This is a genomic window from Aurantimonas manganoxydans SI85-9A1 (genome assembly GCF_000153465.1).
Classification (GTDB): domain Bacteria; phylum Pseudomonadota; class Alphaproteobacteria; order Rhizobiales; family Rhizobiaceae; genus Aurantimonas; species Aurantimonas manganoxydans.
The window spans coordinates 755,988-981,211 of record NZ_CH672387.1; the positions used below are offsets into that span (position 1 = coordinate 755,988).

General features: G+C 66.5%; 204 protein-coding genes, 3 tRNA genes and 3 pseudogenes (2 of these 210 cut by a window edge). 105 read left to right on the forward strand and 105 right to left on the reverse strand.

The features are described 5' to 3' along the window. Positions 1–901: the 3' portion of a sensor histidine kinase gene (locus tag SI859A1_RS20150; protein ID WP_081451322.1), read on the forward strand. Its footprint begins 1,085 nt before the window's first position; 901 of the gene's 1,986 nt are visible here — the last part of the coding sequence; its start codon lies off the left edge, out of view; its stop codon occupies positions 899–901. A 53-nt stretch (positions 902–954) separates the two neighbouring features. Here the strand turns inward: SI859A1_RS20150 and SI859A1_RS03645 are convergent, their stop codons facing one another. From SI859A1_RS03645 to tkt, 8 genes are all read right to left on the reverse strand, one after another. Continuing rightward, positions 955–1,728 carry an SGNH/GDSL hydrolase family protein gene (locus SI859A1_RS03645; protein ID WP_009208505.1) on the reverse strand — a complete coding sequence of 258 codons (774 nt, stop codon included), beginning with the start codon at positions 1,726–1,728 and terminating at the stop codon, positions 955–957. A 94-nt stretch (positions 1,729–1,822) separates the two neighbouring features. Then, positions 1,823–3,016, reverse strand: a complete 1,194-nt coding sequence (locus SI859A1_RS03650; RefSeq protein WP_040325174.1) for a phosphoglycerate kinase — start codon at positions 3,014–3,016, stop codon at positions 1,823–1,825. A 203-nt stretch (positions 3,017–3,219) separates the two neighbouring features. After that, positions 3,220–5,025, reverse strand: a complete 1,806-nt coding sequence (locus SI859A1_RS03655) for a potassium/proton antiporter (RefSeq protein ID WP_009208507.1) — start codon at positions 5,023–5,025, stop codon at positions 3,220–3,222. A gap of 272 nt (positions 5,026–5,297) precedes the next feature. Then, the gene (locus SI859A1_RS03660; RefSeq protein WP_009208509.1) at positions 5,298–6,626 is read right to left on the reverse strand and encodes a TRAP transporter large permease; all 1,329 of its coding nucleotides are present in this window, start codon (positions 6,624–6,626) and stop codon (positions 5,298–5,300) included. Then, positions 6,627–7,226, reverse strand: a complete 600-nt coding sequence (locus SI859A1_RS03665; RefSeq protein WP_009208510.1) for a TRAP transporter small permease subunit — start codon at positions 7,224–7,226, stop codon at positions 6,627–6,629. Positions 7,227–7,301: 75 nt separating this feature from the next. After that, complete coding sequence (locus SI859A1_RS03670) at positions 7,302–8,327, reverse strand: TRAP transporter substrate-binding protein (RefSeq protein ID WP_050767425.1); 1,026 nt, start codon at positions 8,325–8,327, stop codon at positions 7,302–7,304. A 397-nt stretch (positions 8,328–8,724) separates the two neighbouring features. Next, a complete protein-coding gene (gene gap / locus SI859A1_RS03675; RefSeq protein ID WP_009208512.1) occupies positions 8,725–9,741 on the reverse strand; it encodes a type I glyceraldehyde-3-phosphate dehydrogenase in 1,017 nt (338 codons plus the stop codon). 145 nt (positions 9,742–9,886) lie between these two features. Further along, complete coding sequence (gene tkt, locus SI859A1_RS03680) at positions 9,887–11,890, reverse strand: transketolase (protein WP_040326249.1); 2,004 nt, start codon at positions 11,888–11,890, stop codon at positions 9,887–9,889. A 317-nt stretch (positions 11,891–12,207) separates the two neighbouring features. Between tkt and SI859A1_RS03685 the strand changes: the two genes are divergently transcribed. The 4 genes from SI859A1_RS03685 to SI859A1_RS03700 all read left to right on the forward strand — a co-directional run bounded on the left by SI859A1_RS03685 (position 12,208) and on the right by SI859A1_RS03700 (position 14,539). Then, the gene (locus SI859A1_RS03685) at positions 12,208–12,492 is read left to right on the forward strand and encodes a DUF4164 domain-containing protein (protein ID WP_024349073.1); all 285 of its coding nucleotides are present in this window, start codon (positions 12,208–12,210) and stop codon (positions 12,490–12,492) included. A gap of 15 nt (positions 12,493–12,507) precedes the next feature. Then, entirely contained in the window at positions 12,508–12,867 is a 360-nt protein-coding gene (locus SI859A1_RS03690) for a cell division protein ZapA (protein ID WP_009208515.1), read from the forward strand. Between the two features lie 68 nt (positions 12,868–12,935). Continuing rightward, positions 12,936–13,853 (forward strand): alpha/beta hydrolase, encoded by a 918-nt coding sequence (locus tag SI859A1_RS03695; RefSeq protein ID WP_148233933.1) that lies wholly within the window; start codon positions 12,936–12,938, stop codon positions 13,851–13,853. Beyond that, entirely contained in the window at positions 13,850–14,539 is a 690-nt protein-coding gene (locus tag SI859A1_RS03700; protein ID WP_009208517.1) for a GNAT family N-acetyltransferase, read from the forward strand. Before SI859A1_RS03695 ends, SI859A1_RS03700 begins: the two co-directional genes overlap by 4 nt. Here SI859A1_RS03700 and SI859A1_RS03705 read toward each other — a convergent pair whose 3' ends face one another. From SI859A1_RS03705 to SI859A1_RS03725, 5 genes are all read right to left on the reverse strand, one after another. Continuing rightward, positions 14,540–15,664, reverse strand: coding sequence for an extracellular catalytic domain type 1 short-chain-length polyhydroxyalkanoate depolymerase (locus tag SI859A1_RS03705; RefSeq protein WP_009208518.1), 1,125 nt, complete (start codon positions 15,662–15,664; stop codon positions 14,540–14,542). A gap of 332 nt (positions 15,665–15,996) precedes the next feature. Continuing rightward, positions 15,997–16,458, reverse strand: a complete 462-nt coding sequence (locus SI859A1_RS03710) for a hypothetical protein (RefSeq protein ID WP_040325178.1) — start codon at positions 16,456–16,458, stop codon at positions 15,997–15,999. Between the two features lie 137 nt (positions 16,459–16,595). After that, positions 16,596–17,576 (reverse strand): 2-hydroxyacid dehydrogenase, encoded by a 981-nt coding sequence (locus SI859A1_RS03715; protein ID WP_009208520.1) that lies wholly within the window; start codon positions 17,574–17,576, stop codon positions 16,596–16,598. 52 nt (positions 17,577–17,628) lie between these two features. Beyond that, positions 17,629–18,648, reverse strand: coding sequence for a LacI family DNA-binding transcriptional regulator (locus SI859A1_RS03720; RefSeq protein WP_009208521.1), 1,020 nt, complete (start codon positions 18,646–18,648; stop codon positions 17,629–17,631). Positions 18,649–18,742: 94 nt separating this feature from the next. Further along, positions 18,743–19,225, reverse strand: coding sequence for a MarR family winged helix-turn-helix transcriptional regulator (locus tag SI859A1_RS03725; protein ID WP_024349065.1), 483 nt, complete (start codon positions 19,223–19,225; stop codon positions 18,743–18,745). Positions 19,226–19,329: 104 nt separating this feature from the next. Here SI859A1_RS03725 and SI859A1_RS03730 point away from each other — a divergent pair, with 104 nt between their 5' ends. From SI859A1_RS03730 to SI859A1_RS03740, 3 genes are all read left to right on the forward strand, one after another. Beyond that, positions 19,330–20,121 (forward strand): creatininase family protein, encoded by a 792-nt coding sequence (locus SI859A1_RS03730; protein WP_244400892.1) that lies wholly within the window; start codon positions 19,330–19,332, stop codon positions 20,119–20,121. A 101-nt stretch (positions 20,122–20,222) separates the two neighbouring features. Then, the gene (locus SI859A1_RS03735) at positions 20,223–21,359 is read left to right on the forward strand and encodes a CobW family GTP-binding protein (RefSeq protein ID WP_009208524.1); all 1,137 of its coding nucleotides are present in this window, start codon (positions 20,223–20,225) and stop codon (positions 21,357–21,359) included. Then, complete coding sequence (locus tag SI859A1_RS03740; RefSeq protein WP_009208525.1) at positions 21,359–22,336, forward strand: WD40 repeat domain-containing protein; 978 nt, start codon at positions 21,359–21,361, stop codon at positions 22,334–22,336. The genes SI859A1_RS03735 and SI859A1_RS03740 overlap by 1 nt, the downstream gene beginning before the upstream one ends. 26 nt (positions 22,337–22,362) lie before the next feature. On the opposite strand, the gene SI859A1_RS03745 is transcribed toward SI859A1_RS03740, so the two are convergent. The 3 genes from SI859A1_RS03745 to SI859A1_RS03755 all read right to left on the reverse strand — a co-directional run bounded on the left by SI859A1_RS03745 (position 22,363) and on the right by SI859A1_RS03755 (position 26,837). Continuing rightward, positions 22,363–24,780: a PAS domain-containing sensor histidine kinase gene (locus SI859A1_RS03745; protein ID WP_148233719.1), complete on the reverse strand. Its 2,418-nt coding sequence runs from the start codon at positions 24,778–24,780 to the stop codon at positions 22,363–22,365. A 175-nt stretch (positions 24,781–24,955) separates the two neighbouring features. Continuing rightward, positions 24,956–25,561: a GNAT family N-acetyltransferase gene (locus SI859A1_RS03750; protein WP_050767663.1), complete on the reverse strand. Its 606-nt coding sequence runs from the start codon at positions 25,559–25,561 to the stop codon at positions 24,956–24,958. A 142-nt stretch (positions 25,562–25,703) separates the two neighbouring features. Beyond that, complete coding sequence (locus SI859A1_RS03755; protein ID WP_009208528.1) at positions 25,704–26,837, reverse strand: type III PLP-dependent enzyme; 1,134 nt, start codon at positions 26,835–26,837, stop codon at positions 25,704–25,706. Between the two features lie 530 nt (positions 26,838–27,367). On the opposite strand from SI859A1_RS03755, the gene SI859A1_RS03760 reads away from it, so the two are divergent. The 4 genes from SI859A1_RS03760 to SI859A1_RS03775 all read left to right on the forward strand — a co-directional run bounded on the left by SI859A1_RS03760 (position 27,368) and on the right by SI859A1_RS03775 (position 30,744). Beyond that, positions 27,368–28,303 (forward strand): LysR family transcriptional regulator, encoded by a 936-nt coding sequence (locus SI859A1_RS03760; protein WP_009208530.1) that lies wholly within the window; start codon positions 27,368–27,370, stop codon positions 28,301–28,303. Positions 28,304–28,391: 88 nt separating this feature from the next. Continuing rightward, positions 28,392–28,910, forward strand: coding sequence for a L,D-transpeptidase (locus SI859A1_RS03765; protein WP_009208531.1), 519 nt, complete (start codon positions 28,392–28,394; stop codon positions 28,908–28,910). An 86-nt stretch (positions 28,911–28,996) separates the two neighbouring features. Next, the gene (locus SI859A1_RS03770; protein ID WP_244400894.1) at positions 28,997–29,668 is read left to right on the forward strand and encodes a DUF1007 family protein; all 672 of its coding nucleotides are present in this window, start codon (positions 28,997–28,999) and stop codon (positions 29,666–29,668) included. Between the two features lie 29 nt (positions 29,669–29,697). Beyond that, positions 29,698–30,744: a nickel/cobalt transporter gene (locus SI859A1_RS03775; RefSeq protein ID WP_050767665.1), complete on the forward strand. Its 1,047-nt coding sequence runs from the start codon at positions 29,698–29,700 to the stop codon at positions 30,742–30,744. 72 nt (positions 30,745–30,816) lie between these two features. On the opposite strand, the gene SI859A1_RS03780 is transcribed toward SI859A1_RS03775, so the two are convergent. Both SI859A1_RS03780 and SI859A1_RS03785 read right to left on the reverse strand, forming a co-directional pair. Continuing rightward, entirely contained in the window at positions 30,817–31,185 is a 369-nt protein-coding gene (locus SI859A1_RS03780; RefSeq protein WP_009208534.1) for a thiol-disulfide oxidoreductase DCC family protein, read from the reverse strand. Further along, positions 31,182–31,952 (reverse strand): gamma-glutamyl-gamma-aminobutyrate hydrolase family protein, encoded by a 771-nt coding sequence (locus SI859A1_RS03785; protein WP_009208535.1) that lies wholly within the window; start codon positions 31,950–31,952, stop codon positions 31,182–31,184. The genes SI859A1_RS03780 and SI859A1_RS03785 overlap by 4 nt, the downstream gene beginning before the upstream one ends. Before the next feature lie 246 nt (positions 31,953–32,198). Here SI859A1_RS03785 and SI859A1_RS03790 point away from each other — a divergent pair, with 246 nt between their 5' ends. From SI859A1_RS03790 to SI859A1_RS03820, 7 genes are all read left to right on the forward strand, one after another. Continuing rightward, on the forward strand, positions 32,199–33,305 hold the full coding sequence (locus tag SI859A1_RS03790; RefSeq protein WP_009208536.1) for a TRAP transporter substrate-binding protein: 1,107 nt from the start codon (positions 32,199–32,201) through the stop codon (positions 33,303–33,305). A gap of 252 nt (positions 33,306–33,557) precedes the next feature. Beyond that, positions 33,558–35,036, forward strand: a complete 1,479-nt coding sequence (locus tag SI859A1_RS03795; RefSeq protein WP_009208537.1) for a protein adenylyltransferase SelO — start codon at positions 33,558–33,560, stop codon at positions 35,034–35,036. 80 nt (positions 35,037–35,116) lie between these two features. After that, positions 35,117–35,788, forward strand: coding sequence for a spermidine synthase (locus SI859A1_RS03800; protein WP_009208538.1), 672 nt, complete (start codon positions 35,117–35,119; stop codon positions 35,786–35,788). Positions 35,789–35,897: 109 nt separating this feature from the next. Next, the gene (locus tag SI859A1_RS03805) at positions 35,898–37,055 is read left to right on the forward strand and encodes a winged helix-turn-helix domain-containing protein (protein ID WP_009208539.1); all 1,158 of its coding nucleotides are present in this window, start codon (positions 35,898–35,900) and stop codon (positions 37,053–37,055) included. A gap of 180 nt (positions 37,056–37,235) precedes the next feature. Then, positions 37,236–38,354, forward strand: a complete 1,119-nt coding sequence (locus tag SI859A1_RS03810; RefSeq protein WP_040325184.1) for a TRAP transporter substrate-binding protein — start codon at positions 37,236–37,238, stop codon at positions 38,352–38,354. A 227-nt stretch (positions 38,355–38,581) separates the two neighbouring features. Next, positions 38,582–39,703: a TRAP transporter substrate-binding protein gene (locus SI859A1_RS03815; protein WP_009208541.1), complete on the forward strand. Its 1,122-nt coding sequence runs from the start codon at positions 38,582–38,584 to the stop codon at positions 39,701–39,703. Positions 39,704–39,855: 152 nt separating this feature from the next. Further along, complete coding sequence (locus SI859A1_RS03820) at positions 39,856–40,569, forward strand: P-loop NTPase family protein (RefSeq protein ID WP_192847181.1); 714 nt, start codon at positions 39,856–39,858, stop codon at positions 40,567–40,569. Between the two features lie 82 nt (positions 40,570–40,651). Here the strand turns inward: SI859A1_RS03820 and SI859A1_RS03825 are convergent, their stop codons facing one another. The 3 genes from SI859A1_RS03825 to SI859A1_RS03835 all read right to left on the reverse strand — a co-directional run bounded on the left by SI859A1_RS03825 (position 40,652) and on the right by SI859A1_RS03835 (position 44,353). Further along, entirely contained in the window at positions 40,652–41,665 is a 1,014-nt protein-coding gene (locus SI859A1_RS03825; protein ID WP_009208543.1) for a DUF4424 domain-containing protein, read from the reverse strand. A gap of 94 nt (positions 41,666–41,759) precedes the next feature. Then, positions 41,760–43,712, reverse strand: coding sequence for a TRAP transporter large permease (locus tag SI859A1_RS03830; protein ID WP_009208544.1), 1,953 nt, complete (start codon positions 43,710–43,712; stop codon positions 41,760–41,762). Continuing rightward, positions 43,709–44,353, reverse strand: a complete 645-nt coding sequence (locus SI859A1_RS03835; RefSeq protein WP_009208545.1) for a TRAP transporter small permease subunit — start codon at positions 44,351–44,353, stop codon at positions 43,709–43,711. The genes SI859A1_RS03830 and SI859A1_RS03835 overlap by 4 nt, the downstream gene beginning before the upstream one ends. Before the next feature lie 376 nt (positions 44,354–44,729). Here SI859A1_RS03835 and SI859A1_RS03840 point away from each other — a divergent pair, with 376 nt between their 5' ends. Both SI859A1_RS03840 and SI859A1_RS03845 read left to right on the forward strand, forming a co-directional pair. After that, positions 44,730–48,188: an indolepyruvate ferredoxin oxidoreductase family protein gene (locus SI859A1_RS03840; protein WP_040325187.1), complete on the forward strand. Its 3,459-nt coding sequence runs from the start codon at positions 44,730–44,732 to the stop codon at positions 48,186–48,188. Positions 48,189–48,248: 60 nt separating this feature from the next. Then, positions 48,249–48,797, forward strand: a complete 549-nt coding sequence (locus tag SI859A1_RS03845; RefSeq protein ID WP_009208547.1) for a regulatory protein RecX — start codon at positions 48,249–48,251, stop codon at positions 48,795–48,797. Between the two features lie 24 nt (positions 48,798–48,821). Here the strand turns inward: SI859A1_RS03845 and SI859A1_RS03850 are convergent, their stop codons facing one another. After that, positions 48,822–49,190: a hypothetical protein gene (locus tag SI859A1_RS03850; RefSeq protein ID WP_040325188.1), complete on the reverse strand. Its 369-nt coding sequence runs from the start codon at positions 49,188–49,190 to the stop codon at positions 48,822–48,824. Positions 49,191–49,462: 272 nt separating this feature from the next. Here SI859A1_RS03850 and SI859A1_RS03855 point away from each other — a divergent pair, with 272 nt between their 5' ends. The 5 genes from SI859A1_RS03855 to SI859A1_RS03875 all read left to right on the forward strand — a co-directional run bounded on the left by SI859A1_RS03855 (position 49,463) and on the right by SI859A1_RS03875 (position 53,585). Next, entirely contained in the window at positions 49,463–50,026 is a 564-nt protein-coding gene (locus tag SI859A1_RS03855) for a type 1 glutamine amidotransferase domain-containing protein (RefSeq protein ID WP_009208548.1), read from the forward strand. Positions 50,027–50,239: 213 nt separating this feature from the next. Next, the gene (locus SI859A1_RS03860; RefSeq protein ID WP_040325190.1) at positions 50,240–50,461 is read left to right on the forward strand and encodes an aa3-type cytochrome c oxidase subunit IV; all 222 of its coding nucleotides are present in this window, start codon (positions 50,240–50,242) and stop codon (positions 50,459–50,461) included. A gap of 87 nt (positions 50,462–50,548) precedes the next feature. Beyond that, a complete protein-coding gene (locus SI859A1_RS03865; protein ID WP_009208549.1) occupies positions 50,549–51,742 on the forward strand; it encodes a Re/Si-specific NAD(P)(+) transhydrogenase subunit alpha in 1,194 nt (397 codons plus the stop codon). Then, positions 51,742–52,170, forward strand: a complete 429-nt coding sequence (locus SI859A1_RS03870; RefSeq protein WP_009208550.1) for a proton-translocating transhydrogenase family protein — start codon at positions 51,742–51,744, stop codon at positions 52,168–52,170. The genes SI859A1_RS03865 and SI859A1_RS03870 overlap by 1 nt, the downstream gene beginning before the upstream one ends. A gap of 14 nt (positions 52,171–52,184) precedes the next feature. Further along, positions 52,185–53,585, forward strand: a complete 1,401-nt coding sequence (locus tag SI859A1_RS03875; protein ID WP_009208551.1) for an NAD(P)(+) transhydrogenase (Re/Si-specific) subunit beta — start codon at positions 52,185–52,187, stop codon at positions 53,583–53,585. Between the two features lie 95 nt (positions 53,586–53,680). On the opposite strand, the gene SI859A1_RS03880 is transcribed toward SI859A1_RS03875, so the two are convergent. The 4 genes from SI859A1_RS03880 to SI859A1_RS03895 form a co-directional block, all read right to left on the reverse strand. After that, positions 53,681–54,238: a DUF992 domain-containing protein gene (locus SI859A1_RS03880; RefSeq protein ID WP_009208552.1), complete on the reverse strand. Its 558-nt coding sequence runs from the start codon at positions 54,236–54,238 to the stop codon at positions 53,681–53,683. A gap of 177 nt (positions 54,239–54,415) precedes the next feature. Next, positions 54,416–55,318: a tetratricopeptide repeat protein gene (locus tag SI859A1_RS03885; RefSeq protein WP_081451324.1), complete on the reverse strand. Its 903-nt coding sequence runs from the start codon at positions 55,316–55,318 to the stop codon at positions 54,416–54,418. A gap of 179 nt (positions 55,319–55,497) precedes the next feature. Continuing rightward, positions 55,498–55,722 (reverse strand): 30S ribosomal protein S21, encoded by a 225-nt coding sequence (gene rpsU, locus SI859A1_RS03890; protein ID WP_040325191.1) that lies wholly within the window; start codon positions 55,720–55,722, stop codon positions 55,498–55,500. Positions 55,723–55,872: 150 nt separating this feature from the next. After that, on the reverse strand, positions 55,873–56,421 hold the full coding sequence (locus SI859A1_RS03895) for a DUF2380 domain-containing protein (protein WP_040325193.1): 549 nt from the start codon (positions 56,419–56,421) through the stop codon (positions 55,873–55,875). A 232-nt stretch (positions 56,422–56,653) separates the two neighbouring features. On the opposite strand from SI859A1_RS03895, the gene SI859A1_RS03900 reads away from it, so the two are divergent. The 5 genes from SI859A1_RS03900 to SI859A1_RS03920 all read left to right on the forward strand — a co-directional run bounded on the left by SI859A1_RS03900 (position 56,654) and on the right by SI859A1_RS03920 (position 63,041). Further along, positions 56,654–57,580, forward strand: a complete 927-nt coding sequence (locus tag SI859A1_RS03900; RefSeq protein WP_148233720.1) for a hypothetical protein — start codon at positions 56,654–56,656, stop codon at positions 57,578–57,580. A 210-nt stretch (positions 57,581–57,790) separates the two neighbouring features. Continuing rightward, positions 57,791–59,044, forward strand: coding sequence for a sarcosine oxidase subunit beta family protein (locus tag SI859A1_RS03905; RefSeq protein ID WP_009208557.1), 1,254 nt, complete (start codon positions 57,791–57,793; stop codon positions 59,042–59,044). A 16-nt stretch (positions 59,045–59,060) separates the two neighbouring features. After that, the gene (locus SI859A1_RS03910; protein WP_081451325.1) at positions 59,061–59,438 is read left to right on the forward strand and encodes a sarcosine oxidase subunit delta; all 378 of its coding nucleotides are present in this window, start codon (positions 59,061–59,063) and stop codon (positions 59,436–59,438) included. Next, complete coding sequence (locus SI859A1_RS03915; RefSeq protein ID WP_009208558.1) at positions 59,435–62,416, forward strand: sarcosine oxidase subunit alpha family protein; 2,982 nt, start codon at positions 59,435–59,437, stop codon at positions 62,414–62,416. The genes SI859A1_RS03910 and SI859A1_RS03915 overlap by 4 nt, the downstream gene beginning before the upstream one ends. A gap of 61 nt (positions 62,417–62,477) precedes the next feature. Beyond that, positions 62,478–63,041, forward strand: a complete 564-nt coding sequence (locus SI859A1_RS03920) for a sarcosine oxidase subunit gamma (RefSeq protein ID WP_009208559.1) — start codon at positions 62,478–62,480, stop codon at positions 63,039–63,041. Positions 63,042–63,047: 6 nt separating this feature from the next. Here the strand turns inward: SI859A1_RS03920 and SI859A1_RS03925 are convergent, their stop codons facing one another. The 8 genes and pseudogenes from SI859A1_RS03925 to SI859A1_RS03960 form a co-directional block, all read right to left on the reverse strand. After that, positions 63,048–63,662 carry a glutathione S-transferase family protein gene (locus SI859A1_RS03925; RefSeq protein WP_040325197.1) on the reverse strand — a complete coding sequence of 205 codons (615 nt, stop codon included), beginning with the start codon at positions 63,660–63,662 and terminating at the stop codon, positions 63,048–63,050. Between the two features lie 82 nt (positions 63,663–63,744). Next, positions 63,745–64,326, reverse strand: a complete 582-nt coding sequence (locus tag SI859A1_RS03930; RefSeq protein ID WP_040325199.1) for an NADPH-dependent FMN reductase — start codon at positions 64,324–64,326, stop codon at positions 63,745–63,747. Positions 64,327–64,368: 42 nt separating this feature from the next. Continuing rightward, entirely contained in the window at positions 64,369–65,502 is a 1,134-nt protein-coding gene (locus SI859A1_RS03935) for a DUF1513 domain-containing protein (protein WP_050767426.1), read from the reverse strand. Between the two features lie 59 nt (positions 65,503–65,561). Then, positions 65,562–66,683, reverse strand: coding sequence for an imelysin family protein (locus SI859A1_RS03940; protein ID WP_009208562.1), 1,122 nt, complete (start codon positions 66,681–66,683; stop codon positions 65,562–65,564). Further along, positions 66,680–68,209, reverse strand: a complete 1,530-nt coding sequence (locus SI859A1_RS03945) for a di-heme oxidoreductase family protein (RefSeq protein ID WP_009208563.1) — start codon at positions 68,207–68,209, stop codon at positions 66,680–66,682. Before SI859A1_RS03945 ends, SI859A1_RS03940 begins: the two co-directional genes overlap by 4 nt. Before the next feature lie 147 nt (positions 68,210–68,356). Continuing rightward, positions 68,357–69,655, reverse strand: coding sequence for an imelysin family protein (locus tag SI859A1_RS03950; protein WP_420804746.1), 1,299 nt, complete (start codon positions 69,653–69,655; stop codon positions 68,357–68,359). Positions 69,656–69,914: 259 nt separating this feature from the next. Beyond that, positions 69,915–71,467, reverse strand: a pseudogene (locus SI859A1_RS03955) (ABC transporter substrate-binding protein). A gap of 153 nt (positions 71,468–71,620) precedes the next feature. Then, positions 71,621–72,037: a hypothetical protein gene (locus SI859A1_RS03960; protein ID WP_148233721.1), complete on the reverse strand. Its 417-nt coding sequence runs from the start codon at positions 72,035–72,037 to the stop codon at positions 71,621–71,623. A gap of 244 nt (positions 72,038–72,281) precedes the next feature. On the opposite strand from SI859A1_RS03960, the gene SI859A1_RS03965 reads away from it, so the two are divergent. Beyond that, complete coding sequence (locus SI859A1_RS03965) at positions 72,282–73,193, forward strand: class I fructose-bisphosphate aldolase (RefSeq protein ID WP_009208568.1); 912 nt, start codon at positions 72,282–72,284, stop codon at positions 73,191–73,193. 196 nt (positions 73,194–73,389) lie between these two features. Then, the gene (locus SI859A1_RS03970; protein ID WP_244400896.1) at positions 73,390–73,698 is read left to right on the forward strand and encodes a thioredoxin family protein; all 309 of its coding nucleotides are present in this window, start codon (positions 73,390–73,392) and stop codon (positions 73,696–73,698) included. 92 nt (positions 73,699–73,790) lie between these two features. On the opposite strand, the gene SI859A1_RS03975 is transcribed toward SI859A1_RS03970, so the two are convergent. Beyond that, positions 73,791–74,234, reverse strand: coding sequence for a c-type cytochrome (locus tag SI859A1_RS03975; protein ID WP_040325207.1), 444 nt, complete (start codon positions 74,232–74,234; stop codon positions 73,791–73,793). A gap of 782 nt (positions 74,235–75,016) precedes the next feature. On the opposite strand from SI859A1_RS03975, the gene SI859A1_RS03980 reads away from it, so the two are divergent. Further along, entirely contained in the window at positions 75,017–75,808 is a 792-nt protein-coding gene (locus SI859A1_RS03980) for an outer membrane protein (protein WP_009208571.1), read from the forward strand. A gap of 110 nt (positions 75,809–75,918) precedes the next feature. Here the strand turns inward: SI859A1_RS03980 and SI859A1_RS03985 are convergent, their stop codons facing one another. After that, entirely contained in the window at positions 75,919–76,869 is a 951-nt protein-coding gene (locus SI859A1_RS03985; protein ID WP_009208572.1) for a carbohydrate kinase family protein, read from the reverse strand. Positions 76,870–77,037: 168 nt separating this feature from the next. Between SI859A1_RS03985 and pcaD the strand changes: the two genes are divergently transcribed. Both pcaD and SI859A1_RS03995 read left to right on the forward strand, forming a co-directional pair. Beyond that, positions 77,038–77,844 carry a 3-oxoadipate enol-lactonase gene (gene pcaD / locus SI859A1_RS03990; RefSeq protein ID WP_009208573.1) on the forward strand — a complete coding sequence of 269 codons (807 nt, stop codon included), beginning with the start codon at positions 77,038–77,040 and terminating at the stop codon, positions 77,842–77,844. Beyond that, positions 77,841–78,911: a 3-carboxy-cis,cis-muconate cycloisomerase gene (locus tag SI859A1_RS03995; RefSeq protein WP_009208574.1), complete on the forward strand. Its 1,071-nt coding sequence runs from the start codon at positions 77,841–77,843 to the stop codon at positions 78,909–78,911. The genes pcaD and SI859A1_RS03995 overlap by 4 nt, the downstream gene beginning before the upstream one ends. A 110-nt stretch (positions 78,912–79,021) precedes the next feature. On the opposite strand, the gene SI859A1_RS20155 is transcribed toward SI859A1_RS03995, so the two are convergent. Then, positions 79,022–80,446: a methyl-accepting chemotaxis protein gene (locus tag SI859A1_RS20155; RefSeq protein ID WP_009208575.1), complete on the reverse strand. Its 1,425-nt coding sequence runs from the start codon at positions 80,444–80,446 to the stop codon at positions 79,022–79,024. A gap of 141 nt (positions 80,447–80,587) precedes the next feature. Then, on the reverse strand, positions 80,588–81,334 hold the full coding sequence (locus tag SI859A1_RS04005) for a DUF3750 domain-containing protein (RefSeq protein ID WP_009208576.1): 747 nt from the start codon (positions 81,332–81,334) through the stop codon (positions 80,588–80,590). Positions 81,335–81,418: 84 nt separating this feature from the next. Here SI859A1_RS04005 and SI859A1_RS04010 point away from each other — a divergent pair, with 84 nt between their 5' ends. Next, positions 81,419–82,420, forward strand: coding sequence for an asparaginase (locus SI859A1_RS04010; protein WP_009208577.1), 1,002 nt, complete (start codon positions 81,419–81,421; stop codon positions 82,418–82,420). A 15-nt stretch (positions 82,421–82,435) separates the two neighbouring features. On the opposite strand, the gene SI859A1_RS04015 is transcribed toward SI859A1_RS04010, so the two are convergent. Together SI859A1_RS04015 and meaB are read right to left on the reverse strand one after the other, a co-directional pair. Then, a complete protein-coding gene (locus SI859A1_RS04015; RefSeq protein ID WP_009208578.1) occupies positions 82,436–83,257 on the reverse strand; it encodes an NYN domain-containing protein in 822 nt (273 codons plus the stop codon). A 108-nt stretch (positions 83,258–83,365) separates the two neighbouring features. Continuing rightward, on the reverse strand, positions 83,366–84,370 hold the full coding sequence (gene meaB / locus SI859A1_RS04020) for a methylmalonyl Co-A mutase-associated GTPase MeaB (protein ID WP_050767427.1): 1,005 nt from the start codon (positions 84,368–84,370) through the stop codon (positions 83,366–83,368). 193 nt (positions 84,371–84,563) lie between these two features. Between meaB and pqqA the strand changes: the two genes are divergently transcribed. From pqqA to pqqE, 5 genes are read left to right on the forward strand one after another with little or no spacing between them, the layout of a single operon-like run. After that, positions 84,564–84,641, forward strand: coding sequence for a pyrroloquinoline quinone precursor peptide PqqA (pqqA, locus tag SI859A1_RS22430; protein WP_007067894.1), 78 nt, complete (start codon positions 84,564–84,566; stop codon positions 84,639–84,641). A gap of 42 nt (positions 84,642–84,683) precedes the next feature. Further along, positions 84,684–85,598 carry a pyrroloquinoline quinone biosynthesis protein PqqB gene (gene pqqB, locus SI859A1_RS04025; RefSeq protein WP_040326259.1) on the forward strand — a complete coding sequence of 305 codons (915 nt, stop codon included), beginning with the start codon at positions 84,684–84,686 and terminating at the stop codon, positions 85,596–85,598. Next, positions 85,595–86,368 carry a pyrroloquinoline-quinone synthase PqqC gene (gene pqqC / locus SI859A1_RS04030; protein ID WP_009208581.1) on the forward strand — a complete coding sequence of 258 codons (774 nt, stop codon included), beginning with the start codon at positions 85,595–85,597 and terminating at the stop codon, positions 86,366–86,368. The genes pqqB and pqqC overlap by 4 nt, the downstream gene beginning before the upstream one ends. Continuing rightward, entirely contained in the window at positions 86,365–86,643 is a 279-nt protein-coding gene (gene pqqD, locus SI859A1_RS04035; RefSeq protein WP_024349005.1) for a pyrroloquinoline quinone biosynthesis peptide chaperone PqqD, read from the forward strand. The genes pqqC and pqqD overlap by 4 nt, the downstream gene beginning before the upstream one ends. Further along, entirely contained in the window at positions 86,640–87,782 is a 1,143-nt protein-coding gene (gene pqqE / locus SI859A1_RS04040) for a pyrroloquinoline quinone biosynthesis protein PqqE (protein WP_009208582.1), read from the forward strand. The genes pqqD and pqqE overlap by 4 nt, the downstream gene beginning before the upstream one ends. Before the next feature lie 53 nt (positions 87,783–87,835). On the opposite strand, the gene SI859A1_RS04045 is transcribed toward pqqE, so the two are convergent. From SI859A1_RS04045 to SI859A1_RS04075, 7 genes are all read right to left on the reverse strand, one after another. Continuing rightward, positions 87,836–88,558: an N-acyl amino acid synthase FeeM domain-containing protein gene (locus SI859A1_RS04045; protein WP_050767428.1), complete on the reverse strand. Its 723-nt coding sequence runs from the start codon at positions 88,556–88,558 to the stop codon at positions 87,836–87,838. 251 nt (positions 88,559–88,809) lie between these two features. Beyond that, positions 88,810–90,747 carry a putative bifunctional diguanylate cyclase/phosphodiesterase gene (locus tag SI859A1_RS04050; RefSeq protein ID WP_009208584.1) on the reverse strand — a complete coding sequence of 646 codons (1,938 nt, stop codon included), beginning with the start codon at positions 90,745–90,747 and terminating at the stop codon, positions 88,810–88,812. 148 nt (positions 90,748–90,895) lie between these two features. Further along, positions 90,896–91,960 (reverse strand): magnesium transporter CorA family protein, encoded by a 1,065-nt coding sequence (locus SI859A1_RS04055; RefSeq protein ID WP_040325209.1) that lies wholly within the window; start codon positions 91,958–91,960, stop codon positions 90,896–90,898. A 94-nt stretch (positions 91,961–92,054) separates the two neighbouring features. Next, positions 92,055–94,217, reverse strand: coding sequence for a methylmalonyl-CoA mutase (scpA, locus tag SI859A1_RS04060; protein ID WP_009208586.1), 2,163 nt, complete (start codon positions 94,215–94,217; stop codon positions 92,055–92,057). Further along, positions 94,214–95,650: a methylmalonyl-CoA mutase subunit beta gene (locus tag SI859A1_RS04065; protein ID WP_009208587.1), complete on the reverse strand. Its 1,437-nt coding sequence runs from the start codon at positions 95,648–95,650 to the stop codon at positions 94,214–94,216. Before SI859A1_RS04065 ends, scpA begins: the two co-directional genes overlap by 4 nt. Before the next feature lie 177 nt (positions 95,651–95,827). Then, entirely contained in the window at positions 95,828–97,555 is a 1,728-nt protein-coding gene (locus SI859A1_RS04070; RefSeq protein ID WP_009208588.1) for an HWE histidine kinase domain-containing protein, read from the reverse strand. 179 nt (positions 97,556–97,734) lie between these two features. Further along, positions 97,735–98,109, reverse strand: coding sequence for a hypothetical protein (locus SI859A1_RS04075; RefSeq protein WP_040325213.1), 375 nt, complete (start codon positions 98,107–98,109; stop codon positions 97,735–97,737). 199 nt (positions 98,110–98,308) lie between these two features. Here SI859A1_RS04075 and SI859A1_RS04080 point away from each other — a divergent pair, with 199 nt between their 5' ends. Further along, on the forward strand, positions 98,309–99,979 hold the full coding sequence (locus SI859A1_RS04080; RefSeq protein WP_009208589.1) for a helicase HerA-like C-terminal domain-containing protein: 1,671 nt from the start codon (positions 98,309–98,311) through the stop codon (positions 99,977–99,979). A gap of 112 nt (positions 99,980–100,091) precedes the next feature. Then, positions 100,092–100,331, forward strand: coding sequence for an NINE protein (locus SI859A1_RS04085; protein ID WP_244400898.1), 240 nt, complete (start codon positions 100,092–100,094; stop codon positions 100,329–100,331). A 42-nt stretch (positions 100,332–100,373) separates the two neighbouring features. On the opposite strand, the gene SI859A1_RS04090 is transcribed toward SI859A1_RS04085, so the two are convergent. The 3 genes from SI859A1_RS04090 to SI859A1_RS04100 all read right to left on the reverse strand — a co-directional run bounded on the left by SI859A1_RS04090 (position 100,374) and on the right by SI859A1_RS04100 (position 103,609). Beyond that, entirely contained in the window at positions 100,374–101,945 is a 1,572-nt protein-coding gene (locus tag SI859A1_RS04090) for an FAD-dependent oxidoreductase (protein WP_148233722.1), read from the reverse strand. 162 nt (positions 101,946–102,107) lie between these two features. After that, positions 102,108–102,812 carry a L,D-transpeptidase gene (locus SI859A1_RS04095; protein ID WP_009208592.1) on the reverse strand — a complete coding sequence of 235 codons (705 nt, stop codon included), beginning with the start codon at positions 102,810–102,812 and terminating at the stop codon, positions 102,108–102,110. 134 nt (positions 102,813–102,946) lie between these two features. Then, positions 102,947–103,609: a haloacid dehalogenase type II gene (locus SI859A1_RS04100; RefSeq protein ID WP_009208593.1), complete on the reverse strand. Its 663-nt coding sequence runs from the start codon at positions 103,607–103,609 to the stop codon at positions 102,947–102,949. Positions 103,610–103,804: 195 nt separating this feature from the next. On the opposite strand from SI859A1_RS04100, the gene SI859A1_RS04105 reads away from it, so the two are divergent. From SI859A1_RS04105 to SI859A1_RS04120, 4 genes are all read left to right on the forward strand, one after another. Next, positions 103,805–104,668, forward strand: a complete 864-nt coding sequence (locus tag SI859A1_RS04105; RefSeq protein WP_040325217.1) for a branched-chain amino acid aminotransferase — start codon at positions 103,805–103,807, stop codon at positions 104,666–104,668. Positions 104,669–104,804: 136 nt separating this feature from the next. Further along, complete coding sequence (locus SI859A1_RS04110) at positions 104,805–105,407, forward strand: superoxide dismutase (RefSeq protein ID WP_024348991.1); 603 nt, start codon at positions 104,805–104,807, stop codon at positions 105,405–105,407. 197 nt (positions 105,408–105,604) lie between these two features. After that, complete coding sequence (locus SI859A1_RS04115; RefSeq protein WP_040325220.1) at positions 105,605–106,066, forward strand: c-type cytochrome; 462 nt, start codon at positions 105,605–105,607, stop codon at positions 106,064–106,066. Positions 106,067–106,152: 86 nt separating this feature from the next. Beyond that, positions 106,153–107,109, forward strand: coding sequence for a c-type cytochrome (locus SI859A1_RS04120; protein WP_009208597.1), 957 nt, complete (start codon positions 106,153–106,155; stop codon positions 107,107–107,109). 87 nt (positions 107,110–107,196) lie between these two features. Here the strand turns inward: SI859A1_RS04120 and SI859A1_RS04125 are convergent, their stop codons facing one another. Continuing rightward, complete coding sequence (locus SI859A1_RS04125; protein WP_009208598.1) at positions 107,197–109,320, reverse strand: S9 family peptidase; 2,124 nt, start codon at positions 109,318–109,320, stop codon at positions 107,197–107,199. A gap of 374 nt (positions 109,321–109,694) precedes the next feature. Between SI859A1_RS04125 and SI859A1_RS04130 the strand changes: the two genes are divergently transcribed. The 9 genes from SI859A1_RS04130 to SI859A1_RS04170 all read left to right on the forward strand — a co-directional run bounded on the left by SI859A1_RS04130 (position 109,695) and on the right by SI859A1_RS04170 (position 117,035). After that, on the forward strand, positions 109,695–112,052 hold the full coding sequence (locus tag SI859A1_RS04130) for a putative monovalent cation/H+ antiporter subunit A (RefSeq protein WP_009208599.1): 2,358 nt from the start codon (positions 109,695–109,697) through the stop codon (positions 112,050–112,052). Continuing rightward, the gene (locus SI859A1_RS04135; RefSeq protein ID WP_005363582.1) at positions 112,049–112,468 is read left to right on the forward strand and encodes a Na(+)/H(+) antiporter subunit B; all 420 of its coding nucleotides are present in this window, start codon (positions 112,049–112,051) and stop codon (positions 112,466–112,468) included. Before SI859A1_RS04130 ends, SI859A1_RS04135 begins: the two co-directional genes overlap by 4 nt. Beyond that, positions 112,468–112,845, forward strand: a complete 378-nt coding sequence (locus SI859A1_RS04140) for a Na+/H+ antiporter subunit C (protein WP_005363584.1) — start codon at positions 112,468–112,470, stop codon at positions 112,843–112,845. Before SI859A1_RS04135 ends, SI859A1_RS04140 begins: the two co-directional genes overlap by 1 nt. Before the next feature lies 1 nt (position 112,846). Continuing rightward, positions 112,847–114,547: a proton-conducting transporter transmembrane domain-containing protein gene (locus SI859A1_RS04145; protein WP_009208600.1), complete on the forward strand. Its 1,701-nt coding sequence runs from the start codon at positions 112,847–112,849 to the stop codon at positions 114,545–114,547. Next, a complete protein-coding gene (locus tag SI859A1_RS04150; protein WP_009208601.1) occupies positions 114,544–115,017 on the forward strand; it encodes a Na+/H+ antiporter subunit E in 474 nt (157 codons plus the stop codon). The genes SI859A1_RS04145 and SI859A1_RS04150 overlap by 4 nt, the downstream gene beginning before the upstream one ends. Further along, the gene (locus tag SI859A1_RS04155; RefSeq protein WP_009208602.1) at positions 115,014–115,388 is read left to right on the forward strand and encodes a cation:proton antiporter; all 375 of its coding nucleotides are present in this window, start codon (positions 115,014–115,016) and stop codon (positions 115,386–115,388) included. The genes SI859A1_RS04150 and SI859A1_RS04155 overlap by 4 nt, the downstream gene beginning before the upstream one ends. Further along, a complete protein-coding gene (mnhG, locus tag SI859A1_RS04160) occupies positions 115,385–115,786 on the forward strand; it encodes a monovalent cation/H(+) antiporter subunit G (protein ID WP_050767429.1) in 402 nt (133 codons plus the stop codon). The genes SI859A1_RS04155 and mnhG overlap by 4 nt, the downstream gene beginning before the upstream one ends. Positions 115,787–115,811: 25 nt before the next feature. Further along, positions 115,812–116,180, forward strand: a complete 369-nt coding sequence (locus tag SI859A1_RS04165; protein WP_040325225.1) for a DUF423 domain-containing protein — start codon at positions 115,812–115,814, stop codon at positions 116,178–116,180. A gap of 66 nt (positions 116,181–116,246) precedes the next feature. Further along, entirely contained in the window at positions 116,247–117,035 is a 789-nt protein-coding gene (locus tag SI859A1_RS04170) for an SDR family NAD(P)-dependent oxidoreductase (protein WP_009208604.1), read from the forward strand. 49 nt (positions 117,036–117,084) lie between these two features. On the opposite strand, the gene SI859A1_RS04175 is transcribed toward SI859A1_RS04170, so the two are convergent. Next, the gene (locus SI859A1_RS04175; RefSeq protein ID WP_244400900.1) at positions 117,085–118,701 is read right to left on the reverse strand and encodes a peptide chain release factor 3; all 1,617 of its coding nucleotides are present in this window, start codon (positions 118,699–118,701) and stop codon (positions 117,085–117,087) included. 598 nt (positions 118,702–119,299) lie between these two features. On the opposite strand from SI859A1_RS04175, the gene rsfS reads away from it, so the two are divergent. The 6 genes from rsfS (at position 119,300) to SI859A1_RS04210 (ending at position 125,553) form a co-directional block, all read left to right on the forward strand. After that, positions 119,300–119,725 (forward strand): ribosome silencing factor, encoded by a 426-nt coding sequence (gene rsfS, locus SI859A1_RS04180; protein ID WP_009208606.1) that lies wholly within the window; start codon positions 119,300–119,302, stop codon positions 119,723–119,725. 111 nt (positions 119,726–119,836) lie between these two features. Then, the gene (rlmH, locus tag SI859A1_RS04185) at positions 119,837–120,319 is read left to right on the forward strand and encodes a 23S rRNA (pseudouridine(1915)-N(3))-methyltransferase RlmH (protein WP_009208607.1); all 483 of its coding nucleotides are present in this window, start codon (positions 119,837–119,839) and stop codon (positions 120,317–120,319) included. A gap of 207 nt (positions 120,320–120,526) precedes the next feature. Beyond that, complete coding sequence (locus SI859A1_RS20160; RefSeq protein WP_161600106.1) at positions 120,527–122,287, forward strand: murein hydrolase activator EnvC family protein; 1,761 nt, start codon at positions 120,527–120,529, stop codon at positions 122,285–122,287. Beyond that, a complete protein-coding gene (locus SI859A1_RS04200; protein ID WP_009208609.1) occupies positions 122,277–123,617 on the forward strand; it encodes a S41 family peptidase in 1,341 nt (446 codons plus the stop codon). Before SI859A1_RS20160 ends, SI859A1_RS04200 begins: the two co-directional genes overlap by 11 nt. A gap of 147 nt (positions 123,618–123,764) precedes the next feature. Beyond that, positions 123,765–124,910, forward strand: coding sequence for a divergent polysaccharide deacetylase family protein (locus SI859A1_RS04205; RefSeq protein ID WP_148233725.1), 1,146 nt, complete (start codon positions 123,765–123,767; stop codon positions 124,908–124,910). A 130-nt stretch (positions 124,911–125,040) separates the two neighbouring features. After that, entirely contained in the window at positions 125,041–125,553 is a 513-nt protein-coding gene (locus SI859A1_RS04210; protein ID WP_009208611.1) for an RNA pyrophosphohydrolase, read from the forward strand. 99 nt (positions 125,554–125,652) lie between these two features. Here SI859A1_RS04210 and SI859A1_RS04215 read toward each other — a convergent pair whose 3' ends face one another. The 9 genes from SI859A1_RS04215 to SI859A1_RS04255 form a co-directional block, all read right to left on the reverse strand. Continuing rightward, the gene (locus SI859A1_RS04215) at positions 125,653–126,057 is read right to left on the reverse strand and encodes a F0F1 ATP synthase subunit epsilon (RefSeq protein WP_009208612.1); all 405 of its coding nucleotides are present in this window, start codon (positions 126,055–126,057) and stop codon (positions 125,653–125,655) included. Between the two features lie 104 nt (positions 126,058–126,161). Next, a complete protein-coding gene (gene atpD, locus SI859A1_RS04220) occupies positions 126,162–127,616 on the reverse strand; it encodes a F0F1 ATP synthase subunit beta (protein ID WP_009208613.1) in 1,455 nt (484 codons plus the stop codon). A gap of 21 nt (positions 127,617–127,637) precedes the next feature. Further along, positions 127,638–128,507: a F0F1 ATP synthase subunit gamma gene (locus SI859A1_RS04225; RefSeq protein WP_009208614.1), complete on the reverse strand. Its 870-nt coding sequence runs from the start codon at positions 128,505–128,507 to the stop codon at positions 127,638–127,640. Positions 128,508–128,574: 67 nt separating this feature from the next. After that, the gene (gene atpA, locus SI859A1_RS04230; RefSeq protein WP_009208615.1) at positions 128,575–130,104 is read right to left on the reverse strand and encodes a F0F1 ATP synthase subunit alpha; all 1,530 of its coding nucleotides are present in this window, start codon (positions 130,102–130,104) and stop codon (positions 128,575–128,577) included. Next, complete coding sequence (locus tag SI859A1_RS04235) at positions 130,104–130,664, reverse strand: F0F1 ATP synthase subunit delta (protein WP_009208616.1); 561 nt, start codon at positions 130,662–130,664, stop codon at positions 130,104–130,106. Before SI859A1_RS04235 ends, atpA begins: the two co-directional genes overlap by 1 nt. Positions 130,665–130,877: 213 nt before the next feature. Then, positions 130,878–131,273 (reverse strand): AGROH133_08824 family phage infection protein, encoded by a 396-nt coding sequence (locus tag SI859A1_RS04240; RefSeq protein ID WP_040325228.1) that lies wholly within the window; start codon positions 131,271–131,273, stop codon positions 130,878–130,880. Positions 131,274–131,387: 114 nt separating this feature from the next. After that, positions 131,388–132,368 (reverse strand): DUF808 domain-containing protein, encoded by a 981-nt coding sequence (locus tag SI859A1_RS04245; protein WP_009208618.1) that lies wholly within the window; start codon positions 132,366–132,368, stop codon positions 131,388–131,390. Positions 132,369–132,494: 126 nt separating this feature from the next. Continuing rightward, positions 132,495–133,079, reverse strand: a complete 585-nt coding sequence (locus SI859A1_RS04250; protein ID WP_040325230.1) for a hypothetical protein — start codon at positions 133,077–133,079, stop codon at positions 132,495–132,497. 38 nt (positions 133,080–133,117) lie between these two features. Then, positions 133,118–135,484, reverse strand: a complete 2,367-nt coding sequence (locus tag SI859A1_RS04255) for a primosomal protein N' (protein ID WP_009208619.1) — start codon at positions 135,482–135,484, stop codon at positions 133,118–133,120. Positions 135,485–135,600: 116 nt separating this feature from the next. Here SI859A1_RS04255 and fsa point away from each other — a divergent pair, with 116 nt between their 5' ends. Further along, a complete protein-coding gene (gene fsa / locus SI859A1_RS04260; protein WP_040326267.1) occupies positions 135,601–136,254 on the forward strand; it encodes a fructose-6-phosphate aldolase in 654 nt (217 codons plus the stop codon). A gap of 86 nt (positions 136,255–136,340) precedes the next feature. On the opposite strand, the gene dps is transcribed toward fsa, so the two are convergent. After that, positions 136,341–136,841: a DNA starvation/stationary phase protection protein Dps gene (gene dps, locus SI859A1_RS04265; RefSeq protein WP_009208621.1), complete on the reverse strand. Its 501-nt coding sequence runs from the start codon at positions 136,839–136,841 to the stop codon at positions 136,341–136,343. A gap of 248 nt (positions 136,842–137,089) precedes the next feature. Between dps and SI859A1_RS04270 the strand changes: the two genes are divergently transcribed. Beyond that, positions 137,090–137,764, forward strand: a complete 675-nt coding sequence (locus tag SI859A1_RS04270) for an SDR family oxidoreductase (RefSeq protein WP_040325231.1) — start codon at positions 137,090–137,092, stop codon at positions 137,762–137,764. Between the two features lie 22 nt (positions 137,765–137,786). On the opposite strand, the gene SI859A1_RS04275 is transcribed toward SI859A1_RS04270, so the two are convergent. The 5 genes from SI859A1_RS04275 to SI859A1_RS04295 form a co-directional block, all read right to left on the reverse strand. Continuing rightward, entirely contained in the window at positions 137,787–138,251 is a 465-nt protein-coding gene (locus SI859A1_RS04275) for a DUF302 domain-containing protein (RefSeq protein ID WP_148233727.1), read from the reverse strand. 47 nt (positions 138,252–138,298) lie between these two features. Next, positions 138,299–138,925 (reverse strand): peptide-methionine (S)-S-oxide reductase MsrA, encoded by a 627-nt coding sequence (gene msrA / locus SI859A1_RS04280; RefSeq protein ID WP_040325233.1) that lies wholly within the window; start codon positions 138,923–138,925, stop codon positions 138,299–138,301. A gap of 192 nt (positions 138,926–139,117) precedes the next feature. Then, the gene (locus tag SI859A1_RS04285; RefSeq protein WP_009208625.1) at positions 139,118–139,543 is read right to left on the reverse strand and encodes a GlcG/HbpS family heme-binding protein; all 426 of its coding nucleotides are present in this window, start codon (positions 139,541–139,543) and stop codon (positions 139,118–139,120) included. A 54-nt stretch (positions 139,544–139,597) separates the two neighbouring features. Further along, positions 139,598–139,930 (reverse strand): hypothetical protein, encoded by a 333-nt coding sequence (locus SI859A1_RS04290; protein ID WP_040325235.1) that lies wholly within the window; start codon positions 139,928–139,930, stop codon positions 139,598–139,600. A 136-nt stretch (positions 139,931–140,066) separates the two neighbouring features. Then, on the reverse strand, positions 140,067–141,353 hold the full coding sequence (locus SI859A1_RS04295; RefSeq protein ID WP_009208626.1) for an Hsp70 family protein: 1,287 nt from the start codon (positions 141,351–141,353) through the stop codon (positions 140,067–140,069). A gap of 870 nt (positions 141,354–142,223) precedes the next feature. Here SI859A1_RS04295 and SI859A1_RS21280 point away from each other — a divergent pair. Then, complete coding sequence (locus SI859A1_RS21280; RefSeq protein WP_148233728.1) at positions 142,224–142,415, forward strand: hypothetical protein; 192 nt, start codon at positions 142,224–142,226, stop codon at positions 142,413–142,415. 237 nt (positions 142,416–142,652) lie between these two features. On the opposite strand, the gene SI859A1_RS04300 is transcribed toward SI859A1_RS21280, so the two are convergent. The 4 genes from SI859A1_RS04300 to SI859A1_RS21815 form a co-directional block, all read right to left on the reverse strand. Beyond that, the gene (locus SI859A1_RS04300) at positions 142,653–142,892 is read right to left on the reverse strand and encodes a hypothetical protein (protein WP_420804747.1); all 240 of its coding nucleotides are present in this window, start codon (positions 142,890–142,892) and stop codon (positions 142,653–142,655) included. Positions 142,893–142,987: 95 nt separating this feature from the next. After that, the gene (locus SI859A1_RS04305; protein ID WP_040325237.1) at positions 142,988–143,317 is read right to left on the reverse strand and encodes a GIY-YIG nuclease family protein; all 330 of its coding nucleotides are present in this window, start codon (positions 143,315–143,317) and stop codon (positions 142,988–142,990) included. 602 nt (positions 143,318–143,919) lie between these two features. Further along, positions 143,920–145,731 carry a translation elongation factor 4 gene (lepA, locus tag SI859A1_RS04310; RefSeq protein WP_009208631.1) on the reverse strand — a complete coding sequence of 604 codons (1,812 nt, stop codon included), beginning with the start codon at positions 145,729–145,731 and terminating at the stop codon, positions 143,920–143,922. A 152-nt stretch (positions 145,732–145,883) separates the two neighbouring features. Then, entirely contained in the window at positions 145,884–146,291 is a 408-nt protein-coding gene (locus SI859A1_RS21815; RefSeq protein WP_192847182.1) for a twin-arginine translocation signal domain-containing protein, read from the reverse strand. Between the two features lie 282 nt (positions 146,292–146,573). On the opposite strand from SI859A1_RS21815, the gene SI859A1_RS04320 reads away from it, so the two are divergent. The 5 genes and pseudogenes from SI859A1_RS04320 to SI859A1_RS22435 all read left to right on the forward strand — a co-directional run bounded on the left by SI859A1_RS04320 (position 146,574) and on the right by SI859A1_RS22435 (position 150,258). Continuing rightward, positions 146,574–147,050 (forward strand): CYTH domain-containing protein, encoded by a 477-nt coding sequence (locus tag SI859A1_RS04320; protein WP_009208633.1) that lies wholly within the window; start codon positions 146,574–146,576, stop codon positions 147,048–147,050. 100 nt (positions 147,051–147,150) lie between these two features. After that, positions 147,151–148,122 carry a CHAD domain-containing protein gene (locus SI859A1_RS04325; protein ID WP_009208634.1) on the forward strand — a complete coding sequence of 324 codons (972 nt, stop codon included), beginning with the start codon at positions 147,151–147,153 and terminating at the stop codon, positions 148,120–148,122. A gap of 371 nt (positions 148,123–148,493) precedes the next feature. After that, complete coding sequence (locus SI859A1_RS04335; protein WP_009208635.1) at positions 148,494–148,853, forward strand: hypothetical protein; 360 nt, start codon at positions 148,494–148,496, stop codon at positions 148,851–148,853. A gap of 36 nt (positions 148,854–148,889) precedes the next feature. Next, positions 148,890–149,847, forward strand: a pseudogene (locus tag SI859A1_RS20715) (IS630 family transposase). A gap of 51 nt (positions 149,848–149,898) precedes the next feature. Then, complete coding sequence (locus tag SI859A1_RS22435) at positions 149,899–150,258, forward strand: HNH endonuclease (protein ID WP_420804761.1); 360 nt, start codon at positions 149,899–149,901, stop codon at positions 150,256–150,258. Positions 150,259–150,500: 242 nt separating this feature from the next. Here the strand turns inward: SI859A1_RS22435 and SI859A1_RS04350 are convergent, their stop codons facing one another. Then, positions 150,501–151,535, reverse strand: a complete 1,035-nt coding sequence (locus SI859A1_RS04350; protein ID WP_040325241.1) for a PRC-barrel domain-containing protein — start codon at positions 151,533–151,535, stop codon at positions 150,501–150,503. 356 nt (positions 151,536–151,891) lie between these two features. Here SI859A1_RS04350 and SI859A1_RS04355 point away from each other — a divergent pair, with 356 nt between their 5' ends. The 5 genes from SI859A1_RS04355 (at position 151,892) to SI859A1_RS04375 (ending at position 158,485) form a co-directional block, all read left to right on the forward strand. Further along, positions 151,892–152,971: an endonuclease/exonuclease/phosphatase family protein gene (locus SI859A1_RS04355; protein WP_040325243.1), complete on the forward strand. Its 1,080-nt coding sequence runs from the start codon at positions 151,892–151,894 to the stop codon at positions 152,969–152,971. A gap of 76 nt (positions 152,972–153,047) precedes the next feature. Beyond that, the gene (locus SI859A1_RS04360) at positions 153,048–154,079 is read left to right on the forward strand and encodes a sodium:calcium antiporter (RefSeq protein ID WP_009208640.1); all 1,032 of its coding nucleotides are present in this window, start codon (positions 153,048–153,050) and stop codon (positions 154,077–154,079) included. Between the two features lie 128 nt (positions 154,080–154,207). After that, entirely contained in the window at positions 154,208–155,416 is a 1,209-nt protein-coding gene (pcaF, locus tag SI859A1_RS04365) for a 3-oxoadipyl-CoA thiolase (RefSeq protein ID WP_009208641.1), read from the forward strand. A gap of 339 nt (positions 155,417–155,755) precedes the next feature. Continuing rightward, on the forward strand, positions 155,756–156,580 hold the full coding sequence (locus tag SI859A1_RS04370; RefSeq protein ID WP_050767431.1) for a PstS family phosphate ABC transporter substrate-binding protein: 825 nt from the start codon (positions 155,756–155,758) through the stop codon (positions 156,578–156,580). Between the two features lie 6 nt (positions 156,581–156,586). After that, on the forward strand, positions 156,587–158,485 hold the full coding sequence (locus tag SI859A1_RS04375; protein ID WP_009208643.1) for a putative bifunctional diguanylate cyclase/phosphodiesterase: 1,899 nt from the start codon (positions 156,587–156,589) through the stop codon (positions 158,483–158,485). A 116-nt stretch (positions 158,486–158,601) separates the two neighbouring features. Here SI859A1_RS04375 and SI859A1_RS04380 read toward each other — a convergent pair. Then, positions 158,602–158,677 (reverse strand) — tRNA-Phe (locus SI859A1_RS04380). A gap of 327 nt (positions 158,678–159,004) precedes the next feature. Between SI859A1_RS04380 and SI859A1_RS04385 the strand changes: the two genes are divergently transcribed. The 3 genes from SI859A1_RS04385 (at position 159,005) to SI859A1_RS04390 (ending at position 160,341) form a co-directional block, all read left to right on the forward strand. Continuing rightward, positions 159,005–159,079: transfer RNA gene (locus SI859A1_RS04385), tRNA-Thr, on the forward strand. 154 nt (positions 159,080–159,233) lie between these two features. After that, positions 159,234–159,752 carry a DUF488 domain-containing protein gene (locus tag SI859A1_RS20725; protein WP_148233729.1) on the forward strand — a complete coding sequence of 173 codons (519 nt, stop codon included), beginning with the start codon at positions 159,234–159,236 and terminating at the stop codon, positions 159,750–159,752. 85 nt (positions 159,753–159,837) lie between these two features. Continuing rightward, entirely contained in the window at positions 159,838–160,341 is a 504-nt protein-coding gene (locus SI859A1_RS04390; RefSeq protein ID WP_148233730.1) for a DUF8758 domain-containing protein, read from the forward strand. A 65-nt stretch (positions 160,342–160,406) separates the two neighbouring features. On the opposite strand, the gene SI859A1_RS04395 is transcribed toward SI859A1_RS04390, so the two are convergent. Together SI859A1_RS04395 and SI859A1_RS04400 are read right to left on the reverse strand one after the other, a co-directional pair. Then, positions 160,407–161,606 (reverse strand): IS256 family transposase, encoded by a 1,200-nt coding sequence (locus SI859A1_RS04395; protein WP_009207891.1) that lies wholly within the window; start codon positions 161,604–161,606, stop codon positions 160,407–160,409. A gap of 416 nt (positions 161,607–162,022) precedes the next feature. Then, positions 162,023–163,186 carry a glycosyltransferase family 4 protein gene (locus tag SI859A1_RS04400; protein WP_009208646.1) on the reverse strand — a complete coding sequence of 388 codons (1,164 nt, stop codon included), beginning with the start codon at positions 163,184–163,186 and terminating at the stop codon, positions 162,023–162,025. Positions 163,187–163,419: 233 nt separating this feature from the next. On the opposite strand from SI859A1_RS04400, the gene SI859A1_RS04405 reads away from it, so the two are divergent. Continuing rightward, positions 163,420–164,850: a phosphomannomutase gene (locus tag SI859A1_RS04405; RefSeq protein WP_040325245.1), complete on the forward strand. Its 1,431-nt coding sequence runs from the start codon at positions 163,420–163,422 to the stop codon at positions 164,848–164,850. Positions 164,851–164,995: 145 nt separating this feature from the next. Here the strand turns inward: SI859A1_RS04405 and SI859A1_RS04410 are convergent, their stop codons facing one another. Next, positions 164,996–166,417, reverse strand: a complete 1,422-nt coding sequence (locus tag SI859A1_RS04410) for a mannose-1-phosphate guanylyltransferase/mannose-6-phosphate isomerase (protein WP_040325247.1) — start codon at positions 166,415–166,417, stop codon at positions 164,996–164,998. 277 nt (positions 166,418–166,694) lie between these two features. Between SI859A1_RS04410 and SI859A1_RS04415 the strand changes: the two genes are divergently transcribed. The 3 genes from SI859A1_RS04415 (at position 166,695) to SI859A1_RS04425 (ending at position 170,059) form a co-directional block, all read left to right on the forward strand. Further along, positions 166,695–167,753: a sugar phosphate isomerase/epimerase family protein gene (locus tag SI859A1_RS04415; RefSeq protein WP_040325249.1), complete on the forward strand. Its 1,059-nt coding sequence runs from the start codon at positions 166,695–166,697 to the stop codon at positions 167,751–167,753. A 14-nt stretch (positions 167,754–167,767) separates the two neighbouring features. Further along, on the forward strand, positions 167,768–168,937 hold the full coding sequence (locus SI859A1_RS04420; RefSeq protein ID WP_009208650.1) for a Gfo/Idh/MocA family protein: 1,170 nt from the start codon (positions 167,768–167,770) through the stop codon (positions 168,935–168,937). Between the two features lie 93 nt (positions 168,938–169,030). Further along, positions 169,031–170,059, forward strand: coding sequence for a LacI family DNA-binding transcriptional regulator (locus tag SI859A1_RS04425; RefSeq protein ID WP_040325251.1), 1,029 nt, complete (start codon positions 169,031–169,033; stop codon positions 170,057–170,059). 327 nt (positions 170,060–170,386) lie between these two features. Here SI859A1_RS04425 and SI859A1_RS21580 read toward each other — a convergent pair whose 3' ends face one another. The 3 genes from SI859A1_RS21580 to cpdR all read right to left on the reverse strand — a co-directional run bounded on the left by SI859A1_RS21580 (position 170,387) and on the right by cpdR (position 171,547). Beyond that, positions 170,387–170,527, reverse strand: a complete 141-nt coding sequence (locus SI859A1_RS21580) for a hypothetical protein (RefSeq protein ID WP_154653357.1) — start codon at positions 170,525–170,527, stop codon at positions 170,387–170,389. 269 nt (positions 170,528–170,796) lie between these two features. Continuing rightward, positions 170,797–170,871, reverse strand: a tRNA-Val gene (locus SI859A1_RS04430). Positions 170,872–171,181: 310 nt separating this feature from the next. Then, entirely contained in the window at positions 171,182–171,547 is a 366-nt protein-coding gene (cpdR, locus tag SI859A1_RS04435; protein WP_009208652.1) for a cell cycle two-component system response regulator CpdR, read from the reverse strand. A gap of 171 nt (positions 171,548–171,718) precedes the next feature. On the opposite strand from cpdR, the gene SI859A1_RS04440 reads away from it, so the two are divergent. Continuing rightward, positions 171,719–172,603 (forward strand): N-formylglutamate amidohydrolase, encoded by an 885-nt coding sequence (locus tag SI859A1_RS04440; protein ID WP_040325253.1) that lies wholly within the window; start codon positions 171,719–171,721, stop codon positions 172,601–172,603. A 324-nt stretch (positions 172,604–172,927) separates the two neighbouring features. Then, positions 172,928–173,698 (forward strand): histidinol-phosphatase, encoded by a 771-nt coding sequence (gene hisN / locus SI859A1_RS04445; RefSeq protein WP_040326274.1) that lies wholly within the window; start codon positions 172,928–172,930, stop codon positions 173,696–173,698. A gap of 87 nt (positions 173,699–173,785) precedes the next feature. On the opposite strand, the gene SI859A1_RS04450 is transcribed toward hisN, so the two are convergent. Further along, a complete protein-coding gene (locus tag SI859A1_RS04450) occupies positions 173,786–174,760 on the reverse strand; it encodes an alpha/beta fold hydrolase (RefSeq protein ID WP_009208655.1) in 975 nt (324 codons plus the stop codon). 395 nt (positions 174,761–175,155) lie between these two features. Further along, a complete protein-coding gene (locus SI859A1_RS21295) occupies positions 175,156–175,389 on the reverse strand; it encodes a hypothetical protein (protein ID WP_148233731.1) in 234 nt (77 codons plus the stop codon). Here SI859A1_RS21295 and SI859A1_RS04455 point away from each other — a divergent pair. Both SI859A1_RS04455 and SI859A1_RS04460 read left to right on the forward strand, forming a co-directional pair. Continuing rightward, positions 175,388–175,855 carry an Hsp20 family protein gene (locus SI859A1_RS04455; protein WP_040326275.1) on the forward strand — a complete coding sequence of 156 codons (468 nt, stop codon included), beginning with the start codon at positions 175,388–175,390 and terminating at the stop codon, positions 175,853–175,855. The two genes, SI859A1_RS21295 and SI859A1_RS04455, sit on opposite strands and share 2 nt — an antisense overlap. A gap of 293 nt (positions 175,856–176,148) precedes the next feature. Continuing rightward, positions 176,149–177,930, forward strand: a complete 1,782-nt coding sequence (locus SI859A1_RS04460) for an SIR2 family protein (RefSeq protein ID WP_009208657.1) — start codon at positions 176,149–176,151, stop codon at positions 177,928–177,930. A 227-nt stretch (positions 177,931–178,157) separates the two neighbouring features. Here the strand turns inward: SI859A1_RS04460 and SI859A1_RS21820 are convergent, their stop codons facing one another. Both SI859A1_RS21820 and SI859A1_RS04470 read right to left on the reverse strand, forming a co-directional pair. Further along, positions 178,158–178,382, reverse strand: coding sequence for a ribosome modulation factor (locus tag SI859A1_RS21820; RefSeq protein WP_024348933.1), 225 nt, complete (start codon positions 178,380–178,382; stop codon positions 178,158–178,160). Between the two features lie 346 nt (positions 178,383–178,728). Further along, positions 178,729–179,778 (reverse strand): threonine aldolase family protein, encoded by a 1,050-nt coding sequence (locus SI859A1_RS04470; RefSeq protein WP_009208658.1) that lies wholly within the window; start codon positions 179,776–179,778, stop codon positions 178,729–178,731. Positions 179,779–180,388: 610 nt separating this feature from the next. On the opposite strand from SI859A1_RS04470, the pseudogene gltB reads away from it, so the two are divergent. Further along, positions 180,389–185,014: pseudogene (gene gltB / locus SI859A1_RS04475) on the forward strand (glutamate synthase large subunit); the annotation flags it as partial. Between the two features lie 116 nt (positions 185,015–185,130). Next, positions 185,131–186,585 carry a glutamate synthase subunit beta gene (locus SI859A1_RS04480; RefSeq protein WP_009208660.1) on the forward strand — a complete coding sequence of 485 codons (1,455 nt, stop codon included), beginning with the start codon at positions 185,131–185,133 and terminating at the stop codon, positions 186,583–186,585. A gap of 578 nt (positions 186,586–187,163) precedes the next feature. Here SI859A1_RS04480 and SI859A1_RS04485 read toward each other — a convergent pair. Both SI859A1_RS04485 and SI859A1_RS04490 read right to left on the reverse strand, forming a co-directional pair. Next, positions 187,164–188,564 carry an SGNH/GDSL hydrolase family protein gene (locus tag SI859A1_RS04485; protein WP_009208661.1) on the reverse strand — a complete coding sequence of 467 codons (1,401 nt, stop codon included), beginning with the start codon at positions 188,562–188,564 and terminating at the stop codon, positions 187,164–187,166. Positions 188,565–188,599: 35 nt separating this feature from the next. Further along, positions 188,600–189,829, reverse strand: coding sequence for a lytic murein transglycosylase (locus tag SI859A1_RS04490; RefSeq protein ID WP_040325256.1), 1,230 nt, complete (start codon positions 189,827–189,829; stop codon positions 188,600–188,602). 258 nt (positions 189,830–190,087) lie between these two features. Between SI859A1_RS04490 and galU the strand changes: the two genes are divergently transcribed. Both galU and SI859A1_RS21300 read left to right on the forward strand, forming a co-directional pair. Further along, entirely contained in the window at positions 190,088–190,993 is a 906-nt protein-coding gene (gene galU, locus SI859A1_RS04495; protein WP_009208663.1) for a UTP--glucose-1-phosphate uridylyltransferase GalU, read from the forward strand. Between the two features lie 304 nt (positions 190,994–191,297). Next, positions 191,298–192,008, forward strand: coding sequence for a hypothetical protein (locus SI859A1_RS21300; RefSeq protein WP_009208664.1), 711 nt, complete (start codon positions 191,298–191,300; stop codon positions 192,006–192,008). Between the two features lie 201 nt (positions 192,009–192,209). On the opposite strand, the gene SI859A1_RS04500 is transcribed toward SI859A1_RS21300, so the two are convergent. Next, a complete protein-coding gene (locus SI859A1_RS04500) occupies positions 192,210–193,997 on the reverse strand; it encodes an outer membrane beta-barrel protein (RefSeq protein ID WP_040325258.1) in 1,788 nt (595 codons plus the stop codon). Positions 193,998–194,241: 244 nt separating this feature from the next. Between SI859A1_RS04500 and SI859A1_RS04505 the strand changes: the two genes are divergently transcribed. Further along, complete coding sequence (locus SI859A1_RS04505; RefSeq protein WP_040326277.1) at positions 194,242–195,225, forward strand: KpsF/GutQ family sugar-phosphate isomerase; 984 nt, start codon at positions 194,242–194,244, stop codon at positions 195,223–195,225. Between the two features lie 15 nt (positions 195,226–195,240). Here the strand turns inward: SI859A1_RS04505 and SI859A1_RS04510 are convergent, their stop codons facing one another. Both SI859A1_RS04510 and SI859A1_RS04515 read right to left on the reverse strand, forming a co-directional pair. Next, positions 195,241–195,687, reverse strand: a complete 447-nt coding sequence (locus tag SI859A1_RS04510) for an NfeD family protein (RefSeq protein WP_009208667.1) — start codon at positions 195,685–195,687, stop codon at positions 195,241–195,243. Between the two features lie 5 nt (positions 195,688–195,692). Continuing rightward, positions 195,693–196,700 (reverse strand): SPFH domain-containing protein, encoded by a 1,008-nt coding sequence (locus SI859A1_RS04515; RefSeq protein WP_050767668.1) that lies wholly within the window; start codon positions 196,698–196,700, stop codon positions 195,693–195,695. A 326-nt stretch (positions 196,701–197,026) separates the two neighbouring features. Between SI859A1_RS04515 and SI859A1_RS04520 the strand changes: the two genes are divergently transcribed. Next, on the forward strand, positions 197,027–197,425 hold the full coding sequence (locus tag SI859A1_RS04520) for a response regulator (RefSeq protein ID WP_050767432.1): 399 nt from the start codon (positions 197,027–197,029) through the stop codon (positions 197,423–197,425). 110 nt (positions 197,426–197,535) lie between these two features. Here SI859A1_RS04520 and hemH read toward each other — a convergent pair whose 3' ends face one another. The 4 genes from hemH to SI859A1_RS04540 all read right to left on the reverse strand — a co-directional run bounded on the left by hemH (position 197,536) and on the right by SI859A1_RS04540 (position 201,645). After that, positions 197,536–198,597: a ferrochelatase gene (hemH, locus tag SI859A1_RS04525; RefSeq protein ID WP_009208669.1), complete on the reverse strand. Its 1,062-nt coding sequence runs from the start codon at positions 198,595–198,597 to the stop codon at positions 197,536–197,538. 157 nt (positions 198,598–198,754) lie between these two features. Then, complete coding sequence (locus SI859A1_RS04530; RefSeq protein WP_050767433.1) at positions 198,755–199,126, reverse strand: Omp10 family outer membrane lipoprotein; 372 nt, start codon at positions 199,124–199,126, stop codon at positions 198,755–198,757. Between the two features lie 165 nt (positions 199,127–199,291). After that, a complete protein-coding gene (locus SI859A1_RS04535; RefSeq protein ID WP_040325260.1) occupies positions 199,292–199,738 on the reverse strand; it encodes a nuclear transport factor 2 family protein in 447 nt (148 codons plus the stop codon). Between the two features lie 461 nt (positions 199,739–200,199). Then, positions 200,200–201,645: a homospermidine synthase gene (locus SI859A1_RS04540; protein WP_009208672.1), complete on the reverse strand. Its 1,446-nt coding sequence runs from the start codon at positions 201,643–201,645 to the stop codon at positions 200,200–200,202. 203 nt (positions 201,646–201,848) lie between these two features. Between SI859A1_RS04540 and SI859A1_RS04545 the strand changes: the two genes are divergently transcribed. Then, positions 201,849–202,844, forward strand: coding sequence for a small ribosomal subunit Rsm22 family protein (locus tag SI859A1_RS04545; RefSeq protein ID WP_009208673.1), 996 nt, complete (start codon positions 201,849–201,851; stop codon positions 202,842–202,844). Between the two features lie 129 nt (positions 202,845–202,973). Here SI859A1_RS04545 and SI859A1_RS04550 read toward each other — a convergent pair whose 3' ends face one another. Continuing rightward, the gene (locus tag SI859A1_RS04550) at positions 202,974–204,338 is read right to left on the reverse strand and encodes an SDR family oxidoreductase (protein ID WP_050767434.1); all 1,365 of its coding nucleotides are present in this window, start codon (positions 204,336–204,338) and stop codon (positions 202,974–202,976) included. Next, positions 204,308–204,805, reverse strand: coding sequence for a DUF2269 family protein (locus SI859A1_RS04555; RefSeq protein ID WP_009208675.1), 498 nt, complete (start codon positions 204,803–204,805; stop codon positions 204,308–204,310). The genes SI859A1_RS04550 and SI859A1_RS04555 overlap by 31 nt, the downstream gene beginning before the upstream one ends. 292 nt (positions 204,806–205,097) lie before the next feature. Here SI859A1_RS04555 and SI859A1_RS04560 point away from each other — a divergent pair, with 292 nt between their 5' ends. The 3 genes from SI859A1_RS04560 to SI859A1_RS04570 all read left to right on the forward strand — a co-directional run bounded on the left by SI859A1_RS04560 (position 205,098) and on the right by SI859A1_RS04570 (position 208,045). Further along, on the forward strand, positions 205,098–206,297 hold the full coding sequence (locus SI859A1_RS04560; protein ID WP_009207891.1) for an IS256 family transposase: 1,200 nt from the start codon (positions 205,098–205,100) through the stop codon (positions 206,295–206,297). 435 nt (positions 206,298–206,732) lie between these two features. Further along, positions 206,733–207,155, forward strand: a complete 423-nt coding sequence (locus tag SI859A1_RS04565; RefSeq protein WP_040325263.1) for a VOC family protein — start codon at positions 206,733–206,735, stop codon at positions 207,153–207,155. A gap of 194 nt (positions 207,156–207,349) precedes the next feature. Then, positions 207,350–208,045, forward strand: coding sequence for an aspartate/glutamate racemase family protein (locus SI859A1_RS04570; protein ID WP_009208677.1), 696 nt, complete (start codon positions 207,350–207,352; stop codon positions 208,043–208,045). A gap of 190 nt (positions 208,046–208,235) precedes the next feature. Here SI859A1_RS04570 and SI859A1_RS04575 read toward each other — a convergent pair whose 3' ends face one another. Continuing rightward, complete coding sequence (locus tag SI859A1_RS04575) at positions 208,236–210,062, reverse strand: M3 family oligoendopeptidase (protein WP_040325265.1); 1,827 nt, start codon at positions 210,060–210,062, stop codon at positions 208,236–208,238. 179 nt (positions 210,063–210,241) lie between these two features. On the opposite strand from SI859A1_RS04575, the gene SI859A1_RS04580 reads away from it, so the two are divergent. Next, on the forward strand, positions 210,242–211,717 hold the full coding sequence (locus SI859A1_RS04580) for a sigma-54-dependent transcriptional regulator (protein ID WP_009208679.1): 1,476 nt from the start codon (positions 210,242–210,244) through the stop codon (positions 211,715–211,717). 251 nt (positions 211,718–211,968) lie between these two features. Continuing rightward, positions 211,969–213,660 carry a peptidoglycan L,D-endopeptidase MepK gene (locus SI859A1_RS04585; protein WP_050767435.1) on the forward strand — a complete coding sequence of 564 codons (1,692 nt, stop codon included), beginning with the start codon at positions 211,969–211,971 and terminating at the stop codon, positions 213,658–213,660. A 417-nt stretch (positions 213,661–214,077) separates the two neighbouring features. Here the strand turns inward: SI859A1_RS04585 and SI859A1_RS21305 are convergent, their stop codons facing one another. Continuing rightward, positions 214,078–214,401, reverse strand: a complete 324-nt coding sequence (locus SI859A1_RS21305) for a hypothetical protein (RefSeq protein WP_148233733.1) — start codon at positions 214,399–214,401, stop codon at positions 214,078–214,080. 9 nt (positions 214,402–214,410) lie between these two features. Here SI859A1_RS21305 and SI859A1_RS04590 point away from each other — a divergent pair, with 9 nt between their 5' ends. Beyond that, on the forward strand, positions 214,411–214,839 hold the full coding sequence (locus tag SI859A1_RS04590) for a Ros/MucR family transcriptional regulator (protein ID WP_009208681.1): 429 nt from the start codon (positions 214,411–214,413) through the stop codon (positions 214,837–214,839). A 182-nt stretch (positions 214,840–215,021) separates the two neighbouring features. On the opposite strand, the gene SI859A1_RS04595 is transcribed toward SI859A1_RS04590, so the two are convergent. Beyond that, positions 215,022–215,285 (reverse strand): DUF2312 domain-containing protein, encoded by a 264-nt coding sequence (locus tag SI859A1_RS04595; protein WP_024348909.1) that lies wholly within the window; start codon positions 215,283–215,285, stop codon positions 215,022–215,024. A gap of 132 nt (positions 215,286–215,417) precedes the next feature. Then, positions 215,418–215,723, reverse strand: coding sequence for a DUF1244 domain-containing protein (locus SI859A1_RS04600; protein WP_009208683.1), 306 nt, complete (start codon positions 215,721–215,723; stop codon positions 215,418–215,420). Between the two features lie 296 nt (positions 215,724–216,019). On the opposite strand from SI859A1_RS04600, the gene SI859A1_RS04605 reads away from it, so the two are divergent. Continuing rightward, complete coding sequence (locus tag SI859A1_RS04605) at positions 216,020–216,439, forward strand: DUF1036 domain-containing protein (protein ID WP_029702587.1); 420 nt, start codon at positions 216,020–216,022, stop codon at positions 216,437–216,439. After that, entirely contained in the window at positions 216,436–217,872 is a 1,437-nt protein-coding gene (pyk, locus tag SI859A1_RS04610; RefSeq protein WP_009208685.1) for a pyruvate kinase, read from the forward strand. The genes SI859A1_RS04605 and pyk overlap by 4 nt, the downstream gene beginning before the upstream one ends. Before the next feature lie 41 nt (positions 217,873–217,913). Here the strand turns inward: pyk and SI859A1_RS04615 are convergent, their stop codons facing one another. The 5 genes from SI859A1_RS04615 to SI859A1_RS04635 form a co-directional block, all read right to left on the reverse strand. Further along, complete coding sequence (locus SI859A1_RS04615; RefSeq protein ID WP_009208686.1) at positions 217,914–218,675, reverse strand: tetratricopeptide repeat protein; 762 nt, start codon at positions 218,673–218,675, stop codon at positions 217,914–217,916. A gap of 89 nt (positions 218,676–218,764) precedes the next feature. Then, a complete protein-coding gene (ykgO, locus tag SI859A1_RS04620) occupies positions 218,765–218,890 on the reverse strand; it encodes a type B 50S ribosomal protein L36 (RefSeq protein ID WP_024348905.1) in 126 nt (41 codons plus the stop codon). Positions 218,891–219,064: 174 nt separating this feature from the next. Beyond that, entirely contained in the window at positions 219,065–220,120 is a 1,056-nt protein-coding gene (locus SI859A1_RS04625; RefSeq protein ID WP_040326284.1) for a 5-(carboxyamino)imidazole ribonucleotide synthase, read from the reverse strand. A 41-nt stretch (positions 220,121–220,161) separates the two neighbouring features. Further along, entirely contained in the window at positions 220,162–220,665 is a 504-nt protein-coding gene (gene purE, locus SI859A1_RS04630) for a 5-(carboxyamino)imidazole ribonucleotide mutase (protein ID WP_009208688.1), read from the reverse strand. Further along, positions 220,662–220,865, reverse strand: coding sequence for a YdcH family protein (locus SI859A1_RS04635; protein ID WP_024348902.1), 204 nt, complete (start codon positions 220,863–220,865; stop codon positions 220,662–220,664). The genes purE and SI859A1_RS04635 overlap by 4 nt, the downstream gene beginning before the upstream one ends. 208 nt (positions 220,866–221,073) lie before the next feature. Between SI859A1_RS04635 and SI859A1_RS20735 the strand changes: the two genes are divergently transcribed. Further along, positions 221,074–221,250 carry a YdcH family protein gene (locus SI859A1_RS20735; RefSeq protein ID WP_040325268.1) on the forward strand — a complete coding sequence of 59 codons (177 nt, stop codon included), beginning with the start codon at positions 221,074–221,076 and terminating at the stop codon, positions 221,248–221,250. An 87-nt stretch (positions 221,251–221,337) separates the two neighbouring features. Here SI859A1_RS20735 and SI859A1_RS04645 read toward each other — a convergent pair whose 3' ends face one another. Next, positions 221,338–222,969, reverse strand: coding sequence for an acyl-CoA synthetase (locus SI859A1_RS04645; RefSeq protein ID WP_009208689.1), 1,632 nt, complete (start codon positions 222,967–222,969; stop codon positions 221,338–221,340). 94 nt (positions 222,970–223,063) lie between these two features. Beyond that, on the reverse strand, positions 223,064–223,822 hold the full coding sequence (locus tag SI859A1_RS04650) for a sulfite exporter TauE/SafE family protein (protein ID WP_009208690.1): 759 nt from the start codon (positions 223,820–223,822) through the stop codon (positions 223,064–223,066). Positions 223,823–224,058: 236 nt separating this feature from the next. Between SI859A1_RS04650 and SI859A1_RS04655 the strand changes: the two genes are divergently transcribed. Together SI859A1_RS04655 and SI859A1_RS04660 are read left to right on the forward strand one after the other, a co-directional pair. Then, entirely contained in the window at positions 224,059–224,712 is a 654-nt protein-coding gene (locus tag SI859A1_RS04655) for a thiamine phosphate synthase (RefSeq protein ID WP_009208691.1), read from the forward strand. Continuing rightward, positions 224,709–225,224: the 5' end (the start) of a tetratricopeptide repeat protein gene (locus tag SI859A1_RS04660; RefSeq protein ID WP_009208692.1), read on the forward strand. It continues 531 nt past the right edge of the window; 516 of the gene's 1,047 nt are visible here — the first part of the coding sequence; the start codon lies at positions 224,709–224,711; its stop codon lies beyond the right edge, outside the window. The genes SI859A1_RS04655 and SI859A1_RS04660 overlap by 4 nt, the downstream gene beginning before the upstream one ends.

Sequence of the window (225,224 nt, forward strand, 5' to 3'; positions counted from 1 at the left end):
GGCCCTGACGCGGCCAATCGGCGCCCTGGCGTGCCAAGCGGAGCGCATCTCCGAGGGCGATTTCGGGGATATTCCGCTGCCGTCCATGTGGACCAAGGAACTGGCGGGGACCCGGCAGGCAATGCGCCGGGCGACGAGCTGGCTACGGGACTATCGGCGCGAAAACGAGACGCTGACCGAACAGCTGCGGGAGGCGGGCCGTGTGCTGGAGCGGCGGGTCGAGGAGCGCACCGAGGAACTGGAAGTGGCCAATCGCGGGCTCGAAAAGGCCCATGGCAATGCCGAGATGCTGACCCACGAGCTCGATCACCGGGTGAAGAACCTCTTCGCCATCACCGCCTCGCTGGTCACGCTGGCGGCCAAGCATGCCGCAACCCCCATGGAAGCCGCGGACGAGGCGCGCGGACGGATCAACGCGCTGGCCCGGGCGCATGCCGACACCCAGAGCGCCCGCGAAACGCAGCTCGCCGGGATCGTGACGAGCGTTCTGAAGCCCTATGCCGGGATCGACGAGGTGAAGCTGACCATCGAGGGCGACCCGGTGACGGTTTCCTCCTCCTCCGTCACACCGCTTGGCCTGATCCTTTACGAACTGGCGACCAATGCGGCCAAATACGGCGCGCTGCGCGGGAGCGGCGGCGTTCTGGAAGTTCGCTGGTCGGCGGCCGGCGATGGCTCGGTGCGGATGGTGTGGGCGGAAACGCCGACCGAGCCCCCGACGGGCGACGAGCTTCATCAGGCGCAGCATACGGGGTTCGGCTCGGTGATGCTCGACGCCATGGCCAGCCGCCTGAATGCAGGCATCCAGCGACAGATCAGTCCGGAAGGCCTGCGCGTGATCCTCACCATGGAGAAGCTGGAGGAGCATGCCGGGCCGCGCCCCACGAGCGTCGATGCCTGAGTACGGGACCGCCGCGCACGATGGCGCGCACTTCTGACGGTTGGATCTGCCGTTCAGTCCGGCGCCGTCTCCGGTGAACCGGCCGAGGTACCGGTACTCCACGCCGCCGCATCGCCGACGACATAGGTCACCAGATGGTTGGCCACATAGGCGTAGCCCTCGATCGAGGCATGGAAGCCGTCGCGGGAAAAGCCGGCGGGTTCGACGCGGGGCAGGGTGGTGGCCGAGATGGCGCCGCGCTCGGCACAGAGCCGCGCGCCCATGCGGCGCACGATGCGGGCGCGCAGTTCCAGCACCGTTGCAAGGCCGCGTGGCAGCGCCGGTACCCGCTTCAGATCGACCGGCGGCGACCAGACGATCCGGGCGTCGGGCCATTTGGCCTTGAGGGCGTAGAGCAGCGTGCCGAACGCCTTCTTGAAGCGCAGGGTGCCGTGGAAGTTCTTGGCATCGTTGGTGCCGATCATCAGGACGATATGGGTGAAGGGTTCATCCAGATGCGGCACCACGTGATCGCGGATGTCCGCCGAGACGGCGGAATTGGAGCCGGCGGCGCGCCAGAGGACATCCCGGCCGGACAAAGCGTAGAGCCGTTCGGCAAGTTTCGGCGCCAGGCTGTCCTCGATCACGTCCACGCCCACACCGGCGGCCGAGCTGTCGCCGATGACCAGCAGGCGGATCGGGGCGTCTGTCCCGGAGGACGTTCCGCAGAGACCGCTGTGGCGGCCGGCCGGCGGCACCATGCGCTCGACGCGCCGGCGCACGCCGAGACCCTGCCAGACATAGACGGGGAACAGGAGCCAGGAGAGGAAGGCGTCGCCAATGGCCATAGGGCGGCTCCGTCGCGTTGTAAGGTCGAAAATGGGTCGGGATCGGTCCGAGACGGACCCGCCGCAACGGCTGAACGTCGCGGCGCGGTCCGGATCAGGCCTTCAGCACCTCGACGCCGGGCAGGGGCTTGCCTTCCATCCATTCGAGGAAGGCGCCGCCGGCGGTCGAGACATAAGTGAAATCGTCGGCGACACCGGCCTGGTTGAGCGCCGCGACGGTATCGCCGCCGCCGGCGACCGAGACGAGGTCGCCGGCCTTCGTGCGACGGGCGGCATGGCGGGCGGCGGCCATGGTGGCGGCATCGAAGGGCTCGATCTCGAAGGCGCCGAGCGGGCCGTTCCAGACCAGCGTCTTCGCCTTGTCGAGCCAGCCGGAGACCAGGTCGACGGTCTTCGGCCCGGCATCGAGGATCATCGCATCGGCGGGAACGGCACCGACGGCGACGGTCTCGTTGGCAGCGCCGGCCTTGAACTCGCCGGCAACGACCGCATCCACCGGCAGGACGATCTCGCAGCCGGCCGTCTTCGCGGCGTCCAGAATCGCGCGGGCGGTATCGGCCAGATCATGCTCGCAGAGCGACTTGCCGACATCGATCCCCTGTGCGGCGAGGAAGGTGTTGGCCATGCCGCCGCCGATGACCAGCGCGTCGACGCGCGTCACGAGATTGCTCAGGAGGTCGATCTTGGTCGAGACCTTGGCGCCACCGACCACGGCCACAACCGGGCGTTCGGGATTGCCAAGGCCCTTTTCCAGCGCTTCCAGCTCGGCCTGCATGGTGCGGCCGGCATAGGACGGCAGATGGCGCGCCAGGCCCTCGGTGGAGGCATGGGCGCGATGGGCAGCGGAGAAGGCGTCGTTGACGAAGATGTCGCCGAGCGAGGCGAGCTGGCTGGCGAATTCCTCGTCGTTCTTCTCTTCGCCGGCATGAAAGCGGGTGTTCTCGAGGAGAACGACATTGCCGTCCTTCAGCGCCGCGACGATGCCGGCGGCGACGGGGCCGATGCAATCATCGGCAAATCCGACCGGCGTTCCGAGCATCTGCGACAGGACGGGTGCCAGCGGCTCCAGCGACATCTCCGGGTTCGGCTGTCCCTTGGGGCGACCGAAATGGGCGAGCAGGATGACGCGGCCACCCTTGTCGGCGATCTCGCGGATGGTCGGCAGGATCCGCTCGATGCGGGTGCGGTCGCCGACCTCGCCATCCTTGATCGGCACGTTCAGGTCGACCCGCAGCAATACGCGCTTGCCGGTGACGTCGGCATCGTCGAGCGTCTTGAACTGCGTCATGGTGGTTCTCCTCATGGAAACACGCCGAGGGGCGCCGGATCAGGCCAGAAGGACGCCGGCGAACCGTCCGCGCCCCGTCGATATGCGGGTGCCCCGTCGAAAGCGCCCGGGCCGTGCCGCGGGCGCCGAGGGCGATGTAGCGCGGGAGGCCGAGCGAGGGCAACGGCGTTGGCGCGCCGGCGGCCGGTTTTCGCTTTCCCGCCTCAGTCCGCCTTGCGTCGGCCCAGCACCTTGCGCGCCAGTGCCAGGAGATCGCGAAGATTGAGGAAGAGCGGGATCTGGCCGCCGCGCCCGCCTTCCGGCTCCAGAGACAGGCCGGCACTGGCGACGTTGCCGTCGACGCCGACCTCGCGGACAATCAGTTCCACCGGCCGCACCGTGACTCGGTCGCCATATTCGGCGCGGCCGCCGAGGCGCGCAATCATCATCTGCGAGATCGACAGATCCGCCTCGGCGTCCGACACGCGGGCACCATAGGCGACGGCAAGGCCGCTGGCGGGCGAGGCGGGATCGACGGTGAACTCGCCGAAGAACTCGGCATCGTCCGGGCTGACCCGCGCCGGGCTGGCGAAGAGCCGGTCGAGCAGCGGCGGATAGCGCTGGGAGATGAAGAGATAGACGTAGTCGCCCGCCCGCAGGCGTCCGGCATACTGATAGCGCATCGACTGGCCGTCGCGAATGACCAGCGAGGGGCGGGCCCAGCGCGGAATGCGCTCGCCGCGGGCCACCGGGCTGTCGGGAACCACGCGGTAGGACAGGAGCTCATGATTGGCGGTGCCCGGCAGTTCGAGTTCGACCTTCTCGATCGGCCCGATCCGCGGCGGCACGACAAGCCCGAGGCGGCGGGCGACGAGACCCAGCGTCCAGCCCTGCACGAGCAGCGAGGCGAGGACGATGATGAAGGCGGTGTTGAAGAACAGCCGCGCTTCGTCGAGGCCGCCGATCAGCGGCACGATGGCGAGCAGGATCGAGACCGCGCCGCGCAGGCCGACCCAGGAGATGAAGGCGCCTTCGCGGCGCTGGAAATCGAAGGGCAGAAGACACAGCCAGACCGCGAAGGGCCGCGCGACGAAGATCAGGAAGGCGGCCAGCGCGATGGCCGGCAGAAGGATGGCGCCGAACTCCGATGGCGTCGCCAGCAGGCCGAGAATCAGGAACATGACGATCTGCGCAAGCCAGGTCAGCCCGTCCTGGAAGCGCTTGAGGCTCGGTGCGCTGCGCAGGCCGCTATTGGCCGCATAGAGACCGGCGATATAGACGGCCAGGAAGCCCGAGCCGTCGACGGCGCCCGTTGCGGCGAAGACCAGCATGGCGAGAGCGAGGGTGAAGATCGGCAGGAGACCGCGATCGATCGCCAGCTTCGAGACCAGCGTGCGGATCAGCCACCCACCGGCAAAGCCGAAGGCCACGCCGAGACCCATCTGGCGCACGAAGCCGAGGAAGACGTCTGCGCCGAGTTCGTCCAGTCCCATGCCCGACGACAGCAACTCGACGAGCGCGATGGTCAGGAAGATCGCCATCGGATCGTTGGTCCCGGATTCGATCTCCAGCAGCGAGCGGACGCGCTCGCGGATGGTGATGCCGCCGACGCGCAGGAGAAAGAACACGGCCGCCGCGTCGGTCGAGCCGACGATGGCGCCGAGCAGCATGCCTTCGAGGATCGGGAGGCCCAAGAGCCATGATGCCGCGAAGCCGAACAGGACCGCGGTGATGAGGACACCGACCGTCGCCAGCATGACCGCCGGCACCGCGGCCTGGCGGAACGATTGCAGGGACGTGCCGAAACCGGAATCGAACAGGATGATCGCGAGCGCCAGCGTCCCGACGAAATAGGCAAGGTCGGCATTGTCGAAGTCGATGCCCAGCCCGTCGACGCCGGTCAGAAGGCCGATCGACAGGAACAGGAGCAGGAGGGGTGCGCCGAAGCGGAAGGCGAGGAGGCTGGAAAACGCGGCCAGCAGGATGAGGACGGTGCCGACGAGGATGACGAGGTAAAGCGATTCGAGCATCGGCGGGATCGGCAGTCCTTCTCACAAGGGCTGGGCCCGCGCGCCGCCTCCGGGGCTGAGCGCCGCGCCGCCGGCGGCCGCAGGGCCACGAAGGCCAGCATATAGCCGGCCTTCGTCAGGTATCCACTCGGACAGGTCCCCCGACGCTGAAAATTCGCGGTAGCGCGCCGGATAGGCTCCGGGTTCGGCCAACATGGTTGCCGTCGCATGAAAAAGGCCGGCCCGCCAAGATGGCGGACCGGCCTCGATGGCTTGCAGCCCTGTGCTGCTTATCAGCGCCCGGTGATGCCCGGGAACATGATCAGCACGGCAAGCGCCAGGATCTGCAGCGCGATGAACGGCAGCAGGGCCTTGAAGATGTCGCCGAGCGAGATCTCCGGGGGTGCGACGCTCTTCAGGTAGAACGCGGCCGGGCCGAAGGGCGGCGACAGGAACGACACCTGCATGTTCATGCAGAACAGGACGCCAAACCAGATCGGATCGTAGCCCAGTTCCACGATGATCGGCACGAAGATCGGCAGCGTCAGCAGCGCGATGCCGACCCAGTCGAGGAACATGCCGAGCACGAACAGGATCAGCATCATGAACAGCAGCACGTAGATCGGTTCGTCCGAGATGCCGATGATCAGCGACGACACGAAGTCGATGCCGCCCATCAGGTTGAACACGCCGACGATGGCGCTGGCACCGATGCCGATCCAGACGATCATGCCGACGGTGGCCAGCGTCTGCATGGCCGCGCCACGCAGCAGCTCAAAGGTGAACTCGCCGCGCACCACGGTGGCGAGGAGCACGCCGCCGACGCCGATCGCCGATGCTTCGGTGACCGAGGCGATGCCGCCATAGATCGAGCCGAGCACGAAGGTGACGACCAGAAGCGGCAGGATCAGGCCCTTGAGCAGCGCGATCTTCTGCGACAGCGGAATGATCTCCGGATCGGGATCCGGCGCGGCGCCCGTGGTGAAATACGCCCGGAAGAGGACGTAGAGCACGTAGAAGCTGGCCAGCATGACGCCCGGCAGGAAGGACGCGGTGAACAGCGCGCCGATCGAGACGTTGGCCGCCAGGCCGTAGACGATCAGGACGATCGACGGCGGGATCATCGTGCCCAGCGCGCCGCCGGCGCAGACGACACCGATCGACAGGCTGCGGTCGTAGCCCAGGCGCAGCATCTGCGGCAGCGCCAGAAGACCCAGCAGCACGATCTCGCCGCCGATGATGCCGCTCATCGCCGCCAGGATGACCGCCACGAAGATGGTCTGGATCGCCACGCCGCCGCGAATGCGGTTGGAGATCAGCTTCATGGCGTCGAACAGGTCGCGCGCGATGCCGGATCGATCGAGGATCGCCGCCATCAGCACGAACATCGGCACCGACACGAAGATGAAGGACGAGACGAAACTGAACACCCGGCTGGTGATCAGCGGCACCGCCATCGGACCGAACCAGCCGAGAGCGAAGATCAGCGCCACGAGAAGCGTGACGAAGGCGAGCGGCATGCCGGTCAGGAGCAACCCGAACAGCATGAGGAACATCACCAGGGTGCCGTAGCCGATGCCAAGCGCCTTGAGATTGATGCCGAGGTCGAGAATTTCGGCCATTTATGCGTCCTGCTTGGAACCGCGCCGCGCGCGACGAGCATGATTGACGGCCAGCACCACGAACTGGACGGCCAGAATGATCATGACGATGAACAGAAAGCCCTTCAGAAGGGCGGGGGTCGGCGGGTTCCAGGCGGACCCGGTGCCTTCCATGTGGAAATCGCCGCTCGGGGTCCAGAACGAACCCTTGACCATGAGCCAAGAGGCCCAGGCGAAGAAGGCCGCCGAGATCGCGCTGATGACGTAGATGACCACGTCGAAGACGGTCCGCAGGCGGGGGCCGAGCGCGTCATAGATCAGCACGACACGGATGTGGCTGTCGCGGGCGGCGCAGAACAGGCCGCCGTAGATGAAGGCGATCGCGCACAGGAAGATGCTCAGCTCGTGCACCCAGTTGGTAGGGCTGTCGAGCGCATAGCGCATGAAGATTTCGAACAGAAGAATGGCCGCCGCAAGGACGATGGCTGCGGCAAAGACAATGCCGACTCGCTCGACGCTGCGCCCGAGAAACCCCGCCTCGGGCGTGGTGTCTCCGGTGCCTTCGCTGGTGGCGCTGAGGTCCGGATCGCGTCCGTCCACGGCTATGGGGTCACGAGTCATGCTCGGATCGTCCTTGGTGAGGAAAAAAAGGCGGACGGGGCGCGCTGCCCCGTCCGCCGGTCATACTCGGTCTGCTTACTGTGCGGCGAGAAGGCCTTCCTTCTCGAGATACGTCGTCAGGGTGTCGTACACCTTCTGCGCGTTCTCGGACTGGCTGGCCTGCTTCTCCCACTCGCCGATGGCGATCTTGCGGAACTTGGCACGCTCCTCGTCGGACCAGTCGTGGATCGTGGCGCCCTGCGCCTTGGCTTCCTCGACAGCCTTGCTGTTCTTGTCGGCCAGCGCGGCGTTCTGGCGCTGTGCCAGCTCGACCACCGATTCCTCGAGGGTCTTCTGGACGTCCTCGGGCAGCGCATCCCACTTCTGCTTGTTCATCGAGAACTCGATGAGCGGCATGGAGTGGAAGCCCGGGAAGACCGGGTGCTTGGCGATCTCGTTGAGGCCCTGCGCCTGGTTGACGTGGAAGACGCTGTAGTCGGCCGCGTCGACGACGCCCTTGTCGAGGGCGGTGAAGACTTCCGAGGTCGGCAGGTTCACGGGCGAGGCGCCAGCGGCCGCGAAGATGTTCTGGACGAGACCGGCCGGGGCGCGCAGCTTCAGACCCTTCAGGTCATCGACGCCGTCGAGCGGAACCGACGAGACGAAGGCCTCGAGGCCCGGGGTGGTGCCGCCGAAGAAGTGCGTGCCGTAGGGCTCGACCAGCTCGTTCATCAGTTCCTTGCCGCCGCCCTCGTTGAGGAACTTCAGCATCTGCTGCGGGTCCGACCATGCGCCGACCGGGTTGGCGATCAGGCCGAAGGCCGCGTCCTTGCCGGCGAAATAGGAGGTGTCGGTGATGTGGCCGTCGAGGATGCCGGCGCCGACCGCGTCGAGGGTTTCCTGGAAGTCGACGACTGCGCCGACCGGCAGGAGCTCGATGGAGACCTTGCCACCCGTCTCCTCGCTGACGCCGTCAGCCCATTCCTTGTAGAGCTGGTAGTTCGCATCGCCGGCCGGATCGCTCGACTGGAACTTCAGCGCGACTTCCTGCGCCATGGCGCCCGTGGTCAGAACGGCAAATGCCGCCCCGGTCAGAAGGGCCTTAATAGTTGTATTGAGCAAGTTGCTTCTCCCTGAGCGTCTTGTGTCGTCTACGAAACCCGCTGCCGCGAGCAATGACATCCGGTGCGCAACCTCCGCGCCGATCCGGAATTCCGTAGCTGGCCGCGCACCATACGGCCGTCGGCTGTGGCGTCAACGGAAAACTTGGTTTCCCACATCCGTGGTTAAGTCGCCCGCCCCGAATAGTATAAACCCACGCCATTGCTGCCCAATTGCGCAGCTGCGCACAGAAACATGCAAGCAAGAGTAATATATCCGCCGCGAATCCGTCCCGTTGGCGCCGGTCCGGTCTGGTCCGGCTGCCTGTCAGTCACCGGACGGGCCGATCCGGGACGTGAAGCGGGGCCGCCCGCCAGGACAGCCCCGCACACTCATCGTCGGTCGCGACCCGCCCCGCTCAGCGCGCGTTGGCGAGCGCGATGGCGGTGTCGGACATGCGGTTGGAGAAGCCCCATTCGTTGTCGTACCAGGACAGGATGCGCACGAAGGTGCCGTCCATGACCTTGGTCTGGTCCATGTGGAAGACCGAGGAATGCGGGTCGTGGTTGAAGTCGCACGAGACGTTCGGGGCGTCGGTGTAGCCGAGAATGTTCTTCAGCGGGCCGTCGGCAGCGGTGCGGATGGCGCTCTGCACTTCCTCGACGGTGGTCTCGCGCTTGGCGATGAAGTTGAAGTCGACGACCGATACGTTGGGGGTCGGGACGCGGATGGCAACGCCGTCGAGGCGACCCTTGAGCTCGGGCATCACCAGCGCGACGGCCTTGGCGGCACCGGTGGACGTCGGGATCATCGACAGGGCAGCGGCGCGGCCGCGGTAGAGATCCTTGTGCATGGTGTCGAGCGTCGGCTGGTCGCCGGTATAGGAATGGATCGTCGTCATGAAGCCCTTGTCGATGCCGATGGCGTCGTTGAGGACCTTGGCGACCGGGGCCAGGCAGTTGGTCGTGCAGGAGGCGTTGGAGACGATCGTGTCGGCGGCGCTCAGCGTGTCGTGATTGACGCCGTAGACGATGGTCTTCTCGGCGCCGGCCGTACCGGAAAGGGGGCCAGAGATCAGCACCTTCTTCGCGCCGGCCTCCAGATGCGCCGAGGCCTTGGCCGGATCGGTGAAGATGCCGGTGCACTCGAGCGCGATGTCGACGCCGAGTTCCTTCCAGGGCAGGTTCTTCGGGTCGCGCTCGGCGGTCACGCGGATCGGGCCGCGGCCGACATCGATGGTGTTGCCGTCGACCGTGACGGTGCCCGGGAAGCGGCCATGGACGCTGTCGAAGCGGATCAGATGCGCATTGGTCTCGACCGGGCCCAGATCGTTGATGCCGACGACCTCGATGTCGGTGCGGCCGGATTCGATGATGGCACGCAGCACATTGCGGCCGATGCGGCCGAAGCCATTGATTGCAACGCGAACTGTCATGATCCGTCTCCTGTGGTGGCGCGCGGCCGTACCCGCCGGGCATCTCGTTCGCCATCGCCTCTACAGAAGCGGGCGGCCGGGATCAATATTGCCGGCGGTCAGCAATTCTTATGGCCCGGATGACTTTCCGTGATGACGGAAAGCGTCAGCTTTCCTCGGGCTCCGGGGCCAGACGCGCACGCACGGCCGCGACGACCGCTTCGGTGGTGATGCCGAAATGCTCGTAGAGCTCGGGCGCGGGGCCCGAGGCGCCGAAGCCGTCCATGCCGATGAAGATGCCGTTGCGGCCGACGAAATGATCCCAGCCCTGCCGCACACCGGCCTCGATGGCGACCTTGAGGCCGCCATTGTCGAGCATGGCGCTGCGGTATTCCGGGCTCTGCCGGTCGAACAGCTCGACGCAGGGCACGGAGACGACGCGGGTGGGGATCCCATCGGCTTCCAGGATGGTGCTGGCAGCCAGCGCGATCTGGACCTCGGAGCCGGTCGCATAGATCGTGACCTCGGCGTCGCCCGAGGTCGAGCTGATCTCATAGGCGCCGCGGGCGCTCTTGTTCTCGTCGTGCTGGTCGAGCCGGAGGGTCGGCAGGCTCTGGCGGCTGAGGGCGAGCACCGACGGCGCGTCACGCGATTCCAGCGCGAGCTGCCAGCATTCCAGCGTTTCCACCGCGTCGGCCGGGCGGAACACCTGCATGTTCGGCATGGCGCGCAGCGAGGCCAGGTGCTCGACCGGTTGGTGGGTCGGACCGTCCTCGCCGAGACCGATGGAATCATGGGTCAGCACATAGACGACCCGCAGCCCCATCAGGGCCGACAGGCGCATGGCGCCGCGGGCATAGTCGGAAAAAACGAGGAAGGTGCCACCATAGGGGATGATGCCGCCATGCAGGGCGAGGCCGTTCATCGCGGCGGCCATGCCATGTTCGCGGATGCCGTAATGGATGTAGCGGCCGGCATACTCGCCGGGCGCGATCGCGTCGGTCTGGCTGGTGCGGGTGTTGTTGGACCCGGTGAGGTCGGCCGAGCCGCCGATGGTCTCGACGACGACGGCGTTGAGAACCTCCAGCGCCAGCTCCGACGCCTTGCGGGTGGCGATCTCCGGCCGCTCCTCGTTGAAGCGCCGCTTGCAGCGCTGCAGCGCCTGGGTGAAGCCGCTGGGCAGGTCGCCGCGGACCCGGCGTTCGAACTCGCCGCGGGTCTCGGCGTCGATCTCGGCGAAGCGGCGCTCCCATTCCTTGCGGTGGGTCGAGGAGCGCAGGCCCGCCAGACGCCAGCGATCGAGGATCGCGGCGGGAATCTCGAACGGCTCGTGATCCCAGCCGAGCGCCTCGCGCATCTGGGCGATCTCGTCGGCGCCGAGCGGCGCGCCATGGGCCTTGGCGCTGCCGGCCTTGGTTGGGGCGCCGTGGCCGATGTTGGTCTTGCAGGCGATCAGGGTCGGGCGGTCGCTCCCTTGCGCGGCGGTAATGGCCTCGGCGATCGCCTCCTGGTCGTGGCCGTCGCAGCGCAGGGTGTTCCAGTTGCTGGCGGCAAAGCGCGCCATCTGGTCGGTGGAGTCCGACAGGGCGACGTCGCCATCGATGGTGATGCCGTTGTCGTCCCACAGCACGATCAGCTTCGACAGGCGCAGATGGCCGGCGAGTGCGATGGATTCCTGGCTGAGGCCCTCCATCAGGCAGCCGTCGCCGGCGAGCACATAGGTGCGGTGGTCGACGATCGCATCGCCGAAGCGGGCGTTCATGATCCGCTCGGCGAGCGCCATGCCGACGGCATTGCCCAGACCCTGGCCGAGCGGGCCGGTGGTCGTCTCGATGCCCTCGCAATGCTTGTATTCGGGATGGCCGGCGGTCTTCGAGCCGAGCTGGCGGAAGGCCTTGAGATCGTCGATGCCGACGCCGTCATAACCGAGCAGATAGAGCAGGCTGTAGAGCAGCATCGAGCCGTGGCCGGCCGAGAACACAAAGCGGTCGCGGTCGGCCCAGTGGGGGGCGCGCGGATCGAAGGTCAGGAATCGCGAGAACAGGACGGTGGCAATGTCGGCCGCACCCATGGGCAGGCCGGGATGACCGGAGTTTGCCGCTTCCACGGCGTCGGCCGACAGGAAGCGGATGGCATTCGCCATGTCGCGGTGCGTGTCGGGTGACGTCATGTTCTGCTCCGGTAGCGCTTGGAAGCGATGCGTTCCGGCGGTGCCGAGACCGGCGGCAAACATCATACGGGCATCGTGCTGTCAACAATGGCAAAGTCGCAGTTCGCGCCGCAGCCGCGCGGGCAGGGTGAGGCCATTCGCAAAGCGGGACGCTGCGAAAGCTCGGGACGAAGAGATTGCACCGCCCGAAAATCGCCTGCACTTTCGGCGGCAATGGTTTAGTGCTCCACATGGACATTCGCCGGCAAGAGACGGCGGCACATGATGGAAATGCGTTTGGGGACCGGTCCCGGCCGGTCGCGAGGGGAGATGGAGCCATGTCGGCCGAGGAGGGTTTCGAGGCGGCGCAACAGCGCCTTCGAACCGCGATCCAACGTCTCGACGATCTGGTCGAGCTGCGCCGTGAGCGGGAAGCCGCCGTGCGCGACGCCGAGGTCGAAATCCAGCGCATGACCGCCGATCGCGGTCGGCTGGCGAAGGAACTGGACACGGCGCTGGCGCGCGGCGAACGGCTGGACCGCGCCAATCGGGACGTCTCTCGGCGTCTGGTCGATGCGATGGAGCGCGTGCGCTCCGTCCTCGACCGGCACAAATCGGCTTAAGCGGGAGAGCGTCGCATGCCCCAAGTGGTCGTGACCATCGACGACAAGACCTATCGCATGGCCTGCGGTGATGGCGAGGAAGCCCACCTGACCAAGCTTGCGAAGGAAGTGGACCTGAAGATCGCCGGGCTGCGCGACAGTTTCGGGCAGATCGGCGATCTGCGGCTGACCGTCATGGCGGCGATCATGGCGACAGACGAGCTGGCGGAAGCAAGACGACGGATTGCCGACCTGGAATCGGGCATGGCCGCGAATGCGGCGCAGTCGGGTGAGAGCGAGGACAGCCTGAAGGCCGAACGGGCACGTTTCGTGGACACGCTGAACGAAGCCGCAGCGTCCTTGGAGCGGATCGGCAGCCATCTTGCCGAGAATTAAGGAAGTTCAATCAATTCAACCCGATGGCAGGATTGCTGCGGCACGGCGCGGCGCTACATCCCGGCGTCATGAGAGCTGACCTGTTCCTTCGCCTATTGCCGTCCCGCTGGCCGCGGCGCGCCGCAATCTTTCTGTCGCTCGTCGCGGGGCTGGCCCTGTCGGGGTGCGCGGCCGTTCTCAACGCGGCAACCAGCGGCGACGGCTATGGGGTGGTCAGCGACATCCCCTATGGCAGCGGCGAACGCGGCCGCTACGATCTCTACATTCCCGCGACCGTCACCGAGACGACGCCGCTGGTCGTCTTTATCTATGGCGGCAGCTGGGATTCGGGCGACAAGGAGACCTATCTCTTCGTCGGCCAGTCGCTGGCCAGCGCCGGCATCATCGTCGCGATTCCCGACTACCGGCTCTATCCCGAGGTTCGCTTTCCGGGCTTCGTCGAGGACGCTGCCGAGGCCACGGCGCGGGCGATCGCCGCGGTGCGCGGCGGGGCCTACGGCATGCCGGGCGGCGCGCACCCGGTCTTTCTGATGGGGCATTCGGCGGGTGCCGAGATCGCCGGCCTGCTGGCGACGAATGGCGAATGGCTGGCACGCGAAGGCGCGGCGATCGAGACGCTCGCCGGCTTCATCGGGCTCGCCGGACCCTACGACTTCCTGCCGCTGACCGAGGATCGCTACAAGCAGATCTTCACGGAAGAAACCCGCTCGGCCAGCCAGCCAGTGAACTTCGTCGACGGCGACGAACCGCCGATGCTGCTGATCGCCGGCGAGGACGACACCACCGTCGATCCGCAGAACACCCGCTCGCTGGCTGCCAAAATGCGCGCACAGGGCGGCGACGCGACGGACATCATCTATCCCGGCGTCGATCACATCGGAGCGATCACTTCTTTCGCCACGGCGCTACCAATGAACGACGAGACGATCCGCGACCGCACGCTGCTGTTCATCCGCGAGCGCAGCCATCAGGAGACTGCCCAGTGAGCGATCTTTCAGGCTACGGGAGCCGCGCGGCGCCCGGAACGACGCCGCTGGTCGGGCGATCGGTCACGGTCGAGCCGATCACCGACGATCGTCGGTTCGGTGAACTCTTCGCCGCCTACGGCCAGCCGGGCAACGAAACCCTCTTCGACTATCTGCCCTACGGGCCCTTCACGGACGCGGCGGCGTTCTTCGAATGGGCGAACCGCACCTACCTGTCCGGGGAGATGCTGTTCGATGCGCTGGTGCCGGCTAACAGCGGACGGGCCGAGGGGGTCGCCGCCCTGATGCGGATGGACCGGCCGAATGGCGTCATCGAAATCGGCCATATCTGCCTGGCGCCGTCGCTGAAGCGCACGGTCGCCGCGACAGAGGCGTTCTATCTGCTGATGGGGCGGGTTTTCGAAGACCTCGGCTACCGGCGCTTCGAGTGGAAATGCGACGATGGCAACGCGCCGTCCAAGCGCGCCGCGCTGCGGCTCGGCTTCACCCACGAGGGGCTCTTCCGCCAGCACATGATCGTTAAGGGACGCAACCGCGATACCGCCTGGTTCTCGATCCTCGACAGCGAGTGGCCGGCGTTGCGCGCTGGTTTCGAGGCGTGGCTGGCGCCGGAGAATTTCGACGACGCCGGAGGGCAACGGCGCAGTCTCGAAGACATGCGCCGTGCCGTCGTGGCGGATCGCTGATCAGGCCGTCCGGGCGAAGAAGAAACGCAGCATTTCGCGGCTGGCATCGGGGCCGTTCTGGTCGGTGTAGGTTCCGGCCGGACTGCCGCCGGACCATGCGTGGCCTGCGCCCCTGATCGTCCAGTTTTCCAGCACCGCGCGACCGTCGGGGTCGGTATGGATCGTGCGCTGCCAGGCGACATTGCCCGCGGCCCGGCCATTTTCGCTCGTAACGCTGAAGCGGTCGCCGGCGCTGGCCTGCGTGATGACGCTCTCGGCATTCGCTGGATGCACGGTCGTGTCGCCATCGCCATGGAAGACGATGGTCGGCACCACCTGCCGCGAGACCGGCACCGTGGCGACGTTCGCGCCCTGCATGGCGGCGAAGGCCGAGGCCATGTCGCGCGCCGCGCCACGCGCCAGCCCCGAATGGACGCCGACGGCTGCGTAGAGCTCGGGATAGACAGCGCCCATGATCGCCGCGGCAGCGCCGCCTGCGGAGAGGCCGGCGACATAGACCCGGCCCGGATCCACTGCATGCTCGGTCATGATCTCCCGGGTGATGCCGGCAATGAGCGACGGTTCGCCCTGTTCGCGCATCTGGTCGGCGGCTGAGAACCAGTTCCAGCATTTCTTGACGTTCGCCGCCTTGGACTGGGCCGGATAGGCGACGAGGAAGCCCTGTTCTTCGGCCAGTTCGTTCATGCGGGTCCCGGCGGCGAAATCGTCCGGCGACTGGGTGCAGCCATGCAGCATCACGACCAGCGGCACCGGGCCCGTGGGAAGGCTGGTCGGGACATAGAGCTTGTAGTCACGGCTGCCGGCGACGGCGCTGTAGCGGCGCGTCCGGAAGCGCGGATCGTCCTGGGCAGGCTTGGCCCTGGCCCTGCGGAAACGCGACTGTGCCGGTGCGGGTGTCTGCGACGCGGTGGCGTCGGCAGCGTTGCCGAACATCGCGCCCAGCATCGATCGGGCGACTTCGCCGGGATCGGGCATGGCGGTGTCGCCATTGGCAGTCTGTGGCGCCTTGGCGGCGTCGGACGCGCCGGTCTGGCCCCTGCGCAGCAGCGCCATCGCCTCGCGCAGGCGGCCGTTGCGGGTCAGGCGCGTGACTTCCGCCATGTCGGACTGAGAGGGGATATGCATGGGCTCGATCCTTTGCTGCCGCGCCGCGCCACCATCGAGACCTCAGGTCTCAGCAATGGTGTGTGGCTTCGGGGAGGGACGGGGCGGACAATCCTTCGATCGTCACACGCGCGTCGGTCTCCCGCGGCCAATGGATCGTGCTTCACATCACCATTCGCCAGAGCGGTAAATGGAAGGGTGGCCAGGCCGGTTCAATGGCCGGATGCTGCATTGCAGCAAAAACTCTCGCCGGGCATGCGCTGGCGAGCGTGCATCTGCGCGCGCCGGGCCGGTTGGGGCGACGCGTTGCCGTGAGGATATGGATGAGGGATGCGCGAAGGAGCGCGTTCCCATCAGCCGCGCGAACGGACGATCGTCACCATGGCTTCGGACGGATAGATGGATTCGTAGAGGACGCCGTCGCCAGGCATGAAGCGGAGGACCGTCTGGCCATCGCTGTCGGCCAGTTCCAGCGAGCCGTCGCTGCTGGAGCGCCAGAGGGCGACATTCTGCAGATCGGGCGAGCCGGCGCAGTCGGGGCCGATGGGTGCTGGGGCGAAATGCCGTGCCGCGCTCTCGGGCGTCGCCATCTTGCAGGTCACGCCGCTGCGCAGGTCGATCAGTCGGATCGCGGCCGGACGCGACGTGTCGCTGGCGGCGGGCGCGATGGAGGCCGTGGTCATGGGATCGAGCCGCGCATCGATGACCGTCGCGCCGGTGAAGGCATCGGACGCAGGCGTCAGGGCGCCCTGCATGTGCGCGATGACTAGTGCGGCGGCAATTCCGGCGCCAAGAGCGGTTGCGGCGAAGTTCATGGAGGGCCCTTTTCTTCGTCAGGACCCATTATGATGCGAACAACCTTAAGCGAAGGTTGATGACCAGCATCGAATTTAGGAATGTGTTCAGGTCTGGTTCGGCACCGCACCCTTCGACGAGTGCGGTGCCGCATGACTCAGCCCTTGCGGGCGATGCCGGCCTCGACCGATTCGGAGACCGGGGTCACCGGCGCGCGGCCGGAGAACCATTCGACCAGATTGCCGACGACCAGCTTGCCCATCTCGGCGCGGGTGTGACGCGAGGCCGAGCCGACATGCGGCAGGAGCACGGTGTTCGGCAGCGCCTTCAGCCGCTCGGGCACATGCGGCTCCTTTTCGAAGACGTCGAGCCCGGCGCCGCGGATCGTGCCGTTCTCCAGCGCCTCGATCAGCGCCGGCTCGTCCACAGTGGTGCCGCGGCCGATATTGACCAGGATACCGTCGGAGCCGAGCGCCTTCAGGACCTCGGCGTTGACCGCCTTTTCGGTCGACGCACCACCCGGGGCCGCCACGATCAGCGTGTCGACGGACTTCGCAAGGCTCAGAAGGTCGGCGTGATAGGGATAGGCCACGTCGTCGCGCTTCGACCGGTTGTGGTATTCGATCTTGACGTCGAAGCCTTCCAGGCGGCGGGCAATGGCAAGGCCGATGCGGCCGAGGCCCATGATGCCGGCCGTGCGCCCGCGCAGGGTCGTCTGGGTCAGCGGGTACGGGCCCTCGCTCTCCCACTTGCCCTCGCGCAGGTGACGCTCGGCGGCGCCGAGTTCGCGCGTCGTCATCAGGACGAGGGCGAGGGTGATGTCGGCCACCTCCTCGGTGAGGACCTCCGGCGTGTTGGTGACGACGACGCCCTTCTTGGTGGCATGGGCCGTGTCGACGCCGTCATAGCCGACGCCGAAATTGGCGATCAGCTCGAGATTCGGGAGCGCATCGATCATCGCGGCGGGCACCTGGCCCATCTGCGCGATGCCGCGGATCGCCTGGCGGCGCTCTTCCGACAGATCCTCCAGCTTGCGGCCGGCGAGATGCTCCACGTCGAACGTCGCCTTCAGGGTATCCAGCGTATCGGGGTTCATCTTGCCGGGGACCAGGATGGTAACGGCGGACAGGTCTGACATGTAAGCTTCCTCTTCTGCTTGTTGTCGTTGGAAAGGTGAAACCCGGACAGGCTCAGTCGGGCCAGTTGTAGTCGCTGGACTGGCGGACACGGAGCTCGGGGGTAATGAGGATGGTCTCGTCGGCGGCGGGCTGACCCGCCAGACGGGCCAGCAGCGCTTCGGCGGCGCGCCGGCCCACCTCGCTCTGGCCGTTCGACACGGTGCACAAAGGCGGGGTGGCGATCGCCGCCTCGTCGATGTCGTCATAGCCGGTCACCGCGATATCGACGCCGGGACGCAGCCCGGCCCGCGACAGGCCGTACATGAAGCCGAGGGCGACGAGGTCGGAGAAACAGGCCGCGGCCGTCGGGCGGTTGTCGATCTGAAGGAAGGTCGCGGCGGCGTCGAAGCCGGAATGCCGGTTGCGCGGCCCCTCGATCCGCCATTCGGGGCGGAATTCGATGCCGGCGCGCTCCAGCGCAGCCAGATATCCAGCCTCGCGATCGCGGCCGGTGGAGGTCAGCGCCGTGCCGCCGATCATGGCGATGCGCCGATGGCCGAGGGCCACCAGATGATCGACCGCCAACCCCATGCCGTAGGAATCGTCGCCGCGAAAGCCGAGGACGCCCGAGCCCTCGACCGTGCGGGCGATCAGCGTGACCGGCAGGTCGTTCTCCTCGGGAAGGCGGATGTCGCTGGCCGGTGTGCCGATCGCCGGCGACAGGATCAGCCCGTCGGCGCCCAGCTGCAGCAGCGTGTCGACGAAGGAGCGCTGCTTGGCGAGGTCGTCGTGGTGGTTGCACAGGATGAAGGTCTGGCGCTGCCGATCCAGCTCGTTCTCGACGGATTTCAGGATCTCGCCGAAGAACGGGTTCATGATGTCGTGGACGCAGACACCGACGATGCCCGAGCGCGAGGTGCGCAGCGAGGCAGCGCGGCGATTGTAGATGTAGCCGAGATCACGGGCCGCGCATTTGATCCGCTCGCGGGTGACCTCGGCCACCAGCGGACTGTCGCGCAGCGCCAGCGAGACTGTCGCCGTCGACAGGCCCAGCGAATCGGCAATCGTCGAAAGTTTGACCTTTTGCGCCACTTACGCGGGCTCCTCCCGACGCCCAGTCGATCTATGGCCCAGACTGGCCGCCACGCAAAGCCCGCAGATGTCGTTGCAGGAGGGAATGGTTGCGTCAGTCATCGTCCTCGGCGGTGGAACTGGAGCCGGCAGGCGCCGGGGCGGCATTGCCGAGATTGGCGGTGACGCGTTCGAGGAGCTTGCGCAGGGTCTTGCGCTCCTTGTTGGAAAATCCCTTCAGCGCATCGCGCTCGACCCGCTTGCGGGACTTGCCCACCGCGTCGACGAGCGCCGCGCCGCGTTCGGTCAGGTGGGCGTGATTCTGCCGGCCGTCGCTGTTGGAGAGGCGCTTTTCGACGAGGCCCTGCGCCGCCAGCCGGGTTACAGTCTTGGTGATGGTGGGCGGGCGTACGGACAGGCGTTCGGCCAGATCGCGCAGGGAAATCCCGTCTTCCTCGCCGATCGCCAGCAGGACAGCATCCTGGCCGGGATAGACGTCGAGCAGCGCCAGGCGCTGGGACAGGGCCGTGCGCGCCCCGCGCGCCGCCAGGCTCAACTGCGTCGTCACGGAGCGTTTGCCGGTTTTCTTGCTGGCCATGGAACCCCGATCCGGTTTCACGGGAGCAAAAATGACGAAGCCCCGCTATGTTGTCCACCTTGTTGGCCGCTGCGCAGTGGCTTGTCGACCCTTGCGGAGGAATGATGCGGCGTCGCTACGAGGAGATGACAACGACGGAGATGAGTGCCGAAGGCGCCAGTCTCGCCGATGCCGTCGCCGTGGTCCCGATCGCGGCCATCGAGCAGCACGGGCCGCATCTGCCGCTCGGAACCGACGCGATTCTGGCCGATGCGATGGTCGATGCGGTGATCGCGCGCCTGCCGGAAGACCGGCCGGTGACCTTCCTGCCGACATTGCGGATCGGCAAATCCTGCGAACATGCGGCCTTTCCCGGCACGCTCAGCCATGAGTGGCAGACCGCGACGTCGGCGCTGATCGAGGTCGGGGCGAGCCTGGCCGCTGCCGGGTTCCGGCGGCTGGTGATCGTCAACGCCCATGGCGGCAACACGCCGGTGATGGACACGGCGGCCCTTGAACTGCGCCGCCGCCACGGGCTTCTGGTCGCGACCTGCTCCTGGCTGCGCTTCGGCTACCCCGACGGCCTTCTGCCACCGGAAGAGATTGCCTCGGGCATTCATGGCGGTGCGGTCGAGACCGCGCTGATGCTGCATTTGCGCCCCGACATGGTCCGGCGGGAGGCGATCGCGGCCTTCGATTCGCTGCAGGACGAGCTCGGCGGTTCCGCGGCCCATCTGAGGGCCCATGGCCGGATCGGCTTCGGGTGGATGGCGCAGGATCTCAACCCGGCCGGCGTCGTCGGCGATGCCCGGCTGGCGACGGCCGAGATCGGCGCCGCCATCGCCGCGCATCAGGCCGACGCCTTCACCGCGTTTCTCGACGACGTCCTCGCCTTCGATCCGGCGCGGCTCGCCTGATTTTCGCCGCCGGTGGCGAGTTGCCTTCGGGCGCTGACCACCCCCGTGCATTCTCGCTGCTTGGCGCCTATATCGTGCCCGACCCAAGACGGAGAGCTTCCATGTCCGATACGCCCAGCGTGACGCCCGACCAGATTCCCGTGACCGTCCTCACCGGTTATCTCGGCTCCGGCAAGACGACGCTCCTCAACCGCATCCTCTCGGAAGACCACGGCAAGCGCTATGCCGTCATCGTCAACGAATTCGGCGAGATCGGCATCGACAACGATCTGATCGTGGAATCCGACGAGGAAATCTACGAGATGAACAATGGCTGCGTGTGCTGCACGGTGCGCGGCGATCTCGTGCGGGTGGTGGAAGGGCTGACCCGGCGCAAGGGCCGCTTCGATGCGATCATCGTCGAGACCACGGGGCTCGCCGATCCGGTGCCGGTGGCGCAGACCTTCTTCATGGACGAGGACGTGCGCTCCAAGACCCAGCTCGATGCGGTGATCGCGCTGGTCGATGCCAAGCACCTGCCGCTGCGGCTGAAGGATTCGCGCGAGGCCGAGGACCAGATCGCCTTCGCCGACGTGGTGCTGCTCAACAAGACCGATCTCGTGACCCCGGACGAACTGGCCGCCGTCGAGGCGACCGTGCGGGCGATCAACCCCTATGCCGTCATCCACCGCACCGAGCGCGCCGGCATCGACCTGAAGCGTGTCCTCGGGCAGGGGGCGTTCGATCTGAAGCGCGTGCTCGACGCCGATCCGGAGTTCCTGACGGAAGCGGAACAAGTCCACGACGAGACCTGCGGCCCGGATTGCGGCCATGACCACGATCACGGGCATCACCACCACGGCGATGGCCATGACCACTCCGGCCATGACCATGCGGGCCACGATCACGGCCATCATCACCATGGCAAGGTCGCCGAGTTGCACGACGTGACCGTGACCTCGGTGTCGCTGCGCGGCGCGGCGCTCGATCCGAAGAAGTTCTTCCCCTGGATCCAGGCGCTCACCCAGGAGCAGGGGCCGAACATCCTGCGGCTGAAGGGCATCATTGCCTTCGAGGACGACCCGGAGCGCTATGTCGTGCAGGGCGTCCACATGATCGTCGAGGGCGACCACCAGCGCCCCTGGCGCGACGACGAAAAGCGCGAGAGCCGGCTGGTGTTCATCGGTCGCAATCTCGACGCCGACGAATTGTCGGCGGAGTTCGAAGCCTGTTCCGCCCGCCAGCGGGCCGATGCCTGATGCCGTCCATTGCGTCCTATGATTTCGGCGACTTCGTCGAGACCGCGGTCTTTCTGAAGGACCAGGCGGTCTTCGCCGTCGCGGACGGTACGGTGCGGTTTCCGGCTGGCGGCGACCGGACGGTGGAAGCCCATGCCGGCGGCCTCTTGACCGCGCGGCTCGACCGCTATGCGCCGCGTCTTCTGACCGGCGGCGAGGACGGTCGGGTGCTCGCCATTTCTGCGGACGGCGCGGTCGAGGAACTCGCCTCCATCGGTCGCAAATGGATCGACGCGGTGGCCGGGGGGCCGAAGAACACGGTCGGCTTCGCGTCCGGCAAGACCGCCTATGTGCGGCTCGGCGCCGGGGAACTGAAGGAAATCCGCCACGAGCGCACCGTCGAGGACATTGCCTTCGCCCCCAAGGGCGTGCGCGCGGCGACCGCCCATTATGACGGCGCCTCGATGTTCTTTCCCGCCACCGGCGCAGCACCGACCGCGCTGGAATGGAAGGGCGCGCATCTGGGCGTCGACTTCTCCCCCGAGGGGCGCTTCCTGGTCACCACCATGCAGGAGAATGCCCTGCATGGCTGGCGGATCGAGGACGGCAAGCACATGCGGATGACCGGCTATCCTTCCAAGGTGAAGGACTGGTCCTGGTCGGCCAAGGGCAAGTTCCTGGCGACCTCCGGGGCACCGGCGGCGATCCTGTGGCCGTTCTCCGGCAAGGACGGGCCGATGGGCAAGGCGCCCCTGGAACTCGGCACCCGTGGCGACACGATGGTCACGGCCGTCGCCTGTCACCCGGCCGAGGACATGATGGCAATCGGCTATGGCGACGGCATGGTGCTGGCGGTGCGTTTCGCCGACGCAAAGGAAGCGCTGCTGCGCCGTGGCGGCGCCAGCCCGGTGCGGACCCTGGCATGGGACGCAAAGGGCGAGCGGCTGGCCTTCGGCAGCGAGGGCGGCGAAGCCGGGATCATCGACATCGCCGGCTGATCCCGGACGCAGTTCACATATCGCCGTCAGATGGCGTTGGGGCTGTCGGCCTCGGCCATGTCGCTGCTGATATCGGCGGAGATCGTGCAGACGAGACCGTCAGGCTTATAGTCGATGGTCACCTCTCCGCCGAACTCGGCGGCCATGGCCTGCTCGATCAGCCGCGAACCGAAGCCCCGGGTCGCCGGCGTTTCGACGACAGGACCGTCCATCTCGCGCCAGACGAAGCTGAGGTGCTTCTGTCCTGCCTGGTGCGCCAGCTCCCATTGGATCGCCACACGCCCGGTATCGTTGGACAGCGAGCCGTATTTGATCGCATTGGTCGCCAACTCGTGCAGACCCAGCGCTAGGGCGAGACTCTGGCGCGCCGTCAGCCGAAGATCGGGGCCGGACGCGACGATGCGGGTGTTGTCTTCGGCCGAATGGGTTTTGAGCGAATTGTCGACGATGGCCGCGATGGGGGCCGAGGTCCAGCTGGTTTGGGTCAGGATGTCGTGGGCGTGGCCGAGCGCGATCAGCCGCGCCGAGAAGGCGGCCAGCCCGTCCTGAACGTTCGCCGCGCGGCGCAGGGTCTGGTTGGCCAGCGCATTGACCATGGCAAGGGTGTTCTTGACCCGGTGTTGCAGTTCCCGGGTCAAAAGGAGCTGGCGTTCCTCGGCTTCCTTCTCGTCGGTCACGTCGCGCACGGCGCCGACGAAGCGCGTGGTGGCACCGCCCTCGACGATGGTCTGGCCGTTCGCCTTGACGTGCCGGACGACGCCGTCCTCGTGGCCGATCGTGCGATAGACGACGTCGAAGATGCCGTTCGAGCCAGGGTCGAGGACCCGTTCGACGGTCGCGGCGACGCGTTCGCGATCGTCGGGATGCAGCCCGTCCAGGAAGCTGGTCTCGTAGGTGACCGGCACGCCGGGCGACAGGCCGAAGATCGTCCGGCATCGATCGTCCCAGACCAGCGCGCCGGTGCGGGCGTCGTAATCGAAGGTGCCGATCTGGGCGGCTTCCTGCGCAAGCCGCAGCCGTGTCTCCGTCTCGATCAGGCTCTGCTCGGCGCGTCGGCGCTGACTGAAGGCCCAGGCCCGGTTGAGAACCTCCCGGATGAAGGCGATCTCTTCCTCGAGCCAGCGGCGCGGTGTGCCGGAGTGCAGATAGAGCAGAACCTTGACCGTCTGGTTCTCGATGACGGCGAGGTTGACCAGCGACCGCACCTGGATGGCGGCCCAGGCCGCCGCCTGTTCCGGGACCAGCGAGTAGTCGGCCGTATCTTCGATAACGACGATGCCGGAATGCAGTTCGTCGAGGAACTGCTGGCCGTAATGGGCCAGCGGATAGCGTCCGGACAGGGGCGGCGTGCGCCGGTCGTTCCACTCGCCGAGAATGCGGGCGGACATGTCCTGTGAATCCACAGTGGCATAGCCGACCCGGCACGCGCCGAGCGTCTCGCCTAGGATCTGCAAGGCCTTCAGCGTGGCGCTGCCGGCGCCTTCGCTGCGGGCGAGCTCGTCGCTCAGCCGCAGCAGCGCGGCCTGGCGGATTTCGCGCGTGCGCTCGACGGTGCGGTCGACGATCGCCCCAGGCAGGCGAACCGCGCGGCCCTGCGCGTCTGTGAAGCAGCGGCCCCTCGCAAAGATCCAGTGGCTGTCGCCGTTCAGGTCGACGGTTCGGTATTCCTGCGCAAAGCTGCCGCATTCCTCGACTGCGACGGTGATCGCCGCCGAGACGCGCTCGCGATCCTCGTGATGGATGCCAGCGATGAAGTCGCTAACCTGCAGCCCTCTTTCGCCCTGCTCGGGGTCGAGGCCGAACAGCCGCGTGAAGCGCGAATCGGCATAGACGACGTCGCCGACGATGTCCCAGTCCCAGGTGCCGACGAGGTCGGAGGCTTCGAGCGCCAGCCGCAACCGTTCGCGGCTGGCTTCCAGTTCCTCGCGTTCGGCGACTTCGCGGGTCTTGTCGCGCAGGATCTTGAGGAAGCCCGCCGGCGTGTCGTCATCCCCCAGCAGCGGCATCATCTCGCCGCTGGCGAAGAAGCGTGTTCCGTCCGAACGCAGATGCCAGCGATTGTCCTGGGCCTTTCCGCGGTCCAGCGACAGCCGCATCTCCTTGGCGGGAACGCCGGCCTCGACGTCTTCCGGGGTGAATATCCTGGCGATCGGCTGGCCGATCATGTCCGCCTCGGTCCAACCGAGGACCCGTTCTGCCGCGTCGTTCCAGGTCGAGATCAGGCCATCGAGGTCGGCGACGATCATGGCGTGATCGACGGCGCTCTCGACGATCAGGCGGTAGCGGGCTTCAGTGCCGTGCAGTGTGCGCTTGAGCGCGGCGATCTCGTCACGGGCGCTATCGAGCTCCGGCTGGACGCCGGACTCGCGCTCGTCGAGCCTGCGGCGCAGCTCTTCGTTCTCGGCCAGGAGGGCGGCCACCCGGTCTTCATCTGCGAACGCCATGCCGCCCAATCTGCGCACCGGAAACCGGCGCGAGGGAAGGTCCCCTCCGAAACGCCATCTGTTTCGCTTACGTTCTATCGTATCGCATTTCCGCAATAGTCGGACAAGCAACTAATGAAGGCAAGGGCCTCATTTCAAACGACAATTCGCTCAGGCGATGGCTGCCCGCGTAGCCTCAGGCAACGTCGGCAAGAAGCAGCTGGCTGCTCGCCTGCGCCGTCAGTGCCGGGGGACCGGCCGGGGCGATGATGCCGGACGCACCACGGAGATGGTCCGGCGCGAGTTCGAGCGCCAGAAGGCGCCGCGACTCGAAGGGGCCCGGCATGGCCAGCGCCGCGGTGGCGTCGGCGCAAAAGCCGAAACGCGCGTAATATTCCGGATCGCCGACCAGCACGATCGCGTCGTGGCCAAGCCTTGCGGCTTCGGCGATCGCGTGGCGCATCAGGGCCGCCCCGATGCCGGTTCCGGCAAGCTGCGGATCGACGGCCAGCGGCCCGAGCAACAGCGCCGGGACGGGGCTGCCATCGCGGGCACCGGCCTCGATGTTCCACAGGCGCACCGTGCCCATCAGCGAGCCGTCGCCGGCGGTCGCGCTGAAGGCGAGGCCTTCGGCCGGCAAGCGACCCTGACGGATCGCTTCCGACGATTTGCGCGTGCGACCCGGGCCCATCGCCCGGTCGAGAAGCGCCTCGCGCGCGTCGATCTGGTGGGGCTGTTCGGCGCCGATGGCGAACAGCCGGGCGGCATTCTCGAAGGCAGCGGCGTGCGGAAAAGCGGACATGAAAACCCCCACGACATGGAAGGAGGCGAACAGGAGCGGAGCCGGAGATCGGGCGACGCGCGTTGAAACCCCGGCGCCGCGGCGCCGGGTCAGCTTCGGAGTTCCAGGCTCCGCCGTCGGGTGGAGAGCATCATCGCGGCGCTCAGATCACGTAGGACCGCAACGGCTCGAAGCCGTTGAAGGCGACCGAGGCGTAGGTCGTCGTGTAGGCGCCGGTGCCCTCGATCAGCACCTCGTCGCCGACCGTCAGAGCGAGCGGCAGCGGGTAGGGGGTCTTTTCGTAGAGGACGTCGGCCGAATCGCAGGTCGGGCCGGCGATCACGCAGGGCTCCGTCGCGCCGCCATCATGCCGGGTGACGATCGGGTAGCGGATCGCCTCGTCCATGGTCTCGGCGAGACCGCCGAACTTGCCGATGTCGAGATAGACCCAGCGATTGGCGTCGGTGTCGGACTTCTTCGACACCAGCACGACCTCGGCCTTCACCACGCCGGCGTCGCCGACCATGCCGCGGCCCGGCTCGATGATCGTCTCGGGCAGGCGGTTGCCGAAATGCGTGCGCAGGCTGGCGAAGATCGCGCGGCCGTATTCGGCGGCTGCCGGCACGTCCTTGAGATAGCGGGTCGGGAAGCCGCCGCCCATGTTGACCAGGGTCAGGACGATGCCCTTCTCGGCCAGCGCCTCGAACACGAAGCGCGCATCGGCGATGGCCGCATCCCAAGCGCCGGTGTCGGTCTGCTGCGAGCCGACATGGAAGGACACGCCGGTGGCGACGAGGCCGAGGGCGTTGGCATGGACGAGCACGTCGATCGCCATGTCCGGGACGCAGCCGAACTTGCGCGACAGCGGCCATTCGGCGCCCTCGCCATCGGTCAGGACACGGCAGAAGACGCGGGCGCCGGGCGCCGCACGGGCGACCTTCTCGACTTCCTCGACGCAATCGACGGCGAAGAGCGCCACACCGAGCTGATGGGCGCGGGCGATGTCGCGCTCCTTCTTGATGGTGTTGCCGTAGGAGATGCGACGCGGCGTGGCGCCGGCGTTCAGTGCCATCTCGACTTCGGCAACCGAAGCGCAGTCGAAGTTCGAGCCGAGACCGGCGAGCAGCTTCAGCACTTCGGGGGCCGGGTTCGCCTTGACGGCGTAGAAGATCGCGGAGTCCGGCAGCGCCTTGCGGAAGGCGTTGAAATTGTCCTCGACGATGTCGAGGTCGACGATGAGGCAGGGGCCGTCGGGGCGTCGGGTGGCGAGGAAGTCGAGGATGCGCTGCGTGGCCATTGGGTCTCTCCCATGGTCCCGGCCGTCACGGACCGGGCAATCGATGGTGTGCGCACGCACAGGCCCGCGATGGCCGCCGAGAAGGCTGCCGCAGCGGTCCCTTGCGAGACGCGACGATGACCGGCTGCAAGCGCTACGCGCCGTTGCCGGGTAAAGTCTGCCATGGATTGGAGGGCTTGGACCCGCCGCACTTCAGGCAATGATGGTGTGCCTCTTCAGTTTTCCCGGCGGTGGAGACCAGGAGAGACCAGAAAGGCCCGGACCGTCGTTGCTTCAAGGCGTCCACGATTTCGCCAGCAGCGAAACCGACTGGATCGTCAGATCCAGGTACCGTCCCGGCAACCCTCGCATTCGAGGACCGGGGGACGCCCACAGGCACGTGCGACTTGGGGCAAGGCGAGACCTATGCCCGGGATTCGTCATATGCAAGTGGAAAAAGGTCCCGGAGTTGATTTTTGGTCCGGTCCGATCAAGGAAGGGGGCCGGCCGCCGATCGGCAGCAGCGACGCCAAGCCTTCAGAAGGTGCACCATGGATACTCTGACGCGGATGCGCGCCTTCATCTCGGTCGTGGAAAACGAGGGGTTCTCGGCGGCGGCCCGCAAGACCGGGCGATCCAAGGCCCTGCTGTCGAAATATGTCCGCGAGCTGGAAGACGAACTCGGGGCGCTGCTGATCAACCGCACGACGCGGCAGATCGCGCTGACCGCCGCCGGCGAAGTCTATCTGTCGCGCGCCTCGGCGATCCTGTCGGATCTGGAAAGCCTCAACGAGGAGGCCCGCGAGGCGACGGGCGAAGCCAAGGGGACGATCCGGGTCTCGGCGGCCCGTACCTTCGGCGACGCGGAACTCGGCCTCAGCCTCGTCGACTTCGCCAAGGAGCATCCCGATATCGGGCTCGACATCCATCTGGACGACAGCTTCGTCAATCTGGTGGAGGAGGGGTTCGACGTCGCGATCCGCATGACGCGCCTGGCCGATTCCGCAATGATCGCCCGCCGGCTGGCCTCGCTCGACTTCGCCATCGTGGCGAGCCCGGAATTGCTGCAGCGTCTCGGGCGGCCGAATCACCCCTCGCAGATTGCCGGCTATCCTGCCGTCATCGATTCCAATTCGCGGATGTTCTCCAACTGGGTCTTCCGCGATCCGCAGACCAAGGAAACCATCCCGGTGACGGTATCTGGCCAGTTCACCGCGAACAGCCCGGTGACCGTGCGGGCCGCGGCTATCGCCGGGCTCGGCCTGGCGCTCAGCCCGACCTTCGTCGTCCGGCGCGATCTGGAAAGCGGCCGGCTGGTGACGGTGCTCGACGATTACATGCCGAGCGAGGCCGGCATCTATGCCGTGTTCCCGCATCGCCGGCATCTGCCGGCCCGCGTGCGCCTGTTCGTCGACTACCTCGCCAACTGGTTCAAGAAATGCGATTCCCGGCGCCTGCAGGGCCTCAGCTGCGACGACCGGACCTGACGCCGGACCGTCGCAAGAGCATTTTTCAGCGGGCTTCGGCACCGCGGCCTTTACCGAAGATTCAGCGATCTCGGGCTAGTCTGGCGGCATGCAAAACCGCGCCCTTCTCGCGGCCTTCGCGGCCGTCGTCCTCACCACCCTGTCGTCGCCCGCCTACAGTCTTGCAGGCGGCGCGGCACGCGAGATCAGTTTCGCGGCCGAGCACGATTCGGGCACGATCATCGTCAAGACCGGGGAGCGCAAGCTCTACCTCGTGACCGGCGGCGGCCGGGCGCTGGTCTACGACATCGCCGTCGGCAAGCCGAGCGAGCAATGGTTCGGCAAGAGCTGGGTGTCGAAGAAGCGCGAGCACCCGACCTGGACCCCGACCCCCTCGATGCGCCAGCGCAACCCGCGGCTGCCGCAGTCGATCGGGCCGGGTCCGAAGAACCCGTTGGGCGAACGGGCGATCAATCTGGGCTGGGGCGCCTATCGCATCCACGGCACCAATTCGCCGAACTCGATCGGCAGCGCCGCGTCGGCGGGTTGCTTCAGGATGCGCAATGCCGACGTGAAGGACCTGTTCGAACGGGTCCATGTCGGCGCGCAGGTTCTCGTCCTGCGCTAGCGTCTTCGGCCTCGCGAAAGCCTCCCGGTTCAAATTTCGGCCATGCTTGTCCTGTTCTGGTTGACGGGACTTCACGAGGGATGGCGATGATCGACCGAGGTTTGGCTGCTGCGCTGGCAGTGATGACGGTGTCACTGGCGCCGACGATGGCCGCCGCCCATCCCCATGTCTTCGCCGAGGCCAATGTCGAGATCGTCGGCTCGCCCGACGGCCGTCTCGCGGCGATCCGCAACATCTGGCGCATGGACGAGCTGTTCTCCTCGTCGGTGCTGGTGGATTTCGACACCAACGCCAACGGCCAGCTCGAGGATGGCGAACTCGTCGCGGTCGGCGAGACCGTGAAGGAGTCCATCGCCGAGTGGGATTTCTACACCTTCGTCGAGGCCGACGGAAAGAAGGTGGCGATGTCGCCGCCGGACGAGATCCGCACCCTCTGGGAGAACGGCCAGCTGCTGATGTTCTTCGAGATGCCGGCAGGCGAGGCGATCGATCTCTCCAAGTCGAAGCTGACCGTGTCGAATTTCGACGAGACGTTCTTCGTCGCCTTCGATTTCACCAGCGCCGACGATTTCCTGATGATCGACATGCCGAAGAGCTGCGCCAAGCAGCTTGTCGTGCCGGACGAGGATGCCGCCGCCAAGGAATGGATGGAGTCGGTCGCGAGCCTCGGGCCCGACGAGAGCATTCCCGAGGACGGCATCAATTACTCGCAGGCGCTGGCGACGCGGGTGGAGGTGTCGTGCGCCGCCGCCAGCTGATCGCCCTCGGCGCCGTGCTCGTGGCCGTGATGGCAGTGGAGCCGGCGTTGGCCAAATCGTCGCTCGGCATCGGCAGCGCCGAAGTGACGGCGCAGCCGTCCGGTGGCTTCTTCGGCGCGATCTTCGCGGAGATCGCCGTCTATCAGCGCCAGTTCTTCACCTCGCTGCGGCATGCGCTGGTCGCGCTGAAGACCGACGGCGCGGCGCTGCCGTTCCTCGTCGGGCTGTCCTTCGTCTACGGCGTCTTCCATGCCGCGGGGCCGGGCCACGGCAAGGCGGTGATCTCGGCCTACATGCTTGCCAACGAGGTGCAACTGCGCCGCGGGATCGTCCTCTCCTTCGCGTCCTCGCTGGTGCAGGCGCTCTCGGCGATCGTCATCGTGGGCGCCGGCTGGTTCGTTCTGCGCGGCACTGCGGTGTCGATGACCGACGCGACCGATCTTCTGGAGATCGCCTCCTACGCACTGATCGCCGGTTTCGGCGCGTGGCTTCTGATCCGCAAGCTCATCGGGCTGGCGCGGCGGATGCGGCCGACGGGCGGCGCGCTTGCATTCGCATCGCCGGGAGGTTTCGCCACCTCGCGAAGCGGTGGAGCGGTCGGAGGGCTCGCCTTCGCGGCACCCGAGCGGACCCGATCGGCGCCGCTGATGCGGCCGGCCTCGTCGGGGTTTGCCGCGGAGATATGTTCCGACGATGCGGACCTCTGCGGATGCGGACGCTCCCACATGCCCGATCCCAAAGCGCTGAACGACCGGATGACGTTGGGCTCGGCGCTGTCCGCGGTGATCGCCGTGGGGCTGCGGCCCTGTTCGGGCGCCATCGTCGTTCTGACCTTCGGGCTGGTCAACGGCCTGTATCTCGGCGGCATTCTTTCGGTGCTCGCCATGGCCCTCGGTACCGCGATCACCGTCTCCGCGATCGCCTGCCTCGCGGTTTTCGCCAAGAGCACGGCGCTGCGCTTCGGCGGCGACGGCGCCCGCGGACGCTGGATCGGGGCCGGTCTGGAAATCGCCGGCGCGCTGTTCCTGATGCTGGTCGGCCTGCTCCTGCTCGGTGGCGCGCTGCAGACAGTGTGATCCCGCCGGCCTCTGTGAGAGAACAGCGGGCAGCCGATCTGACGGCGCGGCTTCTTTGATTTTTGCCTCGGGCTAAACGGGTGCCGAACTGTCCGCGCGGAGCGCCAGCGCCTGCAGGCGGGGCCTGATCCGCAGGAACTGCCGGTAGGCGCGTTCGAGCACCCAGAGGACGGCACCGTTGCGGGCGGCGAGGCCCAAAGGCCGCAGGCGCGGGATGGCCCGCCACATGGCCGCGAAGGCAGCGGCGCCCGACAGTAGCGTGCCGTCCTCGCGGGCATGGAAGCGGGCCAGCAGGTCGCCGCGGTCGATCGGACAATCGGCGCTCGCATCATCGACATCGATGAAGTGGATGGCCTGTGCGGTGTCGAGCCGCCGCATCATCGCGATCTCGCGGCGGCAGAGCGGACAACCGCCATCGTACCAGACGGTCAGCTCGCTCATCGGGGCGCGTCGGCGCGTCGTGCCGCATGGGCACGGCAGGCATCGCCGAAGGCCTTGAAGATCGTGGTGGAGGCGGCGTCGGTCTCTGCCCAGTATTCGGGGTGCCACTGAACGCCGAGGGCGAAGGCCTTGGCGCCCTCGACCGAGACCGCCTCGACGGTGCCATCCGGGGCGCTCGCCTCGACGGCCAGGCCGTCCGCCAGCCGGTCGATCGCCTGCCGGTGCAGCGAGTTTACGCGGATTTCGTCGCTGCCGACGATCCCGGCGAGCACGCCGCCCGGCGTTACCGCAACGGCGTGGCGGGTGGCATAGCGCTCGCGCTGGTCCTTGTTGGGCGTTGCCCGATGATCCATGCGGCCATCCAGCTCCTGGATCTCGGTCGCCAGCGTTCCGCCGAGGGCGACATTGAGTTCCTGGTGCCCGCGGCAGACGCACAGCATCGGCACGCCGGCCGCCAAGGCCCCCCGGATCATCGCCTCGGTCAGCCGGTCGCGGGCCGGGTCGAAGGGCTCGTGGGCGCGGCTCGGCGGGACGCCGTAGCGATCAGGGTGCACGTTGGAGGCCGAGCCGGTCATCAGCAGCCCGTCGACCCGCCCGAGAAGGGCGTTGACGTCGAATTCGCCGGACAGGGCCGGCACGATCACCGGAGTGGCGCCCGCGACCCGCGTCAGCGCCTTCAAATAGGTGTCGGGCGTGGCGTGCCAGTCGTAGTTCTCGAAGCTGCGAACGTCGGCGGGCACGGCGACGAGGATGGGGGAGGCGGTCATGAAGGGGCCTTCGGCGACGGGGTTTCCCGGCAGATAAGGTGACGGTCGCCGAATGTCGAATGCCGTGCTGCCGCAGGCGGTGACGCCACGAAGGCTGGGCCGGCATGAGCTCTTCCGCGCGGTGCTTTCGCTGGTCCTCACAGTAAGCTAATCAGTAAATGTCGGGTGCGATCGGGAGGAGTGATCGCCGTGACTTCCGGTCGGCAGAATTGTTCTGCAATGTGAACAATAAGTGGAGGGTATGATATGGATCGTCGTTCATTCATCAAGAAGGCGGGCGGTGCCGGCCTTGGCGCGGCCGCGGCCTCGACGCTCGCGGCGCCGGCCATTGCGCAGGAAAGCCCGCAGCTGACCTGGCGGTGCACCTCGTCCTTTCCCAAGTCGCTGGACACGATCTATGGCGCCGCCGAGACCATGGCCGCCTTCATCAAGGGCGCGTCGGACGGCAAGTTCGACGTGCAGGTCTTCGCCTCGGGCGAGATCGTGCCGGGGCTGCAGGCCGCCGATGCCGCCTCCTCCGGCACCACGGAAATGTGCCACACGGCGTCCTATTACTACTGGGGCAAGAACCCGGTCTATGCGCTGGCCACCGCGGTGCCCTTCGGCCTCAATGCGCGGCAGACCAACGCCTGGCTCTATTACGGCGACGGCACGCGGCTGATGAACGAGTTCTTCGAGACCGAAGGGCTCTATGGGCTGCCCTGCGGCAATACCGGCGTTCAGATGGGCGGCTGGTACCGCAAGGAGATCAACACGCTCGACGATCTCAAGGGCATGAAGATGCGGATCGGCGGGATGGGCGGCAAGATCATCGAGAAGCTCGGCGTGGTGCCGCAGCAGATCGCCGCCGGCGACATCTACCCGTCGCTGGAGAAGGGCGTCATCGACGCCGCCGAATGGATCGGACCCTATGACGACGAGAAGCTCGGCTTCGTGAAGGTTGCGCCGTTCTATTATTATCCCGGCTGGTGGGAAGGCGGCCCGGCGCTACACACCATGATCAATCTGGAGAAGTGGAACGGCCTGCCCAAGCACTATCAGGAGATCGTGCGCGCCGCCTGCCAGGCGGCCAATTGCGACATGATGGCGTCCTACGACCACAAGAATCCGGCGGCGATCAAAAGTCTGGTGCAGCAGGGCGCGCAGCTGCGGCCGTTCAGCCAGGAGATCCTGCAGGCGGCCTATAACGCGGCTAAGGAGACCTATGCTGAGATCTCCGCCGAGAATCCGAAGTTCAAGGAGATCTACGAGAACCAGCTGGCCTTCAAGAAGGACGCTTTCCTCTGGGCGCAGCTCAGCGAATACACCTTCGACACCTTCATGATGATCCAGCAGCGCAACGGCACGATGTAGCCCGATGCGGTGATGATGGCCGGGCCCGGCACGTGCCGGAGCCCGGCGATGCCATGTGGGGTAGCCGACATCGCCCGTGCAGGCCACGCGATGTCTGGAAATCAGGCCGGGCGGACGCCATGTGCGGGGCAGGGCGCGCATGATCCTGACGATATCGCGCCGCCATCTTGTGACTGGCGCAGGCGCCGCGTGCTGCAACGAGACCGTAGCCGCCGCCGGGCGCCGTGATCGCCCAGACCACGGAGCGGCCCCGTGAACGCCCAGATCCCCTTCGACAATAGTTACGCCCGTCTGCCGGCCGACTTCTACGCGCAGGTTGCGCCGGCCATCGTGGACGCGCCGCAGCTCATCAAGGTCAACCGCGCTCTGGCCGCCGAACTCGGCGTCGATGCCGACATGCTGGAAACGCCCGAGGGCGTCGACATGCTGGCCGGCAAGCGGCTGCCCGAGGGCGCCGAGCCGATCGCCATGGCTTATGCCGGACACCAGTTCGGGCATTTCGTGCCGCAACTCGGCGACGGCCGGGCGATCCTTCTGGGCGAGGTGGTCGACACTGCCGGGCGCCGGCGCGATCTGCAGCTGAAGGGCGCGGGGCGCACGCCGTTTTCGCGCGGCGGCGACGGGCGCGCGGCGCTCGGTCCGGTGATGCGGGAATATATCGTCAGCGAGGCGATGGCGGCGCTGGGCGTCCCCACGACGCGGGCGCTTGCCGCCGTGACCACGGGCGAGAGCGTGTTTCGCGAGACGCCGCTGCCGGGCGCGGTCCTGACACGGGTAGCGTCGAGCCACATAAGGGTCGGCACCTTCCAGTATTTCGCCGCCCGCGGCGACGAGGCGGCGCTGCGGGAATTGAGCGCCCATGCGATTGCCCGCCACTATCCGGAAGCGGCAGAGGCCGAGGATCCGTATCTGGCGCTGATCGCGGCCGTGGCCGGCCGGCAGGCAGAACTGGTGGCGCGCTGGCTGAATCTCGGCTTCATCCACGGCGTGATGAACACCGACAACATGGCGATTTCCGGCGAGACCATCGATTACGGTCCCTGCGCCTTCCTCGACGCCTATCATCCCGGCACGGTGTTCAGTGCCATCGACCGGCAGGGCCGCTACGCCTATGCCAACCAGCCGAGCATCGCGCTGTGGAACCTCACCCGGCTCGCCGAGACGCTGCTGCCGCTGATCGACACGGACGAGGAGGCGGCGATCGCCAAGGCGCGTGACGCGCTGTCCGGTTTCTCGGACCGCTTCAATGCTGCCTATGTCGGCGGGCTCCAGGCGAAGCTCGGTCTCGGCGAAGCGCGCGAGGGCGATCTGGAACTGGCGCAGGACCTCCTGGAGCGCATGGCCGCGAACACGGCCGATTACACGCTGACCTTCCGCCGCCTCTGCGACGCGGCCGAAAGCGGGGACACAGATGCCGGCGTTCGGGCGCTCTTCGACGATCCGGCCGTCTATGACGAGTGGGCGACGCGCTGGCGCGCGCGACTGTCCGAAGAGACCCGGCCGGCCGGTGAGCGGGCCGCTGCCATGCGGCGGGTCAATCCGGCCTTCATCCCGCGCAATCATCGCGTCGAGGCGGCGATCGTCGCGGCCGTGGAGCGTCAGGACTACGCGCCCTTCGAGGAATTGCTCGTGGTGCTGGCCAACCCCTATGACGACCAGCCCGAGCATGCCGGCTATGCCGAAGCGCCGCGGGCCGAGGAACGGGTCACGCAGACTTTCTGCGGTACCTGATCGGCCTTCGCCAAACCGGCTGGGCTGTGCTAGCGCGCTTGCACGAACAGCCCTTTGACCGCCTGAACGATGAGTGACGCATGATCCCCTGGGAACGTCTCGATACGGCCGAGGTGCCGGGTGGCGGCCAGCTGAAGCTGTCGCGCCGCGGCACCGAATATTCGATCATGGTCGGCACCATCGAATTGATGAACAGCCGGCTCAGCGGGTCGGAGGAGGCGCTGGCGACGCTGACGCAGGAGCGGATCGCCGACCGTGACGAGGCGCATGTGCTGATCGGCGGGCTCGGCATGGGGTTCACCCTGCGTGCCGCGCTCGCCGTCGCCGGGCCGAAGGTCCGCCTGACCGTCTCGGAACTCGTTCCAGCAATCGTGACCTGGGCGCGGGGACCGATGGCCGATCTGTTCGACGGCTGCCTCGACGATCCGCGCGTGTCGATCTCGCAGGGCGACATCGGCGAGCTGATTGCCGCGAAGAAGGAAGCCTTCGACGCCATTCTCCTGGATGTCGACAACGGCCCCGAAGGACTGACGCGCCGCGAGAACGACAGGCTCTATGACACCAAGGGTCTGGCGCGGACCTATGCGGCGCTGCGGCCGGGCGGCGTTCTTGCCGTCTGGTCGTCGGGACCCGACAGCAGTTTTACCACCCGGCTTCAGCGCACCGGCTTTGCGGTCGAGGAGGTCAAGGTGCGCGCCCGCCAGAAGAAGCGCGGCGCCCGCCACGTCATCTGGCTCGCCACGCGGCCGTGACGCCGCGTTTCCGGGTGGCCCGGCTGCGGCAAACGTGCTGGCAATGGGGCGTCGGCGAAGGCTAGACTTGCCTGCCCGACGCTTCGCCCGCCGAGAGACCGCCCGCCCCATGCCGCCTGCCTCCCGACCGCCCGTTCCCCTGAGCAAAGCCGAAGCCCGGCGGATCTGGCTGCGCGCCCAGCGGCTGGACGTGGCGGCCCCGTTCGGCGACGGGCCGGACGCAACCCGCGCCGCCGTCGAGCATCTCGGCTACGTCCAGATCGACACGATCAACGTCATCGAGCGCTGCCACCATCACATCCTGTGGAGCCGCATTCCCGGCTATCGCCGGGCGGATCTGCACCGGGCCCAGAGCGTCGACAAGAGCGTCTTCGAATACTGGACGCACGCCCTGTCCTATGTGCCTACGCGCGACATCCGCTTCTTCCTGCCGGAGATGAAGCGGCACCGGGAGGCACCGTCGCGCTGGTTCGAGCGCGTCAGCCCCGCCGACCTGAAGAAGGTGCTGACGCTCATCCGCAAGGAAGGGCCGTTGTCGATCCGCGATATCGAGGACGACGTGCTGGTCGAGAAGGATCATGCCTGGGCCAGCCGCAAGCCGTCGAAGCGGGCGTTGCAGATGGCGTTCTATACCGGCGCGTTGACGGTCAGCGAACGCACCGGCATGCTGAAGACCTACGAACTGACAGACCGGCATTTCGGCTGGGAGCGGCGGCCCCGCCCGGCGAGCGAGCGCCAGGTCGCCGCCTATATGCTGGACCGGGCGCTGCGGGCGCAGGGGCTCGTCAGCCTCGATTCGGTCTGCCATCTTTCCGCTGGCCGCAAGCCGGCGATCCGCGAGCTGATCGCGGCGCGGGTGCGCAGCCGGCGGCTGGTCCCGGTGGCGGTGGAGGACGCCGGCAAGGTCGGGCACTGGGCCGAGCCGGAGACGCTGGCGACGATCCCCGAGGCCACCGCGCCGGTGGTCCATGTCCTGTCGCCCTTCGACCCGCTGATCATCCAGCGCCGGCGACTGGCCCTGTTCTTCGACTACGAGCATCGCTTCGAGGCCTATGTCCCGAAGGAGAAGCGGGTCCTCGGCTATTTCGCCCTGCCGGTTCTCGTCGGCGACCGGATCGTTGCGGCCATCGACCTGAAGACCGACCGCGCCGAAGGCAGGCTGCTGACGCAGCAATGGAGCTGGGTGGGGGAAGGCGAGCCGTCTCGCCACACGCAGCCGATCGAGGACGCGCTGCACCGCTTCGAGGCGTTTCAGCTCCAGGGCTGAGGCGCGCGGCGGGGGCGCCTTGCAGGCGGCTTTCCCGGCCGGGCGTCCTGAGCATCGCGATGCGCGCTTGCCTTTTGATCCTCGATGCTTACGATCCCGCGCGACGGCTGGCGGGAGGACCCGGCCAGCATGGATTTAAGCCGCCGACGAGGCGGCGCCTTGCATTCGGGGAGGCATCTCATGGACAGACGCAAATTCATCGGCGGTGCGGCCAAGGGCGCGATCGGCGCCGGCGTGGCCGGCCTTGGCGCGTCGAGTCTCGCGGCTCCCGCCATCGCGCAGGAACGCCCGCAGATCCAGTGGCGCCTGACCTCGTCCTTCCCGAAGTCGCTCGACACGCTGTACGGGACGGCCGAAGCGCTCGCCGATCATGTGCGCGAGATCAGCGACGGCCAGTTCGACATCCAGCTCTTCGCCGCCGGCGAGATCGTGCCGGGCGGCCAGGTGCTCGACGCGGTGCAGGGCGGCACGGTCGAGCTCGGCCACACCGCGTCCTATTATTACGTCGGCAAGAACCCGGCCTTTGCCTTCGGCACGGCGGTGCCGTTCGGCCTGAATGCGCGCCAGCAGAACGCCTGGTTCTACGAGGGCGGCGGCAACGAACTGCTGAACGAATTCTACGCCAAGAGCGGCGTCCATGCGATGCCGGCCGGCAATACCGGCGCGCAGATGGGCGGCTGGTACCGCAAGGAAATCAACAGCGTCGAGGATCTGAAGGGTCTGAAGCTGCGGATCGCCGGTCTCGCCGGCCGCGTCGTGGAGAAGCTCGGCGTCGTGCCGCAGCAGATCGCGGCGGGCGACATCTATGCAGCCCTCGAGCGGGGCACGCTGGACGCCGTCGAGTTCGTCGGTCCGTATGACGACGAGAAGCTCGGCTTCTACCGGGTGGCGCCGTATTACTACTACCCGGCCTGGTGGGAAGGCGGCGCGGCGCTGCACCTGATGGTCAATGCCGACAAGTGGAATAGCCTGCCGGACAGCTACAAGGCGATGTTGAATGCGGCCAGCCGGGCGGTGAACTGCTCGATGATGGCCAGCTACGACTATCGCAATCCGCTGGCCCTGAAGCGGCTGGCCGAGGGCGGCGCGCAGCTGCGTCCGTTCAGCCAGGAGATCATGCAGGCGAGCTTCGCGGCCGCGCAGGAACTCCACGAGGAGATCGCCTCCGAGAACGAGGATTACCGCAAACTCATGGAGAGCCAGAACGCCTTCAAGCGGGACGCCTATCTGTGGAGCCAGATCTCCGAATACACTTTCGACACCTTCATGATGGTCAAGCAGCGCGAAGGCGCGCTCTGATCAAACGATCCGTGCCGCCCGAGGCGGCACGGATCGATGGTTCCGGACGACGGCCCTCCATGGCACCCGCCGTGGCGGGCCGTTGTCCGAAAGGAATGCCCGTCGGCGCCCGCCGGCGGGATTGTCGTGCTGGCATGGACGGCCGCTCGCACCGGCCCGAGGCCAGACGTTCGCTCCCCAGCGCCGGACCCCCGTGTCCCCTGGCGCAGTCTAAGGTCTTGTTCGATATGGATCGTCGTAAGTTCATCAGGAATTCCACCGTCGGTGCCCTGGGCGTTGCCGGCGCCGGTTCGCTCGCCGCCCCGGCCATTGCGCAGTCGACGCCGAAGGTGCAGTGGCGCTGCACCTCCTCCTTCCCGAAATCGCTCGACACCATCTATGGCGGCGCCGAGGACATGGCGAAGTTCGTGCGCGAGGCGACCGACGGCAATTTCGACATCCAGGTCTTCGCGGCCGGCGAGATCGTGCCGGGCCTGCAGGCCGCCGACGCGGTCAGCGACGGCACCGTCCAGATGTGCCACACCGCATCCTATTACTATGTCGGCAAGGACCCGACCTACGCGCTGGGCGCCACCGTGCCGTTCACGCTGAACGCCCGCGGCCTGCACGCCTGGCTCTATTACGGCGGCGGTCTCGGTCTCCTGAACGAGTTCTTCAACACCGAGGGCCTGCAGTATCTGCCGGGTGGCAACACCGGCACGCAGATGGGCGGCTGGTTCCGCAAGGAGATCAACACGGTCCAGGACCTCGACGGCCTGAAGATGCGCATTGCGGGGCTCGCCGGTCAGGCGCTGCAGAAGCTCGGCGTGGTGCCGCAGCAGATCGCCGGCGGCGACATCTACCCGTCGCTGGAGAAGGGCGTCATCGACGCCGCCGAATGGATCGGACCCTATGACGACGAGAAGCTCGGCTTCTACAAGGTCGCGCCATTCTACTATTATCCCGGCTGGTGGGAAGGCAGCCTTGCGCTGTGCTTCTTCACCAACAAGGTCGAGTACGACAAGCTTCCCGACGCCTACAAGAGCCTTTTGGCGACAGCGTCGCGTGCCGTCACGCTCGAGATGCTGTCGGAATACGACTACAAGAACCCGGCCGCGCTGAAGACGCTGGTCCAGAGCGGCGCGCAGCTGCGCCCGTTCAGCCAGGAGATCATGCAGGCGAGCTTCGACGCCACGCAGGAGGTCTATGCCGAGATCAACGGCAAGAACCCGGCCTTCAAGAAGATCTACGATTCGATGGTTGCGTATCGCAACGATACATATCTCTGGCAGCAGGTCGCCGAATACACTTTCGACACCTTCATGATGATCAAGCAGCGCGAAGGCGCGCTCGTGCCCCAGGGCAACTGATCGTTTAACGATCCGGTTCGAAACCACGGGCCCGGTGCGTCAGCGCGCCGGGCCTTTTCCTTGCCGAATGATTAAGCCGCGGCCGGCTCGTTAACCGGCTGTTAACCATGTCGGGACAATGATCGCTTCGCGTTCCGCTAGGAGGCTTTCCCATGATCCCTGTCATTTCCGTCGGCTCCCTGAAGACCTCCGGTACGTCCACCCTGGCCATGACGCTCGCGGGCGTCGCTGCGGCCGCGGAGATTCCGGTCATCGTCATCGACGCGGCGCGGGACGGCGATCTGGCCGCCTGGGCACAGGCCGGTCTGCCCGCCAAGGTGACGGTGGAGCGGACCAACGATCCGCTGGTCATCGAGCAGCTCGTTCGCGCGGCGCGCCGCCGCGGTGACGCGGCGATCATCGACGCCGGTGACGAGGGCGAGATGATCCGGCTTTGCGCGCGTCTGGCCGACCACGCGTTGATCCCGGTGCGGTTCTCGCCGCTGTCGGCCTATTCGGCGCTCCTGACCGACCAACTTCTGGCGGCCGACGCAGGCACCGGCCGCAAGGGCCGCGACCGCTGCTTCGTCGCCAGCGCCGTGACGGCGATCCCGAGCCGTGTGGCACGCAGCGTCGAGGCGATCATCGGCACCAGCGAGACCCGCCGCTTGCCGATCGGTCTGGTGCAGCGGGCCGCCTACGAGGCGCCGTTCCTGCATGGCGGCACGATCTTCACATTGCCCGACGAGGTGGCGCCGGGCCTCGACCGGGCCCGCGCGGAAGCGGCGTCGCTTGCCTACGAGATCGGCATTCTGGGCCGGGTCGTCGAGAGGCCGGTCGCACCCGTGGCACCAGCCGCCGAAGCCGATCTGCGCACCGCCGCCTGACCATCACCGGCAGATCACGATGCAAAAAGGCCCCGGCATCGGCGACGCGCGGGGCCTTTCTGCGTCGGGTGGTCAATGATGTTCAGCCGCCGGTAGGGATCAGGATCAGGACGTGCAGGTCTTCCGTCGGCGTGTAGTCGCGCTTGCGGACCTCGAAGCGGGTCGGCGCGATCCTGGTGACGCCGGTCGCGCAGAAGCTGACGAGGTTTTCCGGGGCGCCCTTGTCGATGACCATGCTGAAGTCGCCGATCGGCTCCGACCAATTGCCGCCGGTCACCAGAATGTAGTCGATCCAGCGCTCCTGGAAGGGCATGGCATCGGGGCCCGCCGCCCGCGTCCGCCGCTCGACGGTAGCCATGAAGTCGTCATCGATGCAGTAGCGCTTCCGCTGGGCGGCGACGTCGTCGGGTCCGGCCCAGGGCTGGCCCAGCATGGCGCCGACGCTGCCCCCGACCGAAGGGACATAGTCATGCTCGACGATCGTCCTGCCCGGCGCGAAGGTCTGCTCCCAGTAATAGGTGGCACGCAGGGTCCAGTCGGGCGCCAGATGCGTCTCCATCCCCTGGCCGATATCGTAGGTTTCCTCGATCGCGATGCCGAGATCGAGCACGGACGCGCGGTCGGAGGGCGGCAGCGCGTCAAGCGCGTCGCGCGCCGAACTCGCCTGCGGCGCAAGGGGCAGGCGCAGTTGCCGCATCGTAGCCGTCACGTCGCGATCGCCGACGAAGACATTCTGCTCGAGGCGCATGGCGACCGGCTCGCCGTCGACGCGGGTCGAGAAGGCCAGCGGGTTGTCCGGGTTGCCCGATGGTATGGAGACGTCGCCACCATAGGGATCGATGCGGATATCGGGCATCGGAAAGGCGACGGTCGTCTTCACCGGCTCGGCCCCGGCGTTCACGAATTCGTAGCGCACCGCAATGCGCTCTTCGGAGATGAACAGCTCCTCGCGCTGCATCGCGATGGCATCGGTTGTGGTGAAGACCAGCCCGCCGGCCGCCAGATTGGCCGTCGTGTCGTTGCCATGCGCGCTGCCGGTGATGGCGAGGATGGCGACGGCGGCAAGGGCCGTCGCCCGGTTTGGCGTGATCGTCATGCGCGTGTCTCCCGGCCGGTTCGGCCGAGACTAGCCTGCCGCGCGAGCGGCCGGAAGCGTCATTGCGCCAGTGCGCGGGACGTCGCGCCGGCGGCTACTGGATGACCGGCGGCTGCGACAGGTCGACCGGAGCGGGCTCGCCGCTCGGGGCAGTCGGTGCTTCGGGTTCGGCCGCAGGAGCCGCCGGTGCGGTGCCCGTCGCCGGAGCCTGGCTGCCGCCAAGTCCGGAATTGAAGTTCAGCGGCGGCAGGCCGAAAGCCGGCTGTGCGGGAGCGGTCGTGCCGGGCTGCGCCGGGGCCGACGGACCACCCGCCGGAGCGCCGGGTTCGCCGACCGGCGGCAGGCCCAGAGGCGGCAGGCCGAGCGGGTTGTTCTGCTGGTTTCCGCCGGTTCCCGATGCGCCACCCAGAGGCGGCAGGCCGAGGCCCCCGTCGAAGGACGGCATCTGCAGCCGGATCTCGGACGGGTCCATCTGCGGGACCTCGGTCTTGTAGCGCATGACCATCTGCGGGAACATGATCGTCAGGGCGACCATGATGATCTGGATGCAGACGAACGGCACCGCGCCCCAGTAGATCTGGCCCGTGGTGATCGGCTCCATGCGCTTGCCGGTGATGCGGTCGAGATACGGCACGCGGGCCGCGACTGAGCGCAGGTAGAACAGCGCGAAGCCGAAGGGCGGATGCATGAACGAGGTTTGCATGTTCAGGCCGAGGAGCACGCCGAACCAGATCAGGTCGATGCCCAGCTTGTCCGCCGCCGGAGCCAGCAGCGGCACGATGATGAAGGCGAGCTCGAAGAAGTCCAGGAAGAACGCCAGGAAGAAGACCAGGATGTTGACGACGATCAGGAAGCCGGTTTCGCCGCCGGGCACGGAGGTCAGCAGTTCCTCGACCCAGACATGGCCGTTGACGCCGTAGAAGGTCAGCGAGAAGACGCGCGCGCCGATCAGGATGAACAGGACGAAGGCCGACAGCTTGGTCGTCGATTCCATTGCCTGGGTCATCAGGGAAAGATTCAGCTTGCGCTTGCCGAAGGCGAGGATGAGCGCGCCGACCGCGCCCATGGCACCGCCTTCCGTCGGCGTGGCGACGCCGAGGAAGATCGTGCCCAGCACGAGGAAGATCAGGGCCAGCGGCGGGATCAGGACGATGATCACCTGCTGAGTGAGGTAGGACATCAGCGGCAGCTTGAGCGCCTTGTTGGCGACGGCCACGACGTAGACGGCCACGACGGCGACCGTCGCGCCCCAGATGCCGGCGCCCTGTGCGACCTTGCCGTCGAGATAGACCGTCATCGCATAGGCGATGACAACGGCCGCGGCCGCCGCGATGGCGAGGGAGGTAACGCCGCGGCCGAGCGTGCGGGCCTCGGGCGGAAGCGCCGGTGCCACATTGGGCCGCAGCATGGTCAGGATGAAGACGTAGCCGACATAGAGCGACGTCAGCACCAGCGCCGGCACCAGCGCGCCGGAATACATGTCACCGACCGAACGGCCGAGTTGGTCGGCGAGGACGATCAGGACCAGCGACGGCGGGATGATCTGCGCCAGCGTGCCGGAGGCAACGATGACGCCGCTGGCCAGCCGGCGGTCATAGCCGTAGCGCAGCATGATCGGCAGCGAGATCAGGCCCATGGCGATGACCGAGGCGGCGACGACACCGGTAGTGGCGGCCAGGAGCGCGCCGACGAAGATCACCGCATAGGCGAGGCCGCCCCGCAGCGGGCCGAAGAGCTGGCCGATCGTGTCGAGCAGATCCTCGGCCATGCCGGAGCGCTCGAGGATCAGCCCCATGAAGGTGAAGAAGGGGATCGCCAGCAGCGTCTCGTTGGCCATGACACCGCCGAAGAAGCGGTCGGGCAGGGCGCCGAGCAGCGGCCAGAACAGGTTGATGTCGGGCGACAGCGGCGCCAGCTCGACGCCGATGATGAAGAACAAGAGGCCGTTGGCGGCCAGCGAGAACGCCACCGGGTAGCCGAGCAGCAGGAAGATCACCAGCGAGCCGAACATGATCGGCGCCAGATTGTGGGCGACGAACTCGATCATCGGATGGCTCCCGAACCGCCGTTGCGGGCGTCGTCATCAAGGGGTGGGGGTTCGGTGCCGCCTTCCGGACGGTCGGGGGCGAGCGCCGCCAGCTCGACCGGCTCGGCATGGCTGGAGGCCATGGGGGTGGTGTCCTCCATCCCGCCGAAGAGGATCGCGCCGCGCTTGATCAGCTCGGACAGCCCTTGCAGGAACAGAAGAATGAAACCCGCCAGCAGCAGCGCCTTGGCCGGCCACAGGATCAGGCCGCCGGCATTCGGCGAATATTCGCCGCGATTGAACGACTGCAGGACGTAAGGGGTCAGCAGCCAGATCATCAGGCCGGTGAAGGGCAGCAATGCGAGGATGTGGCCGAGAAAGTCGATCCAGTCGCGGGTGCGCTTCGACAGGATGTTCGAGACGATGTCGACGCGGATGTGTTCGTTCTTCAGCAGCGTCCAGGCCGCGGCGAGCATGAAGATGGCGCCGAACAGGTACCATTGCAGCTCGAGCCAGGCATTGGACGAGACGTCGAAGAGCTTGCGGATGACCGCATTGCCGGCGCTGACCAGCACCACCAGCAGGACGAGCCAGGAGACGCCCCGACCGACGAAGGTGGTGACGCGATCGACGCCGCGCGAAAACGATAGAAGAGCTGACATCCGGCCGGATCTCCCCATGGTGCCCTGGCGCGCCGCGAAGTCAGCTTCGGCCCGGTTCGCCCCCTTTTTTCCCCGCGACGCGTTCGACGGGCGAAGCCGCTCGAAAGCGCTGCGTCGACAGTCTGCCCGAAGCCTGGGAATTCGCCCGTCGTTAAGGAAAATCCCGAAGCAGCGCAAGAGCCGCGCCCGGTGATACCATGTCGGACGAGCAGGCTTTTCGCCGGCTGGCGGGCAGCCCTGCCGGGTCCGTTCCGGGATGATCCCGAAAGGCTTTGACGGAGACGGCGCCGGACTGCAAAACAGTAAGCAAGGCAGAATGCTTGGAGCATGTCGGCGATCCTTCGCCGGCATGTCGGCCAGGGGAGGACATCGCGCCATGACCACACGCACCGTTTCGCTCGACGACAAGTACGATCTCGACGTCTGCGACGTCTTCCTGTCGGGGAGCCAGGCGATCGTCCGCCTGGCGCTGATGCAGGCGGCGCGGGACCGCCGGGCAGGGCTCGATACGGCCGGCTACGTCACCGGCTATCGCGGTTCGCCGCTGGGCGGGCTCGACCAGCAGTTCGCCCGGGCAAAGCCGGTACTGTCGAAGAGCGGCATCATCTTCGAGCCGGCGCTGAACGAGGACCTGGCGGCGACGGCCCTGTGGGGCGCGCAGCAGGCGGAAATCCGCGGCGAGGGCCGCCACGACGGCGTCTTCGGCATCTGGTACGGCAAGGGGCCTGGCGTCGACCGCTCCGGCGACGCCTTCCGCCACGCCAATCTGTCCGGCACCTCGCGCAATGGCGGCGTGCTGGCGCTGATGGGCGACGATCACACCTGCGAATCCTCGACGACGGCGCATCAGTCGGAATTCGCCTTCGTCGACGCGATGATCCCGATCTTCAATCCGGCCGGTGTGCAGGAGATCCTCGACTACGGCCTGGCGGGTTTCGCCCTGTCGCGCTTTTCCGGCCTGTGGACGGCGATGAAGTGCGTCAAGGACAACATCGAATCGACCGCCACGATCCATTGTGACCCGTCCGGCCTGCGGTTCGAATATCCCGAGATCGACATGCCGCCGGGCGGGCTCAACATCCGCCGCGCCGCCCATCCGCTGGAGCAGGAGGCGATGCTGCACGATTTCCGCCTGCCGGCGGCGCGGGCGTTCATCGCGGCGAACCGGCTCGACCGGATCGTGCATTCGGGCGGACGCGGGGCAAAGACCGGCATCCTGTCGCTCGGCAAGTCCTGGCTCGACGTCGAGCAGGCGCTGGCGAGCCTCGGCGTCGACGAAGTGGCAGCCGCCGATCTCGGAATCCGGCTCGGCAAGGTGGCGCTGCCCTGGCCGCTCGATCCGGATTTCGTGCGGCGCTTCGCCGACGGGCTCGACCGGATCATCGTGGTCGAGGAAAAGCGCGGGCTCGTCGAAGGGCAGGTCAAGGAGATCCTCTACCGCACGGCCAAGGCACCGCTGGTGATCGGCAAGACGGACGAGGCGGGTGGGACGCTGTTCACGCCGAAGGCCTCGCTCGACGCCAACGACATCGCCGTGGCGATCGGTCGGCGCCTCGTCGAGCGCAGCCCGAGCGAAGCGCTGGCGGGACATCTGGCGAGCCTCGAAGCCCTGTGCGGCCATACCGCGGCGACCGCCGAGATCGCGCTGCGCACGCCGTATTTCTGCGCCGGCTGCCCGCACAGCTCCTCGACGCATGTGCCGGAAGGGGCGCGTGCCTATGCCGGCATCGGCTGCCACTTCATGGCGCAGGCCATGGACCGGTCGACCGAGGGCTATACCCAGATGGGCGGCGAGGGCGCCAACTGGATCGGCGAGCATCATTTCTCGTCGCGTCGCCACGTCTTCCAGAATCTCGGCGACGGCACCTACAACCATTCCGGCGCGCTGGCGCTGCGGGCGGCGGCGGCGTCGGGCGCCAACGTCACCTACAAGATCCTCTACAACGACGCCGTCGCCATGACCGGCGGCCAGGCGCATGAGGGCGGGCTGACGGTGCCGGCGATCGCCGCGCAGGTGGCGGGCGAGGGGGCGAAGCGGATCGCCATCGTCTCCGACGAGCCGGAGAAGCATCGCGGCAATGCCGCTCTGCCGGCGGGGATCACCGTCCACCACCGCTCCGAGCTCGACGCCGTGCAGCGCGATCTGGCCGAAATCGACGGGCTGACGGTGCTGATCTACGACCAGACTTGCGCGGCCGAGAAACGGCGCCGGCGCAAGCGCGGCAGGTTTCCCGACCCGGACAAGCGCGTCGTCATCAACGAGCGGGTCTGCGAGGGGTGCGGCGATTGCGGGGTGCAGTCCAACTGCGTGGCCGTCACCGCCGTCGAGACCGAGTTCGGTCGCAAGCGCCAGATCGACCAGTCGGCCTGCAACAAGGATTTCTCCTGTCTTGAAGGCTTCTGCCCCTCCTTCGTCACCGTCCATGGCGGCGCGTTGAAGAAGGGCGCGCGCAAGAGCGCCGAGGCTCCTGAGGTGCCGGAGCCGGCGGCCCGCGACCTCGATCAGCCGGTGGGCATCGTCATTACCGGCGTCGGCGGCACCGGCGTCGTGACGATCGGCGCGATCATCGGCATGGCGGCGCATCTCGACGGACGCGGCGCCGGGATCATCGACATGGCCGGCCTTGCCCAGAAGGGCGGCGCGGTGATGAGCCATGTGCGGATCGCGCGCACGCCGGCGGAGCTGAAGTCGATCCGCATCGCGGCTGGCGACGCCGGGCTGCTGATCGGCTGCGACATGGTGACCGCCGCCTCGGCCAAGGTCCGCGCCACCATCGCGGCGGGCCGGACCGAGGTGGTCGTCAACAGCCACGAGACCCTGTCGGGCGAGTTCACCCGCAACGTCGATTTCTCCTTCCCGACGCGGCGGCTGATCTCGGCGCTGGGCGAGGCGGCCGGCGACGATCACCTGCATGTCGTCGACGCCGAGCAGCTTGCCGTGGCGCTGTTCGGCGATGCGATCTTCGCCAACATCCTGATGCTGGGGATGGCGTATCAGACCGGCGCGCTGCCGGTGTCACGCGCAGCAATCCGCAAGGCGCTGGAGATGAACGGGGTTGCGGTGGCGGCCAATCTCTCGGCCTTCGAATGGGGCCGGGCGATCGCCCATGATCCGGCCAACATGCCGGTCGCGCAGGACAGCGGCGATCAGCGGCTGGAACATCGCCGCGTCTCCGAGACCCTTGACGAGGCGATTGCACGGCGCGTGGCCGATCTGGCGGCCTATCAGGATGCGGCCTTCGCCGAGCGCTACCGCCGGCGCGTCGATGCGGTCCGGGCCGCCGAGCAGCGGATGGCGCCCGGCCGGAGCGACCTGACCGACGCTGTCGCCCGCCAGCTCTACCGGCTGATGGCGGTGAAGGACGAATACGAGGTCGCTCGGCTCTACACGGACGGCAGCTTTGCGGCGCAGATCTCCGACCGCTTCGACGGCTACGACCGGCTGGAATTCCATCTCGCGCCGCCGATCATGGGCGAGACCGGGCCGAAGGGGCGCGCGAAGAAACGCGCTTTCGGGCCGTGGATGATGACCGGCTTCAAGGTGCTGGCGGCCATGAAGGGCCTGCGCGGCACGTTCTTCGACCCCTTCGCGCGCACCGCCGAGCGGCGGGCGGAGCGCGAGGAACGGGCGCAATACGAGGCGACGCTCGATCGCATTCTGGCCGATCTCTCGCCGGGCAATCACGACGCCGCGGTGGCGCTGGCCCGCTGGCCCGAGACGCTGAAGGGCTTCGGTCCGGTGCGTCGGCGCTTCGCTGCGGAGGCCGCGACCAGGCGGGAGGCGGCGCTGTCGGCCTTCGACCATGCGGGACGGATGGCGGAAGCGGCCGAATAGAGCGAGGAGCAAGCAGGCGGCGGCGTTGCGGCTGCCGCTCGCGAGGGGCTAGAAGGCCCCATGACCTCGAAACGGGCCGACACTGCCGGCGATACGCCCAAGCCGCCCCGGCCGATCACGCGCGAATGGCTGTTCCGGGCCGCGGCGTATTATCTGGAACGTTATTCCTCCTCGACCGCCAATCTGCGCCGGGTGCTGGAACGCAAGGTGATGCGGCGGGCCCATGCGCGCGGCGAGGATGCGAGCGCGTTTACGGACGAGATCGACGAAACGGTCGCCAAGTTCGTCGAGCTGAAGCTCGTCGATGACCGCGCCTATGGCGAGGCGCGGGTGCTCAGCCTGCGGCGGCGCGGCACCTCGCAGCGCATGGTCGCGGCCAAGCTGTCGGAAAAGGGTGTCGAGCGGGACCTGGTGGAGGAACTCCTCGCCGCCGACGAGACCAGCGATCGGCAGGCGGCGTTTGCCTATGCACGGCGCCGGCGGCTGGGGCCGCACCGACTGCGCAACCGCGCCGAGCGCCGCGATCGCGACGTCGCCGCCATGGTCCGCGCGGGCTTCGGCTTTGCCGATGCGGTGGCGGCGATCGACGATCTGCCGGATCCGGAGTGAGCAGGCCGGCGGCGCTTCGGCTCCTCAGCCGAAATCGCCGCCGAAAAGCGCGGCGAGCAGCTTGCCGTTGAACCACAGGATATCGACGAACCAGTCCCAGCCATAGACGACGTTCACGCCGGGCGTCAGGGCGAGGACCAGTTCGCCGATGGCCGGAAGGCTGATGTCGTTGCGGATCGTGAACCATTTGGCCAGTGCGGCGATATAGCCCTGCGCGAACAGCCAGACCGGAGCCAGGGACAGGATCGTCCGCGCCGTCCGCGGCACGGCCGTCGGCCGGCGCCGGACTTCGAGAATATTGACGAAGCAGACGGCCACGAAGGCGAAGCTGACCCACAGCGACGCGAGGCCCGCGACGATCTGAAGAACCAGCGAGAGATCCGAGAAACGCAAAGGCCGGTCCCCTGGCATTGGCGTGATCGGGACGGCCGCCGAATCCGGCAGCGGCTGCCCCCTCCTTGTACAGCTTATCGCGGGAACATCGCCGCACGCCAAGACGTGTTCGCTGATCTTCAACGCACCGGACACGTTCAGGATCAACGAGTAGCGGAACTTGGCGCCCCAGGCCCCGTTTGGTGGGGGAACGTCACATCTCGCCGAGCCGGTCCGCAGCCTTTCCTCAAGGATGGCGTGTCGGCGCTCGGCCGAATGAAAGGGATACGACCATGCCAAGCATCAAGGAATCCAAGATCGCCATTCTGGCCACCGACGGCTTCGAGCAGGTGGAACTGACCGAACCGCTGGCCAAGCTGAAGGAAGCCGGCGCCGAGGTCCATGTGATCTCGCCGAAATCCGGCACCATCAAGGGCTGGGACCAGGATCACTGGGACAAGGAGATCACGGTCGACAAGACGCTCTCGGAAGTGCGCGTGACCGATTACGACGCGCTGGTCCTGCCGGGCGGCCAGATCAACCCGGACGTCCTGCGCGCCGACCCGAAGGTGGTCAGCTTCGTGCGCGAGTTCTTCAACTCCAAGAAGCCGCTTGCCGCGATCTGCCATGCACCGTGGCTGCTGATCGAGGCGGACGTCGTGCGCGGCCGCAACATCACCTCCTACAACTCGATCAAGACCGACGTGAAGAACGCCGGCGGCAACTGGCTCGACCAGGAGGTCGTCGTTCACGAGGCGCTGATCACCTCGCGGAACCCGGGCGACATCCCGGCCTTCGTCGCCAAGATCATCGAGGAAGTGGAAGAGGGACGTCACGAGGACCGCAAGGTCGCCTGATCTGTCTCAGTCGATTGCAACAGCGATCGCCATGGCCGGCGTCTTCAGGCGCCGGCCATTTTTGTATGCCAGTCGGCTTGGTTGCGGAGCCCGTCGCAGGTGGGAGGGGGCGCTTTCGCATAGGTGGATGATCATGCTGCATTGCGGTTGCCATTGCCACATTGTGGCGGGATCGTGTATGTGCCGGGCGACTGACGATCAGGAGAATTTCGAATGGCAGGCCTGCCGACCTACGACACCGATCATCCGGCCGAGATGGATTATCCCGAGCACGAGCGGACCTATGAGGGCTTCCTCGCCGCCACCAAATGGGGCTCGATCGCCGTCATCGCGATCGTTCTGGGGATGCTCGTCGGCCTGCTCGCCGGCGGTGGCTTCATCGGCGGTATCGGCACCTTCATCGCCCTCATGGTGATCGCCTACTTCGTCGCCTGACACGATCGTCGCGACTTCGGGCAGCCAGCGATGCGTTCGGCGGGCCGGCTGCCCCATGACTGAATACAATTCCGGGAGGCCTACGCGTTGAAACTGTTCGTGCCAAAGGAGCGCGAGGCGGGCGAGCCCCGTGTCGCTGCCTCGCCCGACACGGTGAAGAAACTCACCGGTCTGGGCGCCACGGTCGTCGTGGAAACCGGCGCGGGCGCCGATTCGCGTATCACCGACGCGGCCTTCGAGGCCGCCGGCGCCACCATCGGCTCGACTGCTGATGCCGGCGACGCCGATGTCGTGCTGAAGGTCCGCCGCCCGTCGGCGGACGAGCTGAAATCCTACAAGTCGGGCGCGCTGGTCATTGCCGCGATGGACCCCTATGGCCGCGACGACGAGGTCAAGGCCATGGCCGAGGCCGGCGTTCTCGCCTTCGCCATGGAGTTCATGCCGCGCATCACCCGCGCCCAGTCCATGGACATCCTGTCGTCGCAGGCCAATCTCGCCGGCTATCAGGCGGTGATCGATGCGGCGGCCGAGTTCGACCGGGCCTTCCCGATGATGATGACTGCGGCGGGCACGGTTCCGGCCGCGCGCGTCTTCGTCATGGGCGCCGGCGTTGCCGGCCTGCAAGCCATCGCAACCGCCAAGCGCCTCGGCGCCATCGTCACGGCCACCGACGTGCGGCCGGCGGCGAAGGAGCAGGTCGAGTCCCTAGGCGGCAAGTTCATCGCCGTCGAGGACGACGAGTTCAAGGCGGCCGAGACCGCCGGCGGCTACGCCAAGGAGATGTCGAAGGAGTATCAGGCCAAGCAGGCCGAGCTCGTTGCATCGCACATCTCCAAGCAGGACGTGGTCATCACCACGGCACTCATCCCGGGCCGTCCGGCACCGCGCCTCGTGACCCGGGCGATGGTGGAATCGATGAAGCCGGGATCGCTGCTCGTCGATCTGGCCGTCGAGCGCGGCGGCAATGTCGAGGGCGCCGAAGCGGGCACCGTCACGCAGGTCGGACCGGCCAAGATCATCGGCCATCTCAATGTTCCGGGCCGGATCGCGGCGAGCGCCTCGCTGCTCTACGCCAAGAACCTCGCCACCTTCCTCGAGACGATGATCGACAAGGAAACCAAGGCGCTGACGATCGATTTCGACGATCAGCTGGTGCAGGCGACGCTGCTGACCCGCGACGGCAAGGTGGTGCATCCGAACTTCGCCGCCGCCGAGGCGCCGGCTGCACCGGCCGCGCCGGCCGATGACGCAGCAGAGAAGACCGAAGGGGGAGAGGCGTAATGGCCGACGAAACCGCTCAGGCGACGCTGCAGCGTCTGAACGATGCCAGTGTTGCCATCCGCGACGCGCGCACCGGTGTCGAACGCATGCTCGGCGAAGGCTATGGCGAGGCGGCAGGCGCCGTCGGCCATGCCGTGTCCGGCATCGATCCCTTCGTCTTTCACCTGGCGATCTTCGTGCTGGCGATCTTCGTCGGCTACTACGTGGTCTGGTCGGTGACCCCGGCGCTGCACACGCCGCTGATGTCGGTCACCAACGCCATCTCCTCGGTGATCATCGTCGGCGCGATCCTCGCCGTCGGCATCTCCGCCTCGGGTATCGCGACGACCTTCGGCTTCATCGCGCTGATCCTGGCGTCGGTGAACATCTTCGGCGGCTTCCTCGTCACCCAGCGCATGCTGGCGATGTACAAGAAAAAAGAAAAGTGAGGCGGTAGCGACCGATGACAGAGAATTTCGCCGCCTTCCTGTACCTCGTCTCGGGGGTGCTCTTCATCCTCGCGCTGCGGGGCCTTTCCCACCCGACGACCAGTCGACAGGGCAACATGTTCGGCATGGTCGGCATGGCCATCGCCATCGTCACCACGCTGCTTCTGGCCGGTCCGTCCTTCGGTAGCCTGGTGCTGATCGTGCTGGGTATCGCCATCGGCGGTGCCGGCGGCGCGATCGTCGCCAAGCGCATTCCGATGACGGCGATGCCGCAGCTCGTCGCCGCCTTCCACTCGCTGGTCGGTCTGGCCGCCGTCATGGTCGCCGCTGCGGCGCTCTATGCACCGGAAGCCATCGGCATCGGCACGGTCGGCGCCATTCACGGTCAGGCGCTGGTCGAGATGTCGATCGGCGTGGCGATCGGTGCGATCACCTTTACGGGCTCGATCATCGCGTTCCTGAAGCTCGATGGACGAATGAGCGGCAAGCCGATCATGCTGCCGTCCCGCCACATCATCAACATCGCGCTCGGCGTGACCATGGTGGCGCTGGTCATCGGCTTTGCCGTGACCGAGAGCCATGTGATGTTCTGGCTGATCGTCCTGGTGGCGCTGGCCCTCGGCGTGCTGCTGATCGTGCCGATCGGCGGCGCCGACATGCCGGTGGTCGTCTCGATGCTCAATTCCTATTCGGGTTGGGCCGCCGCGGGCATCGGCTTCACGCTGCAGAACCTGGCGCTGATCATCACCGGTGCGCTGGTCGGCTCGTCCGGCGCCATCCTGTCCTACATCATGTGCAAGGGCATGAACCGGTCGTTCATCTCGGTCATTCTCGGCGGCTTCGGCGGCGAGAGCGGCCCGGCCGGGGCCGACGATCTCGGCGACCGCACGGTCAAGCAGGGCTCGGCCGAGGATGCTGCCTATCTGATGAAGAATGCCGGCCGGGTCATCATCGTCCCGGGCTACGGCATGGCGGTGGCACAGGCCCAGCACGCGCTGCGCGAAATGGCCGACAAGCTGAAGGAAGAGGGCGTCGAGGTGAAATACGCCATCCATCCGGTGGCGGGCCGCATGCCGGGGCACATGAACGTGCTCCTAGCAGAAGCCAACGTGCCGTATGACGACGTGTTCGAGCTGGAGGACATCAACTCCGAGTTCGCCCAGACCGACGTCGCCTTCGTCATCGGCGCCAACGACGTGACCAACCCGGCGGCGCGCGACGACAAGGCTTCGCCGATCTACGGCATGCCGATCCTGAACGTCGACCAGGCACAGACCTGCCTGTTCATCAAGCGCTCGCTCGGCTCCGGTTATGCCGGCATCGACAACACGCTGTTCTACAAGGACAACACGATGATGCTGTTCTCGGACGCCAAGAAGATGGTCGAGGACATCGTCAAGTCGCTGAACGACTAGGCTTTCGCGACCCGTCGCATTGCCCATGTGAAAAGGCCCTGCCGGCGATGCCGGCAGGGCCTTTTCCGTTTCAGAATAGTGGGTCGCCGGTTGGCTTACTTCGGGCGGACTTCGCCCGGGCCTGCCGGAACGGCCGGAACCGCGACGGTGGCTGGCTCGGTGACGACGGGCTCGGCCGGCGTCAGGGTGAACTTCGACACGCCGATGGCCGCGTTGATGCCTTCCTGCGCCTGGATGCTGACCGGCTGCAGCGAATAGCTGTCCTGCGCGCCGCCGACGAGCACGTTGGCACCGCCGCCCACGATCGCCGAGGCATCCGCCGTGGCGCCGACATAGGTGCCCTCGAGACCGTTCGGCTGGTAGGTGTAGCCATCGGCCGTGACGACGGCCCAGGTCATGACCGTGCGGCCGGTCACGCCGACATCGAGGCCGAAGGTGTCGAGGGTCGCCGCATAGAGCTCGACGGGGCCGTCACCGGCCGGCGTGAACTCGCAGACAAGATCCTCGGAGGATCCGACGATGAAGCCCGTCGCGCCGTCGCTGTGGCAGCCGAGCACGCCGGCCTTCACTTCTGCCGCCTGAGCGGAGGTTGCGGCGAACGGTGCCGCGGCGAGCGTGGCTGCGATGGCGAGGCTCGAAATTCTGGAAATCATAAGGGCATTCCTTGCATTGTTCTGTCCCGTTCGCCGGGGAGAACCACGCAGGAGCCTTCCTGTTCCGTGACGGATGATGTCATTTTGAAATGGCCGTGATCGCGAAGGTCACAGCCGCTCTCCCGGCCGCCGGGGGAGAGCGGGCCCGACCGCTTGCGCGGCCGGGCTTCGGGTCGATCAGGCGGCGTTGCCGCCGCGCGTGCGGGCCATGCCGTCCTTGGCCGGCACGTATTTCGGGTCGATCTGCGCGCCGCGCGCATAGGACTGGAAGGCGCGCTTGGTCTCGCCGCGACGCTCGTAGACCAGCGCCTGGTTGGTCCAGTACTCGGCTTTGGTGTCGTCGAGCTTCAGGGCGGTGTTGAAGTCTGTGAAGGCATTCTCCTCGTCGCCGAGGGCGAGATAGGAGACGCCGCGTCCCGAATAGGGCTCCGAGGCGTTGGCCTGCAGCGAGATCGCCGTCGAGAAGTCCTCGATCGCCTGCTTGTGCTGGCCGTCCTTCTGATAGAGCAGACCGCGATTGTGATAGGCACGCGGATCGGTGGTGTTCAGGTCGATGGCGCGCTGGAAGTCGGCCAGCGCTTCGCGGTTGCGACCGGCCACGCGATAGACGTTGCCGCGGCCGATATAAGCGGAATCATAGTTCGGGTTGATCCGCAGCGCCGCGTTGTAGTCCTCGACGGCCTTCAGCGGCTCGTTGGTCTGGCGGTAGACCAGCGCGCGGTTGGCATAGGCCTGATGGAAATTCGGGTCGAGCTGCAACGCCGTGGTGAAATCGGCGATCGCGGCCTTGTAGTTGCCGGCGCGGCCATAGGCGGTGCCGCGCACATTGTAGGCTTCCGGATCCCGCGGATTAGCGTCCACCGTCTGGCTGAGCGAAGCCAGGTTCTGCTCGAGACCCTGGTTCTGGTCGAGCGCGATCGCGGTCACGGCGGGGCCGTCGGCGGTCTGGCAGGCGGAGAGAATCGCGATCAGCCCGAGCGCCGCGGTTGTCCGCAGAAGCCCGGCCGCGCGACCGGCGGATTCATGCGGCGCGCAATGGTCGGCCGGGTGAAGGGCGATCGGGTGGGAAAGCTGCGGCATCGACGGACTGATCCTCAAGAGACGGTTCGGACATTCGGATCGCCAGGGACGCTCGCCCGCGCGGCGGCAAACCGAACTGACCTATGCCATGCATGCGGTTGCGCCGCAAACGACGAAAGGCGGCGGCCGGAGGCCGACCGCCGCACTTGAATCGCCAAAACGGTCGAAATTACGGCTGCTTAGTGGACGCGGCCGCCGGCGAGCAGGCCTTCGCGCTGGGCCTGCTTGCGGGCCAGCTTGCGACCGCGGCGAACCGCCTCGGCCTTCTCGCGAGCCCGCCTTTCGGAGGGCTTCTCGAATGCGCCGCGCATCTTCATTTCGCGGAAGATTCCTTCGCGCTGCATCTTCTTCTTGAGCGCGCGAAGCGCCTGGTCGACGTTGTTGTCGCGTACAACTACCTGCACAGGGGTGTTCCGTTTCTGAAGTGTGGACGGGCCGTATAGGGACGAGAAAAGCTGTGCCGCGGAGCCTGTTGCTTCGAAGCGCGCTGGCCGATAGCAGAAGATCGTCCTCTTGTCGAGGTCGTTAGGCCACACTGGCCGTGCCGAATGGCGTCAGCGGCTCACAACGCCGTCAGGGCCGGGCTCGGCGGCATCGAAGTCGGCCTGCGAGACATTCGTCACCACGAAGTCGGCAACCCTGACGAAGGCCTCGTCCGTGTCGCCGCGAAACGACAGGACGCGGCTGAAGACGTCCCTGCGATCCTCGATGTCGATGATGTCGACGCGGCCCATGCCAACAAGCGTCGAGACCTTCTGGACGGCCCCGAGCAGGAGATAGTCCACGTCGAGCGCCGCGGCGGCCTCGACCGCCTTTTCGACACTGAGGGTTCCGACGCTGCATTCGGGCTGGTCGCAGGTCAGCGCGACGACCTCGTACGCCGCGCGGTCGGCGAGGCCTTCGCCGAGTTTCGCTTCGAACAGGGCGATCCGTGCGGCATGTTCCGACGTCCTGTCGCCCGGCTCGCCCGACGTGTCGAGATAGTAGAAGTTGGCGAGCGCGATCCGGGGCGTATCGCTGTTTGCTGCGGCAGGTCCCGTGGCCGATGCGGCCAAGAGGCCGGCGACAAGGCCGATGGCGAGTTTGCGTGGAAATCCGGTCATTCCTGGTTCCTCCGTCCGTTCGCCCACCCGCCGGTGTCCCGGCCATGCAGTATCGGTCTCGCCATGTCTGGCACCCAGACCAAGGGCCGACAGGCAATCGCGATTTCACGATGGATATCGTATCCACCAAGAGTATATGCGCCCGCGCAGCCTTCGCTGCTTCAAGTGCAGTGCAAAATTGCCTAGGGTCGCGAAACTGACCCTAGGCCACCTGAGCGGGACACAACATAACATGAGTGACATTCGACGCGAGCGGACAATGGCTTCGGCCTCTGCACAGGCCTTGCCGCGCATCTCCTGGGGGGCGATCGTCGCGGGTTCGCTGCTGGCGATGGCGCTGCAATTCATGCTCGGCCTGCTGGGTCTGGGCATCGGCCTGTCCAGCATCGAGGCTGCCGCCGCCGGGGATGCGGGTGCGCTCCTGTCCGCCGGGGGGCTGTGGACCATCGCGGTGGTCCTGATCGGCCTGTTCGTCGGCGCCTATACTGCCGGCCGCCTGTCGGGCAGCGTTTCTCGAACCGACGCGGTTCTGCACGGCGTCATCACCTGGGCGACCTCCACCCTGGTGGTGGTGTTTCTCCTGACCAGCGGTGCCTCGGCAGTGGTGGGCGGCGCCTTCGGTGCGATCGGCAGTTCGATCCAGGGGCTGACCCAGGCGGCCACCACGGCGGCACCGCAATCGGATACGGGGCTTCCCGATCCGATCCGCCGCGAGGTCGCGCAGCTTCTCGATCGCGCGACGGCCGCCCCGGCCCCGCAGCCGGCCGACGCCGCAGGGCCTGATGGCGAGGACGCCGTTGCGGGCGACGGCGAGGCGAATGTCGCGGGTCAGACTGCCGAGGCCGGATCCGTCGATCTTGCCAGCGCAGTGTCGACGATCGCTGCCGGACTTGCCGAGGATGCAACGTCCGACGAGCGCTCCGCCGCCGTGCAGGCCATTGCCGACGGAGCGGGTATCCCGACCGCGCAGGCGCGCCAGCGGCTGCAGGCGTTCCAGCAGCGTTTCGACGAGGCACAGCGCGATGCCCGGCGTGCGGCGGCTGAGGCGGCGCAGGTGGTGTCCTCCGCGTCCTTCGGTGCCTTCGTTGCCTTGCTGCTGGGCCTGCTGGTCGGCGCGGCCGGTGGTTTCGTCGGCCGGTCCCGCCGGTCGGTGATGTAAACCCGCCAGGGACGGCGGCGATCGCGGACCCCGCGCCGTCGCCGCCGGCATTTCGTCGCTGCGTCACCGGCCGTCGCAATCGGAGCATGGTGCGGCGCGATCCCCGCTAGACATGGAGAGCGCGGCCATTGCTCCAGCGGGCAGGGCAGCGCTACACCTGACGGGCGGACGGTGTCCTCGATCGTGCGCCATTCGGATGCGGGGCGAATTATGCGACGATTTTCGGCCTTCGCGCTGGCACGCGAAGCAATGCGTGGCCATTCCGGCTGGACCGAGCAATGGGCCTCGCCCGAGCCGCGCAAGACCTACGACGTGGTCATCGTCGGCGCTGGCGGCCATGGGCTGGCCACGGCCTATTATCTCGCCAAGGAGCACGGCATCACCGACATCGCGGTGATCGAGAAGGGCTGGCTCGGCGGCGGCAACACCGGCCGCAACACCACGATCATCCGTTCCAATTATCTCTACGACGAATCGGCTGCGCTCTACGACCACGCGGTGACCCTGTGGGAGGGCCTGTCGCAGGACCTCAATTACAACGTCATGTTCTCGCCCCGCGGCGTCCTGATGCTGTCGCACAACGAGCACGACCGGCAGGGCGCCCAGCGCCACATTCACGCCAACCGGCTGAACGGCGTCGACAACGAATGGCTGACGCCGGACGAGTGCAAGGCCTATTGCCCGCCGCTGAACATCTCGGCGAACACGCGCTATCCGGTGATCGGCGGCGCGCTGCAACGGCGCGGCGGCACCGCGCGGCATGATGCCGTCGCCTGGGGTTATGCCCGTGCGGCCTCGGCAAGGGGCGTGCATGTCCTGCAGAACACCACCGTCACCGGCATCCGGCGCAGCGCCGACGGCCGTGTGGCGGGCGTCGAGACGACGCGCGGTTTCATCGGCGCCCGCAAGGTCGGCGTCGTGGCGGCGGGCAACACCTCCGTCGTGATGGACATGGCCGGCGTGCGCATGCCGATCGAGAGCTACCCGCTGCAGGCGGTGGTCTCCGAGCCGGTGAAGCCGTGCTTTCCCTGCGTGGTGATGTCCAACACCGTCCACGCCTATGTCTCCCAGTCGGACAAGGGCGAACTGGTGATCGGGGCCGGCACCGACCAGTATCCGTCCTATTCACAGACCGGCAGCCTCTCGATCTTCAACCACACGCTCGACGCGATCGCCGAGATGTTCCCGATCTTCCGGCGCATGCGGATGCTGCGGACCTGGGGCGGCATCGTCGACGTGACGCCGGACCGCTCGCCGATCCTGTCGAAGACGCCAGTGCCGGGGCTCTACGTCAATTGCGGCTGGGGCACCGGTGGCTTCAAGGCGACGCCGGGCTCGGGTCACGTCTTTGCGCATACGATCGCCCGCGACGAGCCGCATCCCATCAATGCCGCCTTCAGCCTCGACCGCTTCGAGACCGGGCGCTTCATCGACGAGGCGGCTGCGGCCGCCGTCGCCCACTAGCGCGGAAAGGCGGACGATGCTGCTGATCCATTGCCCCTATTGCGAGGACGACCGGCCGGAACCGGAGTTCCGCCATGCCGGCGAGGCTCACATTTCGCGGCCCTCGGCAGAGCTCGACGCCGGGCGGGCGGTCGCCGAATCCCTTTATCTGCGCACCAACACGCGCGGCGTGGTGTTCGAGCGCTGGCGGCATGTGCATGGCTGCGGCCGCTTCTTCAACGCCGCCCGGCATTCCGTGTCCGACCGGTTTCTTGCTCTCTACAAGGCCGGCGAGCCGAAACCGGACATTGCCGCCGACGATGGCCTTGCGCTCGACCCGCTTGGCACGGGCGCCACGCCGGCAACCATTGGCGCCGACGGTCTGAATGTCGGTGGCGGGGAGACGGGCCGATGACGGCGCGGCGACTTCCCGAGTCCGGCCGTCTCGGCAATGCCCGGCGCATTGCTTTCAGCTTCGACGGCCAGCGCTATGCGGGCCGCGAAGGCGACACGCTGGCTTCGGCGCTGCTGGCGAACGGCATTCATCTGACCGGCCGCTCGTTCAAGTATCACCGGCCGCGGGGCATCGTCGGCTCGGGGCCCGAGGAGCCCAATGCGCTGGTCGAGATCTGCCGCGACGCGGCGCGGCGCACGCCCAACATCCGCGCTACCATGCAGCCGCTCCATGACGGGCTGGAGGCCGTCAGCCAGAATCGCTGGCCGTCGCTCGATTTCGACGTCGGGGCCGTCAACGGGCTGTTCTCGCGCTTCCTGACGGCCGGCTTCTACTACAAGACTTTCATGTGGCCGAAGACCTTCTGGCACCGGGTCTACGAGCCTTATATCCGCGCCGCTGCGGGGCTTGGGCGGGCGCCGGATGCGCCCGATACCGATACTTACGCCAACCGCTTTGCGCATGTGGACGTGCTCGTCGCGGGCGGGGGCGCGGCGGGCCTCGCCGCGGCGCTCGAGGCTGGCGCGAGCGGGGCGAGCGTCCTGATCTGCGACGAGAATGCCGGTTTCGGCGGCTGGCTGCGGGCTGAAAGCGGCACGACGATCGACGGCGCGCCGGCGATGGACTGGGTCGGCGATGCCGTGGCCCGTCTCGCGGCGATGCCGAATGTGCGGGTGATGCCCCGCACCACCGCCTTCGGCTACTACAACCACAACATGCTCGCGCTCTGCGAACAGGTGACCGAGCATCTGGCGCAGCCGGACCCGGCCATGCCGCGCGAGCGGCTGTGGCAAGTGCGGGCGAAGCAAGTGGTGCTGGCGACCGGCTCGATCGAGCGGCCGCTGGTGTTTCCGGACAACGACCGGCCGGGGATCATGCTGGCGGGCGCGGCGCGGCTCTATCTCAACCATTACGGCGTCGCGGTGGGAGAGCGGGTCTGCGTCTTCACCGCCCATGACGCGGCCTATGCCACGGCGCTGGATCTCAAGCGCGCCGGTGTGGACGTGCCGGCCATCGTCGATCTGCGCGAGGAACCGGGGCCGGGTCTCGTGGGCGCGGCGGGGGCTGCGGGCATCGAGGTGCTCTGCGGCTATGGCGTGAAGAGCGTGCGGGGCCGGCGCCGGATCCGCGGGATCACCATCGAGGAGCTTCGCTCGGGGCACGACAACCGCAGCTTCGACTGCGATGCGCTGCTGATGTCGGGCGGCTTCACGCCGTCGGTGCATCTGTTCTCGCAATCGCGCGGCAAGCTCGCCTTCGACGCGGACCTGCAGGCCTATGTGGCGTCCGAGCCGGTGCAGGCCTGCGTCAGTGTGGGCGCGGCCGCCGGCCAGTTCGATCTCGCCGAGACAATTATAGACGCGCGCACCGCCGGTCGCGCGATCGCTGGCGGTGATGACGCTGCGGCGGAGCCGGTCATGGTCGAGGGCGCGGCCGGGTTCGGTGGCGGCATGGCCGGGGTGACGCCGGCGGCCGGTCCAGGCAAGGCCGTGAAGGCGTTCGTCGACTTCCAGAACGACGTGACGGCACGCGACATCCGTCTCGCTGTCGCCGAGGGTTTCCGGTCGGTCGAGCATATCAAGCGTTTCACTACCACCGGGATGGCGACCGACCAGGGCAAGACGTCGAACATTCACGTCCTGGGGGTTGCGGCCGAGGCACTCAGCCGGCCGATGCCCGAGGTGGGGCTCACCACCTTCCGCGCGCCCTTCACGCCGGTGTCCTTCGGCACCATTGCGGGCTTCGCGCGGGGCGCGCTGTTCGATCCGACCCGGCAGACGCCGATCCACGAGAGCGCGGCGGCAGACGGCGCGGTGTTCGAGGATGTCGGCATGTGGAAGCGTGCCTGGTATTTCCCGCGTGGCGCCGACAAGCACGCGGCGGTGGACCGTGAATGCCGCGCGGTGCGCGAGGCGGCGGGGCTGTTCGACGCCTCGACGCTCGGCAAGGTAGAGCTGGTAGGGCCTGATGCCGGGGCGTTTCTCGACCTGATGTATGCGACGCCGCTGTCGCGGCTCGCCGTGGGCAAGTGCCGCTATGCGCTGATGCTGAACGAGGCGGGCTTCATCATCGACGATGGCATCGTTGCGAGGATCGCCGAGAACCGTTTTCACGTGACCACTACGACGGGGGGTGCGCCGCGCGTGCTCAACCTCATGGAGGATTACCGCCAGACCGAATTTCCCGAGATGGCGGTCTGGACCAGCTCGATCAGCGAACAATGGGCGGTGATCGCCGTGCAGGGGCCGCGGGCAAGAGACCTGATCGCGCCGTTCGTCGAAGGGCTGGGCATCGGGCCGGACGCCTTCGCGCACATGTCCGTCGCCGAATGCCGCTTCATGGGACTGCCCTGCCGTCTGTTCCGCGTGTCCTTCACCGGCGAACTCGGCTTCGAGGTCAACGTGCCGTCGGATTACGGTCGCAGCGTCTGGGACACGCTGCGCGAGCGGGGACGCAGCCTGGGCGTCGAGCCCTATGGCACCGATGCCATGCATGTGCTGCGGGCCGAAAAGGGCTACATCATCGTCGGCCAGGAGACGGACGGGACGGTGACGCCGGCCGATGCCGGCATGGCCTGGGCGGTGTCGCGCAAGAAGGCTGATTTCGTCGGCAAGCGCGGGCTGGAGCGGCCGGATTTGTCGGCACCGGGCCGCAAGCAGCTCGTTGGGCTGAAGACCGCCAATCCGCTGACGGTTCTGGAAGAGGGGGCGCAGCTCGTTGCCGATCCGAACCAGCGCGTGCCGATGACCATGCTCGGCCATGTGACCTCTGCCTATCGCTCGCAGACGCTGGGGCGGTCCATCGCACTGGCGATGGTCAAGGACGGGCGCAAGCTGGTCGGCCAGACGCTCTACGTGCCCATGCCGACGGAGACGATCGCGGTGGAAGTGACGGAGCCGGTGTTTTTCGATCCGGACGGGGAGCGGCTGCATGGTTGATGCGCAGACGAACGGCCCGAAGGGGGCAAAGCCGGCGCATGGGGCTGGCGGAACCGGCGACATGCCGCGGCGGCTCTCGCCGCTCGATGGTCGCCAGGCCAGCGGGCCCGGCGTGACGCTGGTTCCGGCCGCGCCGCGCCGCCGTCTGATCCTGCGGGCAAGGGGCGATGCCATCGCCGCCGCCGGTACCGCGCTCGGTCTGGAATTGCTCATACGGCCGAAGACGAGCGCCCGGCAGGGCGGCGTGGCGGCGCTCTGGCTGGGACCGGACGAATGGCTGATCCTCGACGAGAGCGAGGCAGCGGAATCCCTCGCCGCGTCGGATGGGCCCCTGGCCGAGGCGCTCGCCGCCGTCTCCGGCATCGCCTTGGTCGATATTTCCCATCGCAATGTCGGGGTCGTGGTCGACGGGCCAGCCGCCGAAGCGGTCGTTGCCGCTGGCTGTCCGCAGGATATTCGGCCGGTCAGTTTTCCGGTCGGGGCCTGCAGCCGCACGATCCTGTCGAAGGCGGAGATCGTTCTGTGGCGGACCGGCGAACAGCGGTTCGAGATCGAGTGCTGGCGATCCTTTGCGGACTATACCTGGACGTTCCTCGCGGAGGCGAGCCGGGCGCCAGCGGTGTGAGAAGGGTCAGAGAGGCGCCATCGACCGCCGGAAGGCGTCGCGGTCGATGACGCGCTCGACATAGGCCTGGATGGGCGTGCTGTCGCCGATGCGGGGTGCGCCGATCATACCCGCCCAGTTCAGCTCAGCGCCGATATAGAGATCGGCGGCGGTGAAATTGTCACCCAGCAGGTAGGGGCCGCGCGACAATGCGGCTTCCAGGGTGTCGATCACGTCGTTGTAGCAGCCCCAGCCGACGGTGGATTTCGACAGCGGTACGGCGTCCTTGCGCATCATCGTCTCGGTCAGCGCCGGTTCGAAGCAGCTTCCGCCGAAGAACAGCCAGCGATAATAGCTGCCGCGTTCGGGGCGATCCTGGCGGGGCGCGAGACCGGCGGCGGGATAGGCATCGGCGAGCCATGCGATGATGGCGGGCGTTTCGGTGATCACCGTGCCGTCGTCCAGCACCAGCGCCGGGATCTTGCCCATGGGATTGATCGTCAGGAAGTCCGGGCGGCGATTGTCGCCCGCCTCGAAATCGATCGGCACGATGTCGTGCTCGGCGCCGACTTCCTCGAGCATCCAGCGCACCATCGCGGCCCGGCTGCGTGGATTGTGGTAGAATGTCAGCCGACCCGGCATCGTCCGTCTCCCGACCATGGCCTTGCATCCGGAGCGATCATGGCAGAGTGCGATGACGAGGGGAAGTTCGGCCGTTACCGGCTCAGGACGGGGTGCCGTCGGCCTCGCGCTTGGCCTTCAGCGCCGTGGCGTACCATTCGAATTCGTCGAGCCATTTTGCCGCCGAGCGGTCGATCCAGTCCTCCATGGCGGTGCCGTCCTCTCCCAGCGAATTGCCGATCGAGGGGATGGCGAGGATCGACGGCAGGCTGGGCATGCCCATTTCGGCGAGGATCGGGCGCAGCGCGATCGCGGCCCTGACACCGCCGAACCGGCCGGCGGAATAGGAGACGATCGTCGAGGGGCGCCAGAAATACTCCTCGAGAAAATAGTCGAGCGTGTTCTTCAGCGCGGGCGGGACCGACTGGTTGTATTCGGCGCTGACGATGATGAAGCCGTCGGCCCGCCGATAGAGGTCGGCCAGCCGTTCCAGCTTCTCCGGCGCCTCGCCGCGCGGATATTCCTTGTACATCCTGTCGAGGAGCGGCAGGTCGAGTTCCATCGGGTCGACCAGCACCGGTTCGTGCCCGCGTTCGCGCAGCTTCGCGATGACGAATTTCGCCGCCTTGATGCCTTGCCGTTCGGTGCGCACCGAGCCGAGAATGACGGGAACGAGCAGGGACATGGACGTGACCTCCTTGAGCGCGGAGAGTGATCGTCCGCCGGGTCAGCCCACCGCGTCAAGCGCCAGGATGTGGTTGTCCCATTCGAGGTCGGCCCGGGTCGGGCTGTCGTCGTCTTCCAGGCGGACGATGTCGCCGGCGCCGCTGGTCGCCATGAAGCCGGAACCATCGGGGGCGAGGCCGCAGCCGTCGCGCATGGCATGACGGGAGAGGATGTTGCCCGTGGCCGCCTCGAGGATCAGCATCGTGTTGCCGACCGGCGAGGAGACCGCGACGCGGGCACCGTCGCGGCTGGCGGCAACCGAGCCGATATAATTGCCGAGACCGGCAAGATCGGTCTCCGGCATGGCGGTGAGGGCCAGCGGCCGGCCGGCTTCGACAAAGCCCACCAGCGGCGGCGCGTCGCTGGACGCGCCCTGATACTGGCCGCCGAACCACACCCGGTTTCGCGCATCCACGGCGATGTGATGCAGCGACAGCTTGTGCAGATGCGATGGCAGCAACTGCCTGTCGAGAAGGTCGCCGCTGCGCCGATCGATGAAGGCGATGGACGGCTCCATGGTGGAAAGGTTCAGCTTCTGCCGGCCGTAATCGGGGTGGGTCTCGATGCCGCCATTGGCGACGACGATCATCTCGCCGTCGGGCATCAGCAGAGCCTCGTGGGTGTCCATGCCGTGGGAATCGAACTCGCCGATACGCCGGTAGCCGGCCGCGACGTCGTAGACGCCGATCACGCCGTGCGCCGCGTCATAGTCGTTCTCGGTGGCGTACATCAGCGACCCGTCGGGCGAAAAGAAGCCATGACCGAAGAAATGCCGGCCTTCGATCGAGGTCAGGGTCTGAAGCGTCTCGCCACTGACGGGATCGAAGACGATGGCGAAGGTGCGCGGCCGGCGGGCGAAGACAACCGCGCGGCGACGGACGGGATCATAGGCGACGTCGTGGCCGCGATCGGGCAGGGAGACCGTCGAGACGATCTCGCCGCGCTCGGAAAAGATCGCGCAGCCATAGCTGCCGTCGGGCCGCCGGCAGGCCGCGCCGAACAGGGCGTCGGTTCGCTCAAGTGCGGCGGCGGAACGGGCGGACAGGCCCCCGACGAAGGCGGCACCTGCACCTGCAAGAAAGCGCCGGCGGTCGAGAAGGATGCCGCGGCTGGCGGGATGAGGGCGGAAGGACATGAGACAATTCCCGGTGCGTGCCATGAGCAGCGCCTGTGTTGGTTCGGCGTGAGCGACCCTCAATCGCCGTCGAGGGCCGAGAAGCCGGCGGACAGGCCGAGAATGGGCGAGACCTGTTCGGCAAACTGGCTCTGCAGGCTGTCGGTGACAATCAGGAGATAGGTCAGCCCCTGGCGCTTGTCGGCTTCGCGCGCGACCTCTGTCAGCGGCGGCGCAAGTTCGGACAGGGTGCGGCCGGCATTGGCGAACTCGAACAGGATCGAATCCTTCAGATAGGCCTGGGGCGCGGGCAGGAGGGCAGCGAGCTTCGATGCGGCGAAGAGGTCTTTCATGCCGGCGAAATTGGCGCGCAGGGACGCCAGCGCGAGTTCGGAGCGGCGAAACAGGAAGAGATTGGGCTTCGCTGCCTCGGCGCTTTCGCCCATCGCCGGGCGCAGCCGCAGGTCACGTATCGCCTCGAAGCCATGGATGAAGATGCCGACGATCTCCTGCAGCGAATCCTCCGCGCTGCGCCAGGCCGGATCGGCGGCGTCCGGCGCGGTCAGGCGGGCGGCGATGCCGGCATCCTCCGACCAGGCGGCGTCGAGTTCGCCGGCAATGGATGCAAGGTTGCGGGCGATGGCGCGGCCGTAGATGCAGCGAAAGCCGCCGCGATCCGTGGCGAGCGTCTCGGCATCCGTCCCGTGCAGGACGAATTCCAGGGCGCCCAGTCCCTGGACGGCGACCGACTTGCCGGCGAGGCGCTCCTGCGTGGTCGCTGTCTCGTCCTCGCCGCCGAGAATACCCTGGATCTGGCGCAGGGCGATGCCGCGTCGGTCGGGGAAGAACAGGATCTTCTCCAGCCGGTTGTCGTCCATGACCGGGCCGAAGCGGACGAACTCGATGCGTGACCAGCTCGCCGCGAGACCGGCGAAGCGGTCGCGTGCGTCCTGCAGCGCGGCGTCGCCCGTTTCGCTGCAGAGGGCATCCATGGCGCTCGCGGCGGCTGCGGCGCGGTCGTGGAATTGCGCATAGCCCGGCCGGATAAAGCCGTCGATGGCGTTGGCGACGACCGCCAGCTTCTCGGCCTCAGTCGCATGGCTCGGCTCGGGCGGGCCGTCCTCCTGGCCATGCGAGGCCGTGGCGCCGGCAAGCAGAAGCGCAAGGCCGACAAGGGCTCGGCGGGAGAGAGAAGCGATCATAGGGACTCCAGGAAAACGTGCAGCGCGGCGCGGTCGGCCTTGTCCATCTCAGCATAGGCGTCGCGCGCGGGCTTGCCTTCGCCGCCATGCCACAGGATCGCTTCGGTCAGATTGCGGGCGCGGCCGTCGTGCAGGAAGAGGGTGTGGCCGTTGACGATCTCGGTCAGTCCAATGCCCCACAAGGGCGGGGTGCGCCATTCGTTGCCGTCGGCGTCGCCCACCGGGCGGCCGTCAGCGAGGCCGTCGCCCATGTCGTGCAGCAGGAAGTCGGAATAGGGCCAGATCAGCTGAAACCGGAGCGCCTTGTCCTTGGCATTGCGCGAGGTGACGAATTTCGGCGTGTGGCAGGTGGCGCAGCCGGCATCGTAGAAGAGCTGCTTGCCTTTCAGCACGTCCGGCGCATCGACGTCGCGCCGGGCCGGGACCGCGAGGTTCTGCGAATAGAAGGTGACGAGCCCGAGGATCGGATCGGGCGCCTCCACCTCGCCGAGGCGCGGCTGGACGCCGGACGGCGCGTCGCGGCAGATGGTCTGGGCGATCGAGCATTCGCCGAATGCATCGGTGACCAGTGGCGTCGAGATGCCGATGTCGCCGGAAAACGCCTCCGCCGTCTGGGTCTCGATGGTCGGGATGGTCGCCTTCCAGCCGAAGCGGGCGAGGACCGGCTCGCCGGACTTCGGATCGCGCGCCATGGACGGCTTGCCGGAGATGCCATCGCCATCGGCGTCGTTCGGGTCGGCGAGGGCGAGGATGTCGGCGGGTTCGATCTGCTCGACGAGGCCGAGGCCGATCATCGGCGGCGCGACCCGCGGCGACATCAGGACATTCTCTGCCATCGGCCCGTAGGCGAGGTCGGCGACGGAATAGGTCGGGTGGCGCAGCGAGGCGGTGGTGCCGTCGGCGAGGGCGACTTGGCGCTCGTCATAATCGATGACGACGCGGCCCTCCGGCTTCAGGCCCGGCGTGGCGAAGGTCTGGAACTGGCCGCCATAGGTCGGCTCGGGAATGCGGCTGAGTTCGTGCGTGGCGAGCTTGCGGCGCTCTTCTTCCGTCGAGGGCGGGACCGACAGGCGCAGGAACATGGAGACCGCGTCTTCGCCGGGCCGGGGCGGGCGGCCGCGGCCATCCTTGATGTGGCAGCTCTGGCAGGAGCGGGCATTGAACAGCGGTCCGAGACCGTCGGACGCCTCGGTCGAGGAGGGCGAGGAGACCCAGAGCTTGCGGAAAAGGGCGTTGCCCAGCTTGAAGCGGTCTTCGCCGGCGAAGGTCTGGTTGGCCGACACCTGGCTGAAGGAATCGCGATTGACGAGCTTGGTCGAGGTCGCGCCACCGCCGGGCATCGCCTCGAAATCTTCCGGTTTGGTGAAGTCGGTGGTCGGTGTCGTCACGGCCCGGACACGGGCCAGATCCTTCGGCGCCAGGTCATCGCGGACCGGCCGGTCCAGCCCGATGGCGGCGCCGATCGGAAGCGCCAGCGGCACGGTCAGCGCCGCCGCGAAGATTGCCATGCCTGCGGCGAAGCGCATCCGCCTCTCCCGATATCGACGCGGCGAACCCGCCGCGCCCCGGTATTGTCGATTATCGCGCCGGCCGCACTGCGGCGAAGGGTCTCGTCGGCGCGGTCAAAGCCACCTCCGAGGAACCCTGGGGGCCGCCGGAGGTGGCGCTGGAGCTTACTGGAAGACGGCGTTGACGTTGTCCAGACTGTCGGAGCCCTCGATGCTGACATTGCCCAGATCAAGTGCCGCGACTGCGCGCTCGATGGCGCGGGTCTGGTCGACGAGGCCGTCGATCGCGGCCTGGACGCGGGCGTTGCCCTCATCGTTGCCTTCGCCGATCTGCTGGTCGTAGGCCTCGCCGTCCTCGGCCGCCTTGGCCATCGTCTCCATCGCGGACACCGTCGCGTCGAGCTTGGCGCGCAGCTCCTGATCGATCTCCGGCGCACTGGCGGCAACGAGGTCGGAGACGGACGGGCCCTCGACAATCGTTCCGTCGGTGCGCTCGTAGCGGCCGGTATAGACGTTGCGAATGCCGATGGCGTCGTGGAGGTGCGAAATGTGGGTGTTGTCGGAGAAGCAGTCATGCTCCTCTTCCGGATCGTGCAGCAGCAGGCCGAGCTTCATGCGCTCGCCGGCCAGTTCGCCATAGGAGAGCGACCCCATGCCGGTGAGGATCGCGGAAATGCCGTTCTCGGGAGAATCGAGCAGAGCCTTGCGGGCGGCGCCGTCCTTTTCCCAATTGCCGACCATCTCTTCCAGATCGGTGACCAGCAGGTCGGTGGCCGCGTCGAGATACTGGCCGCGACGGTCGCAATTGCCGCCCGTGCAGTCGTCGCCGCCGGCAAAATCGGTGTGCGGGCGCTCGCCGGCCCCGGCATCCGTGCCGTTCAGGTCCTGGCCCCAGAGCAGGAACTCGACGGCATGGTAGCCGGTGGCGACATTCGCCTCGACGCCGCCGGCTTCCTGCAGCTTGTCCTGAAGGAGCTCGGGCGTGATCGTCGACGCGTCGATGGTCTCGCCGCCGATGGTGATCGACGGGTTGGCGATGACGTTGGCGGTGTAGAGATTGTTCGCGTCGGACTCGGTGCCGTAGGTGCCGGCGACGTAGTCGATCAGCCCCTCGTCCAGCGGCCAGGCGTTCACGCGGCCTTCCCAGTCGTCGACGATCGGATTGCCGAAGCGGAAGGCCTCGGTCTCCTGGTAGCTCGGCCGGGCAGCCCGCCATGCGTCACGGGCGGCCTTCAGGGTCGCCTCGCTGGGGCCGGCGATCAGGGCGTCGGTGGCCTCGTCGAGCGTCTTTGCCGCAGCGAGCGCGTCCTGATAGCCGGCAAGCGCGATGTCGGAATAGTTCGCGAGAACCGCAGCCTTGTCCGGCGCGCCGTCGGCGGCGAGGGCCGATGGGGCGGCTGCCAGCAGGAAGACGCCGGAAAGGGCGGCGAGGCCGGTTCGGGCCATCGGGCGAAGAGAGGTCATGGTCGTGCTCCAGTTCTGGCCGAACGCCTGTCCGGCTTCTGCCAAATTGCCAGGGGCGAGCCGTCAGCCCGTGACTGTCGTTTGGGCTAGAACTTGCGGCGGTGTAAAGTCAACTCTTAAAGTCCAGTTTAGAGTCATTCAAAGAATCCGATCTGCTTGGATTTGCTTGCGCCCCGGCAGATCATTTGCCGGCTGAGGGTGCATGAGGTCAGGCATCGGCGAGCGCGCGGCAGCCCGCCGACGCCGGTTGCCCGCGGGGCTACCCCTTGGAGACGTTGCGCAGGAGCATGAGGAAGCTCGGCTCCAGTTCGAAATTCTCGATCGCCGTCGTGGCGACGGCGTTCTGCTTCCAGTTGGCGATGAAGGCCCAGGGCGCATCTTCATGGATGATCGCCTGCACCTGGTTGTAGAGGGCGCCGCGAGCGGCGGGATCGGTCGTCCGGCGGGCTTCGGCGAGCAGCCGGTCGACTTCGGCGTTGGCGTAATAGCCCGCATTGAAGCCGCCGGTCTCCGGCATGGCATCGCTGCGCAGCGCCAGGAAGGGCAAGGTGTCGGGGTCGTTGGTCATCCACGCCATCTCGGCCATGTCGGCCTTGCCCGCGAGACCCGGATTGACGTTGGAAAGAAAGGTATTCCACTCATAGGTCTCGATCCGGGCATTGAGCCCGACCGCCTTCAGATCGGCCTGGATGGCTTCGGCCATCGCCACGGGATCAAGCATTCCGGACCCGCCCTCGGCGACGTAGAAGGTCAGGGAAGCGCCCTCGACGCCGGCCTGCCGGATCAACTCGCGCGCCTTCTCGGGATCGTGCGGGTAAGGCTGGACGGAACCGTCATTGGCCCAGTCGAAGGCGGGCGGAATGGGGCCGGCGGCGATGTCTGCGGTGCCCTGCAGACGTCCTCGATCAACCTCTCCTTGTCGATAGCGTAATTGACCGCCTGGCGAACGCGCTTGTCGGAGAAGGGGCCTTCCCTTGTGTTGAGGATCAGGAACCAGAGATGCGGACCGGTTTGCTGGTAGACGACGAAATTGGGGTTGTCGCGGAAGGCGGCGAGGCTCGCGGGCGGAACGTCGGCCATGATGTCGATGCCCCCCGACAGCATGTCGGAGGCACGGCCCGCGCCGTCCGGGATCGGTCGGAAGACGACCGTCTCCATCGATGGTGGGACGTCCCAGTAATCCGCATTGCGGGCCAGGGTAACAGCCTCGTCCGGTGTCCATTCGGCGAAGCGGAACGCACCGGTTCCGACAGGCGTGCGGCCAAAGCCCTGGCCGCTTTCTGCAACGGCCGACGGCGAGACGATCAGGCCGGTCGGGTAGGCCAGATTGGACAGGAATGGCGCGAACGGCTCCTTCAACTGAAACGTCACGGTCATCGGATCGGGGGTCTCGACCGCCTCGACCATGGAAAAGAAGAAGGCGAGGGGAAAGGGCCCCGTGTCATGCTGCGGATGGTCCGGGTCGAGCATCCGGTCGAAGGTGAACTTGACCGCCTCCGCATCGAACGGCGTGCCGTCGTGGAAGGTCACGTCTTCGCGCAGATTGAAGGTGTAGGTCAGCTGGTCGTCGGACACGGTCCAGTCGGTCGCCAGTGCCGGTTCGACCTCGAGCGTGCCGCGCTTGAAACGCACCAGCCCGTCGAAGACGTTCACCAGGATGCGGAAGTCGTTGGTCGCCGTCACGGTCTGCGGATCGAGCGATTTCGGCTCCGCGATCTGGCCGATGACGAGGGTCTCATCGGACGTCTGCGCGGCGGTCGGTCCGGCGAACACAGTCAACAGGACTGCGAGGACGGTGACGAACCATCTCATGAAACTGCTCCGGTCAATCGGCTGGAAGAGCGATGTTGCTGATTCAGTCTTGTGGATCAACTGGCGGGCCGAAATGAGACGCCGCGCGTGTCGTCAGCCGACGGGGGCGCCTTCGCCCTGTGAGCAGATGCCGCGAATGGCCGGACGGAGGAATCAGAGGAGAACGTCGAAGAAGTATCCGGCCATGGCGAGAAGGGTTCCTACCACCGCCGTCGGGATCATGACGCTCGTCATGCGGTTGTCGACGACGGCCGCGCCACTCGCCGGATCGTCGCGCTGCGATCGAGCCAGATAGAAGCCTCGCCGGCCCAGCCGGACCTGCTGCCGTGTCGGCTCGGCCTGCGCCCAGATTTGCGGTGTGTAATGTACTGGCTCGGCGCTATGGACAGGCTGGTGCATGGCATCTGCCTTGGCTGCGGTCGTGGTCGGCTCTGACGGTGCGAATGGCGCCGCTACTGTCGCGGGCACATCGGCGGAGACGGCGTCCGTCCGCGCCGCGCTGCCGCCGCAGGTGAACATCACGTATTCATCGCTACCAAATCCAGGCGGAAACGCAGAAACACCGAGCATCACAGACCTCCGAGCCGTTAACGCGCGAACGGCCGTTTCGTTGCGCGGACAAAACCCCGAAGTCACTGATCCGCTTTCTTTAGTTGGCTCAAAACAGGCTTGATCGGCGCCGCCGGCTATTCAACCGATTTTAATACCGGCGAGCGTGCGCCCGGTACTGGACGTCACGCGTCCGGGTCATCAATAGGGATGGCGAACCAACCGGTGGGCCAGGGTGGCCGCCGGTGCCACGAAGGGGAGAGACATGCTTAGAACGCAGACCGTCCGCGAGATCCTGTCCTGGTACGAGGGCGAGACGCCCGGCCTGAAAAGCAATCTCTCCCGCCTGCTGATGCACGGCAAGCTGGCCGGAACCGGCCGCGTCGTGATCCTGCCGGTCGATCAAGGCTTCGAGCATGGTCCGGCCCGCAGCTTTGCGCCGAACCCCGTCGGCTACGACCCGCACTATCTCTACCAGCTGGCCATCGACGCCGGTGTTTCTGGCTATGCTGCGCCGCTCGGCCTGCTCGAGCAGGGCGCCGACACCTTCGCGGGCGAGGTGCCGCTGATCCTGAAGCTGAACAGCGGCAATTCGCTGGTCGGCGGCGCCGACCAAGCGGTGACGGCGAAGGTCGAGGACGCCATGCGTCTCGGCTGCGTCGGCGTCGGCTTCACGATCTATCCGGGTGCCGACAATTCCTACGCCATGATCGAGGAACTGCGCGAGATCAGCTACGAGGCCAAGTCGCGTGGCCTGATGACGGTGGTGTGGTCGTATCCGCGCGGCGGCAAGGTGACGAAGGATGGCGAGACTGCGCTCGACATCATCGCCTATGCCGCACACATGGCGGCGCTGATGGGCGCGACGATCATCAAGGTGAAGCTGCCGACCGGCCATCTCGATCTCGACGCGGCCAAGACGGTCTACGACAAGTACGAAATCCCCGGCGACACGGCCGCGGCGCGGGTGCGCCACATCATGCAGGCGGCTTTTGCCGGCAAGCGCCTCGTGGTCTTCTCCGGCGGTGCCGCGAAGAACACCGACGAGCTTCTCGACGAGGTGCGGGCCATCCGCGAAGGTGGTGGCAACGGCTCGATCATCGGCCGCAACTCCTTCCAGCGCCCGAAGGAAGAGGCGCTGACGCTTCTCAACGAAGTCATGGACATCTACCGCTAGAGCGGTGTTCGGCGGCGCCCGACAGGCGCCGCCGGTATCGGACCTGTCGGGCCGTCGAGGACCTGTGCGTTCATGCTAGCGTGACGCCATGTCGGCCCTCTCCCCATCAAGCCGGATTTTCGATGCTCTTGTGACTGTCTGGCTGGCAGCGGCGCTGTTCGTTGTCGGGGGACAGTCGGATGCTGCCGAGCTCCTGATGTTCGAGCAGGCGGGCTGCCGTTTCTGCGCGGCCTTCGACGCCGAGATCGCACCGGGTTATCCCGGCAGCAACGCCGGGCGGTTGGCCCCGCTGCGCCGGGTCGATATCCATGACGACCGCCGCGGCGGCATCGATACGCTGATGCCAGCAGTGTTCACGCCCACCTTCGTGCTGGTGGACGACGAGGGTCGCGAAATCGGACGGCTCGAGGGCTATCCCGGCCGCAAATGGTTCTATCCCGAAATCGACGCGCTGATTGACCGACTGCCGGCCGGCAAGCCGGTGCCGGAAACGGCTCCCGATTGAGGTGTCCGTTCGAAGGCCGCTGACGCCCGGCGGCGCCGAAACGACAGCGGCCGCCCGAGGGCGGCCGCGATCTGCGTTTCCGGAAAATGGGCCTACTGGGCCGCAGCGTCAGCCAGTGCCTCGGCCGGGTCGCGCGTCGCGCCGGCTTCGTCGAAGGAGGCGAGATAGGCGATGATGTCGACCATTTCCTGTTCCTTCTTGATGCCCGGGAAGACCATCTTGGTCCCCTTCACCACATCGCGTGGGTTGGTCAGCCAGGCCGTCATCAGTTCCTCGTTCCAGGCTGCCTTGTCGGCCGCCCATTCCTGGAAGGCGGGCGAGAAGGAATAGCCCTCCACGGCGCCGGGCTTCTCCCCGACGATGCCGTTCAGTTCCGGCCCGATCTTGTTCTTGGCGCCTTCGCCGACGGCGTGGCAGGCCATGCATTTGCGGAAGACCTTCTTGCCGGCATCCGGATCTCCGGCGGTCTGGGCGAAGGCCCCGCTCGCCAGTGTCAGCGAGAGCAGGGCTCCCGCAGCGACGATCAACCTGTTCATATGTCCTCCAACCAATGACGGTGCCTTCGGAAGGATATGGAACGGTTCCAGAGAGGGCAATCAGCCGAACCGCGAATTCAGGTCGCAGGCGTGGGTGCGAGAATGGAATGCGCGGCGCGTGCGGCAGGCCGTCGCCGCCATGGCGCGCCTGCCCGGCCTCCTCGCTCCTGCTAAAATGAAGTGTATCCGGGCCCGAGTACTTGGCAACGCTTCAGTCACCCGCGGCGCTGAGACCGGTTGGACCGCCGGGATCTGGTGCGCGGCGAGCGGCAGATGTCCATGCGGTTGTGTCAGACAGGTGATCTGCTCTCTGATCTGGGCCGATGCTCCATCGGTAAAAATCGGTGATTGAGCATGGCGGGAATGGGGCGGCTTTCCGCTCGGTCGCCGCTCGATCCGCAATCCCCGCCGACCCCCTGCGATGCGGGGCACAGGCCGCCTCCGGCCCCGATCGGGACGTTGCTGCACTGCAGTCTAGGAATAACTTCCGACACAACTTCGCCGCATTGATTAAGGGCGTCCGTGAACGGGCGGTTGACGTAAACCATCGTTTTTAAGGGAGAATAAAGGGTCGGGCGTTACGAAGGATTCACGACGCCGGGTCCTGCAGGTCCTCGTTGCGGATCGGCAACACGGCGAAGGAGAACGTATTCCTGCCATTTTCTGAGCACGGATGCGAACCATAACCCTCCCGAACCCGACAAGACGGGTGCGGCATTCGGAGCCGACGGCAGCGTCGGTCCGGAGACAAGGTCGCGCAAGCGACATAATGGAGTACGACTATGAAACGCCTTGCACTGCTTCTCGCCACCACGGCTTTCGTGACCCCGGCCCTGGCCGCGGACGTCATCTATGAGGAGCCGCCGGCACCGGCGCCGATGGCTATCGAGCCGGTCGCCACGACCGCAACCTGGACCGGCCTCTACATTGGTGGCCAGGCTGGCGTCGCATTCGGCAACGAGTCCGATGGCGCGACGTTCAACCCGGGCGGCGGCGGCCCATTCGGCACCGGCACGTATTCCGAAGATGACGACAATGCCGGCTTCATCGGCGGTGGTCACATCGGTTACGACTACCAGATCAACGACTTCGTCGTGGGTGCGGTCGCCGACATCAACTACATCGACGCCGAGACCAACCGCTCCTACACGACCGGTGGTGGCTCGACCTTCTCGACGAGCAGCGACATCAACTACCTCGGCACGGTCCGGGCGCGCGTTGGTTACGCGATGGACAGCGTCCTGCTGTACGGTACGGGCGGTCTCGCCTATGCCGGCGTCGACAACAACGCGTCTGCTCCGGCCTCGTCGGGCACCTTCACGAACTACACGTTCGAGCAGGACGAGAACGACACCGACATCGGCTACGCCGTCGGTGGTGGCGTTGACGTGATGGCGACCAACAACATCTCGTTCGGCGTCGAGTACCTCTACACGAACCTCGGTTCGAACGATCAGACGATTACCGGCACTGATTCCACCAACGGTAACACCGTCAGCTTCACCAGCGAGTCGAACAACGACGACCTGGACTTCCACACGATCTGGGCCAAGGCCTCGTATCGCTTCAACTAAGAAATGTTCCGGACGCTTCGCGCGTCCGGGTTCGCTTCAGGGCCCGGCGGATCCTCGCGATCCGTCGGGCTTTTCTGTGTGCAGTGGTTCGAAGCGGCCGGCCGGACGGCTCAGTCCAGCGGCGGCAGCCCGAGATCGGCGCGGCGCGGCAGGTCGGCGCCCCGGCGGGAGCAGGTGACCGCCGCCGCCCCGACCGCGAAACGAAGCAGCGATTCCACGCTGGCCTGGTCGGCCTGCTTCAGGGCGGCGCGCGACAAGTGTCCGCGCTCCTGGAGTGCTGCCAGGAGTGCAGCCTGAAACGTGTCGCCGGCGCCGACCGTATCGGCGACGACGATCCGCTGCCCCGCGACCGTGGCGGCAACGCCGCCACCCGTCAGCGCCACAGCGCCGTTCTCGCCGCGTGTGACCACCGCCATCTCCGCTCCGGCGCCGACCCAGTCCGCCAGCACGGCTTCGACCGCGCGTCCCGGATAGAGCTGTTCGAGATCCTCCTCGCTCGCCTTCACCATCCCGGCGAAGGGGACAAGCTCGGCGACTTTCGCGCGCCAGATGTCAATGTCCGGTTCGATCGCGGTGCGGATGTTCGGATCGTAGGAGATGAAGCGTCGTCCGGATTCCTGGCGCACCAGCTTCATCAGTGAGGACGCGGTCGGTTCGGTAACGGTCGAGTAGGACGCGACATGGATCGCGGCGAGCGCCTCGGGTAATTCGGCCGGCACGTCCGACGGTTCGACCGAACGGTCGGCCGTGCCCTCGATGTAGAAGTCGTAGGCCGCCGAGCCATCGGCCGCGAGCGAGACCATGGCCAGCGTGGTGTTGCAATCCGTCGGGATCAGGAATTGCTGGTCGATCGCCTCGCGTTCCATGAAGCCGCGAATGCGGGTGCCGAAGATGTCGCGCGAGACCTTGGTGAAGAAGCCGGCGGGATGTCCGAGGCGCGCCAGACCGAGCGCGACGTTCAGCGGCGAGCCGCCGACACGGCCGGCGAGCGCGATCTGCGCCACGTCGTCGCCGGTTTCGACGAAAAGATCGAACAGCGCATCGCCGCAACTGAGGAACATGGCAGGCCTCCCGCACCCCGGATCCACTCTGGTGCCTTTAGCGGCTAGCAGGTCTCGGCGAAACGGGGAAGGCGAGGGGCGTTCGGCGCGGACGCCGCAACGGGCTTTCTTCCGCGGCCGCCACGCCTATGATCGCCGGACGGAGCAAGCAACAAGGATACCGCAGCAATGGCATTCGAACGGGTCAACGGCGTCGTTCTCCATCACAAGGTCGAGGGGAACGCGGCAGGGCCGACGCTGGTCTTCGCCAATTCGCTCGGGACCGATTTCCGCATCTGGGACGCGATGGTGGCCGATCTGGCGACCGACTACCGGATCGTTCGCTACGACAAGCGTGGTCATGGCCTGTCCGAGGCGACGCCGTCACCCTACGCGATGGAAGATCACGTCGCCGACCTGAAGGCGCTGATCGATCATCTGGGCCTCGTCGAACCGCTGGTCGTCGGGCTGTCGATCGGCGGCATGATCGCGCAGGGCCTCGCCTCGCAGCATCCGGGCGTCGCCAAGGGGCTGGTGCTGATGGATACGGCGCATCGCATCGGCTCGGACGAGCTGTGGAACCAGCGGATCACCGCGATCGAGGCGGACGGGATCGCGGCCATCTCCGACCAGATCCTGCAGCGCTGGTTCACGCCCGACTTCCGCGCACCCGGCAGGCCCGACTTCGTTGGCTATTCCAACATGCTGTTGCGCACGCCGCTGGCGGGCTATCTGGGCAGTTGCTGCGCCTTGCGCGATGCGGATTATACGGAGGCGACAAGAGCGCTGACGCTGCCGGTGCTGTGCATCGTCGGCGACCACGACGGCTCGACCCCGCCCGATCTCGTGCGCTCGACCGCCGATCTCATCGCCGGCGCGCGCTTCGATATCGTCGAGAATGCCGGGCATCTGCCGTGCATCGAGCAGCCGCAGGCGACGACGCGTCTGGTGGCGGACTTCGCGGCCGAGGTGTTCGGCGGCGCGGGCAACCAATGACGGCAGCCGTCTTCTCCAATCCGATCCTTGCCGGTTTGCTCGGTGACGAGGAGCTCTCCTCCTACTTCACAGCCGAATCGGACATCGAGGCCATGCTGGCCTTCGAGACGGCGCTGGCCGAGGCCGAGGCTGCGGAGGGATTGATCCCGGCAGAATCAGCTGCCGCGATCGCGGCGCGAGCGGCGGGTTTCGCCCCGGACATCGCGAGTCTGGCGGACGGCACGGCCCGCGACGGGGTGGTCGTTCCGGACCTGCTGCGTCAGCTCAGATCCGATCTCGCCGACGATCATGCGGCGGCGCTGCACAAGGGCGCGACCAGCCAGGACGTGATCGACGCGTCCATGGCGATGCGCATGCAGGGGGTGTCCCTCGTCCTCGATCGGCGGCTGGCTGCACTGGTCGACGGGCTGGCAGAGTGGAGCATCGCAGCGGCCGATGCCGAGGTGATGGCCCATACCCGCATGCAGGCGGCTCGTCCGACCCGGTTCCAGCGCAAGCTGTCGGCGTGGTCGGACCCGCTGGTGCGGTGCCGGCTGCGGCGCGAGGAAATCGCCCCGCGGGCCTTCGCGCTGCGGTTCGGTGGCGCCGTCGGGGACCGTGCCAGTCTCGACGGCAAGGGGGACGCGATTGCCGCGCGCGTCGCCGAGATACTGGGGCTCTGGTCGGCGCCGGGCTCGCTGCATACCGACCGCGACGGCATCGTCGAATTCGGCACCTGGCTGTCGCTGATCACCGGCGCACTCGGCAAGTTCGGGCAGGACGTCGTGCTGTCGTTGCAGAACGAGGTCGGCGAACTGGCGCTGCAGGGTGGTGGCGGATCCTCGGCGATGCCGCACAAGCAGAACCCCGTCGGGGCCGAGGTGCTTGTGACGCTGGCACGCTTCAACGCGACGCTGGTCTCGGGTCTGCACCAGTCGCTGGTCCATGAGAACGAGCGGTCCGGCGCGGCCTGGACGCTGGAATGGATGATCCTGCCGCAGATGGCGATGGCCGCCGGCGCGGCAACCCGCACGGCGCAGGATCTGCTGGGCCGGTTGTCACTGGCGGAAGCAACACGGACGGGCTGAAACGATCGGGAGCGGGACGGAAACGCCGCTCGCCGCTCCGGCCTTCCTTGAAGGGCTAGCGCGCCGCCCCGCTCGATGATCGCGGGAATGCGCCTTTGTCTGGCTGCAGTTCAGGCGGCGCGGTCGAGGCGCGAGCGCGAAGCGGGTTGCTGCGAGCCACTGCGCAGATGGACGGCATCGTCCTCCAGGCGGAAGCGTTCGACCACATCGCCGAGATTGCGGGCGTCGGCCGCCAGCGCCTGCACGGCCGCGGTGGTCTCCTCGACCAGGGTGGCGTTCTGCTGGGTCGCCCGATCCATCTCGGCGGCGGCGCCGGAGACCTCGCGCAGACTTGTCGCCTGTTCGGTCGCGGAGACCGCGATCCGGCCGATGACATCGGTCATTGCGGCAACTTCTTGGACGATCTCGTCGAGGCTACGACCTGACGCGGTGACGAGTTCGACGCCGTTCTTCACCTCCTCGCCGGAGGCCGAGATGAGCAGCTTGATCTCCTTCGCTGCATCGGCGGAGCGCTGGGCGAGGCCGCGCACTTCCTGCGCGACCACGGCGAAGCCCTTGCCCGCCTCGCCGGCACGGGCCGCCTCAACGCCGGCGTTCAGCGCCAGGAGATTGGTCTGGAAGGCGATTTCGTCGATCACCCCGATGATCTCGCCGATCTTGTGGGACGAGGTCTCGATGCGGCTCATCGCGGCGACGGCGCGCGAGACGACCTCGCCGCCCTTTTCCGCCTTGTCGCGGGCGGCGGTCGCCACGACCCGCGCCTGACTGGAACTTTCGGCGGTTCGATTGACTGCCGCCGTTACCTCGCCGAGGGCCGCGACCGTCTGCTCCAGGGATGCTGCCTGCTGCTCGGTGCGAGTGGCCAGATCGGCGGAGGATTGGGCGATGCCGCCCGTCGCCTGCTCGACGCTGCCGACGGTGGATGCCACCTCGGCGAGCGCATCGGCCAGCGCGCCGATGGCGCTGTCGAAATCGGTGCCGATCTTGCCGAAGGCGGCCGGCAACTTCGTCGCGAGGCGGGCGCGCAGGTCGCCGCCGGCAATCTGGTTCAGCGCCGTCGCCAGCGTCTCGATGGCGCGGGTCTGCTCTTCGGCGGCCCTGGCTTCGGCGGCTTGCGCCTTCGCACCCTCCTCACGCATCTCGACCATCACCGTGAGGTCGACGAGGAAGGTGACGTAGGCGGGCTTGCCGTTGATCTTCGTCGCCATGATGGTGACGAAGCCGGGAAAGGTCGTGCCGTCGAGGCGCTTGGTCGTCCATTCGAAGCGCGCCGCGCCGTTCTTCGTCGCCTCGGCGAGAATGTCGCAAAGCCGGGCGTCGCTGCGGCTGCCGTCGGGCTGGGTGTCCGGGGAAATCGCCTTCGGGGTGAGGCCGACAATGCCCTCGCGTTTGCCCCTCAGCATGGCCTCGGTCGCGGGATTGCAGTCGCGGATCACGCCGTCCTGAAGGACGTAGTAGCCATCGGGCGAGACTTCGATCACCGCGTCGGCGAACTGCTCGCGATAGCTTCTCTGTTTGCGCATCATCTGCAGCATGCCGGTGTCTCCCCCGCAACAATTCCGGGAAGCCTAGCAAGTCGTGGTGAACGAAAGGTTGCTGTTTCCGCGCGTCAAGCATCGGTGCCGGGCGGCATTGCATGTTGCGTTCGCGATCACGCCGGTCTTCTTGGCGTTCCGCTAGGTCCCGCGCAGGGCGTAGGTGCCGAAAGCCGGGACCTTGATCGCCAGACGGCGGGGGTCCAGCCCGGCGACGAGGCCGAGGAAATTGACCTCGAAGCCGGAGTCCCAGCCGACGACGAGGCCGGCATAGCCCCACAGCGACAGCCGGAACTCGGCCCGGTCGGGATCGAGCGCGACGAGGCGGCCCTCTGAAGGGTAGTCGCGACCGATCGCGGCGGCCGGCAGGGTGGCGTCGATGCCGGGCACGGCGCGCATGACGTGGGCGACGAAAGTGTTGGAGTTCGGCCCCGGGAAGATGTGGTAGCCGCCCGATGCTGCGAAAGGGTAGGAGGCGATGGCGTCGAGGACCTGCGGGATCAGGCGTTCGGCGCGCTCTCCCGTGACGGCGACGACGATCTCGGGAACATTGGAGTACCATAGGCCATCGGCCGGCCGATGGTTCTGCCGGATCGGCATGCCCCAGCCGACCTTGTCCCAGCGCTCGTAGGGGCTGGCGCCATCGCCCTTCAAGACGATCCAGGAATGCTGCGAGACGGCGCCCTTCATGCCGCCGGTGCGCGCGGCGAGGATGTAGAGGGCCGCCGGCGTGTCGTGGGCCGGCACCGGCAGGATCTTCGCCGAGCTCCAGTCCGCCTGGCGCCACGAGCCGGGATGTTCGCCGGTCCACCAGAGCAACGCGGAGAGGGCCGCCGGCAGCACATAGACCCCGGCAATGAGAAGCAGCAGCACTTTCAAGGGACGCATCGGCTCGCGGGCAGGTGGCGGGGGGCGTGTCGGACTGATATTGAGGCGACGTTTCGAAACAGCAGCTTAAGGTCGAGGTGCCCAATGGCAAACCCGGTTCTCGTGGAAGTGACCCGCGGCGGTATCGTGGAGAGTTTCCATCGCGGCGGTTTCGCGCTCGTCGATGGGGCGGGCGAGATGATCGACCATCGTGGCGATATCCTGCGGCCGGTCTTCCCGCGCTCGGCGATCAAGGTGTTTCAGGGCATTCCGCTGATCGAAACGGGCGCCGCCGATGCCTACGGTTTCGGCGACCGGGAACTGGCGCTGGCCTGCGCCTCCCATTCGGGCGAGGACGGCCATGCGCGTCTGGCGGCGGAGATGCTGGCGAAAGCCGGCCTCGACGGTACGGTCCTCGAATGCGGCTGCCACTGGCCGTTCGACGCGTCGGTGTCGCGTGAGCTTGCCCGGCGCGGCGAGAGGCCGACGGCGCTGCATAACAACTGTTCGGGCAAGCATGCCGGCTTCCTGTGCACGGCGGTGCACCAGGGCGAGGAGACCCGCGGCTATGTGGGGCTCGGTCATCCGGTGCAGCAGCGCGCCAAGGCGGTGATCGAGGATCTGACCGGCTTCGATCTGAATTCCGATGTCTGCGGCACCGACGGCTGCTCGATCCCGACCTTCGCCGCGCCGCTGAAGAGCTTTGCCCATGGCTTCGCCAAGCTGGTCAGCGGACATGGGATCGCGGCCGAGCGCGCAGCTGCCGGCCGGCGCCTCATCGACGCCTGCATGGCTCATCCCTGGGAGATGTCGGGCACCGGCCGGGCCTGCGAGGCGCTAATGCAGGCCGCCCCCGGCCAAGTCTTTGCCAAGACCGGTGCCGAGGGCGTGTTCTGCGGGGCGCTGCCGGAGCTCGGCCTCGGCTTCGCCCTGAAAATCGACGACGGCGCGACCCGGGCCAGCGAGGTGCTGGTGGCAGCGATCATCGCTGCGGCGCTGCGCAGCCACGATGCCGATCTGGCGACCCGATTCGACGCGCTGTCCAAGACGACCCTGCGCAACTGGGAGAAGACCGAGGTCGGCGCCGTCCGGGCGACGCTCGACTAGTCAGGCGACAGCCGATCAGCTCCAGTCGCTCTTCGGCGCCGACCGCGTCCGCTCGCCGCTCTTGGCGGGGCTGCGGGTGGAGCGCCGGCGCGGCGCCGGTTTGGTCGCCGGCTTCAGCCGGATGTCGACGCTGCCGCCCTCCGGATCGTCCACCTCGAACAGGTCGGTCGAGCGCACGAGGTCCGACAGCTTCTTGAAGCCATAGGTACGGGGATCGAAGTCCGACGACAGGTTGAGGAGCTGCTTTCCGAAGCTGCCGAGATTCACCCAGCCATCCTCGGTGTCCATCTGGTCGATGACCCGCTTGAGCAGTTCGGCGGCTTCCTGCGGCTTGGCGAGCGGCGCGCTGGTCGGCTTGCCGTCGTCCTTCTCCGGCGCGATGCGCTGGGGCAGCAGGTTCTCGGTGTAGATGAAGCGACGGCAGGCCTGGCGGAAGCTCTCGGGGGTCTTCTGCTCGCCGAAGCCGTAGACATCGACGCCCTGCTCGCGGATCCGCGCCGCGAGCCGCGTGAAATCACTGTCCGACGAGACCAGGCAGAAGCCGTCGAAGCGTCCGCTGTGGAGCAGGTCCATCGCGTCGATGACGAGGGTGATGTCGGAGGCGTTCTTGCCGGTCGTGTAGGCGAATTGCTGTTGCGGGATGATGGCGTGGCGCGACAGCACGTCGGCCCAGCCCTTCGAGCGCGATGAGGAGAAGTCGCCGTAAATGCGACGCACGCTGGCTTCGCCGATCTTGGCGATTTCCTCGAACAGGCCGTCGGCGATCCGCGATGAGGCGTTGTCGGCGTCGATCAGCACGGCAAGGCGGGCGGTGCGGTCGGGTCTTGTATTGGACATGCAGAAATCCTTGGCTCTCGTGAGAGGCGATCTAAGGCGCGCGGCGCCGGTGCACAGGCATCGGCTGCGACACGCGCGAAATGGATGATTGCAACGGTGGGGCGGCCGTCATCGGTTCCCGCCGGAACGGGGCAGGCCCAGATGGTCGAGTATATCTTCGGCAACGGCCGAGGGCGCCCGTTCCCCGGTGCGCACGGCGTTTTCACCGGCGGCGATCTCCGCCGGCCAGTTCGGCCCGGACAGGACCCGCCGGCGGATCGCGGCGTCGAGGCTGGACCACAGCCAGCGCACACGCTGGTCGGCCCGGCGCTCGTCCCAGGCGCCGTTGTCGCGATGTACCTGTCGGAAGCGTTCGATCTCACCCCAGAGCGCATTGAGCCCGGCGCCGGTCATGCCGGAGACCGCGGCGACGGGAACGCGCCATGCGGCCGAACGCGGCGCCAGTATGTTGAGCGCCGAACGGATCTCGGAGGCGGCGGTCTTCGCCGCGTCGACATTGCCGCCGTCGGCCTTGTTCACGGCGATGATGTCGGCGACCTCGAGGATGCCCTTCTTGATCCCCTGCAATTCGTCGCCCCCACCGGGGATCATCAGGAGAAGGACGAGATCGACCATCTCCGCCACGGCAACCTCGGCCTGGCCGACGCCCATCGTCTCGACGATCACCACGTCGAAGCCGGCAGCCTCGCAGAGAAGCATCGTCTCGCGGGTCTGGGCCGCGACGCCGCCGAGCGTGCCGGAGGACGGGGAGGGGCGGACATAGGCATTGCGATCGACGCTGAGACGCGCCATGCGGGTCTTGTCGCCGAGGATCGATCCGCCGCTGCGGACCGAGGACGGGTCCACCGCCAGCACCGCGACCCGGTGGCCCTTCGCCGTCAGCATGGAGCCGAAGGCGTCGAGCAGGGTCGACTTGCCGACGCCCGGAACGCCGCTGAGGCCGATGCGGATGGCGCCTCCGGTCTCCGGCGCGAGACGATCGAGCAGTGCTGCTGCCGTCGCGCGATGGTCGACCCGGGTCGATTCGACCAGGGTGATCGCCCGTGAGAGCGCGGCGCGCGATCCTTCGAGCAAGGATGCCGCCAATGTATCAGGATTGGTGAAATCGGCCATGGGAGCCTGCAATAGTGGGCCTCGGCGTGGCTGTCGACCGCCGCAGCGCCGTATGGGAAACATTCCCGATAACGGCTCCCACCGGTCTTTGTGACCCCGCGTGGCTTTCGATGATGAAACGCTTTTGCTAGCTTTCCGTTGGTGGGTACAGCGATCGACCTTCTGTCGGTCGCGGCACTTTGGGAGAATGACAATGGCCTGGAACAAGCCCGTTATCACGGAAGTTTGCGTCGCGATGGAAATCAACGGCTACATGCCGATCGAATTCTAATTGTCGACTGCACATGATAGCCGCGGGCGGGCACAGACCCGCCTGCGGCTTTCTGTATTGGGCTCCGCTGCCGGCGGCGGCTATCCCCAGTGGAACTGCCTCTGTGACGTATGCCGCCTCTACTGGACCGGCGACACCCGTGTCAGCGCGCGCTCGCAATCCTCGATCGCCGCGACGGCGGACGGTGAGAACTGGCTTCTTCTGAATGCCTCTCCCGACCTGCGCGAGCAGATCATGCGATCCCCGCCGATCTCGCCGATGGCCGGGGCTGCGGATACGGCGCGGCGTGCGTCGCCGATCGGCGCAGTGCTCGTCACCAATGGCGACGTCGATCATGTCGCGGGCCTCCTGACATTGCGCGAGAAGCAGAATTTTCCGCTCTACGGAACGGCAGGCGTTCTCGACGTCATCCAGCAAAACCCGATCTTTTCCGTCCTCGACCCCGCTTGTGTCGAGCGCCGGCCGGTGGCGGTCGGGCAGGCGTTCGAGCCGGTGCCCGGGCTGGAGGTCGAGATCTTCTCGGTTCCCGGCAAGGTCCCGCTCTATCTGGAAAAGGGCGAGGTCGACGTCGGCGAGGAAGGCGAGATGACCGTCGGCGTCCGGCTGACGGCGCATGGCCAGACCGCCTATTACATTCCCGGCTGCGCCGCGGTCACGGAACCGCTGCGCGAGCGCGTGCGCGGCGCCGACGCGCTGCTGTTCGACGGAACCGTATTCGAGGACGACGAGATGGCGCAGGCCGGCGTCGGTCCGAAGACCGGTCGGCGCATGGGCCACATTCCGATCTCGGGCGAGGGCGGCAGCCTGAACGCCTTCGACGATCTGGGGATCGGGCACCGGACCTATATCCACATCAACAACACCAATCCGATCCTGATCGAGGGATCCGACCAGCGCCAGGCTGTCGAGGCAGCCGGCTGGCAGGTCGCGAAGGATGGCATGGAGATCGCGCCATGACGGCTATGATGGATCGCGAGGCCTTCGAGGCGGCGCTGCGCCAGATCGGCGCCGAGCGCTACCATCACCTGCATCCGTTCCAGCAGATGCTACAGAATGGCCAGCTGAGCCGCGAGCAGGTGCAGGCCTGGGCGCTCAATCGCTACTATTACCAGTCGCAGATTCCGGTGAAGGATTCGCATATCCTGGCACGCCTGCAGACGACGGAGCTGCGGCGCGAATGGCGCCAGCGGATCATCGACCACGACGGACAGGAGGCGTCCGAGGGGCAGCCGGCGCAGCGCGGCGGCATCGAGAAATGGATCGCCCTGACCGATGGCGTCGGTCTCGATCGTGCCTATGTGGAGAGCGGCGCCGGTATCCTGCCCGGCACCCGTTTCGCGGTCGATGCCTATGTGCATTTTGTGCAGGAGAAGACGCTTCTGGAGGCCATCGCCTCGTCGCTGACCGAGCTGTTCTCGCCGAATGTCATCGGCACGCGCGTGCGCGGCATGCTCGAGCATTACGACTTCATCTCACGCGAGACGCTGGCCTATTTCGACAAGCGTCCCGTGCAGGCCAAGCGTGATTCCGATTTCGCGCTGGAGTATTGTCTGGAGAACGCCCGCCGGCCGGAAGAGCAGGAGGCGGTGCTGAACGCCCTGCGCTTCAAGTGCCACGTGTTGTGGGCGCAACTCGACGCCCTGTGTTTCGCCTATGTCGCGCCGGGTCTGACCCCGGCTGATGCCTGGCAGCCCGGCACGGCAGAGAAAGAGAATCCGAGATCATGACCGAGATTGCCGACACCACGATTCCGAAGCTGCCGCACGGCGTGAAGTTTCGCGAAGACAAGGTCCGCGGCAATTTCATCCTGGTCGGCCCGGAGCGGATCTTCAACGCCGACGGTGTTGCGACCGAGATCCTGAAGCGGGTCGACGGCAAGTCCGATTTCGGCACGATCGTCCGCTCGCTGGCCGAGGTCTTCGCCGCTGACGAAGCCACCATCCGCCCCGATGTCGCGAGCTTCCTTGTCGATCTCAGCGACAAGCAAATGGTGACGTTATGAACGAAGCCGTCTTTCCCCAGCCGGCCGGTGAGCCGGTTGCGCAGCCAACGCCGGCGCCGCCGCTGGGCCTTCTGGCCGAACTCACACATCGCTGCCCGCTGCGCTGCACCTATTGCTCGAACCCGCTGCAGCTCGACGGCCGGTCCAGCGAGCTCGACACCGAGACCTGGAAGCGTGTGTTCAGCGAGGCCGCCGAACTCGGGGTCATCCATATCCATCTGTCAGGCGGCGAGCCGACGGCGCGCAAGGACATCGTCGAACTGACCCGCCACGCCAGCGAGGTTGGCCTCTACACCAACCTCATCACCTCCGGCGTCGGCGTCAGCGACGACAAGCTGGATGCGCTGCTGGAGGCCGGCTGCGACCATATCCAGCTCTCGCTGCAGGGAGCTGATGCCCAGATCACCGAGCTTGTCGGCGGTTATCGCGGCGGGTTCGAGAAGAAAGAAGCCTTCGCCCGTTCTGTCGTCGAACGCGGCTTCCCGCTCACGCTGAACGCGGTCATCCACCGGATGAACATTCATCAGGTGCCGCAGATGATCCAGAAAGCGGTCGATTTCGGCGCCAAGCGCCTGGAGATCGCCCATACGCAATATTACGGCTGGGCCCTCAAGAACCGGGCACAGCTGATGCCCGCGCGCGAGGATGTCGACCGGACGATCACCGAGGTCGAGGAAGCCCGCGAGCGGCTGAAAGGCACGCTGGTCATCGACGCGGTGTTTCCGGACTATTACGCCAAATACCCCAAGCTGTGTAACGGCGGCTGGGGCGCGCGGACGCTGAGCGTGACGCCGGCCGGGCGGGCGCTGCCCTGCCATGCGGCCGAGACGATCAAGCATCTGGAATTCTGGTACGTGCAGGATCATTCGATCGCCGACATCTGGTCGTCGTCGCCGGCTTTCGAGGCCTATCGCGGCACGTCGTGGATGAAGGAGCCCTGCCGCTCCTGCGAGCGCCGGCATATCGATTTCGGCGGCTGTCGTTGCCAGGCGCTGGCGCTGACGGGCGATGCGGCCAATACGGATCCGGCCTGCATCAAGTCGGACATGCATCAGCGGCTCGGCGAGATCGCCACGACGGAATCCTCGGCGGTCGTCGATCCCGGCGCCGCCGTCTATCGCGGTTTCCGCGCCGGATAGCCGTCCGCGCCACCGGGCTCCGGGAGGGGCGCCGATTGCGCCCCTGAGTTTCCTCAGGCCGTCATGCCCGCCGTCTGGCCCGTCGCCTGCTTCCAGGAGAAGCGCCGCGCGGCATTGTCGTTGGCCGAGCCTGCCCAGCGCGCGCGGTCGACGAGGCTCGTCGACGGACCGTACAATTCCGCCCGTTCGCCGGCCGTCGACTGGAACACCGGAAACTTCGGATGGAGTTCGCGGCGCAGCGTCTGCATGTCGTTGTAGCAGAGCGCGATCGGCTTCTTCAGTCCGGGATAATGCCGGGCCGGGGTCCGCGGGTGCAGAAGGCAGATCCGGTCGTAGAAGGGCACGTGTTCGGGCCGCACCGTCGCCAGCATGTAGGTGGCGTCGAAATGGTCGGCGAGCATGGAGCCGAGCCTGAGGCCGGCGAAGGGGAGGAGGGTCGTCATCTTCCGGACGCTGTGGTCGACGACGAAACGGGTCGGGTCGACGAAGCTTTCGCCCTTGTCGAGCAACGGCGTCAATTCAGCGCCGAAGACATCCATGGCCGGGCCGACGCGACATTCCGGGGTGGTGATATGCAGGCGGATCGAGGCGACGAGCGCGTCGTCGATCTCGATGCCCAGTACGAATGCGTTGACATCTTTGTCATGACGATCAGAGAACATGCGGGACGGTGCTTCGCCGATCGCCCCTTCGGCCAGATACGCATCGTAGCGCAGGCGATAGATCTTTTCGCGATCCGTATCGCTGGTGGCCAGGAAATAACGGACGCTTTTCATGACGCTGGATATCTGAGAGCGACCGGAGAGTTTGCCAGACTTGCTCGTGCCTCGTTCCATGCTTCGTCAGTCCCCGCTGCGTTTGACGGTGATATCGTTCAAATTGTGCAGGCAGGATTACGTATTTTTAAATATATGCAAAGCTGATATTAGGAAATTAGTTAATTTCCGTTAGTGAATCGTCCGGTGTGTTGATTCTGTTCACGGAATCGCAGCGCAACTCGTGGGGTGCGCGGGAATTCGAGCGCCGCTTACTGTCCGGAAATGGCGATCCGCGGACGGCTCTCGGCCATCTCGCGGCCGGTCGAACTGCTGGCCCTGAGCAGCGTGCCGATGGCCGTCTCGGGCAAGGGGCGGCCGAAGACGAAGCCCTGGATCTGCGTGACCTGCGGGTCCGAAGAGACGAACTCCAGGAGCTCGATCGTTTCGACGCCTTCCACGACGATGCGAAGGTCCAGCGAGGCGACGAGGTGCACGAAGCCGCGCAGGAGCGACTGGCGTCGCTTGTCGGCGATGATGCCGGTGAGGAAGGACCGGTCGATCTTCACCTTTCCGATCGGCAGGCGGGCGATGTAGCTGAAGTTCGAGAAGCCGGTGCCGAAATCGTCGAGCGCGATGGAGATACCCATGTCGCGCAGCGCTTCCAGCTTGGCGAGGACGGGCTGGTGCTCGCCGAGAAGCAGGTTCTCGGTGATCTCGATCTCCAGCCGTCGCGGATCGAAATTGGTCTCGCGCAACGCGGTGGAGATGACCTCGACCATGTCGGCGCGCAGCAACTGGCTCGGTGACAGGTTCACCGCAACGGCGACGGAAGACGGCCAGTCGCTGGCGATCCGCATCGCCTCGTAGAGCGTCCAGTCCGTCAGCGTGCCCATCAGGCCGGTTTCTTCGGCCACCGGCAGGAACTCGCCCGGCGAGATCATGCGCCCGTCCGGCGCCATCCAGCGGATCAGCGCCTCGCAGGTGGAAATCCGCAGGGTGTTCGGCTCGACCAGCGGCTGGAAGAACAGGCGGAGCTGATTGTCCTCGAGCGCCAGGCGCAGGCCGGTCTCAATCCGCAGGCGATTGGTCTCGCGATCCAGCATGTCGGCGGCGAACATGCGCGCCGTACTGCGGCCGGCGCTCTTGGCCTGGTAAAGGGCGGTGTCGGCCTGGCGGGTGAGAAGCTCGGCGTCCTCGCCATGCAGCGGGAAGAGGGCGGTGCCGACGCTGCAGCCGGTCGTGGCCGGCGCACCGTGGATCATGAAGGGTTCGCGCATGGCCTCGACCAGCCGGTCGGCAAGGCCGGCGGCCGCTTCGGCATCGGCGCCATATTGCAGGATCAGGAACTCGTCGCCGGCAAAACGCGAGATGAAGCCGCTGGTCCCGACCACCTCGCGGAACCGCCGTGCCGTCTCGATCAGGACGGCGTCGCCGGCCTTGTGGCCGAGCGTGTCGTTGATCCGCTTGAACCGGTCGAGATCAACGAAATGAACCGCGAAGGGTTCGTAGGTGTCGCGGGTCAGCTCGTCGAGGCGGCGATTGGTGTAGGCCCGGTTGGGCAGATGCGTCAGCGTGTCGAAATGCGCCAGTTCCTCGTTCATGCGGGCCGCCCGCAGCGCGCCGAGGAAGGTTTCGCAGATCCGTCCGTTGGTCCTGAGAATGCCGGCGAAGAACACCAGCAGGATGAAGGCGTAGCCGACATACCAGGCTGTGCCCTGGATGAGCAGGCCGGTGACCATCGGCACGGCTGCCGCTGCGGTCTGGACGCGGGCGATCAGCGGGCTCGGGAAATTGCGCGCCTGGATGCCGATCAGATAGCCGATGGCCGTCGCGAAGGAGACGACCTGGGCGAAGGCGCCGCCGCCGACGAGGAAGACGATGGTGGTCCAGGCACCGACGCTGGCGACGTGGACAGTGCCGAGGACGAGATACAGCCGTTCCCAGAAAACGACGTCGAAGTCGGCATTGTGGGAGCGCTGCCGGACCATCAGCATGGTCACCAGCCGGATCGCGGCAATCAGGGAGGTGAAGGCGACGACGCTCCACAGGGCGTTCTGCCCGGTCTGGATCGCGGTCATGGAGGCGCCAACAGCGACGGCCACCGAGGCATAGGCGAAAGACAGCATATCGCCGTGCAGCGAGCGGACGATCTCGACGCGCTCGCTCGCTTCCCATCCGCCCAGCTGCAATTCTCGGGTCAGCAGCATACCGTCGGCCTCGCTTTCATCAGCGAAACTTGATCGAATTTCGTTAAGAGATCATTTAGCTACTTCTGCGCGATCATGGTCGGCCGATACACGCGGGGCAGAAGACGGTGATCCACGCAGCCGCAAAACGCTGCGTGCCTGCGTTCCGCTAGAGCCAGTTCTTGTAGCGGAAGAGGATCATCGGGACGACGGCGGAGACGACCATGGCCGCGAGCGCCAGAGGGTAGCCGAACGTCCAGCCGAGTTCGGGCATGTGCGTGAAGTTCATGCCGTAGATCGACGCGATGAGGGTCGGCGGCAGGAACGCCACCGCTGCTACCGAGAAGATCTTGATGATGGCGTTCTGCTCGATCGAGATCATGCCGACGGTCGTGTCGAGCAGGAAGGTCGTCTTGTTCGACAGGAACGAGACGAAGTCGTTGAGCGAGTGGACGTCGCGGGACATGGCCTTGACGCGCGGCCTGGTGTCCCGGCTCGACGGCTTGCGGCCGTCGAGGACGAGCTGCAGGAAGGGCAGCAGCCGGTCGAGGGTCGCGAGGCTCTCGCGGACCCGCGACGTGAGATCGCCGGCTGCACCGATCCGCCGTAGCAGCGACTTGAAGTCCGCAGTGCCCGTCGGCTTCTTTCTTGCCGACGAAGAGAAGATATCGTCGCCGATCCGGTCGAGATCGGCGGAGATGGATTCCAGGAGGTCCGCGACCCGGTCGACGACAGTCTCCAGGAGGCCGATCAGGATGCTGTCGGCCGTCGGCGTTCCGGGGTGACTTGCGGTCTTGGCGGTCTTGGCGGTCTTGGCGGTATGCGTCGGCTGCGCGTCTTCGGGCGACATATGAGCGGTGCTGGGTGTCTCGCGGCAGAGCTTGGCGGCATAGATCGCGAAGCTCTTCGGCTCGCTGTAGCGCAGGGTGATCAGCCGGTCGCCGGTCCGGATGAAGGTGACCGGCGCGAAGGACGGCTTGCCGCTGTCGAGGCCGAAGACCACCGAGGCGGTCATGAAGTCGGCGCCGTCTTCGGAATGGAGCCGGCTCGAGACCTCGATCTCGTCCATTTCCTCGCGGGTGGGCACGTCGATGCCGCACAGCCGTTCGACGGCCGAGACGTCGTCCGCCGTCGGGTTGAGGAGGTCGAGCCAAATGGCCTCGGTCGGGATCGCGTCGCCCTGCACCGAACGGGGGCGCATGAACCGGCCCGAGGGCGTGTAGGCCTCGATCATGGGCGCCATCCGTCGAAGGCGCGGGATCGGCGCTTCCCGCAGGGATCGCCGCTCGATGGCGCAAGCGCGCCGGTGCAGTGGGGCGTCACGGGACCTACTCTGCCGCCAGCTTGCCGTGTCCGAGATGGGCGGCGAGCGACTGCAGGAGATCGGCCGCCGCTTCCGCGACGACGGTGCCCGGCATGAAGATCGCGGCCGCGCCGGCTTCCTTCAGCGCCGGGACGTCCTGGGGCGGAATGACCCCGCCGACGACGATCATGATGTTCTCGCCACCTTCCCGGGCGAGGGCAGCCTTCAGCTCCGGCACCAGTGTCAGGTGACCGGCGGCCAGCGACGAGGCGCCGACGATATGGACGTCGTTCTCGACGGCCTGGCGAGCCGCTTCCTCCGGCGTCTGGAAGAGCGGGCCGATATCGACGTCGAAGCCGAGATCGGCAAAGGCCGAGGCGATGACCTTCTGGCCCCGGTCGTGACCATCCTGGCCCATCTTGGCAACGAGGATGCGGGGACGGCGTCCCTCGGCCTCGGCAAAGGCCGCGCTCATCTCCTGAACCTGCGCAACACGATCCGCCATGGGACCCGCCTCCCGCTTGTAGACACCTGCCACGACCTGCGCCTTGGCAACATGGCGGCCGAACACCGTCTCCAGCGCATCGGCCATCTCGCCGACGGTCGCCTTGGCCCGGGCTGCCGCGATGGACAGTTCGAGGAGGTTGCCGTTGCCCTCGGCTCCGGCTGTCAGCGCCGACAAGGCCGCCTTTGTTGCGGCATCGTCGCGTTCGGCCCGCAATTGCTGCAGCTTTTCGATCTGCTGGCGCCGCACATCGGCATTGTCCACCCGCAGGACATCCACGTCGTCATCGCTGGCGTTGCGGAAGCGGTTGATGCCGACGACGGTCTGGGTGCCCGAGTCGATCCGCGCCTGGGTCTTGGCCGCGGCTTCCTCGATCCGCAGCTTCGGCAGGCCCTTTTCGATGGCCTTTGCCATGCCGCCCATCGCCTCGACCTCGGCGATATGCGCGAGCGCCTTTTCCGCGAGAAGATGGGTCAGCCGCTCGACATGGGCCGATCCGCCCCAGGGATCGATCAGGCCCGTTGTGCCGGTTTCATGGGCAAGGACGAGCTGGGTGTTGCGGGCGATGCGGGCAGAGAAGTCGGTTGGCAGCGCCAGTGCCTCGTCGAAGGCATTGGTGTGCAGCGACTGGGTGTGGCCCTGCGTCGCTGCCATCGCCTCGACGCAGGTTCGCACGACGTTGTTCATCACGTCCTGCGCCGTCAGCGACCAGCCGGAGGTCTGGCAATGGGTGCGAAGCGAGAGCGAACGCGGATCCTGCGGCGCGAAGTTCTCCTTCATCAGCGCTGCCCAGATCAGCCGTGCGGCCCGCAGCTTGGCGATCTCCATGAAGGCGTTCATGCCGACCGCCCAGAAGAAGGACAGGCGCGGCGCGAAACGGTCGATGTCGAGCCCGGCGGCGACACCGGCCCGGGCATACTCAATGCCGTCGGCGATGGTGTAAGCCAGCTCCAGGTCGGCCGTCGCCCCGGCTTCCTGCATGTGGTAGCCGGAAATCGAGATCGAGTTGTATTTTGGCATGTTCTTCGAGGTGAATTCGAAGATGTCTGAGATGATCCGCATCGAGGGCGCCGGCGGATAGATGTAGGTGTTGCGGACCATGAACTCCTTCAGAATGTCGTTCTGAATGGTCCCGGACAGATCGGCCTGCGCGACACCCTGCTCCTCGGCTGCGGCCACATAGAGGGCGAGGACCGGCAGCACCGCGCCGTTCATGGTCATCGACACGCTCATCTCGCCCAGCGGGATGCCGTCGAAGAGCTGGCGCATGTCGATGATGGAATCGATGGCGACGCCCGCCATGCCGACGTCGCCCGCCACGCGCGGGTGATCGGAATCATAGCCGCGATGGGTGGCGAGATCGAAGGCGACCGAGAGGCCCTTCTGGCCCGCGGCGAGGTTGCGGCGGTAGAAGGCGTTCGACGCCGCCGCGGTGGAGAAGCCGGCATATTGCCGGATGGTCCAAGGCTTCTCGACATACATCGTCGGGTAGGGGCCGCGCAGATAAGGCGCGATGCCCGGCTGGGTATCGAGGAACGGGCAGCCTTCCAGCGTATTGGCGCCGTAGGCGCCGCCGATGGTGATGCCTTCGGGCGTTTCGAACCCGTCAGTCGCCGGCGCTTGCGGCGCGGCTGCGTTCGGGCGGCTCCAGCCGATCTGCCTGAAATCCGGGATCGCGCTCATCGGCTGGCCTCCGAAGTTTCGCTGAGACGGTGCGGACGCAGGGGCTCGCAGCGCATCTCGCCGTCGGATGCGGCGGGATCGCTTCGATCGGCGGCAAGGATCGTGTGATCGCGCTCGCTCTGGAGAGGATAGAGGCTGGCGCCGATGACGACGGTCTTGCCGTCCTCCAGCCGCCGCTGGCGTTCCAGGCGCGCGTCCATGATCCGGCTCTGCAGGGCGCCGGTCTTCAAGCTGGCAACGATGCCGCCCTCGGCCTCGATCTCGCGGAATTCGTCCCAGGCGGCCTCGGCGGTCAGGTCGGTCAGCGCCTCGATGCTGCCCGAGCCGGCGGCGGGATCTGCCACCAAGGCGAGGAAACTCTCTTCCTGCAGGATGATCTGCAGATTGCGGGCAAGGCGGCGCGCCGCCCGATCGGGCAGGCCGAGCGGCGCGGTGTAGGGCAGGACGGCCAAGCTGTCGGCCCCGCCGGTCCCCGCGGCGAACGCGGCAATGGTGGCGCGCAGGATGTTGGTATGCGGGTCCATGGCAGCCATCATCCGCCAGGACGTCTCGACATGGATACGGGTCGCAGATGGCGCCTCCTCGCCGCAGGATTCTAGCAGCTTCGCCCAGAGCAGGCGCAGGGCCCGCAGCTTGGCCGTCTGCTCGAACTGGCGCTGGTCGACGGAGAGGGTGAAGCCGATCGCGGCGGCGGCATCGGCGACGCTCAGGCCGGCGTCGGTCATCGCGCGCAGGTAATACAGCGCGGTCGCCAGAACGGCGCCCAGTTCCTGCGCGGCGGTGGCGCCGGCGTCGTGATAGAGGCGACCGTCGGCCTCGGCGACGCGGCCGGTGAAGCCACTGGCGCGCAGCCCCTTGGTGGCGCGGCCGGCATGGGCCCGGAAGGCGCTCTCGGCACCGGGAAAGCTGCCGCTGATGGCAAAGGGGCCGACTGCATCGAGGCAGAGATCGATCGCCAGCGTCTCGAATGCCTGGTTCCGCGTCTTCGCCAGCGAACGCAGGGCGTCCACGGCAATCCGGGCGTCCAAATGCGGTTCGATCCGCAGGGAGATCATGGAGAGATCGACGCCGTCGAGGGCGCGGGCGATCGCCTCCGTCTCCATCGGCAGGCCGAAACCATGGGACGAGGCCGAGCCTGCAAAGACCAGGGAAAGCGCGTTGGCGCCGCCTTCGAGATCGGCCAGCGCCTGCTGGTTGGCACGGGCCGGATCGGGGTCGTCGATCCGCTGGACGATCTGCCAGGGACCGGACGTCGCACGTGCGAGCGGCGCGTCGGTGCGGCGCCCGTAGAGGGGACCGTAGCCGAACCCGTCCTCGGCTGTCGTCACGAGGGATTCGAACGATCGCCCCTTCAGGCCCTTTTCGACGCGCGCTCGCCAACCGGCTTCGTCAACTTCCGGAAACTCGATGGCTTCGATCGTCAGCGCCGTCATGGGCCCTCCTCGTGCTGCCTGGTCGCGGCCATCCCCGAAAGGCGGTCGCGAAGGTTAGGCGGCTGGCTCCCCCACCTGTCCTTCTCATTCGTCCGGCTGCTTCCATAGGCTGTCCGGCCGGGAAACGAAACTGGCGTTGCCATGGCGTCTGGCCAGACCCGCGCTTGTCCGTGCGAGCTAGTGCGGGATTACGGCGTCGCAGGGCGCTCGCAATTGCCACACCACGCCCGAGACCGCGTAGTCCATCTCGACCGACCCGTTCAGGCCGCGCGATGTCATCTTCTGGGTGACCAGCGTGCCGAACCCCGAATGCTTGGGCTCGATCACCGGCGGTCCGCCGCTCTCGCTCCAGGTGATGATGAACTCGGCATCCATCGACCAGGAGATCACGACCTTGCCCTCCGACGTCGAGAGGGCGCCGTATTTGACGGCGTTCGTGGCCAGTTCGTGCAGGGCGAGGCCGAGGGTCTGGGCAGCCGTCGGGTTCAGCCGGACGGACGGACCGCGAACCTCGATCTGCTCGCCGCCGGCGCCGAAGGCATGGAGCTGGGCGTGCACGAGGTCCTTGACCATGGCGCTTTCCCAGGCGCGGCTCGACAGGAGATCGGCCGAGCGGGCCAGCGAACTCAGCGCCTCGGAGAGGGTCGCCAGGAACTGCGTGGTATCGGCGCTTTCCTTGGCCGCCCGGCGCGCGATGGCGGCGATGAGGGCGTACTGGTTCTTGGCGCGATGGGTCATCTCGCGCATCAGGAAGCGGTTCTGTTCCTCGGCGTCGCGGCGGGCGCGGGACGCCTGGGCCAGGACCTTCGAAACCTCGGCAACCTCGGCGATGTCGGTGCCGATCGTCGCCGCAGGCTCGCCGGCGCCGATGGCGGCAGCCTGCTTGGACAATTGCAGGATCGGCGCGGCGATGCGGCGGCCGAGCAGGATTCCCAGCACGATCGAGAACATCAGGAGCACAGTGCCGGCGCTGATCAGCAACAGCCAGGATCGCAGGACGGGCTGTACGATGACCGAGTTGGGCACGGCGAGCGTCGTCGTCCATCCGGTCAGGCTGGACACGGTGGAGGCTTCGATCAGGTCGCGGCTCATGCGGGCGCCGAGCGTCTCGATGATCGAGGGATTGTCGTAGGAAATGCCCTGCTGGGCCTCCATCCGGCCTTCGCTGGTGACCGCGGCGAAGACCCGCTTGCCGTTCGAATCCTTGATGATGGCGGACCATTCGCGTGGCAGGTTGCGATCCGCGATCACCGCGCTGAGCGTATCCGCGGCCTTGCTGATGATCAGGACGTAGGAGACGTCGTTGCCGCGGAACACCGGCACCGCGACATGGAACACGAAGCGTTCGGAGCGATCGCCGAAGAACACGCCGGACACCGTCGGCTGACGGGTCTGGCGCACCCGATCGACGGTTTCGGTGTAGCTCATGGCGCGGACCGGAGCCGGATAGGGATCCAGCGTTGAGGCGACGATCCGACCGTTCGGCTCCACCAGCGCGGCATCGGTGTTGGTGGTTTTCAGCGCCGCGACCGTGCGGGCGTGGAACCCGGCCAGTTCACCCTCGGCCAGAGACGGCGAGGAGGCGAGCACCCGGCCGGTGGTGATCATGCCGTAGATTTCACGATCGACCGCGTTGGAGATGATCTCGGCGGTGTCGTTGACCTGAGCGGCGGCGATCTCGCGCTGCTGGGCGGAGAATTGCAGGATCAGGAATGCGCTGAACAGCAGTGCCGGGATCAGTACGATGACCGCGAACAGCACCAGATGCGCGAGGAGTGGCGGTCGCCGGAACAGGCGGGAAAGGTTGAACGACCCGGCAGCCCACAAACGCGTCAGGGAAGAACGCAGCCGGGACACATGCTGAGGGGTGGCGCCCGGTTCGGCGCTGATCGGGTCAGATGTCATTCAAGGACCTCGCTCCCCCCGATGACGCTGTGTTCCTTCGACACGGCCACATTTCCGTTGTTCGCCAAGACCATAGGCGAAGGCAACGGCTTTATCCAGCGCGCGGCTGGCGGTCTGCGCGGAAAGGTGGCCGGCCCGTAACGAGGTCGGCCACATCATGGCGTCCGGGGAACTGCCGCTCAGATATACTGCGACAGGCCGGGCACGGAGGAGAGGGCCTTGTCGACGGTCTCCGGGTCGGTCTGGGTCTTGGCGAAAGCCACCAGCTCGCGCGCCACGGTCTGGATCTCGCCCATGCCGAGGCCGAGGCCCATGAGCTTGGAGCCGAGGCCCATGATGCCGCCACCGAGCATGCCGCCCATCAGCCCGCCGCTGCCGCCTTCGCCGGCGGTCGCCATCGCGTCTTCGGCGCCAGGCGTCTCGGCGATCATCTTGCCGACGGCCGGATCGTCCCCTTCGGCCTTCACGAAGGCGAGGATATGCCCGACGGCCTTCTGGGCGGCGGCTTCATCGATACCGGTTTCGGCGGCAATCTTGGCGAACAACTCGTGCATGGATGGTCCTCTTGGATCGGAGGCTCTGCCCCGGACATGCCGCTAAAGACCGGCCCTTGCGGGGTCGGCGCGAATCAGCGGGACTTTGGCAAAGCCGGCGGGGGCGCGCAATTGCAATCGGCGACGGCGCCCTGATGTGCGCTTGTGTCGCCAGAAGACCGGCATGTAAGCTCCGGCCTCCGCAAGAGGGGGACGCCGCATGCTCGAAGACGGTCGGATATATCTGGGATCCAGCCGCGACCCGAAGGACGCGATCAAGAAGGGCGAGTATCTCGACCTGACACGCGCCAATCGCCACGGCCTGGTGACGGGGGCAACCGGTACCGGCAAGACGGTGACCCTGCAGATATTGGCGGAAGGGTTTTCGGAGGCCGGCGTGCCGGTGTTCTGCTCCGACATCAAGGGCGATCTGTCCGGCGTGTCGCAGCGCGGCGAGGGGAAGGATTTCCTCGTCGCCCGGGCTGAGGCCATCGGTCTCGATCCCTATTACCACGACCTCTATCCCGTCGTGTTCTGGGATGTCTTCGGCAAGAAGGGTCACCCGATCCGCGCGACCATCTCCGAGATGGGGCCGCTCCTGCTGTCGCGGCTGATGAACCTGTCGGACGCGCAGGAAGGCGTTCTCAACATCGTCTTCAAGATCGCCGACGAGGAGGGGATGCTGCTCCTCGACCTCAAGGATCTGCAGGCGATGCTGGCCCATGTGGCCGAGAATGCCGACGATGTCTCGAAGCTCTACGGCAATGTCGCCAAGGCTTCGGTCGGCGCGATCCAGCGGTCGCTGCTGGTCCTGGAACAGCAGGGGGCGGAGAATTTCTTCGGCGAGCCGGCACTGGCGATCGCCGACCTGATGCGCACGGACCGGGACGGGCGCGGCATCGTCAACATGCTGGCCGCCGACCAGCTGATGATGAATCCACGGCTCTATGCGACCTTCCTGCTCTGGCTGCTATCGGAGCTGTTCGAGGAACTGCCGGAGGTCGGGGACCCGGACAAGCCGAAGCTCGTCTTCTTCTTCGACGAGGCGCATCTGCTGTTCGACGACGCGCCGAAGATCCTCGTCGACCGGGTCGAGCAGGTGGTGAAGCTGATCCGATCCAAGGGCGTCGGCGTGTATTTCGTGACGCAGAACCCGCTCGACATGCCCGAGGGCGTGCTGGCGCAGCTCGGCAACCGGGTTCAGCACGCGCTGCGGGCCTATACGCCGCGCGAGCAGAAGGCCGTGCGCACGGCGGCCGAGACCTTCCGCCCGAACCCGGAATTCGACTGTTTCGAGGCCATCACCAAGCTCGGCGTCGGCGAGGCCCTGGTCTCGACGCTCGACAAGAAGGGCGTGCCCTCCATGGTCGAGCGTACGCTCATCCGTCCGCCGGCCGGCCGGCTCGGTCCGGTGACTGAGGCGGAGCGGGCGCAAACGATGGCGAAGAGCCCGGTCGCGGGCCAGTACGACCACGCCGTCGATCGGGAATCGGCCTATGAGATGCTGATCGGCCGGGCCGAGGATCAGCTCGCGCAGGAAGAAGAGCAGCGCCGGCTGGAAGCCGAGCGGAAGGAAGAAGCGGCACGGCGCGCCGATGCCGCGCGCCGCCGTGAAGAGGAAGAGCGGGACGCGCCGCCGCCTCGCCGGACGCGGACCGGTTTCCAGCTTCCCGATTTCGGCCTTGGCGGCGACGGCCGCGACGACACCCAGGAGGTGGAGGAGGCAGAGCCCGCACCGCGCCGCCGCTCGGCGCCCCGTCGGCGTTCGTCGGGCTATCAGCGTCAGACCGTTACCGAGACCATCATGAAGCAGGTCGGCCGCACGGTTGCCTCGACGGTGACCCGGGCGATCCTGCGCGGCGTTCTCGGCAGCCTGAAACGCGGGAAGTGACGCGACAGAAGTGATGCGCCTTGTCCGCGGCGGCGTCGGGACCAGGGCGGCAACTTTCAAACCGGCGCGCCCGTCCCCATCTGTCAGGCGACGCGGAATGGAAGGAATGGGCATGAACCGGAAGTCGACACTCGCATCCTACATCCTCTGGCTTCTCTGTTTTGCCGGGATTTGCGGGCTGCACCGGTTCTATCTCGGCCGGCCCTGGACCGGATTGCTGTGGCTCCTGACCCTCGGTCTGCTCGGCATCGGGCAGATCGTCGACCTCTTCCTGATCCCGGGCATGGTCCGCGAGGAAAATCTCGAAAGCCGCATCGACATGATGGAGCGCGAGCGGGGCCGTCTGTCGTAAGACGTTCGGGGCGGCGCAGATGCGCCGCCGTTCCGTCAGGGGTCAGTTCAGCAGCCTTGCGGGTTGCCAGTCGACCGCTGCCAGATCCGCAACGGCCGGCGTGCGGTCGCTCAGCATGACCGCATGCAGGTCGGCCGTCGTATCGGCCTTGCCCCGACCCAGTGCCGCCACGACGCGGCCAGCGACGATGTAGAAGGCGGTGTAGTTGCCCGCTTCGAGATCGCCTTCGATGTGGATGTCGTCGTAGCTTCGGGCGTTTCCGACATAGTGGATCGGACCGTACTGGGCCGACCAGAAGAACGGCACACCGTCGAAGGTGCCGGCTTCGCCGAGCATCGCTGCGGCGGCGTGGCGACCATGCTGCTCGGCGACCCGCCAATGCTCAATGCGCGTGCTGTAGTTCCGCCCCGCCAGCGGAAAGTTTGCCACGTCGCCGCCGGCAAACAGGCTCGCATCTACCGACAGATCGGCGGCGACATCGAGCCCGCCTTCAATGTCGTCGCCAAAAATCTCCAGACGAGGACTGGCGCCAACGGCGATGAGCACGACGTCAGCCGGGATGCGGGTGCCGTCAGCCAAATGAACCGTCTCGACCTTGCCGTGCTTCTCTTCCAGTTCGGAGACGACCGAGTTGGTGCGCAGATCGACGCCTTTGGCGCGGTGCTGGGCTGCGATCTGGCCGGCTACCGCCTCCCCGAACTTCGAGGCGAAGGGCAGGGTCTCGCGGGAGATCAAGGTGACGGTCTTGCCGTTCTGGATGAGACCGGCCGCGACTTCCATGCCGATGAAGCCGGAGCCGATGATGACGATCCGGTTGGCGGCATCGACGGCGCCCTTGATCGCCTTGGCGTCATCGTGGCTGCGCAACGTGAAGACGTTTGGCAGGCCGGCATTGTCGAGCGGGAGCGTGCCCGCGCGGCTGCCCGGCGCGGCGAAGCACTTGTCGTAGACGAGACCGGCATTGACGCCGTCCTTGTCGCGAAACTGGATGGTCCGCGTGGCGCGGTCGATCCGCGCGACCGGCTCGGTCATCCGCTCCACCCCGATCGCGTCGAGCCCGCCATCGCCAAGAAGCGGCAGGTCGGCGTCGGATTTTTTGCCCTGCATGTAGGCCTTGGACAGATCGGTGCGGTCGTAGGGCGGTTCGCCTTCGTCGCCGAACAAGACGATACGGCCGTCGAAACCGCGGCGCACCAATTCCTGGGCGCATGCAACGCCGGCAGCCCCGGCACCCACGATGGCGAAGAGACGGTCACCGCCCGCCTTGCGCGCCGCGGGATCCACCTCGGGCCGATGGACGCTGGCGCCCTCGGGAATGTCGACATGGACCCGGCCTGCGGCGATCTCGGTGGAGAAATGGTTGAGGCAGCCCTGTCCCGGCGGCTCGATGTGGTCGCCACTGGTCAGGTCGAAGATGGCATGATGCCAAGGACAGATGACCCGGCTGCCAATGCGGGTCCCGTTCTTCAGCGGCGCGCCCTTGTGCGTGCAGATCGCGCCCGTGGCGTGAACCGTATCGCCGTCGCGGATGAGCAGCACCTTCAGGCCGTCAATCTCGACTTCGGTCATGCCGGTTTCAGGCAGGTCGGCGAGTGCACAGACGTCATGTTTCATGGAAATGCGGTCCCTTGGCCGGATCTGGAAGCCTTCCAGCCAACGGAGGGCAAATGCGGACGTTCCGTCCGCGACCTCGGGCCGCGGCAGTGAACCGAAAAGCAAAAGGGGCGAGCGGTTCGGCCGCTCGCCCCTTTTGTCAGAAGAGAATTCGTTCTGCGATCACGCCACGAGACCGCCCTGGCGAACCAGAACCGGCGAACCTGATGGAACGCGGTCATACAGGTCGATGATGTCCTGGTTCATGAAGCGGATGCAGCCCGAGGAGCCCGACGTGCCGATGGTCCAGTATTCCGGCGACCCGTGCAGGCGATACAGCGTGTCCTTGCCGTTCTGGAACAGATAGAGCGCGCGCGCTCCCAGCGGGTTACCGATGCCGGGCTCCATGCCGTCGGCATATTGTGCCAGCTCCGGCTTGCGGGCGATCATCTCCTTCGGCGGAGTCCAGGTCGGCCACTTCTTCTTCCACTGGATCTTGGCCCGGCCCGACCAACCGAAGCCTTCGCGACCGACGCCGACGCCGTAGCGCATGGCACGGCCGCCGGGCTGGACGACATAGGCAAACTTGTTGGCGGTATCGACAACGACCGTGCCGGGCTTCTCGCCGGTCGGATCGGCGACTTCCTGCCGGTAGTAGATCGGATCGACGCGGCTCAGATCGATGGCCGGAATCCGGTAGCCTTCATCCACCAGGGCGTCGTACATGGCGCGATACCGTGCCGGAGCGCCGCCCTGCGGCGCGGGGTAGGGGGGGACGGAGGCGATGCGCGCGCGCGAGCCGCTGGTGCAACCGGCGGCAAGTGCAGTCGCGCCGATGCCGAAGCCCAGAAGCAGCCTGCGCCGCGAGAAATGTGCGGAATTTTCCATTGTGGTCCAGCCTTCGATTTTTCTGGCGGGATCGATAGACGCGCCCCGCTTTTTGTCATTCGCAGGCTAAACTTGCGTACTTCGGAGAGGTTCCGAAGCCATCACAGCTGTTTGACCAGGAAGGAGAACGCCGCTCAAACGAGTTTCGGCAAATCCCGCAGATCGGGCAGGACCCCGCTCGGCTGCAGGTCCAGATATTCGTCCGGTTCGCCGCCGCGGTTGATCCAGACCGTATGGAAGCCGAAGGCGGTCGCGCCGGCGATGTCCCAGCGGTTGGAAGACTGAAACGAGACCGCATCCGGGTAAAGCCGGAAGTGCGTCGTCACCAGATCGTACATGGCGGGCGCCGCCTTGTAGGTCCCGCAATCCTCGGCGGAAAAGACGATGTCGAAGACGTCGTCGAGACCGGCGGAGCGAACGGCGCGCGTCAGCATGTCGCGGGAGCCGTTGGACAGGATCGCCAGACGGGCGCCGCGGTCGCGCAGGGCGCGCAGCGTCGAGGGCACTTCCTCGAAGGTGTCGAGGTCCCGGTATGCTTCCAAGAGACGACCGCGCAGGGTCGGATCGGCTGTGGGGACCTTCTGAAATGCGTAGTCGAGCGCGTCTTCCGTCAGATCCCAGAAATTGCGATGGGTGCCGCCCATCAGGCTGCGCACCCAGGAATATTCCAGCTGCTTGCGGCGCCAGATGTCCGCCAGCAGACGTCCGTCCTCGCCAATCTCACCTGCCAGGCGAGCGACGGCGGCGCCGGTGTCGAACAGCGTGCCATAGGCGTCGAACACATAGACTGAATGCAAGGACGTCTCCCTCGGGTTGCCGGGCCCCGTTCGGTCATATGGGCAGGGTCTCGCGATTGAAAGACCGAGAAAGCATCGCGACGACATTCGTGGCCATCATCGCCCAGCGCGTGACGAGACGTTGCTGCTGCGCTATGGACGGGCAGGGGCCGCGCCGTGCCCCACGCTTCATGCAGAGCCAATCCGGAGCCGGCCATGCCGCAGGAATTCTCCCGTACCCGCACCTTCGTCGATGGCCAGTGGCACGACGGCAATCCCGGCCTGATCGGTCCGCGCAGCCACGCCATGTGGCTTGGGAGCTCGGTGTTCGACGGGGCGCGCTGGTTCGAAGGCGTCGCGCCGGATCTCGATCTTCACTGCGAGCGCGTCAACCGGTCAGCCGAGGCGCTGGGCCTGAAAGCGACGATGGCGGCCGACGAGATCGTTCGTCTTACCCACGAGGGTCTGCAGGATTTCGACGGCAAGACGGCGGTCTATATCCGGCCGATGTACTGGGCCGAGGACGGCGGCTACATGGGCGTTCCGGCCGATGCCGAGACCACGCGCTTCTGCCTGTGCCTCTACGAATCGCCGATGATCGCATCCTCCGGCTTCACCCTCGGCGTGTCGCCGTTCCGCCGCCCGACACCGGAGACCATGCCGACGCTGGCTAAGGCCGGCTGCCTCTATCCGAACAACGGCCGGGCAATCATGGAGGCCAAGTCGCGCGGCTTCGACAATGCGCTGGTCCTCGACATGCTCGGGAATGTCGCCGAAACCGGCACGTCCAACCTCTTCATGGTCAAGGACGGCGTCGTTTTCACTCCGGTCCCGAATGGCTGCTTTCTCAATGGGATCACGCGTCAGCGCATCATTGCGCTGCTGCGCGAAGCCGGCCACGAGGTGGTGGAAACGACCCTGACGGTGGCCCAGTTTCGCGATGCGGACGAGATCTTCTCGACGGGCAATCATTCCAAGGTCGTGCCGGTCGTGGGCATCGAGGACCGGCAGATGCAGGCCGGCGCCGTCTATGCCGAGGCTCGCGAACTGTACTGGTCATTCGCCCGCGCGGCAGCGTAGGAAGAACTGGCCGAAAAACGGTGGCAAATGCGACCGTTGGCACTAGCTTCGTTCTCGCCGATTTTTGCGCGTAGCGGAAACACTCGCCGTGTTGAGCCGTTGCGCCGCTGACGACACCAACAAAAGGAGACGGACCATGGCTTTCACGCTTCCCGAGCTTCCCTACGCCTATGACGCGCTGGGACCCTACATGTCTGCCGAAACGCTCGAGTTTCATCATGACAAGCATCACCAGGCCTATGTGACCAAGGGCAATGAGCTGGCCGAGAAGGCCGGCATGGCCGATCTGTCGCTGGAGGAGGTCGTCAAGAAGTCCTACGGCACCGATCAGGCGCTCTTCAACAATGCCGGCCAGCACTACAACCACATCCATTTCTGGCAGTGGATGACGCCGAATGGCGGTGGCAAGAGCCTGCCGGGCAAGCTGCAAACGGCGTTCGACAGCGACCTCGGCGGCTACGACAAGTTCAAGGCCGATTTCGAGGCCGCCGGTGCCGGCCAGTTCGGTTCGGGCTGGGCCTGGGTTGCCGTCAAGAACGGCAAGCTCGAGATCATGAAGACGCCGAACGGCGAGAACCCGCTGGTCCACGGCGCCGTTCCGATCCTCGGCGTCGATGTCTGGGAGCATTCCTATTACATCGACTACCGCAACGCGCGTCCGAAGTACCTGTCGGCCTTCGTCGACAATCTGATCAACTGGGATCACGTGCTCGAATGCTACGAGAAGGCGACCGCCTGATCGCTGCCATCCTCACCGGTCGGTCCTGACCGGGTTGCCTATGAAGGCCCCGCGGCATCCGTCGCGGGGCCTTTTTCACGTTTGCACCCCACGTGATCGTGAGCGCGACGCCAGGTTTTCAAGATTGCGCGGTTGCCGGATCTGGTTTCAACTTTCACCGCACCGGCTGGTCTGGCCGGAATACCGGGAGAGTTTACATGCTGCAGAGCAAACTCATCGTCGTCACTGCGGGTGTCGTCCTGTCCGCCGCAACCATGGTCTCCGCCTTCGCGCAGAACGTTGAACCCATCAAGGCCCGTCAGGCGCTGATGGAAGACAATGGCGACTCGGCCAAGGCCGGCGGCGCAATGCTCAAGGGTGAGGCTCCCTTCGATGCCGCAAAGGTCGCGGCGATCTTCACCGAGATGCACGACGTGGCGATGAAGTTCGGCGACTACTTTCCCGAGGACAGCAAGACCGGCAACGACACCGAGGCGGCGCCGGCGATCTGGGAAAAGCCGGATGAGTTCGAGGCAGCACTCGTCAAGTTCCAGCAGGATACCCAGGCTGCCATCGATGCCGCGCCGCAGGACATGGAGTCCTTCAAGCAGGCATTCGGCATGGTCACCCAGAACTGCAAGGGCTGCCACGAGGATTTCCGCATCGACAAGGACAAATAGGCGGATCGCGGCATGACGCCGACGCGGTCGCGATCGAGAGAGGCTGGCCGTTTGTGCTGCCGGCGGGATGAGCCGGGATCGGTGCGATGCTCGACCGGATCCTGACGGGCCTCTTTCTTCTCGTGGTCCTGGGGGCGGGCGGTTTCTATCTCCTGACCATGCCGCAGCGCCTCAATGCGGCGACGCTGGCGGAGGTCCCGGCCGGCGACGCCACGAAGGGCGAACGGCTCTTCTGGGCGGGTGGCTGCGCGTCGTGCCATGCACCCGCCAAGGCCAAGGACGACGATCTCCTGAAGCTCGGCGGGGGGGCGCCGCTCGAGACTGATTTCGGCACGTTCCACGCGCCCAACATCTCTCCCCATCCGGTCGACGGAATCGGGGGCTGGAGCTTTGCGGATTTCGCCAATGCGATGCAGCGGGGCGTCGATCCCGCCGGCCGGCATCTCTATCCAGCCTTTCCCTATACGTCCTATGTCAACATGCAGTTGGCCGACGTGGCCGATCTCTGGGCTTTCCTGCAAGGTCTGCCGGAGGTCGAGGGCAAGGCGCCGTCGAACGCGCTGACCTTCCCCCTCAATCTGCGCCGCGGGGTCGGGCTGTGGAAACTCGCCTTCCTCGGCGATGGCGAACCCGCGGTAGACCTGCCGGCGGATGCTCCGGAGGCGGCGCATGACGGGCAGTATCTTGTGGAGGGGCCAGGCCATTGCGGCCAGTGCCATACGCCGCGCAGCTTTGGCGGAGCCGGCGGGCTCGAACTGACACAATGGCTGGCAGGCGCGCCCAACCCGGAAGGCGAGGGACGTGTGCCCAACATCACCCCGTCGCGGTCGGGGATCGGCGGCTGGTCGGCCAGCGACATCGCCTATTATCTGGAAAGCGGCTTCACGCCCGATTTCGATTCCGTCGGCGGCGCGATGGTCGACGTACAAGAGAACGTGGCCCGACTGCCGGCCGAAGACCGTGAGGCGATCGCGGCCTATCTGAAGGCGATCCCCGCCATCGACAGGGATGCAGGGGCCGCCGAGGCATCGCCATCGGATTAGGCCCAGTATTATGCCAGCCGGTACCGGCCGCATTCGCTGATGTTGGCATGGCGAAGGGCCCTCCCGCCCGCCATGCGCTTATTCGGATCAGCCGGTGGTCAGCGTATCCTTGCCCATCAGCCGCAGTGCGAAGGCATCGACGAAGGCGACTTCCTCCAGCTTGGAGAAGCGGCCGGAAGCGCCGCCATGGCCGGAATCCATGTTGGTCCGCAGGATGACCGGGTTGTCGTCGGTCTTCATGTCGCGCAGCCGCGCGACCCATTTCGCCGGCTCCCAGTAGGTCACGCGCGGGTCGGTGAGCCCGGCAAGGACCAGCATTGGCGGATAGGCCTGCTTCTTCACGTTGTCGTATGGACTGTAGGACGCGATCACCTCGTAGTCCTCGCCGGACAGGATGGGGTTGCCCCATTCGGGCCATTCCGGCGGGGTCAGGGGCAGGGTGTCGTCGAGCATGGTGTTGAGCACGTCGACGAAGGGCACGACGGCAATGACGCCGCCGAACTTTTCCGGCGCCATGTTGGCGACGGCACCCATCAGCATGCCGCCAGCCGAACCGCCATGGGCGACGATTCGCTCGTAGCGCGTGTAGTTCTGCGCGACGAGGTGGTCGGCACAGGCGATGAAGTCGGTGAAGGTGTTGGCCTTGTTGCGCCGGCGGCCGGCATCGTACCAGGCAAAGCCCTTGTCCTTGCCGCCGCGGATATGGGCGATGGCATAGACGAAACCGCGATCGACCAGCGACAGCGCGTTGGCGTTGAACGAGGCTGGGATTGCGATGCCGTAGGAGCCGTAGCCGTAGAGAAGGCACGGCGCCGAACCGTCGAGCGGCGTATCCTTGCGGTAGAGTAGCGAGATCGGCACCAGCTCGCCGTCCTTCGCCGGCGCCATGATGCGCCGGGTCACGTAGTCTGCCGGCTCGTGGCCGGAGGGGACTTCCTGCGTCTTCAGAAGCGTGCGTTCGCGTGTGGTCAGATCATAGTCGAAGGTCTGGCTCGGCGTTGTCGGCGAGGAATAGCTGAAGCGGATCGTGTCCGTGTCGAATTCGTAGGAGCCGGCGAGGCCCAGCGAATAAGCTTCCTCCTCGAAGGCGATGGCGTGCTCCTCGCCATCCGAGAGGCGCTTGACGACGATCCGCGGCAGACCGTCCCGGCGCTCCAGCCAGACGAGGTGGCGCTTCAGGATCATGTGGTTGAGAATCAGCCGGCCGCTCTCATGCGGGACATAGTCCGTCCAGTCGGAGCGTCTGGCTGCGTCGGTTGGGGCAGTGACGATCTTGAAGTCCGGCGCGCCGTCGGCATTGGTGCGGATGTAGAGGCAGCCGCCACCTTCGTCGACGTCGTATTCGACGCCGGTCTCGCGTTCGGCCACGAGCCGCGGCTCGGCGGCGGGATTGTTTGCCGGCAGCAGCCAGCATTCGGACGTCTCGTGGTCGTGAATGTCGATGAGCATGAAATCGCCGGACTGGGTCTTGTCGACATCCATGAAGAAGCCGGTGTCGGTCTCCTCGTAGATCAGGCGGTCATCGTGCGGATCGCTGCCTAGGCGGTGGTAGAAGACCCGGCTCGGGCGGTGATTGCTGTCGAGGCGCGTGTAAAAGAAGCCGTCGGAGCGCGCCGACCAGGCTGCACCGCCGCTGGTGTCCTCGATCGTGTAGTCGAGGTCCTTGCCGCTTTCGAGATCGCGGATCGAAAGGGTGTAGAACTCCGAGCCCTTGTCGTCATGCGTCCAGGCGAGGCAGCGATGGTCGGTGGAATGGGCAATGCCGCCGAGCGAGAAATAGGCGCGGTCGGCGGCCTCGACCTGTCCGTCCAGAAGCACGGTCTCCTCGTCGTCGTTGCCGTCCCGCGGCCGGCGAACGAAGCGGGGATATTCCGCACCGGTCACATAGGAGATGCCGTAGGCCCACGGTCCGTCAGGTGCCGGAACGGAGGAATCATCCTCTTTGATCCGGCCGCGCATTTCCTTGACCAGCGCCTCGCGCAGTTCCGTGGTGCCGGCCATGACGGCTTCCTGATAGGCGTTCTCCGCAACCAGATGATCGCGGATCTGCGGGTCGAGCACCGCCGTGTCCTTGAACACGTCCTGCCAGTTTGGCGCGCGCAGCCAGGCGTACTCGTCCGAACGTTCACGCCCGTGGCGGATGTCGGTCACCGGACGGCGTTCGGCCTGGGGCGGTGCGGGGATGTGCGGCAGTGTCTTGGTGTCGGTCATCGAGCCTGTCTTGCTGACGTCTCTGGGAAGGGCGGACAATATCGCGGATGCTGCACCGATGGGTGCGGAACGTCGTGGGGAGGACAATCGGGAAAGAGCCCCATTCACTGGCAGGTACACCTCGTCCTGCGCCGGGCTATCCCCAGCATTTCGTCCGCGTTCGCGGCGCCTTATGCCGATGGCCGCGGTTACGCATCCAACTATGCACCGGGGTAGGCTGCCGCAACCCGCCGCCGCAATCATCGACGGACGCCCATTTCATCAAAACTTGGTCAGACACGTTGCCTTGCCGCAGCGAACTTGGCTTCGTATGAGGGGGCAATGATGCGACGCGTGTGCTTCGCTATCGATGGAAACGGGGAGCGAAGCAGCGCATGACGGGGATCGAGGCCAACAGCGGATTTCTCGCGCTCGCCCTGCCATTTCTCGCTGCGGCCCTGGCGCCCGTCCTTACCCGCTTCCTGAAGCAGCATTCGTGCTGGGTGCTGGCATTGGCACCGGCCTTCGCGTTCCTGATCTTTCTCGGCGCGCTGCCGGAAGTGGCTGGCGGGAACGTGTTTCTCTTCGGCCTCGACTGGATCCCGTCCTTCGACGTCCGGTTCTCGTTCCGGCTGGATGGCTTGTCCTCGACCTTCGCTCTGCTGATCACCGGCATCGGTACGCTGATCATCCTGTATTCCGGCGGCTACCTTGCCGGGCATCGAGATCAGGGACGCTTCCTGTCCTTCATGCTCATGTTCATGGGCGCCATGCTCGGGCTCGTCATGTCCGACGACCTGATGACTCTGATCGTCTATTGGGAACTCACCTCGATCACCTCCTTCCTGCTCATCGGTTTCGATCATGAGCGGGGCGCGGCGCGGCGCGGCGCGATCCAGGCGCTGGTGATCACCGGCGGCGGTGGCCTGGCGCTGATGGCGGGTCTGATCGCGATCCGGGAGCTGACAGGGCTGACTTCGCTCAGCGAGGTTCTCGCGGCCGGCGACGCGTTGCGTGAAGGCAGCTTCTACGTTCCGATCCTGATTCTCGTTCTGGCGGGTGCCTTCACCAAATCGGCGCAGATGCCGTTCCATGTCTGGCTGCCGAACGCGATGGAAGCGCCGACTCCGGTCTCGGCCTATCTGCATTCGGCCACGATGGTGAAGGCCGGCGTCTACCTCCTGCTGCGCCTCCATCCGGCGCTCGGGGACACCGCGCTCTGGACGACGATCCTGCCGCTGTTCGGCGCGGTGACGCTGGTGGTGGGCGCGCTTCTGGCGGTCCGGGCGACGGACATCAAGATCACGCTGGCCTATACGACGGTCGCCTCCCTTGGCCTTCTGGTGATGCTGATCGGCGTGGGAACCGAGACGGCGATCATCGGCGCGGTGCTCTATCTGATCGCTCATTCGCTGTTCAAGGGCGGCCTGTTCATGGTCGCCGGATCGGTGGACCACGGCGCTCACACCCGCGAGATCGATCATCTGGGCGGCCTCGGCAGGGCGATGCCGATCACCTTCGCGGCCGCGCTGCTTTGCGCGCTATCCATGGGCGGGATCACGCCCTTCGTCGGCTTCCTCGCCAAGGAGGAAATCTATCATGCGCTGGAGTATGGCGATCCGTATCATGTCGCCCTGATCTGCGCGGCGATCGCCGGCAACGCGCTGATGTTCGCGGCGGCCTTCATCGTGGCTCTGAAGCCCTTCATTGGGCGCATGCCGGAAACCATCCACCATCCGCATGAGGGTGCGCCGACCATCTGGCTCGGGCCTCTCGTCCTCGGTGTGTGCGGTCTCGTCGGCGGGTTGTTCTACGGCGCCTATCACGCGCTGTTCTCGTCGCCGATGGCCTCGGCGGCCTTCGGCGAGCCGGTGGCCATCGAGATCGGCTGGATGCCGCATCTCAACCTCGCCTTTGTCCTGTCGCTGGCGACCATCGCGCTGGGCGTGGTGATCTATCTTCTGTCGGAGCGACTGCGCGCCGCGCTGACCGCGCTGCTCGCTGCGATCGGCTGGGGGCCGGATCACGGCTTCGACCAGGCAATGCGCGGGCTGATCCGCGGTGCCTTTGCGATCACGAACTTCCTGCAGTCCGGCCGGCTCGACTATTACATGACCGCGACCGTCGCGGTGATGACCGCGGCACTGTTCGGGGCGATGGCCTATACCGGCGGTTGGCCGGCGATGCCGGAATTCCCGCAGGTCACCTATTACGAGTGGATCGTTCTGGCGCTGCTCCTGTGCGGTCTCTTCGCCGTGGTCGTCGCCAAGAACCGGCTGACGGCGATCGTCTCGCTGGGTATCCAGGGCTTCGCCGTCGCCCTCATCTTCATGCTGATGGGCGCGCCGGATCTCTCCTTCACCCAGTTCATGGTCGAAACCTTGTCGGTGGTGATCCTCGCCCTCGCGATCACCCGGCTAAAGCTGTCGCCGACCGATCATCGTCCGACCCGGGAGAAGCTGCCGGATGCGGCGCTGGCGGCGGCGGCCGGCGCGGGCTTCGGCCTGTTCCTGCTGGCAGTCGTTCAACGGCCGTTCGATTCCGTCCTGTCGGACTTCTTCGAACGCTACAGCTACGCCATCGCCCATGGCCGCAACATCGTGAACGTCATCCTCGTCGACTTCCGCGGCATCGATACGATGGGCGAGATCGCCGTGGTCATGACCACCGGGCTGGGCGTCCTCGCGCTGATCCGCGTCCGGGTGAAGCGCCGTAATCCGCGACCCGCCGATCCGATGGAGGTGACGCCATGAGAACGGTCATCTTCCGTTTCACCGCGCCGTATCTGACCAGCCTGATGGTGCTGTTCTCGATCTTCGTCTTGCTGCGCGGCCATAACGAGCCCGGTGGTGGCTTCATCGGCGGCCTGATCGCCGCATCGGCCTTTGCAATCTACGGCATCGCCTGCGGCGTCGCGCCGGTGCGGCGGGCTCTCTATTTCCATCCCATGGCGATTGCCGGCAGTGGGCTGATGCTCGCCGTCCTGTCCGGCGTCGTGTCCATGGTCGTGAGCGTCGAGTTCCTGACCGGCGTCTGGAGCTTTCCGGCATTTCTCGGCGGTGACGTCGGAATCTCGACACCGCTGTTCTTCGACATCGGCGTCTATCTCGTCGTGGTCGGTGCGATCAGTACGATCGGGCTCGCCCTCGAGGAAAGGGAGACGGACTGATGGAGACTGCACTCACCGTCGTCGTCGGCTGTATCTTTGCCGTCGCCTTCTACCTGCTCCTGTCCAAGCACATCATCCGCATGCTGCTGGGCGTCGTGCTGCTCGGGAATGCGGTCAATCTTCTGATCTTCACCGTTGGCCGCCTCGGGCCGATCGCGCCGCCGATCATTCCCACCGAGCTGGCCATGCCGGACGGGCCGATCGCCAATCCGTTGCCGCAAGCCCTGATCCTGACCGCGATCGTGATCTCGTTCTCCTTCTTCGCCTTCCTGCTGGTGCTGACCTATCGCGCCTATCAGGACCTTGGCACCGACGACACCGACCAGATGCGCATCGCAGAACCCGAGGACCAGGGGCTTCCGCCCCTGGGATACTGACATGGCGACGACAGGCACCGCGGATACGGGCGGACACGGCGAACTGGCGGCACTGAAGGCAGAGGCGATGGTGACCGGCCCCGTTGCCGGGTCGGACTATCTCATCGTGCTGCCGGTGGTGATCTGCTTCATCTTCGGGGCAGCGCTCCTGATGATGCGCAAGCGCACAAACCGTCAGCCGTGGATCGCGATCCCTGGCCTTGTACTGCTCTTCGCCGTCGATCTGGCACTTCTCGCCAAGGTCGCGACCGAGGGAACGCAGACCATGATGATGGGTGGCTGGAAACCGCCCTTCGGCATTGCTTTCACCGTCGATCTGATGGGGGCTTTGTTTGTCACCGTAACCGGTTTCGTCGCGCTGGCCTGCGGGATCTATGCCGTCGCATCCATCTCCCCGACCGAGCGGCGCTACGGCTTTTACCCGTTTCTGTTCCTGATGATCGGCGGCGTCTCCGGCGCCTTCCTGACCGGCGACATCTTCAACCTCTATGTCTGGCTCGAGGTGCTGCTGATCGGATCCTTCGGGCTCCTGATCCTGGGCTCCGAACACGAACAGCTCGACGGCGCGACCAAGTACTGCTTCCTGAACCTCGTCGGCACGACGCTGTTTCTGATCACCACCGCCTATCTTTACGGCGTGTTCGGCACGCTCAACATGGCCGATATCGCGGCGAAGGCCGCAACGATGGAGGGTGACAGCGCCGTCACCATCATCGCCGTCATGTATCTCGTCGCCTTCGCGCTGAAGGCGGCTGCCTTCCCGCTGAACGCTTGGTTGCCGGCCTCCTATCACACGCCGCGCTTCGTCGTGTCTGCGCTGTTCGCGGGCTTGCTGACCAAGGTCGGCGTCTACGGCATCATGCGCGTCCTGATGATGCTGTTTCCGCCCGAACATCAGGTGCTGGTGCCGCTGATCGCGTGGATTGCCGGTCTGACGATGCTTTTGGGCGCACTCGGCGCTTTGGCGCAGACCGATCTCCGACGGCTCCTGAACTATATGGTGATTGCGGGCATCGGCACGATCCTTGCCGGTCTTGCCGTGCCGCAGGTCGCGTCCGTGATGGTGGCGCAGGCCGATGGCGAGGCTGCCATGCTTGCGACCGCCGCGGCAATTCCTGCGGCCCAGACGGGGCTGGCGGGAGCGATCTACTACGCGCTGCATTCCATCGTCGTGATGACGGCTCTGTTCCTGGCCGCCGGCGTTGCGGCACGCCTCAACGGTTCGTCCTCACTGGCTGAAATGGGTGGGCTCTGGCGCCGCTATCCGCTGCTGGCGGCTCTCATGCTGGTGTTCCTGTTCGGCGTGTCGGGCCTGCCGCCCTTCTCCGGTTTCTGGCCGAAGGTTGCGCTGGTTCGCGCGACGATTCTCGCCGATTTGCCGTGGCTTGCGGCGACCATTCTGGTGTCCGGCTTCCTCCTGACCATTGCCAGTGCCCGGGTCTTCGCTTTGGCTTTCTGGCGTCCGCTACCGGCGATGAGCGCAGCAGGCAGCGATGGCGAAGCCGGTCAGATCGAGAGGGAGCAATTCCAGGCGCCGGGACCCGACAAGCCATTGTCGCTCATTCCGCTACTGGCGCTGGCCGCGTTCGTGGTTGCCGCCGGCGTATGGCCCGAATGGCTGGCTCAGCTGACCAGCGCGGCGGCGGCAGGCGTTCTTGATCCGGCGGCCTATCTGCAATCGGTGTTCGGAGGCGCGTCGTGAGGCTCTCGCTCTTCAACCTTGTTCTGGCGCTGATCTGGGTCATCGTCTCCGGGTCGTTTACGCTCATCAACCTTCTGTTCGGCTTCGCGCTCGGTGCAGCCGCGCTCTACCTCATCCGCGAGCAGGTCGGCACGGTCGGCTATATCGGCCGTGCGAAACGGATATTCGCGCTGATCTTGCTGTTCCTGGTCGAACTCATCAAATCGGCCTGGCGTGTGGCGGTCCTGGTGCTGAAGCCGCGTATGGATCTGAAGCCCGGGATATTTGCCTATCCGCTGAAGGTGGAGAGCGATTTCGAGATTACGCTGCTGGCCAACCTCATCACCCTGACGCCGGGCACGCTGTCGGTCGATGTGTCCGAGGATCGCTCTACCCTTTATGTGCACGCCATCGACTGTTCTGACCCCGAAGCTGCCCGTGCGGATATCGCCACCGGGTTCGAGGCCAAGATCCTGGAAGCGTTCCGATGAGCCTTCATGATTTCGCAGTGGGCCTCTTTGCGATCTCCGTGGATGTCGCATTGGTGCTCTTGGGCCTCGCCTTTTTCTTCACCGTGATCCGCATCATGGTCGGACCGACGCTGCCGGACCGGGTACTCGGCCTCGACATGCTGACCAGCGTCGCCATCGGCTTCATTGCCGTCATCGGCATCGACACGGGCTTCACGCTCTATGTCGATATCGCGATCGCGCTCGGCCTCGTCGGCTTCCTGGCAACGGTGGCCTTTGCGCGATTCATCCAGGCGCGCGGCAAGACCGAGGAAGAACGCTTAGAGGCATTGCCGTTCCGCGATCCGCAATCGCGTCACGTCGAGCCGCTTGAGGAAGGGAAGACGAAATGATCGCCGACCTCGTCCTCATCGTCTCCGCACTCCTGATGCTGGCCGGTGCCGCCTTTGCTGCCATCGCGGCAATGGGCATCCTGCGGCTGCCGGACCTCTACACCCGGATGCATTCGGCCTCGAAGGCCGGATCGGTCGGATCGGGCATGCTGCTGATCGCACTGGCGCTGACGGCGGATTCTACTCCGGTGGCGCTTCGGGCGCTCGCTGCGGTCGCGTTCTTTCTGTTGACTGCGCCGCTGTCGGCGCACCTCCTCGCCAAGGCGTCCTATGCGGTTGGCTATCAGCTCTGGCCCCAGTCGGTGCTCGATGAAATGCCGCCGGTTCAACCGACGACGGAAGCGTCCCAGACGCCCCATCCGACCGTTCCTGCCGACCGGAACGGCGGGCAGGCCTGATAGGTCGGTTTACAAAGGCGTCCCCATGACCGCACTCCTTGTCTGCTTCGCCGGCCTCTTCGGAGCCGCAGGCGTCGTTGGGGCTGCCGTGGCAGCGCATGGCGGCGGCGACGCACAGTTGGCTGCGACCGCCGCGGCGATTGCTCTCGTCCACGCACCATCGCTGCTCGGCCTTGCCGCGTTCGTTTCCAGAATGCCGCGGCTCGCTCCGCTGTCCGGCCTCCTGACCATTGTTGGAACGCTTCTGTTTTCCGGTGATCTGGCGGCCCGAATTGCCTGGGGCGAGCGACTGTTCGCCAATGCCGCGCCCCTCGGCGGAACCCTGCTGATCGCAGGTTGGCTCATGGTCGGCGTCGCCGGAATCGGGCTCGCCATACGCCGCCCCACATCGTAGCCGACGAACCGGGCGCAGGTCGCAGCGCCGTTTCACCTGCCGCAGTCCATTTCATGGGAGAGGATCATGACAAACGGGTTCGACCAAGCGCTCTTCGCAGGCCAGACGGTCGTCGTCACCGGGGCCGGGCGCGGGATCGGCGCTGCGGTCGCGCGGACGTTCCTTGCGACGGGTGCGGCAGTTGTCGCCCATGTCGGCCGCACCGTGGAGCATGCGGAGAATGACCTTCTGGCAGGCCTACCCGATGCGCACCGCGCGCGGCTGACGGCGCTCGTGGGGGATTTGGCGCAGCCGGACGGTGGCGAAACGCTGGCACGCGCTATCCTCGCGGAGACCGGTGACCGCATCGACGTTCTCGTCAACAATGCAGGCACGATGGGCGGCCGGGTTGCTGCCGGCGAGGTAACGCAGGCCCAGTACGATCAGGTCGTCGATCTGAACGTTCGCTCGGTCGTCACGCTGACGACCGCGCTGCTGCCCGCGCTGAAGGCGACCGGAGGGGCGTCTATCGTCAACACCTCGTCGATCTCGGCGACGATCGGGGGCAGTGCCGGTTCGTCGCTCTATTCGGCGTCGAAGGCGTTCATCTCGACCTGGACGCGGGCGCTCGCCCGCGAACTCGCGCCCGACCATATTCGCGTCAACGCGGTGTCGCCGGGCACCATCATGACCGACTTCCACCGCCGTTACTCGACACAGGAAAAGCTCGACGCAACGGCGGCATCGATCCCGCTGAAGCGGCTCGGCACTGCCGAGGACTGCGCGCCGGCCTATCTGTTTCTCGCCAGTCCCATCCTGTCCGGATACGTGACCGGACAGGTGATCGAGGTGAATGGCGGCCAGTTCATGGGCTGAGGCCGGCAGAGGCAGGCACATCTCGCGACAATTGCGAGCCTGTGGCCAGCTACTGTCCGACGATCTCGCGGGTAGAATCGAAGACGATGTCCTTGTTGCGGTCCTGGATGTAACGCAGGTCCCATTCGTCCCGGCACAGATAGACCGGCCGCTCGTCGCGATCGCGCGCGACATGGGTGACGTTGTCCTTGACGAAGGCCTGCAGGGTCGACTCGTTTTCGCAGCGGATCCAGCGCGCCACGTTGAACGGCACCGGCTCGAAGCTGACATCGGCCTTGTATTCTCCGGCGATGCGGGAGGCGAGCACGTCCAGTTGCAGGGGGCCGACGACGCCGACGATCCAGTCGGAGCCGATCGACGAGCGGAAGACCTGCACCAGACCTTCCTCGGCCAGATCCTCAAGACCCCGGCGAAGCTGTTTCAGCTTCATCGAATCTTCGAGCCGGACACGGCGGAGCACTTCCGGCGCGAAGGCGGGAAGCCCCGTGAACCGGAAGCTTTCGCCTTCGGTCAGCGTGTCGCCGACGCGCAGTGTGCCGTGGTTTGGAATGCCGATGACGTCGCCGGCGAAAGCTTCTTCCGTCAGCGCGCGTTCCTGGGCGAAGAAGTAGATCGGATTCGACACGGCCAGTTGCTTGGCCGAGCGGACATGGTCGAGCTTCATGCCGCGCTTGAAATGGCCGGAGCAGAACCGCACGAAGGCGACACGGTCGCGGTGCTTGGGATCCATGTTCGCCTGCACCTTGAAGACGAAGCCGGACACTTTGTCGCCCTCCGGGGCGATGGGCCCCTTGTCGGAAGGTTGCGGCCGCGGTGCCGGGGCATGCGCGGCAATCAGGTCCATCAGGCGGTCGACGGCGAAGTTCTGCAATGCGCTGCCGAAGACCACCGGGGTCAGATGACCCTGGCGATAGGCGACGGGGTCGAAATCGGCATAGCCCTCGGCCGCGAGCTCCGCCGCATCGCGGAAGCCGGCATAGGTGTCGGGGTGCATCACCTTGGCGAGACCGGGATCGTCCAGGCCGCCCTCGAAATGCACCGTCTTGTCGCTGCCGGCGACGAGAAAGTCGTTGGCGGCAAGATCGTAGCAGCCTTTGAACAAGCCGCCCTGGCCGACCGGCCAGACCACCGGCGCGACGGTGAGGGCGAGCTGCTCCTCGATCTGATCGAGCAGTTCGAAGGGGTCGAGGCCTTCGCGGTCGATCTTGTTGATGAAGGTGACAATCGGGATGTCGCGCAGCCGGCAGATCTCGAACAGCTTGCGCGTCTGCGCCTCGATGCCCTTGGCTGCGTCGATCACCATGATCGCGCTGTCGACGGCGGTCAGCGTCCGATAGGTATCCTCGGAAAAGTCACTGTGGCCGGGGGTGTCGAGCAGGTTGAAGGTGATGCCGTGCTTCTCGAAGGTCATGACCGAGGAGGTGACCGAGATGCCGCGGTTCTTCTCGATGTCCATCCAGTCGGATTTGGCGCGCCGGCCATTGCCTTTGGAGCGGACGGCACCGGCCATCTCGATGGCGCCGCCGGCCAGAAGCAGCTTCTCGGTTAGCGTCGTCTTGCCGGCGTCGGGATGCGAGATGATGGCGAAGGTGCGCCGGGTCGTATGATCGGATCGCGTGGCCGAGGCATTGGCACGGGTCGGCAGGGTATCGGCGGTCGCGCTCACGAGAAACTTCTCCAGATCGAAATGGTGTTGCCGCACCATGCGGCGGCGGGGCCGAACGCCGGTTGGCGGTCAGTCGCGTCGGGACGCCGGATGGCCGTTCGGTTCTGCCCGCGGAACGTCGCCGGCGACGCGCTCCTGCAACTGCATGCCGCCAGATAGTCGCTTTCGGTGCAAATTGCACGCCCGCTGCATTGGCGTGCAGGTGTCTTTGGCGGAATCCCAATCGGCTACGTGCCGGATGCCATTGTCGCAGGGCAGGGCGGTCGTCCTGGAAGTTGCGAGGTCGGCGCCGGGCCACTGCCATCCGGGACGCAGGCGTATCCTAGCTCCAACTGTCACTCGTTCTAGGTGGTGCTGGCTATGGTGGCACAAGTGGTGCGTTAGGGTGCGCCCAGTCGCTCCGCCCAAACACGACGGAATGATCGCGCGTTGCTACCCGGGTTAGAGAACGACCTGACACCCGTGTCGCGTTGTGCTGTCGCCGCAACGGGAGTTCTGCTGATTGCGCCAGATGTCTTGAAACGGACACGGATGGCTGCCTACATGAGACCTGATCAGGGCCAATCGGGACTCTGGTCCGCGCCCGTGGAAAGGGAAATTGACACTGAGACCTGCGGCTGAAACGAAGGACGTCTTCGAGACCTCTCCTTCTGACGCGCCCGCCACCGATGCTACGGTTGGCCGGTCCGCAATCGAACTCGTCACCTCGAGTCTGGAAGATTCGAAGGGCGAAGACATCGTCTCCATTGACATGCAGGGCAAGTCCGCACTGGCCGATCACATGGTGATCGTTTCCGGTCGGTCGAACCGTCATGTCAGCGCCGTCGCCGGCAACCTCCTTCGGGATCTCAAGCAGCAAGGCTTCGGGTCTGAGATGAAGGTGGAAGGCCTGCAGAACGGCGACTGGGTACTGATCGATACGGGCGACATCATCGTCCATATCTTCCGTCCCGAAGTCCGCAGCTTCTACAACATCGAGAAGATGTGGACGGTCGGCGACGCCGGAGATTCGACGGTACACTAGAGCCCTGCGCGTCCCCGAAGGGGACGTCGCAGTTTCTGGACCGCGGCGGCGAGGCTGGCTGTGGCCAGAACATAACGATGAGCAGGCTTCGGCCGAGAAGGAGCTCGGGCGATGCGGCTGACCATTGTGGCCATCGGGCGGATGAAAGCCGGTCCCGAGCGTGAGCTTGCTGATCGCTATCTTGATCGCCTCAAGAAGACGGGCGGAGCGCTGGGGCTGGATTATGCCGGCCTTTCCGAATTCCCCGAATCGCGTCTGTCCACGACAGCCGAACGAAAACGCGACGAGGCGGCGCGGCTGATTGCGCCCTTGGCGGAGGCGAGTGTGCGGATCGTTCTCGACGAAAGGGGGCGAACGCTTTCGTCGGAAGAGTTCGCAGCAGCATTGGCAGATTTTCGCGATGCGGGACGGCGCGATGCTGCAGTCCTCATCGGCGGCCCCGACGGCCATGATGAGGCGCTCCGGTCTTCAGCCGATCTGGCGCTATCGCTCGGTCGCCTGACCTATCCCCATCAGATCGCGCGCATTCTCATCGCCGAGCAGCTCTACCGCGCGGCGACCATCCTGGCGGGCCATCCCTACCACCGGAGCTGATCTACAGGGCCGGACAGGCAACGAGAGATGCGGTCCGGGGGGCGGCAACGGGAACTGCCGGGATGTGCGGGCCAAGATTGTGGATATGCCCGCACGGTGGCGTTCGCAGCCTGCTCGTCAGGCGATGGTTGATTGCTTGTTAACGGCCTGATTCTATCCTCCAAATCAGCTATGACATCCCTGCGATTTGCACGGGGAAGGGCGGTCTTGATCAACTGGCGGACAGGCGGCGGCGGACGCAGACACCGGCGGTGGCGCATCACTGCTGCCCTGCTGTGCGCCATGACTGCGCTGCATCCGCTGCCATCCTTGGCTCTTTCGGCAGATGGCGCAGCCTCGCCGGATCGTTCGACCCTCGATCCGATGGCGGTCGGCTCGGTCGAACCGGCGAGTTCCGACGTTCTGGAACGCCAGCGACGCCAGACTGCCGCGGACCTCGTAGCCCTGTCGCAAAGCATCGAACTGTCGGAAGAAACCATCAGGTCGCTGGACGCGGAGATCGCCGCGTTGTCAGAGGATCAGGGGCGTGTTCGCGCCGCCATGATCTCGGCCGCCGAGGCCCAGAAGGGTATCAGCCGGGAGATTGCGGCGACGGAAGAGCGCGTCGACAGGCTGGCAACCGAAGAGGGGACGATCAAAGCGTCGCTGCGGGAGCGCCGCGGTCTTCTGGCACAGGTTCTGGCAGCGCTCGAGAGAATGGGACGCAAGCCGCCGCCCGCCCTGCTGGTGAAACCGAACGACGCACTCGGCTCTGTCCGCAGCGCCATTCTGCTGGGCGCCGTCGTTCCCGCCATCCACGAGCAGACCACCGCCCTGGTAGCGGATCTGGAGCGGCTGGCATCCGTGCGGGCAGAGATCTCCGCGGAGAAGCAGCGCTTTGCCGAACAGCTCACGCGGCATCGGAAGGAAGAGCAGCGGCTGGAACGGCTGATTGCCGAGAAGCAACGGCTGGAAGCGGCCAATCGCGATCGTCGCGCAGCCGAAGCAGCGCGCGCTGCCGATCTGGCGGCGAAGGCAACCGATCTCAAGGATCTCATCGCCTCGCTGCAGGCCGATGTCGAGCAGGCGAGGGCGACCGAAGCGGCGGCAGCGGAACGTCGCGCTGCGCAGGAGAAAGCGCGCGAACTGGCACGTGCCGCGGCCGAGGCCGAGGCCCGCAGCCAGGCAACCCGGCTGGAGGCCGAACGGTTGCAACGCGAGCAGGACGTCATCGAGACGCGGCGAACGGCGCGCATCGGAGCGGATGGCAATACCGAGGCATCGACCACCGCAGAGGCGGACGTGCCGCTTCCTGGCGACGCAGCGCTGCAGGACGGTCCTGCCCTCGCATCCGCCGAGAGGTCCTCCAATGCTGACACAAAAACAGCCGCCGAAGACGCGGCGAACCCGGATGCTGAAGAGGCGGTCGAGGTCGCCGCGCTCGATACGGCCGCGGATAAGGTCGCCCGGCCGTCGTCCGCGGGACGCTACGATATTGCGTCACTTCGTCGTCAGGCGCCGCGACTTGCGCCATCCGCCGCATTTTCGACAATGAAAAAACGATTGTCGAGGCCGGTAGCTGGCAAGCAGCTCATCGGATTCGGGGAGAAGGACGACATCGGCCGCGAAACCACCGGAGCATCATTCGCTGCCCGCGCGCAGGACGTCGTCACCGCCCCCGCAGACGCGAATGTGCTCTACGCCGGACCCTTCCGTTCCTACGGGCAACTATTGATCCTTGATGCGGGCGACGGCTATCATGTGGTCTTGGCCGGAATGGCCCGGATCGATGTGGAACCGGGCTCGTTCGTGTCGGCCGGGGAACCTGTCGCAACGATGGGGGCCAAGCGCCTGGCGAGTATTGCAGTTGCCGAATTCGGCGTCTCGGAGCCCGCGCTCTACGTCGAGTTCCGAAAGGACGGAAAGCCGGTGGATCCGTCACCTTGGTGGATCGACCAACCCTCTGGAAGGACGAGGAATGATTCGTAAGCTCTCGATACTCTTTGCCGGGGCGCTGATGGGGGCAACGGCAATGACCGTGGTCGGTCAGAACGCCGGTGCCGCGAATGCTGCAGGTTCCGACACCTATCGGCAGCTCGCGATCTTCGGCGACGTGTTCGAACGGGTTCGCGCACAGTATGTCGATGAACCGGACGACCAGAAGCTGGTCGAGACGGCGATCAATGGCATGCTGACGTCGCTCGATCCGCATTCGAGCTACATGAACGCCGAGCAGGCCGCCGACATGCGGACCGAGACCCGCGGCCAGTTCGGTGGCCTGGGGATCGAAGTCACCATGGAAGACGAACTGGTCAAGGTCGTTTCTCCCTTCGACGGTACGCCTGCCGACAAGGCCGGCATCCTGGCCGGCGACCTCATCGCCGAGATCGACGGCGAGCAGGTTCGCGGACTGACGCTCGGCGAAGCGGTCGACCGGATGAAGGGTGACATCGGCACCAGCGTCGATCTGGTCATCATCCGGGAAGGCGCCAACAAGCCGGTACGCCTGACCGTGACGCGCGACGAAATCAAGGTGCCGTCGGTGCGCCACTCGGTGAAGGGCGACATCGGCTACATCAAGCTGATGAAGTTTAACGAGCAGACGACGGTCGGCCTGGAAGAATCCATCGCCGACATCGAGGAGAAGATCGGCGCCGACAAGGTGAAAGGTTACATTCTCGACATGCGGCGCAATCCTGGGGGCCTTCTGGACGAAGCCGTCTCGGTGTCCGACGCGTTCCTCGGCAAGGGCGAGATCGTCTCGACCCGCGGTCGCAACGCCGACGAAACCCGGCGCTACAACGCGCGCTCGGGTGACGAGATCAACGGCAAGCCGCTCGTCGTCCTGGTCAATGGCGGTTCGGCGTCGGCCTCGGAGATTGTCGCAGGTGCCTTGCAGGACCAGCGCCGCGCAACGATCGTCGGCTCGCGTTCCTTCGGCAAGGGCTCGGTGCAGACCATCATCCCGCTTGGTGCCAACGGTGCGCTGCGGCTGACGACGGCGCTCTACTACACGCCGTCCGGCCGTTCGATCCAGGGTCGCGGCATCGATCCGGACATCACCGTCGAGCAGCCGCTGCCGCCGGAAATCCGCGAGCAGATGGGTCTCGATGCCGAGGACGACCTGACGCGTGGCGAATCCTCGCTGCGGGGCCACATCACCGGCAACGAGGAAACCGACGAGGGCTCCGGCTCACTCGACTACGTGCCGCCGGAGGAAGAGGATGATCTGCAGCTGCAGTACGCCCTCGATCTTCTGAACGGTGTGAAGTCGAACGCGATGTTCCCGCCCAAGCAGGAAGCCAACGCGGCCAACTGATCCGGTCGCTGCCACCAGCGACCCTGTGAAATGAAGGCCCGGTCGTCCCCTGGACGGCCGGGCCTTCTGCTATCTGTTGCCTGATGGTGTGCAGTCCCTGCTACGTCCCGCGAGCCCCGTTCCAGCTTGGCTCGCTAAATGAGATCAATGCGCGGTCCCCTCTATCAGCCTCTCGGTCTCGACCTCGACGACGGCGTGATCCGGCGGCGCCGGCTATCGGGCGCAAGCATCGGGTTCGCCTGCGCGGCAACTATGATCATTGCCGGCTCCACCGCCATCGCCCTGTTCGGCCAACCCCAGCCGCGGATGGTGGACCGGTTTGCCGTGGCGGCGTCCCCTGAACCTGCCCCGACCGTCGTTCCGGCGAGCCCGGCGCCTGTCGTGCGCGAACAGCTCCCTGTGGTGATTTCCGGCTCCGATACCGCTCCGCCACCGCGTGGCGGGGTCGGCTTTCGCGTCGAGGATCCGCAGTCGCTGCGTCAGAACCCCAGTACCGCCCACATGCCCGATGATGCGCTCATCGAAGACAGCGCCTACGGGCCGCTGCCGGCGCGCGCGCCGGACGGGCGGCGCCCCTACGATGTCTACGCCGGGGCCTGGAGCGGGAAGCCCGGCACGCGCATTGCCATCGTCGTGGGTGGGCTCGGCATCAGCCAGACGGGGACGTTGAACGCCATCGGGTCGCTGCCGCCCGGAGTGACATTCGGCTTTTCGCCATCCGGCAACAGTCTCGATCGGTGGATGCAGGAGGCGCGTCGCAGCGGCCATGAGCTGGTTTTGCAGGTGCCACTGGAGCCTGTCGGCTATCCGCAGGTCGATCCGGGCGAGGACACGCTCACCGTCGACGATGCCGCCGCCGGCGACCTGAGCGCGCTCCATGCCTCTCTCGCGACCATCACCAATTATGTTGGCATCATGAACTACATGGGTGGGCGCTTCGTCGCCGAGCCCGCCGCCATGGAGGCGTTGATCGCCGAACTCGGCCGTCGCGGCCTGATGTTTTTCGACGACGCGTCATCCCTGCGTTCGGTGGCCGCCGATACCGCGCAATTGCAGAGCGTGCCCGCCGCGGTGTCGGACCTGTCGATCGACAGATCGCAGGATCCGGCGGATATCCGCAGTCAGCTCGACACCCTGGAGCGGATCGCCCGCGCCGAAGGGACGGCGATCGGCTTCGCGTCGGCCTTCGATGTCAGTGTCGCCACCATCGCCAAGTGGATCGGCGAAGCGCGCGGACGCGGTATCGAGATCGTGCCCCTGTCGGCCCTTGCCAACGATCCCGAGCGTCGCTGACGCGCTGATCGACTGGCTAGGGAAACGGGCGGTCGCGCGGATCTTCGCCACTCCCCTTGTTCGCATGGCACCCTGCCCGATAATCACAGCAGAGCGGGCAATGGCTCCCGACAACGAACACTGGTGAACGATGAAGCCTATCGAATTCGAGAACCTGCCATACCGACCCTGCGTCGGGATCATGGTGCTGAACAAGGAAGGGCTCGTCTGGGTTGGCCGACGACTGATCGAGGACCAGGGCGAGATGTCCGGCGCGTCGCAACTATGGCAGATGCCCCAAGGGGGCATCGACACGGACGAGGAGCCCCTGTCTGCTGCGAAGCGCGAACTCTTCGAGGAAACCGGCATGCGATCGATTTCGCTGCTCCATGAGGCGCCGGACTGGATCGACTACGATCTGCCGCCCGAACTCGTGGGCGTCGCATTCAAGGGGCGCTATCGCGGCCAGACCCAGCGCTGGTTCGCATTCCGCTTCGAGGGCGACGAGAGCGAGATCGCCATCAATCCGCCGCCTGATGGGCATGCCGCCGAGTTCGACGATTGGGCCTGGAAGCAGGCGAGCGAGGTTCTCGACCTCATCGTTCCCTTCAAGCGCGAGGTCTACGGCCGGGTCCTGGAGGCGTTCAGCGACTTCACCGCCTGAATCTGCTCGTGTGACTGGCGCCGGTGGAAAGCGCGGGCCGACACGCCATAAAAAAGGCCGGCTGAGAGCCGGCCTTTGTCGATCTATCGGTCGTCGCTGTCAGACGCCGGCGGCGGTCCGGGCTTCGCGAAGCTGCGCGAGGGAATGCTGCGCCTTCGCTTTCGCCTCCGGGGTGGCGGCGTCGGTGACATCCTCTTCGGCGTCGCGGATCTGGCTGTCGAGCTCGGCACTGTCGAGCTGGTCGACCGGGGTCGCACGCTCGGCCAGCAGGGTGAAGCCATTCTCGTTGACGTCGGCGAAGCCGCCGAGAACGAAGATCCGCTGTTGCGCGCCGCCTTCGAGGGTCGCCACGACGACACCCGGCTTCAACGTCGTCATGACCGGCGCATGATGCGCCATGACCGTGAAATAGCCTTCGGCGCCGGGCACGTTGACCGCCGTCACTGCTTCCGACAGGAGCAGCTGCTCGGGTGAGACGAGTTCGAACTGGAAGCTGTCAGCCATCTGTCGCTTGCCTGTCTGGCTCCGCACCGACGATGGCGGCAGAGCACTTCATGGAATGGGGAAAGCGGACGCTGCCCGCTTTCCTTCAGGTCGGTCGTTCAGGCTTACGCGGCTTCCGCAGCCAGGCGCTGAGCCTTCTCGACGGCCATCTCGATGGAGCCGACCATGTAGAAGGCGGCTTCCGGCAGATGATCGTATTCGCCGGCCACGAGGCCCTTGAACGACTTGATTGTGTCTTCGAGCGGAACCAGCTGCCCCGGTGCGCCGGTGAAGACTTCTGCGACGAAGAAGGGCTGCGACAGGAAGCGCTCGATCTTGCGGGCGCGGGCCACCGTCAGCTTGTCCTCTTCGGACAGCTCGTCCATGCCAAGAATGGCGATGATGTCCTGCAGCGACTTGTACTTCTGCAGGATCTCCTGGACGCGGCGGGCCACGTCGTAATGCTCCTCACCGATGATCATCGGCGACAGCATGCGCGAGTTGGAGTCCAGCGGATCCACGGCCGGGTAGATGCCCTTTTCCGAGATGGCGCGGTTGAGAACCGTCGTCGCATCCAGATGGGCGAAGGACGTTGCCGGGGCCGGATCGGTTAGATCGTCGGCCGGCACGTAAATGGCCTGCACCGAGGTGATCGAACCCTTGTTGGTGGTCGTGATGCGTTCCTGCATCTGGCCCATGTCGGTCGCCAGCGTCGGCTGATAGCCCACGGCCGACGGAATACGACCGAGCAGCGCCGACACCTCGGAACCCGCCTGGGTGAAGCGGAAGATGTTGTCGACGAAGAACAGGACGTCCTGACCCTGGTCGCGGAAATGCTCGGCGATGGTCAGACCGGTCAGCGCGACGCGGGCGCGGGCACCGGGAGGCTCGTTCATCTGACCGTAGACCAGCGCAGCCTTCGAACCTTCGGCCGAACCGTTGTTCTCGTGCGGGTCCTTGTTCACGCCGGATTCGATCATCTCGTGGTAGAGATCGTTGCCCTCGCGGGTGCGCTCGCCGACGCCGGCGAAGACGGAATAGCCACCGTGCGCCTTGGCGACGTTGTTGATCAGTTCCTGGATCAGAACGGTCTTGCCGACGCCGGCGCCGCCGAACAGGCCGATCTTGCCGCCGCGGGCATAGGGAGCCAGGAGGTCGATGACCTTGATGCCGGTGACCAGGATCTGGCTCTCCGGCGACTGTTCGATATAGGCCGGGGCTTCCTGGTGGATGCCGCGCTTGGATTCGTACTTGATCGGGCCGACTTCGTCGATCGGCTCGCCGATGACGTTCATGATGCGGCCGAGCGTACCGTCACCGACCGGAACCTCGATCGGGCCGCCAGTGTCGGTGACCGGCTGACCACGAACCAGACCCTCGGTCAGATCCATGGCGATCGTGCGAACGGTGTTCTCGCCGAGATGCTGAGCAACCTCGAGCACCAGGCGATTGCCATGGTTGTCGCACTCAAGGGCGTTCAGAATCGCCGGCAGGCCTTCGTCGAACTCCACGTCGACCACGGCGCCGATGACCTGGGCGACGCGGCCCGTCGAGCCGGTTGTGTTTGCGTTGTCAGCCATCGGTGGCCTCCTCTCAGATACCTAGAGCGCCTCGGCGCCCGAAATGATTTCGACCAGTTCCGTCGTGATCTGCGCCTGACGCTGCCGGTTGTAGGAGACCGACAGACGGTCGATCATGTCCCCGGCGTTGCGCGTGGCGTTGTCCATCGCCGACATCCGCGCACCCTGTTCGGATGCAGCGTTCTCCAGCAATGCATGCAGGACCTGAATCTTGATGTTGCGCGGGATGAGGTCCTCGAGGATCTCGCCCGGCTCAGGCTCGTATTCGTAGATCGTAGAGGCGTTCTCTTCGACGCCGGTATCGACGGATGCGGGAATCAGACGCTGGCGCGTCGGGATTTGCGTCACGACGTTCTGGAACGCGGAGTAGAACACCGAGCAGACGTCGAACTCGCCCTTTTCGTAGAGGTCGATGATCGTCTGGCCGATGTCTTCGGCGTGCTCGAAGCCCACACGCTTGGCTTCGCGCAGGTCGGTGCGCTCGATGACCTTGGAGGCCAGATCGCGGCGCATCTGGTCCCAGCCCTTCTTCCCGACGACCATGAACTTCACGGTCTTTCCGGCCGCCTCCAGCTCGCGCTGATGCGAGCGGGCCAGCTTGACGATGGACGAGTTGAAACCGCCGCACAGGCCGCGATCGGCCGTGCAGACGACGAGTAGATGGACATCGTCCTTGCCGTTGCCGACCATCAAAGGAGGACCATCACCCTCCATGGCGCCGGAAATGTTGGCGAGGACCGCCGCCATGCGGTCGGCATAGGGCCGCGCGGCCTGCGCTGCCTCTTCCGCCCGGCGCAGCTTGGCCGCCGCGACCATCTGCATGGCCTTGGTGATCTTCTGCGTGGACTTCACCGACGCGATGCGGTTCCGCAGATCCTTCAGGGATGCCATGGCTTGGCGCTATCTCCCGCTGGCTTGGCTTCGCCCCAATGGGCGAAGCTCAGGCAGGTTTTCTGGCTCAGGCGAAGTTCTTGGCGAAGCTGTCGATCGCCGACTTCAGCTTGGCGCGGAGGTCGTCCGAGAGCGCCTTTTCGGTGGCGATCTGGTCGAGAACGGCCTTGTGTTCGCTGCGCAGCGAATTGAGCAGACCCTCTTCGAACTCGCCGACCTGGTCGACCCGGAGCTTGTCGAGATAGCCCTGGGTGCCGGCGAAGATCACCGCGACCTGCTCTTCGGTCTTCAGCGGCGAGAACTGCGGCTGCTTGAGCAGTTCCGTCAGGCGCGCACCACGGTTGAGAAGACGCTGGGTTGCGGCATCGAGATCGGAGCCGAACTGCGCAAAGGCCGCCATTTCGCGGTACTGCGCGAGCTCGCCCTTGATCGAACCGGCAACCTGCTTCATCGCCTTGATCTGCGCCGACGAACCAACGCGCGACACCGAAAGGCCGACGTTCACCGCCGGGCGGACGCCCTGGAAGAACAGCGTGGTCTCGAGGAAGATCTGGCCGTCCGTGATCGAGATCACGTTGGTCGGAATGTAGGCCGACACGTCGCCAGCCTGGGTCTCGATGACCGGCAGGGCGGTGAGGGAACCGGCGCCGAGCTCGTCATTGAGCTTGGCGGCACGCTCCAGAAGGCGAGAATGCAGGTAGAAGACGTCGCCCGGATAGGCTTCGCGGCCCGGCGGGCGGCGCAGCAGCAGCGACATCTGGCGATAGGAGACGGCCTGCTTGGACAGATCGTCATAGGCGATCACGGCGTGCATCGCGTTGTCGCGGAAGAACTCGCCGATGGCGCAGCCGGTGAACGGCGCGATGTACTGCATCGGTGCCGGATCGGATGCGGTGGCGGCGATGACCACCGAATACTCCATCGCACCGCGCTCTTCGAGCGTGCGGACGAACTGCGCGACGGTCGAGCGCTTCTGGCCGACGGCGACGTAGATGCAGTAGAGCTTGTCAGCTTCGCGGTCTTCGTCATGCGCCGGCTTCTGGTTCAGGAAGGTGTCCAGAATGATGGCGGTCTTGCCGGTCTGACGGTCACCGATGACGAGCTCACGCTGGCCGCGACCGATCGGGATCAGAGCGTCGATGGACTTCAGGCCCGTCGACATCGGCTCGTGCACCGATTTGCGCGGGATGATGCCCGGCGCCTTGACGTCGACGCGGCGGCGCTCGGTCGACCCGATCGGGCCCTTGCCGTCGATCGGGTTGCCGAGACCATCGACCACGCGGCCTAGAAGGCCCTTACCGACCGGCACTTCCACGATGTTGCCGGTGCGCTTGACGGTGTCGCCTTCCTTGATGGCCCGGTCCGAGCCGAAGATGACGACGCCGACATTGTCGGCTTCAAGGTTCAGGGCCATGCCCTGGATGCCACCCGGGAACTCGACCATCTCGCCAGCCTGGCAGTTGTCGAGCCCGTAGACGCGGGCGATACCATCACCGACCGAGAGAACCTGTCCGACTTCCGAGACTTCCGCCTCGGAACCGAAGTTCTTAATCTGGTCCTTGAGGATTGCGGAAATTTCCGCGGCGCGGATGTCCATCAGCCGACCTCTTTCAGTGCAAGCTTAAGCGAATTGAGTTTGGTGCGAAGCGAGGTGTCGACCTGGCGCGACCCGATCCGGACGATGAGTCCGCCGAGGATTGCCGGGTCGACGCTTTCGCGCATGGTCACGGTCTTGCCGGCGTAGGAGCCGACAGCCTCGGCGAGCTGACTGCGCTGCTCGTCGGTGAGGGGGTGGGCACTGGTCACCTCCGCGGCGATCTCGCCGCGGTGATCGGCCGCCATCTTGCGGAAGCCGCGGACCATCCCCGGAAAAGCGAACAGGCGACGGTTGGCCGCCACGACGCGCAGGAAATTGCCGGTGAGCTCGCTCGGCTGGACCGACGCCATAACGGCATCAATCGCCCTTAGCTGCTCGCCCGACGTGAAGGCCGGGCTCTCAACCAGCCGCCGGAAGTCGGCGCTTTCGTCGATCAGTCCCTGAAAAGCGACGAGCTCGGACTCGACGGTTTCGACCGCGCCGTTGTCACGTGCGAGTTCGAAGAGGGACTGGGCGTAGCGGTCTGCGACCCCCGAAACGGGAGAGGATGATTGTGCCACGGACGACCGTTTCTCTTTCGCGTTCCGTTCAAGTTGTTCGTTGCGCCCCGAAGCGAGTTCGCCCCAAATTCTTGAAACCGTTAATTGAATACCGGAAGGCGCGCGAGCAAGTCACATTGCCCTTCCGAAGACAGGGGACCGTCTAGCATAGGGTTTTCCCGGCGACAACTTGGCTTCGGTGCGGTTTGCGCCGCAAATTCGCGCATTCCGGCGTCAGTTGGGGATGAAGCCGAAAACCGGCGCCAGCGCTGCCCCGGCCAGTGCCAGTGCGACAAGCAGGAACACCCAGTTGAACAGCGTGGCGCCGCGGTCGGACAGGATTGATACTAAGCGGCCGAAGCCGGTGAACAGCCAGCCGGCGCCCAGCGCCATCTGGACGAAGGGCTGATTGTAGAAGGCCACGGTGACGATCCCGACGCCGAGCCAGAAGCCGGCAATCGTCGCGCGTGATTCTGCAAGCGCTTCCGGATGGGTCTGACGGATTTCCAGCCGCAGAAGTCGCAGCGTGATTCGTGGCGCAAAGAGTGCGACCAGGCCCATGAGGATGGTGACGCAGGCGGCACCGAAGGGCAGCATGTCGGCGTTGGTCTGCGGCAGTGCGAAGTCCATCGGGGCTCCATTGGTGGGATCGGCTGGCCCGCGCTTATAGAGACGCACCCGCCAAGGTTAAAGGGCAGCAAGGAGCCGGTGCTGAGGACCGCGGATGAGGCCGGTTGAGCGCTCTCAGGCGAACGGGCCGTTCAGCCGTTTCCACGTCGGTGCGACGACATAGCCGATCACCGGAATCAATGCCCCGCCGGTTACCAGGCCGACGATGCCGGCGCCGGTTGCCGAGACGATCCAGTGCACGGCACCGGTGAGGACCGGAATCGCGTGGGCGGCGACTTCCGCCAGATGTTCGATCGTGTGACCGATCCAGGGCGCGCCATAGCCTTCGAGCCCATGCACGATGATTCCGCCGCCGACCCAGATCATCGCCGCGGTCCCGACGACCGTCAGGATCTTGAGGAAGATCGGCATGCCGACCACAAGGCCGCGCCCGATGCCGCGCAGCAGGCTGCCGAAGATCGATTCCGACTCGTTTCCCGCCAGCGCGACGCCGACATCGTCGGCCTTCACGATGATCGCGACGCCACCATAGACGACGGCGGTGATTCCGATGCCGACGAGGGCGAGGACGGCAACCTGCGTCCAGAAGCCGCCTGCGTCGAGGCCGGAGAGCGTGATGGCCATGATTTCGGCGGACAGGATAAAGTCGGTCTTGATGGCGCTGGCGACCTTGCGATCCTCCAGCGTCTTCGCGTTCGCCGCCTTGCCGATCTCCTCCTCGTGCGCGTGGGCATTGTGCGGGAACAGGGCCTCATAGACCTTTTCCGCCCCCTCATAGGAGAGATAGAGGCCACCCAGCATGAGCAGTGGGGTGATCGCCCAGGGGGCGAAATAGCTGAGCACCAGAGCGATCGGCAGCAGGAAGATCAGCTTGTTCTTCAGCGACCCGACAGCGATCTTGCCGACGATGGGCAGTTCGCGCTCGGCGGCAAAACCGGTGACATAGCGCGGCGTGACTGCCGCGTCGTCGATGACGACGCCGGCGGCCTTGGTGCCGGCCTTGGCCGCCTGACCCGCCACGTCATCCAGCGAGGCCGCAGCCACCTTGGCGAGGCCCGCAAGGTCATCGAGCAGCGCGATCAGTCCAATACTCACGTTTTCCGCCTCATAGCCGAGCCAATCTCCACGCGCCTAAAGCCGATCGCCCGGGGCGCGAAGCCGCAAAGCTGGCGCGCTCGATGGAAAGTTCCAGTGGTGGCGTTCAGGTTGGCGCGGCGCCCGTCAGTTCCGGCATTCGCCGACGATCTCGACCTGTTCCTTCTTGTCACCCCAGTACACCGTCATGCTGCCCTCGAATTCAGGGGTCTCGTTGGCCCGGTCGCGGACGACGCTGATGACAAGGTTGACGTTGATCCGTGGTTCGCCGGCCGATCGCCAGACCGTGACCACAGCTCCATCCTTGGTTGCGGCGGTCCGGCCCTTCTCGAGCTCACGCACGAGACCGTTGGCCATGACGTAGCCACGTTCGAGGCCGGCCTGGCTGCCATCCACCATGGTGAGGAAGACGAAAGGTGCCGGCGCACCTTCGAGCGTATCTTCCCCATCACGGTTCGGATCGGTGAAGGTGCAGCGGCTGGTCAACGGAAACCAGTGCATCAGGCCGAGGGCCAGGACGCGTGGCGTCTCGGTGGCATTCAGCGACGGTGTCTGTCCGGGCTTCGGCGGAGCAAAGGGCGATGTCTCGAGGCGAACGGCGTTCTCGGAAGATGCGTCCTGCGCCAGTGCGGGCACGCAAGTCGACAGACCGATCGCGCATGCCATCGCTGCCGCCATGATCCTCTTCGTGCCACCATCCCGCATGCGCATCGCTCTCTCCCTCATGCCCGCTCGTGCCTTCACTTGTCCTATAGAAAGCTTTGCGGGTCCACGTCGACCTGCATCTGTACCGATCCCCGCGGCCGGGGAGCCGCAGCGATCAGGGCCCGCAGGAAACCCTGGATATGCGCCTTGCGCGGCGCGTGGACGAGGAGCCGGAACCGGTGACGGCCGCGCAGCAGGGCCAATGGCGCCTCCGCTGGTCCAAGAACCTCGATCGCGGCATCCTGGGGCGCGGCGCGGCGCAGTTCCCGGCCATATTCTTCCGCTTCCCTGCGGCTGTTTGCCGACACGATAATGCTGGCCAGCCGTCCGAAGGGGGGGAGGCTCGTGCGTTCACGCTCGTTCACCTCGCGCTCGTAGAACCGCTTCGCATCGCCCGAAGCGATCGCCTGCATCACCGGGTGCTCGGGCTGCCAGGTCTGGATCATGCCGCGGCTGGCGCGCCCGCCGCTTCGTCCGGCACGGCCCGTCACCTGATGGAGAAGCTGGAAGGTGCGCTCGGCGGCGCGCGGGTCGCCATTGGCGAGGCCCAGATCGGCGTCGATCGCCCCGACGAGCGTCATCATCGGGAAATGGTGACCCTTGGCGACGAGTTGGGTGCCAATGACGATGTCGGCCTCTCCATCAGCAATGGCGTCTAGTTCGCGGCGAAGGCGCCGGGCACCGCCGGGCAGGTCCGAGGATAGGAGGATCGTCCGGGCGTCCGGAAAATCGGTGAGCATTTCCTCCGCGATGCGCTCCACTCCCGGACCGCAGGCGACAAGATGATCCAGCGTACCGCATTCCGGACAGGCCTCGGGGCGGGGCACCGCGAAGCCGCAATGGTGGCATTGCAACTGACCGCGCAGCCGATGGTCGACGAGCCAGGTCGAACAGTCAAGACACTGGAACCGATGGCCGCAGACCCGGCACAGCGTCAGCGGCGCATAACCGCGTCGATTGAGGAACAGCAGCGCCTGCTCGCCCTTGGCGACTGTTTCCGCGATCGCGGTGGCGAGCACCGGCGACACGAAGCGGCCCCGGGCCGGCGGGGCGCTGCGCATGTCGATCAGTGACAGGTCCGGCATCGCGGCCTCGGCAAAGCGACCGGTGAGGCGAACATGACCGTAGCGGCCGGACGCCGCGTTGACGCGTGTCTCCACCGACGGTGTCGCGGAGGCGAGAATGATCGGAAATGCGCCGATCGAGGCGCGAACCACTGCCATGTCGCGGGCGTGATAGAAGGTCCGGTCTTCCTGCTTGTAGGCTGGATCATGCTCTTCATCGACGATGATGAGGCCGAGATCGTTGAACGGCAGGAACAGCGCCGAGCGTGCGCCGGCGACGATGCGGACCCGGCCCTCGGCGATCTGGCGCCAGACCTTCTCACGCTGGCGCGGCGGGACGTCGGAATGCCACTCCGCCGGCGGAGATCCGAAGCGGGCATGGAACCGGTCGATGAAGCTCTGGGTCAGGGCGATCTCGGGAAGCAGGATCAGCACCTGCCGGCCCTTTTCCAACGCCGCGGCGACAGCCTCGAAATAGACCTCGGTCTTGCCGGAGCCGGTGACGCCCTCCAGCAGCGTCGCGGTGAAGCCATCGACGGCGACCGTTGCCGCCAGCGCATTGGCGGCCGCTCTCTGATCCTCGTTCAGGTTGGCACGGCCATAGCTCGTGTCGGGTTCGGCGACGGCGGGGGGCGGCGGCAGGCGGACGCGCTCGAACACGCCCTGCTTGATCAGTCCGTCGACAACCGATGGGGTGACTCCCGCCGCATGAGCCAGCCCCAACCGTGCCCAGGTCGGGGCTTCGGCTGCCGTCGCCAGCACCCGCTCGCGCGCCTCGGTCAGGCGGCTCGGCGTTGTGTCCGTGAGAGCGATGCCGTCGATCCATGGCTCGGGATCGAACGCCGCAGGTGCGCGCAGGGCCATGCGGGCCACGAGGCCGGGCGGCGACAGCGTATAATCTGCGACCCAGTCGATGAACCGGCGCATCGTGTGGTCGAGGGGAGGGCAGTCGAATACCTTGGTGATCGACCGCAGCTTGCGCGGATCGACATCGTCGGTCACCCCATCCCAGACGACGCCAGCGACCTGCCTCGGCCCGAGAGGGACTTGGACGATCGACCCCGGCTGGACGGACATGCCGTCAGGAACCGCATAGGAGTAAGGTCGATTGCCGGGCAGCGGGACAAGAACCGGCACGGTGGTTGTCGCAAAGAGCTGGCCGGTCTGATTCAAATGACTGCGTCCGGTCGTAAGAACTTGGGTGGGGGGCGTGCGAGGTTTCGAATCGCTGCGGCCACGGGCCAGTCTATGCAGGTGGAAAGCCCCTCGAAAGGAAAGCTGCGCCCGCAGGGCGGCGCCACGTCTCAACTGGCGGCTGATACGGTGATCCGCAAGTCCGCCCGGCATGTTCTCGGCCGACCGCCGCCCCCTATATGAAGAGAAGAAGCCGGTCGCATGTAGCGCGAACCGGGGCCGGGCTGTTATGCATCCGGCGAATGATCACCGAGCCGAATGAGGGCGCCATGAAATTCTTTGTCGATACTGCCGATCTTTCCGAGATCAAGGACCTCTCCGAGACGGGTCTGATCGATGGAGTGACCACCAATCCGTCGCTGATCATGAAGGCCGACCGGCCGATGAAGGACATCATCGCCGAGATCTGCGAGATCGTCGACGGTCCGGTGTCCGCCGAGGTCACAGCGATCGAGACCGACGAGATGATCCGCGAGGGCAAGCTTCTTGCCGGCATCGCGGAGAATGTCTGCATCAAGCTGCCGCTGACGCTTGCCGGTCTCAAGGCGTGCAAGGAACTCACGGATGAGGGTTTCCAGACCAACGTCACGCTGTGCTTCTCGGCGGTGCAGGCGCTGCTCGCCGCCAAGGCCGGTGCCACCTACATCTCGCCGTTCATCGGCCGGCTCGACGACATCAACATTGACGGCATGGGGCTGATCGCCGACATCCGGCGAATCTACGACAATTACGGCTTCGAGACCGAGATTCTCGCAGCCTCGATCCGGACGTCGAACCATGTCCGTGAGGCCGCACTGCTCGGCGCCGACGTGGCGACCGTCCCGCCGGCGACCCTGAAGGGCCTCGTGAAGCATCCGCTGACCGACAAGGGTCTCGATGCCTTCCTGGCCGACTGGAAGAAGACCGGCCAGACGATCGGCTGAGCGGAGCGCACGAACGATCGAAACGGAAAAGGGGCGGTGTCGCAAGACACCGCCCTTTCTCATTCAACGTCCACTTCGAATGGCGCTTACGCCTGGAAGTGGCTCTCCATGAAGTAGATGCCCTTGTCGAGGCCACGGCCGACCGCGGTGAGCAGGTCCTCGGTCAGCGGATCGCCGGCTTCCGACGCTTCCTCAATTCCCTTCTCGATGGCTGCGCTCCACTTGGCGTAGCTCTCGGTCAGCCGCTTGAGGTGATCCTCGGATTTCACGAGATCGAGCGGGTAGGGGTCGAGAAGCGAGTTCTCGGAGGCAGCCTGCACCGTGCCATGGGCCTGGCCGCCGATCGCGGTCAGTCGCTCGGCGATGGTGTCGACATATTCCTCGGTTTCTTCGTGCAGATCGTCGAACAGCTCGTGCACGGCGATGAAGTTCATGCCCTTCACGTTCCAGTGGGCCTGCTTGGTCTGGTAGGTGATGTCGACGGCGGTCGCGAGGTGCGTCTGCAGGAGTTCGACCATCGATCCGCGGATGTTCTCCGAGATCGGGTTCATGGTCTTGTGCATCTTCGTCTTGGTGGTCTTGGCCATGGTGGCTCCTTGCGCTCGGGTCCCGCCGCCGCTCGCTGCGATGGGGGACGAAATGTGTTGTTCGCTTCGATAATCGCTCCTGCCGATAACGGTTCCATCTGCGACCAACCGACCGGGCGATTTCGTCCGTTCGAGATGCCGTTCGGCGGGGCCTCGCCCTTTCCAAAATCCATTCGATGCCCAACTGCCGCGACGATGCACTTCTTGCCCGACGGCAACGACCCGAACGGATTCAACGGAGTATCGAAATGAAGACCATGCTCATCACTGGCGCCTCGACGGGCATCGGTGCCGCGACGGCGCGGCGTGCTGTCGCGGCCGGATACCGGGTCGCCCTCGCGGCCCGCTCGAAGGACAAGCTCGACAGTCTCGTCACCGAACTCGGGCAAGACAGCGCGATGGCGGTCGCCTGCGATGTCAGCGATTACGCCGCGCAACAGGCGATGACTGCGGCCGTGCTCGAGCGCTTCGGCAGCATCGACGTGGTGTTCGCGAATGCCGGGGTCGGGTCGAATTCGTCCGGCACAGCCAAGGGCGATGTGGAGGACTGGCACCGGATGGTGACCACCAATGTGCTCGGCGTCATGTACACGGTGAAGGCGACCCATGATGCCGTCGTCGCGGCGAAGGGGCATTACGTCCTCACCGGGTCGATCGCCGGCCGCAAGGTACTCGCCGGGTCGATCTATGGCGCGACCAAATGGGCGATTACCGGCTACGGCCAGAACCTGCGCGAGGAACTGCGCGACGACGGGGTGAAGGTGACGCTGATCGAGCCCGGCATGGTCGACACGCCCTTCTTCGACCAGCGCAAACCCGACGCCATGCAGGCCGACGACGTTGCCGGTGCCGTCCTCTACGCGATCTCGCAGCCGGAAAACGTGCTGACGGGCGAGATCTGGATCGAGCCGATGAAACGCTGAGCCGTGCCGGCGCGGTGGACCGCTACTGGTCCGCCGATGCCGCGTCTGTCAGCTTGCCCAGCGCGCCCTGCATCGCTTTGATCGACGGATGGTCGGTGGCGAAGCCGTAGCGCTCGGCAAGCTCGGCCGGATCGACATAGCCGAGCATGGTGACGCCGTCCTCCTCCCAGACCAGTACCTTCTGGGGCAGGTCGATGGCGACGTGACGGTTCTCGGCGATCAGCGGCGTGCCGAGCTTCGGATTGCCGAAGATGACGAGGGTCGTTGCCGGAATCCCGGTGTCGATGGTCGCGGCGTTGGCCTGGTGATCGACGGTCGCCATGACCTTTGCTCCGGCCTTGTCCACCGCCGCGGTCAGGGCGGACACTGTGTCTGCCACCGATTTGGCACTCTGCTTCGTCACCCAGTCATCCGCCGCCCTGGCCGGCAGGCTCATGATGATCAGCGCGGCGGTGACGGTGGCGATTGCGCCAATGTGAGATCGCATGGGGCTTGTCCTTCCGATGGGGGACGGGGCTCGGCGCAGGTGGGCGATCAGCCCATGGCGTCCTTGATGCCCTGATAGGCCTTGTCGCCCCACACGTTCCGGACCCGGGCGTTACGACCGCAGCTGAAGCGATAGTACTTATATTTCAGCGCGTTCTTCTTGTAGTAATCCTGGTGGTAGCCCTCGGCGGGCCAGAAGGTCGGGGCCGAATTGATGGGGGTCACCACCTTCGGCAGATCCTTGGCGATGGCGGCCTTGGAGGCCTTGGCCTTCTGCACCTGGCTCTGATCGGTGGCGAAGATGGCCGTCGTATAGGCGTGGCCGCGGTCGCAGAACTGGCCGCCGGCGTCGGTCGGATCGACGGAATGCCAGAACACGTCGAGCAGCTGATCGTAGCTGACGCGCTTCGGATCATAGGTGATCTTCACCGCTTCCACGTGGCCGGGGTGGTTCTGGTAGGTGGGGTTCTGGTTCTGCCCGCCGATGTAGCCGGAGGTGGTGTCGAGGACACCGGCGAGATGGTCGAAGTCGCTCTCGACGCACCAGAAGCAGCCGCCGGCGAAGATCGCGGTCTCGGTGCTCTGGGCGGCGACGCCGCTCGGCATCAGGCTGGCGCCTGCCGCGAGGGCTGCGGCGGCGAGGCCCGCCAATGCGAATCCGGTTCGTCCTGCCATGGTCTCGTTCCCTTGCTGGTCTGGGGCCGCCGCCCGTGTCGGCACCATTGGTGCGCGATGGGAGGCTGCGGGCTCAACACAAGCTTCGGTGAGGCGGGGCGAATTGTTTCAGGCGGAACGATAAAAAGATCGGCGGGCGGTGTCGATGCGGCGGAGATCTCCCCGCCGCATCGGGGTCGCTGGACGGAAGCGTCAGCCGCCGTCGGCGGTGAAGCCGGCGGCCTCGATGCCGGCGGTGGCGGCGGCCTCGTCATTGTCGGAGGTGTCGCCGGTGATGCCGACGGCGCCGAGGATGACGTTGCCTTCGCCGCGGACCAGGACGCCGCCCGGCACCGGCACCAGCACGCCCTTGGCGAGTGCGTTCATCGACTGGATGAAATAGGGCTGCTGCTCGGCCCGCTGCCAGATCGCCCGCGAGCCCATGCCCATGGCGATGGCGCCATTGGCCTTGCCCATGGCGATGTCCGGGCGCATGCGCGACGAGCCGTCGGCGCGCTCCAGCGCGATCAGCGCGCCGCCGGCGTCGAGAACGGCGATGGTCAGCGGCTTGAAGCCCTTGGCGGCGCCCATCTTCATGGCCTCGGCGATGATGATGCGGGCCTTGTCGAGTGTCAGCATGGTGTTTCCCTCCGAATGGATTGCGCCCGGCAGATAGCACAGGCGGGGAGGGAGTCACCTATTGGCGGAGGACGCGTCGCACGGGGCGGGGTGGTTGGTGAAGCGCACGCCGGCCTCGCCGGGACGGCTCCAGATCAGCTCGACCTCCTGGGTGGTCCCCTCGGCGAGATCCTGCAGGAGGAAGATGCGCGGCAGATCGACATCGACGATGAACTGCAGCCGGGCGCCGGTCTCGGAGCGGTCGATCATGGCGCAATCGGCGATGACGGCGTTGCGCATGGAGAGGACGCGCTGGGGCCGCAGCCGCGTGCGCACCCGGCGGGCGCTGCGCTTGTCGCGACCCTGAAAGCCGGTCGCCTTGCCCCATCTGGCCAGCAAACTGCCCATTGCTTTCACCGCGTCTGTTCCTTGCAATCAGTATCGCCGAGATTCCTTAACCGGGCACAACCCGGCCGCTGGAATCCGGCGGAAAACCGCGTCCTGTGGTCGCAGCCGGCCGGCTGCTCGCCGGCCCCTCTCCGGTTCAGGCGAAGCGGCGGGCGGCGTCGATGGCGAGGCCCAGGCCGACCGAGCCGAAGGCGTCGGACTGGGCGATGCGGGCGGCGGGAAAGCGGGCGGTGGCGGCGGCGCGCACGGCCGGCACCTGGGCGCCGCCGCCGGTCAGGATCACCGTCTCGATCGCCTGCGGCCCGACACCGGCCGTCGTCAGCGCGTCGTCGATGGCGCCGCGTATGCGGCCGACCAGCTCCGCGGATGCGGCCTCGAACTCGGCGCGGGTGGCGGGCGCCTCCAGAAGCAGGCCGAGCTCCTGCAGCCGGATCGTGGTCGCGTCGGTCTCGCTGAGGGCGATCTTGGCGTTCTCGACGGCGCCGGCGAGGCGATGGCCCGAGCGGTGGACGAGCAGATGCTCGAAGCGGGCGAGCTTCTCCGGCTCGGCGGCCTCGCGGGCGAGACCGCGAATGTCGCGCAGGATCTTGGCCGTATAGAGCGTGTTGACCCGGTGCCAGGTGGCCATGTCGTTGAAGTACCAGACCGGCAGGCGGCGCTTGCCGTCGGCGGTGTGACTGCCCATGCCGAGGCTGGGCATGACCCGGGCGAGCGACAGCACCCGGTCGAAATCGGTGCCGCCGACATGAACGCCGGTCGAGGCGAGGATGTCGTCCAGCCGGTCGCCGGCGGCGGATCTGGCGCGCTCGGGCGACAGGCGCACCACCGAAAAGTCCGAGGTGCCGCCGCCGATGTCGACCACCAGGGCGAGCTGCTCGGCCGCGATCCGGCTCTCGTAGTAGAGCGCGGCGGCGACGGGCTCGAACTGGAATTCGATGTGGCGGAACCCCTCGGCGCGGGCGGCGGCGGCGAGCTGGTCCTCGGCGGTCTGGTCGGCGCCCGCATCGTCGTCGATGAAATGCACCGGCCGGCCGAGCACGACGCGGTCGGTGGCGACGGCGTCCGGCCCGCCCTCGCTGCGGGCGGCCTCGGCCTCCAGCTTTCCGCGCAGATGTTTCAGGAAGCGGCCGATCAGCGCCTCGAAGCTCATGCGCTGGCGCCCGATCGGGGTGGTCTCGGCCATCAGCGAGGTGCCGAGGATCGACTTCAGCGCCCGCATGAAGCGGCCCTCGGCGCCGTCGACATATTCGAAGATGGCGGCGCGGCCAAAGTAGGTGCCGCCATCCTCGAGGCTGAAGAACAGCGCCGAGGGGATGGTCGGGCTGTCCGCCTCGACCGGCACCAGCGCCGGCGCGCCGCCGGGCGCAGCCAGCGCCAGGGTGGAATTGGTGGTGCCGAAATCGAGGCCGGGAAAGCGGGGCATTCGTGAAACTCGCGGAAGGAATCGGCCGCGCGCCCGGAACGGGACGGGGCGCAGGCAAAACAGTCGGGCAGGGCGGGACGGCGAATCGGAAGCCGCGGTGTCTAGCCGATGCACGGCCCAAGATGAAGGCGCGCGGACGTATTTCCGCGCCCGATCCGGGCCGGAGCCTGACAGGCCCGTCTCCCGCGCCGGCGGCCGGGGGCCGTTTCGGCGGGATCGTCTGGCCGCCCGGGTCGCCGCCACGGGGCGGAACGGGCGACGGCGCGCCGGAGGCGAACCCTCCGATGGTTTGGTCTTACGGTCCGCCTCCGGCGTGCCGCGCGGTGGGTGCCGGAAACGCGGGCGGGGTCTCGTCACCCGTCCGCTGCCGAACCATTCCCCCGCCGCCGCCGGCTGATGCCAGGGCGAAGGGTTCCGGGAAGGTGCCGGCAGGAGCACGACCTCCCGCCCGGCAACGTGCCGCCTTCCCCGCAGAACGGAAGGCCGGCTCGGCCGTCACCGGCCCGGTTCCGCCGCTCCGGACGCGACATGAACCGGCACCGCCCGCCAGGATTGCTCCCTTGGCCCCCGAACGATCCCGGTGATCATTCGCGCCCGTTTCGCGGGCCGGCGGTGAAAGGATGATGCGGGAGGTGGGGGAGGGTGGGGAGAAGTTTTTGTTGGGGGTGGGGTGGGTTCCCCTCGTGGTTCGACAGGCTCACCATGAGGGGGCGGAGGAGGGCGTGCTCAGACTGAAAGTGTTGGGCGGGATGCAGAACGATGTTGACAGCTGCCGAGGGTTTTGCCATGTCATAAACATTGGTGCCGAACCGCGCCAAATTCCGCCCGGCTCTGCCGGGTTTTTTTATGATCGGATGAAACCCGGCCCTAATGTCCCCAGACTTCTGGGTTCTGGTCGGCCTCTCGATCAACGCGCTGACCCTGTCGGTCAACTTCCTCAGCTTCTGGTACTCTGCACGTCGTCCGGCCGCGCGAAAGCGCGCCCGTATTGTCGAGCGCGAGCTGCGTTTTGGAAATTGGATCGTCTGGAAAGCGCGTGATCGAGAGACTACCAGCTCCTAGCGCCCTCCTGCGCCCGCTTTCATTTTTAAATGACGGGAACGAATGATGACGCACGCCTATAGGTCTGGGTGAAACGAACCTGCCAACTCTGTTTCAGTGCTTAATGCGGCGTATGAGCAGCACACAATGAGCTTTGCTCTTTGCCCATCCGGTCCGTCCGCAAACCTCACAGCACGGTCCTTCTCCTTGCGCACCTGACCCGGTTCATCCGGTGGCTCTGGTACCGGGACCCGCGAACTACCCCCCAACGAAAACGATCACTACGACCAGTGCGGCGATCCAGACGAACAGGCCGAGCCAACCTGCCATGTTGGATTCGACCAGTATGCGGCCATCGGTCTCGTGTCGGAAACCGAACCAATTGAAGCCGCCCTCACTGCTGCGGAGCGTCTGAACCCTGAGCTTGCCGAAACTCAGGGCGGGCAGCAGGAGTCGGGCGGTGGTGTAGCCGACGACGTCGCCTATCATGTCGAACACGGTTGGGTATCCTCATCGCTGGCTGGCAGCTGGTGCGTTGTCGTCATGGTTCGACAGGCTCACCATGAGGGTGCAGGGACCGGGGGCTGGTTGCGTCAGTCAAGCGTGGCGGGTGGCTGGCGGCGGAGGTCCGGGCCGGTGCGGGTGGCGGCGAGGGCGGGGAGGCGGTGGTAGCGCCGGGCAATCAGCGCTTCCTTCTTGGCGCGGGTCCAGCCCTTGATCTGTCGCTCGCGGGCGATGGCGTCGAGCATGCGATTGTAGGTTTCGGTGAAGACCAGGACGACGGGGCGGCGTTTGCGCGTGTAGCCATCATAGAGGCCCTCATTGTGCTCCCACAGCCGGGCGTCGACCGGCTGCTTCGTGAGGCCGGTGTAGTAGGAACCGTCGGCGCAGCGCAGGATGTAGACCGTGGCTTCGAGCGGCATGGGCTGGTCCCGGTCTGGTGGCGGGGTGCGCTCGTGGGGAGCGCTTTGGTGGGAGCGCGCGTCGGCGGGCTGATCCTTCGGCAGGCTCATCCTTCGACAGGCTCACCCTTCGACAGGCTCAGGATGAGGGATCTGGCGGGGCGAGGCAATCGGGGTTGGACGTTGGTGCGTCACCCTCGTGGTTCGACAGGCTCACCATGAGGGTGAAGGGGATGGCGTGCCGGCTCTAGCGGCCTGCGCGGTTCGCGCCTGGACGATAGACGTGAGGGGCGGGGAAGGCCGAGGGCGCTGCCAGCGTGCCTGGGGCCTTGGGGGGCTGGGGCCCGGGAGCCCGGGAGCCGGACGTAACCGAACGCCGCCACTTCGTTGCAATGGGCGGCGTGAGCCTGCGGAGGTCTACTTGCGCTGCCAAGTGTGCTGCTGCGGACCGCACTGCGGCCGACCGCATTGCTAGAAGGTCGCCGGCGTCAACTTGCGTGCAATTGCGTTAAGCAGTTGCGGTCGTGGGATCGTTCCGGGTGCGGCAGCACTTGTCATCTAGACGCGGCGGTTCAGGAACCCCTCATGGTGAGCCTGTCGAACCACGAGGGGTGCCCGGCGCCTCAGCTGTCCATCTTCAAAGCAGCGATGAAGGCTTCCTGGGGGATGTCGACCTTGCCGAACTGGCGCATGCGCTTCTTGCCCTCTTTCTGCTTGTCGAGGAGCTTGCGCTTGCGGGAGGCGTCGCCGCCGTAGCATTTGGCGGTGACGTCCTTGCGCAGGGCCGAGATGGTCTCGCGGGCGATCACCTTGCCGCCGATCGCCGCCTGGATCGGGATCTTGAAGAGATGGTTGGGGATCAGCTCCTTCAGCTTCTCGCACATGCCCCGGCCGCGGCGCTCGGCCTGGTTGCGGTGGACCAGCATGGAGAGCGCGTCGACCGGCTCGCCATTGACCATGATCGACATCTTGACGAGGTCGCCCTCGCGGTAGTCGGCCATGTGGTAGTCGAAGGAGGCGTAGCCCTTGGAGATGGATTTCAGCCGGTCGTAGAAGTCGAAGACCACCTCGTTGAGCGGCAGCTCGTAGGAGACCATGGCGCGCTTACCGACATAGGAGAGGTCGGTCTGGTTGCCGCGCCGCTCCTGGCACAGCTGCAGGATGTTGCCGAGATAGTCGTCGGGGGTGAGGATCGTGGCTTTGATCCACGGCTCGTGGATCTCGGCGACCTTCATCACGTCCGGCATGTCGGCCGGATTGTGCAGCTGGATGGTCGAGCCGTCGGTGAGCTTGATGTCGTAGACGACCGAGGGCGCGGTGGCGATGAGATCGAGGTCGAACTCGCGGGACAGGCGCTCCTGGACGATCTCGAGGTGCAGAAGCCCGAGGAAGCCGCAGCGGAAGCCGAAGCCAAGGGCGGCCGAGGATTCCATCTCGTAGGAGAAGCTGGCGTCGTTGAGCCGCAGCTTGCCCATGGCGGCGCGCAGCTCGTCGAAATCGGAGGCGTCGACCGGGAACAGGCCGCAGAAGACGACGGGCTGGGCCGGCTTGAAGCCCGGCAGCATGGACGTCGTCTGGCGCTTGTCGTCGGTGATGGTGTCGCCGACGCGGGTGTCGGCGACTTCCTTGATCGAGGCGGTGATGAAGCCGAGCTCGCCGGGGCCGAGCGCCTCGACCTGGACCATGGCGGGGGTGAAGACGCCGACCCGGTCGACCGGGTAGCGGGCGTCGGTGCCCATCATGCGGATGGTCTGGCCCTTCTTCAGCTCGCCGTCGATGATGCGCACGAGGACGATGACGCCGAGATAGGCGTCGTACCAGCTGTCGACCAGCATCGCCTTGAGTGGCGCCTTGCGGTCGCCCTCGGTGGGGGCGGGCAGGCGGTGGACGATGGCCTCCAGCACGTCCTCGATGCCGAGGCCGGACTTGGCCGAGATCATCACCGCGTCGGAGGCGTCGAGGCCGATGACCTCCTCGATCTGCTCCTTGACCTTGTCGGGCTCGGCGGCCGGCAGGTCGATCTTGTTGAGGACCGGGACGATCTCGAGATTGGCGTCGAGGGCGAGATAGACATTGGCCAGCGTCTGCGCCTCGACGCCCTGGGCGGCGTCGACGACCAGCAGCGCGCCCTCGCAGGCGGCCAGCGAGCGCGACACCTCGTAGGCGAAGTCGACATGGCCGGGCGTGTCGATGAGGTTGAGGACGTAGGTCTCGCCGTTCTTCGCCGTGTAGTGCAGGCGGACGGTCTGGGCCTTGATGGTGATGCCGCGCTCGCGCTCGATATCCATCGAGTCGAGGACCTGGGCCTTCATGTCGCGCAGTTCCAGCCCGCCGGTGGACTGGATCAGCCGGTCGGCAAGGGTCGATTTCCCGTGGTCGATATGGGCGACAATCGAGAAATTGCGGATGTGGTCGAGGGGCGTATTCGCGGGCATGGTGCTCATGCCGCGCGATATAGAGATTTGTAACGGTTCTTGGAAGCGCCGTTTCGCATGGACGGCCAGCGCGCAGGGCAGATGTGGCCGCGAAGGCGCGGCGGCGGACACCGAAGTGCCGCCGCCGCCAAGCTCAGGATGGGGCGTTCAGCCTAGTCGCAGAGGGTGACCGGGCCGACATCCACGCAATCCCTGCGGCGATCCCGCCGCCGCCGACGCCGCCTGTGCCGCTCGCGCCGCCGCCGCCTGCGCAGGTCACGCCGCCGTTCGCGCCGATGCCGCCGCCGCCGCCGACGACGCCTGCGCCTGCGCCGCCGATCGTCGCGGTACTGGGCGACCTCGTAGCTGCCATCGTCCTCCCCGTCGGGCAGGGCCGGATCCGGATCGGGCTCCGCCGCATCGGCCGGGGCCGTCAGGATGACCGACGGGGCGACGAGCGCCAGACCGCCGGCCACGCCGAGACCGATCAGGAACCGGCGGCGCGACGGCTCGGCGGTGTCCTCATCGGGTGGCCCGGCATCACGCCGTCCGGCTCCGTATTTCCAAAACATCCATTGCATGCTGTCCTCCAAGTCGACGCCGCCTGGGCGCCGTGCTGCCAGCTTCGAGCATGACCGGTGCGGCAATCCGGTCGGCCAGGCAGCGCTGCCAGAAGGAAGACATAGATGTGTGAGAGAAATGGTCCAGTCAAAAGCGTCATATTTTGAAGGAGATGCTCGCGGCGTCGGCATATTGTTCCGCAGGGGAATGACGGTGATTGCTGCAATGTCATGTGGCGGGACGGCGATTCCGGGCTCTCGGGTCGGCAATGACGGCATTCTGCGCCGTGCAGGCGGCGCCTGATGGGGTTGGAGATCGAGCGCAAGTTCCTGGTGGCGCATGCCGGCTGGCGGGCGCAGGCCGTCGGCGCGGTGCGGCTGGAGCAATTCTACCTGTTCAGCCGGGAGGACGCGTCCGTGCGGGTGCGGATCCGCGATGGCCGGGCGGCGCGGCTGACGATCAAGACCGGCCGGGACGGACTGTCGCGCGGCGAGTTCGAATACGACATTCCGCTGCAGGACGCGGTGGAGCTGCGCGAGAGCCGGGTCGGCAAGCTGGTGGAGAAGACCCGCCATATCGTGCCGCTGGAGGGGGGCTGGCAGGCGGAGGTGGATGTCTTCACCGGGACGCTGGACGGGCTGGTGATGGCGGAGATCGAGCTGAAGACCATGGACGATGCGCCGCCGTTGCCGGATTTCCTCGGCCGCGAGGTGACGGGCGATCCGCGCTATTTCAACGCGCAGCTGGCGGTGGAGGGACGGCCGCCGGCCGAGGCATGAGACGGCGCCGGCTTGGCAGGCGGCGACCCGGCGCCATCTTCGCGAAGGCGCGGCCGGCGAGGTCGGCGCGCCGCAGATCCGATTCGAAGGTGCAGATGCCATGGCCTACAAGCTCGACCCCGCCGCGCCGCTCGATGCCGAGTTCCGGCGCATCGCCGGCGAGCAGCTGCGCCGGGCGGAGCGGGTGCTGGTGGCGGCGGATGGCGACCCGAATGCCGCCGTGCACGAGGCGCGCAAGCGGCTGAAGAAGCTGCGCGGCCTGACGCGGCTGGTCCGCGATGCACGGCCTGCCTTCCACGCAAAGGAGAATGCCCGCTACCGCGATCTGGCGCGAAGCCTGTCGGGGGCGCGCGACAGCGGCGCGCTGGTGGAGGCGCTCGACCGGCTTGCGGATCATTACGGGGCGGAGGTGGCGCCGACCGTCTTCGAGCATGTGCGCAGCGAGCTGACGGCGCGGCGCGAGGCGGCGACGTCACGCGATCTCGGCCCGGCGATCGAGGCGGCGGCGCGAAGCCTGGGAGCGGCCCGCCACAAGCTCGACGGCTTCGTCATCGCGCCCAAGGACAAGACGGGCGACGCGGCGGCGATCATCGCCGAGGGCTTTGCCCGCACCCATGATCGTGCGCGGTCGGCGCTGGCGACGGCGCGCAAGGAGGGCGACGACGAGGCCCTTCACGCGCTGCGCAAGCGGGTCAAATATCACTGGATGCATCTGCGGCTGATCGCACCGCTGTGGCCGGAGGCGATCGCGCCGCTGACCAAGGCCGCCAAGGCGATCGCCGACGGGCTGGGGCTCGACCATGATTATGCAGTGATGGGCCAGCACATCGCGGCAGAGCCCAACGCCTTCGGCTCGCCGCGCGAACTGGCAGTGCTGGCGGCGCTGATCGACCGCCGTCAGGCGGAGTTGCGCGCCGCTGCGCTCGATACGGCGCGGCGGCTCCTCGCCGACGATCCGGACGGCGTAAAGATGCGGGTGAAGCGGCTTTACCGGGCCGGGCCGGCGCGGACGGCGAGCGATCCCGACGCGCCGGTCGCCTCGCCGCTGGAGGTCCTGCGTCAGGCGGGTTGAATCGCCGCGCGGCGGCCAAAACTCTCAGCCCCGCTATCCGATTGCTTCGTCCATCGGCGCCAACGGCTTGCGCGGCGCTGCCGCGAACTTGCCGGTTGTGAGGCCGGGGAGGGGGCAGCTAATTGAAAGCAAGCTCGCACAATCGACTGGGTGGCGACTTGCAAGATATGTCTGCGATCGGCGGGTGCCGAAGGGGTGGGTCAGTAAACGCAAGGCTATTTCCGCTGCTCGCGATTATATTTGTATCGAAAGCAAACTAGTGGTTGCCTTTTCGCACTCCGCTTAATTCTATTAACTCGTGGCGCCACGATTGCGTGTGAAGCGCAATGAACACAGGCCGTCTCATGCTGGCTGAGCGAAAGGTGTAGCGAATGTCGAAGGTGCTGGACGAACTCGCCGCTAGCGCGGACGATCTGGAAAAAGATTTGGCGCGGGCGCTGAGGGCTTACCAGGACACAAAGGCCGAGAAGGGGGGCTCCCGTCGTATCGGCTATGAGCCGCGCGACATCCGAAAACTAGGCGCTGTGACCGTCATCGAAAGCCGAGTGCGGAAGCAGTCGAGCGGTTTCGATGGTGTACCCTCACACTTGAGCTACGAAGCTATCGTTCTTTCCTACCCAGACCGCTTCGCTGATGACGTTGTTGCCATCGCCGCCGAACGGATGGGCCAAGAAGCTCATCTGCTAGAGCGTCGGACTGAATCCCAGAATCCCCGGTTCGCTTCCCTTTAAGCCTTCACCGTGATTCCCTCGTGTTGGAGGTGGATCATGAGCAAAAGCTATTCGATTGATCTGCGTGAACGGGTCGCCGGCTTCATCGACAAGGGGCAGTCTCGTCGGGCGGCGGCTCGCCATTTTGGCGTTAGCGAGAGCTTTGCGATCAAGCTGGACCAGCGGCGAGTCCGGTCAGGATCGATCGCACCGCAGAAGCAAGGCCGCCCTCGCGGTAGCGGAAAGCTGGAGGTGTTTGAGGCCTTTCTGATCGGCGTCGTCGAAGCCAAGCCCGACATCACCATGCCGGAACTGGCCGCGCTGCTGACGGAGGCGCACAGCGTGACCGCCGCCCCGGCGGTGCTGTCGCGCTTTCTGTGCCGGCGCGGCTTCACATATAAAAAAATGCCTGATGGCGTCGGAATGCGCACGCGCCAACGTGCGTGAGGAGCGCCGGGTCTGGAAGACCAAGCGCCAGCCCCGGATGCGATTGGCGCCGCAGCGTCTGGTGTTCATCGACGAGACGTCGGTGACGACCAAGATGGCCCGGCTGCGCGGCCGTAGCCGGCGCGGCCGGAGACTGCGCGCCGACGCACCCTTCGGCCACTGGGGCACCCAGACCTTCATTGCCGGCCTGCGCTGCCACGAACTAACCGCACCCTGGGTCATCGACCGGCCGCTCAACCGATCCGCCTTCGACACCTACATCGAGACCCAGCTCGCGCCGACGCTGCGCAAAGGCGACATCGTCATTCTCGACAATCTTGCTGTCCACAAAAGTCAGCGGGCGGCCGAGTGCCTTCGACGAAGAGGCGCCTGGTTCCTATTCCTGCCACCCTATTCGCCGGATCTGAACCCGATCGAGATGGCGTTCTCAAAGCTGAAGGCACATCTGCGCAAGGCTGCCGCCAGGACATTCGACGATCTCTGGAAGGCCATCGGCGATATCTGCGGCCTCTTTGAACCAGAAGAGTGCTGGAACTACCTCAAGGCCGCGGGATATGCGTCTGATTAAGCGTCCGACGCTCTAGCACCCACAGCGGATCCTGTGGAACTCGAACGGCGGGTGAGCCGTCTGTCGGCGCGAGCAACAATAGCGTTTCCAAAGGGCATTGTTCAGCCTAAGCACACTACGAGGACTACCATTGTCTTCCTGCGCGACCCCGGCGTCAAAGCGTATGTTCTACGCCGCGCAGGTGGCATATGCGAAGCATGCGATTTCCCCGCGCCTTTCAAGACCGCGCTAGGGGGCGACTTTCTTGAAGTGCACCATTTGAAGCCCCTTGCGGAGGGAGGCAGTGACCGCGCCCAAAACGCAGTCGCACTTTGCCCGAACTGCCATCGCGCAATGCACCATGCGAGCGATGCGGGGCAGCGAACCGAGAGGCTCTATGCAAAGATCGGCAGTGTGCTGATCCCGGAGTAGCGAATAAGGTTATCGCTGTTCGATTTCTCTTATGCGGTCAACGGCCCGCAATCCGAACGGTCATGCAGGCGTACGGAAACGGGACCAGCGCCGATCTTATAAGAAATCTCGAAAGCACGGCGCTTGTCTGCCGGCGGCGTCCGGTTCTGCTGACGGGCGGCGCGGTTGGAAGCCCAAAGCCCAACGCAAGAAGGGCCGCCGGATGAACCGGCGGCCCTTCGTTCATGCGGGAGCGTCGAGGCTTACTGCTGGCCGACGGTGATCCGCGTCTCGTCTTCGAGCTCGGGATACTGATCGTCGTCGAACTCGCTCAGCGCGTCGATCTGGCTCTCGGTGACGTTCGGCGCGATCATGCCGCGGTCGGTCGCCATGAGCGAGGACAGCGGAATCGCCACTTCCTTCTCGCCGAGGCCGAGGAAGCCGCCGGAACCGATGACGGCGAAGAGACGGTTGTCGACCTTCACGATCTCCTGGATGTCGCCGAGGACTTCGCCATTGGCGCCGATGATGTCGTAATCGGTGACTTCCTCGACGGTCATCTCACGCTCGCTCGAAGAGCCCGGATTGATCGCCATGGTCTCGTTGTCGGTCGCCGAGCGGTCGGTTGCCGAAGGGTCGGCCGCTGCGTCCTCGGAGGTCACGCGCTCCTGACGGTCCTGGCTGGCGGCGTTGCCCTGCTGCTGACGATCCGCGGCGGTGTCTTCCGAGCCCTCCATCGGCGAACCATCGGCGTTCTGATAGATGATCTTCGGCTCGCCCTTCTCCTGGTTGACGGAGACCTTGGCGTCCTCGCTCTGATAGCGGATCTGCGGGCGCTGCTCGGACTGGCGGACCTGAACATTGGCGTTGGCCTGGTCGACCGTGACGTTGGCCTGCTCGTCGCCATCGTCGGACGTCTCGACCGCGGCATTGCCGGAATCATCGACGGAGACCCGCGGCTCGCCCTGGCTGACCGAGACTTCCGGCTGCGCCATCTCGACATCGACATTCGGGTCGGGCATGCGGACGGTGATGGTCGGCTGCGGAATGTCGACGCGGATCGTCGGCGCCGGCTGGTTCACCGTGATGGTCGGCTGCGGCTGCGAGACCGAGACGTTCGGATCGGCCTGGTTGACCCGGACGTCGGGCTCCGGAACGTCGACCTTCACCGCGGGAGCATCCGGCTGGACAACAACGTCAGCGGTGGAATTTGCATTCACGCTGTTGTTGTCCTGAGCGAAAGCGGTGCCGGTCAGTGCGGAGCCTGCAAGAAGAGTGACGACGAAAATATTACGCATGTAATATTACCTTTCTATTCGATTGGTAACATAACGAAACCTCCGGTTGAGATCTCGTCTGCTGGATGATGGCAAAACGGGGGCAGGCCCAGACTGTTCCGTTATTCGTCTTCGGTTTTTGTAGCCGCGACGTGAAAATGGCATGGCTGACCCGTGGCGATGTGTCGGAGGGGCGCGGCCGGAGCTGCCGTCCCGGCTTCGGGCGGCGCTGCGACCGACTGTCCGACCCGGGCGACGAACCACGCCGGGCAGGAGGCGGAGCCGGCCGGGCATGATTCTGAGGGGCGGGGTCGCCGATCCTCGACCGTGTCCTAGCTGGAATGGCCGCGAAACCGAGGCGAAGGGAAAGGCGCGCCATGAGACAGACCGGTCTGACCATTGCAGTCGTCCTGACGTTGGCGCTCGGCCTGATGACCCTGCTGCCGCTTCTGGAAACCAATGCGTGGTGGGTGCGCTACCTCGATTTCGTTCGCCTGTATGTCGGGGGTGCGCTGCTCGTGCTGATCGCCCTCCTCGGCGCCACCAGGGCCTGGCGGTGGCGAACGGGGGCGGCGATCATGGCCATCTGTGGGGTGCTGGCGGCGCTGCATCTCGCCAAGCTGCATGTCTATACGCCGGTCGTGGCCCCCATGGCCGCGGCAGCCGCCAGCTGCCCGGCGGGCTCGGGGCTTTCGGTGATGGTGGCGAACGTCAAGAAGGGCAATCGCGACTTCGCGGCCTTCCGCGCGGTGGTCACCAACGCCGACCCGGACATCCTGCTGGTCCTGGAAACGGACCAGTGGTGGGACACACAACTGGGCGCCCTGCAGGACCGCTACCGGGCCAGTATCGAGAGCCTGCCGCAGGCCGTCGAATATTACGGCCTGCATCTGTTTTCCAAATTTCCGCTGGCCGATCCGGCCGTGGATTTCTGGTTCGAGACCGGCACGCCGAGCGTGACCGCCGATGTCACGCTGCCGGCCGGCACGGTCCGCTTCATCGGCATTCATCCGCGGCCGCCGCAATCCTTCGAGCATTCCACCGCCCTGCGCGACGGCACGATGGGGCAGGCCGCCCTTGCGGCGGCCGATTCGACCATGCCGACGATCCTGGCCGGCGATTTCAACGCCGTGCCCTGGGAGCGCACCTTCCGCCGCATGCTGCGGGTGGGCAGGCTCCTCGATCCGCGGGTCGGCCGCGGCTATTTCGCCACCTACGACGCGGAAAGCCCGATCCTCGCCTGGCCGCTCGACCATATCCTGTTCCAGGACGCGATCGGCCTGCTCGGCTTTTCGTCGCTGCCCAATGTCGATTCCGACCATTACCCGGTGATGGCCGAATTGTGCCTGGCGCCGGACATGGCCGCCCGGCAGGGCGCTCCCGCCGAGGAGGACGGCGATCGGGAGGAGTTGCGCCGGGCGATCGAGGCCGCGCACGAGCGCGCGGCGCAGATGTAGGCCGCCAGGCGGACCGCATCGCGGAGGGAGCCGGCGCACGGGGCCCGCCCGGCGAGGCACGACGAAAGGAGGCCCCATGCTGGGCTTGCAGGATGCATCGATCTGGCTCGTGGGCGGCGCCTTTCTCGTGGCGGCCGTGGCGATCGGCTTTGCCGGGTTCCGGCTGTCCTATGTGGCCGATACGCTGGCCGACCGGACGGGGATGGGCGAGGTGGTGGCCGGCGCGCTGTTCGTCGGCGCGGCGACCTCCCTGCCGGGGGCGATCACCTCGATCTCCACCGCCATGCAGGACGCACCGGGCCTGGCCGTCGGCAACGCGCTGGGCGGGCTGACCGCCCAGACGGCCTTCATCGCCATCGCCGACCTGTTCTATCGCCGGGCCAATCTCGAACATGCCGCCGCCAGCGTGACCGGGCTGGCGCAGGGCGTGCTGCTGGTGGTGCTCCTGACCATTCCGCTGATCGCCTCGGCGGAACCGCCGGTGACGATCTGGGGCGTGCATCCCGCCTCCGTGGTCATCCTGATCAGCTATGCCTTCGGCCTGAAGCTGCTCTCCGACATCAAGGACGACCCGATGTGGAAGCCGGTCCAGACATCGGAAACGCGGGAATCGCTGTCGGACCCGGAGGAGGGCGATGATCGCGAATCCGGCCGCTCCCTGTGGGGCCGCTTCGCGCTCTATGCCGGAATCACCGCGGTGGCCGGCTACGTCATCGGCGAGGCGAGCCTGGCCCTCGTCGACCTCACCGGCCTGTCGCAATCGGCGGTCGGCACGATCTTCTCGGCCGTCGCCAATTCGCTGCCGGAACTGGTCACGGCGATCGCCGCGGTCCGGATCGGCGCAGTCAGCCTGGCGGTGGGCGACGTGATCGGCGGCAATGCCTTCGAGGTGATGTTCCTCAGCGCCGCCGACTTCTTCTATGACGGCTCGATCTATGCGGCGATGGAGCCGCAGGACCGGACCACGGCGATCATCGCCATGCTGATGACCGGCGTGCTGCTGCTCGGCATGCTGCGGCGCGAGCGCACCGGCCCGGCGGGGATCGGCTTCGAGAGCGTGCTGGTGCTGCTGCTCTATGCCGGCTCGGTGGTGCTGATCTTCCTGTGATCGCCGGCATGGGGCGTGCGCCCGGACCGACCGCCGGAGGGCGGCGTCCGGCGGGTTGCCGGCGGGGGCATTTCCTCGGCGGCGGTTAGCCGGCATAAAGCGGCCGAAAGACACTGGGAGCCCCTGACATGATCGACGCCTTCATCTGCGACTATATCCGTACCCCCTTCGGCCGCTTCGGCGGCGCCCTGTCGGGGGTTCGCGCCGACGATCTGGGGGCGGTGCCGATGGCGGCACTGATGGAGCGCAATGGCGGCGTCGACTGGGAGGCGGTGGACGACGTGTTCTATGGCTGCGCCAACCAGGCCGGCGAAGACAACCGCAACGTGGCACGCATGTCGCTGCTCTTGGCCGGGCTGCCGACCAGCCTGCCGGGCGTGACGCTGAACCGGCTGTGCGGCTCGGGCATGGACGCGGTGATCACCGCGGCGCGGGCGATCCGCTCCGGCGAGATGGAGATCGCCATCGCCGGCGGCGTCGAATCCATGTCGCGCGCGCCCTTCGTCATGCCCAAGGCGGAGACGGCCTTCTCGCGCAATGCGGCGATCTACGACACGACCATCGGCTGGCGCTTCGTCAATCCGCTGATGAAGGCGCAATACGGTGTCGATTCGATGCCGGAGACCGGCGAGAACGTCGCCGCGGATTACGGCGTCACCCGCGAAGCCCAGGACGCCTTCGCCGTGCGCTCGCAGCACAAGGCCGCGGCGGCGCAGGCCTCGGGGCGGCTGGCCCGGGAGATCACGCCGGTGACGATCCCGCAGCGCAAGGGCGATCCGGTGGTGGTCGACACCGACGAGCATCCGCGCGGCGACACCACGGTGGAGAAGCTGGCCAAGCTGCCGACGCCGTTCCGCAAGGAGGGCGGCACGGTGACGGCCGGCAACGCCTCGGGCGTCAATGACGGCGCCGCGGCGCTGATCATCGCCTCGGGCGCGGCGGCGCGCCGCCACGGGCTGACGCCGATCGCGCGCATTCTCGGCGGGGCGACGGCCGGCGTCTCGCCGCGGGTGATGGGCATGGGGCCGGCGCCGGCCTCGCAGAAGCTCTGCGCCCGGCTGGGGCTCAACCCGACCGATTTCGACGTGATCGAACTGAACGAGGCCTTCGCCAGCCAGGGCATCGCGGTGCTGCGCGAACTGGGTCTGTCGGAAGAGTCCGAGCATGTGAACCCGAATGGCGGTGCCATCGCCATCGGCCATCCGCTCGGCGCCTCGGGGGCGCGGATCACCGGCACGGCGGCGCTGGAGCTGTCGCTGACCGGCGCCCGCCGCGCTCTGGCGACCATGTGCATCGGTGTCGGCCAGGGCATCGCCATCGGCCTCGAGCGGGTCTGAGGGACCCGGACGCCGCGCCCGAAAGGCCGCCGTCGCACTGTGTTCGCGACGGCGATGCCAGTCCCGTCGGCCTGACAGCGCGCAACACCCGTCCGCCGGCGCTCGCCTGCTGCGACAACGGCGGTCTGCAGCGTCGGGGCTTCGTCGGATCGCCGGGGATTCGACCGGCGTGTGCGCTGATTTCTTAACGGGTTTCCGTGCAACTGGTCCCTGCGACGGTGTTCAGGACCCAATCATATCATAGTATTACTATGTCGTTGGTTGCAGATGCACGCAATCAGCGTGGTGGGGCTCCCGAATAACTCAGTCGTGCTTAGTATGACCGGTCGGGAACACCCCATGCAGTACATGACGAACGCCAAAATCCGCAGCCTGTCGATCGTGCTGGGCCTGCTCGCCCTCGGCACCACCGCCTCGGCGGAACCGCTGCGCATCGGCGGGACCGGCGTCGCGCTGGGCGGGATGCGCCTCCTGGCCGAGGCTTTCGTCGAGACACATCCCGATACCGAGATCGACGTCTTGCCCAGCCTGGGCAGCAGCGGCGGCGTCAAGGCGCTCCTGGCCGGTGCCGTCGATCTCGCCGTCAGTTCGCGGGCGCTCAAGGAGGCGGAGACGGAAAAGGGCGCCATCGGGCGGCTCTATGCGACGACACCGCTGGCGGTCGTCACCTCGATCGGAACCGACGCGGATGCGGTGACGACGCCGGAACTGGCGCAAATGTATGCCGGCACGCTGAGCGAATGGCCGTCGGGCGAGGCGATCCGGGTGGTGCTGCGGCCGGAATCGGAATCCGACACCCAGATCCTGCGAGCCCTGTCCGACGACATGGCTGCGGCCGTCGACGGTGCGCTGACGCGGCCGGGGCTCGTCAGTGCGACCAACGATCAGGAGAACGCCGAGACGCTGGAGCGCCTGCCCGGCTCGGTCGGCGTCGTCGCGATGGGCCAGATCAGGACGGAAGGCCGCAAGCTGAAGGTGCTGGAACTCGACGGGATCCGGCCGACGCCGGGCGCCACCGACGCGCGCAGCCAGCGCCTGGTCAAGAGCCTCTATATCGTCACCACCAGTGCGACGTCGCCGGCCGCCGGTGCGTTTGTCGACTTCGTGTTCTCGCCGGAGGGACAGGCCATCCTGGCGGCGAACGACCACACGCCCGCCGAGTAGCCGCCGATGACCTCGCAGCCCACCGAACGAGCCGTGATCGCGCCGTCGATGCTGCGCTTCACGACGATCCTCGCGCTGATCGTGTCGGTGCTCGTCGCATTCGTGCCACCGGCCCTGCATTTCTACTACGGCCTGCAATATGCCGAGGGGAGCCTGGCCGCCGAAGCGCGGCTGAATTCGCGGCTGGTGTCGCAGATCGTCGGGCGCAATCCGCAGATGTGGCAGTTCGAGACGCTGCGGATCGACGAGATCATCGCCTTTACCGACGCGACCGTGACCAAGACCCTCCTGAATGCCGAGGGCGGGGAGGTGTCCCGGATCGGCGCCGCGGCGCTGCCATGGCCGACGGTTTCGACCACCCATCCGGTCTATGATTCGGGGGCGGTGGCCGGGCGGATCGTGATCACCCAGAGCCTGTTCGCGCTGGCCAGGACTTCCGCCCTGCTGTTCCTGGTCTGCGCGGCCGGTGCGCTGGGAGTGTTCTTCGCGCTGCGCACGCTGCCGCTGCGGCTTCTCAGGCGGGCGGCGGACCGCGCCTCGTTCCTCGCCAGCCACGATCCGCTGACCCAGCTGCCGAACCGCTCGCTGTTCAACGAATGGCTGGTACGATCGGTGGCGGATGTCGACCGGCAGGACGGCAGCATGGCGGTGTTGTGCCTCGACCTCGACCATTTCAAGGAGGTCAACGACCTCCTCGGCCATGCGGCCGGCGACGAATTGCTGCGGCAGGTCACCGAACGGATGACGGCGACCCTGCGGCGCTACGACATCCTGGCGCGGCTGGGCGGCGACGAATTCGCCATCATCCAGAAGCATTTCGCGCAGCCGGCCGGCTCGGCGCGCCTCGCCGAACGCCTGATCGAGGAGCTGTCGAAGCCCTTCGACCTGAAGGGCAACGAGGTGCTGATCGGCGTCAGCATCGGCGTGGCGCTGCGCCGCGACCCCGAGGACCGCGACGGGCAGGACCTCTTGCGCCAGGCGGACATGGCGATGTACCGCGCCAAGGGCGAGGGGCGCGGCACGTTCCGCTATTTCGAAGATGCGATGAACGACCGGCTGGTGGCGCGCAAGAAGGTGGAACTGGCGCTGCGCCACGCGATCGCCCGCAACGAACTGCAGCTGCACTACCAGCCGCAGATCGACATGAAGACCAACAGCGTGAAGGGCGTCGAGGCGCTGATCCGCTGGTATCGGGGCGAAGACGGGATCGTCCAGCCGAACGACTTCATCCAGCTGGCCGAGGAGACCGGCCTGATCATCCCGATCGGCGAATGGGTCATCCGCGAAGCCTGCCGGCAGGCCGGCGACTGGCCGGAGCTGACCTTCGCGGTGAATGTCTCGCCGGTGCAGTTCCGGCATGGCAATCTGGTCGAGACCGTGCGCAGCGCGCTGGCGGAAGCGGGCGTCGAGCCGCACCGGCTGGAGATCGAGATTACCGAGAACGTGCTCCTGAGCCACACGGACGAGACCATCGAGACGCTGCGGGCGCTGCAGGCCATGGGCGTGCGGATCGCCATGGACGATTTCGGCACCGGCTATTCCAGCCTCAGCTATCTGCGCCGGTTTCCCTTCGACAAGATCAAGATCGACCGCTCGTTCACCTCCGACCTCGGCACCTGCTTCGATGCCGACAGCATCGTGGCGGCGGTGATCAATCTGGGCGCGGCGATGGGCATGGTCTCGAATGCGGAGGGCGTCGAAACCCTCGAACAGGCGGAATTGCTGCGCGCCCAGGGCTGCAACGAGGTGCAGGGCTTCCTCTACAGCCGCCCGGTGCCGTCGGCCTCGATCGCGCAATTGCTGGCGGACTGGAAAAGCAAGGCGGCCGAGATGCAGCCGGTCGCGCCGGAGACCGTGGTCCAGCCCTTCGCGCGGTTCGCGCCCGAGCTGACGCAGGCGAGCTGACGCCGACTCAAGCGGCGCTCCGGCCGGCTGTAGTCCGGGCGACGCGGGCGGCGCGCAACGCACGCGGACACGACAAGAACCGGCTGGCGGCGTTCAGATCATGGCGTTGGGAAAAGTGGTGCCCAGGGACGGAGTCGAACCGCCGACACTGCGATTTTCAGTCGCATGCTCTACCAACTGAGCTACCTGGGCGCCTGCCACCCGCGACGGCCTGGTGAGGCGTCCGGCGAAAGCTCGGGCCTTATAGAAAAGCTCCCGGCCCCTGTCCAGCGCTCTGTCATTGCAAATGCGAAAAAGTCTGGCGGGGCGTCGCGAACCGGCGTCCGGGCCTTGAGCGACAGGGCGCGGAGAGGGCGTTCGGCCCGAGGAGAACAGGGTTTCGTGACAGCGAGACGACGGTCGCGCCGGTTTTGGCGCGCGGTGTCGAAGGGAGCGGGAGACGCTGCAGTGCAAAATCCGTCGGGAACAGCCGAAATGACGGTTGACGCGCGCGGCGAAATCAAGGAAACAGCGCCCATCGCTGCCGTAGCTCAGGGGTAGAGCACTCCCTTGGTAAGGGAGAGGCCCGGGGTTCAAATCCCCGCGGCAGCACCATTCTCCAAACAATTGCCTGACTGGTTCCTTCACTGCTCGATCTGATTCGATCGAGCATGCGCGCTGCTTAGCGTTTAGTGCCCGATCATTTAGGCCTTCTATTCCGCTCGACGTAAGCTCGGCTCGCTATAGCGTGGCAAAAAGGGAGTCCTCGATGTATACGCTAAACACTATCGGCTACGAAGGCACCGACATCGACACATTCGTCGCGTCATTGAAATCAGCGGGTGTTTCCGCAATCGCTGACGTTCGGGCTGTGGCTATTTCTCGAAAGCCGGGTTTCTCCAAGACCCGCCTCCGCGATCGCTTGGAAAACGAAGGTATCAAATATCTTCATTTTATCGACTTGGGCGATCCGAAGCCCGGGCGGCAAGCGGCTCGCGAAGGCCGGTTCGCTGCGTTTCGAGCAATCTACAACGAACACCTCTCCACAGACGCCGCCACAAATGCCCTAGACGAGCTGCAGCAATTCGCCCACAACAATGACGTGTGCCTGCTTTGCTTTGAGCGCGATCCTGAAAATTGTCATCGCTCAATAGTAGCCGACGTCCTACAGGAGCGATTGGATATGCGGGTAGAACATCTGCTGAGCGGTGGAGGCGTAGCAGTTGACGTTGGCATCCGTGATGAGCGGTCGGGCAGTAATCCTTGTCAAAGCTCTCCCTCAGCCTAGTGCGAGGCATGGAGAGACGGTCTGCTGCGCAGGAGTGACACCCAGTCGAAACTGGAAACGGTTATTTCCCATACGGTTTCGTCATTTGAGTGGTGATGCTTCGTTCAACCGATGGGATTGGGTCAACTTCAATTATCGACTTCCTACCTCCGATAGGCGCAGCGAAAGTTGTCATGTATTTGAGGACAGCATCCGTATCGCAGGAAAACTGCGGGCGAACGAACGATCAACGCTGTTGTATCCGCTGATAACCGGATCAGCGAAGGACGCATCTGAGAAGGGGCTTTCCCTTACGCTTGTGCGACCGCGGAACCCACAGTTTATTTTCAGAGAAAAGTCCGTTGCAGATATCGAAAGGGGGCGGGAAGCCTTTCGTAAGGCGGCAAGGCAAGACAGCATCTTCGACGTGAAGCTCGCAGAGATCGAGCCGACTCCCTACGAGTTTATCTTCCGATTCGACGACGACTCTGGGCGGCACGAGTATCAGAACGGGGACTGGGAGACGCACGCGGCGTTCTTCCGCGAACGAAAGCGCACATCTGAGACTGAAGCGTTGCGTTGGCTCAGCTATATCTACAACGAGCGGTAGATAGTGTCCCACCATGTGGTGTAGCTGACGGCGATGGCCGTGCGGTTCCGGCCAAGCCGGATTGATCAGCGTGCCACGGCTGGCAGGCTAACGAACGGATCATCGCTCAGGGGAGCGACGGATTCCAGTGTCATGTACCTGGCCCGCTGAACCGCCCACTCATCATTTTGCTCGAGCAGCAGCGCGCCGACGAGGCGCTGGATGGCCTCATCGTTGGGAAAGATGCCGACGACGTCGGTGCGCCGCTTGATCTCGCCGTTCAGCCGCTCGATCGGATTCGTGCTGTGCAATTTGGCCCGATGCTCCCTAGGGAAGGTCATGTAGGCCAGCACGTCGGGCTCGGCCTCGTCGAGGATGGCAGCGAGCTTCGGCACCTTTGGCCGGATCTGGTCGGCGACGGAGCGCCATTGCTGGCTGGCGGCCTCTGGCGTCTCTTGGGCAAAGGCGGTGGCGATGAAGGCGGAGACGACACGACGGCCGCTCTTGCCAGCATGGGCCAGGACGTTGCGCATGAAGTGCACGCGGCAGCGCTGCCATGTCGCCGTTAGCACCTTGGTGACCGCGGCTTTGATGCCCTCGTGAGCGTCGGACACGACGAGCTTCACGCCGCGAAGGCCGCGTCGGGTCAGCTTTCTCAGGAACTCGGTCCAGATCGGCTCGGCTTCCGAGGTGCCGATCTCCATGCCGAGAACCTCACGCCGGCCATCGGCGTTGACGCCGACGGCGATGATCACGGCAACCGAGACGATGCGGCCGCCGCGGCGGACCTTGAGGTAGGTGGCGTCGATCCAGAGATAGGGCCAGTCGCCTTCGATCGGCCGCTCCAGAAAGGCTTTTACCTTGCCGTCGATCTCTTCACACAGCCTCGACACCTGGCTCTTGGAGATGCCGGTCATGCCCATCGCCTTGACCAGGTCGTCGACCGAGCGCGTCGAGATGCCCTGGACATAGGCCTCTTGAATGACGGCCGTCAGGGCCTTCTCGGCCATGCGCCGCGGCTCCAGAAAGCCGGGAAAGTAGCTGCCCCTGCGCAGCTTTGGGATGCGCAACTCGACTGTGCCGGCTCTCGTCTGCCAGTCCCTGTCGCGGTAGCCATTGCGCTGGGCGAGGCGCTCGGCACTCTTCTCGCCATAGCCGGCGCCAGTCGCGGCACCGACCTCCAGTTCCATCAGCCGCTCGGCGGCAAAGCCGATCATCTCGCGCAGCAGATCGGCATCAGGGGTCTTCTCCAGAAGGCTGCGCAGGCCCATCATGTCATTGGTCATCAGGGGATCTCCGGTTGCAGTTAGGTCTCGCAACCCAAGCCTAACCGGAAACCGCTGGTGACCACCGCGCCGCCAATCTCGTCCTACAGCGCGATGAAAGGCGCGGACGAGATTGGCGACGCTATCGCCGAGCTACACCACCTATGGGGACACGACCCGAGCGGTACCCCGCAAAGGGCATGGTTTTCGTTTTGGGGAACCAAGCCAAGCGGCCTCAAACTTGGCAGTTGCTTGGAGTGATAAGGCTCGATCCCCCGAAGATGGACCTGCAAGCAGACTTATTTGAGTAGCCGTACCGGTGCGTCGTACCCGCCCCGTTGCATGCAAGCGTATCGCGTCCAACTTCCCCCAATTGCCGCGTGCACTGAATGTTGTCGCCCTAGGTAGGCCCGCGGCAGCACCATTTCTTCACAAAATCACATCGTCTGGGCCAGGTCGCGGTAAAGCTTTGCCACGGCCTGTTCGACGTCGTTCGTCGTGTAGCCCCTGGCGACGCGGGCGCGGGCGGAGGCGCCCATGCGGGCGGCGAGCTCCGGCTCGCTTGCGAAGCGGGCGAGCGCGGCGGCAAAGCCCTGCGAATCGCCGGCCGGCAGGACGATGCCGTCCTGGCCGTCGCGCACGAAGTCGCCGCAGCCGGGCACATTCGTGGTCAGGAGCGGGCGGCCGCAGGCTGCTGCTTCCAGAAGCGTGCGCGGCAGGCCCTCGCCGCCGCGCGACGGCAGGCAGGCGAGGTGATGGGCGGCCCAGACCGCGGCGACATCCTCGGTGCGGCCATGCCAGTCGATGAAGGGCTCGGCCGACCATTCGGCGAGGGTCTCGGCGGAAAAGGCGCGCGGATTGGACGGGTCGGGCGTGCCGTAGAGCGACAGGGTGACATCGACGCCGCGGCGTCTAGCAAGGCGCACCGCCTCGACGATGGTGTCGATGCCCTTGGACCACAGCATGCGCGCGACGACGGCGACCTTCAGGGGCGGGGCCGGCGGCAGCGGTGCCTGCGGATAGGCGGCGGGGTCGATGCCGGCGCCGCCGACGACGAGGATGCGCAGCGAATCGGCGGGCAGGCGGAGGAAGCCGGCATCGCCGGTGTTCTCCAGCAGGAACCGCGTGCGCTTTCCGGTCAAGCCGATGCGGATGGTGGCGGCGATGGCGGCGCGGATGGCGCGGCCGGTCGTGTCGCTGCGCGCGCCGAGATAGCCGAGGCCGGTGACAGCGTAGATCCGGCGGGAGATGCCGGCGAGGCGAGCCGCGGCGCCGCCGACGAGAATCGAGCGCAGGGCGATGCAATGGACGATCGCCGGCTTCTCGCGCTTCAGGATCGCCGTCATGCGCCACAGTGCCGAGGCGACGGCCTTGATGCCGACCTCGCGGCGTTCGGCCTCGAGCGGCACGATGCGGGCGCCGACCGCTTCGATGGGGCCGGCATGGTCGCGGACCCTGGTGACGACCACGGTCTCGAAGCCGGCATCGCGGGCGGCCCGCGCCATGGGCAGGAAATGCGAGACGAAGAACCAGTCCTCGGTGATGATGAACACCAGCTTGGGACGGGCCGGGGACTTTGTGGCGTCGGCGGGTCTTTCCACGAAACGGCCTTCTCGTGCTATCGCCGCTGGGCGGCAGGATGTGCGGGCCGGGGCCGCGGGTCTCGCCCTTAGATCAGAGCGGCGGTCCGGGCAAACGCCGGCCGCAGGGGCGCGGGCTGCGGGCGCGATCGAAGGCGGCGAGGCTTCCGCCACGACAGGCCGGTGTGCAATGGCGGCGGTCAGCCGGGCTGGTACGGCTGGCGGCGCAGGGACGGACAAGCGGGAGACGACGGATGGATTCGCTGAAATTCGGAACGAGCGGGCTGCGCGGGCTGGTGAGCGACCTCGTCGGCTGGCCGAGCTTCGGCTACACGCTGGCCTTCCTGCGCCATGTGCGGGCGGGCGATCCGGCAGGCGCCGAGCAGATGGTGTTTTTCGGCCGCGATTTGCGGGCAAGCAGTCCGGAAATCCTCGAGGCCTGCATCGCGGCGGCCCATGCCGCCGGCTTCCGGGCGGTGGATTGCGGCGCGGTGCCGACGCCGGCGCTGGCGCTGGCGGCAATGCACCAGGGCTGTCCGGCGGTGATGATCACCGGCAGCCATATTCCCGACGACCGCAACGGGCTGAAATTCTACGGCCGGGGCGGCGAGATCACCAAGGCCGACGAGACCGGCATCGCGGCCGAGTTCGCCGCCATCGCCGGGGCCGATCCGCGGCCCGGGCCGGAGGCCGGCGGACAGGCGGCGGGCCGCGACGCGCTGGCGGTGTTCGCCCGGCGCTATACCGACTTCTTCGCGCCCGATGCGCTGGCGGGGCTGACCATCGGCGTGTTCCAGCACAGTTCGGTAGCGCGCGACCTGCTGGTCGATCTGGTCACCTCGCTGGGCGGTACCGCTGTGGCGCTGGCGCGCTCCGACGCCTTCGTGCCGGTGGATACGGAAGCGCACCGGCCGCAGGACGTGAAGCAGATCCGCGACTGGGCGGCGGAGCGCCGCTTCGACGCGATCGTCTCCACCGACGGCGATGGCGACCGGCCGCTGGTGGCCGACGCCAAGGGCACGATCCTGCGCGGCGACGTGCTGGGGCTTTTGACCAGCCGGGCGCTGGGGCTGACGACGATCGTCACGCCGGTGACGTCGAGCTCGGCGGTGGAGACGTCCGGCATTGCCGGCAAGGTGGTGCGCACCAAGGTCGGCTCGCCCTTCGTCATCGCCGGCATGGCCGAGGCGGCGCAGGCGGGCGCCGAGGGCATCGTCGGCTTCGAGGCGAATGGCGGCCTGCTGCTGGGCTCGGCGGTGACCCGCGAGGGGCGCAGCCTGCCGGCGCTGCCGACCCGCGACAGCGTGCTGCCGATCCTCGCCACGCTGGCGATGGCCAGGCGTCGCGGCATGGATCTGGCGGCGCTGGTGGGGGAACTCGATGCCAGCCATGCGGCGGCGCACCGGCTGCAGGATGTGCCGCAGCCGGCGAGCGGCGCGTTCCTGACGCGGCTTGCCGAGGATGAGGATTTCCGCGCCGGCTTCTTCGCACCGGCGGGCACGGTTGCGTCGGTCGATGCGCTGGACGGCGTGCGGGTGATCCTCCACGCCGGGCCGGTGGTGCATTTTCGCGCCTCGGGCAACGCGCCGGAGCTGCGCTGCTACGTGGAGGCGGGGTCGGAGGCGAAGGCGGCGGAGCTGCTGGCCTGGGGGCTGGCGGCGGCCGAGGCCGAGATCCGGGGCTGACGCCGCCGGGCGCAGGCGAAGCGGCGCGACGGCCCGGGCCATCGGGACGTCGCTGAACAGGTGTATTTGGCGTCCCACCGGAGGGGGCCGGAGCTGCCGGTGACCCGTTCAGGTACGGATGGGGGCAAGGAGGTGCGCCCATCGCTCAGTCCCGGGCGTAGATGTCCTCGATGCGCACGATGTCGTCCTCGCCGGTATAGCTGCCGACCTGCACCTCGATGAGCTTCAGGTCGATCTTGCCGGGATTGTGCAGGCGGTGGACGCAGCCGATCGGCAGATAGGCGGCCTCGTTCTCGTGATAGAGGCGGATCTCGTCGTCGATGGTCACCTCGGCGGTGCCGTGGACGACGACCCAGTGCTCGGCGCGGTGGTGATGGCGCTGCAGGCTGAGGTGGCCGCCCGGCTTGACGCAGATGTGCTTCACCTGGAAGCGGGCGCCGATGTCGATGCGCTGGTACCAGCCCCAGGGGCGATGGATGCGCAGATGCTCGCTGGCCTCGCTGCGGCCGGCCTTGCGCAGCTTGGCGACCATGCGCTTGACGTCGGGCGCGGCATCCTTGGCGGCGACCAGCACGGCGTCGTCGGTGGTGACGACGACGACATTGTCGAGGCCGAGGACGGTGGTCAGCACGTCGTCGCTGCGCACGAAGCTGTTGGTCGTGTCGATCGCCGCGACATTGCCCTCGAAGACGTTGCCGTCGGCATCCTTGTCCTTGATCGCATGGAGCGAATCCCACGAGCCGATGTCGGACCAGCCGAAATCGGCCGCCAGCACGCCGCCGAGGCGGGTGGTTTCCATGACGGCGTAGTCGATGGAGACGGACGGCGAGCGTTTGAACGCGTCGGCGTCGAGACGGATGAAGTCGAGATCGGTGACCGCGGAGTCAAGGGCGCCTTCGGCCGCGACCAGGACGTCGGGCGCATGGGCGCGCAGCTCGTCGAGCATGACGTTGGAGCGGAAGGCGAAATTTCCGCTGTTCCAGACGAAGCCGTCGGCGAGATAGGTCTCGGCCGTGGCGCGGTCGGGCTTTTCGACGAATGTGTCGAGGACATGGGCGCCGTGGCCCAGGGTCTCGGTGCCCGGACGGATGTAGCCATAGGCGGTGGAGGGATGGTCCGGGGTGATGCCCAGGGTCATGATGCGGCCGCCGGCGGCGAGCTGCGCGGCGGTGGCGACGGCAGCGAGGAAGCCGGGCTCGTCGCGGATGACATGGTCGGAGGCGAGCACCAGGCAGGTGGTGCCGGGCCCGCGGCGCTCGGCCATCAACGCGCCGATCGCCACGGCCGGGGCGCTGTCGCGGCGCTCGGGCTCCAGCACGATGTCGGCGGCGACACCGACGGCGGCGAGCTGTTCGGCGCAGATGAAGCGGAAATCATTGTTGGTGACGACGATCGGCCGGGTAAAGCCGTTGCCCGCGACCCGGCGGACCGTCGCCTGGAAAGGCGAGACGCCATCCTCGAGGAGCGCGATGAACTGCTTGGGCATGGTGTCGCGGGAGATCGGCCAGAGCCGGGTTCCGGCGCCGCCGGCCATGATGATCGGCAAGACCTGATCGCGCTGTTCCATGGCTTTCCTCGTCGTATTTGAACGTCCGGCATCGCACGGATGCATGACGGCTGCATGTGCCGGTGATCTGCCGGAACACTGCCCTTAGCTACCATGGCAGAGCAAGCGAGGGGGCGAAAGCCGCGCGGGATGGTTGATGGCGTGCTTCGATGCGCGGCGGAGAGCGCAGGCGGCGCGGCGTTTTGACAGGCGTACCTCAAGCGGCTTCTATGCGCCCCTGACGGGCTCCAGGCGGGGCCGGCGGCGCGGGGAGGCGCCGGAAACGGGGAGGCTTTCGATGAAGACGATGCAGGGACCGGGAATTTTCCTGGCGCAGTTTCTCGGCGATTCGGCGCCGTTCGACGATCTGAAGTCCATCGCCGGCTGGGCGGCGGGGCACGGCTACAGGGGCGTGCAGCTGCCGACCTGGGACAAAAGGTTGATCGATCTGGAGAAGGCGGCCGGCTCGAAGGACTATTGCGACGAGATCGCCGGCATCTGCCGCGAGGCCGGCGTCGAGATCACCGACCTGTCGACGCATCTGCAGGGCCAGCTCGTCGCCGTGCACCCGGCCTTCGACGAGGCCTTCGACGGCTTCGCCGTGCCGCAGGTTCGGGGCAATCCGAAGGCGCGCCAGGCCTGGGCGGTGGAGCAGATGAAGCTGGCGGCGAAGGCCTCGGCGCATTTCGGCTTCAAGAGCCATGTGACGTTTCCCGGCGCGCTGGCCTGGCCGTTCCTCTATCCCTGGCCGCAGCGGCCGGCGGGGTTGGTCGACACGGCCTTCGAGGAACTGGCCAAACGCTGGGTGCCGATCCTCGACGCCTTCGACGCGGCGGGCTGCAATGTCGGCTACGAGATCCATCCGGGCGAGGACGTCTTCGACGGTGCGACCTTCGAGATGTTCCTTGCGGCCTGCGGCGATCATCCGCGCTGCCAGATCAATTACGACCCGTCGCACTTCCTGCTGCAGCAGCTCGATTACCTGGAGTTCATCGACATCTATCACGAGCGGATCTGCGCCTTCCATGTGAAGGACGCCGAGTTCAATCCGACCGGCCGGCAGGGCGTCTATTCGGGCTACCAGCCCTGGACCAAGCGGGCCGGACGGTTCCGCTCGCTGGGCGACGGGCAGGTGGATTTCGCCGGGATCTTCTCCAAGCTCGCCGAATATGACTATGATTCCTGGGCGGTGCTGGAATGGGAGTGCTGCCTGAAGAGCCCCGAGCAGGGGGCGGCCGAGGGGGCGCCGTTCATCGCCAGCCACATCATCGAGGTGACCGACAAGGCCTTCGACGATTTCGCGTCGGGCGGGACGGACGCGGCGGCGAACCGGCGCATGCTGGGCATCGAGGGCTGAGGGGAGGACGCATCATGACGAGCGAGGAACAGGACACGGCGCGGCCACGGCGCATACGGCTGGGTATGGTCGGCGGCGGACAGGGCGCCTTCATCGGCGGCGTCCACCGGATCGCGGCGCGCATCGACGACCGGTTCGAGCTGGTCGCCGGGGCGCTGTCCTCGACGCCGGAGAAGGCGCTGGCGTCGGCGGCCGAGATCGGCCTCGATCCCGAACGCAGCTACGGCTCCTATGTGGAGATGGCGGCGACCGAAGCCGAACGCGAGGACGGCATCGAGGCGGTGGCGATCGTCACGCCGAACCACATGCATTTCCCGGTCGCCAAGACGTTTCTGGAGGTCGGCATCCACGTCATCTGCGACAAGCCGATGACGACGACGCTGGCCGAGGCGCAGGAGCTGGCGGAGATCGCCGCGGCCTCGGGCAAGATCTTCGTCCTGACCCACAATTACACCGGCTATCCGATGATCCGGCAGGCGCGGGCGATGGTGGCGGCCGGGGATCTGGGCACGATCCGGATGGTCCATGCCGAATATATCCAGGACTGGCTGGCCGACCGGGCCGAGGATACGGGCTCCAAGCAGGCGGGCTGGCGCGTCGATCCGGCCAAGGCCGGCGCCGGCGGCTCGATCGGCGATATCGGCACGCATGCCCACAACCTTGCCTGCTTCGTCACCGGGCTGAAGGTGGAGCGGCTGTCGGCCGACCTATCGTCCTTCGTGGAAGGGCGCGAGCTCGACGACAATGCGAACATGCTCTTGCGCTTTGCCGGCGGGGCGAAGGGCATGTTGTGGGCGAGCCAGGTGGCGGTCGGCAACGAGAACGGGCTGTCGCTGCGGGTCTATGGCGACAAGGGCGGGCTGGAATGGCGTCAGGAGGAGCCGAACCGGCTGTGGTTCACGCCGCTGGGCGAGCCGAAGCGGCTCCTGACTCGCGGCGGCGCCGGGGCGAACGCGGCGGCCGCGGCCGTCTCGCGCATCCCGGCCGGCCATCCGGAAGGCTATCTGGAAGGGTTTGCGACGATCTATGCCGAGGCGGCGGAGCTGATCCACGCATCGGACGCAGGCGAGGCGCCGCCGGACGGGTTGGCGCTGCCGGCCCTGGCGGACGGGATCGACGGGCTGGCCTTCATCGAGGCCTGCGTGGCGTCGTCGCAGAATGACGGGGCGTGGACGGCGCTCTGACGCGCGGCCCGCCCTGCGGCTGCCGGTACGGTCCTGGCCGGGGCAACCGGATGGCGGGACCCGATGGGAACTGACGGGAATGGACAAGGCGTGATGTCGCGACCGACGATCCGGGATGTCGCCCGTGCGGCGGGGGTGAGTCTGGCCACGGTGGACCGGGTTCTGAACCGGCGGGCCGGCGTGCGGGCCAAGACCGTCGCCAAGGTCGAGGAGGCGATGCAGCGCCTCGACTTCACCCGCGACATCACCGCGGCGAATCTGTCGAAGAAGCGCCGCTACCGGCTGAGCTTCCTTTTGCCGGACGGCGACAACAGCTTCATGCGCGGGCTGGCGGCGGCGGTGCAGGCGACGTCGAAACATTCGTCGCTGGAGCGCGCCGAGGTGACCGTCACCATGGTGCCGGCCTTCGACGGGCCGGCGCTGGCGCACGCGCTCGATGCCATCGACCGCTCGGCGACGGACGGCGTGGCGGTGGTCGCCACCGATGCGGCGGAGGTGCGCGACGCGATCGGCCGTCTTATCGTGGATGGCGTGCGGGTGGTAACGCTGGTCAGCGACCTGCCCGGTTCCAGCCGCGACCGCTTCGTGGGGATCGACAATGTCGTGGCGGGCCGCACGGCCGCCGGGCTGCTCGGCCGCTTCTGCGGCAGTGCGCCGGGACGGATCGCCGTCGTCGCGGGGTCGATGTTGCTGCGCGACCATGTCGAGCGGCGGCAGGGTTTCGAGACGGTGATGCGGGAACATTATCCGCATCTGACCGTGCTGCCGTCGCTGGAAGGGCTGGACGATGCCGAGCGGGTGGCGTCGCTTCTGGGCGAGCTGCTCGCGCAGGACGGCGAGATCGCCGGGCTCTACAGCCTCGGCGCGGGCAATCGCGGGGTGGTGACGGCGCTGGAACGGGCCGGGCTCGCCGGCCGGGTGCGCGTGGTGGCGCACGAGGTCAGCCCGCATGCGCGCGCGGCGCTGCATGACGGCATCTTCGATGCGGTGATCAACCAGGATGCCGGGCACGAGGCGCGCAGCGCGGTACGCATCCTGAAGGCGCTGATCGACGACCGGCCGGTGCTGGAAGCACAGGAGCAGATCCGCATCGACATCTTCATGCGGGACAATCTGCCGTAACGCGGCGAGCCGGCGCAGCCCCGCCTGGTGGAGCGAGGGCAATCGGGTCGCGACGACGCGTTCTGCACAGTTCGCAGGCAGCGACGGATTGACGTGCGGTAAGCTTAGGATAGCGTGTGTCGTCTTCCCCGGGGGTGGGCAATCTCGGAAGGGAAGATACGAGGCGGCTCGGTGCGCTCCCAACGTGCCGGGCCGCCGCTGCCGGTCAGGGACCGGTTCGGCGGTCGGACACATGGCGCGCCGGCCGGATGGCGGGCCGGGGCCGACGCGCGGTCGGCAACCGGCCTGATCGTCTCACAAGGGACAGGCTGCCCCTCGGATGCCTGTTCAGCCTTCGAGCTTCGAACGGGCGCTGTCTTCCAGGTGATAGATGCGGACGCGGGCGATCTCGCGCTCGACGGAGCGGAAGCGGGCGTCGACGAAGGCGTTGTACATGCGGCGCATGGTGCTCGGGCGGGTGGTGGCCATGATCTCTCTCCAATGTTGTCCGGTTCGGCGCCAACGTCTCCGGCGCGTCGTTCCGATGAGCGAGATATAGGCGGTCTTGCTGCGCTGCGGTATCGGGATGCTTGCAGGTGAGCCATGCGATGAGTGCATGGGTGAGCGGGGCGGCGTTAAGCGCCCGTCAAGGAAGATCGGCACGCACTCCCGGTGCGGTCCGCGCTCTACGGCGCAGGCAGAGGCATCGCCACGATCGGGCGAAGCTGGCAGCATCTGAATGTAAGGGAAAGTTCGGATGGTGGGCGTGACAGGGATTGAACCTGTGACCCCTTCGATGTCAACGAAGTGCTCTCCCGCTGAGCTACACGCCCATCCGACGAGGCGGCTTTGACCACAGACCAAAGCGGTCGTCAATAGGGTCTTGCGGCCATTTTGGCGAAGAATTCGATGGCCGGTCCGACGGTCGCCGGAGCCGGTGCGCCGGCGTCGGATCGGCGCCGGGAATGCCGCGATCCGGCGGGAGGCTTGCGCCAGGCGCGCGCGCCGCCCGGATGGAGAAGCCGCGGCGGGCGGCGATCCCGCGGGGCAGGCGGGGCGCCGGCGCCCCGCCTGCATCTGCAGGACCGGGATCGTCGAAAGATGCGATTCCGCGCCCCTCAGGCGCCGTGGGGGGGCAGCCGGTCAGGCGGCGTCCTCGAGCATGCGGGCGACCTCGTCGACCAGCTCGCGCAGATGGAAGGGCTTGGACAGGATCTTGGCGTCCTTGGGAGCCTTGGAATCGGGATTGAGCGCGACGGCGGCAAAGCCGGTGATGAACATCACCTTGAGGTCGGGATCGAGCTCGGTGGCGCGGCGCGCCAGCTCGATGCCGTCCATCTCCGGCATGACGATGTCGGTCAGGAGCAGCGAGAAGGGCTCCTCGCGCAGGCGCTCATAGGCGCTGCCGCCGTTGTCGTAGCTGACCACTTCGTAGCCGGCCCGCTCCAGCGCCTTGGCGAGGAAACGGCGCATATCGTTGTCGTCTTCGGCGAGTAGAATCTTTGACATTCACGTTATCCGGATACGCCGGGCGCAACGATGCCGGCGGCTGTTCATTGAGGTCGCAATTCCATAGCAGAATGCCGGAACTTTTTCTAAAAGGAATCAGGATCCGGCGGTGGACGGCGGATTTTTCGGTGCGCCATCCAACCGGAAGGGGACAGTTTGGCGAACATACCCATGATCACGACGGCCAGCGGGGCGGTTCCCGCCTTCGAAGTCGTCGAACCGGCCGAGCCGACCATCCCCTTCGTCTTCTGCTCTCCCCACAGCGGTCGCGACTATCCCGCCGATTTCCTGGCGGCGACGCGGCTGCCGGGCGATTCGATCCGACGATCCGAGGATCTGTTCGTCGACCAGCTGTTCGAATGCGTGCCCAAGCTTGGCGCGCCGCTGATCCGGGCGCGGTTCCCGCGGGCGTTTCTCGACGTCAATCGCGAGCCCTACGAGCTCGACCCGCAGATGTTTTCCGAGCCGCTGCCCGACTACGTCAATGTCGGCTCGGTGCGGGTGACGGGCGGGCTCGGCACGATCCCGCGGATCGTGGCGGAAAACGAGGAGATCTACCGCCAGCGGCTGCCGCTGGCCGAGGCGATCGATCGGATCGAGACGATCTACAAGCCGTTCCACGCGGCTGTCGAGGAGCGGCTGCGGCGCACGAAGGAACGATTCGGCATGGCGATCCTGGTGGATTGCCATTCGATGCCGTCGAGCGTGCGAGCGCTGCCGGGCGGCCGGCGGCCGGACATGGTGCTCGGCGACCGCTACGGCACCAGCGCGGGCGCCCGGCTCATGGCCATCGCCACCGGCCGGCTGACGCGGCTCGGCTATGACGTGGCGCGCAACAAGCCCTATGCCGGCGGCTACATCACCGAGCGCTACGGCCGGCCGGCGGTCGGCCAGCACGCGATCCAGATCGAGATCAATCGCGGGCTCTATGCCGACGAGCGCATATACCGCCCGCATGCCGGCTTCGAGGCGCTGGCGGAGCGGCTGGCGGCCTTCGTCGTGGGCTTCGCGCAGGATGTGGACGCCGATTACGGGCTGCCGGCGGCCGCCGAATAGTCCGGCCCGGACGTCGGCGGCGCGAAAAAAAACCGCACTGCGGGAGGGCAGCGCGGTCTGAGTCTAGGGAGGAAACGCCCGTAAGGGCAGCGGCACATCAGCACCGCAAAACAAAGATATGCTGCACTGCGACAGGATGCAAGCGGAATCTGCATCGAAATCGTGCAGAAAAGTTTGCCGCCACATATTAAGGCATCTGTCGCGTCCGCCGATGGCCGGAGGGCGTGGGGGAAACGCTGCGCGGCGCGCATTCACAGGTCGCCCGGTTCGCAGCGATCCGCTAGGATCTGGGTTCTTTGGAGCCATGGATTCTTCGCGCGCATGATTCTTCCCGACGTCTCCTTCCTGTTCGAACTCGCCGATGCGGCGGATGCCGAGACGCTGCCGCGGTTTCGCGCCGGCACGGCCGTGGACAACAAGCGCGCCGCGGATTTCGACCCCGTGACGGAAGCCGACCGGGCGGCCGAACGGGCGATCCTTTCGGCGATCGCGGCGCGCTATCCGGACCATGCGGTGCTCGGCGAGGAATTCGGCGCAAGCGGCACCAGCGACCGGCTGTGGGTGATCGATCCGATCGACGGCACCCGCGCCTTCATCTCCGGCGTGCCGGTGTGGGGAACGCTGATCGGCTATTGCGAATCGGGCCGGGCGCGGGTCGGCATCATGTCGCAGCCCTTCACCGGCGAGCGTTTCGTCGCCGACGGCGAGGCGGCGTGGGGCCTGCATCGCGGAACGCGCACGCGGCTCGCCGTGCGGGACGTGCGCCGGCTGGACGAGGCTACGCTGTTCACCACCTCGCCGCGGCTGTTCGAGCCGAAGGGGACGCCGCCCTTCGAGGCGCTGGAGGCCAAGGCGCGGCTGACGCGCTTCGGCACCGATTGCTACGCCTTCTGCATGCTGGCGGCGGGGCAGGTGGATCTGGTGGTGGAGACCGGGCTGAAGCCCTACGACATCGTCGCGCTGGTGCCGATCATCGAGCAGGCCGGCGGCATCATCACCCGGCTCGATGGCGGGCGGCCGGAATCGGGCGGCGACATCGTCGCGGCGGGAACGCCGGAGCTGCACGCGGCGGCGCTGGCGATGCTGAACCGCTGACGGTCGCTGGCCCCGGCGCGGGCTGGGCGTCATGCCGCGGTGACATCGTCGGTGTTCGCGCGGGCCGGGCCCCAAGGCGTGTCCGGGTCAGTCGAGAGGCAGGGCGCCGGCGGTGAAGGATTCGAACGCCTCCATGAAGGGAGCGCGGAAGCGGTCGGCCTCCTGCAGCAATTCGTGCCGGGCGAAGGGGATGGTCAGGCTGGAGCCCGAGCGCATGCGCCAGGCCAGCCGCTCGGCGGCGCGGCTGTCAACGACCGCGTCATGGCCGGCGGTGACGATGAGGGTAGGCACGCCCAGCCGGGCGATGTTGTCGGAATCCTCCAGCCGCCGCATGGCGCCGGTGACTGCCGCCAGCCACGCCACGGTCGGCTTGCCGAGAAACAGCCAAGGCGCCGCCTCGGCGAGGGCGGCGTTGCGGGCCAGGCGCTTGGGATCGCTGCTAAGGGCGGGGCTGGCGGCGCGGACGCGCCGGCCGGGCAGCAGCGACGGGGCGACCGGCAGGCGGCCGAGGCCGAGCCAGCGGCCGAGCCGGGCGAGACGATGCAGGCCTCTTGTGCCGATGGCGCGGTTCGCCGGGAAGGCGACGAGCGGCGCGCTGAGCACCATGCGCTCGATGCTGTTGACCAGGCGCGGCGCCGCGGTCAGCGCGACGAGGCCGCCCATGGAATGGGCGAGGATGACGAAGGGGCCGCGGCAGTCGGGCAGGGCGACGTCCTGGATGAAGGCTTCCAGATCGTTCACATAGGCGCCGAAGCGGCGGACATAGCCGCGGCGGCGATCGCGCAGCATGCGCTCGGAGCCGCCCTGGCCGCGCCAGTCGAAGGTGGCGACCATGTAGCCGCGGCGATTGAGCTCGCCGATGGTCTCGAAATATTTCTCGATGTTCTCGTTGCGGCCCTGCAGCAGGATGACGGTGCCGCGGGTGCGCTCCAGCGCCGAGGGCGAGACCGCATATCGCAGGCGCTTGCCGTCGGGGGCGCGGAAAGTCGAGGCGGTGATGCCGGCGGGCGCCGGATTGGCCTCGGTGACGACGAGTTCGTCCGGATTGAAGGCTTCGTTCATGTCGTTTCCGCTTCGCCCGGGACCGGCCGTTCTGCTGGCAATCCGGCGGCCATGGCCGTTGCGCGCTTTTAGTGGCCGGGGCCGGGCGGGTCAAAGCCTTCCGCGTTGGCGGCCGGCCGGGGCGGCGGCTGTGCGGGGGCGGAAACGCGGAGGCGCGAGGCTGGGGCGTGTCGGCGGGACAGAGGTGGAAAGGGGATCGACCGGAAGCCCTTTGACGGGCTTCCGGCCGGAGCGGCCACAGCGGAAGGGACGGGACGCTGCGACCGTTTGGCGGGCCGCCCGATGTCTCGTGGGCGGCTGAAATCTGACGCCACATTGCACCAGGGCAGATGAACGGCCCCGGAAGGCGGCATTCATCTGCGGTTCAGGCGGACCCGCCGGAAAACCATGCACGATCAGAGCGTTGGGCAGCCCGTTGGGGCGGCACGCCTGCGACGCGCGCGCGGGAGGGCGGACCTGAGAAAAATCTGCACGGCCGGCTTGCGGGCGCTCTTGAACGGCAAAAATCGCGCCATTATTTTTGTCACGCGGTCGCCGAGACGGGGCCGCACGCCGGGCTGCATCGCCAATTCGGGATGCGTGCCGGGCGCCTTACGCAAACCTCGTTGCTTCTGAATGGAGAACATCATGCGTCATGTCGACTTTGCCCCCCTCTATCGTTCCACCGTCGGTTTCGACCGTCTGTTCTCGCTGCTCGACAGCCAGACGCTCGCCGACAACGGCCAGACCTATCCGCCCTACAACATCGAGCGCACCGGCGAGAACGCCTATCGCGTGACGCTCGCCGTCGCCGGCTTCGGTGACGAGGAACTGTCGATCGAGGCGCGCGAGAACGTGCTGACGGTCAAGGGCGAGAAGGCCGAGAGCCAGGAGAGCGAGACGTTCGAGACGCTCTATCGCGGCATTGCCGGCCGCGCCTTCGAGCGCCGCTTCCAGCTGGCCGAATATGTCGAGGTGAAGGGCGCCGCCCTGAAGAACGGCCTCCTGCATATCGACCTCGTGCGGGTGATCCCTGAGGCGATGAAGCCGCGCCGGATCGCCATCACCACGGCCGACAATGTCAACGAGAAGCAGATCGAGGCGAACGCCGCCTGATCGGCAGACCCGGAACGGGAAGAGAGCGGCGCCGGAAACGGCGCCGTTTTTGTTTGGGGGGAGCGTTGAGTCGGCGACGTGCTTTGGCGGCTGGTATGGGTGGCAAGCGGATGGTTAGCTTTCGGACGGTGAGGGACGAAAGCCGTCATTCGGTCGATGGATGCATTGCTGCAAAGCAACCGCTTCTTTGCTTAAGAACCCTAGTTTGCCGTCCGAGATGAGAGCATATCAATTGGAATCGGAGCGGTGCGTCAGTTGGCAGTGTTCAACCCGGAAACCAGGAGGGATTCAGATTGCCTCTTCTCACACACGACCCTTTAACTCAGCTCGCATTCTCCATCTACGAGAATAAGGGCGTCTTCGCTGTTCTACTCGGCTCCGGTCTCTCGCGCGCAGCGGAGATCCCGACCGGTTGGGAGATCACCCTTGATCTTATCCGTCGCGTGGCGCTCGCGCAGGGAGTCGAAGATCAGCCCGATTGGGCCGCATGGTATCGCGATAGGACGGGCGAGGAGCCGAAGTACTCGACCCTCCTTGAGGAGTTGGCCTCCTCGCAGGAAGAACGCCGCTCGATCCTACACGGCTACATCGAACCGACTGAAGAAGACCGCGAAGAGGGGCGGAAAGTCCCCACTGCCGCCCATAACGCGATCGCGGATCTTGTGCGCGGCGGGTACATCCGCGTGATTGTCACCACCAACTTCGACCGGCTCATGGAAAACGCGCTACGCGAGCGCGGCATCGAGCCGACGGTCGTGGCTTCCGTAGATGCGCTCGCCGGGGCGGAACCGATTACACATAGCGCCTGCTACCTCCTGAAGCTGCATGGCGACTATAAAGACGTGCGCATTCTCAACACCGAGGAGGAGCTGAGTGGCTACCCAGCGCCGTATGACGGGCTGCTTGACCGCATTCTGGATGAGCACGGGCTGATAGTATGCGGCTGGTCGGGTGACTGGGACCATGCGCTGCGAGCGGCATTCTTTCGCGCGCCGAACCGCCGTTATTCCTTGTTCTGGGCCGCGCGTGGCAATCTCGGTGGTGGTGCGCAGGAGCTAGTCGATCATCGTCGGGCCCGCGTTATCCCCATCGCCGATGCAGACGGCTTCTTTTCCTCGCTGCGCCAGCGCGTCGAGACGCTTGAGCAGAGCCAGCGGCAGAACCCGCTCAGCATTGAATTGCTGGTGAACAGCGCAAAGCGCTTTCTCGCAAAGCCGGAGTACCGCATTCAGCTCGACGAACTGTTCACCGCAGAGACCAACCGGCTCATCGCGCAGCTCGACACGGCGGAGTTCGCGCCACCCGGCCAGTGGGATCAGTCCCTCTTCCGAGCGCGCGTCTCCAAGTATGAAGCCGCCAGCGAGGGACTTGCGACCATGGCGGGCGTGCTCGGTAGATGGGGCGACGACACCGAATTGCCGCTCGTACTTGACGTCGTACGCAGCCTCTATACCCACGCAGAGAAGGTCGGCGACGGTCTCACGTTTTTCCTGAACCTCCGGTCCTATCCAGCAGTTCTCGTCTTCACCGCTTACGGGCTCGGCTTGACGCGCGCCGGACGATGGAGCGCGCTGCATCACCTCTTCGATTCCGTCATTCATCGCGAGCACAGAGAGCCGGTTAGGACTATCGAAACGCTTTTCCTCGGGGCCTGGAAAGGCACCGAGAATGACGCGTGGAAGCAGATCGAGGGACTTGACCGACACAAAACACCGCTCAGCGATCACCTGCTCACGATCTTCTCCGAGTGGGGCAAGAGCTTCATCGGGCTGGCACCCGATTTCGAGCTTATTCTCGAGCGGTTCGAGCTGCTTGGCTCTCTGGCGCACCTTGAGCAATATGATAAGGCGGTCGTTCAGCAGGAACTTGCGGGCGAGCCCCGCAATGGCTGGGCATGGATGCCGGTCGGGCGCGCTGGGTGGCACGAGGCGAACGCCGACCGTCTCGTCTCGGAGATCCAGACGGGGCTGACTAGGAACCTGCTAGTACAGGCGGGATTCGCCAAAGGTGATCCAGAGTTTATGGATCTCTTTATTCAGAACTTCCGGCGCGTGGCCAGGCGGATGCGATGGTGACAATGGTCGCCCTGAAGCATTCGGACACGTTGCGGTACCTCAGCGAGTTGCAGCTCAGAAGAGGTATCTTCTGGCGCAGCTGATCGTATGGCAGGTTTCGGCGCGCGACGAAGGCGCTCCGGATGGCCAACTGGGGTCGAAAGCCGCCGTCCATTTGCTTTCCGTCCCCGCACAAAAAACGCGACGGCCGGGGCCGTCGCGCCTCGTTCGTGCCCAGCCCGGCCGCGTCAGGATTCGTGGGGGGCGTCGTGGCGGCCGAGATTGGTGGCGGTGCGGGCGTCCTTCATCATGCCGGCATGCTGGCCGGTGCCCGTCGGCGCCGCGTTGCGGGCCGTGGTCCAGCCCTCCATCCACGCGGCGCGCAGGGAAGAGCCGGCCGGATATTCGCAGGACGACATCGGGAAATTGTTGCGGAAAGCGAGTTCGCCCTGATGAAACGCGTCTGTGGACATGACGTTCTCCTCTGGCTGTGAACCTACGCTACGGAAATCCCGTGCGCGGTCAACCGTTCCGAAGAAATCCGTCCATCGGCCCGATCGGCCCGGGGCGCGCGTGCCCCGGTCGAGACCCGTGGTCGTCCGCGGGTCACGCTCGACGCGCGATCCGGCCCGTGGGGCTTTCTCGCCAGAGGGACGTCAGAGGCCGGCCAAGGCCCAGTCAGGGACCTGTCGAAGGCCGGTCAGGGGCCTCTCATAGGCCGCCTGGGGCCTGTCGAGGGCCGATTTGCGGCCGACGGGGGTCGCTCGGGACTTGATCAGAGGCCGATCGGCCGTCGCTCGGGCGACCGATCGGGCTGGATCAGGCCAGGAGTTCGCAGAAGCGGTCGACCTCGTCGGGGGTCGTCGACCAGCTCGTGACGAGGCGCACCAGATGCTCGTCGTCGCCGACGATGTCGTGGAAGCCGTGCGGCGGGTTCCAATCGTAGAAGACCGCGCCGCGGGCTCTCAGCGCCTCGGCCCGGTCGGCCTTGAGAATGGCGAAGCTCTCATTGGTGTGGGTCGGCCACGCCTGGCGGGCCTGGTTGCTGGCGTCGAGGCCGGCGCGCAGGCGGTCGGCCATGCGGTTGGCATGGCTGCCGAGCTCGAGCCAGAGATCGTTCTCCAGATAGGCCATGAACTGGGCCGCCACGAAGCGGGTCTTGGAAAAGAGCTGGGCACCGCGCTTGCGAATATAAGGAAACTGGCTGGCCTTGGCGGGGTCGAAGAAGACCACGGCCTCGGCGCACCAGCAGCCGTTCTTGGTGGCGCCGAAGGACAGGATGTCGACGCCGCGCTTCCAGGTCATCTCGGCCGGCGTCATGCCGGTGGCGGCGAGGCCATTGGCAAAGCGCGCGCCGTCCATGTGGAGCGCGAGATTGCGGTCGTGTGCGATCTTCGCGATCGTCTCGATCTCGTCGCCGCTGTAGAGCGTGCCGGCCTCGCCGGGCTGGCTGATGGTCACGGCCATGGGCTGGCCGGCATGGACGAAGTCCGGCTTGAAGCGGGAAATCTCGCGCTTCAGATTGTCCGGGTCGATCTTGCCGTCGGGGCCGTCGATCGGCGCCATGCGGGCGCCATGGGTGAAGAATTCCGGCGCGCCGCACTCGTCCTCGATGACGTGGGCCTCGCGGTGGCACAGGACGACGCCGCCCGGCCGGTTGACCGCGGCGAAGGCGAGGGAGTTGGCGGCGGTGCCGGTGCCCACGAAGAACACCGCGACCTCGCGCTCGAACAATTCGTCGAAGCGGCGCTCGACGCGCCTGTCGAGATCGCTCGCGCCATAGGCGGCGGCCATGCCGGCGCCGTGGGCGGTGAGGGCTGCGTTGATCGCCGGATGGGCGCCAGACCAGTTATCGGAAGCAAAGATCATGGCGGGCAGTTATAATGCGCCGCGGACAAGGGCAAGCGGGGCGCGGCGCGGATCTCGTATGCACTGCGGGCATGCGGCGGCGGTTGCCGGGTGCGATCCCCGCGGGCGAGGCGGGTCGCCGGAAGACCAGCGCGCGGCCCGGCGGTTGGCGAATCCGCGTGGGCCGGAGAGGCGGCGCTGCCGGGGGTGGCCTTGTGGCGTGGCACCGCTTCTGTCATATTACGGTCGATAGGACAGTGATGCTGCCATAAATCGGCTGGTGAAAAAGCGCGATCTGGCACGATGGCGCGCGGAAAAGACGCGCCCGGGTTCTATCCTGACGCCAGCGGCCATGCGAAAAGCCGGCGGAAACGAGACATTGTCGCTCGGGTTCGGCCCGGACGCCTGAGGGAGCTTCTCCCGCAACAGGCGGACGGCGCGGGACCGGAGCCAAGGTTGCGCCTGAAACGGCGCGACAAGATGCGCGGCCGGCAACGGCGGCGCGACGACGGGAGACGACGCGATGACGAAGCTGACGCCATCCAACGCCGGGACCTTCGGGACCACGATCTCGAACGACACCGCCGCCGCGACCATCGGTGCCGCGATCAAGCCGCGCACCATGCCGGAGAAGATCGGCCTCTACGATCCGCGCAACGAGCACGATGCCTGCGGCGTCGGCTTCATCGCGCATATGAAGAACCAGAAGTCCCACTCGATCGTCGAGAAGGGCCTGCAGATTCTGGAGAACCTGACCCATCGCGGCGCCGTGGGCGCCGATCCGCTGATGGGCGACGGCGCCGGCATGCTGGTGCAGATCCCGGACCGGCTCTACCGCGAGGAGATGGCCGGCCAGGGCATCGAACTGCCGGCCGCCGGCCAGTACGGCGTCGGTCACGTCTTCATGCCGCAGGACGCCGAGAAGCGCCGCCACATCGAGGCGGTGTTCGAGGAGGTCGTGCGCGAGGAGGGCCAGACGGTTCTGGGCTGGCGCGACGTGCCGGTGGACAACGGGCAGCTGTCCAAGGCGCCGGAGATCGTGGCGACCGAGCCGGTGCACCGGCAGGTCTTCATCGGCCGGGCGCCGACGCTGACCAGCGACGACGAGTTCGAGCGCCGGCTGTTCATCCTGCGCAAGGTCGTGTCGAACCGCGTCCATGTGGAGACGGAAGGCCGCGACATCGGCTTCTATGTCGTGTCGCTGTCGGCCCGCACCATCGTCTACAAGGGCATGTTCCTGGCCTACCAGCTCGGCGCCTATTACGCCGACCTCACCGATCCGCGCTTCGAAAGCGCGCTGGCACTGGTGCATCAGCGCTTCTCGACCAACACCTTCCCGTCGTGGAAGCTCGCCCATCCCTACCGGATGGTCGCCCATAACGGCGAGATCAACACGCTGCGCGGCAACGTCAACTGGATGGCGGCGCGCCAGGCCTCGGTCGATTCGGAGCTGTTCGGCAACGACATCTCCAAGCTGTGGCCGATCTCCTACGAGGGCCAGTCCGACACCGCCTGCTTCGACAACGCGCTCGAATTCCTGACCGAGGGCGGCTATCCGCTGTCCCACGCCATGATGATGCTGATCCCGGAAGCCTGGGCCGGCAACAAGCAGATGCCGAAGGACACCCAGGCGTTCTACGAGTATCACGCCGCGCTGATGGAGCCGTGGGACGGCCCCGCCGCCGTCGCCTTCACCGACGGCCGCCAGATCGGCGCGACGCTGGACCGCAACGGCCTGCGCCCGGCCCGCTACATCGTCACCGACGACGATCTGGTGATCCTGGCGTCGGAAGCCGGCACGCTGCCGGTGGACGAGGCGCGCATCGTCAAGAAGTGGCGGCTCCAGCCGGGCCGCATGCTGCTGATCGACCTGGAGAAGGGCGGCATCGTCTCGGACGAGGACATCAAGCGCGAGACGGCGTCGGCCAACCCCTATGGCGAGTGGCTGAAGAACACCCAGATCATCCTGGAGAACCTGAAGCCGGTGGCGCCGCGCGCCTCGCGCTCGGACGTCTCGCTGCTCGATCGCGAGCAGGCCTTCGGCTACACGCTGGAGGACACCCGCACGCTGATGGCGCCGATGGCCACCACCGGCCAGGAAGCGATCGGCTCGATGGGCACCGACACGCCGATCTCGGCGATGTCGTCGTCGTCGAAGCTGCTCTACACCTATTTCAAGCAGAACTTCGCCCAGGTCACCAACCCGCCGATCGACCCGATCCGCGAGGAGCTGGTGATGAGCCTCGTCTCCTTCATCGGGCCGCGGCCGAACATCTTCGACCTGGAGGGTTCCTCGCGCCGCAAGCGGCTTGAGGTGCGCCAGCCGATCCTGACCAATGGCGACCTGGAGAAGATCCGCAACATCGGCCACACCGAGGACCGGTTCGACACCAAGACCATCGACATGACCTATGCGGCGGAAGCCGGCGCAGCGGGCATGGCGGGTGCGGTGGAGCGCCTGTGCGAGCGCGCCGAGGCGGCGGTCGCGGGCGGCTACAACATTATCATCCTGTCGGACCGGCAGGTCGGCCCGGACCGCATCCCGATCCCGGCGCTGCTGGCCTGCGCGGCCGTGCATCATCACCTGATCCGCAAGGGCCTGCGCACCGCCGCCGGCCTGGTGGTGGAATCGGGCGAGCCGCGCGAGGTGCATCACTTTGCGTGCCTGGCGGGTTATGGCGCCGAAGCGATCAACCCGTATCTGGCTTTCGACACGCTGCTCGACATGCACCGGCGCAAGGAATTCCCGCCGGAGGTCGACGCCAACGAGGTGGTGACCCGCTACATCAAGTCGGTGGGCAAGGGCCTTCTGAAGGTCATGTCCAAGATGGGCATCTCGACCTACCAGTCCTATTGCGGCGCGCAGATCTTCGACGCGGTCGGCCTGCAGTCGGAATTCGTCGAGCGCTACTTCACCGGCACGGCGACGACCATCGAGGGCGTCGGCCTGGAGGAGGTCGCCCGCGAGACGGCCGAGCGCCATGCCCGCGCCTTCTCCGACGATCCGGTCCTGCAGCGCTCGCTGGATATCGGCGGCGAATATGTCTACCGCATGCGCGGCGAGACCCACATGTGGTCGCCCGACGCGGTGGCGACGCTGCAGCACGCCGTGCGCACCGATTCCTGGGAGAAGTACCAGGACTACGCGAAGATGGTGAACGAGGCGGCGGTCGAGAGCTCGACCATTCGCGGCCTGTTCCACATCAAGATGGCCGAGGAAGCCGGCCGCACGCCGGTGCCGCTGGACGAGGTCGAGTCGGCCAAGGACATCGTCAAGCGCTTCTGCACCGGCGCCATGTCGTTCGGCTCGATCTCGCGCGAGGCGCATACGACGCTGGCACGGGCGATGAACCAGATCGGCGGCAAGTCGAACACCGGCGAGGGCGGCGAGGAATCGGACCGCTTCCTGCCGCTGAGCGACGGCACGGCCAACCCCGAGCGTTCGGCGATCAAGCAGATCGCGTCGGGCCGTTTCGGCGTGACGACGGAATATCTCGTCAATGCCGACATGCTGCAGATCAAGGTGGCGCAGGGCGCCAAGCCCGGCGAGGGCGGCCAGCTGCCCGGCCACAAGGTCGACGCGACCATCGCCAAGACCCGGCATTCGACGCCGGGCGTCGGCCTGATCTCGCCGCCGCCGCACCACGACATCTATTCGATCGAGGATCTGGCGCAGCTGATCTACGACCTGAAGAACGTCAATCCGGCGGCCGACATCTCGGTCAAGCTGGTGTCGGAAGTCGGCGTCGGCACGGTCGCGGCGGGTGTCGCCAAGGCGCGCGCCGACCACATCATCGTGTCGGGCTATGACGGCGGCACCGGCGCTTCGCCCATGACCTCGATCAAGCATGCCGGCAGCCCGTGGGAGATGGGCCTCGCCGAGACCCAGCAGACGCTGGTGATGAACGGCCTGCGCGACCGCGTCTGCCTGCAGGTCGACGGCGGCCTGCGGACCGGCCGCGACGTCATCGTCGGGGCGCTTCTGGGCGCCGACGAGTTCGGCTTCTCGACGGCGCCGCTGATCGCCGCCGGCTGCATCATGATGCGCAAGTGCCACCTGAACACCTGCCCGGTCGGCGTCGCCACCCAGGACCCGGTGCTGCGCAAGCGCTTCAAGGGCGCACCGGAGCACGTGATCAACTACTTCTTCTATGTCGCGGAAGAGGTGCGGATGATCATGGCGGAGATGGGCGTGCGGACCATGGCCGAGCTCGTCGGCCAGTCGCAGCTGCTCGAGAAGAAGCCGATGATCGAGCACTGGAAGGCGCGCGGTCTCGACTTCTCCAAGGTGTTCTACAAGCCCGATGCGGCGGCCGACGCGGTGCGCTGGACGAAGCTGCAGGAGCACCCGATCGACGACATCCTCGACCGCAGGCTGATCGCCGAGGCCGAGCGGGCCCTGTCGGCGCGCGAGCCGGTGACCATCGAGACGCCGATCTCCAACGTCGACCGCTCGACCGGCGCGATGCTGTCGGGCGAGGTGGCCAAGCGCTATGGGCTGAAGGGCCTGCGCGACGACACCATCACCGTGAAGCTGACCGGCACCGCCGGCCAGAGCTTCGGCGCGTTCCTTGCCCGCGGCATCACCTTCGAGCTGACCGGCGACGGCAACGACTATGTCGGCAAGGGCCTGTCGGGCGGCCGCATCGTGGTGCGTCCGCGCGAGGACACCCGCATCGTGCCGGAGGAGTCGATCATCATCGGCAACACGGTGCTCTACGGGGCGATCTCGGGCGAGTGCTATTTCCGCGGCGTCGCCGGCGAGCGCTTCGCGGTGCGCAATTCGGGCGCCGTGGCGGTGGTCGAGGGCGTCGGCGACCATGGCTGCGAGTACATGACCGGCGGTGTCGTCGTCATTCTCGGCGAGACCGGCCGCAACTTCGCCGCCGGCATGTCGGGCGGCGTCGCCTATGTTTATGACGCGGTGGGCGACTTCGCCGAGCGCTGCAACATGGCCATGGTCGATCTGGAGCCGGTTCCGGAAGAGGACGACATCATGGAGAAGCTGCATCACCATGGCGGCGACCTCCAGTACAAAGGCCGGGTCGACCTGTCCTCGGACATGACCGGCCACGACGGCGAGCGGCTGTTCCAGCTGATCTCCAACCATCACCACTATACCGGCTCGCGCCGGGCGGCGGAGATGCTGGAGAACTGGGAGGAGCACCGGCCGAAATTCGTCAAGGTCATGCCGGTCGAATACCGCCGCGCGCTGCAGGAGATGGAGCGCATGCGGCTCGGCGTCGCCGCCGAGTGATCCACCGCGATGCGCCGCGTGGCTGATCTGCCGCGCGGCGCCGGTGGGCCCTTTGGGCTGGACGTCGAGCATTGGGTGCGGCACTGAAGCCCGCACAAGAGACTGTTGGAGTGGGTATGGGTAAGGTCACCGGATTTCTCGAGATCGATCGGCAGACGCAGAAGTATCAGCCGGCGTCCGATCGAATCCGCCATTTTCGCGAGTTCACCCTGCCGATGTCCGACGCGGAAGTCGGCAAGCAGGCGGCGCGCTGCATGGATTGCGGCATCCCCTATTGCCACGGGCCGACGGGCTGCCCGGTGCACAACCAGATCCCGGACTGGAACGATCTGGTCTATTCCGGCGACTGGGAGACGGCCGCCCGCAACCTGCATTCGACCAACAACTTCCCGGAGTTCACCGGCCGCATCTGCCCGGCGCCCTGCGAGGAAGCCTGCACGCTGAACCTGGAAGACGCGCCGGTCGCCATCAAGACCGTCGAGCAGGCGATTGCCGACAAGGCCTACGCGCTGGGCCTGATCCGGTCGCAGCCGGCCAAGCAGCAGACCGGCAAGACGGTGGCGGTGATCGGCTCGGGCCCGGCGGGCCTCGCCGCGGCCCAGCAGCTCGGCCGCGCCGGCCATGCGGTGCATGTCTATGAGCGCGAGTCCCGCCCCGGCGGCCTGCTGCGCTACGGCATTCCCGACTTCAAGATGGAAAAGCACTGGATCGACCGCCGCGTCGAGCAGATGGAAGGCGAGGGCGTCACCTTCTTCTGCGGCGTCAATGTCGGCGTCGACAAGACCGTCGAGGAGCTGCGCGCCAGCTACGACGCGGTGCTGTTCTGCGGCGGCTCCGAGCGGCCGCGCGACAGCGGCATTCCGCATAACGGCCTGTCCGGCGTCTACGACGCGATGCCCTATCTGGTGCAGCAGAACCGCCGGGTCGGCAGCGAGCCGGTCGAGAGCGTCGGCTGGCCGTGCGAGGAGATCTGGGCCGGCGGCAAGCATGTCGTCGTCGTCGGCGGCGGCGACACCGCCTCGGACTGCGTCGGCACGGCCTTCCGCCAGGGCGCCGTCAAGGTGACCCAGCTCGACATCCGGCCGCAGCCGCCCAAGACCGAGAACAAGCTGGAAGTCTGGCCCTACTGGGCGACCAAGATGCGCACCTCGTCGAGCCAGGCCGAGGGCGCGATCCGCGAGTTCCAGATCGCGACGCTCGAATTCGTCGGCGAGGACGGCGTCCTGACCGGCGTGAAATGCGCCCAGGTGGACGAGGCCCGCAAGCCGATCGCCGGCACGGAATTCGTCATCAAGGCCGATCTCGCCTTCATCGCCATCGGCTTTGCCGGGCCGTCCGAGACCGGCTTCATGAGCGATGTCGGCGAGGCGCTGCGCACCAACACCGACCGCCGCGGCAATGTCTCCATCGCCGCCGACGATCTCGGCTACCTGACCTCTGTCGACAAGCTCTACGTCGCCGGCGACAGCCGCCGCGGCCAGTCGCTGGTCGTCTGGGCGATCCGCGAAGGCCGCCAGGCGGCCCGCGCCATCGATCTCGACCTGATGGGCGCCACGACGCTGCCGCGGTAGGGCGGCGATGCGTCGTCGCCCGGCGGCTTGGCCCTCGAGGGAGCGGACGGCGCCGAGGGCGAGGCATGGGTCCTCGGGTCGGAGCCCGAGGATGACGACCTTGTTTGAGGGGCAGCGCTCTATCGCCGGGGGCGTGGCTCTATCGGCTGCTGCGTCGCGGAGCTTCGGTTGGCCGACGGTAGTGTTTGCCGCGACCGCTTACCCCTGCGGGATGGTGCCGCTGGCTTCGCTGCAGGAGGTGTCACTCCCTCTCCGCGCGTCTACGCCACGCCGCATCCTTCGCAGTGCGACGCTGCAAGTTGGGGCGTTGCCCCCTCCGCGCGTCATCCTCGGGCTTGACCCGAGGACCCATGCCAAATCGTTAAGTTGATCTGTGCGGTGGCGGTTGGCTGCTGCAGGGCGTTGGTTGGTTTGCCGTTGGCGAAGTAGGAGGCATCGGCAGCGAGGCATGGGTCCTCGGGTCGGAGCCCGAGGATGACGACCTTGTTTGAAGGGGACGGCTTGTCGCCGGGGGCGTGGCTCTGCCCAGGGGCCGCGACGTAGCGCTTCGGCTGGCCGTCGGTGACGCGTGTCGCCGCTTACCCCTGCGGCGCCGATCCGCTGGCTTCGTCGTTGGAGCGGGACCAGTCCTCGATGATGGCGTCGAGGATGGAGGGCATTTCCTCCGGCGGCTCGATGCCGTCGCTTTCGCGCAGCTTGTTGAGGTCGAGGGAGCCGCGATAGGCGATGGGCGGGCCGCCCGGCGACACGGCGGCGCGTTTCTCGTTCCAGGCGAAGTCGTCGGCGCGGCCGGCGATGTTGCCGGTGCTGTTGCCGTTGAGGACAAGTCGGTCGCGCGGCGAGGGCTCCAGCGAGAAGCCCTGGACCGTGCCGGCACCCAGCAGCCGGTCGGCGCCGTCGAGGGAGGGATCGTCGAGGGCGACCGGCGCCGCGGTGACGGCGTTGGCGGCGTTGCTGATCGGCGGCAGCTGCATGTTGGGCAGCTGTTCCTCGCTGAGCGAGAAGGCGGTTCCGGGGGCCGCCGGGTTGCGTAGGCGCTTGGTGATGGCGCGCTCGGCGAAGAAGGCCAGCTTGTCGGCGCCGTCGCCGGTCATGGTGATGCCGTCGGAGCCGCGCAGCTGCACCTTCTGGCCGCTGACGCCGGGGCCGGAATAGACGAAGCCGCCATTGGCGTCGACGAAGCCGTCCCAGACATCGACGAACTCGCCGGAGACGCTGGCCACGCCCTTGCTGTAGAGATCGTTGAGGAAGATCATGTCCTCGCTCATGCGATCGAACTTGAAGGACGGCACGCCCACCCAGACGAGGGGGACGTTCTTCTCCTTCGCGGTGCCGGCGATGGCGGCGATGCGCTTCTGGTACTCTGCGACCCAGGCATCGGAGCGCAGCGACGCGCTGCCGCTGCCGGTGTCGATCTGCTGGCGGTCGTTGGAGCCGATCATCATCACCACGACGGCCGGCTTCTCTTCCTCCATGATCGGACCGAGACTGGTCCGCCAGTTGTAGTAATCCTCGCGCACCAGGCCGGAGGAGCCGTTGGCGCGGGCCTTGACCACGACGTCGGCATTGTCGGCATAGACGTCGGACAGGCCCTTGGCGAGGCTGTCGGCCATGAAGTCGCCGACGACGAGGACGATCTGGGCGGTGTCGTTCTTGTCCGGCGCGGCGGCGGCTGCGGGGGCGGCCGGCGTGCGGGACGGGCTGCTGCGCCGGGAGGAGGAGGAAGAGGAGGAGCGCGAGCGGCGGGTGCGCTGCTTGCGCGGGGCGGCGCGCTTGCGGATGACGCGGCGGGGCGGCGCAGCCTCGCGGGTCTGGTTGCCGAACAGCATTTCCAGGACGGTGCGCGGGCGCTGCTGGGCGTAGGCCGCCGATTGCGGCACCACCGCCGTGACGAAAACGGCAATGGCCGCCAGCGCGGCGACCATCATCCTGGCGAGCCAGCCCCTTGCGGGACTGCTGCCGTGTCGAGCTCCCGCCATCGGGGTCTCCGTTCTCTCGTTTGCGCCGCGGCCCGTCAGTTGCGTCGCAGGAAGTCGAGCAGCGCCTTGGAGGCGTTGCCATCCTGGGCAAGACCGGCCCGACCCTGCAACGCCATGATCGCCGATTTCGATCCGTCGCCGATCTTACCATCGATCTTGCCGTCATACAGCCCGCGCGAGGCGAGGTGCTTCTGCAGTTCGTAGCGCTCGTTGGTGGAGAGCGGCGTGTAGCCGCGCGGCCAGTCGCGATAGAGGCCGTGATAGCCGGCGATCTGGTCGGCCAGGAGGCCGACGGCGAGGGCGTATTTGTCGGAGTTGTTGTAGTTCTTGAGGACGAAGAAGTTCTTCGACATCAGGAAGGCCGGGCCGCTGTCGCCGGCGAGCCGGACGAGGTTGGCGCGGTCGGACGGATAGGCGAAGCCGCTGCCGTTGGGACGCGAGAAACCGAGGCCCTGCCACTGGGATAGGCTGCGATTGTCGCGCTCCAGCTTGCCGCGATACTGGCTCGGCACCTCGACCTCGTAGCCCCAGGTCTTGCCGGTCTGCCAGCCGTTCTTGCGCAGGAGGTTGGCGGCGGTGGCCAGCGCGTCGGGGATCGAGCCCCAGATGTTGGGATGGCCGTCGCCGTCGATGTCCGCCGCATAGGCGAGGTAGCTGGTCGGGATGAACTGCGTGTGGCCCATGGCGCCGGCCCATGAGCTGGTGAGGTCGCCCGGGGCGACGTGGCCGGCCTGGACGATCTTCAGCGCCGCGATGAGCTGCTGGCGGGCGAACTTGGCCCGGCGCTTGTCGAGATAGGCAAGGGTGGCCAGCGAGCGCGGCAGGTTCTTCATGACGTCGTCGCGGGCGAGGATGGCGCCGTAATTGGTTTCCATCGACCAGATCGCCAGAAGAATGTTGCGATCGACGCCGAAGCGCTTCTCGATCCGGTCGAGCCAGTCTTTGTATTTGGCCGCCATCTGGCGCCCCTTGGCGACCTGCTCGTCATTGACGCGGTTGTCGAGATAGTCCCAGACGGTGGAGCGGAATTCGGGCTGGTAGCGGGCTTTCTCGACGACGTCGGGATCGGGAGAGGTGACGCCCTTGAAGGCAGCCCGGTAGACGTCGCGGCTGATGCCGTTGGAGGCGGCGACGGATTCGAAATCGGCGATCCAGCGCTGGAAACCGGCATCGGCCGAGGCCGGAGCTGCCGCGGCAAACGCCAGCACAAGCGCCAGAAGGATCGAGCCCAGCCATGTCTGCCGGATTGCGGAGGCTCGTTGCATATGTCTTCTCCTCGGATGGGGTCGCTGCGCGAAGCGCAAGGCTAGACGCATCTCGTTAAGCGATCGTTCACCACGCCGGCGCTCGGGCCGCCATTGCCGACGAGCCGGCGATCGTGGTCTGGCAGGACCGGAATAAACCGCTATTTCACGGCAAAATGGCGGCGGGCACTGCGTCACGGCAGCGTGCCGGGCGGCCCGCGGTCGTCACTTTGGCATCAACGAACACTGTTATCAGCGAACGATGGGGACGGTTGGAGAATGAAGAAAGTCAGAAAAGCGGTGTTTCCGGTGGCCGGCCTCGGCACGCGGTTCCTGCCGGCGACCAAGTCGATCCCCAAGGAGATGCTGACGGTCGTCGACCGGCCGGTGATCCAGTATGTGGTCGACGAGGCGCGCGAGGCGGGGATCGAGCACCTGATCTTCGTCACGGGACGCAACAAGGGCGTCATCGAGGATTATTTCGACATCCAGGTGGAGCTGTCGAACACCCTGGCGGAGCGCGGCAAGACGGCCGAGCTCGACCTTCTGGACCGGCTGCAGCCGAAGCCCGGCACGGCCAGCTTCACCCGCCAGCAGGCGCCGCTCGGCCTCGGCCATGCGGTGTGGTGCGCGCGCGACCTCGTCGGCGACGAGCCCTTCGCGCTGCTCCTGCCGGACATGATCATGCAGGCCGAGAAGGGCTGCCTTGCCGAGATGGTGCGGCTCTACGAGGAGACCGGCGGCAACGTCATCTCGGTGGAGCAGTGCGACCCGCAGGAGACCGACAAATACGGCATCGTCGGGCGCGGCGAGGAGGTGGGCTCGGGCTTCCGCCTCGACGGCATGGTCGAGAAGCCGAAGCCGGCCGAGGCGCCGTCGAACTACTACATCTCCGGCCGCTACATCCTGCAGCCGCAGATCTTCGACATCCTGGAGACCCAGGAGAAGGGTGCCGGCAACGAGATCCAGCTGACCGACGGCATGCTGAAGCTGGCCGACCAGCAGGATTTCTACGCCTATCCGTTCCACGGCCGCACCTTCGACTGCGGCTCGAAGGAAGGCTTCATCGAGGCGAATGTCGCCTTCGCCCTGTGGCGCCCGGACATCCGCGACAAGGTCATCGGCAACATGGAGCGGCTGATGGACACGGTGAAGCCGAAGGACGCGGCGAAGGCCGCCGAATAGCGGCACTGTAGAGACGGTAGAACGCGCCGGCGGTGTGGCCCTGAGGGGCGGCCGCCGGCGTTTTTGTGTCGGGCGGTTGGGGCGCGGTGGCGGCAACCGTATGACCGGCTTGGATGGGAAGAGGAATGGCAGGTGTCAGCCGAGCCGAGACGTAGACGGACATTGATGATCAGGGAAAGCTCGAGCCGGAATTGGCAATCCTGTTTCAGGAATACTTGATTGCGACTGATTCAACCGCAGCGTAATGTGAGATAGCTGCCGCGCAAGGGGGAATTCTCGCGGCGCGCGCAAACAGGGGAGAATCATGTCGAAGACAGCTTATATTTATTCAATCGCGCTGGCGCTTTACGCTACCCCCGCTTTTTCTCAAGATCCGCAGGAAATTTACGAAATAGGACTTGCCGCGCAACTTGCAAAGCAGTGCGATACATTGAAGTTGTCGGATAAATCGAAGTATGACGCAGAGATACATTCTAAATCACCATATTTCGCCAAGGGAGTTAGCAAGGTAGCAATTTTGTTCGCTCAAAGTACGCAGGAATATGATCAAGCAATAATATGCAGTCAGTTTAGCGGTAAACTCGGAGATCGATTAGTCGACGTAATTGCGCCAGTGCCGTCCAAACCCGATAATCCAGGAAAGCCGTTCGCTTACATCTGCGCCGTAGACGAGCTTGAGTTAAAAATAGGCGACGAGATTTCCAAAAAAGATATGAGCAATATAGGGGTTAGCTCCCTTATAACAGAAGTAGAAATAATACATTGTGCGCAAGAGTGCATTACGGCTAATTTTTCCCATCAAGACGATAATCTTAGACGCATCTACATTGCAGAAGATGGACAAAAATTTATCACAAGTATAATTGCGATTGCTATAGCGGGGCTCTATCAGCGCGAACGGCAAATGGATGATTATCTGGCTGAGTATGACTATACCGCTACGTGTATTGACGCTGAAGACAGTTCAACGGCCCAGGAGCTCGCTGAATCAATACGAAAAAGAGCTGCGAAATAGCATTATCAATCGGTTTCGTCGTTGGCGCGGCGCAGAGCCTCCGAAACAGAAGACGGCTACGAGCCGAGAACTCTCGATGCGCTGAATCAGGGTTTTATTATTCTGTTTCGCAGAACGAGGGTGCGCTCTCAAGGTAAGGCTGAAGGCCCGTGAAGGGCTTGGATCGACACCGTCCCCCACGCCACCCCGCGCCATGCGCCCCTACCGTTGCAGTTTCAGGCCGATGCGGAGGGTGTCGGAGCCGTAATCGCCGGTGCCGTCGTCGGTGTAGAGTTGGCGATGGGTGTAGAGGCCGGTAACGGCGAAGCCGCGGTGCAGCCAGTAGGTGAAGCCGGCCTCGCCGGTCAGGAGCGTCTCGTCGTCGCCGGGGATGGTGGAATTGCTGAATTCCGCCAGCGCCGTCGCGGTCAGCTCGGTGCGCGTGTCGAGAGCATGGCGCAGGCCCAGCGAGCCCTCGTAGGCGACGGTGGTGGCGCGGCCGGAGCTCTCGGGCTCGAAGCGGGTCCGCAGGGCGGTGGTGACCTCGGTGCCGCGCTGCGGCGACCAGACGAGGCTGGCGTCCAGCGTCGGCGCGCTCGTCACCTCGCCGCGATCGTCGTCGGGGCGGTTCCAGGCATAGCCGAGGGCGATTTCGCCGCGCAGCTTCTCGGTGAAATCGAGGGCGACGCCGCCGCGCAGCGCCGGCAGCAGGGCATCGCGGTCGAAGGCGCCGTCGGCTTCCTCACCGGGCACATCGAAGAGCCGCCGGCCGAGGCTCGCCTCGACGAAGGGCATGATGGCGGGCGAGATCTCGTAGCCGGTCCGCAGCGTCGCGGTGAGGGTGGTGTAGTCCTGGTCGATGGCGCCGGCCGGCAGGTCGGCATAGGCGGTGCGCGCGAGGGTGCCGGTGCCGCTGACGACGAGGCGGCCGAAGCGGCGTTCGAGCTGACCGGAGAGCGAACCCTGCAGGCGGTCGGCCTGGTCGGTGCCGACGAAGCTGTCGGAGATGTCGACGGTGTCCTCGCGGGCATAGTCGATGGCGCCGCGCAGGGTGGCGGTGGTCAAGCGGTCGAGATCGAGGCGCAGGCGACCGTCGAGGGCGGCGCGGGGATCCTCGGGCGTGTCGCCGGCGAAGTTGCGGCGATAGGTGAGGCTGCCGTTGAGCTCGGCTTCGTGGCGGGACCAGTCGGACAGGAGCCGGGCCGAGATCGTGGTTTCCGAGAAGATGCCGCTTTCGCCGTCGACCGCGTCGTCGATATTGGTCGAGGCGCCGAGGGTCTGGATCAGCTCGGGATAGAGCATGAAGCGGCCGGCGCGCACGCCCAGCGGGGCGAAGGGATCGGTGTCGCTCGCGGTGACCGGTGCGCGCTCGGGGGTGATGACGGTCCGGCTGGTGCGCAGCGGGCTGTCGACGGCGGGCGCCTCGTCGGCGATGCCGGCGGCCAGAGGCGGATTACGGGGCGCAACGGCGCGGACCGCACCCGCCGGTCCGCCGGCGCGGGGCCGGGCCGAGAAGGCCGGTGCGTCGCGCGGGTCTTCGGCGAGGGCCTCGTCCGCGACATCGGCCGCCTCGGGCTCGGGATCGAAGCTCCGGACGGGCGCTGCCGGGCGGCTGGTGGCGGCGCGGCCTTGCGGCGCGGCGGCGGGGCCGCTGAAGAGATCGAACTCCTGCGACGACGCGTCGTCGGTGTCCGTGGCGTCGCGCGGATCGGGCGGCAGGAGGCCGGCGTCTGTGCCGGCGGGATCGCGGCGATCGTCGCCCGGCGTGTCGCCGGATTGCTCCAGCCGGTCGATGAGCGACGGGTCGATGCGGGTGCCGCGCGTCAGCGGTGCGGCCCTGAGATCATAGGGGTCGAAGGCTTGCGGGGTGGCCGCGCGGGTGCCGTCGGTGCGCAGTTCCGGAAACAGCGGTTGCTGGGATGACTGGGCGAAAGCGGGACGAGTGTTGGGCAGACCCGGCAGCCCGACGCCGATACCGGCCGCGCCCAGAAGGGCGGTGGCGGCGATCATGCGTGCGGATCGACGGGGGATGGACGGCATCTCGGTTTGCCTGCGCTCTCATTGCCCGCGCCTTGTCCGCGCCGGTTGCGAAAGCGTAAATTTTCATGGTTAAGGATTCGTTGATATTTTCCGCGGGGCCCCGCAACACCGGGGTTTGCGCGTCACATGCCTTGTTTTGGCCGGACCGAACTGGTCATTGGTCGCCACATCTTGCAACAAAACAGTGATTCCCCGCGTCGTGATCGCCCAATCCATGCCCCAGTCCACCGCCCCGAAACCCGGTTCGCAGTCGGCGGTTCGCACCGTCACCACCGAGGCGGACGGCCTGCGCGCGCTGGCGGCGCTGCTCGAGGCCGAGATGGCCGAGCCGTTCGAGCGGGTGCTCGACCTGATCGCGGAGATCACCGGCCGGCTGATCATCACCGGCGTGGGCAAGAGCGGCCATATCGGCGCGAAGATCGCGGCGACCTTCGCCTCGACCGGCACGCCGGCCTTCTTCGTGCATCCGTCCGAAGCCAATCACGGCGATCTCGGCATGATCGGCCGCGACGACGCGGTGCTGGCCATGTCGTGGTCCGGCGAGACGACGGAGCTGAAGGGCATCGTCGCCTATACGCGGCGCTTCAAGCTGCCGCTGATCGCCATGACCTCGCGGCCGAGCTCGACGCTGGCGCGCGAGGCGGATGTGGCGCTGCTGTTGCCGCGGGTGGCCGAGGCCTGCCCGCACGGCCTGGCGCCGACCTCCTCGACGACGCTGCAGGCGGCGCTCGGCGACGCGCTGGCGGTGGCGCTGCTGGAGCGCCGGGGCTTCACGCCGGGCGACTTCCACGTCTTCCATCCCGGCGGGCAGCTGGGCGCCAGCCTCGTCCATGTCGGCGACCTGATGCATGTCGGCGAGGCGCTGCCGCTGGTGGCCTCCGGCACGACCATGGCCGAGGCGATCATCGTGATGTCGCGCAAGAGCTTCGGCTGTGCGGCGGTGGTCGACGCGGGCGGCTGCCTGATCGGCATCGTCACCGACGGCGATCTGCGCCGCCATCTCGGCCCGGACCTCCTGGCCCAGACGGTGGACACGGTGATGACCGCCAACCCCAAGACGATCACGCCGGAGACCCTGGCCGCCAAGGCGCTGGAGATGGTCAATTCGTCCAACATCACCGCGCTGATGGTGGTGCGCGACCGGCGTCCGGTCGGCATCGTCCACATGCACGACCTGTTGCGGATCGGCGTCGCCTGACGATCCCGCCCGTCCTCAGGGCGCGGGTTCGACCACCAGCACCGAGCCGTCCGCACCGGTGATCCGGACATGGGCGCCGGCCGGCATGTCCTGTCCGGTGACGCTCCACCAGCTGTCCTCGATCGCGATCCGGCCACGGCCGTCGACGATCGCCTCGGTCAGGACGGCCTGACGGCCGACCAGCCGGGCCGTGCGCCTGTTCAGCCGTTCGCCATCGCCGGCGACGCTCTTGTTGCCGTACCAGCGGCGTCCGAGCAGCGCCGCGGCGACGGACAGGACGATGAAGGCGATGATCTGCTGCTGCCAGCCGAACCAGCCGGTGCCGAGGACGAAGACGTTCATCCCGACGATCAGCGCGGCGATGCCGAAGAACAGCAGGTAGACGCCGGGCGCGGCGACCTCAAGGGCGAGCAGCACGAGGCCGAGAATCCACCAGCCGTAATCGATCAGCACCTCAGGCATGTCGTTCAGCCCTCACTGCCGCCATAGGGCGCGGTGGGAACCCGCGTGCGCGACTTGCCCGCAGTCGGGCCGGCCTGGGGCCGCGCCCCGGCGGCGGCATCGTCGCCGAAGGTCGCCCGGGCGAGTTCGCCGATGCCGGCGATGGAGCCGATCAGCGACGAGGCCTCCAGCGGCATCAGGACGACACGCTGGTTGGGCGCGGAGGCCAGCTTGCCCAGCGCCTCGGTGTATTTCTGGGCGACGAAGTAGTTGATCGCCTGGACGTCGCCGGCGGCGATGGCGTCGGAGACCAGCCGGGTGGCAGTGGCCTCGGCCTCGGCCAGGCGCTCGCGGCCCTCGGCCTCGCGATAGGCGGCGTCGCGGCGGCCCTCGGCCTGCAGGATCTGCGACTGCTTCTCGCCCTCCGCGCGCAGGATCGCGGCGTTGCGCGAGCCTTCGGCCTCGAGGATCTCGGCCCGCTTCTCGCGCTCGGCCATCATCTGCCGGGCCATGGAATCGACGAGGTTCTTGGGCGGGTTGATGTCCTTGATCTCGATGCGGGTGATCTTGATGCCCCAGCTGTTGGCGGCCTGATCGACGACGCGCAGGATCTTCTCGGAGATCGCGTCGCGGTTGGACAGGAGATCGTCGAGATCCATCGAGCCCATGACCGAGCGCAGATTGGTCATCACCAGGTTGAGGATGGCGTTCTCCAGCCCGGACACCTCGTAGGCGGCCGCGGCGGCGTCCAGCACCTGGTAGAAGGCGACGCCGTCGGCGGCGACCGACGCGTTGTCGCGGGTGATGACCTCCTGGGTCGGCACGTCCAGCACCTGCTCCATCATGTTGAGCTTGCGGCCGACGCGCTCGATGAAGGGCACGATGATGTTGAGGCCGGGGGTGAGGGTGCGGGTGTAGCGGCCGAAATTCTCGACCGTGTAATTGTAGCCCTGCGGGACGATCTTGATCGTCGACAGGAGGACGAGCACCGCGACGAACAGCACGACGAGGACAAGGATGCCCGTTCCCGACAGGAAATCGCCTGCGAACATGAAAAACCTCCGCTGCCGTGACCGTCCCGCATCCTGCTGGGTCGCATCCGGCCATGGCCGCATATCAGGGGAGACGGAAGCGGAACGCAAGGCGGATCCGGGATATCAGTGTTACTTAGTATAAACGAGAGAGTGGCCGACGCGTCATACGTGTCACCTGATGGTCTTCGCGTGGCGGTTTTGCCGAAATCTGTGCAAAGCCTGCCGACGTTCGCCAACTGTTCCATAAAAATACACATATTGCCGGAACGGGAGGGAACCGATCCGGATATCTGCGCTTCCTTTCCCGGTTGACGAAAGGGAATGGCATGGCGCGACTGGCACGACCCCGGGTTCTCATCGTCGAAGACGAGCTTCTGATCGCCATCGATCTGAGGGTCATGCTCGAGGACAATGGCTATGAGGTCGTCGGCATTGCCAAGGACTTCTTCCAGGTCATGGACGAGATCGCGGCCGGCGCGGTGGATGTCGCCGTGGTGGATGTCCGCCTGCGGCGCGGACCGAACGGCGTGGCGGTGGCGAAATGGCTGCGCGAGGAGCATGACATCCCCTCGCTGTTCGTCAGCGCCGGCATCGGCGAGGCGATGGTGACCGAGGCGCTGGCGGCAAGGCCGATCGGCTTCGTCGACAAGCCCTATTCCGAGACCTGGCTGATCGGGCCGCTGAACGCGGCAACCCAGATGCAGAGCGAAGGCCTCAACATCTAGCCCGGCCGCGGCACCACGAAGGGCCGCATTCCTCTTCGAACATCGCTGGAGACCGCGCCGGATGCGCGACCCCGCTCGCTTGCCGAACGGGGCCATTCTTGCGTGGGTAGCTAGTCGATCCAGCCGCGCAGTTCGCGCCGGACCATCGCCTCGATGACGTCCATGCCCGGCTCGCTGTCGTTGAGGCAGGGGATATGGGCGAAGTTCCGGCCGCCGGCCTCGTGGAAGATCTCGCCCGCCTCGCCGGCGATCTCCTCCAGCGTCTCCAGGCAATCGGACACGAAGCCGGGATTGAGGACGGCGATGTCCTTGATGCCTTCCTGCGCCAGCTTCTCGACGGTCTTGTCGGTATAGGGCTGCAGCCATTCTTCCGGGCCGAAGCGCGACTGGAAGGTGGTCATCAGCCGGCCCTTGGGCCAGCCAAGCCGCTCTTCCAGGAGCCGCGAGGTCTTCTGGCAATGGCAGTGATAGGGATCGCCCTTGCGGAAATAGCTCTGCGGAATGCCGTGATAGGAGCAGATCACCCGCTCCGGCTCGAAGTCGAGCGTCGCCAGATGCGTCTCGATCGAGCGGGCGAGGGCGTCGATATAGACCGGCTCGTCGTGATAGGCGGGCACGGTGCGCACGGCCGGCATCCAGCGCTTGCCCATCATGTGCTCGAAGAACTTGTCGTTGACCGTGGCGGTCGTCGAGGCGGCGTATTGGGGATAGAGCGGGTAGACGAGGATGCGCTCGCAGCCCTGTTCCATCAGCGCGTCGGTGCGCTCGGCGATGGAAGGCTTGCCGTAGCGCATGGCCCAGTCGACGACGACGCCGGCGTCGCCCGCCATGCGGACGGCGAGCTTTTCGCCCTGGGCGCGGGTGAAGGTGCGCAAGGGCGATTCATCGCGCTCGGTGTTCCAGATCTCGGCATAGGCCGCGCCGGACTTCTTGGGGCGGGTGTTGAGGACGATGCCGTAGAGGATCGGGTACCAGGCGGCGCGTGGCCATTCGATGACGCGCTTGTCGGAGAGGAACTCCTTCAGATAGCGGCGCATCGGCTTGAAGTCGGTGCCGTCGGGCGTGCCGAGATTGACCAGGAGAACGCCGACCTTGGGCTGCTTCACCGGCGGATGACCCTCGGGGAGGGGGCCGATCGAGCGTTCGGCGATGGTCTTGGTCAGGGCATTCATCGGCAGGTCCTTGCATCGTGTGGCGGGCGGTCGCTCGTGTCCACGGCAGAACACGCCGGGCAGCGCTGGGCGCCCGGACCGACCTCGTGCAAGGCCATATAGGGAGGATTGCCGGCGGCTGGAACCGCCGGCGATACGATCAGGGTGCGACCGATTTTCAGGCGCGGGCGAGACGGAAGGTCGAGCCGTCCGAGGAGGTGCAGACCATCGTGCCGCCGCCATGGTTGCAGTTGGCCGCGATCTGGACGCCGCGGGCGACCGAGGTGAAGTTGAGCTGGATGCGCGAGGCGCCGCTCGAGGTGTAGTTGCCCTCGGCCAGGAGGCCGTTGGTATCGCGCTCGGCCGAGGTGAAGCGGCCGTTCTGGAACACCGCGGTGTAGGCGATCGGGCCACCGGTGGAGGCCCAGCGGCCCTCGACGCCCTGATAGGCGTTAGCCTGCGGCAGCGGCCGCGACATCTGGGCCCGCTCGCTCTGGCAGGCGCCCAGAGCAAACGCGGCGAGGCTGAGGGTGACGGCGATACGGCGCATGATACGACCTCGATACTGATGCGGCACTCCGGCGACTGCCGATCCGCTAAGGCAACAATGTTCGCGTGGGGACGGCACCGCGCCGCCGCAACGCTTTGAGACGCGTGCCACGCTATCCCAATTTGAAACGGCTGTCATGACGGCAACCACGGGCACAAGGACGGTTCAGTCGACCTTCTCGGCCTTGCGCAGGGGAATGACCGAATGGATCGAGCCGATGGTCTCGATGGAGCGGATCCGCGCGTCGGAGGTGAAGGCGAACCAGTACATGGTGGTGCCGGTGATCAGCGTGCCGGTCTTCTCGTCGCGGCGCGTCCAGTCGCAGCGGCTGGCGGCGTTGTCGTCCTCGCAGACGATGCCGCGCAGATCATAGGAGATGTAGGTGGTGCGCTTCAGCATCTCGTCGAAGAAGGCGCGCGCCTCCTCTTCTCCCTGCAGCCGGAACTCGCCCTCCATGCGGCCGAACCACGGCGCGTCCGACATGGCGGCATTGCTGCGCTGGGACACCATGGCGCCAGGCACGAAGTGACGGGCGATGGAGCCCGCCGCTCCCGCCATCACCGCTTCCATCACTTCCTCGACGATCCTACGCGTGACTGCCGTGTCGACCATGAACTGCTCCGAGCGGAGAACGGCCCGGGCCGCTCTGCCGATTTTCGTCGGGTGACGCAACAAACTCCCACCCGGACGGTCAAACCTTGGATATTCAAGCGGAAAAGCAAGTACCGGGCGTCTCGTTCTGCGGCATCCGCGTGGTGAAGATTGCTCAAGCGACACGATCGCAACGCCGATTTTGCGGCAGGGCTGCGAAAAAGCGGTGGAAATCGCCGGTTTCTCGACATTTCGACCGGAGCATATGGCGCATTTCCGTATGGGAAAATAACGGGGGATAAGGCAGCCGGAAGAACGACTTGCGGGTGGATGACGCGTTGTTTCGGTCGATCATGGCTTGAAACGCGCCGCCGGGGCGGGCGATTCGCCTGTCACCCCGTGCTCCGACATACGGCGCGCAAAGAAAAACCGCCGGCAGATGACTGCCGGCGGCTGGAAATGGTCAGGCGGGGTGGCGGAGATCAGCGCACCAGGATGTTGCGGAACTGCCAGGGGTCCTTCTCGTCGAGGTCCTCGGGGAAGAGGCCCGGACGATCGGTCAGCGGGGTCCAGTCGGTGTAGTAGCCCTTGACCGGGCCGAGATAGGGCGACTGCACTTCCAGGCAGCGCTTGTAGTCCATCTCGTCGGACTCCACGATGCCGGCTTCCGGGTTCTCCAGCGCCCAGACCATGCCGGCCATGACCGCCGAGGTCACCTGCAGGCCGGTGGCGTTCTGATAGGGAGCCAGCTTGCGGGTCTCTTCCAGCGAGAGCTGCGAGCCGTACCAGTAGGCATTGGCGTCGTGGCCGTAGAGCAGCACGCCGAGCTCGTCGACGCCGTCGACCAGCTCGTTCTCGTCGAGGACGTGGTGGACCGGCTGGAACTTGCCGGCGGCGCCGAACACCTCGTGCAGCGACAGGACCGCGTCGTTGCAGGGATGGTAGGCGTAGTGGCAGGTCGGCCGGTAGGTGACCTCGTCATCCTTGTTGCGGTGGGTGAAGAAGTCGGCGATCGAGATCGACTCGTTGTGGGTGACGAGGAAGCCGTACTGGGCCCCCGGCGTCGGGCACCAGGTGCGCACCCGGGTGTTGCCGCCCGGCTGCTCGAGATAGATCGCCGCCTGGTTGCCCTTCTTGTGGGTGCGGGCGTTCTTCGGCATCCACTTCTCGTGGGTGCCCCAGCCGAGCTCCGACGGCTGCACGCCTTCCGACAGGAAGCCTTCCACCGACCAGGTGTTCCAGAAGACGTTCATCGGCTTCGGGTTCTTGGTGCGCTGGGTATCGCGCTCGGCGATATGGATGCCCTTGACGCCGGCCTTCTTCATCAGCCTGGCCCAGCCCTCGCGGTCGTCGAAGGTGGGTTCGGTGAATTCCAGGCCGACCTTGGTGGCCACGTCGACGAGGGCCTGCTTGACGAACCAGGAGACCATGCCCGGATTGGCGCCGCAGCAGGAGACGGCGGTGGTGCCGCCTGGGTTCTTGCGCTTCTCCTTGCGGACGGTCTCGCGCAGCGCATAATTGGTGCGGTCGGCGTTCGACAGGCTCTCGTCGAAATAGAAGCCGAGCCACGGCTCGACGACGGTGTCGATGTAGAGGACGCCGAGCTTGCGGCATAGCTTGATGAGATCCAGCGAACCGGTGTCGACCGACAGGTTGACGCAGAAGCCCTGGCCTTCACCCTCGGTGAGCAGCGGCGTCAGCAGTTCCTCGTAGTTCTTGCGGGTCACCGCCTCGTTGACGAAGCGGATGCCGCGCTCGTCGAGCATCTGCTTGTCGGCATCGTTGGGGTCGATGACCGTGAAGCGGCTCTTGTCGTAGTCGAAATGGCGTTCGATCAGCGGCAGGGTGCCCTTGCCGATCGAGCCGAAACCGATCATCACCACCGGACCGGTGATCTTGGCGTGGATCGGATGGTTCTCTTGGGCCATTTGCGAAATTCCTTCGGTTCAACTCGGAGCCGGTCATCGTCACGGAGTGCTCGGGCAAGCCGCTAGAACGTTTCCGTGACAATTGAAAGTGTGCAGCGCGCCGCGGAAGCGGGCGCCGGCGGACAAGCCGGACCTATCGGGGAAGGGCTTGTCGGTTTCATGACGCAGCCGATACGACATTCTTGCGGAGGCAGGACAGCCCCATGCAGCTTCCCCCGACCCTGCGCGCGGCGCTGGCGGACCGCCTGGACGCGGAATCCTTCGACGATCTGCGCCTCGCCGGTTCGCGGCTGAGCCAGCGCTACCGGGCCGAAACCCGCGACGGGCGCCAGCATCTGGACGGCGAGGCGGCGGTGCTGGCCTATCTGGCGGCGCGCATGCCGGCGACCTTCGCGGCGATCCGGGCGAGCCTCGACGCGGTGGCCGGACGGCGGCCGGATTTCGTGCCGGTGTCGCTGCTCGACGTGGGAGCCGGGCCCGGCACGGCGCTGTTTGCCGCCCGCGACGCCTATCCCGGCCTGACCCGGGCCACGCTGGTGGAGGCGAGCGCGCCGGCCATGGCGGTCGGCGAGGCGCTGACGCGGGACGGTTTTGCCGACACGGCGGACGTGGACGCGGGCGAGGCCCTGCATGTCGACTGGGTGCGCGGCGACCTCGCCACGGCGCTGGCGGCGCGCGCGCCGGCCGATCTGGTGACGCTCGGCTATGTGCTGGACGAACTGGCGCCGGCGCAGCTGGCGCCGCTGATGGCCGCGCTCTGGCGGCTGACGGCGGGGGTGCTGCTCATCGTCGAACCGGGCACGCCGGCGGGCTGGCAGCGCATCCTCTTGGCACGCGATGCGCTTCTGGAGGCGGGGGCGGAGATCGTCGCGCCGTGCCCGCATGCCAGGGCCTGTCCGGTGACGGCGCCGGACTGGTGCCATTTCGCCGAGCGGGTGGAGCGCACGCGCACCCACCGGCTGGCCAAGAGCGCCACGGTGCCCTTCGAGGACGAGAAATACGCCTATCTGGCGGTGGCCCGCACGCCGGCCGCACCGCCCGCGGCCCGGGTGCTGGCGCCGGCCCGCAAGGGCAGCGGCAAGGTGACCCTCAAGCTCTGCAACGACGACGGATCGCTGAACGACCGGCTGGTCACCAAGCGCGAGGGCGAGCTCTTCCGCACCGCCCGCCGCCTCGACTGGGGCGACGCGCTGGAGTAAGGGGGAAGGCGGCAAGGGCCATCTACCGCGCCAAACCCGGGGCCTGGTTCAGAACGGGAAGCGAAAAGGCGGTTTTGGGTGGAAAAGAGACGGTCGGCTCTTGCGCCTTTCGATGAAAGAAGCTGCCGCTCAACGGTCCTCAATCACCGCCAGCCCCACCATCATCAAAACGATCGCCGGCCCCGTCTTCACGAGCGCGCCCAGGGGTTCGATCCACATGTCCGGTGTCAGGACGGCCGCACCGATCATGTAGAATAGGGACAGGCCTATCCCTCCCAGCAAGCCAATGCGGCAGGTCCGCCTGTTACCGATCAGGATGCCGATCGAGATATCCATCAGGCTCGTCGCCACCGTGACGACGGTCGCAGGTAAAGAACCGAAGCCATGATCGGTCAGGATCTTCACCGCCGGATCGAAGGCGACGGAGATTGCGATGCCGCCGGACGCGATCCAGAACAAAGCGAGGATGCCGACGATAAGGGCTTTCAGCAAGTAGAGGCGTGCGTACCAGCGTTCCTGTACCGTCGCCGAAATCGCGCCAAGAGTGGTCGGACCAGACAAGGGAGCAAGACCGGTCGCCTCGCGCCAGCTCGTCGCGTCGCCTGTCACGCCGCGGCACAACTCGGCGAGAGCGGTGGAGCGAACCGGAGGGCGCCAGCCCCATAGCGAAACGACGTCGCCGGCGCGCGCCGCCGTCGTCAGCAGCCAACTCGGAACCCTGACCCGGCGCCGCGGCCCGGCAAAACGCGCCGCGAGCCCAGCCAGTACATCGCCCACGGTCGTCAGCTCGTCGTCCATCACGTCCCAGCGCGCCTGCCAACTCCAGCGTCCCGCGTGCCATTGGTCCAGAAGGAAGTCGACGGTGCGTCCGATGTCGCCGACAGCGGTCACCGCGAAGGGACGTTCGGCTAGATGCTCTGGCAGATCGAAGGGAAGAACGGCGAGGGATCGCATGAGGGCACTGCCCCCATAAGCCGCATCGGCGACGACGAAGCCCGGACGCAGGATCACATGGGAAAGGCCGGAACTGCCGATCGTCGCCTCAGCCGCCCGCTTGCCCAAGCTGAACTCCGTCCGATCATCCTCCGGCGAGCCGGGGATCGAGACGTGGACGAGAAGCGGCGAACGCCCGTCCTGCGTGTGAAGAGCTTCGACGAGGCGTGCCACGAAATCGAGATTGGCGGTCGCGGCGGGCGAACCCGGCGCGTCTTGAAGGACCCCGACGCAGTTCACGAAGACGTCCGCCCCCGTCGCGGCGAGATAGGCGCGGAGGCCTGCTGTATCCGCGTCGACCAGCGAGAAGCGCATCAATCGTCCGCCCCACGCGGCTACTTGAACGGGCGTGAAGCGTCGCGCCACCGGGATGACCTCGTGGTCCTGCGACATCAGAAACGTGCAGAGCGCTTCGCCGATGAGACCCGAAGCGCCGAGTACGGCCACGATGGGTCTGCGCGCCTCGAGGGTCACAGCGCCGGCCTCGCGATCATCAGCCACAGGATCGTCAGGACAGAGCCGAAGCCCGGAATGCCTAGGACGAACCAGATACGGTAGAGGCGGTGATAGGCCGGCGGAAGCTCCCGTCCGGCGCGTGCCGCATCCCGTGCGAGATCTCGCATCCGCGCCTGTATCCAGACCACCGGCAGCCAGAAGACACCGGCCACGCCGTAGAGAATGAGTGCCAGCCCCAGCCAGCCCTCCCAGAGGGGAACCCCCGTCATCTCAGCGAGACCGTATCCGGTGACCGGTTGGGCAATCACCGCGGTGGCGGTAAACACCATGTCGGCTGTGACGACGACACCCGCCGTGCGCGCAACGAAGGCCGCGTCCTTCGAGCGGTGCGCCATCAGCATGAAGAAGGCGATCCCTGTTCCGGTCCCGAGAAGGACGATCGCGCCGATCACATGCAGATATTTGAGCAGAAGATAGTCCAAACGAACTCCGCTGACTGGTCTGTGGACCATGTCTCCGGACGAGACGATGCCGATGCACGACTCAACAAGTCGTAAAGGAGGTGCGTAAGGCCAGGAAGTACCGATCGCGACTGTCCCGACGGGACTAACGAAGTGCAGGGACGTCAGCTTTCAGGAATGCGTTGGGGTCGTGTCCCCATAGGTGGTGTAGCTCGGCGATAGCGTCGCCAATCTCGTCCGCGCCTTTCATCGCGCTGTAGGACGAGATTGGCGGCGCGGTGGTCACCAGCGGTTTCCGGTTAGGCTTGGGTTGCGAGACCTAACTGCAACCGGAGATCCCCTGATGACCAATGACATGATGGGCCTGCGCAGCCTTCTGGAGAAGACCCCTGATGCCGATCTGCTGCGCGAGATGATCGGCTTTGCCGCCGAGCGGCTGATGGAACTGGAGGTCGGTGCCGCGACTGGCGCCGGCTATGGCGAGAAGAGTGCCGAGCGCCTCGCCCAGCGCAATGGCTACCGCGACAGGGACTGGCAGACGAGAGCCGGCACAGTCGAGTTGCGCATCCCAAAGCTGCGCAGGGGCAGCTACTTTCCCGGCTTTCTGGAGCCGCGGCGCATGGCCGAGAAGGCCCTGACGGCCGTCATTCAAGAGGCCTATGTCCAGGGCATCTCGACGCGCTCGGTCGACGACCTGGTCAAGGCGATGGGCATGACCGGCATCTCCAAGAGCCAGGTGTCGAGGCTGTGTGAAGAGATCGACGGCAAGGTAAAAGCCTTTCTGGAGCGGCCGATCGAAGGCGACTGGCCCTATCTCTGGATCGACGCCACCTACCTCAAGGTCCGCCGCGGCGGCCGCATCGTCTCGGTTGCCGTGATCATCGCCGTCGGCGTCAACGCCGATGGCCGGCGTGAGGTTCTCGGCATGGAGATCGGCACCTCGGAAGCCGAGCCGATCTGGACCGAGTTCCTGAGAAAGCTGACCCGACGCGGCCTTCGCGGCGTGAAGCTCGTCGTGTCCGACGCTCACGAGGGCATCAAAGCCGCGGTCACCAAGGTGCTAACGGCGACATGGCAGCGCTGCCGCGTGCACTTCATGCGCAACGTCCTGGCCCATGCTGGCAAGAGCGGCCGTCGTGTCGTCTCCGCCTTCATCGCCACCGCCTTTGCCCAAGAGACGCCAGAGGCCGCCAGCCAGCAATGGCGCTCCGTCGCCGACCAGATCCGGCCAAAGGTGCCGAAGCTCGCTGCCATCCTCGACGAGGCCGAGCCCGACGTGCTGGCCTACATGACCTTCCCTAGGGAGCATCGGGCCAAATTGCACAGCACGAATCCGATCGAGCGGCTGAACGGCGAGATCAAGCGGCGCACCGACGTCGTCGGCATCTTTCCCAACGATGAGGCCATCCAGCGCCTCGTCGGCGCGCTGCTGCTCGAGCAAAATGATGAGTGGGCGGTTCAGCGGGCCAGGTACATGACACTGGAATCCGTCGCTCCCCTGAGCGATGATCCGTTCGTTAGCCTGCCAGCCGTGGCACGCTGATCAATCCGGCTTGGCCGGAACCGCACGGCCATCGCCGTCAGCTACACCACATGGTGGGACACTATCTGCGTTGGGCTGGGCCAGCCGTCCGCAATGGGCCGTGAGCGGTACTACCTATCGGCCATATCGCCCAGAACGCTGCCGGTCCGCTCCCTTAATCAACGAGTTGCCGATATGGATTCTGAAAGACCGCTGCCTTTGGCGGCTTCAGGCGTAGAACTGCGGTCAGATCTCGACCGGTGGCGCCGAAGAAGGTGCCGTTCGGGCCCTTGAATCTAGATACGGAATCCTTCAGCGTCCTGTCGTCTAAAACAGGTTAGGCCGGTGCGGTTGGCTCGGCCCCCGCGGAAGCGGGTCCTTCTGTCACTTTGGTGACGGCCCAAGACCTTGAACGTCCGTTGCAATGGAGCACGGACGAACAAAGGGGTTTGGAACATGCAGCAACAGATTTCAGTCATCACACTCGGCATCGCGTCGATCATCCGATCCCGTCGCTTCTACGTCGGCGGCTTCGGTTGGACCCCGGTCTTCGAGAACGAGGAAATCCTCTTCTACCAGATGAACGGCCTCATGCTCGGAACATGGGTCAACCCGGGTCTCGACGGCGACATGAATCGTCCGAGCGGACCCGCTCCATCACCTTATGCGCTCGGCCACAACGTCACCGCCCGGGCTGACGTCGAGACGGTCGTCCAGGGCTTGGTAGCAGCGGGAGGGACGCTCCTTCGGGAGGCGGACGAACCGCCTCAGGGTGGTTTCCGCGGCTATGTCGCTGACCCTGACGGGCATGCTTGGGAGATCGCTTGGAACCCTGCATGGCCGATCGATGAACGTGGCCTTGTGACCTTCGGCATGTAGGCGGGGGGCGTGCTCGCGTTGCATGCCGACACATCAAATTGGCGGCTTCGGAAGAACCAGGCCGCAGCTGCCATCAACTTGAACGGGTCGAATGCAGACGGGCCACTTTCGGGAGCAACGATCTCCGTCGACTGAAATCGGAATGGGGTAGGAAAGCGGGATTTGCTATTGGGACAGCACCTACAGGGGGACGCATGCGAACGATCGGCTTGATTGGCGGGATGAGCTGGGAGAGTTCGGTCGAGTACTATCGCATCCTCAACGAGGGCGTCCGAGACCGGCTGGGGCCTACGGCCTCCGCCCGCTGCCTTCTGTGGTCCTTCGACTTCTCCGAGATCGAGGCTCTCCAGCATCGAGGAGATTGGGATGAACTGACGGCCCGCTTGGTAGAAGCGGCGCGCAAGCTCGAGACGGCCGGAGCCGACATCCTCTTAATATGCACCAACACTATGCATCGCATGGCACCGGCAATCGAGGCCGCAGTGCAGGTGCCGCTTCTTCACATCGCTGATCCGACGGCCGAGCGCATCAAAGCGGCGGGCTTGCAGAAGGTTGGTCTCCTCGGCACCGCGTTCACGATGGAGCAGGACTTCTATAAGGGACGTCTTGCTGAGCGGCATGGGCTGAACGTGCTCGTGCCGAACGCGGAGGACCGCGCCACGATCCACCGTGTGATCTACGAGGAGCTTGTTGCAGGGCAGATCGTCGATACCTCGCGCGACGCTTACCGGGCTGTCATCGCGCGTCTGGTCGATGCGGGCGCGCAGTCGGTAATTCTCGGCTGCACCGAGATCATGCTGTTGGTTCGACCCGAAGACAGCACGGTGCCCCTGATCGATACGACAACTCTTCATGCGCACGCGGCGATCGAAATGGCGCTGGCGGACTGAACGGCAGCTTCCAGCTCTGACGTTTGCGAATGTGATCGGCCGCAATGGGTCAAAGCTGTCGGGCGTAAGTGGGCTCTGCTACCCGACGTGATCCACGACGATCCCGAAGGCATGCGGCGGCGCCCTAAACGCGACAGCGCCGCCTGAGCTTAGGCCCGGCGACGCTGGTTTTCAGGCGTTGTCAGACAGCTCAGTCCATGGCTTCCAGTTCGTCGATGAAGCCGGAGATCATGGCGAGGCCGCGGGACCAGAAGGCCGGGTCGGAGGCGTCGAGGCCGAAGGGCTGCAGGAGCTCCGAATGGTGCTTGGTGCCGCCGGCCTTGAGCATCTCGAAATACTTCTCCTGGAAGCCCGCCTCGGAGTTCTCGTAGACCGCATAGAGCGAGTTCACCAGGCAGTCGCCGAAGGCATAGGCGTAGACGTAGAACGGCGAGTGGATGAAGTGCGGCACGTATGTCCAGTAGGTCTCGTAGCCGTCGCCGAGGCGCAGAGCGGGTCCGAGACTGCGCTTCTGGATGTCCATCCAGATCTCGCCGATCCGCTCGGTGGTCAGCTCGCCGCCGCGGCGCTCCTCGTGGAGAGCGCGCTCGAACTGGTAGAAGGCGATCTGCCGGACCACCGTGTTGATCATGTCCTCGACCTTGGAGGCGAGCAGCGTCTTGCGCTCCGCCTTCGTCGTTGCCTGGTCGAGCAGCGAGCGGAAGGTCAGCATCTCCCCGAAGACCGAGGCGGTCTCGGCGAGCGTCAGCGGGGTCGCCGCCATCAGCGCGCCCTGGCGGCCGGCCAGCACCTGGTGGACGCCGTGGCCGAGCTCGTGGGCGAGGGTCATGACGTCGCGCGGCTTGCCCATGTAGTTGAGCAGTACATAGGGGTGGACGCTCGGCACGGTGGGATGGGCGAAGGCGCCCGGCGACTTGCCCGGCCGGATCGCCGCGTCGATCCAGTCATTGGTGAAGAAGCGCTCGGCGATCGAGGCCATTTCCGGCGCAAAGCCCGAATAGGCCGACAGCACCGTGTGGCGGGCCTCGTCCCAGGAGATGTCGCGGCGGGTGGAGTCGGGCAGCGGCGCGTTGCGGTCCCAGTAGTCGAGCACGTCCTGGCCGAGCCATTTGGCCTTCATGGCGTAATAGCGGTGGGAGATCGACGGATAGGCGTCGGTGACGGCCTGCGACAGGGCGTCGACGACGTCGCGCTCGACCCGGTTGGCCAGATGACGGGAATCGGCGACGTCCTCGAAGCCGCGCCAGCGGTCGGAGATCTCCTTGTCCTTGGCCAGGGTGTTGGTGATCAGCGTGAAGGTGCGCAGGTTCTCGCTGAACACGTTGGTCAGCGCGCTCGCCGCCTTGCGGCGCTTTTCGCGGTCCGGGTCCTGCAGGATGTTGAGGGTCGCCTCCAGCGCCAGATCGTCGCCGTCGACGGTGAAGCGCAGCGAGGTCAGCGTCTCGTCGAACAGCCGGTTGAAGGCACCGCGGCCGGTGATCGCCTTCTCGTGGAACAGCTCCTCGACGCGGTCTTCCAGCTGGTAGGGCTTGTCGAGGCGCAGATCGACGAGCCACGGCCGGTAATGGGCGAGCGCCGGATCGCGGTCCATCGCGGCGTCCATGTCGGCATCGGCGATGCGGTTCAGCTCCAGCGGGAAGAACAGGAGCCGCGACGAGATGTCGGTGACCACCGACTGGATGTCGCCATAGAACTTGGCCCGCGCCGGGTCGGAGGTATCGCCCGAATAGACCAGCCCGGCATAGGAGATGATCCGGCCGAGAAGCTCCTCCAGCGCCTCGAAGCTGGCGACGGCGGCGGCAAGGTCGCCGTCCTCGGCTTTTGCGGCTTCCTCGAGCCGGCCGCGCCAGCGCTCCTGGAACGCCTCGGCATCGGCGCGGGCGCGCTCGACGTCGCGTGTCAGTTCGGGACTGTCCATGGCCGGGTAGAGATCCGACAGATTCCATTCCGGCAGGGCGCCGGTCTCATCGACCGCCGTCTCGGCGGCGGAAAAGGTCGGTCGGACAGAATGCGTCATCGGGACAATCTCATGGCTTGGCGGAAATGCCGGCCGGCGCGGGTCGCCGGACGGCCGTCGGAAAGGATCAAATTCGACTGAAATTGCTGGGACTTTTTTGCCCATTCTCGTTCAGTCGCTTTTTAGCGGTGCGTGTCAATTTGGGTCGTTCTCGCGTCAAGACGAGACTGGAGGCTGACATGAACCGCGTAGTACTTATCGTTGACGACGACCCCATTCAACGGCGTCTGGTGGAAGCCCAGATCGACCGGATGGGCCTGCGTCCGCTGACCTGCGACGGCGGCCTCGCAGCGCTGCGGGCGCTCGACGCGCACCAGCCGGGCGAAATCTCCGCCATCGTCCTCGACCTGATGATGCCCGACAAGGGCGGCAGCGAGGTGATGGCCGAGATGCGGCGCCGGCATCTCGACATTCCGGTGATCGTGCAGACCGGCAAGGGCTCGATCGACACGGTGGTCGAGGCGATGCGGGCCGGCGCCTTCGATTTCATCGTCAAGCCGGTGTCGCCGGACAAGCTCAAATCGGTGATCGACAGCGCGCTGAAGATGCGCGGCGCGGCGACGCGGCGCACCACGTCGAAGGCGCGCGCCGTGCGGCTCGACCAGGGCGACGCCTCGCCGGCGCTGCGGCCGGTGCTGGCGGCGGCGGCCAAGGCGGCGCGCTCGGGCATTCCGGTGCTGATCTCGGGCGAGACCGGGGTCGGCAAGGAATGGCTGGCCAGCGCCATCCAGGCCGGCGGCGACCGCGCCAAGGCGCCCTTCGTCAAGGTCAATTGCGGGGCGCTTCCCGGCGATCTGGTTGAGAGCATCCTGTTCGGCCATGCCAAGGGCGCCTTCACCGATGCCGGCCAGCCGCATGAGGGCAAGTTCGCGGAGGCCAATGGCGGCACGCTGCTGCTCGACGAGGTCGGCGAATTGTCGGCCTCGGCGCAGGTGAAGCTGCTGCGGGTCCTGCAGGACGGCGTCATCGACCCGGTCGGCGGACGCCAGGCGGTGAAGACCGACGTGCGGATCATCTCGGCGACCAACCGGGATCTGGCGGCCGGGGTGACGGCCGGCCGGTTCCGCGAGGACCTCTATTACCGGCTGAACGCCTTCGAGCTGACCGTGCCGCCGCTGCGCGAACGGCGCAGCGAGATCGCCAAGTTGGCCCGCCGCTTCGTCGACCGCTACGTGGCGATGGAGCCGCAATCGCCGGTCCGGCACCTGGCGGCCGACGCGATCGCGCTCCTGCAGCGCTATGACTGGCCGGGCAACATCCGGCAGCTGGAGAACGCCATTCACCGGGCGGTGGTGCTGGGCGAGAGCGAAAGCCTGACGGCGGCCGACTTCCCGCAGATCGCGGCGCTGATCGCGGCCGGGCCTGCCGAGGCAGAGGTAGCGGACGCCCATGCGGCGTCCCATGCCGGCCACGGCACCCGAGCGCCGGGCGACACGGCTCCGGCTGCCAATGGCCACGGCCGCGGCGAGCCCGCCGATTTCGCGGTGCGCGACCAGAATGGCGAAGTGCGGCGGGTCGAGGAGGTGGAGGCCGACCTGATCCGGCTGGCCCATGCCCAGTATCATGGCCGCATGAGCGAAATCGCCCGGCGGCTGGGAATCGGGCGGTCGACGCTGTACCGCAAGATGCGGGAATACAAGATCGACGCCGATTGATCAGCTTGCGCCGGTCAAGATCTTCCCATCCGGCAAGGCGTTGATTTCACGCCGAAACACCACTATCCCGGCGAGTAAGCTTAATCGGGCCTTAACGCTTTTCTTGCAGAATCGGGAGAAAGTTCGCTGACTGTCATCTTCATGCCGCAGTTTCGTAAAAATTGGACAGGCGACGAGAACGGTCACCGGGGTTGCCCAGACCGGCGGATGCGTCCGACGGGCAGGCAAGTGTTTTGAGGGGAAGAGACCGCATGTTCGGACATACCGCTCGCGCCGGCCGCTCGGCCTGGCGCCTCGCGACGTTCGCTGCTCTGGCGCTGCTGGTCGGCGGCACGGTCACCGCGGCGAAGGCCGAGACCCGCGTCCTGAAGTTCTACAATCTGCACACCCACGAGAAGGCCAGCTTCTCCTACAAGAGCAATGGCCGCTACAACGGTTCGGAGCTGAAGAAGCTCAACTGGTTCATGCGCGACTGGCGCAAGTCCAAGCAGGTCGAGATGGACCCGCGGCTGCTCGACCTGATCTGGGAAGCCTACCGCCAGAGCGGCTCCAGCGCCTATATCAACGTCATCTGCGGTTATCGCTCGCCGGCCACCAACTCGATGCTGCGCTCGCGCAGCTCGGGTGTCGCCAAGCAGAGCCAGCACACGCTCGGCAAGGCGCTCGACTTCTACATTCCGGACGTGCCCCTGGCGAAGCTGCGCGAGATCGGCCTGAAGATGCAGGTCGGTGGCGTCGGCTATTATCCCAAGTCCGGCTCACCCTTCGTGCATTTCGACGTCGGCAATGCGCGCCACTGGCCGCGGATGAACCGCAAGCAGCTGCTGGCGGTCTTCCCGAACGGGAACACCGTGCATGTGCCGTCGGACGGCAAGCCGCTGCCCGGGTACCAGCAGGCACTGGCCTCCTACAAGCAGCGTCGCGGCGGCTCGTCGATCCAGGTCGCCAATGCGGGCTCAAGCTCCTCGGGCGGTGGCAAGACGCTGCTGGCCATGCTGTTCGGCGATGGCGACGAGGGCGAGGACGAGGTCCAGAGCGCACCGACGCCGCGGGCTCCGGTGAAGGCCGTGGCCGCGCCGAAGGTCGAGGTCGCATCGGTCGTGCCGCAGTCGCGGCCCACCCAGTCCCTGCCGGGCGGTGTCGCCGTTCCGGTCGGCGACCGCTTCGATACGGGTGCGCCGGCCTCCGCTGCCGCTCCCGCCGAGACCGAGGTCGCGGCCCTGATCAATGCACAGATCCCGGTGCCGACCTGGGCGCCGAGCCGCGCCGTGCCGGCCGACGCCTCCGACGCCCCGGCGGCTCGCGAGGATGCGGTGTCGACCCTCGTCGCCGCGCTCGAGGAGCAGGCAAGCGAGACCGTGGCGAGCGGCCAGATGGCCTATGCGGTTCCGACCCCGGGCAACCGCCCGCAATTCGAGACCGTGCTCAAGGACAAGCCGGCGACCGCCGAGACGGCGATCGCCAAGGTGGCGCCCGCGACAGAGACGATGAAGGCCGTGGAGATGGCCGCCAGGGCGCCGAGCCCGCGTCCGCAGATCGACCCGCAGGCCACCAAGCCGGTGCCGGCGCTGATGACCGCAGCGGCATCCAGCGCGCCGAAATCCCGGCCGCAGCCGGCCGATGCGGCGGTTGCCGCCGCGGCGACCTCCGGCAAGGGCGGCCGCGTCCTCAACGCCGTGGTGCAGGAGACGCCGAAGCCGAAGGTGCTCGATCCGCAGGAGGCGATCGCCTCGCGCTTCAAGATCGCCGCGCTCGTCTCCGACACCGACAGCCGGGCGGCGCGCCTGGCAACGGCCAAGCCGGATGCCGAGCGGCTGGTCGGCAACCTGCCGAGCACGCTGTTCGCCTCGGGCTTCGCCCCGGCGGCGGCCAATGCCGGCAAGAGCGACCGCTTCTCGGGCTCGGCCGTCAACTTCCTGCCGATGGTGAAGGTCGGCCAGTAAGGCCGCCGCTCAACCATCCACGCACGATCAAGAACGTCGACGGCCGTCCGGTGTTGCCACCGGGCGGCCGTTTTCGTTCGGGCGTGGAGTGCGAAGTGCGGAGTGAGGACCGGCAGCGCGCCGCAGCGGCCTGGACGGCCGAGCGGCGGGGTGTGGCGTAGAAGACAGGGGCGCGGCGCCAGTTGACCGATACGTAAAAGTCCGTCGAAGCCTTGTATGGGAACGACGACTGCCCGTCGTGCGAGTGACGACAACTTCGCTGCAGTGCCGAAGCAGTGCGATAACCTCGTATCTTCGCAACGGCTTGGGTGGATTTTTTCACCGCGGCCGGTGGTACCACTTCAGCGATATATCGTTCGCTGGTCTTACAACCGAAGCAGCCCCGACGAGACACCAAGCGTTTCTGCTTTTAACGGCTCATTGAACATCGCCCGACAGTTTCGCCGCATGGTTGTGCCGGTTGTGGCCTGCTGATGTACGCGCATCATTTCTGGCTGTTCTTTGATAAGGCAGGCATTCGATGTTTTTTGGCGGCTTATTCGTGCCGGGAAGTGTGGACAAAATTGTCAAATCTTCGGGGTTGCAAATAATCCACTTGACATTAAGTAACGCTACATAAATACCAAACACGGATGGTGGATTGCCCAGAGGCGAGGCCACCGTTTCGCAATAAACAAACTGCACGAGGCGCGCACAGGCGCCTGATTCAACAGGCGCAATCGCCATATCTTCGCGCAGCACGGGGTAAAAATGGACCAGATCGAAAACGTCGAAAACAACGAAATGCTGATGGAGCTGACCGCGGAAGTGGTGGCGGCTTATGTCAGCAACAACTCGCTGCCGGTTTCCGAGCTGCCTGCACTCATCTCGGACATCTACGGCGCACTCGGTCGCACTAACAGTGCGCCGCAGGCGGTGCAGGCCGAGAAGCCGAAGCCGGCGGTGCCGGTGAAGAAGTCGGTGACCGACGACTACATCATCTGTCTCGAGGACGGAAAGAAGTTCAAGTCGCTGAAGCGCCACCTGATGACCCACTACAATCTCTCGCCGGAAGAGTACCGCGAGAAGTGGGACCTGGCGCCCGACTATCCGATGGTCGCGCCGAACTACGCCGCGGCGCGTTCGCGCCTCGCCAAGCAGATGGGCCTCGGCCACAAGCGTCGCCGCGCGGCACGCTAAGCCGGCCGCCGCATCACTGCGGCAGCAACAAGCAAAAGCCCGCCGGAGCGATCCGGCGGGCTTTTTCGTGTTCGGGTGAGAGCGTCAGGTGAGGAGGGCGCCGGCGTGGATGCAGCTGGGCCGGACCTATGGATCGGCAACCGGCGAAGCGTGGTCGCCGGGGCGGTGCTGCCGACGCCTATCTATTCGCGCGGCAGGTCCGGAGCCATGCCGAGGGCCTGGAGGTAGAGATCGAGGATCGCTTCCTGCTCCTGGCGCTCGTTCTGGTCCTGCTTGCGCAGCGAGATCACGCGGCGCAGCACCTTGGTGTCGAAACCGTTGCCCTTGGCCTCGGCATAGACGTCCTTGATGTCGTCGCTGATCGTCTTCTTCTCTTCCTCGAGCCGTTCGATCCGCTCGACAAAGGATCGCAGCTGATCCTGGGCGACATCGTTCACGTCGGACATGGTGGGTCTCCGTCTGGCACTTTCGCGCAATGAATTGGCCGGGAACTACCAGACCGGGGTGATTCGGGGAAAGCCCGTTGTGCCGCTATGGCACGTGGCGACTGCGCGATGCGGTGACCGCGCGCGAAAGCGTTACTCGCTCGGGCGGGTCTGCTCGAAGCGCTGCGCGGTCTCGGGGCTCGCCTCGCGCTGGTAGCGGTCGCGCCATTCGCCATAGGGCATGCCGTAGACGATCTCGCGGGATTCGTCCTTGGTCATGGCGATGCCGTCAGCCTCGGCCGCGTCGCGATACCAGTTGGACAGGCAGTTGCGGCAGAACCCGGCGAGGTTCATCAGGTCGATGTTCTGCACGTCGGTGCGTTCGCGCAGATGATCGCGCAGACGCCGGAACGCCGCCGCTTCGAGCTCGATGCGCTTCTGGTCGTCGATCGTGTCCATGTCGCTCTCCTGTGTCCGTCCGCGTCGCGGCGCCTTGCCCCGATATCGAGCCGAAGCGTCCCGGCATCAAGGGTGCGACGCGCGAGGAGGCGGGCAAGGGGGGGCGGCGGGCCGGTTCGGGCTCGCAACCGGCCGGCGGATGATCTAGGACGGCGGCAGCGCAGCGTGGTCATGTCGTTGACAGTTTCGACCGCTATGCGAAAGCTGCCTCTCGTGCGGACACTCTCTCTTTCGGGGAAAGCGTGATGATACCCAACCCGTTTCGCCGGCTGCGCCACGGATTTGCTCTCGGGCTGATGGCCGCCGGACTGTTCCTCGTCTCGGCGCCGCTGACGGCGGACGCCGCCCGCGCCGATTTCCGCGTGTGCAACGGCACCCAGTCGCTGGTGGGCGTGGCCATCGGCTACCGGGCCGAAGCCGGATGGACCACCGAAGGCTGGTGGCGGATCCCGGCGACGACCTGCAAGGCGATCATCGAGGGTCCCCTGTCGTCGCGGTATTATTACGTGTATGCCGAGGACTCCGATGGCCAGGGCCGCTGGGCCGGGCCGGTGAACCTCTGCATCGCCGAGAACGAGTTCAAGATCGCCGGGGTCAAGGACTGTTTCAAACGGGGCTACCAGAAGATGGGGTTCCGCGAATACGACACAGGCGAGCAGGCCAGCTGGATGGTCCAGCTGACCGAAGCGCCCCGCGAAACAACGGATAGCCAATGAGACGCCATCGCAAGGTCAAGATCCTTGCCACCCTCGGGCCGGCATCGTCCTCCGAGGAGATGATCCGCAAGCTGCATGAAGCCGGCGCGGATGTCTTTCGCATCAATATGAGCCATTCCGACCACGATCTGATGCGCGAGCTCGTCGCCCGCATCCGCCGGGTCGAGTCCGTCGTGGGCCGGCCGATCGGCATTCTGGCCGATCTGCAGGGGCCGAAGCTGCGGGTGGCGAAATTCGCCGAGGGCAGCGTCCAGCTGACGGTCGGCGATGATTTCACCCTCGACGACAATCCCGAGCCGGGCGACACGACCCGCGTCTATCTCCCGCATCCGGAAATCCTGGAAGCGGTGGAGGTCGGGCACCGGCTGCTGATCGACGACGGCCGGCTGCAGCTGGTCTGCACGGAGACCGACAAGCACTCGATCAAGTGCCGCGTCGTCGCCGGCAACAAGATTTCCGACCGCAAGGGCGTCAGCCTGCCGGACACGACGCTGACCACCGGGGCGCTGACCGACAAGGACCGGCGCGATCTCGACGCGGTGCTGGCCGAGAATGTCGACTGGGTGGCGCTGTCCTTCATCCAGCGTCCGGAAGACCTCGCCGAAGCGCGCAAGGTGTCGCGCGGCCGCGCCTTCCTGTTGTCGAAGATCGAGAAGCCGCAGGCGGTGGAACGGCTCGACGAGATCATCGAACTGTCCGACGCGATCATGGTCGCGCGCGGCGACCTGGGCGTCGAGATGCCGCTGGAAGCGGTGCCGGGCATCCAGAAGCGGATCACCCGTGCCGCCCGCAAGGCCGGCAAGCCGGTGGTCGTCGCCACGCAGATGCTGGAATCGATGATCTCCGCCCCGGTGCCGACCCGCGCCGAGGTCTCGGACGTGTCGATCGCCGTCTACGAGGGCGCCGACGCGGTGATGCTGTCGGCGGAATCGGCGGCCGGCGAGTATCCGGTCGAGGCGGTCTCGACGATGGACCGAATCTGCCAGCGCGTCGAACTCGACCCGCTCTATCCGGGCATCATCTCGGGCCAGCGCACGCCGCCCGAGGCGACCGGCGCCGACGCCGTGTCGCTGGCGGCCCGGCAGATTTCCGAGACGCTCGGCGTGTCGGTGATCGTCACCTATACGGCGACGGGCACCACCGGCCTGCGCGCCGCCCGCGAGCGGCCGCAGACGCCGATCCTGGCGCTGTCGCCTGTGCTGGCCACCGCACGGCGGCTGTCGCTGGTCTGGGGCCTGCACTGCGTGGTGACGGAGGACGCCCAGGATCTCGACGACATGGTCGACCGGGCCTGCCGCATCGCGGTGGAGCAGGGCTATGCCAAGTCGGGCGAGCGGATGATCGTGACGGCGGGCGTGCCGCTGCGCACGCCGGGCGCCACCAACATGCTGCGTATCGCCTATATCGGCTCGGACGGCCTCAGCGCGGTCTGACGCGGCCGTTCCATCGACGTGCAACGGCTCGGCGGCCTGTCTCAGATCGCCGGGCCGAGCAGTTCCTCGGACAGGCGTCCGGCGGCGTCCTGCGCCGAATCCAGCGCCGGATAGACGGCAAGCACCCGCAGATAGGTCTCCAGCGCCTTTTCCTTGCGGCCGGTCTGTTCGAGGATCATCGCAAGGCCCATCAGGGCGCCCCAGTGCCGCGGTTCGCGCAGCAGGGTCTGCTCGATGTCGACCAGCGACTTGCCCAGCCTGTTCATCGAGAAATTCAGCGTCGCCCGGCGGTTCCACGCCTCCGGATAATGCGGCGCGATGACCAGCGCCTGGTCGAGCAGGTCGAGCGCGGCGGCGTTGTCCTCGCGCGTCATGGCGAGGGCGGCGCGCTGCATCAGGAGGTCGATGGTGGCGCTGCCGCTGCGGCGCCAATGGCGCTCGATCCGGCCGGCGATACGGCGGGCGGCACGTTCGTCGGCCTGTTTGTGCAGCTCGGCGAAGAGGCGGTCGAGTTCCTGTTCCGGCGTTTCGTCGGCGACCTGCGGCTCGGGCTCGCCGGCGGCCTCGTCCTCGGCCATGGGCGCGCTGCCGAAGGCGTCGGGACTGTCGGTCAGGCCTTCATCGGGCGGCGGAATCACCATGGGCGGCGATGGCGAATCGTCCGGGCCGGGGAGCGGCGCGGCCTGGGGCGGACGATCGGGCTCGATCAGCGACGGCGGCGCGCCGTCCTGTGCCAGCGCCGGAACGAGGCCCGGGGCGAGAAAACAGACACCAAGGGTGAGACAATGAAAAACGCCGCGCATGCGGAGAGGTTAATTCTCCGCAGCGCAGCGTCAATCAGAAACTTCGTGATCGAAGGGGCGGGGACGGGCGAGGCCGGTCCCCAGGGGCATCAGCCCTGGCGCGCCTTGAAGCGCGGTGCCACCTTGTTGATGATGTAGACGCGGCCCTTGCGGCGCACCATGCGGTTGGCGCGGTGACGGGTCGCGAGGGACTTGAGCGAGTTCTTGATCTTCATGACAACACCGGAATGTTAGACGCGAGGATCGGGGCTGGCCGTTCCGCCGCAAAATGATGGGCGCGCCGCAGCGGCACGCCCGGAAAGATTGGTGCCGAGATAGCTTTGCCGGCAGCTTTTGTCAACGCTCCCGGCGCCATTGCGACCGCCCTGTGACACCCGATTTGCGCTGATTCAGTCCGTCAGGCGGGTCAGATGGCCCATCTTGCGGCCGGGCCTTGCTTCCGGCTTGCCGTAGAGATGGAGGAGGGTGGCGGGTTCGGCCAGAATCGCAGCGACGCGCTTCACGTCGTCGCCGATGAGATTCTCCATGACGCAGTCCGAGTGCCGCGCGGCGGCGCCGAGTGGGAGGCCGGCGATGGCCCGCACATGCTGCTCGAACTGCGAGACGACGCAGGCCGCCTCGGTCCAGTGGCCGGAATTGTGCACCCGCGGGGCGATCTCGTTGACGAGGATCGTGTCGTCGCCCTGCACGAAGAACTCGACGCCGATGACGCCGACATAGCCGAGCTTGGCGAGGATGCTGGCGGCGATGGCCCTGGCCGCCTCGCCGACCTGCGGCGAGACGCGGCCGGGGACGGTGGAGGTATGCAGGATTCCGAGCCGGTGGACGTTCTCGGCCGGATCGTAGGCGACGACGCTGCCGTCGATGCCGCGCGCCGCGATGATCGAGCATTCGTAGGCGAAGGGCACCTTCTTCTCGAGAATCGCCGGCACGCCGCCGAGGCTCTCGAAGACGTCGGCATGGGGGCCGCCCTTGCGGATCGAGGCCTGGCCCTTGCCGTCATAGCCGAAGCGGCGGGTCTTCAGGATGCAGTCGCCGTCGAGCTCGACGAGGGCATGGCCAAGTTCGGCGACGCTGTCGATGGCACGCCATTCGGCGGTGGCGACGCCGATGCCGTTGAGAAACGCCTTCTCGACGACGCGGTCCTGGGTCACTTCCAGCGCCTCGGCCGGCGGATAGAGCGGCACGGCGGTGACGGCGGCGCGGATCTGCGCGACCGGCACGTTCTCGAATTCATAGGTGACGACGCTGGTGCGGGCAGCGAGGTCGCGCAGGGCGGCGACGTCGTCATAGGCGGCGACGATCTGCGCGTTGGCGACCTGCGCGGCGGGGCAGCCGGCGTCGGGATCGAGCACGATCACCCGGTAGCCGAGACGGGCCGCGGCCATGGCCAGCATGCGGCCGAGCTGGCCGCCGCCGACGATGCCGATGGCGGTGTCCGGCATGGCGAAGCGCGCTGCGGCGCCGGGGGCGGGCGGCGTGGTGCTCACGGGGTATCCACGGGCGCGGCGGCGACCGCGTCGGTCTGGGCCTTGCGCCAGGCATCGAGGCGGCCGGCGAGGGCCTCGTCGGACAGGGCGAGCACGCTGGCGGCGAGCAGCGCGGCGTTGACCGCGCCGGCGCGGCCGATGGCAAGGGTTCCGACGGGCACGCCGGCGGGCATCTGGACGATGGAGAGGAGGCTGTCCTGGCCGGACAGGGCGCGGCTTTCGACCGGGACGCCAAAGACCGGCAGCGGCGTCATCGCCGCGGTCATGCCGGGCAGATGGGCGGCGCCCCCGGCGCCGGCGATGACGACCTTGAAGCCGGCGGCCTTGGCGCCGCGGGCGAAATCGTAGAGGCGCTCGGGCGTGCGGTGGGCCGAGACGATCTGCGCGTCATAGGCGATGGCCAGCGCGTCGAGCGTGTCGGCGGCGTTCTTCATCACCGACCAGTCGGACTGGCTGCCCATGATGATGGCGACGGGCGGGGAGGGGGCGGCGTCGCTCATGCGCTGATGTCCGGAATGATCTGATCCTCCAGATCCTGCAGGCGGTCCCGGATCGTCAGCTTCTTCTTCTTCATGCGCTGGACCTGCAGCCGGTCGCAGCCGGTTGCGACCATCGCGTTCACGGCCGCGTCGAAATCGGCATGTTCCTGCCGCAGACGCGCCACCTGCAGCCTCAAGGCCGCCTGTTCCTGATCCGCCATTCTGTTCCTTTCAGGCACCGCCGCGTGCAACCGAACCGGTGTCTCGACAATTGTCCAGACAGTCGCGACGGACGATTAGCAAAACCGCCCATCGGACGATAGCGACCGCCGGACCAATCGACAGTGCGACACTCTTGTGACACCGTCGACTGGTTGCTGGCTCCGGTTCGCATTGCGGACCGCGACCTAACTCACGAAGGGAGAAGCCATGTCCTTGGATACCCATCTCGCTACGCTGGAACAACGCCACTCGGCGCTCGACCATGAGATTTCAGCTGCGCTGGTCTCGAAACCGGCGATGAGGGATTCGGAACTCCGGGAGATGAAGCGAAAGAAGCTCCAACTGAAGGACGAGATCGAGCGGCTACGGCAGCCCGACCGCTGATCTCAAACCTCCCCAGCCCCTTCGCCCCGGCGCCGGCAACGGTGTCGGGGCGTTTTTCGTCCGGGCCCGGGTGCCGCGCCGCCATTGTCAGCCGATCGCCTTGCGCAGCACGTATTTCTGGATCTTGCCGGTGGAGGTCTTCGGGACCTCCTGGAAGCGGATTTCCTTGGGGCATTTGAAGCGCGCCAGCCGCTCGCGGCAATGGGCGATGAGATCGGCCTCGGTGACGCTGCGGCCGGGCTTCAGCTCGACGAAGGCCAGCGGCGTCTCGCCCCATTTCTCGTCCGGCTTGGCGACCACCGCGGCGGTCGCGACATCGGGGTGCTGGTAGAGCGCGTCCTCGACCTCGATGGAGGAGATGTTCTCGCCGCCAGAGATGATGATGTCCTTGGCGCGGTCCTTCAGCTCGATATAGCCGTCCTCGTGCAGGACGCCGAGATCGCCGGAATGGAACCAGCCGCCGCGGAACGCCTCGGCCGAGGCCTCGGGGTTCTTCAGATAGCCGCGCATGACGATGTTGCCGCGGAACATGACCTCGCCGATGGTCTCGCCGTCGGCCGGGGTCTTCTCCATCGTCTCCGAATGCATCACCGCCAGATCCTCGAGCGCCGGATAGCGCACGCCCTGGCGCGCCGTCTGGGCGGCGCGGGCCGGGCCGTCGAGGGCGTTCCACTCGTCCTTCCACTCGTTGACCACGGCCGGGCCGTAGGTCTCGGTCAGGCCGTAGAGATGGGTGACCTCGAAGCCGGCGTCGCGCATGCCCGACAGCACCGATTGCGGCGGCGGGGCCGCGGCGGTGTTGAAGGTGACGGTCTGGTCGAAGTCGCGCTTGTCGCCGGCATCGGCGTTGATCAGCGTCGCCATGACCACCGGCGCGCCGCACAGATGGGTGACGCCGTGATCGGCGAGGGCGTCGAACATCGCCCTGGCCCGGACCCAGCGCAGGCAGACATGGGTGCCGGCCTGGACGGCGAGGGTCCAGGGGAAGCACCAGCCGTTGCAGTGGAACATCGGCAGCGTCCACAGATAGACCGGATAGCGGCCCATGCCGGAGGCGATGACGTTGGCGTAGCCCATCAGCGCGGCGCCGCGATGGTGGTAGACGACGCCCTTGGGATTGCCGGTGGTGCCGGAGGTGTAGTTGAGCGAGATCGCATCCCACTCGTCGTTGGGCATGTGCCAGGCATAGTCCGGGTCGCCCTCGGCGACGAGCGCCTCGTAGTCCAGGCTGCCGATGGCCGGCCCCTTGGCGACCGGGGCGTCGGCCGGGAAATCCGGATCGTCGTAATCGACGACGAGGGGCGTAACCTTCGCCTTCTTCAGCGCCTTGGCCATGACGCCCGAGAATTCGCGATCGACGAGCACGACCCTGGCTTCGGAATGGTCGAGCTGGAAGGCGATGATGTCGGCGTCGAGGCGGGTGTTGATGGACAGGAGCACGGCCCCGGTCATGGGCACGCCGTGATGGGCCTCGAGCATGGCCGGCGTGTTGGACAGCATCACCGCGACGGTATCGCCGCGCCGGACGCCGCGCTTTTCCAGCGCCGAGCCGAGGCGACGCGAGCGCGCGTAGAACTCGGCATAGGTCCGGCGCAGGGCGCCGTGGATGATGGCGACCCGCTCCGGATGCACCAGCGCCGCGCGGGCCAGATGGCTCAGCGGCGTCAGCGGCTGGTAATTGGCCGCGTTGCGATCGAGATGCTCGTCGTAGATGCCCATGTGTTCCGTCCCGAACTCCCCCGTGTCCGGCTGGTCTATAGAAGATCGGGGAGCCCGCGTCACGGCGCATCGCACGCGGCGGCGGCAGCGGATGCTAGAAGAACAGCGCCCGGGCGCCATCGACGATGAGCTTCATGCCGACCGGCACCAGCACCATGTAGGCGATCCAGTAGAAGGCCTTGGGATCGACACGGCGCACCAGCCAGACGCCGGCGAGGGTGGCGAAGGGCGCCAGCGGCATGAGCACCGCCGAGGTCGCCAGATTGTCGGCCGAGAACTGGCCGAGCAGGAAATACGGGATCAGCTTGACGGCATTGGTGGAGGCGAAGAACAGCACCGAGGTGCCGGCATAGACCGGCGGCGGCAGGCGCAGCGGCATGACCGCGACCTGGAAGGGCGGGCCGCCGGCATGGCTGACGAAGCTGGAGAAGCCGGCGATGGCGCCCCAGCTCAGGCTCTTGGCGGTGTTGCGCGGCCGTGGCTCGAGCTGATGGCGCGAGCGCCAGAACCATTCGGCCGCGAACCAGAGCGCCAAGAGGCCGATGACGAGGCGGATGCCGTCGGCCGAGACCATGGTGGCGGTGAGATAGCCGAGAAGGACGCCGCCGAAGGAGGCCGGCAGCATGATCGCGATGACGCGGCGGTCGAAGGTGCCGCGCCAGGCGACGAGGCCGACCATGTCCATGGCCACCAGCACCGGCAGCATGATCGCCGCAGCGGCGACCGGCGAGATGACGACGGCCATCAGCGGGACGCCGACCAGCGTCAGCGCGCCGCCGAAGCCACCCTTGGCAAGGCCGACGAGAAGCACCGCGGGGATCGCGACGAGATAGAACAGCGGGTCGGTGATCACGCGGCGGGCGGCTTCCGGTCGGAGTCAGCAAACGAAGGTGCCGCAGGAGTAGAACCGTCACACCGTCATGGCAACTGCGGGCCATGGCGGCATCCGGCGGGACGCGCCGGGGTGTCGGGCATTGGGCGCGGCCGCGGCGCGGCGGATGTTTCCCACCCGGCGAGTGATTTGCTAAAGCCTTTCGCGAAACGGCCGACACGACGATCGGCGCCCGACATGCAAGGTCAACATTTTCGATGGACACCGAATACATCCGTCCCCGGCTCGTACTCCTGACCACGCCGCTCGGCGACGCGGACGCCGTGACGGCCATGCAGGCCGCGCTTGCCGGCGGCGACGTAGCCTCGGTCATTCTCGACCCGGCCGGCCGCGACGCCGTCTCCTTCCAGAACCTTGCCGAGAAACTGGTGCCGATCATCCAGGCCGCCGGCGCCGCGGCGATCGTCGCCGACGACACCCAGTGCGCCGGCCGCGTCCAGGCCGACGGCATTCACCTGACGTCGGGCGATCCGGGGGAGCTCGGCGAGGCCATGGAGCGCTTTGCGCCGAAGCTGATCGTCGGCGCCTCGGGCTTCGAGACCCGCCACGACGCGCTGGAAGCCGGCGAGTTGCGGCCCGACTACCTGCTGTTCGGCCGGTTCGGCGGCGACGTCGACCCGAACCCGCATCCCAAGAGCATCGCCATGGGCGAATGGTGGGCGGAGATCGTCGAACTGCCCTGCATCGTCCTGGCCGGTTCGGACATCGAGAGCGTGGTGGAGGCGGCGGCGACGCGGGCCGAGTTCATCGCCCTGTCGGCTGCCGTCTTCGCGCAGCCGGACGCGGCGGGCGAGATGGTGGCGCGCGCCAATGCCCTGATCGACGCCTGGTTCGAAAGCGCGGCCGCATGAGAGCGCCCGAACGAGCGGCCGGCGGGCGGCTTGTCCTTTTAGCGGGGCTTGCGGCGCTGATCATCGGCGCCGGGCCGGCCTGGGCCCAGAGCGCCGCTGCGCCCGATCCGGCGATTCTGGACCAGGGCACGCTGACCGAGGGCGCGCAGGGCGAGGCGCTGCCGGTGCCCGCAGAGGTGGCGCCCAAGGCGCCGCCGGCCGAAGGCCAGCAGCCGTCCCCCAGCGATCTGGCCTACGGCGCCTATCAGCGCGGCTTCTACCTGACGGCGCTGAAGCTGGCCGAGCCGATCGCCAATCTCGGCGATCCGGCGGCGCAGACGCTGCTCGGCGAGATCTATTCGCGGGCGCTCGGCGTGCCGCAGGATATGGAGAAGGCGGCGCACTGGTACGAGGCGGCGGCCAAGGCCGGCAGCGCCGAGGGACAGTTCCGCTTCGCGCTGATGCTGCTCGACGGGACGGTGGTCGCCTCGGACATCGCCAAGGCGCGCGACCTGATGGCGGCGGCCGCCGAG

What these genes read in the sequence shown, in the direction of transcription:
- SI859A1_RS04420 (WP_009208650.1), top strand. Translation starts at nt 167,768, where the DNA reads ATGACGAGCGAGGAACAGGACACGGCGCGGCCACGGCGCATACGGCTG.
- SI859A1_RS03740 (WP_009208525.1), top strand. Translation starts at nt 21,359, where the DNA reads ATGCCGTCCATTGCGTCCTATGATTTCGGCGACTTCGTCGAGACCGCG.
- SI859A1_RS04320 (WP_009208633.1), top strand. Translation starts at nt 146,574, where the DNA reads ATGGGGTTGGAGATCGAGCGCAAGTTCCTGGTGGCGCATGCCGGCTGG.
- SI859A1_RS04270 (WP_040325231.1), top strand. Translation starts at nt 137,090, where the DNA reads ATGAAGACCATGCTCATCACTGGCGCCTCGACGGGCATCGGTGCCGCG.
- SI859A1_RS04575 (WP_040325265.1), bottom strand. Translation starts at nt 210,062, where the DNA reads ATGACGCATTCTGTCCGACCGACCTTTTCCGCCGCCGAGACGGCGGTC.
- SI859A1_RS04540 (WP_009208672.1), bottom strand. Translation starts at nt 201,645, where the DNA reads ATGGCCCAAGAGAACCATCCGATCCACGCCAAGATCACCGGTCCGGTG.
- SI859A1_RS03860 (WP_040325190.1), top strand. Translation starts at nt 50,240, where the DNA reads ATGGCAGGCCTGCCGACCTACGACACCGATCATCCGGCCGAGATGGAT.
- SI859A1_RS04450 (WP_009208655.1), bottom strand. Translation starts at nt 174,760, where the DNA reads ATGAACGAAGCCTTCAATCCGGACGAACTCGTCGTCACCGAGGCCAAT.
- SI859A1_RS04010 (WP_009208577.1), top strand. Translation starts at nt 81,419, where the DNA reads ATGGCAAACCCGGTTCTCGTGGAAGTGACCCGCGGCGGTATCGTGGAG.
- SI859A1_RS03960 (WP_148233721.1), bottom strand. Translation starts at nt 72,037, where the DNA reads ATGCTCGGTGTTTCTGCGTTTCCGCCTGGATTTGGTAGCGATGAATAC.
- SI859A1_RS03980 (WP_009208571.1), top strand. Translation starts at nt 75,017, where the DNA reads ATGAAACGCCTTGCACTGCTTCTCGCCACCACGGCTTTCGTGACCCCG.
- SI859A1_RS04505 (WP_040326277.1), top strand. Translation starts at nt 194,242, where the DNA reads ATGCCCCAGTCCACCGCCCCGAAACCCGGTTCGCAGTCGGCGGTTCGC.
- SI859A1_RS04590 (WP_009208681.1), top strand. Translation starts at nt 214,411, where the DNA reads ATGGACCAGATCGAAAACGTCGAAAACAACGAAATGCTGATGGAGCTG.
- SI859A1_RS04215 (WP_009208612.1), bottom strand. Translation starts at nt 126,057, where the DNA reads ATGGCTGACAGCTTCCAGTTCGAACTCGTCTCACCCGAGCAGCTGCTC.
- SI859A1_RS04105 (WP_040325217.1), top strand. Translation starts at nt 103,805, where the DNA reads ATGCCGCAGGAATTCTCCCGTACCCGCACCTTCGTCGATGGCCAGTGG.
- SI859A1_RS04090 (WP_148233722.1), bottom strand. Translation starts at nt 101,945, where the DNA reads ATGAAACATGACGTCTGTGCACTCGCCGACCTGCCTGAAACCGGCATG.
- SI859A1_RS04545 (WP_009208673.1), top strand. Translation starts at nt 201,849, where the DNA reads ATGCAGCTTCCCCCGACCCTGCGCGCGGCGCTGGCGGACCGCCTGGAC.
- SI859A1_RS03665 (WP_009208510.1), bottom strand. Translation starts at nt 7,226, where the DNA reads ATGACTCGTGACCCCATAGCCGTGGACGGACGCGATCCGGACCTCAGC.
- SI859A1_RS03790 (WP_009208536.1), top strand. Translation starts at nt 32,199, where the DNA reads ATGGATCGTCGTTCATTCATCAAGAAGGCGGGCGGTGCCGGCCTTGGC.
- SI859A1_RS03770 (WP_244400894.1), top strand. Translation starts at nt 28,997, where the DNA reads ATGATCGACCGAGGTTTGGCTGCTGCGCTGGCAGTGATGACGGTGTCA.
- SI859A1_RS04470 (WP_009208658.1), bottom strand. Translation starts at nt 179,778, where the DNA reads ATGATCTTTGCTTCCGATAACTGGTCTGGCGCCCATCCGGCGATCAAC.
- SI859A1_RS04065 (WP_009208587.1), bottom strand. Translation starts at nt 95,650, where the DNA reads ATGACGGCGCTGACGATCGAAGCCATCGAGTTTCCGGAAGTTGACGAA.
- SI859A1_RS04205 (WP_148233725.1), top strand. Translation starts at nt 123,765, where the DNA reads ATGCGCGGTCCCCTCTATCAGCCTCTCGGTCTCGACCTCGACGACGGC.
- SI859A1_RS03915 (WP_009208558.1), top strand. Translation starts at nt 59,435, where the DNA reads ATGACGGCGCGGCGACTTCCCGAGTCCGGCCGTCTCGGCAATGCCCGG.
- SI859A1_RS03710 (WP_040325178.1), bottom strand. Translation starts at nt 16,458, where the DNA reads ATGAACTTCGCCGCAACCGCTCTTGGCGCCGGAATTGCCGCCGCACTA.
- SI859A1_RS04120 (WP_009208597.1), top strand. Translation starts at nt 106,153, where the DNA reads ATGCTCGACCGGATCCTGACGGGCCTCTTTCTTCTCGTGGTCCTGGGG.
- SI859A1_RS03725 (WP_024349065.1), bottom strand. Translation starts at nt 19,225, where the DNA reads ATGGCCAGCAAGAAAACCGGCAAACGCTCCGTGACGACGCAGTTGAGC.
- SI859A1_RS04295 (WP_009208626.1), bottom strand. Translation starts at nt 141,353, where the DNA reads ATGCCCCGCTTTCCCGGCCTCGATTTCGGCACCACCAATTCCACCCTG.
- SI859A1_RS21300 (WP_009208664.1), top strand. Translation starts at nt 191,298, where the DNA reads ATGTCGAAGACAGCTTATATTTATTCAATCGCGCTGGCGCTTTACGCT.
- lepA (WP_009208631.1), bottom strand. Translation starts at nt 145,731, where the DNA reads ATGCCCGCGAATACGCCCCTCGACCACATCCGCAATTTCTCGATTGTC.
- SI859A1_RS03920 (WP_009208559.1), top strand. Translation starts at nt 62,478, where the DNA reads ATGCCGCGGCGGCTCTCGCCGCTCGATGGTCGCCAGGCCAGCGGGCCC.
- SI859A1_RS04360 (WP_009208640.1), top strand. Translation starts at nt 153,048, where the DNA reads ATGCTGGGCTTGCAGGATGCATCGATCTGGCTCGTGGGCGGCGCCTTT.
- galU (WP_009208663.1), top strand. Translation starts at nt 190,088, where the DNA reads ATGAAGAAAGTCAGAAAAGCGGTGTTTCCGGTGGCCGGCCTCGGCACG.
- SI859A1_RS03910 (WP_081451325.1), top strand. Translation starts at nt 59,061, where the DNA reads ATGCTGCTGATCCATTGCCCCTATTGCGAGGACGACCGGCCGGAACCG.
- SI859A1_RS03705 (WP_009208518.1), bottom strand. Translation starts at nt 15,664, where the DNA reads ATGCATATCCCCTCTCAGTCCGACATGGCGGAAGTCACGCGCCTGACC.
- SI859A1_RS04005 (WP_009208576.1), bottom strand. Translation starts at nt 81,334, where the DNA reads ATGCGTCCCTTGAAAGTGCTGCTGCTTCTCATTGCCGGGGTCTATGTG.
- SI859A1_RS03730 (WP_244400892.1), top strand. Translation starts at nt 19,330, where the DNA reads ATGCGGCGTCGCTACGAGGAGATGACAACGACGGAGATGAGTGCCGAA.
- SI859A1_RS03650 (WP_040325174.1), bottom strand. Translation starts at nt 3,016, where the DNA reads ATGACGCAGTTCAAGACGCTCGACGATGCCGACGTCACCGGCAAGCGC.
- SI859A1_RS03685 (WP_024349073.1), top strand. Translation starts at nt 12,208, where the DNA reads ATGTCGGCCGAGGAGGGTTTCGAGGCGGCGCAACAGCGCCTTCGAACC.
- atpA (WP_009208615.1), bottom strand. Translation starts at nt 130,104, where the DNA reads ATGGACATCCGCGCCGCGGAAATTTCCGCAATCCTCAAGGACCAGATT.
- SI859A1_RS04605 (WP_029702587.1), top strand. Translation starts at nt 216,020, where the DNA reads ATGGCCGCCGGACTGTTCCTCGTCTCGGCGCCGCTGACGGCGGACGCC.
- cpdR (WP_009208652.1), bottom strand. Translation starts at nt 171,547, where the DNA reads ATGTCAAAGATTCTACTCGCCGAAGACGACAACGATATGCGCCGTTTC.
- SI859A1_RS04075 (WP_040325213.1), bottom strand. Translation starts at nt 98,109, where the DNA reads ATGCACGAGTTGTTCGCCAAGATTGCCGCCGAAACCGGTATCGATGAA.
- SI859A1_RS04050 (WP_009208584.1), bottom strand. Translation starts at nt 90,747, where the DNA reads ATGCTGCTGACCCGAGAATTGCAGCTGGGCGGATGGGAAGCGAGCGAG.
- SI859A1_RS04560 (WP_009207891.1), top strand. Translation starts at nt 205,098, where the DNA reads ATGACCAATGACATGATGGGCCTGCGCAGCCTTCTGGAGAAGACCCCT.
- purE (WP_009208688.1), bottom strand. Translation starts at nt 220,665, where the DNA reads ATGAGCGACGCCGCCCCCTCCCCGCCCGTCGCCATCATCATGGGCAGC.
- SI859A1_RS03970 (WP_244400896.1), top strand. Translation starts at nt 73,390, where the DNA reads ATGTTCGAGCAGGCGGGCTGCCGTTTCTGCGCGGCCTTCGACGCCGAG.
- SI859A1_RS20725 (WP_148233729.1), top strand. Translation starts at nt 159,234, where the DNA reads ATGTATACGCTAAACACTATCGGCTACGAAGGCACCGACATCGACACA.
- SI859A1_RS03820 (WP_192847181.1), top strand. Translation starts at nt 39,856, where the DNA reads ATGATCCCTGTCATTTCCGTCGGCTCCCTGAAGACCTCCGGTACGTCC.
- SI859A1_RS04530 (WP_050767433.1), bottom strand. Translation starts at nt 199,126, where the DNA reads ATGCGCCGTATCGCCGTCACCCTCAGCCTCGCCGCGTTTGCTCTGGGC.
- SI859A1_RS04045 (WP_050767428.1), bottom strand. Translation starts at nt 88,558, where the DNA reads ATGAAAAGCGTCCGTTATTTCCTGGCCACCAGCGATACGGATCGCGAA.
- SI859A1_RS03855 (WP_009208548.1), top strand. Translation starts at nt 49,463, where the DNA reads ATGCCAAGCATCAAGGAATCCAAGATCGCCATTCTGGCCACCGACGGC.
- SI859A1_RS21295 (WP_148233731.1), bottom strand. Translation starts at nt 175,389, where the DNA reads ATGATGTTCTCCATTCAGAAGCAACGAGGTTTGCGTAAGGCGCCCGGC.
- SI859A1_RS03715 (WP_009208520.1), bottom strand. Translation starts at nt 17,576, where the DNA reads ATGTCAGACCTGTCCGCCGTTACCATCCTGGTCCCCGGCAAGATGAAC.
- SI859A1_RS04095 (WP_009208592.1), bottom strand. Translation starts at nt 102,812, where the DNA reads ATGGAAAATTCCGCACATTTCTCGCGGCGCAGGCTGCTTCTGGGCTTC.
- SI859A1_RS03755 (WP_009208528.1), bottom strand. Translation starts at nt 26,837, where the DNA reads ATGGCCACGCAGCGCATCCTCGACTTCCTCGCCACCCGACGCCCCGAC.
- SI859A1_RS03805 (WP_009208539.1), top strand. Translation starts at nt 35,898, where the DNA reads ATGCCGCCTGCCTCCCGACCGCCCGTTCCCCTGAGCAAAGCCGAAGCC.
- SI859A1_RS03895 (WP_040325193.1), bottom strand. Translation starts at nt 56,421, where the DNA reads ATGACCGGATTTCCACGCAAACTCGCCATCGGCCTTGTCGCCGGCCTC.
- SI859A1_RS03965 (WP_009208568.1), top strand. Translation starts at nt 72,282, where the DNA reads ATGCTTAGAACGCAGACCGTCCGCGAGATCCTGTCCTGGTACGAGGGC.
- SI859A1_RS04500 (WP_040325258.1), bottom strand. Translation starts at nt 193,997, where the DNA reads ATGATCGCCGCCACCGCCCTTCTGGGCGCGGCCGGTATCGGCGTCGGG.
- SI859A1_RS03940 (WP_009208562.1), bottom strand. Translation starts at nt 66,683, where the DNA reads ATGATCGCTTCTCTCTCCCGCCGAGCCCTTGTCGGCCTTGCGCTTCTG.
- SI859A1_RS04570 (WP_009208677.1), top strand. Translation starts at nt 207,350, where the DNA reads ATGCGAACGATCGGCTTGATTGGCGGGATGAGCTGGGAGAGTTCGGTC.
- SI859A1_RS03775 (WP_050767665.1), top strand. Translation starts at nt 29,698, where the DNA reads ATGGCAGTGGAGCCGGCGTTGGCCAAATCGTCGCTCGGCATCGGCAGC.
- SI859A1_RS04275 (WP_148233727.1), bottom strand. Translation starts at nt 138,251, where the DNA reads ATGCGATCTCACATTGGCGCAATCGCCACCGTCACCGCCGCGCTGATC.
- SI859A1_RS20155 (WP_009208575.1), bottom strand. Translation starts at nt 80,446, where the DNA reads ATGCTGCAGATGATGCGCAAACAGAGAAGCTATCGCGAGCAGTTCGCC.
- SI859A1_RS03645 (WP_009208505.1), bottom strand. Translation starts at nt 1,728, where the DNA reads ATGGCCATTGGCGACGCCTTCCTCTCCTGGCTCCTGTTCCCCGTCTAT.
- SI859A1_RS04135 (WP_005363582.1), top strand. Translation starts at nt 112,049, where the DNA reads ATGAGAACGGTCATCTTCCGTTTCACCGCGCCGTATCTGACCAGCCTG.
- SI859A1_RS04070 (WP_009208588.1), bottom strand. Translation starts at nt 97,555, where the DNA reads ATGACATCTGACCCGATCAGCGCCGAACCGGGCGCCACCCCTCAGCAT.
- SI859A1_RS04485 (WP_009208661.1), bottom strand. Translation starts at nt 188,564, where the DNA reads ATGGCGGGAGCTCGACACGGCAGCAGTCCCGCAAGGGGCTGGCTCGCC.
- SI859A1_RS03750 (WP_050767663.1), bottom strand. Translation starts at nt 25,561, where the DNA reads ATGTCCGCTTTTCCGCACGCCGCTGCCTTCGAGAATGCCGCCCGGCTG.
- SI859A1_RS04580 (WP_009208679.1), top strand. Translation starts at nt 210,242, where the DNA reads ATGAACCGCGTAGTACTTATCGTTGACGACGACCCCATTCAACGGCGT.
- SI859A1_RS03840 (WP_040325187.1), top strand. Translation starts at nt 44,730, where the DNA reads ATGACCACACGCACCGTTTCGCTCGACGACAAGTACGATCTCGACGTC.
- SI859A1_RS04405 (WP_040325245.1), top strand. Translation starts at nt 163,420, where the DNA reads ATGGATTCGCTGAAATTCGGAACGAGCGGGCTGCGCGGGCTGGTGAGC.
- atpD (WP_009208613.1), bottom strand. Translation starts at nt 127,616, where the DNA reads ATGGCTGACAACGCAAACACAACCGGCTCGACGGGCCGCGTCGCCCAG.
- pcaF (WP_009208641.1), top strand. Translation starts at nt 154,208, where the DNA reads ATGATCGACGCCTTCATCTGCGACTATATCCGTACCCCCTTCGGCCGC.
- SI859A1_RS04510 (WP_009208667.1), bottom strand. Translation starts at nt 195,687, where the DNA reads ATGCCTGAGGTGCTGATCGATTACGGCTGGTGGATTCTCGGCCTCGTG.
- SI859A1_RS04080 (WP_009208589.1), top strand. Translation starts at nt 98,309, where the DNA reads ATGCTCGAAGACGGTCGGATATATCTGGGATCCAGCCGCGACCCGAAG.
- SI859A1_RS03690 (WP_009208515.1), top strand. Translation starts at nt 12,508, where the DNA reads ATGCCCCAAGTGGTCGTGACCATCGACGACAAGACCTATCGCATGGCC.
- SI859A1_RS03900 (WP_148233720.1), top strand. Translation starts at nt 56,654, where the DNA reads ATGAGTGACATTCGACGCGAGCGGACAATGGCTTCGGCCTCTGCACAG.
- SI859A1_RS03995 (WP_009208574.1), top strand. Translation starts at nt 77,841, where the DNA reads ATGACGGCAGCCGTCTTCTCCAATCCGATCCTTGCCGGTTTGCTCGGT.
- SI859A1_RS04055 (WP_040325209.1), bottom strand. Translation starts at nt 91,960, where the DNA reads ATGATCGAGGCCTACACGCCCTCGGGCCGGTTCATGCGCCCCCGTTCG.
- hemH (WP_009208669.1), bottom strand. Translation starts at nt 198,597, where the DNA reads ATGAATGCCCTGACCAAGACCATCGCCGAACGCTCGATCGGCCCCCTC.
- SI859A1_RS04625 (WP_040326284.1), bottom strand. Translation starts at nt 220,120, where the DNA reads ATGCCGGACACCGCCATCGGCATCGTCGGCGGCGGCCAGCTCGGCCGC.
- SI859A1_RS04290 (WP_040325235.1), bottom strand. Translation starts at nt 139,930, where the DNA reads ATGGGCAGTTTGCTGGCCAGATGGGGCAAGGCGACCGGCTTTCAGGGT.
- pqqD (WP_024349005.1), top strand. Translation starts at nt 86,365, where the DNA reads ATGACCGAGATTGCCGACACCACGATTCCGAAGCTGCCGCACGGCGTG.
- SI859A1_RS04305 (WP_040325237.1), bottom strand. Translation starts at nt 143,317, where the DNA reads ATGCCGCTCGAAGCCACGGTCTACATCCTGCGCTGCGCCGACGGTTCC.
- SI859A1_RS03695 (WP_148233933.1), top strand. Translation starts at nt 12,936, where the DNA reads ATGAGAGCTGACCTGTTCCTTCGCCTATTGCCGTCCCGCTGGCCGCGG.
- SI859A1_RS03870 (WP_009208550.1), top strand. Translation starts at nt 51,742, where the DNA reads ATGGCCGACGAAACCGCTCAGGCGACGCTGCAGCGTCTGAACGATGCC.
- SI859A1_RS04130 (WP_009208599.1), top strand. Translation starts at nt 109,695, where the DNA reads ATGACGGGGATCGAGGCCAACAGCGGATTTCTCGCGCTCGCCCTGCCA.
- SI859A1_RS04410 (WP_040325247.1), bottom strand. Translation starts at nt 166,417, where the DNA reads ATGGAACAGCGCGATCAGGTCTTGCCGATCATCATGGCCGGCGGCGCC.
- SI859A1_RS04225 (WP_009208614.1), bottom strand. Translation starts at nt 128,507, where the DNA reads ATGGCATCCCTGAAGGATCTGCGGAACCGCATCGCGTCGGTGAAGTCC.
- dps (WP_009208621.1), bottom strand. Translation starts at nt 136,841, where the DNA reads ATGGCCAAGACCACCAAGACGAAGATGCACAAGACCATGAACCCGATC.
- SI859A1_RS03885 (WP_081451324.1), bottom strand. Translation starts at nt 55,318, where the DNA reads ATGCCGCAGCTTTCCCACCCGATCGCCCTTCACCCGGCCGACCATTGC.
- rlmH (WP_009208607.1), top strand. Translation starts at nt 119,837, where the DNA reads ATGCGGCTGACCATTGTGGCCATCGGGCGGATGAAAGCCGGTCCCGAG.
- SI859A1_RS03905 (WP_009208557.1), top strand. Translation starts at nt 57,791, where the DNA reads ATGCGACGATTTTCGGCCTTCGCGCTGGCACGCGAAGCAATGCGTGGC.
- SI859A1_RS04595 (WP_024348909.1), bottom strand. Translation starts at nt 215,285, where the DNA reads ATGTCCGACGTGAACGATGTCGCCCAGGATCAGCTGCGATCCTTTGTC.
- SI859A1_RS03835 (WP_009208545.1), bottom strand. Translation starts at nt 44,353, where the DNA reads ATGTCAGCTCTTCTATCGTTTTCGCGCGGCGTCGATCGCGTCACCACC.
- SI859A1_RS04125 (WP_009208598.1), bottom strand. Translation starts at nt 109,320, where the DNA reads ATGACCGACACCAAGACACTGCCGCACATCCCCGCACCGCCCCAGGCC.
- SI859A1_RS04255 (WP_009208619.1), bottom strand. Translation starts at nt 135,484, where the DNA reads ATGCCGGGCGGACTTGCGGATCACCGTATCAGCCGCCAGTTGAGACGT.
- pyk (WP_009208685.1), top strand. Translation starts at nt 216,436, where the DNA reads ATGAGACGCCATCGCAAGGTCAAGATCCTTGCCACCCTCGGGCCGGCA.
- SI859A1_RS21820 (WP_024348933.1), bottom strand. Translation starts at nt 178,382, where the DNA reads ATGTCCACAGACGCGTTTCATCAGGGCGAACTCGCTTTCCGCAACAAT.
- SI859A1_RS04355 (WP_040325243.1), top strand. Translation starts at nt 151,892, where the DNA reads ATGAGACAGACCGGTCTGACCATTGCAGTCGTCCTGACGTTGGCGCTC.
- SI859A1_RS04335 (WP_009208635.1), top strand. Translation starts at nt 148,494, where the DNA reads ATGTCGAAGGTGCTGGACGAACTCGCCGCTAGCGCGGACGATCTGGAA.
- SI859A1_RS03845 (WP_009208547.1), top strand. Translation starts at nt 48,249, where the DNA reads ATGACCTCGAAACGGGCCGACACTGCCGGCGATACGCCCAAGCCGCCC.
- SI859A1_RS03825 (WP_009208543.1), bottom strand. Translation starts at nt 41,665, where the DNA reads ATGACGATCACGCCAAACCGGGCGACGGCCCTTGCCGCCGTCGCCATC.
- SI859A1_RS04170 (WP_009208604.1), top strand. Translation starts at nt 116,247, where the DNA reads ATGACAAACGGGTTCGACCAAGCGCTCTTCGCAGGCCAGACGGTCGTC.
- SI859A1_RS04565 (WP_040325263.1), top strand. Translation starts at nt 206,733, where the DNA reads ATGCAGCAACAGATTTCAGTCATCACACTCGGCATCGCGTCGATCATC.
- SI859A1_RS03655 (WP_009208507.1), bottom strand. Translation starts at nt 5,025, where the DNA reads ATGCTCGAATCGCTTTACCTCGTCATCCTCGTCGGCACCGTCCTCATC.
- pqqA (WP_007067894.1), top strand. Translation starts at nt 84,564, where the DNA reads ATGGCCTGGAACAAGCCCGTTATCACGGAAGTTTGCGTCGCGATGGAA.
- SI859A1_RS04480 (WP_009208660.1), top strand. Translation starts at nt 185,131, where the DNA reads ATGGGTAAGGTCACCGGATTTCTCGAGATCGATCGGCAGACGCAGAAG.
- fsa (WP_040326267.1), top strand. Translation starts at nt 135,601, where the DNA reads ATGAAATTCTTTGTCGATACTGCCGATCTTTCCGAGATCAAGGACCTC.
- pqqC (WP_009208581.1), top strand. Translation starts at nt 85,595, where the DNA reads ATGACGGCTATGATGGATCGCGAGGCCTTCGAGGCGGCGCTGCGCCAG.
- SI859A1_RS03800 (WP_009208538.1), top strand. Translation starts at nt 35,117, where the DNA reads ATGATCCCCTGGGAACGTCTCGATACGGCCGAGGTGCCGGGTGGCGGC.
- SI859A1_RS03985 (WP_009208572.1), bottom strand. Translation starts at nt 76,869, where the DNA reads ATGTTCCTCAGTTGCGGCGATGCGCTGTTCGATCTTTTCGTCGAAACC.
- SI859A1_RS04200 (WP_009208609.1), top strand. Translation starts at nt 122,277, where the DNA reads ATGATTCGTAAGCTCTCGATACTCTTTGCCGGGGCGCTGATGGGGGCA.
- SI859A1_RS03780 (WP_009208534.1), bottom strand. Translation starts at nt 31,185, where the DNA reads ATGAGCGAGCTGACCGTCTGGTACGATGGCGGTTGTCCGCTCTGCCGC.
- gap (WP_009208512.1), bottom strand. Translation starts at nt 9,741, where the DNA reads ATGACAGTTCGCGTTGCAATCAATGGCTTCGGCCGCATCGGCCGCAAT.
- SI859A1_RS03810 (WP_040325184.1), top strand. Translation starts at nt 37,236, where the DNA reads ATGGACAGACGCAAATTCATCGGCGGTGCGGCCAAGGGCGCGATCGGC.
- SI859A1_RS03930 (WP_040325199.1), bottom strand. Translation starts at nt 64,326, where the DNA reads ATGTCCCTGCTCGTTCCCGTCATTCTCGGCTCGGTGCGCACCGAACGG.
- SI859A1_RS03875 (WP_009208551.1), top strand. Translation starts at nt 52,185, where the DNA reads ATGACAGAGAATTTCGCCGCCTTCCTGTACCTCGTCTCGGGGGTGCTC.
- SI859A1_RS04440 (WP_040325253.1), top strand. Translation starts at nt 171,719, where the DNA reads ATGATCACGACGGCCAGCGGGGCGGTTCCCGCCTTCGAAGTCGTCGAA.
- tkt (WP_040326249.1), bottom strand. Translation starts at nt 11,890, where the DNA reads ATGACGTCACCCGACACGCACCGCGACATGGCGAATGCCATCCGCTTC.
- SI859A1_RS04490 (WP_040325256.1), bottom strand. Translation starts at nt 189,829, where the DNA reads ATGCAACGAGCCTCCGCAATCCGGCAGACATGGCTGGGCTCGATCCTT.
- SI859A1_RS04210 (WP_009208611.1), top strand. Translation starts at nt 125,041, where the DNA reads ATGAAGCCTATCGAATTCGAGAACCTGCCATACCGACCCTGCGTCGGG.
- SI859A1_RS04370 (WP_050767431.1), top strand. Translation starts at nt 155,756, where the DNA reads ATGCAGTACATGACGAACGCCAAAATCCGCAGCCTGTCGATCGTGCTG.
- SI859A1_RS03945 (WP_009208563.1), bottom strand. Translation starts at nt 68,209, where the DNA reads ATGCGCTTCGCCGCAGGCATGGCAATCTTCGCGGCGGCGCTGACCGTG.
- SI859A1_RS20735 (WP_040325268.1), top strand. Translation starts at nt 221,074, where the DNA reads ATGTCCTTGGATACCCATCTCGCTACGCTGGAACAACGCCACTCGGCG.
- SI859A1_RS04585 (WP_050767435.1), top strand. Translation starts at nt 211,969, where the DNA reads ATGTTCGGACATACCGCTCGCGCCGGCCGCTCGGCCTGGCGCCTCGCG.
- SI859A1_RS04165 (WP_040325225.1), top strand. Translation starts at nt 115,812, where the DNA reads ATGACCGCACTCCTTGTCTGCTTCGCCGGCCTCTTCGGAGCCGCAGGC.
- SI859A1_RS03830 (WP_009208544.1), bottom strand. Translation starts at nt 43,712, where the DNA reads ATGATCGAGTTCGTCGCCCACAATCTGGCGCCGATCATGTTCGGCTCG.
- SI859A1_RS04240 (WP_040325228.1), bottom strand. Translation starts at nt 131,273, where the DNA reads ATGGACTTCGCACTGCCGCAGACCAACGCCGACATGCTGCCCTTCGGT.
- SI859A1_RS04655 (WP_009208691.1), top strand. Translation starts at nt 224,059, where the DNA reads ATGGACACCGAATACATCCGTCCCCGGCTCGTACTCCTGACCACGCCG.
- SI859A1_RS04395 (WP_009207891.1), bottom strand. Translation starts at nt 161,606, where the DNA reads ATGACCAATGACATGATGGGCCTGCGCAGCCTTCTGGAGAAGACCCCT.
- SI859A1_RS03745 (WP_148233719.1), bottom strand. Translation starts at nt 24,780, where the DNA reads ATGGCGTTCGCAGATGAAGACCGGGTGGCCGCCCTCCTGGCCGAGAAC.
- SI859A1_RS21280 (WP_148233728.1), top strand. Translation starts at nt 142,224, where the DNA reads ATGTCCCCAGACTTCTGGGTTCTGGTCGGCCTCTCGATCAACGCGCTG.
- SI859A1_RS04155 (WP_009208602.1), top strand. Translation starts at nt 115,014, where the DNA reads ATGAGCCTTCATGATTTCGCAGTGGGCCTCTTTGCGATCTCCGTGGAT.
- SI859A1_RS04600 (WP_009208683.1), bottom strand. Translation starts at nt 215,723, where the DNA reads ATGGACACGATCGACGACCAGAAGCGCATCGAGCTCGAAGCGGCGGCG.
- SI859A1_RS04635 (WP_024348902.1), bottom strand. Translation starts at nt 220,865, where the DNA reads ATGGCGGATCAGGAACAGGCGGCCTTGAGGCTGCAGGTGGCGCGTCTG.
- pcaD (WP_009208573.1), top strand. Translation starts at nt 77,038, where the DNA reads ATGGCATTCGAACGGGTCAACGGCGTCGTTCTCCATCACAAGGTCGAG.
- SI859A1_RS03975 (WP_040325207.1), bottom strand. Translation starts at nt 74,234, where the DNA reads ATGAACAGGTTGATCGTCGCTGCGGGAGCCCTGCTCTCGCTGACACTG.
- SI859A1_RS03935 (WP_050767426.1), bottom strand. Translation starts at nt 65,502, where the DNA reads ATGTCCTTCCGCCCTCATCCCGCCAGCCGCGGCATCCTTCTCGACCGC.
- SI859A1_RS03880 (WP_009208552.1), bottom strand. Translation starts at nt 54,238, where the DNA reads ATGATTTCCAGAATTTCGAGCCTCGCCATCGCAGCCACGCTCGCCGCG.
- SI859A1_RS04145 (WP_009208600.1), top strand. Translation starts at nt 112,847, where the DNA reads ATGGCGACGACAGGCACCGCGGATACGGGCGGACACGGCGAACTGGCG.
- SI859A1_RS04375 (WP_009208643.1), top strand. Translation starts at nt 156,587, where the DNA reads ATGACCTCGCAGCCCACCGAACGAGCCGTGATCGCGCCGTCGATGCTG.
- SI859A1_RS04140 (WP_005363584.1), top strand. Translation starts at nt 112,468, where the DNA reads ATGGAGACTGCACTCACCGTCGTCGTCGGCTGTATCTTTGCCGTCGCC.
- SI859A1_RS04250 (WP_040325230.1), bottom strand. Translation starts at nt 133,079, where the DNA reads ATGCGCATGCGGGATGGTGGCACGAAGAGGATCATGGCGGCAGCGATG.
- SI859A1_RS21815 (WP_192847182.1), bottom strand. Translation starts at nt 146,291, where the DNA reads ATGCAATGGATGTTTTGGAAATACGGAGCCGGACGGCGTGATGCCGGG.
- SI859A1_RS03950 (WP_420804746.1), bottom strand. Translation starts at nt 69,655, where the DNA reads ATGACCTCTCTTCGCCCGATGGCCCGAACCGGCCTCGCCGCCCTTTCC.
- SI859A1_RS03735 (WP_009208524.1), top strand. Translation starts at nt 20,223, where the DNA reads ATGTCCGATACGCCCAGCGTGACGCCCGACCAGATTCCCGTGACCGTC.
- SI859A1_RS03765 (WP_009208531.1), top strand. Translation starts at nt 28,392, where the DNA reads ATGCAAAACCGCGCCCTTCTCGCGGCCTTCGCGGCCGTCGTCCTCACC.
- SI859A1_RS04110 (WP_024348991.1), top strand. Translation starts at nt 104,805, where the DNA reads ATGGCTTTCACGCTTCCCGAGCTTCCCTACGCCTATGACGCGCTGGGA.
- SI859A1_RS04350 (WP_040325241.1), bottom strand. Translation starts at nt 151,535, where the DNA reads ATGCGTAATATTTTCGTCGTCACTCTTCTTGCAGGCTCCGCACTGACC.
- SI859A1_RS04615 (WP_009208686.1), bottom strand. Translation starts at nt 218,675, where the DNA reads ATGCGCGGCGTTTTTCATTGTCTCACCCTTGGTGTCTGTTTTCTCGCC.
- pqqE (WP_009208582.1), top strand. Translation starts at nt 86,640, where the DNA reads ATGAACGAAGCCGTCTTTCCCCAGCCGGCCGGTGAGCCGGTTGCGCAG.
- SI859A1_RS04425 (WP_040325251.1), top strand. Translation starts at nt 169,031, where the DNA reads ATGTCGCGACCGACGATCCGGGATGTCGCCCGTGCGGCGGGGGTGAGT.
- msrA (WP_040325233.1), bottom strand. Translation starts at nt 138,925, where the DNA reads ATGGCAGGACGAACCGGATTCGCATTGGCGGGCCTCGCCGCCGCAGCC.
- SI859A1_RS03925 (WP_040325197.1), bottom strand. Translation starts at nt 63,662, where the DNA reads ATGCCGGGTCGGCTGACATTCTACCACAATCCACGCAGCCGGGCCGCG.
- SI859A1_RS21580 (WP_154653357.1), bottom strand. Translation starts at nt 170,527, where the DNA reads ATGGCCACCACCCGCCCGAGCACCATGCGCCGCATGTACAACGCCTTC.
- SI859A1_RS03660 (WP_009208509.1), bottom strand. Translation starts at nt 6,626, where the DNA reads ATGGCCGAAATTCTCGACCTCGGCATCAATCTCAAGGCGCTTGGCATC.
- SI859A1_RS03760 (WP_009208530.1), top strand. Translation starts at nt 27,368, where the DNA reads ATGGATACTCTGACGCGGATGCGCGCCTTCATCTCGGTCGTGGAAAAC.
- SI859A1_RS04085 (WP_244400898.1), top strand. Translation starts at nt 100,092, where the DNA reads ATGAACCGGAAGTCGACACTCGCATCCTACATCCTCTGGCTTCTCTGT.
- SI859A1_RS04535 (WP_040325260.1), bottom strand. Translation starts at nt 199,738, where the DNA reads ATGGTCGACACGGCAGTCACGCGTAGGATCGTCGAGGAAGTGATGGAA.
- SI859A1_RS04115 (WP_040325220.1), top strand. Translation starts at nt 105,605, where the DNA reads ATGCTGCAGAGCAAACTCATCGTCGTCACTGCGGGTGTCGTCCTGTCC.
- SI859A1_RS04015 (WP_009208578.1), bottom strand. Translation starts at nt 83,257, where the DNA reads ATGTCCAATACAAGACCCGACCGCACCGCCCGCCTTGCCGTGCTGATC.
- scpA (WP_009208586.1), bottom strand. Translation starts at nt 94,217, where the DNA reads ATGAGCGCGATCCCGGATTTCAGGCAGATCGGCTGGAGCCGCCCGAAC.
- SI859A1_RS04285 (WP_009208625.1), bottom strand. Translation starts at nt 139,543, where the DNA reads ATGCTGACACTCGACAAGGCCCGCATCATCATCGCCGAGGCCATGAAG.
- SI859A1_RS04325 (WP_009208634.1), top strand. Translation starts at nt 147,151, where the DNA reads ATGGCCTACAAGCTCGACCCCGCCGCGCCGCTCGATGCCGAGTTCCGG.
- SI859A1_RS04520 (WP_050767432.1), top strand. Translation starts at nt 197,027, where the DNA reads ATGGCGCGACTGGCACGACCCCGGGTTCTCATCGTCGAAGACGAGCTT.
- SI859A1_RS03785 (WP_009208535.1), bottom strand. Translation starts at nt 31,952, where the DNA reads ATGACCGCCTCCCCCATCCTCGTCGCCGTGCCCGCCGACGTTCGCAGC.
- SI859A1_RS03815 (WP_009208541.1), top strand. Translation starts at nt 38,582, where the DNA reads ATGGATCGTCGTAAGTTCATCAGGAATTCCACCGTCGGTGCCCTGGGC.
- mnhG (WP_050767429.1), top strand. Translation starts at nt 115,385, where the DNA reads ATGATCGCCGACCTCGTCCTCATCGTCTCCGCACTCCTGATGCTGGCC.
- SI859A1_RS04415 (WP_040325249.1), top strand. Translation starts at nt 166,695, where the DNA reads ATGAAGACGATGCAGGGACCGGGAATTTTCCTGGCGCAGTTTCTCGGC.
- SI859A1_RS04455 (WP_040326275.1), top strand. Translation starts at nt 175,388, where the DNA reads ATGCGTCATGTCGACTTTGCCCCCCTCTATCGTTCCACCGTCGGTTTC.
- SI859A1_RS04555 (WP_009208675.1), bottom strand. Translation starts at nt 204,805, where the DNA reads ATGGTCCACAGACCAGTCAGCGGAGTTCGTTTGGACTATCTTCTGCTC.
- meaB (WP_050767427.1), bottom strand. Translation starts at nt 84,370, where the DNA reads ATGGCCGATTTCACCAATCCTGATACATTGGCGGCATCCTTGCTCGAA.
- ykgO (WP_024348905.1), bottom strand. Translation starts at nt 218,890, where the DNA reads ATGAAGATCAAGAACTCGCTCAAGTCCCTCGCGACCCGTCACCGCGCC.
- SI859A1_RS04645 (WP_009208689.1), bottom strand. Translation starts at nt 222,969, where the DNA reads ATGGGCATCTACGACGAGCATCTCGATCGCAACGCGGCCAATTACCAG.